The 223,172-nt window shown below is 60.7% G+C and carries 225 protein-coding genes, 5 tRNA genes, 3 pseudogenes and 2 riboswitches (1 of these 235 cut by a window edge); of the genes and pseudogenes, 100 read left to right on the top strand and 133 right to left on the bottom strand.

From position 1 onward, the window contains the following. Positions 1-193: 193 nt before the first annotated feature. Entirely contained in the window at positions 194-895 is a 702-nt protein-coding gene (gene gph / locus JZY08_RS06925) for a phosphoglycolate phosphatase (RefSeq protein ID WP_216331380.1), read from the bottom strand. 190 nt (positions 896-1,085) lie between these two features. Between gph and rpiA the strand changes: the two genes are divergently transcribed. The 4 genes from rpiA (at position 1,086) to JZY08_RS06905 (ending at position 5,525) form a co-directional block, all read left to right on the top strand. Next, entirely contained in the window at positions 1,086-1,781 is a 696-nt protein-coding gene (rpiA, locus tag JZY08_RS06920) for a ribose-5-phosphate isomerase RpiA (RefSeq protein WP_003495827.1), read from the top strand. Between the two features lie 16 nt (positions 1,782-1,797). Then, entirely contained in the window at positions 1,798-2,364 is a 567-nt protein-coding gene (locus JZY08_RS06915) for a DUF2059 domain-containing protein (protein ID WP_003495829.1), read from the top strand. Between the two features lie 146 nt (positions 2,365-2,510). After that, a complete protein-coding gene (gor, locus tag JZY08_RS06910; RefSeq protein ID WP_216331379.1) occupies positions 2,511-3,899 on the top strand; it encodes a glutathione-disulfide reductase in 1,389 nt (462 codons plus the stop codon). A gap of 249 nt (positions 3,900-4,148) precedes the next feature. Beyond that, positions 4,149-5,525, top strand: coding sequence for a class II 3-deoxy-7-phosphoheptulonate synthase (locus tag JZY08_RS06905; RefSeq protein ID WP_142173610.1), 1,377 nt, complete (start codon positions 4,149-4,151; stop codon positions 5,523-5,525). Between the two features lie 68 nt (positions 5,526-5,593). On the opposite strand, the gene JZY08_RS06900 is transcribed toward JZY08_RS06905, so the two are convergent. From JZY08_RS06900 to JZY08_RS06880, 5 genes and pseudogenes are all read right to left on the bottom strand, one after another. After that, positions 5,594-7,333 carry a pilus assembly protein TadG-related protein gene (locus JZY08_RS06900; protein ID WP_216331378.1) on the bottom strand — a complete coding sequence of 580 codons (1,740 nt, stop codon included), beginning with the start codon at positions 7,331-7,333 and terminating at the stop codon, positions 5,594-5,596. 1 nt (position 7,334) lies between these two features. Beyond that, on the bottom strand, positions 7,335-7,757 hold the full coding sequence (locus JZY08_RS06895; protein ID WP_035242473.1) for a TadE/TadG family type IV pilus assembly protein: 423 nt from the start codon (positions 7,755-7,757) through the stop codon (positions 7,335-7,337). Positions 7,758-7,904: 147 nt separating this feature from the next. Further along, positions 7,905-8,063, bottom strand: a pseudogene (locus JZY08_RS06890) (JAB domain-containing protein); the annotation flags it as partial. A 107-nt stretch (positions 8,064-8,170) separates the two neighbouring features. Beyond that, complete coding sequence (locus JZY08_RS06885) at positions 8,171-8,401, bottom strand: helix-turn-helix domain-containing protein (protein ID WP_080918567.1); 231 nt, start codon at positions 8,399-8,401, stop codon at positions 8,171-8,173. Between the two features lie 294 nt (positions 8,402-8,695). Continuing rightward, positions 8,696-8,833, bottom strand: a complete 138-nt coding sequence (locus JZY08_RS06880; protein ID WP_158083473.1) for a hypothetical protein — start codon at positions 8,831-8,833, stop codon at positions 8,696-8,698. Positions 8,834-8,991: 158 nt separating this feature from the next. On the opposite strand from JZY08_RS06880, the gene JZY08_RS06875 reads away from it, so the two are divergent. Then, positions 8,992-9,075: transfer RNA gene (locus tag JZY08_RS06875), tRNA-Leu, on the top strand. Between the two features lie 80 nt (positions 9,076-9,155). On the opposite strand, the gene kdsA is transcribed toward JZY08_RS06875, so the two are convergent. From kdsA to JZY08_RS06840, 7 genes are all read right to left on the bottom strand, one after another. Then, the gene (gene kdsA, locus JZY08_RS06870; protein ID WP_367303907.1) at positions 9,156-9,959 is read right to left on the bottom strand and encodes a 3-deoxy-8-phosphooctulonate synthase; all 804 of its coding nucleotides are present in this window, start codon (positions 9,957-9,959) and stop codon (positions 9,156-9,158) included. Positions 9,960-10,077: 118 nt separating this feature from the next. Then, complete coding sequence (locus JZY08_RS06865) at positions 10,078-11,304, bottom strand: FAD-dependent oxidoreductase (protein WP_080918568.1); 1,227 nt, start codon at positions 11,302-11,304, stop codon at positions 10,078-10,080. A gap of 92 nt (positions 11,305-11,396) precedes the next feature. Beyond that, complete coding sequence (locus JZY08_RS06860; RefSeq protein WP_080918541.1) at positions 11,397-11,846, bottom strand: MerR family transcriptional regulator; 450 nt, start codon at positions 11,844-11,846, stop codon at positions 11,397-11,399. A 136-nt stretch (positions 11,847-11,982) separates the two neighbouring features. Then, positions 11,983-15,153, bottom strand: coding sequence for an efflux RND transporter permease subunit (locus JZY08_RS06855; protein WP_080918542.1), 3,171 nt, complete (start codon positions 15,151-15,153; stop codon positions 11,983-11,985). After that, the gene (locus JZY08_RS06850; protein ID WP_216331377.1) at positions 15,150-16,274 is read right to left on the bottom strand and encodes an efflux RND transporter periplasmic adaptor subunit; all 1,125 of its coding nucleotides are present in this window, start codon (positions 16,272-16,274) and stop codon (positions 15,150-15,152) included. The genes JZY08_RS06855 and JZY08_RS06850 overlap by 4 nt, the downstream gene beginning before the upstream one ends. Positions 16,275-16,577: 303 nt before the next feature. Then, positions 16,578-19,355: a heavy metal translocating P-type ATPase gene (locus JZY08_RS06845; RefSeq protein WP_080918544.1), complete on the bottom strand. Its 2,778-nt coding sequence runs from the start codon at positions 19,353-19,355 to the stop codon at positions 16,578-16,580. Between the two features lie 132 nt (positions 19,356-19,487). Further along, entirely contained in the window at positions 19,488-19,817 is a 330-nt protein-coding gene (locus tag JZY08_RS06840; protein WP_080918569.1) for a metalloregulator ArsR/SmtB family transcription factor, read from the bottom strand. Between the two features lie 381 nt (positions 19,818-20,198). On the opposite strand from JZY08_RS06840, the gene JZY08_RS06835 reads away from it, so the two are divergent. Together JZY08_RS06835 and JZY08_RS06830 are read left to right on the top strand one after the other, a co-directional pair. Continuing rightward, positions 20,199-20,465 (top strand): glutaredoxin family protein, encoded by a 267-nt coding sequence (locus JZY08_RS06835; RefSeq protein ID WP_080918545.1) that lies wholly within the window; start codon positions 20,199-20,201, stop codon positions 20,463-20,465. A 10-nt stretch (positions 20,466-20,475) separates the two neighbouring features. Next, positions 20,476-20,841: pseudogene (locus tag JZY08_RS06830) on the top strand (2Fe-2S iron-sulfur cluster-binding protein); the annotation flags it as partial. 91 nt (positions 20,842-20,932) lie between these two features. Here the strand turns inward: JZY08_RS06830 and JZY08_RS06825 are convergent. From JZY08_RS06825 to JZY08_RS06815, 3 genes are all read right to left on the bottom strand, one after another. Beyond that, entirely contained in the window at positions 20,933-21,457 is a 525-nt protein-coding gene (locus JZY08_RS06825) for a DUF2285 domain-containing protein (RefSeq protein ID WP_080918570.1), read from the bottom strand. Between the two features lie 64 nt (positions 21,458-21,521). Further along, entirely contained in the window at positions 21,522-21,719 is a 198-nt protein-coding gene (locus JZY08_RS06820; protein WP_080918546.1) for a DUF6499 domain-containing protein, read from the bottom strand. 123 nt (positions 21,720-21,842) lie between these two features. Then, positions 21,843-23,303 carry an MFS transporter gene (locus JZY08_RS06815; protein WP_080918547.1) on the bottom strand — a complete coding sequence of 487 codons (1,461 nt, stop codon included), beginning with the start codon at positions 23,301-23,303 and terminating at the stop codon, positions 21,843-21,845. Between the two features lie 97 nt (positions 23,304-23,400). Between JZY08_RS06815 and JZY08_RS06810 the strand changes: the two genes are divergently transcribed. After that, positions 23,401-24,201 (top strand): helix-turn-helix transcriptional regulator, encoded by an 801-nt coding sequence (locus JZY08_RS06810; RefSeq protein WP_080918548.1) that lies wholly within the window; start codon positions 23,401-23,403, stop codon positions 24,199-24,201. A 268-nt stretch (positions 24,202-24,469) separates the two neighbouring features. On the opposite strand, the gene JZY08_RS06805 is transcribed toward JZY08_RS06810, so the two are convergent. From JZY08_RS06805 to JZY08_RS06790, 4 genes are all read right to left on the bottom strand, one after another. Continuing rightward, the gene (locus JZY08_RS06805; protein WP_080918549.1) at positions 24,470-25,921 is read right to left on the bottom strand and encodes a multicopper oxidase family protein; all 1,452 of its coding nucleotides are present in this window, start codon (positions 25,919-25,921) and stop codon (positions 24,470-24,472) included. Positions 25,922-25,973: 52 nt separating this feature from the next. Next, entirely contained in the window at positions 25,974-26,399 is a 426-nt protein-coding gene (locus JZY08_RS06800; protein ID WP_080918550.1) for a hypothetical protein, read from the bottom strand. Positions 26,400-26,491: 92 nt separating this feature from the next. Beyond that, positions 26,492-26,887 carry a DUF305 domain-containing protein gene (locus tag JZY08_RS06795; protein ID WP_080918551.1) on the bottom strand — a complete coding sequence of 132 codons (396 nt, stop codon included), beginning with the start codon at positions 26,885-26,887 and terminating at the stop codon, positions 26,492-26,494. 14 nt (positions 26,888-26,901) lie between these two features. After that, entirely contained in the window at positions 26,902-27,096 is a 195-nt protein-coding gene (locus JZY08_RS06790) for a heavy-metal-associated domain-containing protein (protein WP_080918552.1), read from the bottom strand. A gap of 162 nt (positions 27,097-27,258) precedes the next feature. On the opposite strand from JZY08_RS06790, the gene JZY08_RS06785 reads away from it, so the two are divergent. Then, on the top strand, positions 27,259-29,766 hold the full coding sequence (locus JZY08_RS06785; protein ID WP_080918553.1) for a heavy metal translocating P-type ATPase: 2,508 nt from the start codon (positions 27,259-27,261) through the stop codon (positions 29,764-29,766). A 61-nt stretch (positions 29,767-29,827) separates the two neighbouring features. Beyond that, on the top strand, positions 29,828-30,277 hold the full coding sequence (gene cueR / locus JZY08_RS06780) for a Cu(I)-responsive transcriptional regulator (RefSeq protein ID WP_080918554.1): 450 nt from the start codon (positions 29,828-29,830) through the stop codon (positions 30,275-30,277). A 509-nt stretch (positions 30,278-30,786) separates the two neighbouring features. On the opposite strand, the gene JZY08_RS06775 is transcribed toward cueR, so the two are convergent. After that, the gene (locus JZY08_RS06775) at positions 30,787-31,365 is read right to left on the bottom strand and encodes a TetR/AcrR family transcriptional regulator (protein ID WP_080918555.1); all 579 of its coding nucleotides are present in this window, start codon (positions 31,363-31,365) and stop codon (positions 30,787-30,789) included. Positions 31,366-31,472: 107 nt separating this feature from the next. Between JZY08_RS06775 and JZY08_RS06770 the strand changes: the two genes are divergently transcribed. Further along, positions 31,473-32,915 (top strand): FAD-dependent oxidoreductase, encoded by a 1,443-nt coding sequence (locus tag JZY08_RS06770; protein ID WP_080918556.1) that lies wholly within the window; start codon positions 31,473-31,475, stop codon positions 32,913-32,915. A 547-nt stretch (positions 32,916-33,462) separates the two neighbouring features. Here the strand turns inward: JZY08_RS06770 and JZY08_RS06765 are convergent. The 5 genes from JZY08_RS06765 to JZY08_RS06745 all read right to left on the bottom strand — a co-directional run bounded on the left by JZY08_RS06765 (position 33,463) and on the right by JZY08_RS06745 (position 37,406). Continuing rightward, complete coding sequence (locus tag JZY08_RS06765) at positions 33,463-34,785, bottom strand: MFS transporter (RefSeq protein ID WP_111383227.1); 1,323 nt, start codon at positions 34,783-34,785, stop codon at positions 33,463-33,465. 7 nt (positions 34,786-34,792) lie between these two features. Next, positions 34,793-35,074, bottom strand: a complete 282-nt coding sequence (locus JZY08_RS06760; protein ID WP_080921924.1) for a metal-sensing transcriptional repressor — start codon at positions 35,072-35,074, stop codon at positions 34,793-34,795. A 58-nt stretch (positions 35,075-35,132) separates the two neighbouring features. Further along, positions 35,133-35,942 carry a helix-turn-helix domain-containing protein gene (locus tag JZY08_RS06755; RefSeq protein WP_080921923.1) on the bottom strand — a complete coding sequence of 270 codons (810 nt, stop codon included), beginning with the start codon at positions 35,940-35,942 and terminating at the stop codon, positions 35,133-35,135. A gap of 89 nt (positions 35,943-36,031) precedes the next feature. Next, entirely contained in the window at positions 36,032-36,376 is a 345-nt protein-coding gene (locus tag JZY08_RS06750) for a helix-turn-helix transcriptional regulator (RefSeq protein ID WP_080921922.1), read from the bottom strand. Positions 36,377-36,422: 46 nt separating this feature from the next. Next, positions 36,423-37,406, bottom strand: a complete 984-nt coding sequence (locus JZY08_RS06745; RefSeq protein ID WP_080921921.1) for a cation diffusion facilitator family transporter — start codon at positions 37,404-37,406, stop codon at positions 36,423-36,425. Positions 37,407-37,971: 565 nt separating this feature from the next. Between JZY08_RS06745 and JZY08_RS06740 the strand changes: the two genes are divergently transcribed. Continuing rightward, complete coding sequence (locus JZY08_RS06740; RefSeq protein WP_080921920.1) at positions 37,972-38,889, top strand: LysR family transcriptional regulator; 918 nt, start codon at positions 37,972-37,974, stop codon at positions 38,887-38,889. Here the strand turns inward: JZY08_RS06740 and JZY08_RS06735 are convergent. From JZY08_RS06735 to sfsA, 49 genes and pseudogenes are all read right to left on the bottom strand, one after another. Continuing rightward, the gene (locus JZY08_RS06735) at positions 38,884-39,138 is read right to left on the bottom strand and encodes a DUF2274 domain-containing protein (protein ID WP_080921919.1); all 255 of its coding nucleotides are present in this window, start codon (positions 39,136-39,138) and stop codon (positions 38,884-38,886) included. The genes JZY08_RS06740 and JZY08_RS06735 overlap by 6 nt on opposite strands. A 2-nt stretch (positions 39,139-39,140) precedes the next feature. Beyond that, positions 39,141-40,283, bottom strand: coding sequence for a TrbI/VirB10 family protein (locus tag JZY08_RS06730; protein ID WP_080921918.1), 1,143 nt, complete (start codon positions 40,281-40,283; stop codon positions 39,141-39,143). Further along, on the bottom strand, positions 40,280-41,239 hold the full coding sequence (gene trbG / locus JZY08_RS06725) for a P-type conjugative transfer protein TrbG (protein ID WP_080921917.1): 960 nt from the start codon (positions 41,237-41,239) through the stop codon (positions 40,280-40,282). Before trbG ends, JZY08_RS06730 begins: the two co-directional genes overlap by 4 nt. Beyond that, positions 41,236-41,925: a conjugal transfer protein TrbF gene (gene trbF / locus JZY08_RS06720; protein ID WP_080921916.1), complete on the bottom strand. Its 690-nt coding sequence runs from the start codon at positions 41,923-41,925 to the stop codon at positions 41,236-41,238. The genes trbG and trbF overlap by 4 nt, the downstream gene beginning before the upstream one ends. Continuing rightward, positions 41,922-43,283: a P-type conjugative transfer protein TrbL gene (trbL, locus tag JZY08_RS06715; protein WP_080921915.1), complete on the bottom strand. Its 1,362-nt coding sequence runs from the start codon at positions 43,281-43,283 to the stop codon at positions 41,922-41,924. Before trbL ends, trbF begins: the two co-directional genes overlap by 4 nt. A gap of 3 nt (positions 43,284-43,286) precedes the next feature. Then, positions 43,287-43,583, bottom strand: a complete 297-nt coding sequence (gene trbK-alt, locus JZY08_RS06710; RefSeq protein WP_080921914.1) for a putative entry exclusion protein TrbK-alt — start codon at positions 43,581-43,583, stop codon at positions 43,287-43,289. A gap of 20 nt (positions 43,584-43,603) precedes the next feature. Next, the gene (gene trbJ, locus JZY08_RS06705; RefSeq protein WP_080921913.1) at positions 43,604-44,371 is read right to left on the bottom strand and encodes a P-type conjugative transfer protein TrbJ; all 768 of its coding nucleotides are present in this window, start codon (positions 44,369-44,371) and stop codon (positions 43,604-43,606) included. Positions 44,372-44,373: 2 nt separating this feature from the next. Continuing rightward, the gene (trbE, locus tag JZY08_RS06700) at positions 44,374-46,818 is read right to left on the bottom strand and encodes a conjugal transfer protein TrbE (protein WP_080921912.1); all 2,445 of its coding nucleotides are present in this window, start codon (positions 46,816-46,818) and stop codon (positions 44,374-44,376) included. 15 nt (positions 46,819-46,833) lie between these two features. After that, positions 46,834-47,112 carry a VirB3 family type IV secretion system protein gene (locus JZY08_RS06695; RefSeq protein WP_047143435.1) on the bottom strand — a complete coding sequence of 93 codons (279 nt, stop codon included), beginning with the start codon at positions 47,110-47,112 and terminating at the stop codon, positions 46,834-46,836. Further along, on the bottom strand, positions 47,112-47,444 hold the full coding sequence (locus JZY08_RS06690) for a TrbC/VirB2 family protein (protein WP_080921911.1): 333 nt from the start codon (positions 47,442-47,444) through the stop codon (positions 47,112-47,114). Before JZY08_RS06690 ends, JZY08_RS06695 begins: the two co-directional genes overlap by 1 nt. Next, positions 47,441-48,427, bottom strand: a complete 987-nt coding sequence (gene trbB, locus JZY08_RS06685) for a P-type conjugative transfer ATPase TrbB (RefSeq protein ID WP_080921910.1) — start codon at positions 48,425-48,427, stop codon at positions 47,441-47,443. Before trbB ends, JZY08_RS06690 begins: the two co-directional genes overlap by 4 nt. A 188-nt stretch (positions 48,428-48,615) precedes the next feature. Further along, positions 48,616-49,044 carry a CopG family transcriptional regulator gene (locus JZY08_RS06680; RefSeq protein WP_080921909.1) on the bottom strand — a complete coding sequence of 143 codons (429 nt, stop codon included), beginning with the start codon at positions 49,042-49,044 and terminating at the stop codon, positions 48,616-48,618. A gap of 7 nt (positions 49,045-49,051) precedes the next feature. Then, the gene (locus JZY08_RS06675) at positions 49,052-51,037 is read right to left on the bottom strand and encodes a conjugal transfer protein TraG (RefSeq protein ID WP_111383225.1); all 1,986 of its coding nucleotides are present in this window, start codon (positions 51,035-51,037) and stop codon (positions 49,052-49,054) included. Between the two features lie 24 nt (positions 51,038-51,061). Beyond that, positions 51,062-52,801: a VirD2 family relaxase/mobilization nuclease gene (locus tag JZY08_RS06670; protein WP_080921907.1), complete on the bottom strand. Its 1,740-nt coding sequence runs from the start codon at positions 52,799-52,801 to the stop codon at positions 51,062-51,064. A gap of 243 nt (positions 52,802-53,044) precedes the next feature. Then, positions 53,045-53,824, bottom strand: a complete 780-nt coding sequence (locus JZY08_RS06665; RefSeq protein WP_080921906.1) for a lytic transglycosylase domain-containing protein — start codon at positions 53,822-53,824, stop codon at positions 53,045-53,047. A gap of 3 nt (positions 53,825-53,827) precedes the next feature. Further along, entirely contained in the window at positions 53,828-54,160 is a 333-nt protein-coding gene (locus JZY08_RS06660) for a DUF736 domain-containing protein (protein WP_080921905.1), read from the bottom strand. Positions 54,161-54,219: 59 nt separating this feature from the next. Beyond that, the gene (locus tag JZY08_RS06655; protein WP_080921904.1) at positions 54,220-54,765 is read right to left on the bottom strand and encodes a S26 family signal peptidase; all 546 of its coding nucleotides are present in this window, start codon (positions 54,763-54,765) and stop codon (positions 54,220-54,222) included. Next, the gene (locus tag JZY08_RS06650; RefSeq protein WP_080921903.1) at positions 54,762-55,283 is read right to left on the bottom strand and encodes a DUF2840 domain-containing protein; all 522 of its coding nucleotides are present in this window, start codon (positions 55,281-55,283) and stop codon (positions 54,762-54,764) included. The genes JZY08_RS06655 and JZY08_RS06650 overlap by 4 nt, the downstream gene beginning before the upstream one ends. Then, the gene (locus tag JZY08_RS06645; protein WP_080921902.1) at positions 55,280-55,531 is read right to left on the bottom strand and encodes a hypothetical protein; all 252 of its coding nucleotides are present in this window, start codon (positions 55,529-55,531) and stop codon (positions 55,280-55,282) included. Before JZY08_RS06645 ends, JZY08_RS06650 begins: the two co-directional genes overlap by 4 nt. Further along, positions 55,528-56,229: a site-specific DNA-methyltransferase gene (locus tag JZY08_RS06640; protein WP_080921901.1), complete on the bottom strand. Its 702-nt coding sequence runs from the start codon at positions 56,227-56,229 to the stop codon at positions 55,528-55,530. Before JZY08_RS06640 ends, JZY08_RS06645 begins: the two co-directional genes overlap by 4 nt. Next, entirely contained in the window at positions 56,226-56,879 is a 654-nt protein-coding gene (gene parA, locus JZY08_RS06635) for a ParA family partition ATPase (protein WP_080921900.1), read from the bottom strand. Before parA ends, JZY08_RS06640 begins: the two co-directional genes overlap by 4 nt. After that, on the bottom strand, positions 56,876-58,051 hold the full coding sequence (locus JZY08_RS06630; protein WP_080921899.1) for a replication initiator protein A: 1,176 nt from the start codon (positions 58,049-58,051) through the stop codon (positions 56,876-56,878). The genes parA and JZY08_RS06630 overlap by 4 nt, the downstream gene beginning before the upstream one ends. 18 nt (positions 58,052-58,069) lie before the next feature. After that, entirely contained in the window at positions 58,070-58,351 is a 282-nt protein-coding gene (locus tag JZY08_RS06625; RefSeq protein WP_080921898.1) for a helix-turn-helix domain-containing protein, read from the bottom strand. Positions 58,352-58,486: 135 nt separating this feature from the next. Then, the gene (locus JZY08_RS06620; protein WP_245295392.1) at positions 58,487-58,978 is read right to left on the bottom strand and encodes a DUF2285 domain-containing protein; all 492 of its coding nucleotides are present in this window, start codon (positions 58,976-58,978) and stop codon (positions 58,487-58,489) included. Next, positions 58,908-59,249 (bottom strand): DUF6499 domain-containing protein, encoded by a 342-nt coding sequence (locus JZY08_RS27540; RefSeq protein ID WP_245295391.1) that lies wholly within the window; start codon positions 59,247-59,249, stop codon positions 58,908-58,910. The genes JZY08_RS06620 and JZY08_RS27540 overlap by 71 nt, the downstream gene beginning before the upstream one ends. 125 nt (positions 59,250-59,374) lie before the next feature. Beyond that, on the bottom strand, positions 59,375-59,635 hold the full coding sequence (locus JZY08_RS06615) for a DUF2285 domain-containing protein (protein WP_080921896.1): 261 nt from the start codon (positions 59,633-59,635) through the stop codon (positions 59,375-59,377). Positions 59,636-59,728: 93 nt separating this feature from the next. After that, a complete protein-coding gene (locus JZY08_RS06610) occupies positions 59,729-59,995 on the bottom strand; it encodes a helix-turn-helix transcriptional regulator (RefSeq protein WP_080921895.1) in 267 nt (88 codons plus the stop codon). Between the two features lie 243 nt (positions 59,996-60,238). Next, positions 60,239-60,403, bottom strand: coding sequence for a hypothetical protein (locus JZY08_RS06605; RefSeq protein WP_170138923.1), 165 nt, complete (start codon positions 60,401-60,403; stop codon positions 60,239-60,241). A 451-nt stretch (positions 60,404-60,854) separates the two neighbouring features. Next, positions 60,855-61,256: a single-stranded DNA-binding protein gene (locus JZY08_RS06600; RefSeq protein WP_080921894.1), complete on the bottom strand. Its 402-nt coding sequence runs from the start codon at positions 61,254-61,256 to the stop codon at positions 60,855-60,857. Positions 61,257-62,081: 825 nt separating this feature from the next. Continuing rightward, the gene (locus JZY08_RS06595) at positions 62,082-62,498 is read right to left on the bottom strand and encodes a hypothetical protein (protein ID WP_080921893.1); all 417 of its coding nucleotides are present in this window, start codon (positions 62,496-62,498) and stop codon (positions 62,082-62,084) included. Positions 62,499-62,662: 164 nt separating this feature from the next. After that, the gene (locus tag JZY08_RS06590; protein ID WP_080921946.1) at positions 62,663-63,595 is read right to left on the bottom strand and encodes a DUF2493 domain-containing protein; all 933 of its coding nucleotides are present in this window, start codon (positions 63,593-63,595) and stop codon (positions 62,663-62,665) included. Between the two features lie 365 nt (positions 63,596-63,960). Continuing rightward, positions 63,961-65,022 (bottom strand): toprim domain-containing protein, encoded by a 1,062-nt coding sequence (locus tag JZY08_RS06585; protein WP_080921892.1) that lies wholly within the window; start codon positions 65,020-65,022, stop codon positions 63,961-63,963. Next, positions 65,023-69,357, bottom strand: a complete 4,335-nt coding sequence (locus tag JZY08_RS06580; RefSeq protein ID WP_216331376.1) for a strawberry notch-like NTP hydrolase domain-containing protein — start codon at positions 69,355-69,357, stop codon at positions 65,023-65,025. A gap of 158 nt (positions 69,358-69,515) precedes the next feature. Then, positions 69,516-70,160 (bottom strand): antitoxin of toxin-antitoxin stability system, encoded by a 645-nt coding sequence (locus JZY08_RS06575; RefSeq protein ID WP_080921890.1) that lies wholly within the window; start codon positions 70,158-70,160, stop codon positions 69,516-69,518. Next, positions 70,153-70,569, bottom strand: a complete 417-nt coding sequence (locus JZY08_RS06570; protein ID WP_080921889.1) for a hypothetical protein — start codon at positions 70,567-70,569, stop codon at positions 70,153-70,155. The genes JZY08_RS06575 and JZY08_RS06570 overlap by 8 nt, the downstream gene beginning before the upstream one ends. A 68-nt stretch (positions 70,570-70,637) precedes the next feature. Next, on the bottom strand, positions 70,638-71,195 hold the full coding sequence (locus tag JZY08_RS06565) for a hypothetical protein (RefSeq protein WP_080921888.1): 558 nt from the start codon (positions 71,193-71,195) through the stop codon (positions 70,638-70,640). Positions 71,196-71,347: 152 nt separating this feature from the next. Next, positions 71,348-71,770 carry an antirestriction protein gene (locus JZY08_RS06560; protein ID WP_080921887.1) on the bottom strand — a complete coding sequence of 141 codons (423 nt, stop codon included), beginning with the start codon at positions 71,768-71,770 and terminating at the stop codon, positions 71,348-71,350. Between the two features lie 91 nt (positions 71,771-71,861). Continuing rightward, the gene (locus JZY08_RS06555; RefSeq protein ID WP_080921886.1) at positions 71,862-72,161 is read right to left on the bottom strand and encodes a hypothetical protein; all 300 of its coding nucleotides are present in this window, start codon (positions 72,159-72,161) and stop codon (positions 71,862-71,864) included. Then, on the bottom strand, positions 72,158-72,424 hold the full coding sequence (locus tag JZY08_RS06550; protein ID WP_080921885.1) for a DUF6117 family protein: 267 nt from the start codon (positions 72,422-72,424) through the stop codon (positions 72,158-72,160). Before JZY08_RS06550 ends, JZY08_RS06555 begins: the two co-directional genes overlap by 4 nt. A 102-nt stretch (positions 72,425-72,526) precedes the next feature. Next, positions 72,527-74,701, bottom strand: coding sequence for a chromosome partitioning protein ParB (locus tag JZY08_RS06545; protein WP_111383223.1), 2,175 nt, complete (start codon positions 74,699-74,701; stop codon positions 72,527-72,529). A gap of 165 nt (positions 74,702-74,866) precedes the next feature. After that, positions 74,867-75,814, bottom strand: a complete 948-nt coding sequence (locus tag JZY08_RS06540) for a hypothetical protein (RefSeq protein ID WP_080921945.1) — start codon at positions 75,812-75,814, stop codon at positions 74,867-74,869. After that, positions 75,814-76,767, bottom strand: coding sequence for an ArdC family protein (locus JZY08_RS06535; protein ID WP_080921883.1), 954 nt, complete (start codon positions 76,765-76,767; stop codon positions 75,814-75,816). Before JZY08_RS06535 ends, JZY08_RS06540 begins: the two co-directional genes overlap by 1 nt. Positions 76,768-76,935: 168 nt before the next feature. Continuing rightward, positions 76,936-77,148, bottom strand: coding sequence for a hypothetical protein (locus tag JZY08_RS06530; protein WP_245421736.1), 213 nt, complete (start codon positions 77,146-77,148; stop codon positions 76,936-76,938). Between the two features lie 206 nt (positions 77,149-77,354). Next, complete coding sequence (locus JZY08_RS06525) at positions 77,355-77,618, bottom strand: hypothetical protein (RefSeq protein ID WP_080921881.1); 264 nt, start codon at positions 77,616-77,618, stop codon at positions 77,355-77,357. Beyond that, the gene (locus JZY08_RS06520) at positions 77,619-78,977 is read right to left on the bottom strand and encodes a YhcG family protein (protein ID WP_080921880.1); all 1,359 of its coding nucleotides are present in this window, start codon (positions 78,975-78,977) and stop codon (positions 77,619-77,621) included. Beyond that, positions 78,977-80,218: a site-specific integrase gene (locus JZY08_RS06515; protein ID WP_080921879.1), complete on the bottom strand. Its 1,242-nt coding sequence runs from the start codon at positions 80,216-80,218 to the stop codon at positions 78,977-78,979. The genes JZY08_RS06520 and JZY08_RS06515 overlap by 1 nt, the downstream gene beginning before the upstream one ends. Before the next feature lie 195 nt (positions 80,219-80,413). Next, a pseudogene (locus JZY08_RS06510) lies at positions 80,414-81,106 on the bottom strand (RadC family protein); the annotation flags it as partial. Between the two features lie 13 nt (positions 81,107-81,119). Then, positions 81,120-81,953 carry a type I methionyl aminopeptidase gene (map, locus tag JZY08_RS06505; RefSeq protein ID WP_003495840.1) on the bottom strand — a complete coding sequence of 278 codons (834 nt, stop codon included), beginning with the start codon at positions 81,951-81,953 and terminating at the stop codon, positions 81,120-81,122. A gap of 31 nt (positions 81,954-81,984) precedes the next feature. Next, positions 81,985-82,704, bottom strand: coding sequence for a DNA/RNA nuclease SfsA (gene sfsA, locus JZY08_RS06500; RefSeq protein WP_216331375.1), 720 nt, complete (start codon positions 82,702-82,704; stop codon positions 81,985-81,987). Positions 82,705-83,047: 343 nt separating this feature from the next. Here sfsA and JZY08_RS06495 point away from each other — a divergent pair, with 343 nt between their 5' ends. Beyond that, positions 83,048-83,977: an IS110 family transposase gene (locus tag JZY08_RS06495; protein WP_216330675.1), complete on the top strand. Its 930-nt coding sequence runs from the start codon at positions 83,048-83,050 to the stop codon at positions 83,975-83,977. Positions 83,978-84,120: 143 nt separating this feature from the next. Here the strand turns inward: JZY08_RS06495 and JZY08_RS06490 are convergent, their stop codons facing one another. After that, on the bottom strand, positions 84,121-85,980 hold the full coding sequence (locus JZY08_RS06490) for a class I poly(R)-hydroxyalkanoic acid synthase (RefSeq protein WP_216331374.1): 1,860 nt from the start codon (positions 85,978-85,980) through the stop codon (positions 84,121-84,123). A gap of 139 nt (positions 85,981-86,119) precedes the next feature. On the opposite strand from JZY08_RS06490, the gene JZY08_RS06485 reads away from it, so the two are divergent. Both JZY08_RS06485 and JZY08_RS06480 read left to right on the top strand, forming a co-directional pair. Further along, positions 86,120-86,545: a hypothetical protein gene (locus tag JZY08_RS06485; protein ID WP_253204058.1), complete on the top strand. Its 426-nt coding sequence runs from the start codon at positions 86,120-86,122 to the stop codon at positions 86,543-86,545. Between the two features lie 81 nt (positions 86,546-86,626). Further along, positions 86,627-86,893 carry a hypothetical protein gene (locus JZY08_RS06480; protein ID WP_216331373.1) on the top strand — a complete coding sequence of 89 codons (267 nt, stop codon included), beginning with the start codon at positions 86,627-86,629 and terminating at the stop codon, positions 86,891-86,893. 299 nt (positions 86,894-87,192) lie between these two features. On the opposite strand, the gene fnrN is transcribed toward JZY08_RS06480, so the two are convergent. After that, positions 87,193-87,918, bottom strand: a complete 726-nt coding sequence (gene fnrN, locus JZY08_RS06475) for a transcriptional regulator FnrN (RefSeq protein ID WP_137037638.1) — start codon at positions 87,916-87,918, stop codon at positions 87,193-87,195. A gap of 213 nt (positions 87,919-88,131) precedes the next feature. On the opposite strand from fnrN, the gene hemN reads away from it, so the two are divergent. From hemN to JZY08_RS06435, 8 genes are all read left to right on the top strand, one after another. Continuing rightward, a complete protein-coding gene (gene hemN, locus JZY08_RS06470; protein ID WP_216331372.1) occupies positions 88,132-89,481 on the top strand; it encodes an oxygen-independent coproporphyrinogen III oxidase in 1,350 nt (449 codons plus the stop codon). A gap of 114 nt (positions 89,482-89,595) precedes the next feature. Further along, entirely contained in the window at positions 89,596-89,880 is a 285-nt protein-coding gene (locus JZY08_RS06465; protein ID WP_003495848.1) for an acyl carrier protein, read from the top strand. A gap of 89 nt (positions 89,881-89,969) precedes the next feature. Beyond that, positions 89,970-90,449, top strand: a complete 480-nt coding sequence (locus JZY08_RS06460; protein ID WP_082184297.1) for a 3-hydroxyacyl-ACP dehydratase FabZ family protein — start codon at positions 89,970-89,972, stop codon at positions 90,447-90,449. 207 nt (positions 90,450-90,656) lie between these two features. Continuing rightward, on the top strand, positions 90,657-91,853 hold the full coding sequence (locus JZY08_RS06455) for a beta-ketoacyl-ACP synthase (RefSeq protein ID WP_216331371.1): 1,197 nt from the start codon (positions 90,657-90,659) through the stop codon (positions 91,851-91,853). 12 nt (positions 91,854-91,865) lie between these two features. Then, positions 91,866-93,149: a beta-ketoacyl-ACP synthase gene (locus JZY08_RS06450; protein WP_082184295.1), complete on the top strand. Its 1,284-nt coding sequence runs from the start codon at positions 91,866-91,868 to the stop codon at positions 93,147-93,149. A gap of 149 nt (positions 93,150-93,298) precedes the next feature. Further along, on the top strand, positions 93,299-94,327 hold the full coding sequence (locus tag JZY08_RS06445) for a zinc-binding dehydrogenase (RefSeq protein WP_082184294.1): 1,029 nt from the start codon (positions 93,299-93,301) through the stop codon (positions 94,325-94,327). Then, entirely contained in the window at positions 94,324-95,262 is a 939-nt protein-coding gene (locus JZY08_RS06440) for a lipid A biosynthesis lauroyl acyltransferase (protein WP_003495859.1), read from the top strand. Before JZY08_RS06445 ends, JZY08_RS06440 begins: the two co-directional genes overlap by 4 nt. Before the next feature lie 281 nt (positions 95,263-95,543). After that, positions 95,544-96,242 (top strand): hypothetical protein, encoded by a 699-nt coding sequence (locus JZY08_RS06435; protein WP_137037636.1) that lies wholly within the window; start codon positions 95,544-95,546, stop codon positions 96,240-96,242. Between the two features lie 57 nt (positions 96,243-96,299). Here the strand turns inward: JZY08_RS06435 and JZY08_RS06430 are convergent, their stop codons facing one another. Next, positions 96,300-97,103 (bottom strand): TSUP family transporter, encoded by an 804-nt coding sequence (locus JZY08_RS06430; RefSeq protein ID WP_035242795.1) that lies wholly within the window; start codon positions 97,101-97,103, stop codon positions 96,300-96,302. A 183-nt stretch (positions 97,104-97,286) separates the two neighbouring features. Between JZY08_RS06430 and JZY08_RS06425 the strand changes: the two genes are divergently transcribed. From JZY08_RS06425 to recJ, 5 genes are all read left to right on the top strand, one after another. Then, entirely contained in the window at positions 97,287-98,246 is a 960-nt protein-coding gene (locus JZY08_RS06425; RefSeq protein WP_216331370.1) for a nucleoside hydrolase, read from the top strand. 302 nt (positions 98,247-98,548) lie between these two features. Then, positions 98,549-99,769: an LL-diaminopimelate aminotransferase gene (locus JZY08_RS06420; protein WP_003495867.1), complete on the top strand. Its 1,221-nt coding sequence runs from the start codon at positions 98,549-98,551 to the stop codon at positions 99,767-99,769. A 61-nt stretch (positions 99,770-99,830) separates the two neighbouring features. After that, entirely contained in the window at positions 99,831-101,141 is a 1,311-nt protein-coding gene (locus tag JZY08_RS06415; protein WP_003495869.1) for a homoserine dehydrogenase, read from the top strand. A gap of 275 nt (positions 101,142-101,416) precedes the next feature. Next, positions 101,417-101,641, top strand: coding sequence for a hypothetical protein (locus JZY08_RS06410; RefSeq protein WP_003495870.1), 225 nt, complete (start codon positions 101,417-101,419; stop codon positions 101,639-101,641). 102 nt (positions 101,642-101,743) lie between these two features. Then, on the top strand, positions 101,744-103,552 hold the full coding sequence (gene recJ / locus JZY08_RS06405) for a single-stranded-DNA-specific exonuclease RecJ (RefSeq protein WP_253204066.1): 1,809 nt from the start codon (positions 101,744-101,746) through the stop codon (positions 103,550-103,552). A gap of 128 nt (positions 103,553-103,680) precedes the next feature. On the opposite strand, the gene JZY08_RS06400 is transcribed toward recJ, so the two are convergent. The 6 genes from JZY08_RS06400 to JZY08_RS06375 all read right to left on the bottom strand — a co-directional run bounded on the left by JZY08_RS06400 (position 103,681) and on the right by JZY08_RS06375 (position 109,009). After that, a tRNA-Glu gene (locus JZY08_RS06400) sits at positions 103,681-103,755 on the bottom strand. Positions 103,756-104,225: 470 nt separating this feature from the next. Beyond that, positions 104,226-104,300, bottom strand: a tRNA-Glu gene (locus JZY08_RS06395). Between the two features lie 435 nt (positions 104,301-104,735). Beyond that, positions 104,736-105,509: an amino acid ABC transporter ATP-binding protein gene (locus tag JZY08_RS06390; protein WP_003495874.1), complete on the bottom strand. Its 774-nt coding sequence runs from the start codon at positions 105,507-105,509 to the stop codon at positions 104,736-104,738. 11 nt (positions 105,510-105,520) lie between these two features. Then, entirely contained in the window at positions 105,521-106,678 is a 1,158-nt protein-coding gene (locus tag JZY08_RS06385) for an amino acid ABC transporter permease (RefSeq protein WP_082184291.1), read from the bottom strand. 3 nt (positions 106,679-106,681) lie between these two features. After that, positions 106,682-107,878, bottom strand: a complete 1,197-nt coding sequence (locus tag JZY08_RS06380) for an amino acid ABC transporter permease (RefSeq protein ID WP_003495878.1) — start codon at positions 107,876-107,878, stop codon at positions 106,682-106,684. 108 nt (positions 107,879-107,986) lie between these two features. After that, positions 107,987-109,009 (bottom strand): amino acid ABC transporter substrate-binding protein, encoded by a 1,023-nt coding sequence (locus JZY08_RS06375; protein ID WP_003495880.1) that lies wholly within the window; start codon positions 109,007-109,009, stop codon positions 107,987-107,989. Positions 109,010-109,383: 374 nt separating this feature from the next. Between JZY08_RS06375 and JZY08_RS06370 the strand changes: the two genes are divergently transcribed. Further along, entirely contained in the window at positions 109,384-110,571 is a 1,188-nt protein-coding gene (locus JZY08_RS06370; protein ID WP_216331369.1) for a cystathionine beta-lyase, read from the top strand. Positions 110,572-110,573: 2 nt separating this feature from the next. Here JZY08_RS06370 and JZY08_RS06365 read toward each other — a convergent pair whose 3' ends face one another. Together JZY08_RS06365 and JZY08_RS06360 are read right to left on the bottom strand one after the other, a co-directional pair. Beyond that, positions 110,574-111,743, bottom strand: a complete 1,170-nt coding sequence (locus tag JZY08_RS06365; RefSeq protein ID WP_137037633.1) for an FAD-dependent monooxygenase — start codon at positions 111,741-111,743, stop codon at positions 110,574-110,576. A gap of 29 nt (positions 111,744-111,772) precedes the next feature. Further along, positions 111,773-112,018 carry a zinc-finger domain-containing protein gene (locus tag JZY08_RS06360; protein WP_003495891.1) on the bottom strand — a complete coding sequence of 82 codons (246 nt, stop codon included), beginning with the start codon at positions 112,016-112,018 and terminating at the stop codon, positions 111,773-111,775. A gap of 170 nt (positions 112,019-112,188) precedes the next feature. On the opposite strand from JZY08_RS06360, the gene JZY08_RS06355 reads away from it, so the two are divergent. The 3 genes from JZY08_RS06355 (at position 112,189) to JZY08_RS06345 (ending at position 114,289) form a co-directional block, all read left to right on the top strand. After that, positions 112,189-112,965 carry an alpha/beta fold hydrolase gene (locus tag JZY08_RS06355; protein WP_216331368.1) on the top strand — a complete coding sequence of 259 codons (777 nt, stop codon included), beginning with the start codon at positions 112,189-112,191 and terminating at the stop codon, positions 112,963-112,965. Positions 112,966-113,108: 143 nt separating this feature from the next. After that, positions 113,109-113,933 (top strand): serine O-acetyltransferase, encoded by an 825-nt coding sequence (gene cysE, locus JZY08_RS06350; RefSeq protein ID WP_082184288.1) that lies wholly within the window; start codon positions 113,109-113,111, stop codon positions 113,931-113,933. 152 nt (positions 113,934-114,085) lie between these two features. Further along, positions 114,086-114,289 carry a DUF3126 family protein gene (locus tag JZY08_RS06345; protein WP_003515356.1) on the top strand — a complete coding sequence of 68 codons (204 nt, stop codon included), beginning with the start codon at positions 114,086-114,088 and terminating at the stop codon, positions 114,287-114,289. A gap of 56 nt (positions 114,290-114,345) precedes the next feature. Here the strand turns inward: JZY08_RS06345 and JZY08_RS06340 are convergent, their stop codons facing one another. After that, on the bottom strand, positions 114,346-115,740 hold the full coding sequence (locus JZY08_RS06340) for a cytochrome P450 (protein ID WP_216331367.1): 1,395 nt from the start codon (positions 115,738-115,740) through the stop codon (positions 114,346-114,348). A gap of 112 nt (positions 115,741-115,852) precedes the next feature. Here JZY08_RS06340 and JZY08_RS06335 point away from each other — a divergent pair, with 112 nt between their 5' ends. Continuing rightward, positions 115,853-116,512, top strand: coding sequence for a TetR/AcrR family transcriptional regulator (locus JZY08_RS06335; protein ID WP_216331366.1), 660 nt, complete (start codon positions 115,853-115,855; stop codon positions 116,510-116,512). A gap of 93 nt (positions 116,513-116,605) precedes the next feature. On the opposite strand, the gene fdhA is transcribed toward JZY08_RS06335, so the two are convergent. Then, the gene (gene fdhA / locus JZY08_RS06330) at positions 116,606-117,796 is read right to left on the bottom strand and encodes a formaldehyde dehydrogenase, glutathione-independent (RefSeq protein WP_035242797.1); all 1,191 of its coding nucleotides are present in this window, start codon (positions 117,794-117,796) and stop codon (positions 116,606-116,608) included. A gap of 588 nt (positions 117,797-118,384) precedes the next feature. On the opposite strand from fdhA, the gene JZY08_RS06325 reads away from it, so the two are divergent. Continuing rightward, positions 118,385-118,825 carry a serine O-acetyltransferase gene (locus tag JZY08_RS06325; protein WP_253204057.1) on the top strand — a complete coding sequence of 147 codons (441 nt, stop codon included), beginning with the start codon at positions 118,385-118,387 and terminating at the stop codon, positions 118,823-118,825. Between the two features lie 48 nt (positions 118,826-118,873). Here the strand turns inward: JZY08_RS06325 and JZY08_RS06320 are convergent, their stop codons facing one another. After that, a complete protein-coding gene (locus tag JZY08_RS06320) occupies positions 118,874-119,746 on the bottom strand; it encodes an ATP-binding protein (RefSeq protein ID WP_003495909.1) in 873 nt (290 codons plus the stop codon). 207 nt (positions 119,747-119,953) lie between these two features. Between JZY08_RS06320 and yajC the strand changes: the two genes are divergently transcribed. The 5 genes from yajC (at position 119,954) to JZY08_RS06295 (ending at position 124,815) form a co-directional block, all read left to right on the top strand. Further along, a complete protein-coding gene (yajC, locus tag JZY08_RS06315) occupies positions 119,954-120,301 on the top strand; it encodes a preprotein translocase subunit YajC (RefSeq protein ID WP_003495911.1) in 348 nt (115 codons plus the stop codon). An 81-nt stretch (positions 120,302-120,382) separates the two neighbouring features. Continuing rightward, positions 120,383-122,947 carry a protein translocase subunit SecDF gene (gene secDF, locus JZY08_RS06310; protein WP_082184685.1) on the top strand — a complete coding sequence of 855 codons (2,565 nt, stop codon included), beginning with the start codon at positions 120,383-120,385 and terminating at the stop codon, positions 122,945-122,947. Next, positions 122,947-123,339, top strand: a complete 393-nt coding sequence (locus tag JZY08_RS06305) for an Mth938-like domain-containing protein (protein ID WP_216331365.1) — start codon at positions 122,947-122,949, stop codon at positions 123,337-123,339. The genes secDF and JZY08_RS06305 overlap by 1 nt, the downstream gene beginning before the upstream one ends. Positions 123,340-123,362: 23 nt before the next feature. Next, on the top strand, positions 123,363-124,208 hold the full coding sequence (locus JZY08_RS06300; RefSeq protein WP_216331364.1) for a phytoene/squalene synthase family protein: 846 nt from the start codon (positions 123,363-123,365) through the stop codon (positions 124,206-124,208). A gap of 148 nt (positions 124,209-124,356) precedes the next feature. Then, entirely contained in the window at positions 124,357-124,815 is a 459-nt protein-coding gene (locus tag JZY08_RS06295; RefSeq protein WP_216331363.1) for a hypothetical protein, read from the top strand. Positions 124,816-124,833: 18 nt separating this feature from the next. Here the strand turns inward: JZY08_RS06295 and JZY08_RS06290 are convergent, their stop codons facing one another. From JZY08_RS06290 to lipB, 3 genes are all read right to left on the bottom strand, one after another. After that, positions 124,834-125,769, bottom strand: a complete 936-nt coding sequence (locus tag JZY08_RS06290; protein ID WP_216331362.1) for a DMT family transporter — start codon at positions 125,767-125,769, stop codon at positions 124,834-124,836. A 73-nt stretch (positions 125,770-125,842) separates the two neighbouring features. Next, complete coding sequence (locus JZY08_RS06285) at positions 125,843-126,910, bottom strand: NAD(P)-dependent alcohol dehydrogenase (protein WP_216331361.1); 1,068 nt, start codon at positions 126,908-126,910, stop codon at positions 125,843-125,845. A 66-nt stretch (positions 126,911-126,976) separates the two neighbouring features. After that, the gene (gene lipB / locus JZY08_RS06280) at positions 126,977-127,708 is read right to left on the bottom strand and encodes a lipoyl(octanoyl) transferase LipB (protein ID WP_216331360.1); all 732 of its coding nucleotides are present in this window, start codon (positions 127,706-127,708) and stop codon (positions 126,977-126,979) included. Between the two features lie 189 nt (positions 127,709-127,897). On the opposite strand from lipB, the gene JZY08_RS06275 reads away from it, so the two are divergent. Together JZY08_RS06275 and JZY08_RS06265 are read left to right on the top strand one after the other, a co-directional pair. Next, a tRNA-Leu gene (locus tag JZY08_RS06275) sits at positions 127,898-127,982 on the top strand. A gap of 574 nt (positions 127,983-128,556) precedes the next feature. Further along, positions 128,557-128,982 (top strand): PAS domain-containing protein, encoded by a 426-nt coding sequence (locus tag JZY08_RS06265; protein ID WP_216331359.1) that lies wholly within the window; start codon positions 128,557-128,559, stop codon positions 128,980-128,982. Positions 128,983-129,034: 52 nt separating this feature from the next. On the opposite strand, the gene JZY08_RS06260 is transcribed toward JZY08_RS06265, so the two are convergent. Next, positions 129,035-129,202 carry a Thivi_2564 family membrane protein gene (locus JZY08_RS06260; RefSeq protein WP_003495928.1) on the bottom strand — a complete coding sequence of 56 codons (168 nt, stop codon included), beginning with the start codon at positions 129,200-129,202 and terminating at the stop codon, positions 129,035-129,037. Positions 129,203-129,323: 121 nt separating this feature from the next. Between JZY08_RS06260 and JZY08_RS06255 the strand changes: the two genes are divergently transcribed. After that, a complete protein-coding gene (locus tag JZY08_RS06255; RefSeq protein WP_216331358.1) occupies positions 129,324-129,752 on the top strand; it encodes an OsmC family protein in 429 nt (142 codons plus the stop codon). A gap of 3 nt (positions 129,753-129,755) precedes the next feature. Here the strand turns inward: JZY08_RS06255 and JZY08_RS06250 are convergent, their stop codons facing one another. The 3 genes from JZY08_RS06250 to JZY08_RS06240 are packed head-to-tail and all read right to left on the bottom strand — an operon-like array spanning position 129,756 to position 132,888. Continuing rightward, on the bottom strand, positions 129,756-130,250 hold the full coding sequence (locus tag JZY08_RS06250) for a peptide deformylase (protein WP_216331357.1): 495 nt from the start codon (positions 130,248-130,250) through the stop codon (positions 129,756-129,758). A gap of 17 nt (positions 130,251-130,267) precedes the next feature. After that, entirely contained in the window at positions 130,268-130,570 is a 303-nt protein-coding gene (locus JZY08_RS06245) for a hypothetical protein (protein ID WP_216331519.1), read from the bottom strand. After that, the gene (locus JZY08_RS06240) at positions 130,570-132,888 is read right to left on the bottom strand and encodes an FdhF/YdeP family oxidoreductase (RefSeq protein WP_216331356.1); all 2,319 of its coding nucleotides are present in this window, start codon (positions 132,886-132,888) and stop codon (positions 130,570-130,572) included. The genes JZY08_RS06245 and JZY08_RS06240 overlap by 1 nt, the downstream gene beginning before the upstream one ends. A 393-nt stretch (positions 132,889-133,281) precedes the next feature. Here JZY08_RS06240 and mgtE point away from each other — a divergent pair, with 393 nt between their 5' ends. Continuing rightward, entirely contained in the window at positions 133,282-134,709 is a 1,428-nt protein-coding gene (mgtE, locus tag JZY08_RS06235; RefSeq protein WP_035223361.1) for a magnesium transporter, read from the top strand. A gap of 70 nt (positions 134,710-134,779) precedes the next feature. Next, positions 134,780-135,166, top strand: coding sequence for a MerR family DNA-binding transcriptional regulator (locus JZY08_RS06230; RefSeq protein ID WP_003495942.1), 387 nt, complete (start codon positions 134,780-134,782; stop codon positions 135,164-135,166). A gap of 177 nt (positions 135,167-135,343) precedes the next feature. Here JZY08_RS06230 and JZY08_RS06225 read toward each other — a convergent pair whose 3' ends face one another. Both JZY08_RS06225 and JZY08_RS06220 read right to left on the bottom strand, forming a co-directional pair. Next, positions 135,344-136,309, bottom strand: coding sequence for a heparan-alpha-glucosaminide N-acetyltransferase (locus tag JZY08_RS06225; protein WP_216331355.1), 966 nt, complete (start codon positions 136,307-136,309; stop codon positions 135,344-135,346). Between the two features lie 69 nt (positions 136,310-136,378). Further along, positions 136,379-137,071 (bottom strand): DUF599 domain-containing protein, encoded by a 693-nt coding sequence (locus JZY08_RS06220; protein ID WP_080836649.1) that lies wholly within the window; start codon positions 137,069-137,071, stop codon positions 136,379-136,381. Between the two features lie 504 nt (positions 137,072-137,575). On the opposite strand from JZY08_RS06220, the gene cobU reads away from it, so the two are divergent. The 5 genes from cobU (at position 137,576) to ccoP (ending at position 141,753) form a co-directional block, all read left to right on the top strand. After that, a complete protein-coding gene (cobU, locus tag JZY08_RS06215) occupies positions 137,576-138,097 on the top strand; it encodes a bifunctional adenosylcobinamide kinase/adenosylcobinamide-phosphate guanylyltransferase (protein ID WP_216331354.1) in 522 nt (173 codons plus the stop codon). Positions 138,098-138,332: 235 nt separating this feature from the next. Continuing rightward, positions 138,333-139,979 (top strand): cytochrome-c oxidase, cbb3-type subunit I, encoded by a 1,647-nt coding sequence (gene ccoN / locus JZY08_RS06210; protein ID WP_216331353.1) that lies wholly within the window; start codon positions 138,333-138,335, stop codon positions 139,977-139,979. A gap of 10 nt (positions 139,980-139,989) precedes the next feature. Continuing rightward, positions 139,990-140,721, top strand: coding sequence for a cytochrome-c oxidase, cbb3-type subunit II (gene ccoO, locus JZY08_RS06205; protein WP_216331351.1), 732 nt, complete (start codon positions 139,990-139,992; stop codon positions 140,719-140,721). Positions 140,722-140,733: 12 nt separating this feature from the next. After that, on the top strand, positions 140,734-140,886 hold the full coding sequence (locus tag JZY08_RS06200; protein ID WP_216331350.1) for a cbb3-type cytochrome c oxidase subunit 3: 153 nt from the start codon (positions 140,734-140,736) through the stop codon (positions 140,884-140,886). A gap of 3 nt (positions 140,887-140,889) precedes the next feature. Beyond that, positions 140,890-141,753, top strand: a complete 864-nt coding sequence (ccoP, locus tag JZY08_RS06195; RefSeq protein WP_216331348.1) for a cytochrome-c oxidase, cbb3-type subunit III — start codon at positions 140,890-140,892, stop codon at positions 141,751-141,753. Positions 141,754-141,905: 152 nt separating this feature from the next. Here the strand turns inward: ccoP and JZY08_RS06190 are convergent, their stop codons facing one another. Beyond that, entirely contained in the window at positions 141,906-142,262 is a 357-nt protein-coding gene (locus JZY08_RS06190; protein ID WP_216331346.1) for a VOC family protein, read from the bottom strand. An 11-nt stretch (positions 142,263-142,273) separates the two neighbouring features. Then, positions 142,274-142,678 carry an SRPBCC family protein gene (locus JZY08_RS06185; RefSeq protein ID WP_216331345.1) on the bottom strand — a complete coding sequence of 135 codons (405 nt, stop codon included), beginning with the start codon at positions 142,676-142,678 and terminating at the stop codon, positions 142,274-142,276. A 119-nt stretch (positions 142,679-142,797) separates the two neighbouring features. Between JZY08_RS06185 and ccoG the strand changes: the two genes are divergently transcribed. From ccoG to gndA, 5 genes are all read left to right on the top strand, one after another. Next, positions 142,798-144,381 (top strand): cytochrome c oxidase accessory protein CcoG, encoded by a 1,584-nt coding sequence (gene ccoG, locus JZY08_RS06180; RefSeq protein ID WP_216331343.1) that lies wholly within the window; start codon positions 142,798-142,800, stop codon positions 144,379-144,381. Then, the gene (locus JZY08_RS06175) at positions 144,378-144,878 is read left to right on the top strand and encodes a FixH family protein (protein ID WP_137037577.1); all 501 of its coding nucleotides are present in this window, start codon (positions 144,378-144,380) and stop codon (positions 144,876-144,878) included. The genes ccoG and JZY08_RS06175 overlap by 4 nt, the downstream gene beginning before the upstream one ends. After that, positions 144,875-147,166: a cation-translocating P-type ATPase gene (locus JZY08_RS06170; protein WP_216331341.1), complete on the top strand. Its 2,292-nt coding sequence runs from the start codon at positions 144,875-144,877 to the stop codon at positions 147,164-147,166. Before JZY08_RS06175 ends, JZY08_RS06170 begins: the two co-directional genes overlap by 4 nt. After that, on the top strand, positions 147,163-147,321 hold the full coding sequence (ccoS, locus tag JZY08_RS06165; RefSeq protein ID WP_003495970.1) for a cbb3-type cytochrome oxidase assembly protein CcoS: 159 nt from the start codon (positions 147,163-147,165) through the stop codon (positions 147,319-147,321). The genes JZY08_RS06170 and ccoS overlap by 4 nt, the downstream gene beginning before the upstream one ends. Positions 147,322-147,470: 149 nt before the next feature. Next, entirely contained in the window at positions 147,471-148,901 is a 1,431-nt protein-coding gene (gene gndA, locus JZY08_RS06160) for an NADP-dependent phosphogluconate dehydrogenase (RefSeq protein ID WP_003495972.1), read from the top strand. A gap of 67 nt (positions 148,902-148,968) precedes the next feature. On the opposite strand, the gene JZY08_RS06155 is transcribed toward gndA, so the two are convergent. The 3 genes from JZY08_RS06155 to JZY08_RS06145 all read right to left on the bottom strand — a co-directional run bounded on the left by JZY08_RS06155 (position 148,969) and on the right by JZY08_RS06145 (position 153,090). Then, positions 148,969-149,295 (bottom strand): RcnB family protein, encoded by a 327-nt coding sequence (locus JZY08_RS06155; protein ID WP_216331339.1) that lies wholly within the window; start codon positions 149,293-149,295, stop codon positions 148,969-148,971. Positions 149,296-149,473: 178 nt separating this feature from the next. Then, a complete protein-coding gene (gene mgrA, locus JZY08_RS06150) occupies positions 149,474-150,505 on the bottom strand; it encodes an L-glyceraldehyde 3-phosphate reductase (RefSeq protein WP_216331337.1) in 1,032 nt (343 codons plus the stop codon). Positions 150,506-150,624: 119 nt separating this feature from the next. Next, on the bottom strand, positions 150,625-153,090 hold the full coding sequence (locus JZY08_RS06145) for a glycoside hydrolase family 2 protein (protein ID WP_216331335.1): 2,466 nt from the start codon (positions 153,088-153,090) through the stop codon (positions 150,625-150,627). Positions 153,091-153,588: 498 nt separating this feature from the next. Between JZY08_RS06145 and JZY08_RS06140 the strand changes: the two genes are divergently transcribed. Next, positions 153,589-154,641, top strand: a complete 1,053-nt coding sequence (locus JZY08_RS06140; protein ID WP_137037571.1) for a LacI family transcriptional regulator — start codon at positions 153,589-153,591, stop codon at positions 154,639-154,641. Between the two features lie 195 nt (positions 154,642-154,836). Here JZY08_RS06140 and znuA read toward each other — a convergent pair whose 3' ends face one another. Next, positions 154,837-155,823: a zinc ABC transporter substrate-binding protein ZnuA gene (gene znuA, locus JZY08_RS06135; protein WP_216331333.1), complete on the bottom strand. Its 987-nt coding sequence runs from the start codon at positions 155,821-155,823 to the stop codon at positions 154,837-154,839. 104 nt (positions 155,824-155,927) lie between these two features. Between znuA and znuC the strand changes: the two genes are divergently transcribed. From znuC to zur, 3 genes are read left to right on the top strand one after another with little or no spacing between them, the layout of a single operon-like run. Continuing rightward, positions 155,928-156,848, top strand: coding sequence for a zinc ABC transporter ATP-binding protein ZnuC (gene znuC / locus JZY08_RS06130; protein WP_216331331.1), 921 nt, complete (start codon positions 155,928-155,930; stop codon positions 156,846-156,848). After that, a complete protein-coding gene (gene znuB, locus JZY08_RS06125) occupies positions 156,841-157,659 on the top strand; it encodes a zinc ABC transporter permease subunit ZnuB (RefSeq protein WP_137037568.1) in 819 nt (272 codons plus the stop codon). Before znuC ends, znuB begins: the two co-directional genes overlap by 8 nt. Then, a complete protein-coding gene (gene zur, locus JZY08_RS06120) occupies positions 157,656-158,060 on the top strand; it encodes a zinc uptake transcriptional repressor Zur (protein ID WP_003495988.1) in 405 nt (134 codons plus the stop codon). Before znuB ends, zur begins: the two co-directional genes overlap by 4 nt. A 48-nt stretch (positions 158,061-158,108) precedes the next feature. On the opposite strand, the gene JZY08_RS06115 is transcribed toward zur, so the two are convergent. Both JZY08_RS06115 and JZY08_RS06110 read right to left on the bottom strand, forming a co-directional pair. Then, positions 158,109-158,642, bottom strand: a complete 534-nt coding sequence (locus tag JZY08_RS06115) for a gamma carbonic anhydrase family protein (RefSeq protein WP_137037567.1) — start codon at positions 158,640-158,642, stop codon at positions 158,109-158,111. A gap of 36 nt (positions 158,643-158,678) precedes the next feature. Further along, positions 158,679-159,368 carry a fumarylacetoacetate hydrolase family protein gene (locus JZY08_RS06110; RefSeq protein ID WP_216331329.1) on the bottom strand — a complete coding sequence of 230 codons (690 nt, stop codon included), beginning with the start codon at positions 159,366-159,368 and terminating at the stop codon, positions 158,679-158,681. A gap of 135 nt (positions 159,369-159,503) precedes the next feature. Between JZY08_RS06110 and dusA the strand changes: the two genes are divergently transcribed. Next, positions 159,504-160,514 carry a tRNA dihydrouridine(20/20a) synthase DusA gene (gene dusA, locus JZY08_RS06105; RefSeq protein ID WP_216331327.1) on the top strand — a complete coding sequence of 337 codons (1,011 nt, stop codon included), beginning with the start codon at positions 159,504-159,506 and terminating at the stop codon, positions 160,512-160,514. Positions 160,515-160,520: 6 nt separating this feature from the next. Here the strand turns inward: dusA and JZY08_RS06100 are convergent, their stop codons facing one another. Both JZY08_RS06100 and uvrA read right to left on the bottom strand, forming a co-directional pair. Continuing rightward, positions 160,521-161,321 carry a DUF72 domain-containing protein gene (locus JZY08_RS06100; protein WP_216331325.1) on the bottom strand — a complete coding sequence of 267 codons (801 nt, stop codon included), beginning with the start codon at positions 161,319-161,321 and terminating at the stop codon, positions 160,521-160,523. A 161-nt stretch (positions 161,322-161,482) separates the two neighbouring features. Further along, a complete protein-coding gene (gene uvrA, locus JZY08_RS06095) occupies positions 161,483-164,404 on the bottom strand; it encodes an excinuclease ABC subunit UvrA (protein ID WP_216331324.1) in 2,922 nt (973 codons plus the stop codon). Between the two features lie 264 nt (positions 164,405-164,668). On the opposite strand from uvrA, the gene JZY08_RS06090 reads away from it, so the two are divergent. Beyond that, positions 164,669-165,250, top strand: a complete 582-nt coding sequence (locus JZY08_RS06090; RefSeq protein WP_167377432.1) for a single-stranded DNA-binding protein — start codon at positions 164,669-164,671, stop codon at positions 165,248-165,250. A gap of 64 nt (positions 165,251-165,314) precedes the next feature. Here JZY08_RS06090 and JZY08_RS06085 read toward each other — a convergent pair whose 3' ends face one another. Together JZY08_RS06085 and JZY08_RS06080 are read right to left on the bottom strand one after the other, a co-directional pair. Next, the gene (locus JZY08_RS06085; RefSeq protein ID WP_216331322.1) at positions 165,315-166,463 is read right to left on the bottom strand and encodes an HPP family protein; all 1,149 of its coding nucleotides are present in this window, start codon (positions 166,461-166,463) and stop codon (positions 165,315-165,317) included. 130 nt (positions 166,464-166,593) lie between these two features. Next, on the bottom strand, positions 166,594-167,223 hold the full coding sequence (locus JZY08_RS06080) for a MarC family protein (protein ID WP_035217254.1): 630 nt from the start codon (positions 167,221-167,223) through the stop codon (positions 166,594-166,596). A gap of 217 nt (positions 167,224-167,440) precedes the next feature. Between JZY08_RS06080 and gyrA the strand changes: the two genes are divergently transcribed. Continuing rightward, complete coding sequence (gene gyrA, locus JZY08_RS06075) at positions 167,441-170,233, top strand: DNA gyrase subunit A (RefSeq protein ID WP_216331320.1); 2,793 nt, start codon at positions 167,441-167,443, stop codon at positions 170,231-170,233. Positions 170,234-170,327: 94 nt separating this feature from the next. Here gyrA and JZY08_RS06070 read toward each other — a convergent pair whose 3' ends face one another. The 3 genes from JZY08_RS06070 to JZY08_RS06060 form a co-directional block, all read right to left on the bottom strand. Next, positions 170,328-170,588, bottom strand: a complete 261-nt coding sequence (locus tag JZY08_RS06070; RefSeq protein ID WP_003496006.1) for a hypothetical protein — start codon at positions 170,586-170,588, stop codon at positions 170,328-170,330. Between the two features lie 83 nt (positions 170,589-170,671). After that, positions 170,672-172,165, bottom strand: coding sequence for a D-alanyl-D-alanine carboxypeptidase (locus JZY08_RS06065; RefSeq protein WP_216331319.1), 1,494 nt, complete (start codon positions 172,163-172,165; stop codon positions 170,672-170,674). A 139-nt stretch (positions 172,166-172,304) separates the two neighbouring features. Continuing rightward, positions 172,305-173,024 (bottom strand): hypothetical protein, encoded by a 720-nt coding sequence (locus tag JZY08_RS06060; RefSeq protein ID WP_216331318.1) that lies wholly within the window; start codon positions 173,022-173,024, stop codon positions 172,305-172,307. A gap of 138 nt (positions 173,025-173,162) precedes the next feature. On the opposite strand from JZY08_RS06060, the gene JZY08_RS06055 reads away from it, so the two are divergent. The 4 genes from JZY08_RS06055 to JZY08_RS06040 all read left to right on the top strand — a co-directional run bounded on the left by JZY08_RS06055 (position 173,163) and on the right by JZY08_RS06040 (position 174,434). Beyond that, entirely contained in the window at positions 173,163-173,426 is a 264-nt protein-coding gene (locus tag JZY08_RS06055) for a hypothetical protein (protein WP_082184251.1), read from the top strand. A gap of 15 nt (positions 173,427-173,441) precedes the next feature. Further along, positions 173,442-173,669 carry a hypothetical protein gene (locus JZY08_RS06050; RefSeq protein ID WP_035242504.1) on the top strand — a complete coding sequence of 76 codons (228 nt, stop codon included), beginning with the start codon at positions 173,442-173,444 and terminating at the stop codon, positions 173,667-173,669. Between the two features lie 433 nt (positions 173,670-174,102). After that, a complete protein-coding gene (locus tag JZY08_RS06045) occupies positions 174,103-174,255 on the top strand; it encodes a hypothetical protein (RefSeq protein ID WP_003496017.1) in 153 nt (50 codons plus the stop codon). Positions 174,256-174,344: 89 nt separating this feature from the next. Beyond that, positions 174,345-174,434: transfer RNA gene (locus JZY08_RS06040), tRNA-Ser, on the top strand. A 7-nt stretch (positions 174,435-174,441) separates the two neighbouring features. Here JZY08_RS06040 and JZY08_RS06035 read toward each other — a convergent pair. Further along, positions 174,442-174,642, bottom strand: coding sequence for a hypothetical protein (locus tag JZY08_RS06035; RefSeq protein ID WP_216331317.1), 201 nt, complete (start codon positions 174,640-174,642; stop codon positions 174,442-174,444). A gap of 113 nt (positions 174,643-174,755) precedes the next feature. Between JZY08_RS06035 and JZY08_RS06030 the strand changes: the two genes are divergently transcribed. Continuing rightward, positions 174,756-176,747, top strand: coding sequence for an SUMF1/EgtB/PvdO family nonheme iron enzyme (locus JZY08_RS06030; protein WP_216331316.1), 1,992 nt, complete (start codon positions 174,756-174,758; stop codon positions 176,745-176,747). 75 nt (positions 176,748-176,822) lie between these two features. Here JZY08_RS06030 and JZY08_RS06025 read toward each other — a convergent pair whose 3' ends face one another. Further along, positions 176,823-177,161 (bottom strand): hypothetical protein, encoded by a 339-nt coding sequence (locus JZY08_RS06025; RefSeq protein WP_003496021.1) that lies wholly within the window; start codon positions 177,159-177,161, stop codon positions 176,823-176,825. Between the two features lie 322 nt (positions 177,162-177,483). On the opposite strand from JZY08_RS06025, the gene JZY08_RS06020 reads away from it, so the two are divergent. The 8 genes from JZY08_RS06020 (at position 177,484) to JZY08_RS05985 (ending at position 186,935) form a co-directional block, all read left to right on the top strand. Further along, the gene (locus tag JZY08_RS06020) at positions 177,484-178,572 is read left to right on the top strand and encodes a septal ring lytic transglycosylase RlpA family protein (protein ID WP_082184248.1); all 1,089 of its coding nucleotides are present in this window, start codon (positions 177,484-177,486) and stop codon (positions 178,570-178,572) included. A gap of 76 nt (positions 178,573-178,648) precedes the next feature. Continuing rightward, entirely contained in the window at positions 178,649-179,815 is a 1,167-nt protein-coding gene (locus tag JZY08_RS06015) for a D-alanyl-D-alanine carboxypeptidase family protein (protein ID WP_216331518.1), read from the top strand. Positions 179,816-179,951: 136 nt separating this feature from the next. Next, positions 179,952-180,626, top strand: a complete 675-nt coding sequence (gene tmk, locus JZY08_RS06010; protein ID WP_216331315.1) for a dTMP kinase — start codon at positions 179,952-179,954, stop codon at positions 180,624-180,626. After that, positions 180,619-181,644, top strand: a complete 1,026-nt coding sequence (locus JZY08_RS06005) for a DNA polymerase III subunit delta' (RefSeq protein ID WP_216331314.1) — start codon at positions 180,619-180,621, stop codon at positions 181,642-181,644. Before tmk ends, JZY08_RS06005 begins: the two co-directional genes overlap by 8 nt. Before the next feature lie 310 nt (positions 181,645-181,954). Then, positions 181,955-183,505, top strand: a complete 1,551-nt coding sequence (gene metG / locus JZY08_RS06000; RefSeq protein WP_216331313.1) for a methionine--tRNA ligase — start codon at positions 181,955-181,957, stop codon at positions 183,503-183,505. Between the two features lie 11 nt (positions 183,506-183,516). After that, positions 183,517-184,299, top strand: a complete 783-nt coding sequence (locus JZY08_RS05995) for a TatD family hydrolase (RefSeq protein WP_216331312.1) — start codon at positions 183,517-183,519, stop codon at positions 184,297-184,299. 2 nt (positions 184,300-184,301) lie between these two features. Further along, positions 184,302-185,132 carry an MBL fold metallo-hydrolase gene (locus JZY08_RS05990; RefSeq protein WP_216331311.1) on the top strand — a complete coding sequence of 277 codons (831 nt, stop codon included), beginning with the start codon at positions 184,302-184,304 and terminating at the stop codon, positions 185,130-185,132. Between the two features lie 51 nt (positions 185,133-185,183). Further along, positions 185,184-186,935, top strand: a complete 1,752-nt coding sequence (locus JZY08_RS05985; protein WP_216331517.1) for a chloride channel protein — start codon at positions 185,184-185,186, stop codon at positions 186,933-186,935. A 20-nt stretch (positions 186,936-186,955) separates the two neighbouring features. Here the strand turns inward: JZY08_RS05985 and JZY08_RS05980 are convergent, their stop codons facing one another. After that, on the bottom strand, positions 186,956-187,207 hold the full coding sequence (locus tag JZY08_RS05980; protein WP_216331310.1) for a hypothetical protein: 252 nt from the start codon (positions 187,205-187,207) through the stop codon (positions 186,956-186,958). Further along, positions 187,190-187,382, top strand: a riboswitch (cobalamin riboswitch). (Overlaps the previous gene by 18 nt.) 91 nt (positions 187,383-187,473) lie before the next feature. Here JZY08_RS05980 and JZY08_RS05975 point away from each other — a divergent pair. The 10 genes from JZY08_RS05975 (at position 187,474) to JZY08_RS05930 (ending at position 195,798) form a co-directional block, all read left to right on the top strand. After that, on the top strand, positions 187,474-188,265 hold the full coding sequence (locus JZY08_RS05975) for a (2Fe-2S) ferredoxin domain-containing protein (RefSeq protein WP_253204055.1): 792 nt from the start codon (positions 187,474-187,476) through the stop codon (positions 188,263-188,265). 16 nt (positions 188,266-188,281) lie between these two features. Next, the gene (locus JZY08_RS05970; protein WP_253204054.1) at positions 188,282-189,778 is read left to right on the top strand and encodes an ABC transporter substrate-binding protein; all 1,497 of its coding nucleotides are present in this window, start codon (positions 188,282-188,284) and stop codon (positions 189,776-189,778) included. A gap of 5 nt (positions 189,779-189,783) precedes the next feature. After that, positions 189,784-190,698, top strand: coding sequence for an ABC transporter permease (locus JZY08_RS05965; protein ID WP_253204053.1), 915 nt, complete (start codon positions 189,784-189,786; stop codon positions 190,696-190,698). Further along, complete coding sequence (locus tag JZY08_RS05960) at positions 190,698-191,459, top strand: ABC transporter permease (RefSeq protein WP_003496050.1); 762 nt, start codon at positions 190,698-190,700, stop codon at positions 191,457-191,459. The genes JZY08_RS05965 and JZY08_RS05960 overlap by 1 nt, the downstream gene beginning before the upstream one ends. A 48-nt stretch (positions 191,460-191,507) precedes the next feature. Further along, the gene (locus JZY08_RS05955; protein ID WP_216331513.1) at positions 191,508-192,281 is read left to right on the top strand and encodes a class I SAM-dependent methyltransferase; all 774 of its coding nucleotides are present in this window, start codon (positions 191,508-191,510) and stop codon (positions 192,279-192,281) included. Positions 192,282-192,338: 57 nt separating this feature from the next. Beyond that, positions 192,339-192,692, top strand: a complete 354-nt coding sequence (locus tag JZY08_RS05950) for a helix-turn-helix transcriptional regulator (RefSeq protein WP_216331309.1) — start codon at positions 192,339-192,341, stop codon at positions 192,690-192,692. 176 nt (positions 192,693-192,868) lie between these two features. Then, positions 192,869-193,942 carry an ACR3 family arsenite efflux transporter gene (gene arsB, locus JZY08_RS05945; RefSeq protein ID WP_216331512.1) on the top strand — a complete coding sequence of 358 codons (1,074 nt, stop codon included), beginning with the start codon at positions 192,869-192,871 and terminating at the stop codon, positions 193,940-193,942. Between the two features lie 2 nt (positions 193,943-193,944). Next, a complete protein-coding gene (arsC, locus tag JZY08_RS05940; protein ID WP_216331308.1) occupies positions 193,945-194,367 on the top strand; it encodes an arsenate reductase (glutaredoxin) in 423 nt (140 codons plus the stop codon). Then, a complete protein-coding gene (gene arsH / locus JZY08_RS05935) occupies positions 194,324-195,070 on the top strand; it encodes an arsenical resistance protein ArsH (protein ID WP_216331307.1) in 747 nt (248 codons plus the stop codon). The genes arsC and arsH overlap by 44 nt, the downstream gene beginning before the upstream one ends. A gap of 170 nt (positions 195,071-195,240) precedes the next feature. Further along, complete coding sequence (locus tag JZY08_RS05930; protein ID WP_003496063.1) at positions 195,241-195,798, top strand: fasciclin domain-containing protein; 558 nt, start codon at positions 195,241-195,243, stop codon at positions 195,796-195,798. Between the two features lie 89 nt (positions 195,799-195,887). Here JZY08_RS05930 and JZY08_RS05925 read toward each other — a convergent pair whose 3' ends face one another. After that, on the bottom strand, positions 195,888-196,676 hold the full coding sequence (locus tag JZY08_RS05925) for a DUF4394 domain-containing protein (RefSeq protein ID WP_164056176.1): 789 nt from the start codon (positions 196,674-196,676) through the stop codon (positions 195,888-195,890). 204 nt (positions 196,677-196,880) lie between these two features. On the opposite strand from JZY08_RS05925, the gene JZY08_RS05920 reads away from it, so the two are divergent. The 4 genes from JZY08_RS05920 to JZY08_RS05905 all read left to right on the top strand — a co-directional run bounded on the left by JZY08_RS05920 (position 196,881) and on the right by JZY08_RS05905 (position 199,438). Beyond that, positions 196,881-197,426 carry a sigma-70 family RNA polymerase sigma factor gene (locus JZY08_RS05920; protein ID WP_082184235.1) on the top strand — a complete coding sequence of 182 codons (546 nt, stop codon included), beginning with the start codon at positions 196,881-196,883 and terminating at the stop codon, positions 197,424-197,426. After that, positions 197,423-198,127 (top strand): anti-sigma factor, encoded by a 705-nt coding sequence (locus JZY08_RS05915; protein ID WP_216331306.1) that lies wholly within the window; start codon positions 197,423-197,425, stop codon positions 198,125-198,127. Before JZY08_RS05920 ends, JZY08_RS05915 begins: the two co-directional genes overlap by 4 nt. 18 nt (positions 198,128-198,145) lie before the next feature. Next, positions 198,146-198,610, top strand: a complete 465-nt coding sequence (locus tag JZY08_RS05910; protein WP_137037543.1) for a ribonuclease H — start codon at positions 198,146-198,148, stop codon at positions 198,608-198,610. Between the two features lie 246 nt (positions 198,611-198,856). Then, a complete protein-coding gene (locus JZY08_RS05905; protein WP_082184233.1) occupies positions 198,857-199,438 on the top strand; it encodes a GNAT family protein in 582 nt (193 codons plus the stop codon). A 153-nt stretch (positions 199,439-199,591) separates the two neighbouring features. Here JZY08_RS05905 and JZY08_RS05900 read toward each other — a convergent pair whose 3' ends face one another. Further along, positions 199,592-200,242, bottom strand: a complete 651-nt coding sequence (locus JZY08_RS05900) for a glutathione S-transferase family protein (protein WP_216331305.1) — start codon at positions 200,240-200,242, stop codon at positions 199,592-199,594. Positions 200,243-200,564: 322 nt separating this feature from the next. Here JZY08_RS05900 and JZY08_RS05895 point away from each other — a divergent pair, with 322 nt between their 5' ends. After that, entirely contained in the window at positions 200,565-201,221 is a 657-nt protein-coding gene (locus JZY08_RS05895) for a peroxiredoxin (protein WP_003496073.1), read from the top strand. 57 nt (positions 201,222-201,278) lie between these two features. Here the strand turns inward: JZY08_RS05895 and JZY08_RS05890 are convergent, their stop codons facing one another. Together JZY08_RS05890 and JZY08_RS05885 are read right to left on the bottom strand one after the other, a co-directional pair. Beyond that, the gene (locus tag JZY08_RS05890) at positions 201,279-202,094 is read right to left on the bottom strand and encodes a nitrile hydratase subunit alpha (RefSeq protein ID WP_216331304.1); all 816 of its coding nucleotides are present in this window, start codon (positions 202,092-202,094) and stop codon (positions 201,279-201,281) included. 31 nt (positions 202,095-202,125) lie between these two features. Continuing rightward, positions 202,126-202,578, bottom strand: coding sequence for a DUF5680 domain-containing protein (locus JZY08_RS05885; RefSeq protein WP_216331303.1), 453 nt, complete (start codon positions 202,576-202,578; stop codon positions 202,126-202,128). Positions 202,579-202,743: 165 nt separating this feature from the next. On the opposite strand from JZY08_RS05885, the gene JZY08_RS05880 reads away from it, so the two are divergent. From JZY08_RS05880 to fghA, 3 genes are read left to right on the top strand one after another with little or no spacing between them, the layout of a single operon-like run. Continuing rightward, positions 202,744-203,199, top strand: a complete 456-nt coding sequence (locus tag JZY08_RS05880; RefSeq protein WP_003496076.1) for a YaiI/YqxD family protein — start codon at positions 202,744-202,746, stop codon at positions 203,197-203,199. 25 nt (positions 203,200-203,224) lie between these two features. Then, positions 203,225-203,884 (top strand): DUF1345 domain-containing protein, encoded by a 660-nt coding sequence (locus JZY08_RS05875; protein WP_003496077.1) that lies wholly within the window; start codon positions 203,225-203,227, stop codon positions 203,882-203,884. Positions 203,885-203,912: 28 nt separating this feature from the next. After that, positions 203,913-204,746: an S-formylglutathione hydrolase gene (gene fghA, locus JZY08_RS05870; RefSeq protein WP_216331302.1), complete on the top strand. Its 834-nt coding sequence runs from the start codon at positions 203,913-203,915 to the stop codon at positions 204,744-204,746. A gap of 69 nt (positions 204,747-204,815) precedes the next feature. On the opposite strand, the gene JZY08_RS05865 is transcribed toward fghA, so the two are convergent. After that, a complete protein-coding gene (locus JZY08_RS05865; RefSeq protein WP_082184226.1) occupies positions 204,816-205,214 on the bottom strand; it encodes a RidA family protein in 399 nt (132 codons plus the stop codon). Positions 205,215-205,379: 165 nt separating this feature from the next. On the opposite strand from JZY08_RS05865, the gene JZY08_RS05860 reads away from it, so the two are divergent. Further along, positions 205,380-205,973, top strand: a complete 594-nt coding sequence (locus JZY08_RS05860; protein WP_216331301.1) for a TetR/AcrR family transcriptional regulator — start codon at positions 205,380-205,382, stop codon at positions 205,971-205,973. Between the two features lie 72 nt (positions 205,974-206,045). Here JZY08_RS05860 and JZY08_RS05855 read toward each other — a convergent pair whose 3' ends face one another. The 5 genes from JZY08_RS05855 to crcB all read right to left on the bottom strand — a co-directional run bounded on the left by JZY08_RS05855 (position 206,046) and on the right by crcB (position 209,528). Further along, entirely contained in the window at positions 206,046-206,534 is a 489-nt protein-coding gene (locus tag JZY08_RS05855) for a hypothetical protein (RefSeq protein ID WP_035242530.1), read from the bottom strand. 60 nt (positions 206,535-206,594) lie between these two features. Next, positions 206,595-207,389, bottom strand: a complete 795-nt coding sequence (locus JZY08_RS05850; RefSeq protein WP_216331300.1) for an ATP12 family chaperone protein — start codon at positions 207,387-207,389, stop codon at positions 206,595-206,597. A gap of 30 nt (positions 207,390-207,419) precedes the next feature. Further along, the gene (locus tag JZY08_RS05845; RefSeq protein WP_216331299.1) at positions 207,420-208,088 is read right to left on the bottom strand and encodes an HAD family hydrolase; all 669 of its coding nucleotides are present in this window, start codon (positions 208,086-208,088) and stop codon (positions 207,420-207,422) included. A gap of 6 nt (positions 208,089-208,094) precedes the next feature. Further along, positions 208,095-209,084: an RluA family pseudouridine synthase gene (locus JZY08_RS05840; RefSeq protein ID WP_003496085.1), complete on the bottom strand. Its 990-nt coding sequence runs from the start codon at positions 209,082-209,084 to the stop codon at positions 208,095-208,097. A gap of 66 nt (positions 209,085-209,150) precedes the next feature. Then, entirely contained in the window at positions 209,151-209,528 is a 378-nt protein-coding gene (gene crcB, locus JZY08_RS05835; protein ID WP_003496087.1) for a fluoride efflux transporter CrcB, read from the bottom strand. Between the two features lie 203 nt (positions 209,529-209,731). Between crcB and JZY08_RS05830 the strand changes: the two genes are divergently transcribed. Continuing rightward, complete coding sequence (locus tag JZY08_RS05830; protein WP_216331298.1) at positions 209,732-210,052, top strand: hypothetical protein; 321 nt, start codon at positions 209,732-209,734, stop codon at positions 210,050-210,052. Positions 210,053-210,275: 223 nt separating this feature from the next. On the opposite strand, the gene JZY08_RS05825 is transcribed toward JZY08_RS05830, so the two are convergent. Next, a complete protein-coding gene (locus JZY08_RS05825; protein ID WP_216331297.1) occupies positions 210,276-211,259 on the bottom strand; it encodes a copper chaperone PCu(A)C in 984 nt (327 codons plus the stop codon). An 88-nt stretch (positions 211,260-211,347) separates the two neighbouring features. Continuing rightward, complete coding sequence (locus JZY08_RS05820; RefSeq protein WP_035242532.1) at positions 211,348-211,728, bottom strand: hypothetical protein; 381 nt, start codon at positions 211,726-211,728, stop codon at positions 211,348-211,350. 174 nt (positions 211,729-211,902) lie between these two features. Here JZY08_RS05820 and JZY08_RS05815 point away from each other — a divergent pair, with 174 nt between their 5' ends. The 6 genes from JZY08_RS05815 to JZY08_RS05790 all read left to right on the top strand — a co-directional run bounded on the left by JZY08_RS05815 (position 211,903) and on the right by JZY08_RS05790 (position 219,279). Then, positions 211,903-212,088, top strand: coding sequence for a DUF3008 family protein (locus tag JZY08_RS05815; RefSeq protein WP_003496099.1), 186 nt, complete (start codon positions 211,903-211,905; stop codon positions 212,086-212,088). A 124-nt stretch (positions 212,089-212,212) separates the two neighbouring features. Further along, a riboswitch (glycine riboswitch) is annotated at positions 212,213-212,300 on the top strand. A gap of 154 nt (positions 212,301-212,454) precedes the next feature. Then, positions 212,455-213,594 (top strand): glycine cleavage system aminomethyltransferase GcvT, encoded by a 1,140-nt coding sequence (gene gcvT, locus JZY08_RS05810; RefSeq protein ID WP_216331295.1) that lies wholly within the window; start codon positions 212,455-212,457, stop codon positions 213,592-213,594. Between the two features lie 28 nt (positions 213,595-213,622). Beyond that, positions 213,623-213,985: a glycine cleavage system protein GcvH gene (gcvH, locus tag JZY08_RS05805; protein ID WP_003496104.1), complete on the top strand. Its 363-nt coding sequence runs from the start codon at positions 213,623-213,625 to the stop codon at positions 213,983-213,985. Beyond that, on the top strand, positions 213,985-216,849 hold the full coding sequence (gene gcvP, locus JZY08_RS05800; RefSeq protein ID WP_216331294.1) for an aminomethyl-transferring glycine dehydrogenase: 2,865 nt from the start codon (positions 213,985-213,987) through the stop codon (positions 216,847-216,849). Before gcvH ends, gcvP begins: the two co-directional genes overlap by 1 nt. Positions 216,850-217,107: 258 nt before the next feature. Next, complete coding sequence (locus JZY08_RS05795) at positions 217,108-217,911, top strand: endonuclease/exonuclease/phosphatase family protein (protein WP_216331293.1); 804 nt, start codon at positions 217,108-217,110, stop codon at positions 217,909-217,911. Between the two features lie 267 nt (positions 217,912-218,178). Then, the gene (locus JZY08_RS05790) at positions 218,179-219,279 is read left to right on the top strand and encodes a diguanylate cyclase (RefSeq protein WP_253204052.1); all 1,101 of its coding nucleotides are present in this window, start codon (positions 218,179-218,181) and stop codon (positions 219,277-219,279) included. 36 nt (positions 219,280-219,315) lie between these two features. On the opposite strand, the gene JZY08_RS05785 is transcribed toward JZY08_RS05790, so the two are convergent. The 5 genes from JZY08_RS05785 to JZY08_RS05765 all read right to left on the bottom strand — a co-directional run. After that, positions 219,316-219,813, bottom strand: coding sequence for a hypothetical protein (locus JZY08_RS05785; RefSeq protein WP_216331511.1), 498 nt, complete (start codon positions 219,811-219,813; stop codon positions 219,316-219,318). Between the two features lie 179 nt (positions 219,814-219,992). Beyond that, on the bottom strand, positions 219,993-220,805 hold the full coding sequence (locus JZY08_RS05780) for a ferredoxin--NADP reductase (RefSeq protein ID WP_216331289.1): 813 nt from the start codon (positions 220,803-220,805) through the stop codon (positions 219,993-219,995). A gap of 149 nt (positions 220,806-220,954) precedes the next feature. After that, entirely contained in the window at positions 220,955-221,461 is a 507-nt protein-coding gene (locus tag JZY08_RS05775; protein ID WP_216331287.1) for a DUF934 domain-containing protein, read from the bottom strand. Positions 221,462-221,471: 10 nt separating this feature from the next. Next, a complete protein-coding gene (locus JZY08_RS05770; RefSeq protein ID WP_216331286.1) occupies positions 221,472-223,142 on the bottom strand; it encodes a nitrite/sulfite reductase in 1,671 nt (556 codons plus the stop codon). A gap of 8 nt (positions 223,143-223,150) precedes the next feature. Next, positions 223,151-223,172, bottom strand: partial view of a DUF2849 domain-containing protein gene (locus JZY08_RS05765; RefSeq protein WP_082184209.1) — the end only. The gene runs 293 nt beyond the window's last position; only the last 22 of its 315 coding nucleotides appear in the window; its start codon lies beyond the right edge, outside the window; it ends in the stop codon at positions 223,151-223,153.

Here is a 223,172-nt window from a genome sequence, read left to right as displayed (position 1 = left end):
GTACTCCGTCACCCCGGACCTGATCCGGGGTCCAGCGCGATCAAGTCCTTGATCGCAAAAGAGTATTTTCACGGCGCAGGCGCGCCGTGGCTGGATGCCGGATTTAGTCCGGTATGACGGAAGACAGGTTGTTCAGCTCTCATTGACGTCGGAATCGCCGTTCTCTGGCGCTTTACTTGTCTGGTCCAGCCTCTCAGGCGGCCGCTGCACCCTTCGCAACCAGTTCTTCGAACAGCGCCGGCGTCAATTCAGTGAAATCGTCGATCACCACATCCGGCTCCAGTTCAACCATCGGCACATCCGTATAACCGAAGGTCACGCCGATCGAGGGCACGGCGGCGTTCCTGGCGGCGAGAATGTCGTTGATGCTGTCACCCACCATGATCGCGCGCTGCGGGTCGCCGCCAGCCTTTTCGATGGTACCGAGAATATGGCGGGCATCCGGCTTGCGGAAGGAAAAGGTGTCGCCGCAGGTGATGGCGGCGAAATATTGTGTCAGCCCCAGTTTTTCAAGCAGCGGCAAGGCGAGGATTTCCGTCTTGTTGGTGCAGACGGCAAGCGTGATGCCGGCGGCCGAGAGCGCGTCCAGTGCAGTGACGATACCAGGATAGGGACGGCTTTCGCCGGGCATTTCGGCGCGGTAATGGGTGATGAAGCGCTCATAGAGCGGCTCGATTTCGGCTTCCGGCAGTTCTGTCTCGCGAAGCGCGAAGGCGCGCTTGATCATCACACGCGCGCCCTGGCCGACGAGGTGGGTCAGGTCTTCATAGGTGACGGGGGCAAGGCCGGCGGCGGCAATGGTGTGATTGAGGCTCGAGACGAGATCGGCGGCGGTGTCGACGAGCGTGCCGTCGAGGTCGAAGATGGCGAGTGGGGAGAGCGGGCGGGATGTCACGGAAACGGGCCTCTTGGGTATGCTTCTGGTGAAGCTATCGGAGCTTTCATTCGCGCCAAGCCTAGGCAAACGGCCTTGTCTTTGCAACCGCACCACAACGTTCTGTTCGTTGGCTTGAAAAAGGCTTTCGTTTGGCTTTCGACCCGTGTAAACAGCACGGCGACGACAAAGCTACCGGAGTTTCAGGCACATGGATGCCCGCCAGATGAAGATCAAGGCCGCCGAGGCCGCATTGTCCCATGTTCAAGACGGGATGCGGCTTGGTATCGGCACGGGTTCAACGGCTGAGGAATTCGTGCGGCTGCTGGCGGAAAAGGTTGCCGCCGGTCTGAAAGTCGAGGGCGTGCCGACCTCCGAGCGCACCGCACGCCTGTGCGTGGAACTCGGCGTGCCGCTGAAATCCCTCGACGAGTTGCCGGAACTGGATCTGACCATTGACGGCGCCGATGAGGTGGACCACGCGCTGCGGCTTGTGAAGGGCGGCGGCGGCGCGCTTCTGCGCGAAAAGATCGTGGCGGCGGCATCTGCCCGCGTGATCGTGATTGCCGACCAGAGCAAGGTGGTGGAGACGCTCGGCGCCTTTCCGCTGCCCATCGAAATCAACCCGTTCGGCCAGGTGGCGACCCGGATCGCCATCGAGAAGCTGGCGGCGCGGTCCGGCCTTTCGGGCACGCTGACGATGCGTTCGTCCGGCGACGGCGCCTTCATGACGGATGGCGGACACCTTATTCTCGACGCATCTTTTGGCCGTATTCCTGATGCAGAAGCGCTTGCACGCGAGTTGAACACTATCCCCGGTGTTGTCGAGCACGGACTTTTCATAAATTTGGCATCGCTTGCCATTATCGCGGGACCTGAAGGCGCCCGCGTGATGCAGGCAGTATAACAGGAGCGAGATTTTCATGATCAAACTAGCGGGACTGGGCAAAGCTGCCGCTGCTTCGATCCTTATTTCCGGCATCGTGTTCGGTACTGCCGCACGCGCTCAGGAAATTTCGGAAGCGCATATTGCTGCCGCACGGCAGGCGATCGCCTCTCTTGGCGTCACCGACCGTTTCGATGACATCCTGCCGGGCCTGGCGGAGCGTCTGAAGGCCGAACTCATTCAGGCATCGCCGAATGTTCAGGACGCGATCACCGAGACCGTCGATGCCAAGGCGCTCGAGCTTGCGCCGCGCCGCGCCGATCTGGAGCGTGAGGCTGCACTCACCTATGCGCGCGCCTTCACCGTTGAAGAGCTGAACGCCATTTCCACCTTCTACAGCAGCGAAGCCGGCAAGAAGCTTCTGAAGGACGGCCCGATCGCCACGCGCGAGCTGATGAAGGCCGCCGATATCTGGGCCGCCGGCATCAACCGCGACCTCAACGCCTCCAGCATGACCGAGCTGCAGAAGGTTGCCGGCGCCGATCTGAAGCCGCTTCCGGCCGATCAGAACGCCACGGGCGGCGCTCCGGCTCCCAAGCCCTGATTGAATGAACGGACAGTTCAGAAATATTCAAAGCCCGGCCGCAAGACCGGGCTTTTCATTTGTGCGTCGTAGCACCTATATGTGCCGTGAAGATACCACTGTCCGCCTCAAGGCTGATGGCGTGGTTTTGATCAGGGGTTTTGACTATGACAGCTTATGACTACGATCTTTTCGTCATCGGTGGCGGCTCTGGCGGCGTTCGCAGCGGCCGTGTGGCGGCTTCGCTCGGCAAGCGCGTGGGGATTGCCGAGGAATATCGTTACGGCGGGACCTGCGTCATTCGCGGCTGCGTGCCGAAGAAGCTGTTCGTGTATGCCTCGCAATTCCCCGAGCATTTCGAAGATGCCGAAGGTTTCGGCTGGAGCGTGGGTGAGCGCCGCTTTGACTGGAAGAAGCTGATTGCGGCGAAGGACAAGGAAATCACCCGCCTCGAAGGGCTGTACCGCAAGGGTCTGGAAAACGCCAAGGCCGATATTTTCGACAGCCGGGCGGAACTGGTCGATGCCCATACCGTGAAGCTCACAAAAACCGGCGAGACCTTCACGGCCGAGCGCATCGTGATTGCCGTCGGCGGCACGCCGAACGAGCACAAGGCGCTGCCGGGCCATGAGCTGACGATCTCGTCCAACGAGGCTTTTGACCTGGAAGAGCTGCCGAAGTCGATCCTGATCGCCGGTGGCGGTTATATCGCCGTGGAATTCGCCAATATCTTCCACGGGCTTGGTGTTGAAACGACGCTGATCTATCGCGGCAGGGAAATCCTTTCGCGCTTCGATCAGGACATGCGCAAGGGCCTCCATGAAGCGATGGAAGCAAAGGGTATTCGCATCATTCTCGAAGACGTCATTCAGGAAGTCAGCAAGGATGGTACGGGCGGCTTTGTGGCGCGCACGAAGCAGGGCAACTCGCTGCATGTCGGCCTGGTGATGCTGGCGCTCGGCCGCGATCCCAATACCCATGGTCTTGGCCTTGAAAATGCCGGGGTAAAGGTGGATGCGCGGGGCGCTATCATCGTTGATGACTATTCGCGCACGAATGTCCCGAATATCTTCGCTCTCGGTGACGTCACCGACCGGGTACAGCTGACGCCGGTGGCGATCCACGAGGCCATGTGCTTCATCGAAACCGAATACAAGAACAACCCGACCAAGCCGGATCACGAGTTGATTGCGACGGCGGTATTCTCGCAGCCGGAAATCGGAACTGTCGGTCTTTCGGAAGAGGAAGCGGGCAAGAAATATCCGGAGCTGGAAGTCTATCGCGCCCAGTTCCGGCCGATGAAGGCGACGCTGTCCGGCCGCCAGGAAAAAATGATCATGAAGCTGATCGTCAATGCCGCCGACCGCAAGGTTGTCGGCGTGCATATCCTCGGCCACGAGGCGGGCGAGATGGCGCAGCTTCTCGGCATCACGCTGAAAGCCGGCTGCACCAAGGATGATTTCGACCGCACCATGGCGGTTCATCCCACAGCCGCCGAGGAGCTGGTGACGATGTATTCGCCGAGCTACCGCGTGGTGAATGGCGAGCGCGTGTAGCCCTGGCGCAAGCATGATATAATCGCGCGTCAAAATTGCTCGTCGCCCCCGAAACAGACGATTTTCGGGTGGGGGCGGGTTTGTTAAATCGTTTGAATTGACTTTTATGCGCTTGAGACGCTCAAAACGGGCGGATTGAGCGGTATGGCGCCGGGATCGGCTATGCAAAGGCGATGCATGGAGCTATAAGCCGCTCAATTTTTCGAGGCGGTCGCGCGACAGTTGCGTGGTCGAAAAAAGGGTAAGGACATGGCACAGAATTGGACACCCGGCAGCTGGCGGCAGAAACCGATCCAGCAGGTTCCCGAATATCCTGACGCGGCAGCGCTTGCGGCAACGGAAGCCACACTTGCGACCTATCCGCCGCTGGTTTTTGCCGGTGAAGCCCGCCGCCTGAAAAAACAGCTTGCCAATGTGGCTGAAGGCAACGCCTTCCTGCTGCAGGGCGGCGATTGCGCCGAAAGCTTCCTCGAGCATGGCGCGGACAATATCCGCGACTTCTTCCGCGCTTTCCTGCAGATGGCCGTTGTGCTGACCTATGGCGCGCAGCTGCCCGTCGTGAAGGTTGGCCGCATTGCCGGTCAGTTCGCCAAGCCGCGCTCTTCCAACGTGGAAGCGCAGGATGGTGTGACGCTGCCGTCTTACCGCGGTGACATCATCAACGGTATCGAATTCAACGAGGCCTCCCGCATTCCGAACCCGGAGCGCCAGCTTGACGCCTACCGCCAGTCGGCGGCGACGCTGAACCTGTTGCGCGCCTTCGCAATGGGCGGTTATGCCAACCTGGAAAACGTTCACCAGTGGATGCTTGGCTTCATCAAGGACAGCCCGCAGGCGGACCGTTACCGCAAGCTGGCCGACCGGATTTCCGAAACCATGGATTTCATGAAGGCGATCGGCATCAGCGCGGAGAACAATCCGAGCCTGCGCGAGACCGATTTCTTCACCAGCCATGAGGCCCTGCTGCTGGGTTACGAAGAGGCGCTCACCCGCGTCGATTCCACCTCGGGCGACTGGTATGCCACCTCCGGCCACATGATCTGGATCGGTGACCGCACGCGTCAGCTTGACCATGCGCATGTGGAATATTTCCGTGGCATCAAGAACCCGATCGGCCTGAAATGCGGTCCGTCTCTGACGCCGGACAATCTGATCGAGCTGATCGATGCGCTGAACCCGGCGAACGAGGCCGGACGCCTGACGCTGATTTGCCGTTTCGGTCATGACAAGGTGGCGGACAGCCTGCCGAAGCTCATCCGTGCGGTTGAGAAGGAAGGCCGCAAGGTCGTCTGGTCCTGCGATCCGATGCATGGCAATACGATCACGCTCAACCACTACAAGACGCGTCCGTTCGAGCGCATCCTGTCGGAAGTCGAAAGCTTCTTCCAGATTCACCGCGCCGAAGGCACGCATCCGGGTGGCATCCATATCGAGATGACCGGCAAGGACGTGACGGAATGCACGGGCGGCGCGCGCGCCGTGACGGCGGATTCGCTGTCCGACCGTTACCACACCCATTGTGATCCGCGTCTCAACGCCGATCAGGCGCTGGAACTGGCCTTCCTTCTGTCGGAGCGCATGAAGAGCGGCCGGGACGAGAAGCGCCTGGCGATTGCCAACGCCTGATATTAAAGCCTTAAACGAAAAAAGCCGCCGGGAGACCATCCGGCGGCTTTTTCATGCGCGGTGCTGAATTACTGCACCAGCGCCGGCTGCTGGCACCGAACATCCGTGACCCGTACATCGGCCTCGCCGATCTTGACGCCGAGAACCAGAAGCACGTTGTAGAGCAGCTGATCGACTGGGGCCGTGACCACGGAAAGCGTATTGGCAAGTGCGGCCTGGATTCCCGCCAGCCCTCCCAGATCGAGGTTGAGGAAGAGGAGCCTGATATCCAGATCGAGGTTCTTCAGCAGGGAACTGACGAGAGTGGTAACGGTGTCCTTGGTGGAGACGCTCTTGATCTTTGCCTGGGTAATATCCGACTGCGTGAAAGTCAGCTTGGTTTTCTTCATGTTGGTGGCGTTGATGAGAGCGCTGCCATTGATGGCGAGCAATGCAGAATCCACGATCGCTGTTTTGGTGACGCGCGGGTCCTTGCCGAAATTGGCGAAGGCCGAGGTATCGACATTACCGAGGGCGATTTCCGCGACGCCGGGGACGACCTCGACATCGACGGTTCCCTGTCCGCCGCCCGTGCAGCGAATATCGGCAAGCCGTGCTTCGGCATGGGCGACTTCCACATAGAGCGGAACATTGACCTTCAGGCCGGCAATCGCCTGAAGCCCATCGACCACGACATTGACCGCCAGCCGGGTCTGCGCGGTACGGACCACGGTGCCCGGACCGCCGACGGCGAGTGACGGCGTTTCGACAGGTGGTTCACCGATGGCAAGCGTTGCCTTGACCGAGGCGAGACCCAGCAGGTTGGCGTTGAGATTAAGCGCCAGCTGGTTGCCGCCATTGCCCGCCACGGCGGCGGCATTGATGAGATCGAAGACGCCGGCGGTGACCTTGAGGTTTTCGCCGCTACCGATCAGCTTGTCGGAGAACGGCCCGAGATTGAGGATTTCCTCAAGCTTGAGCTTGATATTGCTCTTGTTGACGGTTTTTTGCAGCGCAGTCAGAATGGTGGCGACAGCCGGCTGCAGGCCGGTGGTCTTCGTCAGCGCATTCAGGAACTGGCCATAGGTGATTTCCGTTTTCAGAACATCCTTGTAGGTGCCGGCGGTGAGTTTGAGATCGACGGCCAGCGCCTCGACGACATGTAATGCGTTGACATCGGCAGCGAGCAGCGCCTGATAATCCATGAGCTTGAGCGAAACCGTGGTGCCGAGCAGGCCGCCGAGCAGGCTGTTCAGGATTCCATCGTCGAGGCTTGCGAGCCGCGATCCCACCGAAAATGCGGCGATCTTCTGGGACGAGGCGGTTCCGACCGCTGAGACCTTGGGCGCCGTTGTAAAAGCGGAGGCGAAGAATATCTGGCCTTTTTCGACGATGTTCACTTTCACCGCATTGGTGGGCAGGGCATTGTCAACGAATCGCTGGTCGACTGGAAGCGTAGCGTCGGGTTCGTAGTGACCTTTTACGATCTCGGCATAACCGTTGCTTTTGGCAAATTCGTTCAAGGGGTCGAAAGGTTCAAGACCGGTTGCGGTCAACAGGCCGTTTGGCGTTTTGACCCCGAGGTCCATGCCGTTGAGGGCGAAATATTGCTGGACCGCCTTTTCGGGATCGGCCGCATTGGCCGCCGCCGAAATGGCTGCAAGATCAGCGGTCTGTTGCAATTGCCGCTTCTGCAGGGTCAGGTAGCCATAATCAACACCGAGCGCCAATATACCGATGAAAAGCGGCGCGGTGAGCCCGGCCGATATGGCGATGTTGCCCCTGCGGTCCTTGGCGAAACGGGAGAGCAAAGAAGAGATGGTCAGCATGTCATGCTCCTCCGATCCGGATGGTGGAAAAACGCCGGATAACCGGCTCGGGCAGGGTGTAGCTGTAGAGGCTCCAGATCGGCAGATCGCGGGCGTCATACTCGACTTTGACCGTGAACTGGTTGGCATTGGCGGGATCGGTGGAGACATTCACCGTGAAACGCTTCTTGTCCATGAAAGCGTAGTTGAGGCTGCTCTTGGTGATGAAATCCCGGGCGAGCTGCTGGCGTTCGGTCGTGTTCAGCCCGGCAACCGCCGTTCGTGCCGCATCAGCGGCGATCTGCTGCACCGAATAGGCCGCCATCAGGTAGATGCCATAGGCGATCATGGTCAGCAGGACGAGAAAGAAGATCGGCGCGACGATGGCGAACTCGACAGCGTTCGAGCCGGACCGATCGCGAAGGAAACGCATTGCATTACGCATAAAGCACCCCCGTTTCTCTAGGCACCAAGGTTCGATGCCTTGATTTATTATTTTCGGAAATGCTAATTTATAGGTATTAATTTTGTATTGATGCCGCTCTTATGGGTTGCAGGCGAGAAAGAATCTTCGCGTCAGCGTCAGTCAATGTCAGATCAGCCGAAGCCCTTTGAAGCTTGCATGGCCGTCCTTGCCGATGATGATGTGGTCGTGCACGGCGATGCCGAGCGGCTTTGCCGTATCGATGATGGTTTTGGTCATCTCGATATCCGCACGCGAGGGGGTGGGGTCTCCACTTGGGTGATTGTGAAACGTCCCACGTAATTTACTAAAGTGTTGAATTTCCGGTCTTTTTTCGATGTGTCTGTTGAGTAGGTGCCGGTAATTGGGGTCTGTTTTTGTGATCGAACGTGACCTCACACCTGATCCCCGTCGCTCCCGGTGAGTCTCCTTGAAGCCCGGCAACGAATCTTATTCGTTTCGTCCCAGGCCTCAAGCTCCACGATGGGATAGAGCACGGCTTTGCCGATCTTCACGAAGGAAGGCCCGATTTTCATCGCACGCCAATTGCGAAGCGTGCCGACAGACACTCCTCCGCGATAGCGTTCCGATACTTCTTCGGCGGTGAGAAATTTTCCGTCAGTCATCCGTCCTCCTTTGATCGGCGTGAGGTCGCCGATCGTTTGCTGATGAGAAAGCGCGAGACGCTTTTCAGTGGAGATACCGATCCCTGTCGGGCCCGCCTGCGAGCATTGGCTCACGCTGCTACACGAACGACCATGTAGTTCGATCCAACGGGCGGAAAGGGTGATTCGGTCGGAGTAGGGCTCCTGGCTATCGGCGGTTAAACATAGGCGGGTCGCGCGGACGCTCGTCCGGCCGGCGACGCCGAATCGGTCTCCAACGTGAACGCCTCGGCGCCCGCGCGCCGGGCACGGCCTTCACTTCAGCAGGCGTTCAAGCACCGCGACGGAATTGCCGATGCCGTGCATGACCATTGACGGATAGAGCGAGCTGGTCTTGTAGCGGACCCGACCGTAGAAGCCGCCTTCCCGAAACAGGATCGCGATGTCGAACAACGCCGTCTCAAAAAGGGGTTTGTCTACCAATCAACAGGAAATCACGATGAAGTGAAAACATCGTATTTTCAACGGGCTGGCGGTGTGGGAGTGGAGTATGAGAATCCTGCCGAAATGGCGCTAGGGGCAGAGACCTAGAGGGCGATCGGCGGCAAAGTGCGGGCGTGGCGGAGTTGGTAGACGCAGCGCATTCAAAATCCGCCGTCCTTACGGATATGTCGGTTCGTGTACGACCGCCCGCACTATCGTCTCATTCACCGCTGAGAAGGGATTGTTTGGGCCGCCCAGGCAAACCCGTAACGCCAAGTGGCGTTGATGTGGCTTATTGGCAGTCGTGGCCAATTCCGGCAAAGGACTTCACCAGATCATCGACGGCCTTCACCTGCGCGAGGAACGCCGGGATTTGGGCGAGAGGCAGGGCGCTTGGACCGTCGCACAAGGCCCTGTCCGGATCGGGGTGAGCCTCCACGAATAGTCCGGCCAGCGACAATGCCATGGCGGATCGAGCGAGTTCGAACGCCTGATCGCGGCGACCGCCGGAGCTGCTTGCTCCGGCCTGGCGCATTTGCAGCGAATGGGTGACGTCAAAAACGATCGGTACGCCAGCCGTCACGGTTTTCATGACACCAAAGCCCAGCATGTCGACAACGAGATTGTCGTAGCCGAAGCTGCTTCCCCGCTCGCATATGACGACCTGATGATTGCCGAAGTCCTCCAGCTTTTCGACGACATGCCCTATCTGGCTTGGGCTCATGAATTGCGGTTTTTTGACATTGACGACCTTGCCCGTTCGTGCGATCGCCTCGATCAGGTCGGTTTGCCTCGCCAGAAACGCGGGCAGTTGCAGCACGTCGCAGACCTCGGCGGCGACCGTAGCCTGTTCGGGAAGATGGATATCCGTGAGGACCGGGACGCCGAAGCTCGTGCGTACCTCCTGAAGGATTTTCAGGCCCTCATCGATCCCCGGCCCGCGATAGGATCGGTTCGATGACCGATTAGCCTTGTCGAAAGAAGCTTTGAAGACATACGGCATGTTCAGGCGCGTCGTCTCCGTCGTCATCACCTCCGCCACCCGCATGGCGAGATCGCGGCTTTCCAGCACGTTCACGCCGCCCATAAACACCATCGGTCGAGTGTTGCAAAACTCTATCGTCCCAAGCCTGACGGTCTTCACATTCACTCCTCGTTCAACTGTCGCTCCGCCTGGGCCGGTGGCACAGGTCGCAGGTTTCGATGTGGTGCGATCAATGGTCTTCCAGCGCGTCATCGTGCGGCTTCTGTCTATGAGGGCCTTTCAGCGAACAGGTCCAATCGACGAGTTGGGTGCGGACATGCTCCGGACGGAAGCCGATCCCAATGAGGCGGCCAGTCAGCCGGGGCAGCAGAGATGACCTGGCTATCAGCCGCATGAAGAGTGGAGGTTTCCGACTTCGCGTATTGCGCGCCTCACCCGCTCGCTTGCGACTGCGCATCATCAATTGCAGCTTCTGGGTCGCTTTGGTTGGAAAGCTGCGTCGGCGCTGTACGGCATCAAGCAAGCATGTTTGCAGCCGGCCCTCGCGCAAGGCTTCCGCCAGCGTGTTGGCCGTGGCTATAGCGTCCTGGATCGCGAGATTTACCCCGACACCGCCGATCGGCGACATGGCGTGGGCTGCATCCCCGATGCACAGCACGCCGGGTTTCCACCACGTCTTCAGCCGGTCGATCCGAACGCTCAGGAGGTGGACGTCATCCCAGGAGCGAATTTCTTCAAAGCGATCGTTCGGCAATGGCGCGACTTCGGCAATCCTCGCGCGAAGCGCGCTAAGCCCCTCCGCTTTCAGGGTATCGACGGTTCCCTTGGCAAGGACATAGCCGCATTGCCAGTAGTCGCCACGATCGATCAAAACCAGCCCCTGCCGCGGGCCGGCATGCCCCATCGCCTGCTGGGGATCGCCGGCCTCTTTCGAGACCTTCATCCAGAGAAGATCGGTGGCAGTACCGAAACTCTGCACGTCAAGTCCTGCCGCCTTGCGGACGATCGAATTGCGTCCATCCGCCCCGATCACGAGATCGGCTTCCAGAACGAGGTCGCGGTCGCCCTGGCGCACGTTCACGCCGACAACGCGTTCGTTGTCCCAACGAAGCGAGGTTACTTCGGTCGACATTTGCAGTCGGAAACGCGGATATTCCCCAGCCTTTTCCGCCAGAAAATTCAGGAAGTCCCATTGCGGCATGAAGGCGATGAACTTGGCGCGCGTCGGTAGCCTGGAGAAATCGGCGATCGTGGCGCTGCGCCCGGCGATCTCGGCGTGGAGCTGGTAGGCTTTCTGGTGGGGAAGAGCGAGAAGCTCGTCGAGGAAGCCAAGCTCGTGGATCGCTTCGAGGGTCGACGGGTGGATGGTGTCTCCGCGAAAGTCCCGCAGGAAGTCCTGATGCTTTTCTATGACCGTGACGTCGACGCCCGACCGGGCCAGTAGGAGACCGAGCATCAGGCCCGCCGGTCCCGCACCGACCACGATACAGCTCTGGCTCCTTTTCACATGGGAATAGTATCTCAACGTCGTGGGTCCTTGGGATGAGGCTAGTGAATCGATACGCGGCCTTTGCTTGAAGCTTTCACCTCAGCATCGCCATCGCGGCTGGTGTCATTCAAGGGCAAAATATCGAGCGGGATCAGATTCCCGTCATTCTCGCTTTCGGCAACGAGCTGAATCACCTTTTCGAGTGTTTCCAGTTGAACGATTTTTTCCTCGACCGCAGCGAGTTGCTCCTTTGCGATGCGGAGCGCTTCGGCCGGACTTGAGAATGAGACGTCGGCAAGTCGAAACAGATCCTTGATCGCCTCGATGCTGAAGCCGAGATCGCGGGCGCGGCGAATGAAAAGAAGGCGATGAACCGCGCCGTGGTCGTAGCGTCTCTGGTTTCCCTTGCTCCGCGAGCGCTCGCGCAGCAGCCCGATCTGCTCATAGTAGCGGATCGTAGGAATTTTGACGCCGGTGAGCTGAGAGAGTTCGCCGATGCCGATATCCATGTTTGAAGTCCCTTCCGGATAGCCGCGTGTTGATGTTTTGCTGTGTGTTCGATCGCTGAGGTCCTCGTGGCCCGACCACGCCGAGGTGCGGCGACGGCCACGGGCAGCCCCGGCGCGGAATCGTGTGCCGACCTCCTTAGGCGTGGGCTTCAGTCGCCTGCTGGGGCGACGCGCTCCGCCTGATCGCGAGCCGGCGCACGACCACATAGAAGATCGGCGTCAGGAGCAGGCCGAACAGCGTCACGCCGAGCATGCCGGCGAAGACGGCGATGCCCATGGCGTGCCGCATTTCGGCGCCCGCCCCGGTGGCGATGACGAGCGGAATCACGCCGGCGATGAAAGCGAGCGATGTCATCAGGATCGGTCGCAGGCGCAGGCGAGCCGCTTCGAGGACGGCGGTCAAGGGATCGACGCCTTCACCTTCCTTCGCTCGGGCGAACTCGACGATCAGGATTGCGTTCTTCGCGGCAAGACCGACCAGAACAACAAAGCCGATTTGCGTGAAGATGTTGTTGTCGCCGCCGGTGAACCACACCCCGGCGATTGCCGAGAGCAATGCCATTGGCGCGATCAGCAGGACCGCGAAGGGAAGGGACCAACTGTTGTACTGCGCCGCGAGGATCAGGAACGCGAGCAGGACGGACAGCGGGAAGACATACATGGCGGTGTTGCCGGCCTGCTTCTCCTGATAGGCGAGATCGGTCCATTCGAAGGCCATTCCCACGGGCAAGGTTTCCGATGCGATGCGCTCCATGGCGGCGGTGGCCTGCCCGAACGAGTATCCGTGCGCGGGACTGCCGCTGATGTCCGCAGACGGGAAGCCGTTGTAGTGCATGACACGATCGGGGCCTGAGCTGTGCTTGATGGTCAGCAGAGCCGAAAGCGGAATCATGTTGCCAGCTGCGTTGCGGACCTTCAGGCGGCCGATGTCCTCGGGCTGCATGCGGAACGGCGCGTCCGCTTGCACCATCACGCGGTAGGTGCGGCCAAAGCGATTGAAGTCGTTCGCGTAGAGCGATCCCAAGTTGACCTGCAACGTCTCGAAGATGGTGTTGAGCGGCACGCCTTGCGACTTCGCTTTCACCCTGTCGATATCGACCTGCACCTGCGGCGCGTTCACCTGGAAGCTCGCCAGCATTCCGGCCAGCTCGGGCATCTGCATCGCTCTGCCCATGATCGCGCCCTGCGCCTGAGCGAGCGCTTCGAAGCCGAGACCCGCTCGATCTTCGATCTGGATCTTGAAGCCGCCGGTCGAACCGAGCCCCGGAACGGGCGGCGGCGGGAACATGCCGGCAAAGCCATCGGGGATCTGGCTGAACTTGCCCATGAGCTTGCCGGCGATGGCGAAGGCCGAAAGCGACGGGTCCTTTCGTTCGTCGAACGGCTTGAGCATCGTAAACATGACAGCCGCGTTGGGGATGTTGACCATGCCGTTGACCGAGAGCCCCGGAAACGCGACGACACTCTCCACGCCCGGCTCGGCAAGCGCGATCTCCGACATTTTCTTAACCACAGCCTCGGTCCGGTCGAGCGAAGCGCCGGTCGGGAGCTGGGCGATGCCGACGAGGTAGTATTTGTCCTGGGCTGGCACGAAGCCGCCCGGCACCGTCTGGAAGCCGACCCACGTCATGCCGAGCAGGCCGGCATAGACGAGCAGGACGAGGCCACTGAGCCTCGCGGCACGGCGCACCGACCAGGCATAGGCGTTCGAGGCGCCGTCGAAAAAGCGATTGAACAGCCGGAAGAACCAGCCGAACAGGAAGTCGATCACGCGGGTCAGGAGATCGCGCTTCACGTCGCCGTGGTGGGGCTTCAGGAGCACGCCAGCAAGCGCCGGAGAGAGCGTGAGTGAGTTGATCGCCGACAGGATAGTCGAGATCGCAATCGTCAGCGCGAATTGGCGGTAGAATTCGCCCTGCAAGCCCGAGAGGAACGCCGATGGAATGAACACGGCCGACAGGACGGAGGTGATGGCAACGATCGGCCCCGTCACCTCGTCCATGGCCTTGCGCGCCGCCTCTTTCGGCGTTTCCCCAAGCGCGATGTGGCGCTCGACGTTCTCGACCACGACGATCGCGTCGTCGACCACGATGCCGATCGAGAGAACGAGGCCGAAGAGGGACAACGTGTTCAGCGAGAAACCGAACATATACATCAGCGCAAATGTGCCGACCAGGGAGACGGGAACGGCGACAAGGGGAATAATCGACGCCCGCCACGTCTGGAGGAACAGAACCACGACGATAACGACCAGCACGACGGCTTCGAGCAGCGTCATGACCACAGCTTCGAGAGACGCCTTGACGAACACCGTGGGATCGTAGGCGATCCGATATTCGATGCCTTCCGGAAAGCCCTTCTGAAGTTCGGCCATGGTGGTGCGGACGGCGCTCGATACGTCGAGCGCATTCGCGCCGGGGCTTTGGATGATCTGCATCGCGAGCGCCGGCTTGCCGTTGAGGAGGCTACGAAGGGCATAGGAGTCTGCGCCAAGCTCGATGCGGGCAACGTCGCGCAAGCGGGTGACCTGACCGTCGGTGCCTGTCTTTACGACGATCTCGCCGAACTGCTGCTCGCTGGACAGCCTTCCGAGCGTGTTGACCGTCACCTGAAACGCCGCCGAGGCTTCGGGCTGCTGGCCGACCGAGCCGGCGGCCACCTGAACGTTCTGTTCCTGAATCGCCCCAACGACGTCGCTGGCGGTCAGCCCCCTCGCGGCCACCTTGGCCGGATCGAGCCACACGCGCATCGAATATTCGCCGGCTCCGCCGAGGATGACGTCACCCACGCCCGGTAACCGGGCCAACTGGTCGCGAACCTGAAGGATCGCGAAGTTCGACAGGTAGAGGGGATCGTAGCGATTGTCGGGCGAGACGAGATGGACGACCATCAGGATGTCCGGGGACGTCTTCTGCGTCACGACCCCGATGCGCTGCACTTCCTGCGGAAGCCTGGGCAAGGCGCGCGAAACGCGATTCTGCACCTGAATCTGCGCCATGTCGGGGTCGGTGCCCTGCTTGAACGCAATGGTCAGGGTCATGCGTCCGTCGGTCGCCGCCTGCGAACTCATGTAGAGCATGTTTTCGACGCCGTTGATAGCCTGCTCCAGAGGGGCGGCGACGGTTTCGGCGATCACTTCGGGATTCGCACCGGGATAGCTTGCGGTAACCTGCACTGTGGGTGGCGTCACTTGCGGATACTCGCTGAGGGGGAGCTTCAGAAGCGTCAGACCACCGGCGATCAGCATCAGGACGGATAGAACGACCGCGAAGATGGGGCGGTCGACGAAAAAGCGCGGAATATTCATTGACGCGCCTCCTGCGATCCCGCGGCAGCTTGGTCACCGTTCTCAGCATCCCCCGGCAGCATGGAGATCATCTGCGGCACCACCTGCATGCCTGGGCGGACGAGTCCTTTCACAATGATCTTGTCGGCTGGCTTGAGACCCGCCGCGACGACGCGCAGGCCATCGATCATGGGTCCGATTTCGACCGGGCGGTATTCCGCCTTGTTGTCGGCCCCGAGAGCGAGAACGTAGCGCCGCCCCTGGTCGATACCGATCGCCTGATCGTCGATGAGCACGGTCTGGGCTGGTTCGGCCGTGACGAGCTTGACCCGCGCGAACAGGCCGGGCGTCAGCCTGCCGTCCGGGTTCTTGACGATGGCTCTTGCGCGGATCGTCCCGGTGCTCCGGTCCACGCGGTTGCCGAGGAAGTCGAGTTCGCCGGTATGCGGGAAGCCCGTATCGGTCATCAAGCCCAGATGCACCGGGAGCTTGCCGGCAACCGTTCCCGTCTCGGGTGCGCGGGCATTGGCTACAAAGCCGAGATAGGTGGCTTCGTCGATGTCGAAATAGACGTAGAGCGGGTCGGTCGCGACAATCGTGGTGAGGAGCGTCGCAGCGCCTGCATTGCCGCCGGTGACGAGATTGCCTTCTGTGATGAGAACCCGGTCGACGCGCCCTGCAATCGGTGCGGTGACGCGGGTGAAGGAGAGATCGAGTTCGGCGGCCGAGACGGCAACCTTGGCGATGTCGACTTGCGCCTGGCGTTGACGCCGCATGGCCTGCGCGTCATCGAAAGCCTTGCGTGGCGCGTTGCCTTTCGAAGTCAGCGCTTCGGTGCGCCCGAAGTCGATCTCGGCCTGATCGTGCAGAACGTTTGCCTGCTGCAACTGTGCCTTGGCCGCTTCCAGATGACCGGTAAACTCAACGGACGGCGCGACCTTGCGCGTGATGACCTCGGCAACCGGCACCTGCGGAACAGGCATCTGTGCCGGCTGCGCGACAGCCTCCGAGGCAGCGGTCGAGGAAGCAAGCGCCAGAACGCTTTTGGCGTAGGGTCCGATCTCGTCGCGATAGACGGTGGCAAGCGTGCCACCGGCGATGACGGCGCCGGCCAGGAATAGGGTGGCGGCTTTATTACTCATTCTCGTTCACCTTCAAAAGACGCGCGCTCCCGGCCAGCCGGATGCGGCGACGTTCATTTTTTTTGCGAAGGTGCGGTTTCCAACGATGGAAAGGTCAAGGGCCTTGGAAAAGTTTTTCCGAACGGACCCTTGACGCTGCCGCCTAGCCATGCAGCGGCCAACCGCATGCCTTGCTTCGCCGACGTCTTGGAGGAAGTGGAGTCCGTCCCCGAATGAGCGCGATGGATCAGCGTTACCGCGACGGGCTCCAGTCATGGGAAGCCGCCAGTCCTAACCGGCTGACGGCTCCTTGAGTGCGTGGGACTAGCGGCTTTCGGCCGGGACGAGGGGGCGAGAACGCATACCTTCATCGCGACCGTCATCGGCAGACTTCGCCCCCTTGAAACGCAAGAGCCGCAACGCATTCAGCGTAACGATCGCAGTTGCGCCCGTATCGGCAAGGACCGCGATCCAGAGGCCGGTGATGCCGAGGACGCTGGTGACAAGGAACAACGCCTTCAGCGCCAGAGCGAAGACCACATTCTGGTGAATGTTCGCCATGGTCGCGCGAGACAGCGCGACCAGATGGGCGACATCCGTGACGCGGCTTTTCATGAGGGCCGCATCAGCAGTCTCGATGGCGACATCAGTTCCGCCGCCCATAGCGATACCAACATCAGCAGAGGCCAGAGCCGGAGCATCGTTGATACCGTCGCCGACCATGGCAACCTTCGACTGGCGCTTCATCTCATTCACGAGATTGAGCTTGTCCTGCGGCAGCAGCTCGGCGCTCCACTCGATACCGAGACCCTTGGCAATGGCCTGGGCGGTGCGCCGGTTGTCGCCGGTCAGCATGACGGAGCGGACCCCCATCGCTTTGAGCTGGGCGACACCCTCGCGCGCGTCACGGCGCGGTTCGTCGCGCAGGGCGATGAGGCCGAGGACTTCCTTCGCCTGCTCGTCGAAAAGGACGGCAACGGTATTGCCGCGATCTTCGAGCTTCTCGATGGCGCTGCGCTCCAGCCCCCCGAGCGTCGTCACCTGGGCGGCATGTGTCGGGGAGCTGACGGCGAGGCGACGGCCGGCAACAGTCGCATGCACGGCCTTACCCGCCGTCGCCGATGCGTCCTGTGCGAGGGGAACGGCGACGCCATCGGTTTCGGCGCGGCCGATGATCGCCTTTGCAAGCGGATGGCTCGAACCCTTTTCGACTGCCGCCGCCAACGCGATAACATCGCTCTCCTCATTCTTGCCAAAGGCGAAGACTTCGGTGACGCGCGGCTTGCCCTCAGTGAGCGTACCCGTCTTGTCGAAGGCGATGGCGCTCACCTTGCCGATGGTTTCGAGCGCATTACCGCCCTTGATCAGGAGGCCGCGGCGCGTGCCGACGGCGAGGCCCGAGGCAATCGCCGCAGGCGTCGAGAGGACAAGCGCGCAGGGGCATGCGATCAGCAGCAGCGCGAGGCCGCGGTAGATCCATGTGTCCCAATCACCGCCCATCGCGAGCGGCGGGACGACGACGATCAGCGCGGCGATCAGCATCACCGCCGGGGTATAGTAGCGGCTGAAATTCTCGATGAAGCGCGCGGTCGGGGCCTTGGCGGACTGCGCCTGCTCGACGAGCTGGATGATGCGCGAGATCGTGTTGTCGGAAGCCGTCTTTTCAACGCGGACCTGAAGAACGCCATCGACATTGATGGAGCCGGCGAAAATGCTGTCTCCCTTGGCCTTCGAGCGTGGCACGGATTCGCCGGTGATAGGCGACTCGTCGAGGCTGGAAGCGCCCTGGATGATTTGCCCGTCGGCCGGCACGCGGTCGCCCGGCCGCACCAGAACCAGATCGCTGACACGCAAGGACGTGGCCGGGACGCTGCGCTGCCCGCCATTCGGATCGAGCAGGACGGCCGTTTTCGGCACGAGCGATGCAAGGGCCTTTATACCGGCGCGCGCCCTCCCGGCCGCAACGCTTTCGAGCAATTCCCCGACCGCGAACAGGAACACGACCGCAGCCGCTTCTTCAGCCTCGCCGATCACGAGGGCGCCGATCGAGGCGACAACCATCAACGTCTCGATAGAGAACGGAGATCCAGAGGTCGCGAGCGCGAATGCCTTGCGAGCGAAGGGAATGACGCCCGCGACGACGGCGGCGGCAAAGATCCATTCCGCATAAAGGGGGAAGAATTGGGCAATGGCGTAGGCCGAGCCCATCAGCAGACCGAGCCCAATGACATGCTTGCCCTTGCGGGTCTGCCACCAGCGCTGATTGCGCATCGCTGGCGCGACGTCGATGGCCGCATCGGACGAAGCCGAAAGCCCGCCTGTGTTGGACACCCCGAAGCCGAGGCTCTTGATCGTCTTTTCGATGTCGGCGACCTTGGTGATCGCGCCGGCAGCAAGCGTCAGTTCGAGCGTTTCGGTCGTGAAGTTCACGCGCACGTCGGAGACGTCTGGCATCCGCGCCAAGGCGACCTCGATCTTGCCGACGCAGCTTGCGCAATCCATCCCCTCGACACGCATCGAGACATTGGGTGGAGAGGCCGGTGCGGCGCGGGGAGTTGGCGCGCGGCCCGCGTGATCATGTCCAGAGCAGCCACCGTGGCCGTGATCATGATCGTGATGAGCGTGCTCGTGCTCGTGGTCGTGGTGAGCGTGGTCTTGATCGCCACCGCAAGCACCGTGATGGCCGTGCGCGGCGTGATCGTGACCGTCATGACCATGGTCGTGCTTGTGATCGTGGCCGCCGCAGCCGTTGTGATCGTCGTGGCTTGCGTGATCGTGATCGCCGGCGCAGCCTTTGTGATCATGACCAGCATGGGCGTCGGAGCGCTGCACAGGCGCGGCGGGAATCGCAGAAGGCGGCAGCTCGGACACGTCGAACCCGAGCGAGCGAATCTTCTTGGCGATATCCTTCGACGTCGTTTTGCTTGTGGCATCGCGCGAGAGCAACAATGTCTCAGTCGCGAAGTTGACGGCAACGTCGGAGATACCCCCCAGACGGCCCAAGGCCGTCTCAATCTTGCCGACGCAGCTTGCGCAATCCATGCCGTCGACACGAAAACCGAGCCGTTCATTAGCGCCCGGCGTTGAAAGTCCAGTTGTCATTCCGATCTCCTTTCCGGCCGCCGCAGCGGGCGCGCGTCCTCACACGCCCTGCGCGGCTTCGGAAGGAGTCAATAACACAATTGAACAGTTATTCAAGTGTTTTCAGGAAAATTATGCTCTTTTCCAGGCAGATCAGTCGTCCGCATGGTCCTCCGAAATATGCGTCGCCATATCCTGAAGAACATGGCTGACGTGGTGGTCGGCGATCTCGTAGAAGATTTGCTTGCCCTGGCGATCGCCCTTGACGAGACGCGCGCCACGCAGCAGGCGCAGATGGTGGCTGACGAGGGTCACGGACAGGTCGAGCCGCTCGGCGATGTCGCCCACCGAAATGGGCGCCGGTACGCAGCTCAGCAGGATCTTCAACCGTGAGGGATCGCCGAGCAGGCGAAACGTTTCCGCGAGGATCGTGACCTCGTTCTGCGAGAGCGACGGGAGCAGGAGGTGAGCTTCAACCTCCATATGCGTGGGGGCCGCACGATCGTCCGGCTTCTTGGCGTTCGTCTTCTTGATAGCAGTCATCTGCAAGCTTTACCTGAGTTCGGGACGGAACCTGCCGGCATTTGATCGCCAAGAGCTGTCCGTGTTGATTGGTCTCACCCAGTTTACCGGATGGGCGCGCAATCACAATGCGAAACACGGTCGCTGTCGATCGGCGGGACAGTTGGCGCAGTCCTTCTCTGCCCCTGCGTCACATCTCGAATTTTCCTTTTCCGCGCAAGAACAGTCTTGACCTTACAATCGCTGGAAGCCGCACGCTGCGGACAACCTTGCCAAATCCGCCTACCGTTGTGCGGCCTGGCGGCGGGGCAACCGAGTCGAATTCAGAGAAGGGCAAGACCGATGACAGAGAGCAGCAAACCCCAGATTCTCATCTACACCACACCGACCTGTCCGGACTGCCACGCGCTCAAACGCTGGCTCGACCAACAGGGCCTCGCCTACGAGGAACGCGACCTCACCGACCCGAAGATCGCCGAGGAGGCAAAGGCCCGGACCGGCGTCCGCGTCGCTCCGATCACCATCATAGGATCGGACGTCTTCTACGGGACTTTCCTGAGCCAGAAGCCGGGCCTCGTCAAGGCGCTCGGTCTCGCCGGGGGCCTGTGAGGAGACGCAGATGACGATCAAGTTCGTTGATATCCGGCAGGCGCGGACCAGCCTTGAGGTCCAAAAGGACCAAACCATCCTCGACGCCGCGCTCGCCGCCGGCATTCCCTATCCTCACGGTTGCCGCTCCGGCCGCTGCGGCTCCTGCAAGTCCCGCCTGATCGAGGGCGAGGTGGAATTGCTCCAGCACTCACGCTTCGCGCTCACCGAGGAAGAGAAAGCCGATGGCCTGATCCTTTCATGTCGCGCTCTGCCGCACACGGATGCGGCCGTAGCCTGGTTGGGCAGCGATGACGACGATGCCGTGGAGACGCCGCGACGCCTGGACGCGACTGTCACCGGCCTCGACGACCTCACGCACGATATCAAGCTGGTGCCAGATCGCACTTCCAGCATAAATCCATCACAATCCCGGTTTGAGCACAGGCAGGAAAAAGGCGCTGCATATGGCTTCGCAGGTTGCCCGTTCAGCGCTGCCCATCTGCCTTGATGGGATAGTGCAGCAGCAACCGATAGCCACCGCGCATCATCTTGATGCCGTGTGCAACGAGGCGGCGAGCCTTGTTCTTGCTCGGGGCGATTTCCCAGTCCTCCTTGTTGCCCCTGAATCCAAGTAGTGCTTCGGCGATGGTGCGATAGCTCGCGCCGTGCAGCCGTGCGTCCAAGGCGCGTAGCGACAGGATGTGCCATTGGCGAAGTTGGGCGAGCATGGCCCGAAAGTCCGGCCCCGGCGGGCGGCCTTCGACGGAGCGCCAGAATCGCCGGGCCGCATGAGATCGCAGTTCGTAAAAGGCATCCGAAGGTAAGAACGTGCCGTAGAAGGTTGCAGCGTCGGGAGCAGCGCGAGGCAGCCATAATTGATGCGCGATGCCATCGACACGCCAGATGCCGTGCCAGCCATCGGCCGCGCGGCGCAGGTCGATTCCGTCGAGATGGGCAAGCTTGATGGTCGGCCCGTTCGCGTCGATTACATGCGCGACGGGCAACAGCATGAAGGCGTTCGCATACACGCGCGGCGACCAGAGCAGAGCTTGCAGATCAGCCGCCAAGTCAGGGTCACTCGGGAAACAGCAAGCCCCAGCGCTGCGCAAACGATTCCAGTTGGTGCGCGCTTTGTCTGCTGGCCAGCGCCAACGTCTGGCAGTCTTGGCGATATTCGTCGTCGCGGCGCAGATGCTCCCAAGCGAAATCGGCGGCAGAAAGCTGTGACATGTACCCGTAGGCCGGATGGTGCCACCACTCGATATGCAGCATAGCATCCTCCCTCCATGCCGCGCCTTGATTGGATGGCCGACACAAGAGGGGCGAGACTCTTAACTGAAGGTCGCTCATTGGTGGTGAACGCCGCCGGCCGCCGCATCGATTAGGTCAGCACATTTAGTTCGTCCGGCGTCCATAGACTGCCAGTCTTGCCAGCAGGATCGCGGCGATGACGGCGGCAGCGACGTTATAACTCATGCCGGAGACGAAGGCGGAGGCGTAGCGCGCGGCCTGTCCGTCCAATCCCGTCCCGAGAGCCGCACCGAACAGGATTCCCACCGCTGCCACACCAAGAGCTGCACCAACCTGCTGGAGTGTCGAGATGACGCCAGAGGCCATGCCCGCCTGCCGCTCCTCCACGAAGCCGAGCACGAGGTTGAGCAGCGGCGTCATGATCATCGCCTGCGCCCCTCCGATCACGATCAGCGCCGGGATGAGATGGGTGACCACCAGATCGGGTCCGGCGATCCACACCTGTCCGATAAGCACGCCGAACGAGACAGCATAGACGAGCGCCCCCATGGCAATGGCCGGCGTGCCGAAGCGTGCGACGAGGCGCGGCGCGCTCAAGGACAGGATGACGAAGGCGATCGAGCACGGCACGAAGACGCTGCCGGCCGCGAACGGGCTGAGGCCGAACCCCGTCTGCACCAAAAGCGCGAAGCAAAGGAAGAAGGATGAGGCCGTCGAATAGATCAGCAGCACCAGCAGTCCGCCTTGCGCGAAGCGGGGTTGGCGCATAAGCACCATGTCCACCAAGGGCTGATGGCCGGCTTTCCGGCGGCACTCCTGATGGCGGTAGAAGGTGGCGAGCAGGATTGCGGCCCCGGCGAGCGACAGGAAGCTCCAGAGCTGCCAGCCATGGGTCGGGGATTCCACCAGCGGCACGAGCAACAGGGTAAGGCCGAGGCTGACCAGCGCCACGCCTGGCCAGTCGAGCGTCGGGCGCTCGGGCGAGCGCGTCTCCGGGATGAAGCGCGCCATCAGAATTGCGAAGACCCCGACAGGCACATTGACGAGGAAGATCGTGCGCCATCCAAGATCGAAGATGTTGGCCTCGACCAGAAAGCCGCCGACGATTTGTCCTGCGATAGCGGCAAGCCCCAGCGTCATGCCGAGGAAACCGAAGGCGCGGCGGCTGTCGTCGCCGGAGAAGTTCACCCGGATCGAGGCATAGACCTGCGGGAAGAGCAACGCCGCCGCCAGCCCCTGCAATACGCGCGCGCCCATCAGGATTTCCACGGTGGGGGCAATACCGCAAAGAAACGATGCGAGGGTGAACCCCGCCATGCCGAGAATGAACAGCCTCCGCCGCCCATAGAGATCGCCGAGCCGTCCGCCCGTAACCAGCAGCACACCGAAGGCGAGTTCGTAACCCGCCACGATGAACCCGATCTGCGACAGGCTCGCCCCGAGTTCGGCCTGCATGGAAGGGATTGCGACATTGACCACGAAAAGATCGAAGATCGTCACGAACCCCGCGAGTAGCAGGATGGACAGACCGAGCCAGGGCGGGCGGCGGATGGCTTCGGGCGATATGGTGGAAGGCGGTTCGGCGGTGCAGGCTTCGGAACTCATCTGGCGTCCTCTTGTGTTGACGCGCCAGCGATTCCACGCCCATTATCCTTTTACAATTTAACTTCTTATACTGTTGCTTTTTGTAATGGGCTAACCGATGCGCACCCTTGAGCGAACCCGATCCGAACTTGCCGATTTCCTGCGCACGCGCCGAGAGCGGCTGTTGCCGGAAGATGTCGGCCTCCCGGCTGCCAAGCGTCGTCGCACGCCGGGGCTGCGGCGAGAGGAAGTCGCCGCCCTCGCAGGCGTGGGACTGACTTGGTATACATGGCTTGAGCAAGGCCGCGAGATCGGGGTCTCCGCCGATTTCCTCGACAATCTCGCCCGCGTGCTCAAGCTCGATGCCGCCGAAAGACGGCATCTGTTCCTGCTCGCCCACGAGCGTCCGCCGGCAGAACCCGGCAAGACGTTCTGCATCGTGCCTTCGCTCGCCGCGCGGTTGGTGGAAGACCTCGCGCCCCACGCCGCCTACATCATCAACCTGCGCTGGGACGTGCTGGCCTTCAACGGTCCCGCCGATTCGCTGTTCGGGTTCAACCGCCACGATTCCGGCCGGCAAAACCTGCTGCGGCTGCTCTTTACCGATCCCGCGCTGCGCGACGCCATCGTCCATTGGGAAGAACAGGCCCCGGCGATGCTCGCCAGCTTCCGCCGTGACTTTGCTGTTGCACGGGAAGACGCCGATGCCAAAGGGCTGGTCGCGGAACTGGAAGCAGTTTCGCCCGAGTTCAAAGACTGGTGGCGCAGTCAGGAAGTTCATGCACCTTGCACCGGCACGCGCATGATCCGTGTCGGCGGGCAGCCCGTAGAGTTCGAGCACACCTCGCTCACCGTCGATGGCGGGCAGCATCTGCGACTCGTCGTCTATGCGCAGAAATCGAACCCTGCGGAAACCTGACGAACAGTAGGGTTGAGCGTCCAGATGTCTTCGCGCGGCGAGCCGCGCGATGGCGGGCGTCGCTGCGATATGTTGGGTCTCCGCGCCGCTCGCCATCGGTCACGCCCGATCCTGCTGCGGTTGAGTTCTGTCATGGGCGTCTGGCCGCAACACCCGACAGGTGCAGGAATTGCACGAAGCCCGTGCCGAGTTTGATGAACTCCGGTCTCACGGCTCGCGCGATGCCGAGGCGGTTTACAAGAAGATCCCTCGCGGCGCAGGCGCCCTATTACGCTGATACACTGAACTCGGTCATCATGCCGGTTTGAAGGTGCGGCATGTGGTGGCAATGCAGCATCCAGCGCGCCGCCTCACCAGCATCGAGCGCCACCGTCACCATGCCCATCGGAGGAACATAGACGGTGTCACGCCGCGCGCCTTCGAACCGCTTGCCGTTGATCTCCACGACCTGAAAAACGTGGCCGTGCAGGTGCATCGGATGGCCCATCATCGACATATTGTGGAACATGATCTCGACGCGCTCGCCAGTCGTTGCGACAATCGGCTTGTGCTCTCCCCAGACCTTGCCGTCGATGGTCCAGAGGTAGGGCTGCATCGAGCCGCCTAGCATGACCATCTGGGTGCGTTGCGCGGCACGCGGTGGCAGATTGTCCGACGCCCGCAGCGTCTGCTCTTGCGAAAGCTCGATGTCGAACGCAGGCGCATCCGCGTCGCCGAGTGCGGGAATCTTCTGAATAGTCGCGCCCGACGTTGCGAGGATCAGCCCGGTGCGCTGCTTTGCGCCCTCGCGCAACGCCAGCACAGGCCAGGCTCCGTCTCCGGCAAGCTCCAGCTCAAGATCGAGACGCTGGCCCATGGCGACGCCGAACCGTTTGCCTTCAAGCGGTTGCACGGCATGGCCGTCGACAGCTACGAGCCGCGCCGAAAGCTCGCCGGTATCAATCCAGAAGACGGTGGCCGAAGCGCCGTTGATCACCCGAAGCTTTACCCGTCCGCCCTTTTCGACCCTGACGATCTGCGGATCGGACAAGGTGCGGTCGTTGGTGAGGTAGGCGTCCCAATCGTAGTCGTTCAGGTCCATGGCCATGCCCTGCATCGAGGGCATATCCATTTTCATGCCGGAATGGTCCATCGACGCGCCGGGATCGGATTGGCCTCCCATCGCGCTCATATCATGGCCGCCGCCATGTACGCCGGTGATCTCCTGCATGACCTCTTCGGGCGTCTTGAACGAGAAATCATGAAGGAACATCACGACCTCCTGGCGGTCGGCCTTCACGTCTTCGGCACTGCGCACGATCAGCGGCGCAGCGAGCAGATTCATTTCTTGAAGCGGGATATGCGCGTGCATCCAGTAGGTGCCGGGAAGCGGCTCATAGTCATAGGAGCGCGTTTCACCGGGTTGCAGCATCGGGCGCGGCACGTTCGGAACGCCGTCCTGCTCGTTGGGCGGGATCTGGCCGTGCCAATGGATCAGGGTCGGCACATCGAGACGATTGGCCAGGTCGACGCGAAAGCGTTGTCCGGGGTCGAGAACCAATCCTTGCCCGCTCGCCCCTTCAAGGCCGAAGACTGTGGCGGCGCGCCCGTCGACGTCCAGCACGCGCGTTGCGGCGCTGAGGGCCATCGCGCTTTGGGCGTTGGCGAAGCGCGGTAGAGCTGCTGCGGATAGCGTGGCAGCGCTTGCGGCGAGAAAGCCGCGGCGTGAGATAAGCTTCATTTTCGGTCTCCTGGGAGGACTATGCTCCCTCTGAATTCAGATCGGCGTGCGACTAGGCAGGCCACTTGCGTTCAGCAAGACCGTCTTTGGGAGGGCGATCGTTGCGTGCGGGGCCGATGCCGGCGAAGTCCGGCATCTCGGTAAAGCTCCAGATCGCTGCGGTAGGAGCGGGGGCATTTGTCGGCGACTTAGGCGCAAGCCAGTGCGTCATGCCTGAGCATAGGGCGTAACAGAAGGCATCGTTTCCGCTGCAGATTCGATGCTCCTGACACGGATCGGCAGCGGTATCTGCGGCCGGACGCTGCGATCCGTGTTCCGAAATCATTACGTGGGAGTTACTGGCCAAGCGAGCACCGAGCGCCGGAACGGTCAACGCCACGCTGGCGAAGGAAAGGAGCATGAGCAGAGCGATGAACAGCCGTTGCATCGCCGTCAAAACGCCGTGCAAGACAACATCATCCGCACCCTCGGCTTGCATTCATCCAGGTTGGTCCGCTCCCACGCGCTCGCCGCGTCCGCCGCCGAGCGTCTTTTTTGATGACACACGATGGCGGTTCCAGGCGACACTGGTTACTTGCCTCGGTCGGCGAGCCACTTCTTCATCATGGCGATCTCGCCCTCCTGGGCCTTGACCACCTCTTCGGCGAGTTTGCGGACCTCGGGATCCTTGCCGTACTGGAGCACGACCTTCGCCATGTCGATCGCGCCCTGATGGTGCGGGATCATGCCGCGCATGAAGTCGACGTCGGCGTCGCCGGTATAGGGCACCGTCATGTCCTTCATCATGGCAGCCATGGCGGTCTCGTATGCCTTCGTCGACGGCGAGTCCGATCCTGGCGTCTGCATGCCTGACATGTCGTGACCTTGCATCGTGTTGTTGTCCGTTTTCATCTGGGTCTGAGCGAATGCCAGGCCACCCGCGATAGCGATGGCCCCTGCGATGAAGATCGGAGTGAGCTTGTTCATGGTCTCGCTCCGGTTCAGTTTGCGGTCGCCGGATAGCCGGCTTCTTCAAGAACCTGCAAGATCGCGGACGGCGTGGCGGTCGTCTCGACCTTGACGGCGCGCGCGGCGGGGTTCGTCTCGATCTTGGCTGCGGAGTCCACCGACTGAATCGCCTTGGTGACGGACTTGGCGCAACCGCCGCAGGTCATGTTTTCAATTTTGAGGTCCATGAGATTTCTCCTTGGTTTTGATCTCATGTCGCCCAAGGTGGTGCTTCCAACCGTGGGAAGGTCAAGGGCTAAAAAAAAGAAAATGCGCTATTGACCTTCCCATGGTTGGAAGCCCCATTTTCCGTCCGAACGTGAATTTCGGAACGAGAAAAGGAGGCGGCTATGAATGCCCCCGTTCGAACTGCGGACACCAGAAACGCGGCAATTTCCCTGTCAATAGAAGGCATGACCTGTGCATCCTGCGTCGGTCGTGTCGAACGAGCCCTCAAGGCCGTCCCCGGCGTTGCCGATGCGGTCGTCAACCTGGCGACCGAAAAGGCAAGCATCACGACGAATGCTCCCGTCGATCGCGCCACGCTCGTCAAGGCCATCGAGGATGTCGGCTATGAGGTTTCGGAGAGCCCTGCCGCACAAGCGGCCGCCTCGCTTGAAGTCGCGATCGAGGGCATGACCTGCGCCTCCTGCGTGGGTCGCGTCGAGAAGGCCCTGAAGGCCGTGCCGGGCGTCACCAACGCCGTCGTCAACCTCGCGACCGAGAAGGCCACGATCCAGGGAACCGCAGACACGGCAGCCGTGATTGCGGCGATCGAGAATGCGGGCTACGACGCCAAGGTGATCTCAGCGGCAACCGGGTCGAGCCAGGCCGAGACGGATGACCGCGCCGAGAAGAAGGAAGCCGAACGCCGCGAGCTGACCCGCGACTTCACCATCGCGGCGGTGCTGACCGCTCCGGTCTTCCTTTTGGAAATGGGCTCGCACCTCATTCCGGGCGTGCATGGCGTGATCGAATCCACCATCGGCATGACGAACAGTTGGTATCTCCAGTTCGTGCTGACGACGCTGGTGCTGTTCGTGCCGGGCATCCGCTTCTATGACAAGGGGCTTCCCGCCCTCTGGCGTCTGGCGCCGGACATGAACTCGCTGGTGGCAGTCGGCTCGCTCGCGGCTTACGGCTATTCGCTGGTCGCGACCTTCGCGCCGGGCTTCCTGCCCGCAGGGACGATCAACGTCTATTATGAAGCCGCCGCGGTCATCGTCACGCTGATTTTGCTCGGCCGGCTGCTCGAAGCCCGCGCCAAGGGGCGTACCTCGGAAGCGATCAAGCGTCTGGTCGGCCTTCAGGCCAAGACGGCGCGCGTCCGCCGTGACGGCAAGACGGTCGATCTTCCGATCGACTCCGTGCTGTCGGGTGACATCGTGGAGGTCCGTCCCGGCGACCGTATCCCGGTCGATGGCGAGGTCATCGAGGGCGAAAGCTATGTCGATGAATCCATGATCACCGGCGAACCGATCCCGGTTTCCAAGACGAATGGTAGCGAGGTCGTCGCCGGCACCGTGAACCAGAAGGGCGCCTTCGCGATCCGCGCCACGGCGGTCGGCGGCAACACCGTGCTGTCGCAGATCATCCGCATGGTTGAGGAAGCACAAGGCTCGAAGCTGCCGATCCAAGCGCTGGTCGACAAGGTGACGATGTATTTCGTGCCGGCTGTCTTCGCCGTCGCGGCTCTGACCTTCGCGGCATGGCTCTATTTCGGACCGTCGCCGGCGCTCACCTTCGCGCTGGTCAATGCGGTCGCCGTGCTGATCATCGCCTGCCCGTGCGCCATGGGTCTGGCTACGCCGACCTCGATCATGGTCGGCACCGGCCGGGGCGCGGAGCTGGGCGTACTCTTCCGCAAGGGTGAAGCGCTGCAACTGCTGAAGGACGCCAGGGTCGTGGCCGTCGACAAGACCGGCACGCTGACCGAGGGCAAACCGGCCCTGACCGACCTCGAGCTGGCCGCCGGGTTCAACCGGACAACGGTGCTGGGTCTGGTCGCGGCCGTCGAGGCCAAGTCGGAACACCCGATCGCCCGCGCCATCGTGGATGCGGCCGAGGCGGAAGGCATCGCTCTTCCTGCCGTGTCTGGTTTCGAATCGGTGACCGGCTTCGGCGTGAAGGCCGTGGTTGACGGCAAGCGTATTGAGATCGGCGCAGATCGCTACATGGTCGAGCTTGGCCATGACGTTGCGGGCTTCGCTGCCGTGGCCGAGCGCCTTGGCAACGAGGGCAAGTCGCCGCTCTATGCCGCGATCGACGGCAGGCTCGCGACGATCATCGCGGTCGCCGACCCGATCAAGGCGACGACGCCGGCCGCGATCAAGGCTCTGCACGATCTCGGCCTGAAAGTCGCAATTATCACCGGCGACAACAAGCGCACGGCCAAGGCCATCGCTGCGCGCCTGGGCATCGACGAGGTGGTGGCGGAAGTGCTGCCGGACGGCAAGGTCGAGGCGATCCGTCGCCTCAAGGCCGAGCACGGCAAGGTCGCCTTCGTCGGCGACGGCATCAACGACGCCCCGGCGCTCGCCGAGGCGGATGTGGGCCTCGCCATCGGTACGGGCACGGATATCGCCATCGAGGCGGCGGACGTGGTGCTGATGTCGGGCAGCCTGACCGGGGTGCCGAACGCCATCGCGTTGTCCAAGGCGACGATCGGCAATATCCGGCAGAACCTGTTCTGGGCCTTCGCCTACAATACGGCCCTGATCCCGGTCGCCGCCGGCGCGCTCTATCCGGCCTACGGCATCCTACTGTCGCCGGTCTTCGCCGCCGGCGCCATGGCCCTGTCGAGCGTCTTCGTGCTCGGCAATGCGTTGCGGCTCAAGACTTTCAAGGTCACAACCTAATGAAACGAAGCAGCCGACCCTATATTCGGGGTCGGCTGTCGTACCTTACGGGAGAAAACGCATGAATATCGGACAAGCCTCCAAGGCATCCGGCGTCTCGGCCAAGATGATCCGCTACTACGAGCAGACTGGCCTCATTCCGGCCGCCGATCGGAAGTCTTCCGGCTACCGCGACTATTCGGACACGGACATTCACATGCTGCGCTTCATCCGACGCGCACGGGATCTCGGCTTCTCGGTCGCCGAGATCAGCGATCTTCTCGGCCTGTGGCGCGACGAAACGCGGCAGAGCGCCGAGGTCAAGCGTCTGGCGCAGAGCCACATCGACGCGCTGGAGAAGAAGATCGCGGACATGCAGGACATGGCGCACACGCTCACGATGCTGGTGAACGCTTGCAAGGGCGACCATCGCCCGCATTGCCCGATCCTCCAGCGTCTTGAAACCGATCAGGACGATGAGGACCTCACGGTCCAGCCGCGCAGCGGTGCGATTGCTCGTTCCGTGCAGTAGAGTAACACTCGGCCCGTTCGCCTAACCTAAGCGGCCTGATGTTTTCGTCCCTGCCAGATATGGCGGGGACTTGTCGTTTCAGGCTTGGGGTTTGCGCGCCGCCTGCCAGAGGAGCGGCACAAAGATTAAAGAGACCGGGGGAACAGCATCCAGTTAATCGCAACATCGCAGGATATGTGCAGGATTGTGTGTACCAGAAACAAAACGGCAGTGATCTTAAGCGAGACTAGGGACTCTTTCGCGCTTTGCAACTTGGGGCATGCGGCTATTGGTGAGGCAGTCCGCGGCCATTATCGTTGCGCCGAAAGGCTGAAGTGTCAGTCAATCCCCATGATGCACCATATCTACCATTGGCACTATGAGACTGAACGGGTTCGTACCAGACGATCTGCTGTTCAAACTGGAAGATTTGCGCGCAGACATGATTGAATAAATGTTATCCTCAACGCTAAATGAGGTCTTTTTCCGCGCCTTCTTGCTCAGAAAATACAAATTCTTCGGCACGTTCCTTACACTTTGACTTGTGTAGAAAATAGTCGCTTCGCAGCCGCTTTGGCTTTCAATGCGGCGTCAGCATCGGATGCAACATGGGCTCTCACTATGGCACCTTCGATCAGCATCGCGATTGTATCGGATATTTCGAGCTTGGATTCTTCATAGGGAAGCATCTGGGCGACGTGAAATCTTATCAGCTTCATCATTTCCATCTTATTGCGCGCGCATTTCTGATGGATCGGATCATTCGGGTCGCTGAACTCGGCGGCCACGTTGATGAAATAGCATCCGTAAAAAGCCTGTACTGATGGATCACGACCTTTGAACAAATCATCAAGCGCATCAAAAACTGCCCATAATGCTTCCTCTCCGTCCTCAACATTTTCCAGACGCCCATTTAGCCATGAAAAATAACGCCGATCGCAGTGATCGATTGTAGCCGCGACAAGGTCGTCCTTGCCAGGAAAATGATTGTAGAGAGTCTTCTTGGCCACGCCGGACTCTGCCAGCACACGATTGATTCCGACCGCGTGGACACCGTGCCGATAGAATAGCTGAAAAGCGGTGGTGATCAGTTGCTCTTTCTTGTCCATCCGACCCGTCTCTGTTGTGTTTTATCGTATCTTGACACAAGGAGACCGATTTGTCTATCTATCGGCAAGGAGACAAATCGGTCTCCTTGTGTTTCTAGAGGTGTCTTATGCAACAAAACTCACAAATTATTGATCAAAAAGAGGTTTTATCCTACGATCTGGTTACGATTGGGTCGGGATCAGCGGCAAGAGCCGCTGCGAACGAAGCGCGACGACTTGGCAAGACCGTTGCGATGATTGAAAATGGCGTAGCGGGTGGAACCTGCCTGAATATCGGCTGTGTTCCTTCCAAGTTTCTGATCGCCGCCGCAGCGACGCGTCTGTCGGCACAGCGACCGCGGTTTCAGGGACTCGAAACTTCGGCCGGCGCCGTTGATCTGGCGCAACTTGTTGCAGACAAGGATCTTATGATCGGCGGATTCCGCGAGACATTTCATGTAAAAGGCCCGGCTGAGGCTGGCATTGATGTCATACGCGGTACTGCCTCCTTCTCTAGCTCTGATACAACTGCCGTTGTGCGGGTAATTGTAACCAATCAGGCGAATGACGTCATCAACGTTCATGCCAGACATGTTCTGATTGCAAGCGGAGCAAGCCCGTTTGTTCCCGATATTCCCGGTCTTGCCGAGATCGATTACCTAACCTCTACGTCGGCGATGTCTCTTGCTCGTGTGCCTGAGTCATTGTTGGTAATAGGAGGGAACGCGATTGGACTGGAACAGGCGCAGATGTTCTCGCGTCTAGGTGCTAAGGTTACTGTAGTGGAAATGGCGCCACGTATTGCTCCGTTCGAGGATACTGTCATATCCGCAGTCCTCAAGCAGGCGTTATCGGAGGAAGGCATCGAGATTTATGAAGACGCCAATCTGACCGGAATTGCAAATGCTTCCAATGGTATTGCCGCATCCGTCACGGTCAGGGGCGAAGAGTTAAAACTTTTTGCAGATAAAGTTTTATTTGCTACTGGTCGGCGCCCAAACACCGCCGGCCTTGATCTGGATAGGGTCGGCATAACCATTGGCCCGCGCAACGAGGTGGTTGTGGACGAGTACCTGCGTACATCCAACCCGCGTATCTGGGCGGCCGGCGACGTGACGGGATTAGCGCAACTGGTCTATGTTGCTAGCGAGCAGGGCACAACTGCTGCGCACAACGCCCTGACGGAAGAGTTCCGCTCGCTTGATTATACTGCACTACCGCGCGTGACCTTTACCGCGCCCGAAGTTGCGACCGTAGGTATCACGCCGGTACAAGCAGAAACAGCAAAAATTCCTTATGAGGTCCGAGAGTTCCCGGTATCCTTCGTGCTGCGCGCGATTGTCAGTCGCCATGCCAGTGGTATTATCAGGCTGGTGTCTAACCGGGAAACTGATAAAATCCTTGGTGTGCATATGGTTGGCGAATCTGCCGGTGAAGTCATTGCCGCCGCAGCCTATGTCATGTCCGCTGGCTATACAGTCAAGCAATTGGCATCGCTATGGTCGCCTTACTTTACTATGGCGGAGTCGCTAAAGAACGTCGCGAAAACAGTTCCCGTATTTCAGGGGTAAACGTACTCCTCCGATCGGTTGTTGCTCGGCCCGAGACCTCCGCAATTCTTGTAGGTGGTAGGCAACGGGTCGGGCGATTGTCCATTCTCTCTTGGGTGGAAGCCAGCAATGGCCAATATCCTTGGTGCGATTGTCGGGTTCACGGCCGGACGCCTGCAAATGACGATAGGAAGGATCGCCGAAACGGCGAAGTCGATCTGGACGCAATCGGTGGTGGCAGGACCTAGATTATCAAGCAAACCAGGGCGATAAAAAACTGTCGGTCCGGTCGCGTCGATGTAAGATTTCCGGCCTAATGCCGTAAGCGGGGTATTTTAGCGCCGATGGAAACACTTGATACCAATGGTACTCACCCGGTTGGCGATTGAGAAAGCTATGTTGTTTAAGTCAGCAGCGCTGACCAAAGACAAGGCGATGTAGGTTAACATCAATCCTACCAAGATCAGACTGCATCGTCACAAGCGTGACGGAAAAGAATGCCGCGAGGGACACATTCAAGCAGGCCACCAGCGTACTCAATCACCAGAACCGCGATCATGCGGCGACATTATCTGAAACGCGGCCATTCAGTATGATGGCGGTCAATGACAAAGGCGTGGCGATGCCGATATCCGTTGTCGACTGTGATCGCATTCAACAGGTGGGGATGGCTCACTTCAAGCGTTTCATGCGTATGGTCGAGTTCTTCGGGATCTGCCGCGGGCCAGAGGCGGACTGCTACCGATACGGCCAATGCGGCCATCAGTCCGAGCGCGACAAAGGTGAACGGGAGACCCATTGCCGCGCCAAGCCAACCCGCGAGGGGGTAGGTGATCAGCCAGCAGGCATGGGAAAGCGCGAACTGAGCCGCAAAGAGCGCCGGCCTGTCTTCTGGATGCGCCGAGCGGCGGAGCAGTCGGCCGGACGGCGTCTGCGTCATTGAATAGCCAAACCCCAGAACGAACCAAAGCGACAACGCAAATCCGAAATTGGAAACGGCGGAACCTGCGAAGAGTCCGAAGACCAGAATGGCCGAGCCTGTCAGCATCGCCCTTCGATCGGGAATTTTATCCAGAAGGCGCGGCAGGAAAAGCGCTGCGACCATCGAGCCTGCACCGAAGGCCGCAAGTGCAAGCGCCGTGGCGTGCTGGCTGAGGCGGAAGTCCGCTTGCACGAGAACAACGGTATTGACGATCACCATCGCGCTTGCTGCCGCCACCGCGAGGTTCAGCGCCAACAAGCCCCGCAGGCGCGGCGTGGCGAGATAGATTCGCAGGCCGCGCGTCGTTCGATCGTAGATGCTGCGCTGCTCGCTCGCCTTGGGACTCGGCAAGGTAACCAAAACGACGAGGATCGCCGAGCAGACAAAGCCGACGACAGTACCAGCAAAAAGGTTATGGAAGCTGATGACCGTCAGCAGGGCTGCAGCAAGCATTGGGCTGACAACGCTTTCAAGGTCGTAGGCAAGGCGCGAGAGCGATAGCGCCCTCGTGTAGTCCTTCTCATCGGGCAGAACGTCCGGAATTGTCGCCTGGAAGGTCGGCGTGAAGCCGGCGGAGGCCGATTGAAGGACGAAGATAAGGGCATAGACCTGCCAAATCTCGGTCACGAACGGTAGAAACAATGCCACGGCGGCGCGCACGAGGTCGAGGCAGACCAGCATCGTGCGACGCGGCAGGCGCCCCGCAAAGGCCGCTGCGACAGGTGCCACCCCCACATAGGCGATCATCTTGATGGCGAGCGCCGTTCCCAGCACCGCACCCGCATCGGGGCCGGCGAGATCATAGGCCAATAGCCCGAGCGCGACCGTTGCAAGCCCTGTTCCGACAAGCTCGATAACCTGCGCCAGGAAGAGGTGGCGATAGGTGCGGTTTCCAAGAACCTGCAACATGGGGACCTCACAGATACTTGGTTATGTCCTTGAATTCATCGATCGAACGGCGATCGTTCTTCGAAAGCGTCCCGACCACGTCTTCGAGGCAATGGTCTAGGTGGTCCTGAATCAGCGTCCGCTTGGCCTGCGCGATTGCCTTCTCGACCGCGTAAAGCTGCTGGGCGATGTCGAGGCACGGCCGGCCGGCCTCGATCATCTCGACGATCCCGCGCAAATGGCCGTCCGCGCGCTTGAGGCGCTTCACGATCGCTGTGTGAGTTCGATGAGCATTGGCTTGTTCGTCCATAACAATTATCCTATCCCCCTGGAGGGGATAATGCAACCAGCCTATCGACAGAGTGGCGTCAGCGCCAAGTCTGCAAGTAAGCCGTTGGCGTGATTCCGAGCCAGCGTTTGAACATGGCGGCGAGAGCCACCGGGCTCGCATATCCCAGCCAGAATGCAACCTTTCTAATGGGGTCGCCCTGAGCCATACGAGCAATTGCCGCGATCAGACATGCTCGCTGCCGCCATGCCACGAAGCTCAGGCCGGTCTCGCTCCTGAACCTTCGCGTGAATGTTCGGCGGCTTATGCCCATGCTGACACTCCACTGTTCAATCGAGTCGGCTGCTCTCGGCTCTTTCAGAAAGTTGGTGCAGCGTTGTGCAAGGACCGTGTCGGACGGGAGCGGGAGGAAAAGGGGCCGACGAGGGCTATGTTGAAGGTCATACAAAAGAAGGCCGGCGATTGCTGTCTCTCGTCCACTTGACGGAGAATTCGTGCGAGGCGTAGCCACCGTCTCGATAAGGTGGCGTAGCAACGGGGACAGATCGACTACGAAGCAATTCTCGCCGAGATCGACCGCGGACGCACGCTTGATGTCGAGAATTTGGACGATCACATTGCCAAACATGTGGGCGTCGTGATCCGCACCGGGAGGTATCAGGAGGCCGTGACCAGGCGGAGCGATCCAGACGCCCTGCGGGGTCGAGACGGCAACGGCGCCTGATACGGCGTGCAGAAGGCGCGCGCAATGATGGCGATGCCGCGTCGTGGTATAGTTGTCGGGATATTCGGCTCTCTCAACCGCCAGCGCGGATAGCACAGAGCTTTCCTCATCAATCGGACATGCCGGGCGGTCAGCCATATCGATGCAAATTTCGGCATCGTTCATCGTCAAAGTCTTTCATCTGAAGAGTGGTGGTCTCCGGGCCTTTGTCTCTCACCTCGCGATGATCTGTTCAGCCCTATCGCGCGAGATGTTCAGGATTGCGCGTCGACGACATGCTGTTCGGCAACGCTCTCTCTGTCCTCACGTACATGCGAGAGCATATCGAGCAGGACGTCCCCGACATGCTGATCGGAGATTTCATAGAACATCTGCTTTGAGTGTCGGACCCGCGTCACCAGCCGCGCGCCGCGAAGTAGTCGGAGGTGGTGGCTGACGAGCGACTGCGACAGGTCAAGCGTTTCGGAGATATCCGTCACCGACTTCGGACCGTTCTCACAATGAAGGAGAATCCTAAGCCTGCTGGGGTCACCCAGCAGGCGAAAGGTTTCGGATAGGAAGTTCAACTCCTGGGTCGAAGGGGAACCTGCCTTGTTCAATGTCGTTCCTTTCCAGTTTCCGAGCGGACCCTTGGAAACGGGGCGGCTAATGCGAATGGCCTGCGTGGGAAACCGCTGCCTTGCTCGGCTCCTCCAGTGTGCAACTGGCTACGCCGTCCCAGTCGATCCCGATCGTCGGGTGTTCGATCTTGAACTCCGTCTTCAGTTCATGCTCCACCTTTTGCATCACGCTGCGAACATCGACGCCCTCCGCCGGCTGCACCTGAAGCGTTGCAAGCACGCGCCCCGAGGTCAGCGACCAGACGTGGATGTGGTTGACGCTCTGGATGCCCGGAACAGACTTGCGCAGATGCTCGGAAATCTTTTCGGCACTGGCGTTGTCCGGCGCACCTTCGAGCAGGATATGCAGCGTATTCTTCAGCAAGCTCCAGGCGCTACGCAGGATCAGCAGAGAGACGAACACCGACAGGATGGGGTCAATCGGGGTCCAGCCCGTGTACCAAATTACGACGGCCGCAACGATCGCGCCGACGGAGCCGAGCAGGTCACCCATGACGTGCAGCACGGCGCCCTTGACGTTGACGTGATCGGAATCGCCGCGCGTCAGATACCAGAGCACGAAGAGGTTCACGAGCATGCCGATTAGGGCGACGACGAACATCGAACCAGCCATGACCGGCTGCGGTTCCTGGAAACGCTCAATGGCCTCATAGACGATCCAGCCGACGATACCGAACAGGGTAAGGGCATTCACGAGGCCCGCGATTACCTCGAAGCGGGCGTAGCCGAAGGTACGCTGGCCGTCGGCGGCGCGGCGTCCGAGGCGGAAGGCGACGTAAGCGAGACCGAGCGCGATTGCGTCGGTAAGCATATGCCCGGCATCGGCGAGCAGCGCGAGCGAGCCGGAAATCACGCCGCCGACGGCTTCGACGACCATGAAGGTGAAGATGATGAAGAAGGAAATGAGGATCTTCCGCTCGTTTTCCTTCGTCACGGTCGGAACGTGCGAATGATCATGATCATGATCGTGATCATGGCCGTGGTGGTCGCTGTGAGAGTGGTCTGCCATAGGTCGGTCCAGTGATTGCGTTTAGGTTCAACAATTGAATACATGTTCAAATGTTTTATTGTCAACCGGCCCGCGTAAAAAATTTGAAAGCTGTGCGCAGACACCACAAGATCACGTACATTCCCCGACAAATGGGCTTGACCTTGTCACCGTTGGAATCTGCACGATGCCAACTCGAATGGGTGACGCATGCGGAGGTATGCCTGATCGAAACAGGATGACTGTGCGTCCTATTCGCGACCGACGCTCACGCGATCGGGGGCACTGATAGATATAATTTTTAATATTGAATATATGTTCAATTGTTGTATTGTTCAATCGTCCTTGAGTTGAACGGCCATCGGCCGCTAAGGGAGTGAGCGGCTCAGATGACTGAAGATGTGAGCTATCTCTACGTTCGGAACTCGATTGAAAACAATCGAATCGGCAACGTCTGCGACGTTCGCTCAACCGTGTTGATGACGCAATGCTGAGAAGTTGCGAGCGTCACATAGTCTGCCCTCGAGCTTCGACGCTTCGACCCCATTCTTCGGTTTGCCCCTTTGTCGGCCGAAGGTAAGTGCCGATGGCGAAGTCTTTTTTGTCGGGCATTGAACTCCGCCATCTCCGCTATTTTGTCGCCGCGGCTGAGCATGGCAGCTTCCGAAAGGCGGGCGTTGCCATCGGGGTTGGGGAACCAGCTATCAGCCGCAGAATTCGAGATCTCGAAGATCATCTGGGAGCGGCACTGTTTCATCGACATAGCGGCGGCGTAGGTCTCACGTTTGCCGGAAAGCGGTTTCTCCGGCTAGCGCGCCAGATTATCCGAAATCTTGGAGAAGGCGCACAGGACGTCGCTGCTTTGGGTCGCTCCGAGTGCGGAAGCGTCAAGATCGGCATCTTTTCCTCCATCGCTTCCGGCTTTTTGACTGAGCTGCTGCGAGACTACGGCCAACACCACGCGAGTGTCCGGGTCGAACTGATCGACGGCAATCCCGAGGAACACGTAGCCGCAATCCGACAGCTCAGTCTCGACGTGGCCTTTTTGACGGGTGTGCGCGAATGGTCCGACTGTGACCGGATACATCTTTGGACGGAGAAGGTCTTTGCGGTATTGCAGGAAGACCATCCGCTTGCTGCGAGCGAAGAGCTGACCTGGCGCGATTTGGTTCAGGAGCCGTTCATCGTCAGTGAGACGGCCCCTGGGCAGGAGGTACATGACTATCTTGTCCACCGACTCGCAGATCTCGGCCGTCACCCTGATATCCGACGGCAGGGTGTAGGCCGAGACAACCTCTTTCCCTTGGTCGGGCTCGGAAAAGGGATGACGCTAACCAGCGAATCGACGACGGCCGCAACGTTTCCGGGTATCACCTATCGGCCGATCGCAGGTGAGGTATTGCCATTCAGTGCTGTATGGTCTGCAAAGAATGACAACCCAGCACTTCGCAGACTTTTGAGTTTGGCAAAGTCGATATCAAAGAGGAATGGACTGGGCCTATAGGTGGCCGCTCCCTGACGAAGAAGGTGTTGCTTTGGTCATCTTTTTCGCCTTCGCGAATCCCCGGTCGGTTGAAATGAACCGTTCGAGCATCGGCACGATCAGCTTTGTCGGATCGCTTAAGGTGTGTCCCGACTCACGCTCCAGAATTTCAGCATAGGCAGCCAGATCGCGGTGAAGCGGCCCCGGCAGTTCCACGGTGATCTTGACGGGTTTGTCGTCAGCGATGAGGCCGAGTTTCAGCTTAGTCATGGTCAGCTCCTGTAAGGTTCGAGCACCAAATCGCGCGTGACGATGACCCTGACCGGGAAGCCGGGCCGGATGGTCAGCGTGGGCGCGACCTGCAACTGGCGCTGGACGATATGCTGACCGGCTTGATTCACGGTGTCCTGCGCGCCGTCGCGCACGGCGCGGAGCAGCCGGTCGTTGTCGTCGGTGGCGAGTTCCGCGCCGACGCCGAGGAGCGTCGAGAGTGCGGCGGCCTTGGCGAGATCCCACCAGTGGTAATCGACACCATCTTCAAGGCCGGCATAGCCCTGTGTGTCAGCGCCCGGCTGACGCTCGAGAACGATCGAGCGGCCGTTCGGCATGATGAGTCGGTTCCAGACGAGCAGCACACGGCGCTGTCCGAACTGGACGCTGTTGTCGTACTCGCCGATGAGCCGCGTCCCCTGCGGCACGAGGAGGATGCTGCCGGTCGGGCTGTCATAGATGTTCTCCGTGACCTGCGCGGTGATCTGGCCGGGAAGATCGGAACGAATGCCGGTGATGAGCGCAGCGGAAATCACCGCGCCCGCCTGAAGCACGAAGGGCGACGCCGGCGGCGTCACGCGATCCGGCGTGACCGTGCGCCGGTCGGCCGCGGCGTTGAGGAAGGCAAGCTGCCGGTCCTGCGCGGTCGGTTGGCCTGTGGCGGCGCTGGCGGGATCGAAGCCTGTAAGGCCGGGCATAGCGCCCGGTGTAGCCGCGGTCGATCCTTGCCTCGACTGGAAGAAGACCGTGCTGAGGCGTGCGGCTTCTTCCTCGGCGCGGCGGCGCTGCTCGGCCTCGTCGACTCCGGGTGACGGCACCACGGGCGACACGACCGGCTGGCCGGCATTCTGCGCGGACAGGATTGGGCCGCCGAGATCGCCGGGCAGCGCCGGCCCGAGGACGGGGCCGGTGTAGTCGCGTGGCAGGCTCGCAAGACCATCGGCGGTCTGCCGGTTGGCGGTGGAGTAGAGTTCTTCCCCGCCATCGCCGCCAGTGGGTGTCTGGAGCGCGTAGATCAGCGCCCCGCCGATCCCGACCAGGGCCACGGCCGCGACGCTGGCGAGCATCTTGCGCGACAGCCGCGTGACGCGCGGAGCTTCTGCGCGCAGGCGCATAGGGGCTGCGTTGGTTTCTGTATCGCTCATGACTGCGGCCTCCCGTCGGTGCGAACGATCCTGACGACCTGCTGACGCTCTCCGCCGCCAAGGCGCAGTTCGGCCGCCCCGAACAGGCGATCGACGATCAGGATGTGTTGATAGATGCGGGTGTTGGCGATCTGCGCTTCACCTTCCGGGCCGATGACGAAGATCGGCGGCATCTCGCCCTGCACGATGCCGCGCGGGAATTCGACATAGACACGGCGGCCGTCGTCATAGACGACGACGGGCTTCCATGGCGGATTGTCGCTGCCGGTCAGGCCATAGCGATAGTTGCGGGCGGCGACGGCGGGGATGACCGGCGTTGCGGGAACGGCCTGACGCCCGCCGCCTGCCGACTGCGGATAGGACCAAGACACGGCCGGCATATAGGGCTTCTCGCCGGATCGCAACTCGACCATGTAGGTGCGCCGGTCGGTGGTGATGACGAGATTGGTGGTGATGTCGGCGCGCGTTGGCTTCACCAGCACATGCACACGACGGGCCACGCCGGAACCGGATTCGGTGTCGCCAATGATCCAACGGGCGGTATCGCCGGCAGCGATCGGACCTGCGCCGGTCAGGCTTTCGCCGGGTTCGAGCGCGATATTGGTGATCTGGCCGGGTGCGGCATAGACCTGATAGAGCGCGCCTTCCGACCATGGATAGACCTGAATGGCGTTGAAATAGCCCTCGCGGCGCGGCTGCACGCGGGCAGCGGCATTGGCGTTCTCGACGCGACCGGTCGGGGTGCCGGCGGTCTCGCCACCGCGTGCGACCGTCCAGGCCGGCGGGATCAGCACCGGCTTCGGCCGGTCATCGATGACAGCAGCGGGAATGGCCGGTAACGGCGGCACACTGGCGTCATAGCTGATCGACGGCGGCTTGTTGGTGGCGCAGCCTGCCAATGCGGTCGCGGCCAGCAGTACAGCCGGGACTACGGATTTACGGAAAGCCGATTTCATTGGCCGATCTCCCGCGACCACGAAATCGCATTGACATAGATTCCTAGGGGATTGGCCTTGAGCCGTTCGGCATCGCGCGGCGGCTGAACGGCGATGGTGAGGATCGCGGTCCAACGCTCGGTCGCTGAAAGCTGCCCGTTCTCGTAGCGTCGTTCCGTCCAGGCGACGCGGAACGAATCCGGTGACGCGCGGATGACGCTGGAGACGTCGACAGCGATCTGCTGCTTGCCGACCTTGGTGAAGGGATCGTTGGTGCGGGCATAGTCGTTGAGCGCGGCGGCGCCGCGATCGGTCGTCCACTCATAGGCGCGAAGCCAGTTCTGGCGGACGATGATCGGATCGGCGGGGATCGAGCGGACCTGCTCGATGAAGCGGGCGAGATGCCACGCGATCTGCGGATCGGTCGGGCGATAGTCGGCGGTGGCCGGCGCAATGCTCTGCGCCTGGCCGAGTTTATCGACCTGGACAACCCACGGTACGACGGTCCCGCGTGCGGACTGGATGACGAGCGCCCCGGCGAAGCCCGCCGAGAGAATGAGCGAGCCGAAGGCCATGTAGCGCCAGTTCTTGGCCTGCACGCGGGCCGAGCCGATGCGGTTATCCCAGACCTGCGCGGCTTGCTGGTAAGGCGTCTCGGGTTCGGGCGTCTTGCCGTAATGCACGGCGGGTCGCTTGAAGATGTTCATGAGCGGTCGCTTTCGGAAAGGTTGATGGAAGAGCCGGAGCCGTGGCTGTCGCCGGACTTGACGGCATGGGCGGCGGCGCTGACGCCGTGAGAAAGGTGCTGGCTGCGCTTCATGCGCTTGGCCCATTCCGGGGCGTCGCCTGCCGCTGCTGTCGGCGTGGATGCGGCCTCGGCGGCTTCACCGCCGACGGTTCCCATGGTCGAGGAGCCGCCGGTCGCGCCAAATCCGGCCTTGGCGCCATCGGAGAAGCTGGATTTCATGCTTTCGGAAGCACGCGCTACGGCGCGCTTCAGCGGCGAGACGGCTGTGGAGCCTGCGGCGCGGGCGACGCCGCCCACGCCGGAGGCGACGCCCGCCGCACCGGACTGCCCCATGGAACCAAGCGAATAGGCGGTCGATGCTGCGCCTGCCGCTGTCGCGCCGCCGCGTGCAGCGGCAGCGCCACCGGAGAGCGCCGCCGATCCACCTTTGAGGGCGAGACCCGCCGCACCGCCTGCGGCAAGGGCAGCACCTCCCACGGCAAGGCCGGTGCCCACCGCCGCACCCGCGCCGAGCTGCGGACCACCAGAGACGAGGCCGTTGGCGATGCCGGGGCCGAAGATGCCGAGGCCGAGCAAGGAGAGGGCGGCGAGCACGATCGCCATGGCGTCGTCGACGGTCGGGGTCGTGCCGCCGAAGCCCTTGGTGAACTCGCCGAAGAGGGTCGAGCCGATCCCGATGATGACGGCCAGGACCAGAACCTTGATGCCGCTGGAAATGACGTTGCCAAGCACGCGCTCGGCCATGAAGGCGGTCTTGCCGAAGAGACCGAAGGGAATGAGGACGAAACCGGCGAGCGTCGACAGCTTGAACTCGATCAGCGTCACGAAAAGCTGGATCGCCAAAATAAAGAAAGCGAGGATCACCAGCGCCCAGGCGAAAAGCAGGCAGACGATCTGGATCAGGTTCTCGAACACGGAGATCCAGCCCATCAGTGGCGAGATCGCCTCCAACAGCGGCCGGGCGGCATCGAGGCCGGTTTGCGCGACCTTGCCGGGGCGCATCAGGTCGGCCGCGGAAAACCCGGTCCCGCTTGCCTTTAGGCCGAGCCCGGCGAAGCTGTCGAAGACGATCTTGGCGAGATTGTTCCAGTTGCCGATGAGATAGGCGAAGACGCCGACGAACAGCGTCTTCTTGACGAGGCGCGCGATGATGTCGTCATCGCCGGCCCAGCTCCAGAACAGGGCCGCCAGCGTCACGTCGATCACGATCAACGTGGTCGCGATGAACGCTACTTCACCGGAGAGAAGGCCAAAGCCAGAGTCGATGTATTTGGTGAATACGCCGAGGAAATTGTCGATGACGCCTGCGCCGCCCATGGCTCACCGCCCTTCCGGGGTGGCGGGCGTTGCCGGTGCGACCGGCGTCGGCGCGTGGCCGAGAAAGCGGTCGCGGGTTTCGGCCCAGACGCGCAGGCACTCCGTATCGCTCGCGGCCTGTTGACCAAGTTGCTGGCACCGGCGCTGGCTCTCGCGCAGCGGATCGCCTTCGGGCTGAAGCTGACGCGCCGACGGCGATGCTGGCGCGTCCTGCTTGCGGGTCATTTCGATCGCCGTCGCCGTGACGGCGACCGCGACGAATACGATAGCGCCCAGCCGGGCCAGCATCTTGCCGTCCATGAGCTTCCTCCTTTCCGGCCTTATTTGCCGCTGTTGAACATCTGGGCGTTGCCGGGCTGGTAGCCCGAGCCCGGCGTCAGGAAGCGGCGACGCTGTTCGCGGCCCTGTTCGGCGGCGGCGGTGCGTTCCGCCTCGGTGAGCGCGCTGGCGCGGCCGTTAGAGGCGAGCAGCGCCACGAGATCCGAAAGCTGCTGCGATTGCAGGGCGAGGATCTGATTGCCGGCCTGTGTCGCCTGAAGCGCGCCGGTCGCGCCCTGGCTCTGGCTGACCAGCGCCGACATCTGCGTGCGGTTGGTGTCGATGTTGGAGACGACGCCGGCCTGCACGCGCATCGCGTCCTGAAGCCCGCCGACGGTGTTCTGCCAGCGCGAGCGGGCGTCGGCGACCATCTGCTTGTCGGTCGTCGACATCGAGACGTTGCCGTATTTCTGGGTGAACATCTGGTCGATCTGCTGGACGTTGAACGCGATGCCCTGAGCCTGCTGGAGAAGCTGCTGGGTGCGCTGCACGTTCTGCTGCAAGGTCTGGAGCGCCGAGTAAGGCAGGCTCGCCAGGTTCTTCGCCTGGTTGATGAGCATCTGCGCTTCGTTCTGGAGCGAGGTGATCTGGTTGGTGATCTGCTCCAGCGTGCGCGCCGCCGTGAGGACGTTTTGCGCATAGTTGCTGGGATCGAAGACGATGATCGCGTGCGCGGGTGTCGCCATCATCGGCGAGAGCGCGAGCGGGGCTGCCGCCAGCATGGTCGCGGCGAGCGCCATGGCGCGCGAGCGGATACGAAGGGTAAGCATAGTCAGGACTCCTTTGCTGCTTGGCGGAACGAGAAAGTTGGAATGAGATCAGCCGCCCATCCGACGTCGCGGGCGCGCAGCCACGCGGCGAGAAAGCCGTCGCGGCCGTGTTCGGCGACGAGGTTGGCGATCAGGGTCTGGTCGGATTTCGAGGATGCGGCGCAGAGCGCGAGGCCGACTTCGGACAGGCCCAGCTCGAACAGGCGGTTGCCGCGCCGCGACTGGCAGTAATAGTCGCGCTTGGGCGTCGCGCGTGCGAGGATCTCGATCTGCCGGTCGTTGAGGCCGAAGCGGCGATAGATGGCCGTGATCTGCGGCTCGATCGCGCGTTCGTTCGGGAGCAACAGCCGCGTCGGGCAGCTTTCGATGATGGCCGGCGCGATGCTCGAATTGTCGATGTCGCTGAGCGACTGCGTGGCGAAGATGACCGATGCGTTCTTCTTGCGGAGCGTCTTCAGCCACTCCCTGAGCTGGCCGGCGAAACCCTCGTCGTCGAGCGCCAGCCAGCCCTCGTCGATGATGAGCAGCGTCGGCCGCCCGTCGAGCCGGTCGCCGATGCGGTGGAAGAGATAGGAAAGCACCGCAGGCGCGGCGCCGGTCCCGACCAGGCCCTCGATCTCGAACGCCTGCACGGCGGCCGAGCCGAGATGCTCGGCCTCGGCATCGAGCAGCCGGCCATAGGCGCCGCCGACGCAATAAGGCCGGAGCGCCTGTTTGATGTCGTTGGACTGGAGCAGCACCGACAGGCCGGTGATCGTGCGTTCCTCGACCGGCGCCGACGCCAGCGAGGTCAGCGCCGTCCAGATATGCTCCTTCACGTCCGGGGTGATCTGGATCGCTTCACGCATCAGGATTGCGACGATCCAGTCGGCCGCCCAGGCACGCTCATAGGTGTCGTGGATGCGGGAGAGCGGCTGGAGCGAAACGGAGAACTCGTCCCCTTCGGTTAGCCCGCCGCCCAGGTCGTGCCAGTCGCCGCCCATCGCGATGGCGGCGGCGCGGATGCTGCCGCCAAAATCGAACGCGAAGACTTGGCTGCGCTCGTAGCGTCGGAACTGCAAGGCCATGAGCGCGAGCAGCACGGACTTGCCGGCGCCGGTAGGGCCGACGACGAGCGTGTGGCCGACGTCCCCGACGTGAAGGGATAACCGGAACGGGGTCGAGCCTTCGGTCTTGCCGTAAAGCAAGGGGGGCGCACCGAAATGCTCGTCCAGCTCCGGCCCCGCCCACACCGCCGACAGCGGGATCATGTGGGCGAGATTCAAAGTGCTGATGGGAGGCTGGCGGACGTTGGCGTAAGCATGACCGGGGAGCGAACCGAGCCAGGCATCGACCGCGTTGACGCCTTCGACCATGGCCGTGAAGTCGCGGCCCTGGATGACTTTCTCGACAAGGCGCAGCTTCTCGTCGGCAAGACGCGGATCGGCGTCCCACACCACGATCGTCGCGGTGACATAGGCCATGCCGGCGACATCGGCGCCCAGCTCCTGCAAGGCCAGATCGGCGTCGGCCGCCTTGTTCGACGCATCGGTATCGACCAGCGCCGACGCCTCGTTGGTCAGAACTTCCTTGAGGATCGCGGCGATCGATTTGCGTTTCGCAAACCATTGGCGGCGGATTTTGGTCAGCAGCTTGGTCGCGTCGGTCTTGTCGAGCAGGATCGCGCGGGTCGACCACCGATATGGAAAAGCGAGCCGGTTGAGATCGTCGAGCAGGCCGGGCGTCGTCGCGGTCGGAAAGCCGATGACCGTGAGAACGCGCAGATGCTGATCGCCAAGACGCGGCTCCAGGCCGCCGGTCAGCGGCTGATCGGCGAGCAGCGCATCGAGATAGACCGGGGTTTCCGGCACGCGGACGCGGTGGCGCTTGGTCGAGACGGTCGAATGCAGATAGGTCAGCGTCTCCGCGTCATCGAGCCAGCCGCATTCGGGCATGAAGCCGTCGAGGAGCGCGAGCACGCGATCGGTGCGGTCGATGAAACCCCGCATCACTTCCTGGGGATCGACGCCGGATTGCTCGCGGCCCTCGTAGAGCCAGGTCTCGGCCCGCGCGGCGTCCTCGGCCGGCGGCAGATAGAGGATGGTCAGGAGGTAGTCCGACACGAAGTGGATGCCGGCCTCCTCGAAGTCGGCCTTGCGTTCCTCGTCCACCAGGCCGGATGCTGGATCGGGGAATGTGCTGTCGGGATAGGTCGCGGCTTCGCTGCGTTGCGCCTCGACGAAGATGCTCCAGCCGGAGCCGAGACGGCGGAAAGCGTTGTTGATGCGGCCCGCAACGGCAACCAGCTCGGCGGCGACGGCGCTATCGAGATCGGGGCCACGGAAGCGCGCCGTGCGCTGGAAAGAGCCGTCCTTGTTCACGACGACGCCGGGGCCGACCAGAGCGGCCCAGGGCAGGAAATCGGCAAGGCGGGAGGCGGTACGGCGATATTCGGCGAGGTTCATCATGGGCGTCACCTCCCTTCAGACCGCGAGAAAAGCCGGGAGGCGCAGATGGCGCCGGCCGACTTCGACGAATTGGGGATCGCGCTTGGCTGCCCACACGGCCGCGACATGGCCGATGGCCCAGATCGCGATACCGACCAGCCAGAGGCGCAGGCCGAGGCCTACGGCCCCGGCCAGCGTCCCGTTGAGGATCGCGATGGAGCGCGGCGCACCGCCGAGCAGGATGTGCTCGGTCAGTGCGCGGTGAACCGGGACGGTGAACCCCGGTACATCCAGTTGCTCGAAGGCGACGGCCATCAGACGAGCGCCCCGCCGCCGAAGCTGAAGAAGCTCAGGAAAAACGAGCTGGCCGCAAACGCGATCGACAGGCCGAACACGATCTGAATGAGTTTGCGGAAGCCGCCCGACGTGTCTCCGAAGGCGAGCGCGAGGCCCGTGGCGATGATGATTATGACCGCGACGATCTTGGCGACCGGCCCCTCGATCGATTCGAGGATTTTCTGGAGCGGCGCTTCCCACGGCATGGAAGAGCCGGAAGCGTGCGCGGCCGGGACGAGGACGAGATTGACATAGGCGACGGCGGCGACGGTCGCGACGGTGCGATGGACGCGCAGCGGGATGCGGATCATGAAGGTTCTCCTGTGAGGTCAAGGGTTGCGGGGGTGACGCGGTAGTCCCCGTCCGGGCCGAGTCCTTCGACGCGGGCGAGTTCGGCGAGCCGGCGTGCGGAGCCGCGGCCGGAGAGGACGGCTACGAGGTCGATCGTCTCGGCGATCAGCGCGCGCGGAACGGTGACGACGGCTTCCTGGATGAGCTGTTCGAGACGACGTAGCGCGCCGATGCCGGTGCCGGCGTGGATCGTGCCGACGCCGCCCGGATGGCCGGTGCCCCAGGCTTTGAGGAGGTCGAGCGCTTCGGAGCCGCGCACCTCGCCGATCGGGATGCGGTCGGGGCGCAGGCGCAGCGAGGACCGCACGAGATCGGAGAGCGTGACGACGCCCTCCTTGGTCCGCATGGAAACGAGGTTGGGCGCGGCGCATTGCAGCTCGCGCGTGTCCTCGATGATGACGACGCGATCCTGCGTCTTCGCCACCTCGGCGAGCAGCGCATTGGTCAGGGTGGTCTTGCCGGTCGAGGTGCCGCCCGCGACGAGGATGTTGGCGCGCGATGCGACGGCCGCCCGCAAGGTCGCGGCCTGGTCGGCGGTCATGATCCCGGCGGCGACGTAATCGTCGAGCGTGAAGACGGCGACGGCGGGCTTGCGGATCGCGAAGGCCGGTGCGGCGACGACGGGCGGAAGAAGCCCCTCGAACCGCTCCCCCGTCTCGGGCAGTTCGGCCGAGACGCGCGGGGACCGGGCATGGACCTCTGCACCGACATGATGGGCGACCAGGCGGACGATGCGCTCGCCGTCTGCGGGCGAGAGGGTTTCGCCGGTGTCGGACAGCCCTTGGGAAAGCCGGTCGATCCAGATGCGCCCATCGGGGTTCAGCATCACTTCGACGATGCCGTCGTCCTCAAGGAACCGGGCGATGGCGGGACCGAGCGCGGTGCGCAGCATGCGCGCGCCGCGCTGGATCGCCTCCGGTTTCTGATGAGAAGAAGAAGTCATGCCGCCCCCAAAGCCAAGGGGACGCAACAGAGAGTTCCCCGATCGGGGATGATTAAAAGAGCCCGAAATCGGGCCGGTTCAACAAGTATCGGTCGTAGTAGTAGCGTGGCGTGCAAATACAGGAGAACGGCGGCGGAGCCCTGATCTTGTTGTCATCGGGGGGCTTCACCAGATGACGCGCGAGATCGTCACGGCTCCGAGTTGGAGACATCCTCGGGGATCTCCTGTCGCAGCTTCGGTCCTTTCACGAGGCGCCGGCCGAGCGCGGTGATGAACGCCTCATACCGCTCGGCTGATTTGGCGCGTGCCGCCTGTGCGGCAGGCTCCGGCAAGGCCGGCGTGGTCGTGATCCAGAAGCGGATGAACACCGCCAGCGTTTCGACGGCGATGCCGACATCCCGCTCCAGGCGGGTCATGCGGCGGTCGATCTGGTCGAGGCGCTTGGCGACGACCGCCTCTCGTCGCTCGGCATCGTCCGGCGACAGGAACGATGCGATGGCGGCCTCGGCGATCATGGACTGCGATTGATCCCGGCGCGCGGCAAAATCCGCCAGCGCCTGCGTCACGTCGGGGTCCAGATAGACCGTGAACTTCGACTTTTTCCGATGACTGGTCATGGCGCGCTCACAGCTCCATGCCGTCATTCGGGTCGAGCGAGACTTGACGCGCCACGCCCTGCATCTGGCGAAGCATACGCCGGTTGCGCACGGCGTCCTCCTCGGCGTCGTCGGGAAGCTCGATCTCGAACTCGTTGGCAATGGGTTCTTTCTTCTCCACCGGCTTGGCGCGGCTGAGTTCGGGTTGCAGCCGGCGTTCGGAATCGGTGGTGTCTTCGTCGTCGGACAGCTCGGCAGGCTGCGCGTCCAGCGCGTCCGGCCTCGCCGGGATCGGCAGGCTGCTCCAGTCGTCGGGGCGAGGCTTGTTGGGACGTTTCAGTTCGGGCGGGGCAAGAAGGCGCTCGCGGAAACGGGCATCTTCATAGTAGCGCGCCTTCTTCGCCCGGATCGGCGGGGTGCCGGCGACCATGACGATCTCGTCGCTCGGCGGGAGCTGCATGATCTCGCCGGGGGTGAGCAACTGGCGGGCGGTCTCCGAGCGTGAGACCATCAGATGGCCTAGCCAGGGCGACAGCCGGTGCCCGGCATAGTTCTTCATCGCCTTCATCTCGGTCGCGGTGCCCAGCGCATCGGACACGCGCTTGGCGGTGCGCTCGTCGTTCGTGGCAAAGGAAACGCGCACATGGCAGTTGTCGAGGATCGAGTTGTTCGGGCCGTAAGCCTTTTCGATCTGGTTGAGCGACTGCGCGATCAGGAAGGCTTTGAGGCCATAGCCCGCCATGAAGGCCAGCGCGCTCTCGAAGAAGTCGAGCCGCCCCAGCGCCGGAAACTCGTCGAGCATCAACAGCAGGCGGTGCCGGTCGCCCTTCGCCTGCAGGTCTTCGGTCAGGCGGCGGCCGATCTGATTGAGGATGAGGCGGATCAGCGGCTTGGTGCGATTGATGTCGGATGGCGGCACGACGAGGTAGAGCGTGGTCGGGAGCTTGCCGCCCACCATGTCGGCGATCCGCCAGTCGCAGCGCCGCGTCACCTCGGCGACGACCGGATCGCGGTACAATCCGAGAAACGACATGGCGGTGGAGAGCACGCCCGAGCGTTCATTGTCGGATTTGTTGAGCAATTCGCGCGCCGCGCTGGCGATGACCGGGTGCGGCCCCGCTTCGCCGAGATGGCTGGTCGTCATCATCGCGGCAAGCGTCGACTCGATCGGACGTTTCGGATCGGAGAGGAAGGCGGCGACACCGGCGAGCGTCTTGTCGTCCCCGGCATAGAGGACATGCAGGATGGCGCCGACAAGAAGGGAGTGGCTGGTTTTCTCCCAGTGGTTTCGCTTGTCCAGGCTCCCTTCGGGATCGACCAGGATGTCGGCGATGTTCTGCACGTCGCGAACTTCCCACTCGCCGCGGCGCACCTCGAGCAAGGGATTGTAGGCCGAGGATTTCGGATTGGTCGGATCGAAGAGGAGCACGCGACCGTGGTGCGCGCGGAAGCCGGCCGTCAGCGTCCAGTTCTCGCCCTTGATGTCGTGGACGATTGCCGAGCCCGGCCAGGTCAACAATGACGGCACGACGAGGCCGACGCCCTTGCCCGATCGCGTCGGCGCGAAGCACAGCACATGCTCAGGCCCGTCATGGCGCAGATAGTCGCGGTCGTAGCGGCCGAGCACGACGCCATCGGGATCGAGCAGCCCGGCGGCCTTCACCTCTTCCTTCTCGGCCCAGCGCGCCGAGCCATAGGTGGCGACGTCCTTGGCTTCGCGCGCCCGCCAGACCGACATGCCGATCGCGACGGCGATGGCGATGAAGCCGCCAGACGCGGCGATGAACGCGCCCTGGGTGAAGATCTCCGGCGCATAGGCATCGTATGAGAACCACCACCAGAAGAAGGCCGGCGGGTGGTAGAACGGCCAGCCGAAGAGGACGAACCAGGGCGGCCCGAGCTGCGCCTGAAACCCGAGGCTCCAGGCGACATATTCGGTCGCGCCCCAGGTGGTGGAGAGCACGATGAGGAAGACGATCAGAATCTGTCCCCATAGGATTTTGGTCGCGGACATTGCGATGTTCCTTCTCTGTTGAGGCTAGAGGCCGAGCCCGCGCTTGCGCCCGAAGTCCCAATCGACGCCGCCGCCGTCGCGGGCGACGCCGGAGACGTGGCGGCCGAGCTGCTTGTCGAGGGATGGCGACCAGGGCACGAGCTGAAAGCCGAGGCCGTCGTCGATCATGGCGAAGCGGCCGGAGGCGAGCGTCAGGCGCTGGCGATAGGTGCCGGCGACATATTCGCCGCTCTCGGCCGGCTTGAAGGGCTGGCCGGTCTCCTTCGCGAGCCGGCCGGCGACGGCCTCGACTTCGCGGCGGCGAAGGGTGTCGATCAGGTTGCGGTTGAAGATGACGCGGCGGCCCTGCTGCTCGGCGAGACCTTCGCCGACCAGACGCTCCGCACGCTGCCGCATCGCGTCCCGCACCTCGGCGCCGAAACTACCGTCCGACATGGCGACGGGTTCGCGGGCGATGGATTGCCGGTCGAGCCAGGTCGCGCCGGTGGCGCTCACCTGATGCTGGAGATCGAGATCGGAGCGGACGGCGAGCGCGACGCGACGATCGCCTTTCGCGTCCTCATAGGTGCGCAGCTCGACGATCGATCCCGGCGGGCTGTCGCCGGTGGCGTCGAGATGCGGCAGGCGGATGTGATGGGTGCGGCCGTCCACGCCGTCGACCACGGCGTAGGCCGTTCCCTTCAGCTCGTCGTCGAGGCCGCGTTCGACCAGGCGGCCGATGACGGGAACGTCGAGGCTCTCGCCGGCAAGGACGTAGCTGGCCGAGCCGCGCTCGATGCCGCTTGTCGTCAGCGCCCGGTGCATCCGCTTGATGATGTCGCCGCGCTCGCCGAGTTCGCGCAGCGTCGCTTCGGCCTCGGGCTTGATGAACCATTGCTGGTGCCCGACCTGTCCGGCGAGCCCGCAGATTTCGAGCGTGCGCAGCCGGCCGACCTTCAGCGCGTGAAATTCGTCCGGCTGCTGGCCGGGCTGCGGCGCGAGGTCGATGATGCCGGACTTGCCGGCGTCGCGGACAAGCTGGCGGTCGAGCTGCGTCCAGCGTTCGGCCTCGACCTGCCGCTCCAGATTGCGGTTGATCTCCAGATCGGTGCGCTGGCCCAGCTCCTGCGTCACGAGATCCTGTGCACGGGCGCGCATTCCCTCCTTGATGTAGTCGCGGGAGATTACGAGGTCCTGGCCGTCGTCGGTGCGGCCGCGGACGATGATATGGATATGGGGATTGTCGGTGTTCCAGTGATCGACGCCGACCCAATCGAGTTTGGTGCCGAGGTCTTTTTCCATCTGCCCCATAAGCTCGCGGGCATGGTCCTTGAGGTCGGCCATATCCACGGCGTCCTCGGGCGAGACGATGAAGCGGAAATGGTGCCGGTCATCCTCGCAGCGCGCCGCGAAGTCGCGGGCATCCACATTGTCGCCTTCAGGGCCGAACAGCCGCGCCTTCTCCCCGTCTCGGGTCACGCCGTCGCGGCGGAGATATGAGAGGTGCGCAGCCAGCGGCGCGGCGCGTGCGCTATGGCGCACCACGCGGGTCTTGATGACGACGATGCGTGAGCGGCCGGTGAGCAGCCGGTTGGCCTGGATGCTGGCGCGCTGGCCGCGCCCGAAGCGCGAGCGGTTGCCCGTCGTAATCTTGCCGGAACGGGAGACGCGGCCACCGGCCTTCTGCGCGGCGGCGAGCGCCTGCGAAATGAAGGGCCGGGCCTGCTGTGCGCGGGTCGAGCGGATGCGCCCAGGCCGGACGCGAATTTCGCTGTCATCGGCCATGGCGGAACCTCGCACGGTGCAAAAGGAACAGGGAAATCAGAAAGATAGGCGTGCAGCGCACGGTGCGCGAAAGCGCGGCACGGTGCGGAACGCGCCAAAAAACCATGCAAAAACAACCGACCAACCGAAGCGCACCGTGCGCCTTTTTATCTCGCCATCGTCCGGTTGTTCTGCCTGCCTCTGCCCCTTCCATCCTCCATGACACGCCGGAATACGAAGGGATGCGAAGGACGGCCCGCACGCTCATGGGCGCTCTCCGGGGCTGGAGCGTGCGACGACAAGGGGCGAATCCGATGTCGCGGCGGGATCGGATGGCCGCGCCGTGACGGAGGATCGGCTGTCGTCCGAACGCGCATTGTCCGACCGCGAACCGGCGGGGCGAGCGTCGGCTGAACGCACGACGAAGATCGCCGCCTCGCGCCAGTCGGGTGGCGGATCGGCTCGCCAGACGGACGTTTCGGGTGCGGCCGCGCCGCCGAGCACCGGCACGAGCGCGGCGACATAGGCCCGCGTTTCGGCCGGCAAGGCGCGGCCCGTCGAGCGATGATCGTCATAGCGGCCGGGACCGGCGTTGTAGGCCGCGAGCATCGCGGCGACATCGCCGTAGCGGTCCCACATTTCGCGCAGATAGGCCGCGCCCGCCATGATGTTGTCGTGCGGGTCATAGGGGTCGCGGCCGAGACGGTAGCGGGCGCGCAAGGCGGCCCATGTATCCGGCATGACCTGCATCAGCCCCAGCGCGCCCGCCGACGAGATCGCGCGCACATCACCCGCGCTTTCGGCGCGCAGCACGGCGCGAATCCAGCGTTCGGGAATCCCGTACCGCTGCGCCGCCTCGGCGATGTGGGCGGCATAGGGATCGGTGGCGGACGGACGGGCGACCGGCGGGGTCTGCGCCGTTGCCCCGGTCGGCCCCGCGCAGAAGGCGAGCACGCCGAGGGTGGCGAGAACGGCGCGGCGACATGCCGATCCGGCCCGGCCAACGCGCCGGGCCGCGAGCATGGAGATGATCGGAGCCGGCATCGGTCAGCTCCGGTCTTCGCGCTGCCGGGGCCGCTTCCATGCGAGCCGGAAGGTGCGGCCGTCGTCGTCGGCCTGGAACAGTGCCGGGCGAAACACGGTCAGAAAGAGCGGGCTGTCGATCTCTAGGGCGATGTAGTCACCGGCGCGTTCGCCGACACGTTTCCACGCAGCGCCGATCTCGGGGCCGTCCTCGTCGTCGAGGTGGATGCGATAGGCCGGCGCGTTCTCGGCGTCGCTCGGATCGATGCCGACGAGCACGATCGCCTCGTCGATGCCGAATAGCCGGACGCGGCCGGCATAGCCGTTGGCGGTAGGTTCAAAGGGATGGTTGGGCATAGTCGTCTCCTTCAGGTTGGTGAGCTGGTTGGTCGGGGAAAGGCGGCGTCAGCGCCCCGTCAGCGGGTCGGCGCGCGCCACTCGAAGCGGCCGTTGCCGTCTTCGTCGGTCCACAGCGGGACCGCGTGGCCGATGATCTGGTCGGTGGGGGTCAGGCCGAAGTAGCGACCGTCGAGGCTGTCGCGGACCTGCCAGTTCATGAGGAAGACTTCGCCGGTCTGGATGCGGCGGCAGCCCTGCCAGACGGGCAGCTCCCGGCCGATCCGGTCGCGCTCCAGCGCCGCGCCCATGGCGATCCCGTCCACGGTGATCGCGCGGCCGGTTCGGCAAACGGTCTGCCCGGACACGCCGAGCACGCGCTTGATGAGCGGCACGCCCTTGGGCAGATAGCCGCGCTCGGCCATAAAGGCGGCGAGCGGTTCGGGCGCGTCGACCGCGACAAGATCGGTGACGTCGAACGGCCCGTCGTAGTCGATGGAATAGAGGCCGATGGGCGCGCTGGCCGAGGCGTTCCACATGAGCTTGATTGGCATCGGCGTGAGCGCCGGATAGCCGATGCCGAGCGTGGCGAGCGCCATGACGGTGATGAGGCCGGCGCGCGTCATGGCTGAACCTTCCTGCGCAGGAGGAAGGCGCGATGCTGTTCGAGCGTGTAGGCGCGCGGCTGCTGAGCGGCGGCCATCCGGTTGTGGACGTGCCGCCAGTGTTCCGGCGAAACGGCGTCCGCCTCGATGCCGATCGCCTCGATCGCATCGACGTGGCGCAGTACGTCCTCGACCTTCGGCCAGCCCTCGATCTTGAGCAGGATTTCGCCGCCCGGCCGCACGAAGGGCAGCGTCTGGTAGGCCTCGCCCGGTTCGACCGCGCGCACGATGTCGATGCGCGAGATGATCGTGCCGAAGTCGTTGGAAGCCCAACGGACGAAGGCGAAGATGGTATTGGGCCGGAAAGAGAGAATGCGCTGGCGGCGGTCGACGATCTGTTCGTTCGCCGCCTGGCCGAACCTGATCCAGTATTCGATCTTCTTCTCGATCCACGTCAGTTCGACGCGGGTCATGCGATCCTGGATGAGCGCGGACGGCATCGGGCCGCCGCGCACGCGGGGGGCCGCGGTGCCGTTCATGTGGGGTCTCCTGGGGTCGAGGGAAATTCGCGCGACAGCAGCTCGCGCAGCATGTCGGCGACGGTGACGCCGCGCCCGAAGGCCGCGATCTTGATCCGGCCGCGCAGCTCCGGCGTCACGTCGATGGTGAGCCGCGCCGTATAGGCACTCGCCTCGGCGGTGCGTGGCGGGCTCTCGGCCGTCTTGATCCACTGTTCGGGATCGGCCGGGCGCGTGGCGAAACCGCGCTTTTCGGTGCGGGCCGTCATGACGCGCCTCCGCTGCCGAAGGGCAGCAGCGCGGCGAGCCGGGAACGGGCGCGCTCGGCCATGACGGGATCGATCTCGCAGCCGATATAGCGGCGGCCGGACAGCCGGCAGGCTTCACCCGCCGCGCCGGAGCCTGCGAACCAGTCGCCGAGCAGCACCGACGGTTTTTCGGTCGGATGGATCGCGCGGCCGTGGCAATTGCGCAGGTAGATGACCGATCGCATGATGCGCGGCCCGCCGTCTTGGCTGACGTAGTGGCCGGCGTCGATCTGGCCGTTATGGGGAGGACGCTGCTTGCGGCGGACGGTGCGCGCCGTCGCATCGGGCGTGGTCTGGACGTCGTTGTATATGTCGCGCCAGGCCGTCTCGGCCGGGTAAAATTGCACGGCCAACTCATGCACCCGCTTGAAGCGATCGGCATGAAAGCTGGAGCCGTTCTGCTTCTCCCAGACGATCTCCTGCGCGATGCGCAAGCGCGCGTCGGTGAAGCGGTCGGCGGTCGCCATGAAGCTGCGCAGCGAGCCGAACACCCAGATCGAGCCGGTGGGCTTGAGGGCGGCGCGCGCCAGCACCAGCCAGCGCTCGACGCGCCGGTCCCAGGCGAGCGAGGTGTCGCCATAGGGCGGATCGGCAAGGATCATATCGAACGGGCCGCGCGGCGGCATGAGGTCGCGGCAGTCGCCGGTGAGGACGATCATGAACCGTCCCTCCCGATGTCGAGCTGGCCGATCTCGGACGCGAGCGCGGCGATCTCGCGGGCGGCGGGCGAGCGGCTGTCGATCTCCGAGGCGAGCCGCCCGGACTGCGCGGCGTCGGCGAAGACGATGCGCTGGCCGATGGTCGCGGCGAGCACCGGCGGATCGTGATCGGCCAGCGTCTCGGCCGTCTCGCGGGCGATGACGGTGCGCGTGGCGCAGCGATTGAGAACGAAACGGGCGACGAGCTGCGGCCGGTAGATGCGTGCTTCCGTGAGGAGCGACAGCATCTCGGCCGAGGCCCAGCCATCGAGCGGCGACGGCTGCACCGGGATCAGCACGAGGTCGGCGGCGAGCAAGGCCGAGCGCATGAGGCCGGCGACACGCGGCGGGCCGTCGATGACGATGTGATCGACGTCGCGCGCCAGCTCGGGCGCTTCGCGGTGGAGCGTATCGCGCGCCAGGCCGACGACGCCGAACGCGCGCGGCAGGCCCTCGCGGCTGCGCTGCTGCGACCAGTCGAGCGCCGAGCCCTGCGGGTCCGCATCGATCAGCGTGACACGCCGGCCGCGTCCCGCGAGTTCACCGGCGAGATGGAGCGCGAGCGTCGTCTTCCCGACCCCGCCTTTCTGATTGAGGAGCGCGACGATCATCGGCTTCCCCCCGGTGGATCGAGGGGAAGCCGGGGCGCTTCGGGATCGCCGGCCTCGGACGAGCGGATGTCGCCGGAGGCCCTTCGGGGGCCGGACTGTGCGGCCGGAAAGCTCTTTTTCGCGGTTACGCTGAGGCTTCTGGCGGCGCCGCGGATGAGCTTTTCCACATCGCGCGCGCGCTCTTCAAAGTTAGATTCTTGGTTAGACTCTAAGTTAAGGGCGCGAATCCGTCTGCGATTTCCAGACGTTAAGGCCGGTTTCGGTTCCTGATAGCACGAGCCTCGGGTTCCCGATGGCACGATAGTCCGGGTTCCCGATAGCACGAGCCCGTCCACAGGTTTTCCACAGGGGGCGAGCGGCTCGAAAGCGAGCAGCGTGCGCCCGCCGATCTCCATCTCCAGCGACAGGACGTAGCCGGGCAGCGGCTGGCGCCGCACGATGTCGCGCAGCTCGAACGCGAAGCGTTTGAACGGCGACAGACTGCCGGATTTGACATGGAGATGGTGCAGGTCGAACCGCCAGCCGTCGCGCTGGCGGCCGCCGTGCTTGCGCACGATGCGGTAAAGCCAGCGGTCGAGGCCGCCGGTGAGATCGAAATAGGCCGGGTCGATGGTGAGGATGAGCGCGTCGTCGAGGACGGCCTTGTAGAACCAGTCGGGGACGATCAGCTCGATGCCGTCCGGTCGTCCATGGCGGTCGGTGCGCTCCTGCCATTCGTTGATCCACGAGAAGCGGTGGCGGCGGCCCTCGGCCGGCTGGCGGATCGATGTCGAGATCGTGGTCGATTGCAGCCGGTCCAGCGCCGCCTTGAGGCGCTGGTAATCGCGCAGCGACGTGCCGCGTCCGACATAGGTGAGGATTTCATAGGGCGTCGTCGCCATCAGCCGTGACGTGCGAAGCCCGTTGTCGCGGGCTTCGACGATCTGGCTGGCGGCCCAGATCAGGATGTCGGCGTCCCAGATCGTGGCCATGCCATGATCGGGAACGGCCTCGACGCGGATCGTGATGTCGCCGGCTGCGAAGTCGATCGGGGCGACGCGATGGGATTTGGAGAGGGAGAAGAACGGATAGGCCATGAGATCCTGCGCATCTCGTGGCGCGAAGTCGCCGGGGAGTGCGCGAAACAGATCGAGCTGCCCACGCTCCGAGAGGTCACGACGCCGCACCACCATGAAAGGGTCCGGCCACGATCAGCGTGCGAACCGGCCGGCAACCCGGTCGGTCGTCGGCGGCTGGCGCTTCGCCGGCAGCACGGAGCCGCGCGGATCGGAGGTCGAGGTGACGGCGCCGCGCTCGGCCCAGGTTTCGAGGTCGTCGACGGCATAGACGACGCGCCCGCCGAGTTTGCGGTAGGCCGGGCCGGTGCCATAGGTCCGGTGCTTTTCGAGGGTGCGGGCGGACAGGCTGAGAAATTCAGCGGCTTCCTTGGTCCGCAGATAGCGTGGCGGGAGCGCGGTGGTTTCGGGTCGCATGGGGCGGGCCTCCGTGGGTTTGCTGGGGGCCGCTGGCGATCAGCGGCTGACAGCGACCACGGTGGCGAAGAACCGTCGGCGGGATGGATGGGGGACTTGAGGTGGCTAAAATCCCCACCCCCTGTCGCGGCGCGGCTATGTGCGCCGGCGCTGGCGAAGCAGTTGCAGATAGCCGCCGTTGATGAGCGCCAAGCCGCCTTCGACCAGGGCGATGACGGCATCGCGCAGCGGCGATGTCTTCCAGGGCTCGGTGTTGACGCGCGCCTCGCCGTAGATCGCGACGGCGATCTCGCGATAGCTCGCGCCGTTCATGTGACCATCGGTGGCGCGGAGTTTCAGGCGCAGGCGGCGGCGTTGTTCGGCGGTCATGCGCTTATCGCGTGGCGGCGGGCGGCCGCGCCAGACGCGCGCCATTCGCGTCAGGGCATCGATGCGGTCGAAGACGTCGTTATCGAGCGGAACCAGCGCCGCGAGCTGGTTGTCGTGAACAGTGCCGGAAAGGAACAGAACCTGGATGTCGTGCTCGGAGAAGGACGCATAGGCGCCTTCGGGGGCTTCACGCCCTGCGGCGAACGGATCGGCGGAGGAAGCGGGGGCGGGAGGCAGAAATTCGGGGCGGCGCGTCAAGAGGAGAACAGCGGTATCGCTGGACGGCGACCAACGTATTTCCTGAGCGAGTGCGGACAGGCCCGGCCTGGCAGCGAAATCGAAGCCCCCAGAGCTGTTCTGCGTCTTTTGGAAGCGGTGCGGCCTCAGTGGCAGCGTTCACAAGACCGCTGTAGAGTTCCTGATAGGGAACGTATCGGCGAAGACATTCCCAGGCGAGTCCCTCGACCTGCAGCCTGTCGAAATAGTCGTAACGGCTGTCGTTCCGCCAGTCTCTTGTATCTGGCCTCATAGCGTCAACTCCTCGCAGGTTACGCGCAAGTCGAACGCCGAGTTTTCCTGTTTCATCATAGGTGGCGGAAGGCCGGGAGAGGACATTGCGTGATGCCGAAGGAGCATCACGCGACCAGCGGCGGATCAGCCCTGGGACAGTCGCAGAAGGTGCCGATAGCCGGTGTGCGTCATCCAACGGGCGCGAGCGAGATGGCTATCGTGGATGCGTCGACAGCGTTCGGGTTCGTTGACGGGATCGAGTCCGAACAAGATCTGCACCGCCTCTGTCCAATCGGCGCCATCGGCATCCGCGTCCAGCAAGCGCGCGTAGAGTTTGACGTGCGCCTTGTCATAGGCGGTGAGTTCCTGCCCTGCCGGCGCGGTATCTGCGAATGTCTCGATCATGATGCAGGCTCGATTACTATGCGGCGGCTGCATCTTAACCATGTTTTGTCCAAAATGGAGCGACGGCAAGCTTGGGCGAGCTTTGCCCGCCGATCAGCGCGCTGCGGTGGATGGATTGGGCTTATTTCCGCGATCATCGACCAGCAACACTCCTTGCCCCTGAACGGTGGACAAGAGGACGATGCCGGCAGCTTCCAAAGCCCTGCGCACCTGATCGCGCGTTGTCTCGTACACATCGAGTCCGCTTTCGGATTCGAGGCGTTTAAGCGCGGTCAGCGATATGCGGGCCTTGTCAGCGAGCGTCTCCTGTGTCCAACCCAGCAACGCGCGTGCGGCCCGTGATTGTCGGGCGGTGATCATGCATGATCACCTCCCATTCGGACCTACGCGCATTCCAGAACTACGGCTATTTTAGTCGTCCTTGCTCTATTTTGCCAGTCTAAAGACGCTGCATGAAATCTGCGGCGACGTGGTTCCGGTGCAGTGATTCGCGCGGCTGCGCGGGATCGGGGCGCCTGAAAGGCGGTCTCGGCCCGCAGCAGGCCGACGACCGCGTTGGGCGGGCGGCGTCCAAGAAATGGAGGGGCGGATGATCCGCCCCTTTTACGCGAAGGGATCGATCTCGGAGACGATGGTGTCATCGTCGCCGTCATATTCGGTGGCGGGCATCACGCTCATGGTGCCGTCGCCGGCGCGGAAGATGACGATGGCGACCATCAGGGTGGAGGCGAGACTGGCGGCGTAGGCGTTGGCAGTTGCGAGGGTCATTGTCCGGCTCCCGATTTCGGCGGGGACCATTCCCCGCTCGACGGGCGCCCGAAGTGTTTTGGGTTCGGCCGGGGTCATCGCGCAGGCGAAGACGAAGCGACCGCACGCTTGCGTAGCGGACCCCATGAGGGTTGACCCTGGAAGGCCGGGACCGGAACCAAGGTTAAGCCACAAGAACGGGGTGGTTTCCGCTTGCCGGAGCCGGTTGGCCCTGCATTGCCCTTGCCGGCGCTGCCCTGGCTCGCTCCCTGACAGTCGCGATCGTCCGCAGTTGTCTATGGTCCGCGTGATGCCCGCCGCCGAATATGCGCCTTGCGTGCGCCGGTCTGTTTGATCCCTTTGCGTGAAGCGGCGCGCAGCATCCAAGGGGCCGCAGCTTTGGGGCGGCGTCGATCCGGCGCGAACATTAGAAATCCCGGCGGCTTTCGCCGCCGGGTCTCCGGCCGTCCGATCAGAACGGGATGTCATCGTCGTCGATGAACTTGCCGTCGTCGTTTTCGGTCTGCTTCGCCCGGTTCAGGAAATCGACGGTTTCGGCGATGATCTCGCAGCCGTAGCGGTCGTTGCCCTGCTGGTCGGTCCATTTGGTGTAGTGGATGCGTCCGCGAACCAGAACCTTCATGCCCTTTTCGCAATGCTCCTCGATCGTCTTGCCGAGGCTGTTGAAGGCGGTGATCCGGTGCCATTCGGTGTCCTGCACCCGGTAGCCCCTGTCGTCGCGGACCACCTTGCCTTCCGAGTAGCGAGGGCGCGAGGTTGCGAGGGTGAAGTGGGTGATGCGGGTGCCGCCCTGGGTGGCGCGGGTTTCCGGGTCCTGGCCGATGTTGCCAGCGAGGATGACGATGTTCTGCATTGTAGGTCTCCGTTGCTTCTCGGAGGAACCATTCCCTCCGACGAGACCCGGCCAAGGCCGTCTGGAGACTCCTGCATCGCCGCCTTCAGCGGCGGCTTGACCCCCAAGGTCCGGGTGGGGCGGGCAGCCGCGCTTGCGCGGCAACACGGCCGGAAACCGCGGGGGTTGCCGGAAGGAAACAGAACGGACTTAGGGGATCAGTCAGTCGGAGGGATTGGTGCTTCCGTAAGCCCGATGGAGACCGGGCCAGAACAGCATCCTTGCTGGCCGCAGATGAGACAGGGCCAGACGCACCACCCCGGAGGCGCCCCGGCCACGCCCTGTCGCCTGCCGATCCGCGCCCCGGCTTCGGAGGCAAACGAGGATTTCCGCGAGAACGAGACGCCTGCCGGGTTGTCCGCACCAATTGCCGGATCATCGTTTTGACGGCACGAGGCTCGATTCAGAGCCTTGCGAAAAGGGCATGAAGGTGTTCGCGGCGCAGCTCGTCGCGCAACCCACGGACCGATCAGCACCGCGTCGACCGGCGCGCTCGCAGATCTCGCCCGATGCCGACGCAGCGGGCCGGACGGTGCGACCGACACGGCGATGGCGCATTCAGCAACCCGATGAGACTCCGCCCTGATCGGATGGCGGGAGGCTTGGCGCGAACGCTGTCGGGATGGTCATGGGAGCGATGGATCGCCACCACCCCGTGTCAGCGATTGAAGCCGAATGGCGGAAACGCGCTCATCAAGCGTGGTTCCGGCGCAGCCGAATGAGCGGCCCGAAGGGCGACACCCATCCTTCCCGGCCCATGCCGCGAGGATCATCGGAACAGCACGATCAACGCGAAAGCGCAGCCGTTCCGACCGCATTGAGGTTCAGCACCGCCGCTATGCCGATGACCAAACCGCCGATCCCGCCGAGGATATTGATGGCGATGGCCGAGTCGATCATGTGCTTGGTCACGCCATGAACCAGCGCGAAACCGGCGATCACGGCCGGAATGGCGAAGATGGCGAGCGCGATCAGACGCAAGGCGGGGTTTTTCGCAAAGCCAAGCACGGCGATCACCAGCACGACGGAGCCTATGGCCGCACCGATGGCCGCAAGGGCGGAAAACCAGAAGCCCGAGCCTGTCGCATAGACATATTGGAACGCGGTGATGCCCGTCATCACAGGCAGCGCGTAGATGGCGAGATGCCAGGCGATCACGCAGAAGGTGATGGTGAGCGAGATGGCAAGAAGGATCAGCGTCATGGAAACCTCCACTTGAATGGTTGAGGATCACGACAGGCTGCCCGGAGATACGCTCCGCCTGCGACTATGCTGCTTCGCCGGTTCTGCAAGGAAACATCATAAAAGCCTTCTCATTGCCGTGTCGTCAAGTATTGGCGGCTGTTGCAGCCGCCTTTCGGCGGCGCTTACGCGCCGCCGTCGAACTTCATGACCGGGATGCCGAGCTTGCGGGCCTTGTCCGCGAGATTGTCCTGAATCCCGGTTCCGGGGAAGTGAATGACCCCGATCGGCATGGTGTCGAGCATCGCATCGTTGCGCTTGAACGGCGCTGCCTTGGCGTGCTTCGTCCAGTCGGGCTTGAAGGGGATTTGCGTAACCTTGCGGTTGCTGGCCCATTTCGAGGCGATGAGTTCGGCGCCCTTCGGGCTTCCACCGTGCAGCAGCACCATGTCGGGGTGTTTGGCGTGAACCTGATCGAGCTTGGCCCAGATCAGGCGGTGGTCGTTGTAGTCGAGCCCGCCGGTGAAGGCCACTTTCGGGCCGGGCGGAAGGAGCACCTCGTTCTCGGCCTGCTTCTTCGCGGCGAGGAAGTCGCGGCTGTCGATCATCGCGGCGGTCAGGTTGCGATGGTTGACCATGGAACCCGTGCGCGGCCGCCAGACGGAGTGGGTGTGGCGCTCGAAGTGTTCGGCGGCCTGGTCGCGCATCAGCTCGAAGGCGTCGCGCCGTTCGAGAAGGGTCTGACCCTCTGCCGTCAGGCGCTCCAGTTCGACGGACTTCACCTCGGAGCCGTCCTGTTCCCGTTGAAGGCGGCGCTGCGCGACTTCGTTGTCGTCCAGCTCGCGCGCGATCCGGTCGCCCGCGCGCTGGAAGAGGTTGACCGTGCCCCAGAGCAGTTCTTCGAGGTCGGGTTCCAGGCGGGTGTCCGAGAGCGCCACCACGAGGGCGTCGAAGATGTCGGCGATGCTGCCGGCCACGACATTGCCCTCGGGGAGCGGTCGCGGGTCGGGTTCGTCCTCGAAGGGACGGTAGCCGTAGAGCGCCAGTTCCTGAAGGACGTGATCGGTCGGGGAAGATTCGTGGTGCGGCTCGTAGTCGGTGTCGTGGTGTTCGGTCATGGTGGTCTGCCTTCGGCTCGTGGCCGCGCCCATCGCGGCCTTCGTGGCGACGAAAGGCGGCGGGCGGGACGGACCTGCACCGGACGCGCAGCGGGAGGCCGGAACGCAGAGGAGGATGACGGGGGCCGGCGATTTTGCTTCGCGATGCAAAGCGCCCCAGCCGGGGTCCCCGCGCGACTTGTCGCGTGGGGTGGGTGCGGCGCGGCGGAAAATCGTTGGCAACCGGCATTGCCTGTCCGGCCCGCCTGACGCCCCGATCGCCCTCTCAGAAGGCCGTGGGTGTGGCCTCTCCGCGCCGGAGGCAGATCGCCATGGCTGAACCGGCCCCGCGATACCGCGTTGCCGCTGCACCTGACCGTGACCGATCAGGCCGCCAGCACCATGAAGCGTGCTATGTCCTGCGAGACGATCTGGTCCCGCAGCCGTGCCGCCAATGAGTCGTGGCCGAGGAGCCTGAGATCTTCGTTGAAGTCACCGAGCCGTGGCGTGAGCACGACCGCCTCGATCCCGACTGCGCTCGCACGCTCCGTCAGGGTCGCCATCGCACCATCGCCGGCCGGATCGTTGTCGCGGGCGATATAGAGCCGCCGCAGCGTCGTCGGGAACAGGATGGCGCTGAGATGGGCCGCCGAGAGCGCCGCCAGAGACGGCATAGCGGGCAGAACCGTGCGGACGGACAGTACCGTTTCGATGCCTTCGCCGGCCGTCATCACCTCGCTGCCCATGCCGAAGCGGACGGCGTTTCCTAGGAGATCACCCATCGCGCGCCGGGGCGTCTCGATCGGCGCACGGCCAAGACGCGCCTCGGTGAAGCCGCCGGGATCGAGCCAGGTGCGGTGCGCGCCCGTAATGGTGCCGGCGGGGTCGGTGACGGCAGCGATCATCGCCGGCCAGGTCTCGGTCGGCGCGTTCTCGTCGGCCCGATAGTAGCAGCGGGGGTGGAAGCGCAGGGCTCCGGTTTCGTGCAAAGCCGTAATGGCGCGATTGCGCAAATACGTTTCCACGAGCGTCCGTCCGATGGGCTTCGCCATGGCAAGGAGCCGCCGCGAGGCTTCGGGCGATCCCGCCGGCGCCGATGCCGGTCGCCAGTCACGCTTCCCCGGTTCGGGTTCAGGATGCGGCAAGGCGAGGAAGGACCGGGCCTCGTCGGCGACGTCCTTGAAGTCGATCAGCCCGCAGCTTTCGCGGATGACGTCGAGAAGATCGCCATGCTCGCCAGTCGCGGAATCCGTCCATTTGCCCGCTGCGCCCTTGCCGGTTTCCGGCCCGGTCAGCCGGACGAACATCGACCGGCCCGGCGTGTTGCGGACGTCGCCGACCTGCCAGTATCGTCCGGCTCGGTGGCCGGACGACAGATAATGACGGCAAACCGCCTCGGCGTGTCGGCCGAGACGGATCGCCAGTTCGGAAGCTGCGAGGCGAGCCATTTACGCCGCCTCCCGCTCACCGATGCGCTCGACAGGCCAGCGTTCGAGCAGCTTTGCGAGCACGATCGGCCCATTGGCGTCGACCGGCACGAACATGCGCAGCTTCCACGAGATGATTTCGTGGAACAGGCCATAGGCGGTGAGCCGCTCGCGCATGGTGTCGGTGAAGCCGGAGAGTTCGATGCGGTTCGCGCCCATGACGCGAGCGCGCCGAAGCTGAAGGCCCTCGGCGAGATCGAGGATCGTGCGACCGTCCATCAGCGCCATGAAGGCGTCATCGGGCTTGAGCGCGGTCGTGCCGGTCGTGGTCGCGTTGGCGGCCCAGGCCGGAGAGACCTTGCGGCCGATGATGCGTTCACCGTCATCGGTCTGGAGGCGATACACGCGCGTCGATTCATTCGGCAGGCGTTTCCAGATGGGGAGCAGCAAGCCGGTGACGACATGGATCGTGCTGTCGGCAAACTCCGGCACCTCGGCGATCTCGGCGTTCCAGGCGGCGGCGAACGCATCTTGATCGGCCTCGATCCAGTGCGTTTCGGCCATGGTCTTGAGGGGAATGTTATGCCCCTCCATCGGGCGCAACAGGCGAACGCGGCGCTCGATCTCGCCATCGTCGAGCATGATGCTGGTGGTCGGCACCTGCACGGCGGCCCGGCCGGAACGCTCGTTGACGAGGAGCTTCGCGCGCCGGTCATCGAGATGGCCGAGTGCTGCGTCCAGCGTCAGCGGACGATTGCGCTCGCGCTGCGTGATGGTCAGCAGTCGGGTTTCCGCGCCGGTGCCGGGATGGACATAGATGGTCTTGCGGTCGGTGACGATGAACCGCTCGGCGGTCAGCGTCTCCAACCCGGCGTCATAGGTGCCGCTGGCGATGGCCCCCTCGATGCGCGCCGTCAGCAATTGTTCGAAGGCGGTGAAGAGGACGCCCTGAAGCTCGATGGTCAGCGCCAGTAGCCGATTGAGGAAGGTGGTGATCGGCGGCAGCTCGTCCTTGATGCCGGTCGAATCCATAAGCTTCAGGCCGGTGGCGGACTCGAAACGGTCGAGCGAGCAGCCTTCGACCTTGCCGCGCACCAGCAGCATGTAGAGCTGGCGCAGCGCATCGCGCGCATAGGGGCTTTCCAGATTGTCTTCGGGGCGGAACAGACCTTGCCCGCCCGTCTGGCGCTGGCCCCGCGTGATGGCGCCGAGCGTGTCGAGGCGGCGAGCGATGGTCGACAGGAAGCGCTTCTCGGCCTTCACGTCCGTCGCGATCGGGCGGAAGAGCGGCGGCTGCGCCTGATTGGTGCGGTGCGTGCGGCCGAGGCCCTGGATGGCGGCGTCGGCCTTCCAGCCGGGTTCGAGGAGGTAATGGACGCGCAGGCGCGTGTTCCGCGCCGACAGCTCGGCGTGGTAGCTGCGTCCCGTGCCGCCGGCGTCGGAGAAGATCAGGACGCGCTTGTTGTCGTCCATGAACGCCTGCGTCTCGGCGAGATTGGCGGACGCGGCGCGGTTCTCCACCACGAGCCGCTGGCCCTTGCGGACGATCCGGCGCGAGCGGCCCGTCACCTCGGCCACCATGTCGGTGCCGAAGTGCTGAACGATCTGGTCGAGCGCGCCGGGGACGGCCGGCAGGCTCGCCAGCTTCTCGATCAGCGCGGTGCGGCGGGCGACAGCCTCCCGGCTTTCGACGGGCTGGCCGTCACGCATGACCGGACGCGACGAGACCTTGCCGTCGCTGTCGGTGAACGGCTCGTAGAGCTGAACCGGGAAGCTGGTTTCGAGGTAGGACAGGACATATTCGCGCGGCGTGATGTCCGCCCGAATATCGTTCCATTCTTCTGTCGGGATGTCGGCCAGACGCCGCTCCGTCAGCGCCTCGCCGGTCGAGACGATCTGGATCACGGCGGAATGACCGGCTTCCAGATCGGCGGTGATCGACCGGATCAGGGTCGGCGTTTTCATGCTGGTGAGCAGATGGCCGAAGAAACGCTGCTTGGCGGACTCGAAGGCCGAGCGGGCGGCGGACTTCGCCTGCTTGTTCAGCGTGCCGGACGATCCGGTGATGTTGGCGGCCTCCATCGCCGCGTCGAGATTGTTATGGATGATGGCGAAGGCCCCGGCATAGGCGTCGTAGATGCGGGTCTGCTCAGGGCTAAGCGCGTGCTCGACCAGCTCATATTCCACGCCGTCGAAGGAAAGCGAGCGGGCGGTGTAGAGGCCAAGCGCCCGAAGGTCGCGAGCCAGAACCTCCATCGCCGCGACGCCGCCGGCTTCGATCGCCTCGACAAACTCGGCCCTGGTCGAGAACGGGAAATCCTCGCCGCCCCAGAGACCGAGCCGCTGGGCATAGGCGAGATTGTGGACGGAGGTGGCGCCGGTCGCCGAGACATAGGTGATGCGGGCGTTCGGGAGCGCGTGCTGGAGGCGAAGCCCGGCGCGGCCCTGCTGCGAGGCGGCGACGTCGCCGCGTTCACCCTTGCCTCCGGCGGCATTCTGCATCGCGTGCGCCTCGTCGAAAATGATGGCTCCATCGAAATCGGAGCCCAACCATTCGACGATCTGCTTGACCCTGGAAACCCGCTCGCCGCGGTCGTCGCCCCGTAGCGTGGCGTAGGTTGTAAATAGGACGCCTTCGGGCAGCGTGATCGGCCGCCCTTGCGGGAAGCGTGACAGTGGCGTGACAAGCAGGCGCTCCATGCCGAGCGCGCTCCAGTCGCGTTGGGCGTCCTCCAGCAGCTTGTCGGATTTGGAGATCCAGACCGCCTTGCGCCGGCCCTGAAGCCAGTTGTCGAGGATGATCGCGGCGGACTGGCGGCCCTTGCCGACGCCGGTGCCGTCGCCGATGAAGAAGCCGCGCCGGAAGCGCACGGCCTTCTCGGCATCGTCGCGCGCGGCCGAGACGAGATCGAACGTCTCGTCCACCGTCCACGAACCGGCGAGATAGTCCGAATGGGCTTCGCCCGCATAGACCAGCGTTTCGAGCTGGGCGTCGGACAGGAGATCGCGGATGTTGGCGGGGAGATGCGGGCGATAGCTCGGCTTCGGCGGCGCGACGGACGCCATCGCCGCCGACTGCACCAGCTTGGTCGGATGGGCCTGAGAACCGGAAATACGGATCGCCTGCAATCCGTACTCTTCATAGATGGCGTCGGAGATACGGCCATCGTCGGTGGTTCCGGCTTCGGGCAGCGTGTCGACGATCTCATAGGCGAGCGCGACGCCTTCCGGCTCAGTCGCGACAGCGGCGGGCGCGATCCTGGCGGCACGGTTGAGATAGCCGCGCACGCTGCGCGCGGCGGCGGGTGCCGCGGCTGGAACGATGACGGAGGGATCGACCGGCAGGCGCGGCGGTAGATGTGCGCCGATCCAGTCCATAAGGGTCGCGGCATCCGGCGCGGTGCCCGGCGAGACCGGGAAGACCGTGGGATCATCGGCGGGCAGCTTGTCGATGACGGTGAGCCGCGTGGCGAAGGTCGTGCCATGCTTGGCGTAAACGCTGCCGTCGATCCCGGCGGAGAAGACGACGCGGCCGCGCTCCTGCAGACGGGCGAAGGCGTCGGTCCAGGCCGGAGCCTCCGGGCCGAAGTTCGAGCCGGTGATCGCAACGAGGCGGCCGCCGGGCGCCAGGCGCGCGAGCGCGGAGGCGACATGGCGGAACGCGGCGTCGGCCACGCGGCCCTCGACATGGACCATGGCCGAGAACGGCGGGTTCATGAGCACGACAGACGGAACGGTGGCGGCGTCGAGATGATCGTCGATCTGGGCCGCGTCGAAGCGGGTGACGGCAATGGCCGGAAAGAGAGAGGAAAGGAGCGCGGCGCGCGTGTCGGCCAGTTCGTTCAGCACGAGCGAGCCGCCGGCGATCTCGGCGAGGATCGCCAGAAGTCCGGTCCCGGCCGATGGCTCCAGCACGCGGTCGGCGGTCGTGATCGCGGCGGCAGTCGTGGCGACCAGGCCAAGCGGGATCGGTGTCGAGAATTGTTGGAGCGCCTGGCTCTCCTGCGAGCGGCGGGTATGGGTCGGCAGAAGCCCGACGATCTTGCCGAGCAGCGGGAGTGCTGCGACCTTCGAGCCGGCTTTGCGGAAAAGCGCCTTTCCGTATTTGCGCAGGAACAGGACGGTGGCGACCTCGCACACCTCATAGGCGGTTTTCCAGTCCCAGAGGCCGGTGGCGTCGGAACCGCCGAAGGCCGCCTCCATCGCGCCGCGCAGGGCAACGGCATCGACACGCGCACCGCGTTCGAGATGCGGCAGGATGAGCAGGGCAGCCGCGCGGACGGCGGCGGCAGAATCGCCGGGCGCAGCGAGCGGCGTCGCCGGCAGCGTATCGGCGAGGGGAAGCAAAGTGTTCATTGGGAAGTCCTCGGGAGAGCGGAAACGGGCAAGCCCGCCGGCGCTCTCTCTCGGACCGGACGGGCTCAAACCCGTCCCGGCCACTCTCTGCCTCTACAGCCGTGGCGATAGCCGACATGAAACAAGCGCCCGGCCGTGTGGCGGGGCGCTTGTCGAGGTCAGCCGAAACGGCGTCCGGTTTCGGTGAAGGTGTATTGGTTGGCGGTGATCGTCTCGTCCACGGCCTCGTCCGAACTGAGGTATTCGTATTCGCGTTCGAGCTGCCGGTAGAGCCAACGGGCGAGATCACGCAGCGCCTCGATCACGGCGTCTTCTGCATCGGCCGTCATGTCCTGATACGTGGGGCTGTCCCGCTCGACCGAGATCGCCATGCAATATTCATGGGAATAGCGGCCTCGATGACTGACATCGGCGCGGAGCTGATAGAAATTGCGGCGCTGGATCGCCAGCAGGTCATCGGCGATGGCGTGAAGGCGGGTGTCTTTCGGCGCGTACTCGCGAATTTCGCGGGTGGCGTTTTTGCGAAAGGCATAAAACGCCTGATAGCTGGCGCCATTGCCCTGCGACCAGAAGCCGGTGAACGCGATCTGCGGCTCCTGCCGGGTGCCGCCGCCCATGAGGCGGACGGACCGGGTTTTCAGGCAGATACCGAGGATTTTCGCGATGCGCTGGAAATCCTCGAAGACGGAATCATACCACTCGTAGTCGAAGCCGCCTTCACGATACCAGGCGCGCGCGATGTCCTTGGCGGCGTCGGAAAGCTCGCCGAGCTGATAGACGGTGGTTTCGATGATCTCAGGCATCGGGATCGCCTCCGCGCAGCACCTTGTCGAGCCAGCCATCGGTATAGATCCAGGCGACCGTCTCGCCGGTGGCGAGGTCGATGACATGAGCGCCGCCGCCAAAGCCGTCGAGGCGGGGCCGCGAGCAGAGGTTGGCGTATTGGAAGCCCCAACGACCTGTCAGACCGAACTCGGTCGCGCAGATCGTGACGAACTGGATCATGCGCGCGGGATCGCCGGTCTCGTCATGGCGCATCCAAAGCTCGGTCCCCCCATATTGGGGTTCGATCGAGAGAAGAAAGCCCTCGGAGGGAGGCTCCTCGGACGCTCCTTCCTCGGAGAGCTTGTTGTAGAGTTCGAGCGCGCGAGCGGCGTTTTCGGGTGTGCCGACGTTAAGCAGGCACGAGAAATGCGTAAGGTAGTTGGCCATGTCAGGCTCCTGAAATGGAAAACCCGGCGCAGGGCCGGGTCGAATGGATGGAAAAGCGTGGTTGGAAGTCAGGCGGCCAGCGGCATTCGCAGAAGCTCGGCCGCCGTCTCGCGCCAGAGCGCATCGACCAACCGCGCTTCAAGCTGGCTGGCGCGGTAGCGATGTTCGCGGGCCGAGGCGTGCTCGCCGCGACCGGACGCGGTGAAGGCCGCGCCGCGCAGCTTGCTGGCCTCGGTCACGACACGGCGGGCCTCGGCGTCGGATGCGACGGGCTGCTGCCAGAGGACGATCCCGGCCCGGATCATTCCTGCAATGACAAGGCCCTGGTCGCTGTCCTGAATGACGATGATGCGCGGGCGCAAGCGCAGCATCTCGTCGGTGCCGACGCGGATGTCGCCGGCCGCGACGCGGCGGCTGGCGAGCGACATGGCGTCTTCGGGGGACGGGCATTCGCCGATGGCGACGATCTGGTCGAAACCATCGGCGTCATCCATCCCCTCATAATAGGCGGTGCCGATGCAGGAGATCCGCAACGGGAGTTTCTGTGCGCGTTGCAGGGTCGGCAGGACATGCCGGGCGAGAATGGCGCCGATCGGGGCGACGCGGGATTGGCGGGCAATGGTCATCGGATCAACTCCGCGACGGGCGGCGGAAGCCTCTCCTCCACCTCGTAACCCGTCACGGACAGGCCGACCGGCCTCTGCCTCTCTCTCTTCGGATGACGGCCGTGGCCAGCACGAAAAATGCGCCCCACCGGATGATGGGGCGCATGGACCGGTCAATCGATGGCCTGGAATATCGCCGACGCCTCGGGGTGGCCGTCGAGATAGCCGTAAAGCCGCTCATAGCCTTGCGCGAGAAAGTCGGACTCGAACCGGAACGACAGATGCGAGAAGGCGAAAAGCGTGGCGATGATGCCTGCCGCCTCGGCCGAAACCTCGCCGCGATATTCCGTGATTTCGCTTTCGATGCGGAAACGCGGCTTCGAGGTTGGTGCGAGGAACAACGGCTGCCCGTCGATCTCATAGAAGTTCCAGAAGCCGCCGCCATAGTCCTGCGGGCTGAGGCGGTCCATCAGGGAATAGACCGCATTCTCGGCCACGATCAGGAGCGGCAGGCCGAACAGGGTCGGCAGGAACATCTCGCGCCGATCCTCGGGAACGAGGGTGGCGGAGGGTTTCACGAGCGTATCATTGGACATGGGAGGCGTCTCCAGAGAGCGAAACGGGAAAAGTCCGACCGGCTCTCTCTTCACCGCCCGGACCTGTCCCGGCTCCAAGGCCCTCTGCCTCTCATGGCACCCAGAGGCCCTCCGCGAGTTCGCGGGCGATCATGGCCCGCGATCTCATCATCACGTCGTCGCCGCGCGTGTCGGGATGGCCGAAGAACCGCGCGCCGGGACCGTTCGCGCACCAGTCGGCATAGTAGCACCAGGCGCGATCGGTCAGCCGGAACGCGACCATATCGGAAGCCCAATGCGGTTTCGGCACCACGACGACGACAAGGCCGTCGCGGTTTTCCTCCCAGGGAAGCGAGCGTTCAGCGGGGGGATTGCGGCGGTCCTCGGCGAATATCTCATCGACGGTCATCATGCCGTGCCCTGGCATTGTGCGGCCGTGAGGAAGCCGGCCGGATTATCGGGATCGGGCGGCAGATAGGCGTCATAGGGGTTGCCGTCCGCCAGGTGCCCGAACGGCGTCATGATGATGTCGCCTCCGTCGCGGCCGACCGCACAGAGGACGTAGCGCAGTTCGCCGGAAGTGGCGTCCAGGCACTCCATGAGGGCAAGATTGCCGTCGCCGGCCGCGCGCAACAGGGTGTTGAAGTTCGTGCGGGCATGTTCGGGGATAGCCATGAGGATCTCCTGAAATGAAAAGCCCGGCGCGAGGCCGGGCGGATTGAAGGGGATGCGACAAAGGCGGCGGGAAGCGACCTCGGCCGCTCCCCGCCGTTTCAGTCATTCGGCTGCGACGAGAGCGACGTGCTCGTCTTCGGCCTCGGTGGCTTCGTCCTCGTCGCCATCGCCTGCCAGGAAGTCCGGCAGGGCCTCGCCGTCGCCGGCATCGCCATCGTCCGCGGCGTCACCGTCGAGTTCGACCAGGCGCAGCGGCTCGGGCAGCCAGCCGGTTTCGGCCAGCAGGCGTTCGGCTTCCTTCGCCATGTCGCCCTTCTTCAGATGCGCGATGAGTTGGGCGGCGCGTTCGCCCGCACCTTCGCGGACGGCTTCGAGGATGCGGGGCTTGGTGACGCGGCCGAGATAGTTGTCGACCGTGGGCCTCCAGCCGCCATCCGCTACCATGTCGAAGCCGGTGGCGCGGGCGATCCGGTCTGCACCGGACAGGCGGCGATCAAGGCCGAACTGCGAAACGCCGGAACCGCTGTGGGGGTTCGGCCGCTCGTAGAGGGCGTTGACGCCGTAGCTGACGCAATGGGCCAGCAGCGCCATCCGGCTCGCCTCGTCGAGCGCGGCGATCCAGTCCCAGGCCGCGCCTTCGTCGGAAGGAACATCGGCCTTCCAGGCGTCGAAGCGTTCGTCGATGGCCTTGGCCGAGGGCGTGTCGCTGAGATCGCTGCCCTGCACGCCAAGATGCGGCTGTCGCACGCTGATCTCCATGCAGCCGGTCGGCGCTGCGTAGTGATAACGCTGCATGACCAGGCGGTGCAGGAGCGCGGTCATCGCGACATGCGGGTTATTGGCGAGCGCGTCGTGGAGCGCGAGCGTGCGATGGGCGGTGAGTTCGATCACGAGCCGTTCGGGGAGCGGCTTGATCGCGTCATCCTCGTCGTCCTCCGTATCGACCGGCTCGCCGCCGATGGTGATGACGGCGCGCTGGACGCTGGCCTGGGCCGCGACCGCGCCGCTTTCGGCATCCGTCTCGCCATCGCCGGCTGCGTCCTCGCCATCGCCAGTGACGGGCGCCTCGTCCTCGGGACGGACGTAGCCGCGAGCGACGACAAGCTGGCCGGCGCGATCGATGCTGATGAAGACGCCCGCGCGGGCGATCTCGGCAGCGTCATAGATGGCCGGGCGCTTCTCGAAGACGCTCAACGCGGCCTCGATCTCGCCGAGGCGCGCGTCGATGTCATCGGGCAGCTCGTCGTAATCGGCGTGTTCCGCCTCGAGCCGCTCGTATTCCTCGCGCAGTGCCTCCCGAATGGCGCGATCCTCCTCGCTCAGATCGGGGAAGGTGGCGTTGAGGACGCGAAGACCGCGATCATGGCCGTAAGGCAGATCGGTATCGATCTCGATCCACTTCCAGCCCTCCGCCGCGACTTCATCGGCGATGACCTTCAGCTTGTCCGAGACCAGCCGGTCCAGCAGCGCGGGGTTTTCCAGCCAGCCCTCGTCCTCGTCGGAGAACAGGTCGCGCAGCATCACGCCGCCGGCCTGCTCATAGGCTTCGACGCCGACGAACTGCGCGCGCTTGTCGTCAGTCGGCACGGTCGTTTCGGTGAGGAGGTCGCGAATGTACCAGGGCTGGCGATTGTGCGAACGCTGGATCGCCTCCCAGACCTGTTCCTGACGGGCATGATCCGGGTTGACGGTGAACGCCTCCAGCATCGCCAGCGTCATCTCGCTGCGCGCATAAGCGTCCAGCAGGGACTGCGCGACGCGGGCGAGGCGGAGCCGCTGGCCAATGTAGCGCGGCGTGGTGCGATAGGCGTCGGCGACTTCCTCCTTCGACATGCCGCCGTCGACCATGCGCTTGAACGCCTTGAACTGGTCGAGCGGATGCAGGGCGAGACGGACGACGTTCTCCGCGTAGGAATCGTCGACGGCCGAGGTCTTGGCGTTGGCTTTCTTGACCAAGCAGGGGACCAGCCCATCGGCCGGGAAGCGGCCCGCCGCGACAAGGCGGGCGATGGCGCGGTAACGCCGGCCGCCCGCCGGGGTCTCGAAATCGCCGGTCTCGACGCCGGCATCGTCGAGGATGGCACGGACATTGAGACCCATCACGAGGTCTTCGCGCCGGTCGATGTCATGGGTCAGCTCGTCGAGACCGTTTTCGACGTCGATCTCGCGGACATTGCTGTCCGACAGCCGGATGCGGTTGAACGGAATGTCGCGCGAGCGGGAAAACTCGATCATCGCGACGACGGGGTTCTTCTTGCGGGAAGCGGCCTTGGCCATGGTCTTTGCTCCATGACGGACTCCGTGAGGCTCTCTCTCGGATCTCAATCCGTCACGAAGCGAAGCGCCGCCCTCTCACTCTAGGAGGGCAGCGCCACGCACCATGCTCGCCGGATTGGCGCAGACGCACACATCCGGCTTTCCGTATTTCCGGCTTTCAGCCGATCAGATTCCGCACATTCCCTCACATTCGTTCTGCCAGAGATCGAGCTGGCCGTGATCGGCCGCCGTCGTCAGGTCCGCTTCCCCCAGCGGCACGGCGGAGCGGTGAAGATAGACTTCGCCACGAATGCCGCGCAGGCCGGTGCGGATCGTGGCGTCGAGCGACACGGCGTCGTCCCACGCCTCGGGATCTTGGTCGCGCAGGGTGCGCCACGCTGCATCCGAATGATACGGGCAGCCGATGCAGGCGCTCTTGGGAGGCAGCGGATAGTCGTGCCGCGCGAGCCAGCGCAGGCAATCGTTGCGGGTCATACCCCGCTCGATCAGCGGCCAGCGGTTGACCTGCCAGTCCTCGAAGGACGGCTTCATGCGAAGCGCCTCGTCGAGAGAAATACCGATCCACTGCTCGGCGACTGGCGATCCTGGCGAGCGCCGACCGGCTATGCCGAGTAGCTCGCGCACCTTCCGGCGGATCGGCACGATCTTGTAGGAAGAGGTGCATTGGCGGCGGATCATGCCGACGCCGATGCGCTCGGTCCTGAGAATGCGGGAGCCGACGGGAACAAGGTCGCCGTTCTCGTCCTCGTCATAGACGGGCAGTTCGGAGCCGGCGGGCGTGACCGTGCGGGTGAATGCCGGGATCGATGCCCATCGCTCACCGCGCGAGGCGGAGATGAGGTCTGCGCGCAAATCCCCGGCCGAGACGATATGGACAGGGAACGGCAGGACGTTGGGCGATCGGAGCCAGGCCAGATGCTCATAAACCGCCTTCGGCTCCCAGCCGGTGTCGGCGAAGATCGCACAATCCGGCATGGGGCCGATTTCACCATGCGCGGCCATCAGGGCGAGCGTGGTGGACTGGACGCCCGCGCCGAGACTGAGGACGCGCAACTGGATGTCGGCCGCGAGACCGGGATCGGGCGTGAAGCCGGGGAAAGCGAGCGCGTGCATCATGCGGCCCTCCGCATGTCGTCGGCGTCGGGCAGGTTCTCGGCGTCCGGCTGGAAGGACAGGAGCCAGTCCGCCGCCTTGCTGGCCTGCGAGGCGGCGCGGACGATGGCGCGATTGTCCTCGCGCAGCACCTCCAGCCAGGAGCCGATATAGTCCGCATGGCGCACGGTCGGGACGATGCCGAGCGAGGCGCAGCAGAATGCGGAGATCAGTTCGGCCGTGATTTCCTCGACCGAATAGAGCTTCGTGCCGAAGGAGCCGGAGAGGTTCCGGTTCAGCCGGTGCGCTGCGCCGCTGGCGTGACCGAGTTCATGGAGCGCCGTCCGGTGCCAGTTGATCGGCTCGAAATAGGCGGCCGGCGGAGGCACTTGCACATAGTCGAGCGACGGCACGTAGAACGCCCTGTTGCCGCTGATACGGAAGTCGATGTCCGTCGCTTTGATGAGCGCCTCGACCTTCGGCTCGATGAGGCCGGGCGGCGGAGGGGGCACGGCCGCCTCGATGTCATCGGGCAGGCCCTCGCATTGCGCCGTGTTGAACACCGAGAAGCGTTTCAGGAACGGGATCGCGTGGGCTTCCTCGCCGGCCTCATGGGCGCGGCGCTTCTCGTCCTCCGGCGTGAAGCGGTCGGCATAGACGACGGTGGTGCCGCGCTCGCCCTTGCGGACATTGCCGCCGAGCGAGAGGGCCTGACGAAAGGTGAGCCAGCCCTGGCCGGAGAAGCCATGTTGAACGACGGCGCCCCAGAGGATCAGAATGTTGATGCCACTGTAGCTACGGCCGGTGCTGGCGTTCTTCGGCAGGCCGAGCGGGGCCTTCGCCGCCGCGGTGCCCCATGGCTGGACCCAGGGGAGACGTCCGGCTTCAAGCTCGGCGATGATTTTGCCGGTGATTTCGTCATAGAGGTTCGCCCGGTCGGCGCCGGTGCGAGGGGTGCGGTCATGTCTGGACATCGCGGTTCTCCGCGACGGGCGCCGGAAGCCTCTCTCCCAGCCCTCGACCCGTCACGGCAAACCCGTCCGCACTCTCACTCTAGGATTTCAGGCGCCGCGCTTTGCCCGAGCACCGCGTCCGCGTTGATGAGCCACACGTCGCGCATACGGTTGGGACAGGCTTTCTAATCAGGCCACGCGCTCCGAGCGCCAGTTGCCGTCCTTGCCCTTGGCGAGCCGCCAGGTCTGTGCCGTGACCAGCGTCCCGCGCGCGGTGCGATAGTCGGGAACGGCGAGACGGATGGCATCGCCCTCGGCGTGCCACTCCGCGATGACGGTGACGCCATCGCCGAACTCGACCAGGCAGTCGGGCGCGGCTTGCCCGTCATCGTCGACGGTCACGCGGCCCTTCCGAAAGGCGTGACTATGAGGAAACAGGAATCGCATTCGGTCGCCTTCTTCTTCTCGGGCATCTCATGCTTTGACGATCGCGCGGGACGATCGCCTGCCATGGGGGCGTTGCGGGGTCTCCCCGCAGAAGGGGGTGTGCCGGTGACCTTGGCGCCGGCCAGGGGGAAGGCTTTCCCCCACCATCATGGATGCCGGAGCTATCGCATTTCCTCATCGGCGATGGCCTGCACCACGTTCATGTCCATTTCCACGACAGGGGACAGGCGGGCGACCTCTGACGCGACCTTGGCCCAATGCCAGAACTCGGACCTGTTTCCCTGCGCGCGGCTGCGTGCGGCGAGGCGCTGCGCTTCATAATAGGCGTGATGGCCGTGCGTCGCGATCATCGCCCGCGCGTCCTGCTGCCAGCGTTGGCGAATCTGTCTTCGCTTATCGATCCAGGCGGCCAGACGGCGGAACATTCAGCCGTCCTTTCCGCCACGCGCCCGCAGCTCCCTCAGTTCCGCCAGGAACGTCGTGCCGACATCGATCGCGCGCTGTGCGCTTGTCCCGTCCACATCGACACCATGCGAGGCTTCCAGCATGACGCGGAGCGAAGCGAGGAACGGTGTCGTACTGGCGGGTGCGATCTCGCGCTTCTGCAAGGCGCTCACCATTTCGCCGATACCGGCCGGTCGTTCCGGCGTGCCGCCATTGTCGATCAGGAAATCCCGCAAGGTCCGCTCGATCTCGATGCGCAGCTTGACGACGGACATGAGCGGAAATTCGCGCGCCAACTCCTCGACGGTCGGCAGGTCGCGTTGAAGCTGTGGCGGCAGGCCCGGCGACAGCCGGTATTGCGCGACGCCCATCGGCTTGCTGGTGTCGCGCAAGGTGTATTCGACGATCACCTCGTTGCGGCCCTTGCAGAGAATGATGCCGATGGTCGGCTGGTCGTCCGGGTGACGGAGCTGGTCGTCAACGGCCGAGAGGTAGAAGTTCATCTTGCCCGCGAACTCGGGCTTGAAGTCCTCGATCTTCAGCTCGATCACCACGAAGCAGCGCAGACGGAGGTGATAGAAAAGCAGGTCGAGATAATAATCCTGACCGCCGACTTCGAGATGATACTGGCTCCCGACGAAGGCGAAGCCCTTGCCGAGTTCGAGGATCATCGCGCGCAGATGTTCGATCAGCCCGCGCTCCAGATCGCGTTCCAGCATGTCCGGGCCGAGCGAGAGGAAGTCGAAGGTGTATGGGTCTTTGAGAATCTGTTGGGCAAGCTCGGATTGCGCGGCCGGCAAGGTTCGTGAGAAATTGGTGAGCGCGCTGCCTTGGCGGACGAACAGATTGCTCTCGATCTGATGGACGAGGACGGGGCGCGTCCAGCCATGTTCGATGGCCTGTCGGGCATACCAGGCGCGTTCTTCGGGCGCCTTCACGGTATCGAGCAGGCTGACGTTATGGCCCCAGGGCAATTGTGCAACGACCCGTTGCACAATTTCGGGATCGGGCCAGGCATCGGCCAAGGCCCGCATATATTTGAGGTTTCGGGAAGAAAGCCCGGTCATTTCGGGGAACGCCTGACGGAGATCCCCGGCCAGCCGGTCGACGACCTTGGCGCCCCAACCCTCGCGCTCCTGCCGGGTGAGAATATCCCGCCCGATGGTCCAGTAGAGCAGGATCATCTCGCGGTTGACCGACAGGCTGGCGCGATGCCGGGCTTCGATGATCCTTTGCTTCAGGTCGCCGACGAAGGCTGCATAGCTTTGCGGGTCGATGTCGGCGGCCGGCGCGGCTGTCCCGGCGCGACGCGGGGCGGGGGATTTGGGCGGTCGCGTCATCACGCGGCCGCCTTCAGGCGCTTCTTCGCCAGCATGGCGCGGACGAACTTGTCCCACTTCGCCATGCCCGCGCGCTTCTCGACCATATAGTGCCAGCGGTCGTAATGCTTGGAGCTGACGTCCTGCAGCGCGTGGTTCTGGAGGCGATCGCGGATTTCCTTCGATATGCCCGCCTTGCCGGCGAGCGTCTTGAAGGTGCGGCGGAGATCGCGGTTCGTCGCATAGGGGATCACGCCGCGGTCCCGCTGACGCCAGACGAAGCTATAGAGCGTACCGTGGCTGACCGGCTTTGACGGGTCTTTGGCCGACGGGAAATACCATCCCCATTCGTTCGGCGTGATCGACTCGATCAATTCGGCGGCGAGCAACGGCACTGGAACGGCGTGTGGCTGGTCGTTCTTGGTCTTCGACCAGTCGATGATCCGCTCCTTGGCGTCCCATTGATCGACATGCAGGCGCGCGATCTCCTCGACGCGCTGGCCGGTCAGCATGATGATCTGCACGGCGCGCGGGTAGGACGGATGGACCGGCGTATCGGGGCATTCGAGCCAACGATAGAGCTGGACGAACTCATCCTCGTCGAGCCAGCGCGTGCCTTGGACCTTGGGCTCGGTCGGAATGCCTGTCGCTGGATTGAAGGGGATGCGGAAGCGGCGGGAGGACTGCTGCCGATAATCGTTGTCGGACTTCATGCCCCAGGCGAAGGCGGCATGGAGATAGGAGCGCACATGGTCGGCCATCGACTTCGCGCCGCGATCGTAGATCGGGCGGATCAGCTCGATGATCTCCTCGGCCTCGATCTCGCGGGCGAGGCGATTGCGCCCAAGCGTGTCGGCGATCTTGTTGAGACCCTTTTCGGTCTCCTTCCAAGAAGGCTTCCCGGCGTCCTTGAGCGCGGCGACATAGCCCTCGAACAGATCGGCGACCGTGCCGGGGCGCGTGTCGGTGGCGATCTTGATGCTCCGGCCTTTCTGGATGACGTCGGCAAAGTCGCGCTTGAAGATTTCGCGGGCCTGGGCGAGCGACATTGAGGGATAGGCGCCGAGCTTCTTCTTCGTGCGCTTACCGTCGCGCCATTGTTGCGCCATCCAGTCGGCGGTGACGCGCTTCGGCATGGGCTTGAGAACGAGGACGAGACGGCCGGTGCCGCGTCCTTCGCCATCGGCGAGGTTTTCCTGCTTCTGGCTTATCTCGACGCGCTTGAGCGCATGTCGGATCGTGGTGTCGGTGAGTGCGGCCATGGCGTTTCCTCCTTTCCGGGACTGGGATCGGTCGGGGAGAAACAGGGATCGCTTGCTGGGAGCGGAAGGCCGTTTGTTACCCCTCTTACAGCCCCCAATTTGCCAAAACCACCCCCACTACGCAAGGGCTAAAAATCACTAACTCCCTAGTGTTTCAACGTGCTTGAGCGTGATCGAGCGGGATCAAAATCAGTGAGTGGGGTGATTGTGGATTAAAATCAAGGCGGTAGATGAAAGTTCAAGCGCGCGGCGAACGACTTCCCGGGGGTAGACCGGGGTGTGGTCGACGGTTCCCAGGCCCTGTACCTCATCGGCGATCAGCACATTGCGCTTGTCGAGGAACAGGATGCGGAACTGTTCGCGTGTCTCATGGGCCATGGCCGCGTGGCAATAATCGATGACAGAAGACCAGGAGCCGAGAACCTGCTTGTTGCGGATCTCACCTTTCAGCATGCGCTGCGAAACCGAGGCGACGAGCTTCAGATCGAGTGCCACGGCCTCGCCCACGCCCTTCACCTCCTGCAACAGCGGCAGCGACGCGCCGAGCACGCCGCCCAGGGTTCCAAAGCGGGCTATCAGCGCCTTGGCGATGGGTTTGGTATCGCGTCTGGGGATGAGCCGGAACAGCAAAAGTTCCAGCAATTCATAGTCGGCAAGCGCCGTGTCGCCGCCATCGCGATAGCGCGCCCGCAACCGGTCCCGGTGGCCGTGAAAATGGGCGGCATCCGCTTCCTGTTCCCCAACGGCCGCGGCCGGTTTTTTCGGGGCGCTTCTTGGTTCGGCGAAAAAGCCGCGCTCATCCGCTCCGTCGAAAAGATCGCCTTCGCCTGCCTGAAAGCCGGACGTTTGGGAAGGATCGGCGGAAGGCGGGGCGGGGCGTTTTGCCATAGGCGGTCTGGCCTTATGTGAGCGGCGGCAGGCCCGGACGGTCGAAGCCACCCGGCGACAGCGTGAAGATTTCGCAGCCGGTGGCCGTGACGCCGACGGCATGTTCGTATTGCGCGGAGAGCGAGCGGTCGCGTGTCACCGCCGTCCAGCCGTCGGAGAGCACCTTCACATGCGGCTTGCCGAGATTGATCATCGGCTCGATGGTGAAGATCATGCCCTCGCGGATTTCCGGGCCTTCGTCCGGGCGGCCGTAATGCAGGATATTGGGCGTGTCATGGAACAGGCGTCCGACGCCGTGGCCGCAGAAGTCACGCACCACCGAGCAGCGCTCGGCCTCGGCATAGGCCTGTATGGCCGCGCCGATCGCACCGGTGCGCGCACCGGGCTTTACCGCTGCGATGCCGCGCATCAGGCACTCGTAGGTCACTTCCATGAGGCGCTCGGCGGCGCGCTTGATCTGGCCGACCGGATACATGCGGCTCGAATCGCCGTGCCAGCCATCCAGCACATAGGTCACGTCGATATTTACGATGTCGCCTTCGCGCAGTGGCTTCTCGTCCGGAATGCCATGGCAGACCACGTGGTTGATCGAGGTGCAGACGGACTTCGTATAACCGCGATAGTTCAGTGTTGCCGGCAACGCGCCATGGTCGGCACCGAATTCGAACACGAAACGGTCGATGGCATCCGTCGTAACACCCGGCTTGACGATTGCGGCCAGCTCGTCGAGGCAACGCGCCGTCAACTGGCACGCCTTGCGCATTCCCGTGAAATCCTCCGCCGTGTAGAGGCGGATGACGCCGGTATTCTTCAAGGGAGCGGATGCCGCGTCGATATAGGTGACCATGATCGTGCTTTCTGTCTTTTTACATCTTCGTTCATAAAGCAGCGGGACGCCATTCGTCCATCGCAACCGTCCCGCTGACCGAAATTTGTGCCGGAGAGACCTCGCATTTCACCGCATAGGCCTCGACACCACGCGCCATGGCCCGGTTGAATGCCATGGCATAGACCGGGTCCAGATCGTCGCAGATGCGCATGCGGTCGCAATCATTCCGCTGGATGAGGTAGAGCATCACCGCGCGGTGACCGGCTTCAACCGCGTCTCCCAGTTCCTCAAGGTGCTTGGCGCCGCGTTTGGTGGTGGTATCAGGGAATTCGGCCAGACCTTTTTCCCTCATGAAATGCACGTTCTTGACTTCCACATAGGCGTCCGGCCGGCCGATTTGCGAAAGCAGGAAATCGATACGGGAGTTGCGACCGTATTTCTGTTCGCGCCGGATCGTCGAATATCCCATCAGCTGCGGGATGCGTCCGTTGATGATGGCTTCTTCCGCCAGCCGGTTCGGCATGCCGGTATTGATGCCGACCACGGTGTCGTCGGCCTCAACCATTTCCAGCATGTGCCGGTACTTGCGGGTGGGACTGTCATGTTCGGACAGCCAGATGCGTGAACCCGGTGCGGTGAGCCCGCGCATCGAGCCGGTATTGGGGCACGAACCGGTAATCTCCGTACCGTCTTCCAGAACGGCATCGAAGAGGAAACGTTTATAGCGGGCGATCAGCGTGGCGGGAACGAGCGGGGGCGTGAAGAGCATGGGGCCTGAAAGGTGAGAGGTGGGTGGGCTTGCGCGTTTTGGAGCACAGAATTTTTATAAAAACACTTTTGATTCATTGGCATAATACAAAGGTTCGCGCTTGGGTGCGTCGATAAAGAATTCTTCTTTTTCGCGATTCGCTTCCGTTCCCCATCCCTGTGCTTGTCACAGGGATCCTGTGTATTGCGTCTGTGCTAGAATGGTAGCGGACGGAAGGCCGTCGGGATCCTGGTCGTTTGAGACCGCTTGCTGGCTCTGGTCCTCCGTCCGCCTTTGATATCCCAACCTGAACAGTTGATTGAGGCCGTGAGCGCGGACCTCGAAGCACAGGATGAGGCTTGCCATGATACACCCTGTTTTCATTGGATGCGACGTCGCCAAGGCGCATCTTGATCTTTTCGACGGCCGGACATCCCGGCATATCCGCATCGACAACACCGCTGCCGCCATTCATGCATGGCTGCAAGGCCTGGAGGGGCAGGAGGCGACGGTCATTCTGGAGGCGACCGGGCGTTATGACAGGCAGCTGTGCGCGGCTCTCGATCGGCAACAGCGTCCGTATTGCCGGGTCAACCCCGCCCGGGCGCGCGACTTCGCAAGAGCCACCGGCCGCCTGGCCAAGACCGACGCCATCGATGCCCGCCTGCTGGCACACATGGGCGAAACGCTTGGCCCCGCAACCAGCACACCACCCGATCCGGCCCGGCAGGCGCTTGCCAGCTTCCATACAAGGCGCGATCAGCTCGTTGCCATGCGCCAGCAGGAGCGGCTTCGCCTTTCCAGCGCAGAGCCCATGGAGCACGATAGTCTGGAGCGCCATCTCATCTGGCTGGACGGCGAGATCGAGGCGATCGAAAAAGCCTGTCACGCCCATGTCCGGGAAAACGCGGAACTGAACGAACAAAGCACCAGGCTCCGTTCCATTCCGGGCGTCGGGCCAGTCACCGCATTCACGCTGATGGCGCATATGCCGGAACTGGGCGGCAGCTCTTCCAAAGCCATGGCCGCATTGGCGGGACTTGCTCCCTTCAATGCCGACAGCGGCATCAAACGCGGCCAGCGCCATATTCGCGGCGGACGAAAGCGCGTGCGCGATGCCCTCTACATGGCGGCGTTGGTGGCTTACAGGCTGAAGACCGCCTTCGCCCGCACGGCGCAAACCATGCAGACCAAGGGCAAACCGTTCAAGGTCATGATCATTGCCATCGCCCGCAAAATCCTCGTCGCCGCAAACGCAATCCTCAGGGATAAAACCGTCTTTGCTAAAACCTGACAATACAGTTGCCAGCCAGCCCAAGTCCTTGGGCTGAAAGAACTCCTCTCCTCCGCGCCGACGCGCGTCGACTGGATTCCTGTGACAAGCACAGGAATGAGGGAGGGGGGCTGTCGCGTATGGGTCACTTTTGCGCCGATATTCTAAGAAAGGACATAGGTTCCCGGCGCATCGCCGATCACCGGCTGCTTGCCGTCTTCCGGCTTCCGCGCCTTCACTTTCTCACCATTCTGGCTTTCGATCCAGTTCTGCCAGTGCACCCACCAGGAGCCCTTATGGGCGGTGGCGGCGGCCTGCCAGGCATCGAAGTCTCCGGATGGTGATGTGCCTGTCCAATACTGGTATTTTTCAAGTTCCGGCGGGTTGATGACGCCGGCGATGTGGCCGGACGCGCCGAGTACGAATTCCACCGGACCACCGAACAGGGCTGCACCCGTGAAGACCGATTTCGCCGGCGCGATATGATCGTCGCGGGTTGCGAGATCATAGACCGGGATTGTGATGTCGCCGAGATTGATCCGCTTGTCCGCCACGCGCATCAGCCCGCGGGCGAGATTGTTGTCGAGATAACAATTGCGCAGATAGAAGGAATGGCAGGCGGCGGTCACGCGCGTCGAATCGGAATTCCAGTAGAGGAGATCGAAGGGCAGGGGTTCCGTGCCGCGCAGGTAATTATCGACCACATAGGGCCATATGAGATCAGACGCACGCAGCATGTTGAACACGGTCGCCATGACCGATCCGTCGAGATAACCGACTGCCTGCATGTGCCTGTCGAGCGCCGCAAGCTGGCCTTCGTCGATGAAGACCTTGAGGTCGCCCGCATGCACGAAATCCGTCTGGGCGGCGAGAAGCGTGGCACTCCGAATACGCTCATTGCCTTCCTGCGCATGTAGCGCCAGTGCCGAGGACAAAAGCGTGCCGCCCACGCAATAGCCGATGGCGTTGATCTCCTTTTCGCCGGTTCTTTCCTCGATGGTGTCGAGGGCGAAATCGATGCCTTCGCGGATATAGTCCTCCCAGCCTTTTTCGGCCAGTTGCGCATCGGGGTTGATCCACGAGACCATGAAGACGCTGTGGCCTTGGTCCAGGCACCAGCCGACGAAGGATTTCTGCGGGTTGAGATCGAGGATGTAGAATTTGTTGATCCATGGCGGCACGATGAGCAGCGGCCGTTTGAAGGCCTTTTTCGTCGTCGGCGCGTAGTGGATGATTTCGCAGAGCGGGCTTCTGGCAACAACCTTGCCGGGGGTAACGGCGATATTCTGGCCGATGACAAATTTGCTGTAATCCGTCTGGCGCAGTTTCAGGTGACCATGGCCGGCCGCGACATCTTCCGCCAGCTGCGCCATGCCCTTGACGAGGTTGGCGCCGCTGGAGGCGACCGTCTCGCGGAAGACCTGCGGATTGGTGAAGACGAAATTGGCCGGCGAGAGCGCCTCCGTCACCTGGCGCATATAAAACAGCGCTTTGGTGCGGGTGTGTTCGTCCAGCCCCTCGGCTTCCGTCACCATCCGGTCGGCGAAACCGGCGGTGGTCTGATAAGCTTTCAGGAGAAAATCGAAAAACGGATTGGCCTGCCAGTCCGCATCGGCAAAGCGTCTGTTCCTGCGCTCCGCAGAGCCGGTTTCAGCACTTTTTGCCGAGGCAGAATCGGTATCCTCGGAAAATTGCGCCACCGACTTCGCCCAGAGATCGTAGTAACTCGACAGAAGATGGGTTTGCGCTTCAAGGGAGCGCTTGGGCTCCGCCATCCAATATTCGGCGACATCGGACAGCGTCTTGACGAGATCGGTCACCGGATCGGCGCTCGTCTGGGGAATTTCGCCACGCTCTCGGGGAGCAAGCCATTCGGACGCAGCCTTGCCGAGATTCTCCAGCGCGCGGGCGATGTTGACCGCGAAGGTTTCGGGATCGCGGATCAGGTAGGCTTCGGCGGCCCTGGCATCGAAACCGGGCGTTTTGCCGCCCTTTTTCTTAGGCCCGCCGTCAACACCTGCCATGCGTCATCCTCCACCAAATTTGTGTTTGCACATTCTGCATGAAAACGAATACAAGTTCCACCAGCAAGGGGAGGCCGCAAAGGGCCGAACCGCAGTCGAATTCGATATCGGCAGATATCCTTACAGGCGGAACATGACGATGGGCAAGCAGATGGGCACATGGGGAACATATGCGGAAAACGCCGCAAGAATCGCCGTTCTTTCGCTGTCCGGCGCAATGTTCGTCACAACGCTTGCCGCCTGCAAGGCGCCGGAGCCGATCGTCGCCCCCGCGCATATGCGCCGCCCGACCGCCGAAATCGTCGGTCCGCGCCCGGTCAGCGACAATGCGGTGAGCCAGAAGCGCGACACCGGCACCTATCCGACCTTCTCAGCGCCGATGACGGCCGCCGGCACCCAGATGGGCGACGACGAGGCCTCCACCATGGAATCAAACCTCTCCCGCCTCGGTGCGGCACGGCGTAACGGCCAGATTTCGGAAGCCGAATACAAGCGCCGGGTCGCGGAACTGCGGGCGCTTGGCGAAAACCAGAAGCCGGTTGCGACTCCTGCTGCTTCGCAGTAAATTTCAAATAAATTCACGCTGTGGTCATAGGCGTGCAATAGATTTTGAACAATAATTCTGCGAAAATCGGTTATGATTTGAATGCGCAATCCAAAAATGCTTTTGGTCTTTGCAGTTTTATTGGGCATTCTGCCTGCGATGCTGCGCTCACTTGATGTCAGTCCGTCGCTATTTCTCGGTATTTCGATCTTTGTTTTGAATATCGGTCTTTGCCTGCTCGGCGCCACCACGCGATATCGTTTTTGGTGGCTGGGTTATGGCGTCGCTTGTGTTTTAGCTTTTATGCTGTCTGGTACGTCCAGTCCTCTTTCGCTTGTCGCAATTTTGTTCACGACGTGGAAAGCCTGACTGTTTCAGCGACTTTTTCTTCGTGAGGCTTAGCGATATCATAACCCCTTCTTTACCCTGCATTTGAACCATCCGCTTACCCAAGTTGTTAAGCGGATGGATGAAGTTTGCCGACTATTATGCAGACATAACAAACAGGCCGCTGAAAAGGCGGCATACAGGGTGAAATATCATGAGATGCATCGCTGCTTTGCTGGTTCTCGCCGGTTTTGCGCTCGCACCCGCTCAGGCACGGGCGCCTTACATCACCATCGGAACACCAGCCCTTCAGGGCCGATGAAAACTTTGCGGGATGCCGGTCAGTCGTTGCCGGCGGCGTCGCTCAGTGCATCGAGATCTGGCACCGTTATATGGCGGTTGTTCTCGATGCGGATGATGTCTTCCTTGCGCAGCTTGGTCATTTGCCGGCTCACCGTTTCGATGGTGAGGCCGAGAAAATCGGCGATATCGGCGCGGGAAAGCGGCAGGTCGAATGACGATTTATCGTCGTTTTCCGGGTCGATATGGGTGGCGATCATATAAAGGAAGCTGGCAACCTTTTCCTGCGCGGATTTGCGCCCGAGCGTCAGCATCCAGTCGCGCGCTTCATCCAGTTCCTTCAGAGACTGGCTGTGAAGCTTGCGCTCCATGTCCGGAACTTCTGAAATCATCCGATCGACGATGCGGCGCGGGAAGAGACAGATTTCCACATCGGTTGCGGCTTCCGCCGTCATCTTGCTTTCCGCCATGAACGGGCGACCGAGAAAATCCGGTGCGAACTGCAGGCCGACGATCTGCTGGCGGCCATCCGACATCATTTTCGAGAGCTTGACCACGCCATTGAGGATATTGCCGTAGGAGGTGACGAGTTCGCCCTGGCCCAGCAGCTCATTGCCCGCTTCCAGCTTTTTGCGGCTGGAGTGGCGGTTGAGGTCGCAGAGTTGCTGTGGCGTCAGCGTGCTGCAAAGACCGCCGTGACGTGCCTCGCAGGAGCGGCACACGACGGGATCTTCCGAATTGTGGATGGTCTTCTGCAGCGTATCCATAAGCCTTTTCCAATGCTGGCTTTTTCGGAACGATTGCGACCGCGGGTTTAAAATCCGGTCTCTTCGAAGGCTTGCGCCGCGTAGCCGTCGCCCCAGCGTCTACTTTAGCAAGAACTTAAGGCGCAATTTGATTGAAGTCAAAGTTGCAAACTGTCGCAGCCGTTACTGAAAGAGAGGAAATCGACATTTTCTTGATAAAAGGCAAATCGGGTGATGAATACCGAACTTCTTCGCAAATATTCAGGTGCCGTTCCGCGTTACACGAGCTATCCGACTGCGCCGCATTTTCACGAAGCGGTCGATAACGTCACCTACCGGCAATGGTTGGGCGAGCTCGGCCACAGGAATCGGATATCCCTTTACCTGCACATTCCCTATTGCGACCGGCTGTGCTGGTTCTGTGCATGTCACACCAAGCACACGCTGAAATACGAACCGATTGCCGTTTATCTTGAGGCACTTAAGCGGGAGATAGCAGCTGTTGGAGCACTGGTTTCCCCCGATGCTGTGGTAAGCGCGGTGCATTTCGGCGGCGGTTCGCCCACCATGTTGAGACCTGAGGACATGGTGAGCCTGATGGATTGTCTGAGACGTCATTTCACCTTTGGACTGGCACCGGAAATCAGCGTGGAGATGGATCCGAACGACCTGGACGACGGCAGATACGATGCGCTTGCCGCCATCGGCATGACGCGTGCAAGCCTCGGCGTTCAGGACTTCGATGACAAAGTGCAAAAAACCATCAACCGGATACAGAGCTTCGAGCAGACGCAATCGGTGGTAGATGCCGTGCGGGCGAGGGGTGTTCATTCCGTCAATTGCGACATTCTCTATGGGCTTCCATTCCAGACCTGCGAGACATTGCAAAAGACGGTGGAGCAAATCGTCTCGCTCGATCCGGACCGGGTCGCGCTTTTCGGTTATGCCCATGTTCCCTGGATGAAAAAGCACCAGTCGCTTATCCCCGAACAGGCGCTTCCCGATATTGCCGAGCGTTACCGCCAGATGACGATGGCGGCGGCGATGCTTGGCGAGGCGGGTTACAGGGCAATCGGGATCGACCATTTCGCCAAGCAGGCCGATACGCTCTGCCAGGCGGCGGAGGCGGGAGAGCTGCGGCGGAATTTTCAGGGCTACACCACCGATACGGCCGATGCGCTGATCGGGCTTGGCGCGTCCTCGATCGGCCGGCTGCCGCAGGGCTATGTGCAGAACATGGTGGCGACCGGGGAATATCAGCGTGTCGCGGGCGAGGGCGGTCTTGCCGTCGTCAAAGGGATAGAGCTCTCAGAGGATGATCATCTGCGTTCGCATGTCATCGAACGGCTGATGTGCGATTTCTCGATTGATCTTGCGGATTTGCGGCATCGCTTCGGCAAGGTCAGCCAGTCGGTGAGAACGCAGGCGCAGCATTTTGCCGCAATCGACAGGGATGGCGTCGTGCAGCTGGACGCCGATATTTTTGCGGTGACGGAGGCGGGAAAGCCCTTCGTCCGTAATATCGCGGCAATCTTCGACACCTATCTCGGCAATGGACGCGGTCGCCATTCGGTTGCTGTTTAGGCAACAGTTTCAAGGCAAATTTCAAAGTTACGTCACGAAACCATTGGCTTTTTTGTGCGACTTGCCTATGTGGTGCGTCAGACAGGATAATTCATACGAACGACAATAAGGATTATGGGCGTGACAGCTACATTCGACAAGGTTGCCGACATTATCGCCGAAACCAGCGAAATCGACCGCGAAACCATTACGCCGGAGAGCCACACGATCGACGATCTGGGCATCGACAGCCTCGACTTTCTGGATATCGTTTTCGCCATCGACAAGGAATTCGGCATCAAGATTCCGCTCGAGCAGTGGACTCAGGAAGTCAACGAAGGCAAGGTTTCCACCGAAGAATATTTCGTGCTGAAGAACCTCTGCGCCAAGATCGACGAATTGCGCGCAGCCAAGGGCTGAGGCGACGATGCCCGCGTCACGCGGGCATTTCTCTTTCTGGACCCTGCCTTTAGAGGCGGGTCGCAACCGACCAGAAACGGGCCGGACGGATGCTGCTTGAATATTTTCAGATGATCGACAAGGTCGAGGCCGTGGACATGGCGACGCGCACGTTGAAGGCGCAGTCCGTCGTTCCCGACAAGAGCCCGGTTTTCGAGGGACATTTCCCCGGCATGCCGCTGGTTCCGGGTGTGCTTCTGATCGAGACCATGGCGCAGGCTTCCGGCATGATGGTTCTGGCATTCAGCGATTTTGCGTCCATGCCGTTCCTGATGTCGGTCGATGGCGCCAAGATGCGGACCTTCGTGGAGCCGGGTGCCGTTCTCGATATCGAGGCGGTGCTTGAGCATGACGGTTCCGGTTTCGCCGTCACCAAGGCGAAGATCACTTCCGGCGGCAAGAAGGTCTGCGATGCGCAGCTGAAACTCAGGACCATGCCCTTCAGCGACATTCCGCTCGGTCCCATCGTGAAGAAGCGGGCCGAGGAAGTCGGCCTGATGGCGGCAATCGCCGCGGACGCGCAGAAATAAGCGTTTCCGGCCCTTCGATGCAGGACGTTTTCCCACCGGCCTGGTTTCGAAGCATGAAAATCGTGGGCTCGCGACAGCGGATCGGGCCTTCACCATTGCCAATCCGCACCGCGCGCTTTATTCCGCAACGCATGAAGTGGTTGTTCGCAACCGCTGTTGGATAGCCGCGACCGTTTCGATGGGGCCGGCTGCAAAGGATGACAGACGATGAAATCTGACAATGATGTGGTGATAACAGGGGTCGGCATCGTGACCTGTCACGGCGTCGGAAGCCAGGCGCATGTCGCGCTTCTTTCGGGAACGGCGGCGCCTGAGACAGTGGTCGAGACCGAAAAGTTCAAACCCTATCCGGTTCACCCCATGCCGGAAATCGACTGGTCCGCGCAGATCGCCAAGCGCGGCGACCAGCGCCAGATGGAAAACTGGCAGCGTCTCGGCGTGTTCGCCGCTGGTCTGGCGCTCGACGATGCCGGGCTGAAGGAAAATGCCGAAGCCTGCGCCACCATGGACATGATCGTTGCTGCCGGCGGCGGCGAGCGCGACATCAATGTCGATACGCTGATCGTCGACGAGGCGCTGAAGCGCAATGACCGCGAAAAGCTGCTGAACGAGAAGCTGACGACCGAACTGCGTCCGACGCTGTTTCTCGCCCAGCTTTCCAACCTGATGGCCGGCAATATTTCCATCGTGCACAAGGTTACCGGCTCTTCGCGCACTTTCATGGGCGAGGAAGCGGCCGGCATTTCCGCCGTTGAAACCGCGTTTCACCGCATCCGCTCCGGCGAATCCAGCCACGCGCTGGTGGGTGGCGCCTTCTCGGCCGAGCGTCCCGACATGATCCTGCTGTTCGAAGCCATCGGCGCGCATGCGCAGGGGGGCTGGCAGCCGCTGTGGTCGCGTGGTGACCAGGACGGTGGCGGTATGATTTCCGGCTCGCTCGGCGCCTTCCTCGTGCTGGAATCGCGCAAGCACGCCCAGGAACGTGGCGCCCGGATCTATGCCCGCATCGACGCCATCGAGGGCGATCGCGGCAGCCGTGACGAAGGCAAGATGGAGAAGCGTATGGAGCGTCTCCTCGCTCCGGCAAAGGATAGTGCGGCGACCGTCGTGTTTTCCGGCGCAAGCGGTTATGACGAGGTTACCCGTCGCGAGAAGGATATTCTCGAAAAGGCTCTGCCGCAGGCCGTCATTCGCGGTTTTGGCGGTGTCACCGGCCATGGGCTTGAGGCGCAGTTTCCGCTTGGGCTCGCATTGGCTGCCCTGACGCTTGAAAGCGGCGCGAAGGTTCCGGCTTTCGATGCCGGCGCGGAAAAGCCGATGGGCGAGGCGGCCAGCGAAGCGGTCGTCACCACCGTCGGCCATGTGCGCGGCGAAGGTGTCGCCGTTCTGTCCCGTGACGTTTGAGGAGAAAAGACCATGACTTCCAATTTCAAGGATCATCTCGGTCGCCCGATCGTCGCCGTCACCGGCATGGGCATCATCACCTCGCTGGGGCAGGGGCTTGCCGATAACTGGGCGGCGCTGACATCAGGCAAATCGGGTATCCACAAGATCACCCGTTTCCCCACGGAGGGGCTTTCCACCCGTATCAGCGGCACGGTCGATTTCATCGACGTTCCCGCACCGAATTCCGTCGAACGCTCCTATGCCTTTGCGCGCGAGACGACCATCGAGGCGCTTGCGCAGGCCGGTATCTCCGGCGATTTCGACGGACCGCTGTTTCTGGCCGCGCCGCCGATCGAGCCGGAATGGAGTGCCCGTTTCGAGCTTGCAGACCGGTCTCCGCCGGCCGCCCAGCCGGGTGACGCCTATGAACGTTTCCTGACGGCCTTCCGTCAGCGTCCCGATCCGGCGTTTCAGGAAGCTGCACTTTTCGGCGCGATTTCCGAACGTCTTTCCGACCGTTTCGGCACCCGCGGCCTGCCGGTAACACTCTCGACCGCCTGTGCATCCGGCGCGACTGCGATCCAGCTCGGCGTCGAGGCTATTCGGCAGGGCCGCACCGAGCGGGCACTGACGGTTGCGACCGACGGTTCGGTTAGCGCCGAGGCGCTGATCCGCTTTTCGTTGCTGTCGGCGCTGTCGACCCAGAACGACCCGCCGGAAAAGGCTTCCAAGCCGTTCAGTAAGGATCGCGATGGTTTCGTCATCGCTGAAGGTGCAGCCACGCTGGTGCTGGAATCGCTGGAAGCCGCCGTCGCACGCGGCGCCAAGGTTCTCGGCATCATCAAGGGTGCCGGTGAAAAGGCCGACAGTTTCCACCGCACACGTTCCTCACCCGATGGCGGCCCGGCGATTGCGACGATCCGCGCGGCGCTGGCGGATGCAGGCGTGGCTGAAAGCGATATTGGCTACATCAACGCCCACGGCACCTCGACGCCGGAAAACGACAAGATGGAATATGGCTCGATGCTTGCCGTCTTCGGTGAGGGCCTGAAGAATATTCCGCTGTCGTCCAACAAGTCGATGATCGGGCACACATTGACGGCTGCAGGCGCGGTTGAGGCGGTATTCTCGCTGCAGACCATGCTGACCGGCACCCTGCCGCCGACGATCAACTACAACAATCCCGATCCCACCATTTCGCTCGACGTGGTGCCGAATGTGAAGCGGGACGCGACTGTGAATGCCGTGCTTTCCAACTCCTTCGGCTTTGGCGGGCAGAATGCAAGCCTTGTCATGACACGGGAACCGGCATAATCGGTTCCGCCAGACAGAAGCGTTTCCGGCCCGAACGGACGTCCGGAAACGCTCTCGCTTCTTTGATTACGCATTCCGACCGCAAAACCGTTACAGAGTTTTGCTGGAATTACTCTTGAGATAAACGCCCTCGGGCGAAGGACTGAAACATGCGCGCTCTTCAACTCGTCGACGACCGGAAGCTCGAAAAAGTGGACCTGCCCGAACCGGACGCACCGGGACCGGGCGAGGTGACGCTGCGCGTCAAGGCCGTGGCGCTCAACCACATCGACGTGTGGGGCTGGCGCGGCATGGCTTTTGCCAAGCGCAAGATGCCGCTGACCATCGGTGCCGAGGCCTCCGGCGTGGTGGAGGCCATCGGTCCCGGCGTGTCGAACGTGCTGCCGGGCCAGCTCGTCGCGGTCTACGGCGCGCGCACCTGCGGGCTCTGTAAGCCCTGTCGCGAAGGCCGTGACAATCTGTGCGAACATGTTCAGGGCGTGCACGGTTTCCATCTCGACGGTTTTGCGCAGGAAAAGATCAACATTCCCGCCCGCCAGCTCGTTCCGGCTCCGCATGGCGTGGATGCCATTGGCGCGGCGCTTGCCCCGGTGACTTTCGGCACGGTTGAGCACATGCTGTTCGACAATGCCAAGCTTGAGCCCGGCGAAACCATCCTCGTGCATGCGGGCGGCTCGGGCATCGGTACGGCGGCGATCCAGCTTGCCAAGAAGATGGGCTGCACCGTGATCACGACAGTCGGTTCCGACGACAAGATCGAACGGGCGAAGGCGCTCGGCGCCGATCACGTCATCAACTACCGGACAGACCGTTTCGAAGGCGTCGTGCGCAAGCTGACGAAAAAGAAGGGTGTCGACGTGGTGTTCGAACATGTCGGCAAGGACACTTTCGTCGCCTCGATGTTCTCGCTGAAACGCGGCGGCCGCCTCGTCACCTGCGGTTCCACCTCCGGCGTCTCCACCGATATCAATCTGATGATGCTGTTCCAGCAGCAGCTGAAGCTGCTCGGCTCCTTCGGCTGCCGCATGGAAAACATGGCCAATGCCATGCAGAAGATGGCGCGTGGCATCGTTCATCCTGTTATCGACACCGAAGTCACCTTCGATGATATCGACCGGGCGCTGGAACGCATGGAAACGCGCCAGGTGTTCGGCAAGATCGTTCTGCGGATGGATTGACCATCGTGAAATTATTCCTCACGCGGATCGTCCTGAAACTGGACCATTTCCGGCAATGGCTGATTGCGACATTTGCCTTCGGCCTTCTCAACCTGCTGAAGCTTTTTCCGGCGGATGCGGGCATTCGCGCTGCCGACCGGCTGGCGCGCTTCGTGGGGCCTAAAACCGGCCGCCACCGGTTGATGCTATATAATCTCGCTCGCGCCTTTCCGGAAAAATCCGAGGAGGAGCGCCTCGCGATCGCCATGGACAGCTGGGCCAATATGGGTCGGCTTGCGGCGGAATATGTCTTTCTCGACCGGCTGTTCGATTTCGATCCGGAAAAGAACGAGCCCGGCCGTATTCAGGTCGAGGGCATTCCGACTTTTCTTGAACTGCGCGACAATCCGCGGCCCTTCATCGTCTTTACCGCCCATAGCGGCAATTTCGAACTGTTGCCGGTGGCCAGTTCCGCCTTCGGTCTCGATGTGACCGTGCTATTCCGGCCGCCGAACAATCCTTTTGTGGCCGACAAGGTGTTCAAGTTCCGCAAGGAACGCATGGGCAATCTCGTGCCGTCGCATGCCGGCTCGTCCTTCGCGCTTGCGCGTCAGCTGGAAAGGGGCGGCGGTGTCGGCGTGCTCGTCGACCAGAAGTTCAGCAAGGGGCTGACGACGAAGTTCTTCGGCCTTGAGGTTCGCACCAATCCGCTGCTTGCCAAGCTGGTGCGGCAGTTCAACTGCGATGTCTATCCCGCCCGCTGCATCCGTCTGCCGGATAATCGGTACCGGCTGGAAATCGAGCCGAAGGTCGAGATCCCGCGCGATGAAAAGGGCAATGTCGACATCCAGGCGACAGCGCAGCTTCTGAACGACAAGGTGGAAAGCTGGGTCCGCGAATATCCCGGCCAATGGCTCTGGTATCACGACCGCTGGGACGTCAAACACCAGATCTGAGGCGTTTGCCGCGTCCCTGTTTGCGCTTGATTTTCACAAAGTTCGGCCGCGAATTTGTATATTTCGATATTTTTCCATATTAGTGGAACCTCATTTTTCGCTCATGGATTATCGAAATTGAAAAAATAGCGGCGGCTGTGATATTTTGGACAACAATCCCTGCGGCGTTTGCGCGCTCCGTTACCTCATTTTTAAAGGCGCGGACGCTACAATAAGGGGATAAAGGGTCCATCCGTTCGGATCGGGAACGGTGTGTGTTTGCCCGTTCAGGGAGAGTTGGGTTGAAAGATTTGATTGAGCTGTTCTGGCTGCGTTACACGGAACTGCAATCTGCCGTTGGTAAAAACGAGGCCGACAAGATCGCGGTGCTGGAGCGTGAACTGGAGCAGCTTCTCGAGCGGGTTGTCGGGCGTCAGACTGGAAGTTCCGAGGACATTCGCGAGCAGTTTCGATTCGCCATTGATCTCCTCAACCATGAGGCGGAAGATCTCGGCTGCGTGCAGCGCAACTCCGAGCTTCTGAGAACTCTGGTTGACCGGTATGTCGGCATGCCGCTCAAGTCAAAGGTCATCGGCGACGAGGACGAGGACACTCTGGAGTGGCACCACAGGCATCTGGTCCTCGATGAGGACATGCTCAACGATCTCGACGAGCCCGTTGTCATCGTTTCCCCCGGCTACCGGGTATCCTTCGCCAACGCTCTCGACGCCTTCCAGCGCAACGCGCCGGAGGGTCTTGTCGGCTGCCATATTGCCGAGCTTGTCGGCGTCCACCGTTTCCAGAACGACCTGCGTGAGAAACTCGACAATTGCTTCAAGGGCGACACGTCGAAATATACCTATGCGGAAGACCACGACGGCAACACGATCGTGAAGTCGCTGGAAATGTCGCCCTGCTATTCCTCCACCTACAAGCTCGTCGGTGCGATGGTGGTGATCAGGGAAATCGCCGACCGCAGACGTGGCCGCGCCAGCGCTTGAGCCAGCGCTTGAGAATAAATGCGTTTCCGGTTTGGACGGAAACGCTCCCGCTTCCTGTCATTTCGGAAAAATCGTATCCCAGATCGTGGCGATCGACCATGCGGATGAGGCATCCACAAGAAGCTTCGTCGCCATGGCCAGGCAGGAGAGAACCAGCAACGGGCGAATGATCTTTGCGCCGTTCTTCATCGCAAAGCGTGATCCGATCTGCGCGCCGACGAACTGGCCGACACCCATGGCAAGGCCGAGCTTCCACAGAACCGCGCCGCCAATTGCAAAAACAACGAAACCGCCGAAGTTCGAACCGAGGTTCAGAAGCTTGGTATGGGCGGTTGCCTTCAGCATGCCAAACCCGGCAAGCGCCACGAAGGCCAACATGTAGAACGAACCCGCGCCGGGGCCGAAAACGCCGTCATAAAAGCCCACCAGCGGTGCGACCGTCAGGCCGAAAACGAAGGGCGTGATACGGCGGTGGCTATCGATATCGCTGAGCTGCGGCTTGAAGGCGAAATAAAGGGCGATGGCGATCAGCAGAAACGGCATGATGGTGCGCAGGAGATCCGACGGCACGAAGGCGGCGGTGACAGCGCCGAGCCCTCCGCCGAACATGGCCATGATGGCCATCGGCAATTGCTCCCTGAGATTGACATGGCCGCGCCTTGCATAGGCAAGCGTGGCGGAGGCCGAGCCGAACTGCGATTGCAGCTTGTTGGTGCCGAGCGTGTCGAGCGGCGGAATTCCCATGATCAGCATGGCCGGAATGGTGATGAGACCGCCGCCGCCGGCGATGGAATCAATAAATCCGGCAAAGATGGCGACGCAGAAAAGGACGAGGAAAACGTTGAGGGCGATGTCTTGCACTTGGCATGTCCGGGCAGGCGGAAGGGAGAGGACCTCTTCTTTCACCGAAAAGACCGCCACGCAATATTTTTCTCTCTGATCTGCTGCAGTCGGGGGGATTGCGGTGCTGCCGCTTATGGGTATGTTTCCGTGGCGCATCGCCAGGAGCGGCGGTGAGGCTCAGGACATACGGATGAGGGCATTATGCATAAAGTGATATTCGATACGGACCCCGGTGTGGATGACGCGATGGCGCTTCTGTTTCTGCATCGCCACCCCGATATCGATCTGATCGGCGTTACCACGGTCTTCGGCAATGCGCCCATCGATATCACCACCCGCAATGCGCTTTTCCTGAAACGGGAATGGCAGATGACGGCACCGGTCGCCAGGGGCGCGGGCGTGACCTTCGATCCTGCCCGCAAGGAAGGACATTGGCCGACATTCATCCACGGCGAAAATGGTCTTGGCGATATCGACATCCCCGAGACCGTCGATCTGCCGCTCGATCTGCGTCCGGCGCACCGCTTCATCATCGAGACGGTCAAGGCCAATCCCGGCGAGGTAACCCTGATTGCCGTCGGCCGCATGACCAATCTGGCGCTGGCGCTGCGCGAAGAGCCGGATTTTGCGGCCTTGGTGAAGCAGGTGATCGTCATGGGCGGTGCCTTCGACATTAACGGCAATGTTTCGCCGGCGGCCGAGGCCAATATTCACGGCGATCCGGAAGCGGCCGATCTGGTCTTCACCGCACCCTGGCGCGTGGTCGTCGTCGGCCTCGACGTGACAACGAAAACGGTGATGACCAGCGCCTTCATGGCGGAAATGGCGGAGGCTGGCGGCAAGCCGGTGCAGCTGCTTTCCGATCTGTCGCAATTCTATATTGATTTCTACAAGACCCGGACCGGCGATGGCATGGTGGTGCATGACAGCTGCGCCTGCGTCTATCTCGTGGCGCCTGATTTGTTCGAGACCCGCAGCGGGCCTATCCGCGTCGTCTGCGGCGGGCTTGCCGACGGCCAGACCATTCAGAAACCGGATGGCCGCGCCTTTCCGCCGGGCGACTGGGACGGGCATCCAAGCCAGCTGGTCTGCACGGATATCAAGCCTGAACGGGTGCTTTCGGTCATCCGCACGGCAATTGTGAAGGGCGAGCGCGGCTGAACGACAGGAATGGCCGTTCTTGAGCATGGCTTGCCTTGCATTTTCCAAGAATCTGGCGTTATGCAAGTTCCTTGATCCTGTTGCGTGATCCGCCTTGCTTTCGGGGCCGAAAAGGCCGTGCCGAAGGCACGGGCGGATGATCGCGATGCCGCGCAGACCGAGAAAAGCCCTGTAGGTTTTCCCGTGCTTTGCGCTACAATGAATAACGCCTGCCGGATCGGTTCGTGTCGGCGGCGTTTAAAAACAAAAAACGAACCTTCGTTATGGACCGGAAGAACCGGTCCATTCCCATGAGGAAAGAGATGGAAGAGTTTCATAAGGTCCGGCGTCTGCCGCAATACGTCTTCGAACAGGTCAACCGTTTGAAAGCGAGCGCGCGAGCGGCCGGGGCCGATATCATCGATCTCGGCATGGGCAATCCCGACCTTCCGACCCCCAAGGCGATCGTCGACAAGCTTTGCGAGGTCGTTCAGGATCCGCGCACCCATCGTTATTCCTCGTCCAAGGGCATTCCCGGCCTTCGCCGCGCGCAGGCAGCCTATTATGCCCGCCGTTTCGGCGTGAAGTTGAACCCGGATACGCAGGTTGTCGCCACGCTCGGTTCCAAGGAAGGTTTCGCCAATATGGCGCAGGCCATCACGGCGCCGGGTGACGTGATCCTGTGTCCGAACCCGACCTATCCGATCCACGCCTTCGGCTTCCTGATGGCGGGCGGCGTTATCCGTTCGATGAATGTCGAGCCGGATGAAAGCTTCTTCGGGCCTCTGGAGCGGGCTGTGCGCCACTCCATTCCGAAGCCGCTTGCGCTGATCGTCAACTACCCGTCTAACCCGACGGCGCATGTTGCCTCGCTCGATTTCTACAAGGACGTGATCGCGTTTGCGAAGAAGCACGAGATCATCGTGCTGTCCGACCTTGCCTATTCGGAAATCTATTTCGACGACAACAACCCGCCGCCTTCCGTGCTGCAGGTCCCGGGCGCGATCGACGTTGCGGTCGAATTCACCTCCATGTCGAAAACCTTCTCCATGCCCGGCTGGCGCATGGGCTTTGCCGTTGGCAACGAGCGGCTGATCGCGGCGCTGACCCGCGTGAAGTCCTATCTCGACTACGGCGCCTTCACGCCGATCCAGGTTGCGGCGACGCATGCGCTGAACGGTGACGGCTCCGACATTGCGGAAGTGCGCAGCGTTTATCGCCGCCGCCGCGACGTCATGGTCGATACTTTCGGCAAGGCCGGTTTCGAGGTTCCGCCGCCGGCGGCGACGATGTTCGCCTGGGCGAAAATCCCGGAAAAGTTCCGTCATCTCGGCAGCCTGGAATTTTCCAAGATACTCGTCGAGAAGGCAGATATCGCCGTTGCTCCCGGCATCGGCTTTGGCGAGATGGGCGATGATTACGTCCGCCTCGCGCTCGTGGAGAACGAGCATCGAATTCGTCAGGCAGCGCGCAATCTGAAGCGTTTCCTGTCGAGCGCAGACGAAACGATGCACAATGTCGTTTCGCTCAACGCCCACAGATAAGGGCAACCGAAGGCGGCCGGGTCCCGGCCGCCACCATCATCAGCAAATCAGGAACATACCCATGGCAGATTCATTGAGAATCGGCATAGCGGGGCTCGGCACTGTCGGCGCTTCGCTCGTGCGCATCCTCCAGCAGAGAAGCAACGAACTTGCAAACACCTGCGGACGCGCGATTGAGATTATTGCCGTCAGCGCGCGTGACCGTTCGCGCGACCGCGGCATCGATCTCAAGGGTATTACCTGGTTCGACACGCCCGAGCAGATGGCGAGCGAAGCCGATATCGACGTATTCGTCGAACTCGTCGGTGGCGCTTCCGGGCAGGCGGAAAATGCCGTCCGCTCCGCACTTGCGCGCGGTCTCCATGTGGTGACTGCCAACAAGGCTCTGCTTGCCAAGCACGGCGTGGAACTCGCGACGATTGCCGAAGAGAAGGGCGCGCTCCTCAATTTCGAAGCGGCTGTGGCCGGCGGTATTCCCGTCATCAAGGCGCTGCGCGAGTCTCTCACCGGCAACCATGTGTCGCGCATCTACGGCATCATGAACGGCACCTGCAACTACATCCTGACCAAGATGGAGAAGGAAGGACTTTCGTTCGAGGCCTGTCTGAAGGAAGCGCAGCGGCTGGGTTATGCGGAAGCCGATCCGGCCTTCGATATCGAGGGCAACGACACCGCCCACAAGCTTGCCATTCTGACCACGCTTGCCTTCGGCAGCAAGATTTCGGCCGATGACATCTATCTGGAAGGCATCACCAACATCTCCAGCGAGGACATCCAGGCGGCAGCCGACCTCGGCTATCGCATCAAGCTTCTCGGCGTGGCGCAGGTGACCGAATCCGGCATCGAGCAGCGGGTGCATCCGACCATGGTTCCCCTCGATTCCGTCATTGCCCAGGTTGATGGCGTGACCAATGCGGTCGCAATCGAATCCGATATTCTCGGCGAGCTGCTGATGGTCGGTCCGGGTGCGGGCGGCAACGCCACGGCCTCGGCCGTGCTCGGCGACATCGCCGATATCGCCAAGAGCCGTCCCGGTGCCCAGCAGGTCCCGGTGCTCGGCCGCCCGGCGAAGTCGTTGACGGAATATCGTCGCGCCAAGATGAAGAGCCATGAGGGCGGGTATTTCATTCGCCTGACGGTGAAGGATCAGGCCGGCGTCTTCGCCTCCATCGCCAGCCGCATGGCGGACAACAACATCTCGCTGGAATCCATCGTGCAGCGCCAGCGCGTGCATGTGGAAGGCGCGCCGCAGACGATCATCCTCGTTACCCATGCAACGATGGAAGATGCGATCCGCAAGGCCGTGAAGGCGATCAAGAACGAGAAATATCTCGTCAGCGAACCGCAGGTCATCCGCATCGAGCGGACCTGATAAATCAGAAAAGATGGCGTCGTGTCTGATGCCGGACACGACAGCCTCTCGTCAAACGCGACGTCATCCTCGGGCTCGACCCGAGGATCCAGTTTCTTGTGGCGGTGGGTCCTCGGGTCAAGCCCGAGGATGACCGAACAGAAGTTTCAGCGAAACCTGTTTGGCTTTTATTTGAACCGGTAACGCCTATAAAATTTGTGCGAGCCTCTCCAAACTCACTGGAATGCAACGCGATTCGCCTCTATGGTTAATCATGTTCACCAAGCGAGGGAGGCGTGGCCGTGACATCGATTATCCTTTTCAAGGACAACAAGCGCGAAGGCGTTCTGGCCGCCCATCATCGGGCACGGCCTCACAATGCCAATGACAATATTCGAAGCATGGAATTCGATATTGCCGACTATGAGCGCAACTGGTGTTCCCTTGCGGTGTTCTCGCTGCTGCTGCTGGTCGGCGCGGTATCGATCGTCAGCCCGTTCTTCTCGATTTTTTCGGTGTGAAACCCTACGCAGGCGTTTTTGCTTGAAAAACCCGCCATCGCCATTTAGCCCGGTGTAAGAAAAGGCGCGGATGCGCACGCACACGACAGGACGATGGACAGGATGGCAATGATGGAGCCGGCCGATACCGTGGCCCGCGCATTTCTGAGCGTGGAGCGGTCGGCGACAGAACAGCGCTGGGTTTCACGGCTGGATCAGGCCGGACAGAACCGCGCGCTGGCCATGTCGCAGGTCCATGCCATTCCCGAACTGATTGCACGGGTGCTGGCCGGGCGCGGGGTGGGCGTCGATGACGCCCTTGCTTTCCTCGATCCCACAATCCGTTCCCTGATGCCCGATCCGCATATGCTGACCGATTGCGAGAAGGCGGCCGAAAGGCTCGTGCGCGCCATCGAGACCGGCGAAGAAGTGGCGATCTTTGGCGATTACGATGTCGACGGCGCTGCCTCTTCCGCCTTGATGTACCGTTTTCTTGCGCATTTCGGGCTCACACCGGAAATCTACATTCCTGACCGGATTTTCGAAGGCTACGGGCCGAACCCGGCGGCGATGCAGCAGCTTGCCGCCAATGGCGCCACCCTGATCGTGACGGTCGATTGCGGCTCCACCAGCCATGAATCGCTGCAGGCCGCGAAGGATGCGGGCACCGATGTGGTGGTGATCGATCACCACCAGGTTGGCTCGGAACTGCCGCCGGCAGTCGCGCTGGTCAATCCCAACCGGGAGGACGATCTTTCGGGGCAGGGGCATCTCTGCGCTGCCGGCGTGGTGTTTCTGGTGCTGGTTGCTACCCTCAGGCTGCTGAAAGACAGGCGCAACCGGCAGGCCTTCACGCTCGATCTACTGTCGCTCCTCGATATAGTCGCGCTCGCCACCGTTTGCGATGTGGTGCCGCTGAAGGGGCTGAACCGCGCCTATGTGGTGAAGGGGCTGATTGCTGCGCGCCACATGAACAACCCCGGCCTCGCTGCGCTGTTCAAGAAGGCCGGGCTTGGCGGACCTGTCACACCCTATCATTTCGGCTTTCTGATCGGGCCGCGCATCAATGCCGGCGGCCGTATCGGCGACGCTGCACTTGGCAGCCGCCTCCTGACTATCGACGATTCTTCGCAGGCCGAGGTGATCGCGGAACGGCTGGACGATCTGAACCGCGAGCGGCAGTCCATGGAAGCCGCGATGCTGGCGGAAGCAGAAGCGGAAGCCCTGTTCGAATATGGCGACGGGTCAGGCGCCGGTGTCATCGTCACGGCCCGGGAAAACTGGCATCCGGGTATCGTCGGCCTGCTCGCTTCGCGGCTGAAGGACCGTTTCCGCCGTCCGGCTTTTGCAATTGCTTTTGATCCCTCCGGCAAGGGCACCGGCTCGGGCCGTTCGATCAACGGTTTCGATATGGGGCGTATGGTGCGCGCCGCCGTTGAGGCCGGCTTGCTGGTCAAGGGTGGCGGTCACGCCATGGCGGCCGGCCTGACGGTGGAGCGCGCCAATCTCGGCAAGCTCCGGGCTTTCTTCGAGGAGGCCGCCCTCAAGACGGTGAGCGAACTGGTGGAAAGCAGCGTGCTGAAGATCGACGGCGCGATCGGCGCGTCCGGCGCGACATTGCAACTGGTCGATCAGCTGGAGCAGGCAGGTCCTTATGGCTCCGGTCATTCCCAGCCGATCTTTGCCGTGCCGGCCCACAGGCTGCGCGATGTGCGCCTCGTCGGCACCGCCCACGTCAAGATCACGCTTGAGGCCATGGACGGCTCGCGGCTGGACGGCATCGCATTTCGCGCCGCAGAGGCCCCTTTGGGGCAGATGCTGCTGAATGCGCGCGGCAGGTCCATCCATGTGGCAGGCACGGTGGGCGCCGATCTCTGGCAGGGCCAGAGGCGTGTGCAATTGCGGGTTCTGGACGCGGCTTTCGCGCCCTGAAGGGGCTGCGGATCGAGCTTCAATTTCAGGGAAACAGCGGACGGACGAACGGCAACGATGCGCGTCTTCATTCTCACGTATCGCGTGAGGAACTTTATGTAGAATGATGATTTTATGGGAGAAGCAAGTGGCACGCCCTAGGGGAGTCGAACCCCTCTTTTCAGAATGAAAATCTGACGTCCTAACCGATAGACGAAGGGCGCGTGCGCTTGTGGTGTGGCGCCCTTATAGTCAGGCTCCCGAAGGTCCGCAAGCGGAAAAATCGATTTTTTTCGCTTCATGACGAGTTTTTTTTAGCGGAGCGGAAGGGCTGTGGAAAACCGTGATGGGAGAGGCCAAAGCTTTGAAATAACGGCTCTATCGCTGAGTGATTTGGAGCGATTTTTGGCTTGGTCAAATGAAGTGCACGATTACTGAAGCCTTAGCTGGCTTCAATTGATCGCTGGTTTGGCAGCACGGAAATCGGGGAGGAGGGAAAGGCAAGCCGTATAATTTGCCCACCGGCATTTCGCCCGGCTCGCCTTCCATCGGGGGGACCGCATTTTAACGTACCTGCGGGGAATCGGTTCCAGCGTCGTCATCGTCGCGATGGAAAATTTGCGGATACCCGACCGAAGAACGATCCTGGTAAATTACGCTATTGCATATCTTGAAGGGAGAACACGAAAGCAAGTGGCACGCCCTAGGGGAGTCGAACCCCTCTTTTCAGAATGAAAATCTGACGTCCTAACCGATAGACGAAGGGCGCGTGCGCTTGTGGTGTGGCGCCCTTATAGTCAGGCTCCCGAAGGTCTGCAAGCGGAAAAATGCATGATTTGACAAAAAAATGACATGGGCCGCTACAAGCCCTACAAAACAAGGATTCTTGTTTCGTAACAGATGGTTAAATGGTTGGCGGAGTTGATGGTTTCACCGTTTTGATGGAGGGGAAGTAATGTGGAACGACGACTCGGTGTGGCTGTTGCTTCGCTGGGAAGGTGAGAAACCGGGGCAAATTAAACCAGCTGCGCAGAACCCCTCGGCCCGTCATCCTCGCCCCTGAGGCGAGGATCCATGGGCGGGGAAGAGGTGGATCCTCGCCTCAGGGGCGAGGATGACGTCGAGTGTGGAGAACTGTTTGCCACCATAAAAAAAACGGGGCCGAAAAGGCCCCGCTGGATGATGCTTTGGTGATCGCGCAGTCTTAGTGCAGGATCTGGCTGAGGAACAGCCTGGTGCGTTCGTGCTGGGGATTGTCGAAGAATTCGGCAGGCGAATTCTGTTCGACGATCTGGCCCTGGTCCATGAAAATGACGCGGTTGGCGACCTGGCGGGCGAAGCCCATTTCGTGGGTCACGCACAGCATCGTCATGCCGTCTTCGGCAAGACCAACCATGGTGTCGAGCACTTCCTTGACCATTTCCGGGTCGAGCGCCGATGTCGGCTCATCGAACAGCATGATCTTCGGCTTCATGCAGAGCGAGCGGGCGATCGCCACGCGCTGCTGCTGGCCGCCGGAGAGCTGGCCGGGGTATTTGTGGGCCTGCTCGGGAATCTTGACGCGCTTCAGATAGTGCATCGCGATTTCCTCGGCTTCCTTCTTGGGTGTCTTGCGAACCCAGATCGGCGCCAGAGTGCAGTTCTCGAGGATCGTCAGATGCGGGAACAGGTTGAAGTGCTGGAACACCATGCCAACCTCGCGCCGCACCTCGTCGATCTTTTTCAGGTCGTTGGTGAGTTCGATACCATCGACGTTGATCAGGCCCGACTGATGTTCCTCCAGCCGGTTGATGCAGCGGATCATGGTCGACTTGCCGGAACCCGAAGGGCCGGCGATGACGATGCGCTCGCCCTTCATGACCTTCAGGTTGATATCGCGCAGCACGTGGAAGTCGCCGTACCACTTGTTCATGCCGACGATTTCGATTGCCACGTCCGTAGCCGAAACGGTCAGTTTTTTTGCTTGGGTTTCTGCCATTTGAGCGTCCCTTATCGTTTATGCCCGGTGTCGAGGTGCCGTTCCATGAACAGCGAATAACGCGACATGCCGAAGCAGAATATCCAGAATACGAAGCCTGCGAAAATATAGCCAGTCATCGCCGTGACGGGTGTCGCCCAGTTCGCATCCGATTGGTTGAGTGTGACAATGCCGAGCAGGTCGAACATGCCGATGATCGAGACCAGCGACGTGTCCTTGAAAAGCCCGATGAAGGTGTTGACGATGCCCGGAATGACGAGCTTCAGCGCCTGCGGCAGCACGATCAGCCGCGTCTTCTGCCAGTAGTTCAGGCCGAGCGAATCCGCCCCTTCATATTGTCCCTTCGGAATGGCCTGCAGGCCGCCGCGGATCACCTCCGCCATATAGGCCGAGGAGAACAGCGACACACCGACCAGCGCGCGCAGGAACTTGTCGAAGGTCCAGCCGTCGGGCAGGAACAGCGGCAGCATGATGCTGGCGAAGAACAGCACGGTGATCAGCGGAATGCCTCTGATGACTTCGATGAAAAGCACGCAGAGCATCTTGATGACCGGCAGGTTTGACCGTCTGCCGAGTGCCAGAAGAATGCCGAAGGGCAGGGAGACCGTGATCCCGAAGAACGACAGGATGAGGGTCACCATCAGGCCGCCCCAGAGCTGCGTTTCCACCTTAGGCAAGCCGAAGACGCCGCCGATGAGCAGGAAAAACGCAATGAAGGGCAGGATGATGAAAAGCGCCAGCGCATTCAGACGCTTGAACGGCGCCTTCGGGATGAGCATGGGCACGAGCAGGATGGCGAATGTCACCATCACGAGGATCGGACGCCAGCGCTCGTCGAGCGGGTAGCGACCGAAGACGAATTGCCCGAGCTTGGCCGAAACGAAAGCCCAGCACGCGCCGGACTGGCCGTCCGGAAGCGCACCGCCCTGGGAGGCGGTCAGGCAGGCGATGCGATCGCTGCCGGTCCACACCGCATCTATGAACAGCCAGTCGATGACTGGCGGCAGAAGATAGGCAAGGAAGGCGATGGCAATAACCGTGAGGACGGTGTCCTTTGGCGTGGCGAAGAGTTTGGTGCGAAGCCAATGGCCGATGCCGACCGCGCTCGATGGCGCGGGTTTGGCATCCTCAATGGTGTGTCGCACGAAAGCGTGATTGCTGATCGTCATCGATTATCTCTCCACCAGGGCCATTTTCGCATTGAACCAGTTCATGACCACGGCCGTGAGCAGGGACAGCGAGAGATAGATGACCAGCCAGATCGCAACGACTTCAACCGCCTGTCCCGTCTGGTTCAGGATCGTGCCACCGATGGAGACGATGTCGGCGAAACCGACAGCGACCGCCAGCGAGGAGTTCTTGGTGAGGTTGAGATATTGGCTCGTCAGCGGCGGAATGATGATGCGCATTGCCTGCGGAACGACGATCAGACGTGTCGTCGTGCTTTGGCGAAGGCCCAGTGCTTCCGCTGCCTCGGTCTGCCCCTTTGCCACGGCCTTGATGCCGCCGCGAACGATCTCGGCGATGAAGGAGGCGGTGTAGAAGGAGAGCGCCAGAAACAGCGACATGAATTCAGGTGCGACGACCGCGCCGCCCGAGAGGTTGAACCGCCCGGCAATCGGGTAGTCGAATGTCAGCGGTGAGCCAAGCGCGAGGAATGTCGCGAGCGGCAGGCCGATGATGAGAAGCGTGACCGTGATTCCGGTGCGGAACTGCTGGCCGGTTTTTTCCTGCCTCGCCTTTGCCCAGCGGTAAACGAAGAAACTGATGACGATGGCTACCAGGAAGGCGAGCGGAATGAGCCACGTGCCTTCGCCCCAGAGGGGCTTGGGAAAGAAGAAACCGCGATTGTTGAGGTAGCTTCCGAGCGGAAATTCCAGAGAATCGCGCGCCTGCGGCAGGACAGAAATGACGCCCTTGTACCAGAAGAAGATGACAAGCAGGGGCGGGATGTTGCGGAAGATTTCCACATAGGCCTGCGCGAGCTTCGAGATCAGCCAGTTGCTCGAAAGTCTCGCGATACCGACGATGAAACCGATGATCGAGGCGGCGATGATGCCGAAAAATGCGACCTGGATCGTGTTGAGAATGCCAACGAGCAGCGCCCGGCCATAGGTCGCATCGCTGGTATAGGCGATGAGCGACTGGCCGATATCGAAACCGGCTCTTCCGTTGAGGAAGCCGAAGCCGGATGAGATATTTGCCCGTTGAAGATTGGTGATCGTGTTCGTCACGATGACCCAGACGAAGGCGGTCAGGATGACGACTGTCAGAACCTGATAGAATATGCCGCGTATGCGTGGATCATAGATAAGTGACGACGCGCTTTGCGCGCGCGATCGTTGCGAACTGACCGCGTTGCCTGCCATAGGCACCTTTCCCTTTTATATGCTCTTTGCGAGCTTATTTATATAATTTCAAATGGAGGCTGGGCGTTGCCCAGCCTCCCTGCATGATCTAGCCGAGGATGGGGTCGATCAACGGACCGGCGGTGCGTATTGCAGGCCGCCCTTGGTCCAGAGCGCGTTCTGGCCACGCTCGATCTTCAGCGGCGAGCCGGCACCGACGTTGCGGTCGAAGACTTCGCCGTAGTTACCCACCAGCTTGACGATGTTGTAAGCCCAGTCGTTGGTCACGCCGAGGTCGGTACCGATCTTGGTGCCTTCTTCGGTGCCGAGCAGACGCTTGATATCCGGGTTGGCGCTGGTCTTCTGTTCATCAACGTTTTTGGAGGTGATGCCCAGTTCTTCGGCATTGACCATGGCGTAGTGAACCCAGGTCACGATGTCGAACCACTGGTCGTCACCCTGGCGAACGGCCGGTCCAAGGGGCTCCTTGGAGATGACTTCAGGCAGAACGATGTTGTCGTCCGGGTTCTTCAGCTTGAGGCGGATGGCGTAAAGACCCGACTGGTCGGTGGTGTAGACGTCGCAACGGCCGGAATCATAGGCGGAGGTTGCGTCGGCTTCCTTTTCGAAAACGACCGGGTTGTACTGAAGATTGTTGGTCTTGAAGTAGTCGGCGAGATTGAGTTCGGTGGTCGTGCCGGTCTGAACGCAGACGGCGGCGCCGGAAAGCTCAAGCGCGGACTTCACGTTGAGGCCCTTCTTGGCGATGAAGCCCTGGCCGTCATAATAGTTGACGGTGCGGAAGTTGAAGCCGAGCGATGTATCGCGGCTGATCGTCCAGGTGGTGTTACGGGTCAGAACGTCGACTTCGCCAGACTGCAGGGCCGGGAAGCGGTCCTTGCTCGAAAGGGCGACAAACTTTGCCTTGGAAGGATCACCGAAAACCGCTGTGGCAATACCACGGCAATAGTCCACGTCGATACCGGACCATTCGCCCTTGTCGTCGGGATTTGAAAATCCCGGAATGCCCGCGCTCACGCCGCAGGTGACGAAACCTTTCGACTTCACATCCTGAAGCGTCGCAGCCGAAGCGACCGAGGCTCCTCCCAAAACTGCTGCGCCGATAGCGGCTGACAGAATTGCCTTTTTCATTTTTCCCAACCTTTGTTTGTTATCGTCAATGGAAGGGGACCGGCATCTTTGTTTTACCCCAGCTCCCCCTTCAGCAAGACCTTTTCGATCCGCTTTTTCTATCACAATCGCAATTGGCAGCGGGGTCAAGACGTGCCGGCAATAATTGTGCCTATAAAACGGAATTTTCCAAATTTTGGTCGGGAAGTGTGCAAAGGGTGAAAATATAAGCATATTTTTGCGAAAATTTGCACTTGCACGAATTTTGTATACTTCTTGTATGCTGCTTTACCGTGCAGCAATCGATGCGCCGGCGATGCTTTGCGGGACTTGACCTCGCCGTTCGCTCTTAGCATTGTCGCTTGCGTCAATATCCCTTCGAAAGCTGATCTGAAATGACCAAGAAAAATGACCTGCTTTCCGCCGCAGGTGTGAATACGCGCCTGACCCATGGCGGCAACGATCCCGCGGACTGTTTCGGTTTCGTCAATCCCCCGATCGTGCGCGGCTCCACCGTACTTTTCCCCGACGCCGAGACGCTTTCGACTGAAAACCAGAAATATACCTACGGGACCCACGGAACGCCGACGACGGATGCGCTGTGCAATCTCGTCAACGAGCTGGAGGGTTCGTTCGGAACGATTCTCGTACCATCCGGTCTTGCTGCGATCACTGTGCCTTTCCTTGCCTATCTCGGCGCGGGCGATCATGCGCTGGTCGTTGATTCCGTCTATTTTCCCACGCGCCGCTTCTGCAACACGATGCTGAAGAAGCTCGGTGTGGACGTGGAGTATTATGACCCGGCGATCGGGGCAGGCATCGAGGCGCTCATTCGGCCGAATACGAAGCTCGTGCATCTGGAAGCGCCGGGTTCGAACACTTTCGAGATGCAGGATGTCCGGCTGGTCACCGAGATTGCTCACAGGCACGATTGCGTCGTGACGATGGACAATACCTGGGCGACGCCGCTCTATTTCAAGCCGCTCGATTTCGGCGTCGATGTTTCCATCCACGCCGCCACCAAATATCCCTCCGGGCATTCCGATGTCCTGATGGGGTTCGTCTCGGCCAATGAGAAGCACTGGAAGGCGCTTTATCAGGCCAATACCAATCTCGGCATCTGCGTGACGCCGGATGACGCCTATCAGATCCTGCGCGGCATGCGCTCCATGGGCATTCGATTGGCCCACCATCAGGAGAGCGCCCTCGATATCGCCACCTGGCTGGAAAGCCGCGACGATGTTGTCAGCGTTCTGCACCCGGCCTTGCCGAGCTTTGCCGGGCACGAACTCTGGAAGCGCGATTTCAAGGGCGCGAGCGGCGTGTTTTCCTTCGTGCTGAAGGCGCAGGAGGGCAAATACAAGCAGACGGCTGCGGCATTCCTCGATGCACTGACGTTCTTCGGGCTCGGTTATTCCTGGGGCGGATACGAATCGCTTGCCGTTTCCGTATCGCTTGTCGACAGGACGATTGCCAAAGGCCCGTCGGAAGGTCCGGTCATCCGTCTGCAGATCGGGCTTGAAGATATCGCCGACCTCAAGAAGGATCTCGAGGCCGGGTTTGCGGCGGCGGCTGGGGTCTAACCTCAGCCCTTGGCGCGGTAGCCATAAAGCCAGTCGAAGTCTTTTAGAAAGGCTTCCGTCGGACGTGTCGAAAAGACGAAGTCCCGGGCAAGACGGACAGGACCCGTGGCGTGATAGGCAAAACGATTGAGGGAGGCCCGCTTGCGGGCCTTTTCTATGCGCGGAAGGCGCAGGGCCTCGAAGGCGGCAAGGGCTTGCGGCACGGGCAGGGTCGTTCCGGCAAGCGTGCCCGCCAGTTCAAATGCGTCCTCGATGGCCATAGCCGCTCCCTGTGCCGCAAAGGGCATCATCGCATGGGCGGCATCGCCGATCAGCACCGTGTCGCGGCCATTGTGCCAGCGTCCGGGACCGGCCTGATAAAGCGGCCAGAAGGTCGGATTTTCCGAAGACGACAGGAGCCGGACGATATCCGGGCTCCAGTCGCGAAATTGTGCGAGCAGCATGGCTTTCTGCTGCCCGCTCGATTCGGCCCGCCATGTCGCGCCGGGATCGGCACCGAGCGCGATGGCAACGATGTTAAAGCCGCCGACTTCCTTTAGCGGATAGGCAACGATATGGCCGCCCGAACCGAGATAGGCGGTGACGGCGCTTTTGTTGATGGCTGAAGGCACATCTTTTGCAGCGACCGTGAAGCGCCAGGCGACATTGCCGGAGAAGGTGGCGACGGGGGCAGAGGGGACGGCAAAACGGGCCGCCGACCACACGCCGTCCGCGCCGACTATCAGGTCATGGTCGCGGAAGGTGATCGAGGCGATGACATCCGCCGTGGCGTTTTCCAGACGTTTGCCGAGATGCAGGCGGCAGAGTGGATTGCGGGTCACCGCATCGAGAAGTGCGCGTTGCAGCGTCGAGCGGTGGAGGACGCCGTAGGGTGCCCCCCAGCGTGTGCGGGCCACTGCGCCCATGGGCAGCGATAATAGCGGGGCAAGCGTTCTTCCCGATGCAAGATCGACGCTGACCGGCTCCGTCCAGCGTGCCTCGATCTGCGGCATCACGCCGAGTTCGGCGAGGAGGCGGGCGGCATTGGGCGACAGCTGCAGGCCGGCGCCGACTTCCGCCAGTTCACCGGCCTGTTCGATGATGTCGGAGCTGACGCCGTGCAGGGCAAAAGAAAGAGCGGCGGTGAGACCGGCGATACCGGCACCGACAATGGCTGCGGAGGTGATGGGCATGATGCGCCCCGATCAGAAGAGGTGGAAGCTCAGGCGGCCTTCACATGGAAGACGCAGCCCGGAGGATTGGTCTGCTCGGCCTTCAGCGAAGGATTGTAGCGGTAAAGCGTGGAGCAGTAGGAACAGACCTTCTCGTTGTCGTCGCCCATATCGATGAAGATGTGGGGATGATCGAAAGGCACCGAAGCGCCGGTGCACATGAATTCCTTGACGCCGATCTCGATTACGCTGTGTCCGCCATCGTTCTGGAAGTGGGGAATGGAATGCCCGGCCATGTTCGTCTCCAAATGCAATATCGTGGTTAAGCCGCAGATCGTCCTCGATCATGGGCTCATTGCTGCGGATATGTAGCCTCAAACGCATTGCATCTCCATAAAAATCGTCAGGAAAACATGTTCAAAATTGCGATTTCCTGCCATATGGTCCGGCAAAAAGGATGTCCTTGATGAATCTCAACACGCCGCAATTTTCCGATTTTTCCCATGACGGTCTTCGCCTTGCCTATTTTGACGAAGGCGATCCGGCGGGCGATCCGGTCCTGTTGATTCACGGCTTTGCCTCTAGCGCCAATGTCAACTGGGTGCATCCCGGCTGGCTGAAAACGCTCGGAGATGCGGGTTACCGGGTGATCGCCATCGACAATCGCGGCCATGGTGCAAGCGACAAGCCACATGATCCGGAAGCCTATTATCCGTCCGTCATGGCCGGTGATGCGGTGGCGCTGCTCAATCATCTCGGTATCGCGGAAGCCCATGTGATGGGTTATTCCATGGGTGCGCGCATTTCCGCCTTTCTGGCCATGGCCCATCCGGAGCGTGTCCGCTCGCTCGTTTTCGGCGGGCTCGGCATCGGCATGGTCGAGGGCGTGGGCGACTGGGATCCGATCGCTGAGGCGCTGCTGGCGCCCTCGCTCGATGTCGTCACGCATGAGCGCGGCCGCATGTTCCGCGCCTTTGCCGACCAGACGAAAAGCGACCGGCTGGCGCTGGCCGCCTGTATCGAGACATCGCGGGTTCTCGTGACCCGCGAACAGGCTGCAAAGATCGATGCCCCGACGCTGATTGCGGTCGGAACGAGTGACGATATCGCTGGATCGGGGGCCGAACTTGCGGCGATCATGCCGCATGCGCGGGCGATCGACATTCCCGGCCGTGACCACATGCTCGCCGTTGGCGACCGGGTGTTCAAGGCGGCTGTTCTGGAATTTTACCGCAGCCTTTGACCGGGGGCGGCAAGAAACGCTTTTTCACGCTGCATGAAGAAAAACTGAAGCCTTGCCGCCTTTAAAGTCGTCATTCGAATCCCATTTCTTATGCACGTCTTTTTCTGTATAAAGAACGACCACTGCAAACGAGGAGACCATTCATGGTCGCACGTACCGAGGCCCGTCAGCCCGAACAGCTGGCGATCGTCGATCCGATCTGGGGCAGCCTGCTGCATGAAGCGCGTAGCGCCGCAGCGCAGGACCCGCTGCTGTCCGCCTTCCTTTATTCGACGATCCTCAATCACCGGTCTCTCGAAGAATGCGTGATCTATCGTATCTGCGAACTCCTAGATCATCCCGATATGCAGGCCGTTCTTCTGCGCCAGACGTTCCAGGACATGCTGGATGACTGGCCGGAATGGGGAAGCGTGCTGCGTGTCGATATTCAGGCCGTTTACGATCGCGACCCGGCCTGCACGCGCTTCATGGAGCCGCTGCTCTATTTCAAGGGTTTTCAGGCCATCCAGACCCATCGTCTTGCCCATTGGCTGCTGCAGAAGGGCCGCCGGGATCTGGCGCTTTATCTGCAAAGCCGCTCGTCGAGCATTTTCCAGACGGACATCAATCCGGCTGCACGCATCGGCAAGGGCATCTTCCTCGACCATGCCACCGGGCTCGTGGTTGGCGAGACAGCTGTGATCGGCGACAACGTTTCCATCCTGCACGGCGTGACGCTTGGCGGCACCGGCAAGGAGGGGGCGGACCGTCATCCGAAGATCGGCAATGGCGTGATGATCGGCGCGGGCGCGAAAATCCTCGGCAATATCGAGATCGGCAGCTGCTCGCGCATTGCCGCCGGTTCGGTGGTGCTGAAACCGGTCCCGCCGAAGACCACCGTTGCCGGTGTGCCGGCGCGGGTGGTGGGAGAAGCAGGGTGTTCGGAACCCTCGCGCCTGATGGACCAGGTCATCGGAGCCGATATCTGACGGGTCCGGTATGGTCTTAATCGTCCATGTGGAACGCGACGCGTGAAAGCCATGGCCTGTGAAAGACATGGGGCAATGTGCCGCTTTCACTTTACTTTGGCCTTTGTCCCATGCCAAAAGCGGCGCAACGCGAACCGCACAGGAGAATAGTGGTGAAAGCCGACGAAATCAAAAAACTCGACGCCTATTTCAAGCGCACCTTCAATGAAAAGATGGTTGTGAAGGCGCGTCCCCGCAAGGACGATTCTGCCGAAGTTTATCTTGGCGAAGAGTTTCTCGGCGTCGTCTACATCGATGACGAAGACGGCGACCGTTCGTACAACTTCTCCATGGCGATCCTCGACGTTGATCTCTGATCGTCACCATTTGGTGACAGGTGGGTTTCTTCAGGATTAAAATTGCCCGCGGTGGTTCACGTCGCGGGCAATTTGTTTTTTCGGTGCTTGATCTGCATCATCAGGCGGTTTTCCGGTCGCAATGTCACTCTCATCAGCGGCTCCGCCGCAGCCGCGGACCTGTTTTCAAGGTGAACCGTCTGCAGGAGAACGGCAAGGATCGCCACGGCCTCCATCATGGCAAAGGCATTGCCGATGCAGATGCGTGGGCCGGCTCCGAAGGGCATGTAGGCATAGCGGTGGCGCGCCTTGACCTTTTCGGGCTCAAAACGTGACGGGTCAAAGCGTTCGGGTTCCTCCCATAGCGCCGTGTGCCGGTGGACGGCATAGATCGGTACATAGAGAACGGTTCCGGCCGGAATATCGTGCTCGCCGAGCCTGAAATCCTGCAACGTCGTGCGGGTGATGACCGGGGCAGGCGGGTAAAGCCGCATTGCCTCCGAAAACACCTGCCGGGTGTAGGTCAACCCGGCGATATGGTCTGCCGTGACCGGCTCTCCGGCGGTGACGGCTTCGATTTCTTCGATGACCCTCGTTTCCACATCGCTGTTTTGCGACAGCAGGTGGAACATCCAGGCGAGGCCGAGCGCCGTCGTTTCATGGCCGGCGGTGATGAAGGTCAGAAGATTGTCGATGATTCCCGTGTCGCTCATCATGCGTCCGGTTTCCGGATCCCGGGCTTCCAGCAGCATGGAGACGAGGTCGGTTCTCCCGGTCGGGTTCTTTCGCCGCCCGGCGATGACCTTTGCAAGGCTGGCGCGCAGATAATCGACGGCGGCGCGGGATTTGCGCCGGCCGGGATGGGGCAGCCATTCCGGCGCACCCAGCATGGCGAGAGCGAAAGTCCAGCCTGTCGGTCTCAGATAGTCGGTGATGCTCTGTTCGACGCGCGCGATATCGATGCCGTATCCACCGGACATCATGGTTTCGACGATGATGTCGAATGTGGTTCGCATCATTTCATGGCCGATATCGATGTCACCGATGGAGGGGGAGCGCCAGCGTGTTTCCGTGCGCCGCGCCGTCTCGATCATGACCGGCAGCAGCTCCAGCAGTTTTTCATGCCGGAAGGCGGCGGATACGGATTGCCTTTGCCATTTCCAGTGGTCGCCATCGGCCGTCAGGAGACCCTGCCCAAGCGCGGGGCCGAGCACCCGGCGTACATCCTCGCCCTTTCCGAGCAGATGGGCGTTCTTGACCAGGGCTTCGTGGATCAGCACGGGGTCGGCGAGGTGCACACGCATTGTGCCGCCAAGACGGGTGAAGACCGCCGGTTCGCTGAAAATATCCGGTGGCAGCGCCTTTAGCGGGTTACGCACAAGGGAGATTGCCAGACGCGCGGCGGCGAGTTTCGATATGGGTTCTGCTGCGGCAGATGATGTGGACGGTGTGTGGAGGCTGGTTCCGGTCATTGACAGCTCCTTCAATTCACGTTTGAACAACGGGATTTTGCTGTTAAGGTGCATACCTTATTTTAGATATTTAAGGTGCATGCCTTAGGTTTCAATGGCGAGGCAGGATTTTATGAAGAGCAACGAGGCAAAGCGACCACGGAAACGGCGCACGCGCGACAGGATTCTGGATGCCGCCCTCGACCTGTTCAACGATCGCGGGCCTGATCGCGTAACGACTGCCGAAATCGCGCTTGCGGTCGATATCAACGAGGGCAATCTTTATTATCATTTCCGTACGAAGGAATTGCTGGTCCTCGCGCTGTTTGCGCGGTTCGAAGCCGATGCGATGGTGCTTGTCGTAACCGTTGATGGGGCAGACGAGGGGGCGGCGGCCACCTATGTCGGCTTTCTGCGACAATGGTTCTCGCTGGTGTGGAGTTACCGCTTTCTGTTTCGCGACCTCGTCGGCCTGGTTGCGCTTGCACCGGCGCTGGTGGAGCCGGTCAGGACCATAAGTGCTGCCATGCGGCTGGCGGTCGGTGACATTGTCAGCCGTATGCAGAAAGCAGGTCTGGTGGATATTCCCGAAAGCGAACACGATGCGGTCCTGACCAACCTATGGATCGTTTCGACGTACTGGGCGGCCTATCTCAACCTGCAGGAAGGCGTCAGCGAATTCGGTCAGCGGCAAATGGACTGGGGGCTGCAGCAGGTTTCCAGCCTGTTCAGGCCCTATCTTTCTGCCGAGGCGAAAGCCGAGCTTGAAGCGCTTGTTGAATTCGAAGCTTGATATCTCCGGCTGGAGACATGGTCTCATCGCAAAAAAAAGCCCGCGACGGGCAGTGTCGCGGGCAATTCGTCGTAGGACTTGATTAAGGGAGGCTCAGGCGGCCTTCAGCAGATCGCCATGCGGGTCGAGAACGAACTTGGTTGCCGCGCCCTGATCGAAGCTTTCATATCCCTGCACGGCGTCGTCGAGCGCGATGATCTTGGCGTTGACGATATCGGCAATAGGCAGGCGATCATGCAGGATGGCCTGCATGAGTTGACGGTTATACTTCAGAACCGGCGTCTGGCCGGTATGGAAAGACTGCGCCTTTGCCCATCCGAGGCCGAAGCGCAAAGACAGGCTGCCCTGTTTCGCCGCAGCGTCGACCGCACCCGGATCCTCGGTGACATAAAGGCCGGGAATGCCGATCGAGCCGGCAGCGCGGGTGATCTCCATCATCTGGTTGAGAACGATGGCCGGCTGTTCGCCGCCGGAATGGCCGCGTGCCTCGAAACCGACGGCGTCGATGGCGCTGTCCACCTCATTGGTGCCGACGATCTGCGCGATCATGTCGCCCAGCCGGTCGCCCCTGGAAAGATCGACGGGTTCGAAACCGACCCTTGCGGCATGCGCTAGGCGATCCTTGTTGAAATCGCCGATCATGACGACGGCCGCACCGAGGATACGGGCGGAGGCGGCAGCCGCAAGACCGACCGGGCCGGCGCCCGCGACATAGACCGTCGAGCCAACACCGACGCCCGCCTTGACTGCACCATGGAAGCCGGTGGGTAGAATGTCGGACAGCATGGTAAGGTCGCGGATCTTGGCCATCGCCCTGTCGCGGTCGGGAAACTTCAGGAGGTTGAAGTCGGCATAGGGGATGGTGACATAACGGGCCTGTCCGCCGATCCAGCCGCCCATATCGACATAACCGTAAGCGCCACCGGCGCGCGATGGGTTCACGGTCAGGCAGACGCCGGTATCCTGCGACTTGCAGCAGCGGCAGCGGCCGCAGGCAACGTTGAAGGGCACGGAGACGATATCGCCGATATCAAGCATTTCGACGTCGACACCTTTTTCGATGACTTCACCGGTGATTTCATGGCCAAGGACGAGGCCCGGCATTGCCGTGGTGCGGCCGCGCACCATATGCTGGTCGGAACCGCAGATATTCGTGGAAATAACCTTGAGAATGACACCGTGCTCGATGCGGCGGCCATCCGGCGCCTCCAGCTTCGGGTCGTCGATGTCTCGGACTTCGACCTGGCCCGGCTTCAGATAAACGACGCCTCTGTTCCTGCTCATATCCATCTCCTCCTTGGGTTTGAACATCAATGCCGGCCCGCTCCTCCGCAGGCAGGATATTGTCGAACTGCACGGACGAACCGGTGAAGGTTCGCATGCGATCTCTCGGCGCAGGGATGGAAAGGGGAGCACATGGAGCGTTTCGAAAAGACGCCGCACCTCCTGATCGTCCGCCGCCGCAATCACCGGCATTTCGCCGGTTTTCCGGTTCCACCTCGCTGAATTGACGGGATGGTGCCGGATGCCTGCAGCAAACCATGTGGCGGGCGAGGTGACGTTCGGGAATACGACACCCTCTGTAGCCTTAACGACACGCGTGTTCACGTCAGCAGCAACAATTGCCGTCTCGCAGACACGGCATCGATACTCTGTTGCAAGTTGCGCTCGAGACGATAAATTACCTTTTTATTATTTAAGGATTTTATTGTGATCATTTTTAAAAAAATCTGTTTTGCAGTATCGGCCCTGTCCGTTACGCCGCACCTGGTTCTGCTTTTCATGGCAAAACCCGGAAACCCGATCTTCCGGGACATCGAGGCGTGGAGCGAAAAACTTCTTCGGAGGTCATCGACGCAGCGGGGTGATCTCATGCTTGATGCAGTGAGATTGCTGACCGGCACAGCCGAGTTTCGCAACCTTTTTTATTATCGGCTGCCGAGGGCTCGTTTTTTCAAGGTTCTGGCGCGGCCTGAAAATACGCTGCACATTCTCACACCCGATATCGGCCCCGGGCTGTTCATCCAGCATGGGTTTGCAACGATCATATCGGCCGAGTCGATCGGCGCCAATTGCTGGATAAACCAGCAGGTCAGCATCGGTTATACCAGCTCGACGGGCGCACCCAGAATTGGTGACAACGTTACGATAAATGCCGGCGCCAAGGTGCTGGGAGACATTACCGTGGGTGACAATGCCAAAGTGGGTGCGAATGCGGTTGTCATAAAAAACGTTCCCTCCGACTGCACCGTCGTCGGCGTTCCCGCGCGGATTGTCAGACGTGCGGGACTGAGGGTGGATGAGGCGCTTTAAGGCCTGACCCGTGCGGGACAAATCCGCTCCGGGCCCTTTGATCGCAGCCTATCGGTCGATCGATTTTCTCAGGCGGCCTGCGGCATCCTGAATATATTGCCAGGCGACGCGGCCGGAGCGGCCGCCGCGTGTGGTCGCCCATTCCAGCGCCTCGTGATGAAGGGTTTCTCTATCGAGCCCCAGATCGAAATGCGCGGCATAGCTGTCGATCATCGTCAGGTAGTCTTCCTGTCCGCATTTGTGGAAGCCGAGCCAGAGGCCGAAGCGATCCGAGAGCGAGACTTTCTCTTCCACCGCTTCCGAGGGGTTGATGGCGGTCGATTGTTCGTTTTCCATCATGTGACGCGGCAGAAGGTGGCGGCGGTTGGAGGTGGCGTAAAACAGGACGTTGTCCGGCCGTCCCTCGATGCCGCCGTCAAGCGCCGCCTTCAGGGATTTGTAGGCCGTGTCGTCGTGATCGAAGGAGAGGTCGTCGCAGAAGACGATGACGCGTTCACCGGAGGCCTTCAATATGTCGAGCAAAGCTGGCAGGGTGTGGATATCCTCGCGGTGCACCTCGACCAGCTTCAGGGGAACACCGCTTGCGGCGCGCACATCTTCGTGAACGGCCTTGACCAGCGAGGATTTGCCCATGCCGCGCGCGCCCCAGAGCAACACGTTGTTGGCCGGAAAACCATCGGCGAAACGCAGGGTGTTTTCATGCAGGATGTCGCGCACATGATCGACGCCGCGAATGAGCTTCAGCGCTATGCGGTTTGGCCGCGAGACCGGCTGGAGGAAGGAGTTGACCGGCGACCAGACGAAACAATCCGCCGCATTCCAATCGTTTATGGCCGGCGCCGGGCCAGCCAGCCGTTCCACGGCAACGTTCAGCCTACGCAGTTCGGCAAGAAGCAGGGTGGCCGTCTCTTCTCGAATCATGGTGTTTCTTCCGCTTATCTGGTGTTCAAAACGATGTTTTCGGCCCGGCCTAGCATGGCGTTTCCGGCCCATAAAGGTTAAGAGGTCCGGAATCGGTACGGCGGGGTCCCTGCATCTGTTGCAATCCCGGCGTTCCCCACTATATTCCGGCGGCTTGAAAGCTGGGGCGGCATACGAGGTCGTGCCGTAATCGTTGAGGAGTTTTATATGTTCATTAGTCAAGCTTTTGCCCAGGACGCAACGGGCGGCGCATCGGCCTTCGGGTCTGGCCTTGAAATGCTTTTCCTGTTTGCGCCGCTTATGGTGGTCTGGTACTTTTTCCTCATCCGTCCGCAGCGCGCGCAGATGAAGAAGCGTCAGGAGACGCTGACCAGCATTCGCCGTGGCGATCAGGTCGTTCTCGGCGGCGGCATCGTCGGCAAGGTGACCAAGGTCATCGACGACAATGAACTCGAAGTCGAAATCGCCGAAGGCGTGAAAATCCGTGCCGCTCGTGCCTACATTGCCGAAGTGCGCGTGAAGGGCGAAGTGGTCAAGACGGAAGCCGCTTCCTGATCCTGCCGGATAATTGAACGTCCGCTTCCGAATTTGACGGGTTGCGTCATCAGCGCAACCCCAACCCTGACCGAGATCGAAATGCTTCATTTTTCCCGTTGGAAAACAGTCTTCATCTGGCTGCTTGTGCTGGCAAGCGTCTTTATCGCGTCTCCCAACCTGTTTTCGGACAAACAGCTGGAGGGCATGCCTGCCTGGTACAAGGACAACAAGGTAACGCTCGGTCTCGACCTTCAGGGCGGCTCGCACATCATGCTCAAGATCGAGCGTTCCGACATTGTCAAGGAACGGCTTGAAACGATCGTCGGCGATGTGCGCACCCAGCTTCGCGACGCCAATATCCGCTATTCGGGGCTGACCGGCAACGGCCAGCTGATCCAGGTTCGCATCAGCGACCCGGCACAATACGAAGCCGCCAAGAACGCGCTTCGCGACCTGACGCAGCCGGTGTCCGCCGGAACGCTGGTCGGCGGTTCCATCACCGAAGTGACGATGAACGACGGCGGCGACAATCTGCTGCGGCTCAACCTCACGGATGAAGGCATCGATTACCGCCTGTCTTCGGCCGTGTCGCAGTCCATCGAAGTCGTGCGCCGCCGCGTTGACGAAGTGGGCACCACCGAGCCGCTCATCCAGCGTCAGGGTTCCGACCGCATCATCGTGCAGGTGCCTGGCCTTCAGGACCCACAGCGCCTGAAATCGCTCCTCAACCAGACGGCAAAGCTGTCCTTCCGCATGGTCGACACCACCATGCCGGTGCAGGAAGCCATGAACGGCCGTCCGCCCGCGACCTCTGAAGTTCTCTATTCGCAGGATGATCCGCCGGTTCCCTATCTGGTGGAACGCCGTGCGCTGGTTTCCGGCGACAATCTCGTCGACGCGCAGGCAAGCTTCAACCAGCAGACCAACGAACCGGTCGTTACCTTCCGCTTCGACAGCCGCGGCGCGCAGCGCTTTGCGCAGGCGACGCAGCAGAATGTCGGCAAGCCTTTTGCCATCGTGCTCGACAACCAGGTCATTTCCGCACCTGTTATCCGCGAGCCGATCATCGGCGGCTCGGGACAGATTTCCGGGAACTTCTCGGTTCAGGGCGCCAATGACCTTGCGGTGCTGCTGCGCGCGGGTGCGCTGCCGGCCACGCTGACCGTGGTCGAAGAACGCACCGTCGGTCCGAGCCTTGGTAACGACTCCATCACCGCCGGCCTGACGGCAAGCGCCATCGGCGCCGTCGGCGTCCTCATCTTCATGTTCGTCTTCTACGGCTTCTTCGGCCTGCTCGCGAATATCGCGCTCATCGTCAACGTCGTCATGCTGCTTGCGGTCCTCAGTGTGATCGGATCGACGCTGACCTTGCCCGGTATTGCCGGTATCGTCTTGACGATCGGCATGGCGGTGGATTCCAACGTTCTGATCTATGAGCGAATACGCGAAGAGGTGAAGAGCGGCAAACCGCTGATCCAGTCACTGGATAACGGCTTCACCCGCGCCTTTGCGACCATTGTCGACGCCAACCTGACGACACTGATCGTGGCGAGCGTGCTGTTCTACATGGGCACCGGTCCGGTCAAGGGCTTTGCCGTTACGCTCGCCGTCGGCATCATCACCACCGTCTTCACGGCTTATACGCTGACGGCGTGGATGTTCGGCTACTGGGTTCGCCGCAGCCGTCCGAAGCATCTGCCCAAGGGTGTGCGTACCGCCATGTTCGATGGCCGCGACATTCCCTTCATGCGCTATCGCCGCGTGGTGTTCATGATCACTGGCGTGATCATGCTCGCCTGTGTCGGCGGTTTCGTTGCCAAGGGCCTGAACCTCGGCATCGACTTCCAGGGCGGTTCGGTTATCGAAGTGCGCGCCAAGCAGGGTGAGGCCGATCTCGCCGATATTCGCGATCGTCTGAACCAGCTGAACCTCGGTGAAATCCAGGCGCAGAATTTCGGCACGCCGCAGGATGTTCTCATCCGCATTCAGGCGCAGGACGGCGGTGAAAATGCCGAGCAGTCCGCCATCACCATGGTGCGTGGCGAGCTTGAGGACAAATATGACTTCCGCCGCGTGGAAGTCGTCGGTCCTGCCGTTTCCGGTGACCTGACCTTCACCTCCACGATCGGCGTTGTGCTCGCCATGGCGGCGATTATGGTCTACATCTGGGTTCGCTTCGAGTGGCAGTTTGCACTCGGCGCGGTCATCTCGATGGTTCATGACGTGGTCTTCACCATCGGCCTCTTCGTCTTCCTGGATATAGAGTTCAACCTCACCAGTATCGCGGCGATCCTGACGATCATTGGTTATTCGCTGAACGACACCGTCGTCATCTATGACCGTGTCCGTGAAAATTTGAGGCGGTACAAAAAGATGCCGCTGTCGATGATCATCGATGCGTCGCTGAACCAGACCCTGTCGCGCACGATCCTGACTGGTCTGACTGTCCTTCTGGCGCTTCTGGCACTCTACCTCTTCGGTGGCGAGGTCATCCGTTCCTTCACCTTCGCTATGCTGTTCGGCGTCGGTATCGGCGTGTTCTCCTCGGTCTATATCGCGGCTCCGGTGCTGATCGCCTTCAAGCTGCGTCCTGATAGCAAGGATGCGGAAGACGAGAAGGATGAGAAGTCCGGTAACGCCATCGGCGGCAAGCCTGCCGTCTGATGGCCGGCGGGATTGAAATACGCCCGGCCCATTTTCCCGGCCGGGCGCCCATCGATGCCTATGGCAATGGCGGTTTCCGTTTTGCCGACATGTCGCATCGCGGTTCGCTTCTGCTTCTGCCTTCCGGCATTTACGGCTGGAGCCCGGTCGATGCGAAGGAATTCACGCTCGAGCATTTCGACAAGGTTCTGGCTGAAGCGCAGGATATCGAAGTGCTTCTGATCGGCACGGGCGATGGCATGCGGGTTTTGCCGAAAGAATTGCGCGCGGCCTTTAGGGATGCGGGCATTTCGGTTGATCCCATGAGCACAGGGGCTGCCGTGCGCACCTATAATATCATGCTTTCGGAATCGCGCGCCGTGGCTGCGGCGCTGATTGCCGTCGAAGGCTGACAGGACGTTTCGCGCGGGGAACCATGGCACCCACAGAAGATCTTGACGTCTGCCTCGCGACGCTGCGCGACACCGATCGCGACCGCTATCTCGCATGCCTTCTGTCGCCGGCCGACAAGCGTGCGTCTCTGGCTGCGCTCTATGCCTTCAACGCCGAAATCGCCCGCATCCGCGATTCCGTTCGCGATGCGCTGCCCGGCGAAGTGCGCATGCAATGGTGGCGCGATCTTCTTGACGGCAATCCGCATGGTGACAGCCAGTCTCATCCCGTTGCCGCCGCTCTTTTGGCCGCAATCGAGCAATATCGCCTGCCGCGGCCGGTGCTCTCCAATATGATCGAAGCGCGCATCTTCGATCTCTATGACGATCTGTTTGAGGATCGCAACGCGCTTGAAGGTTATGCCGGGGAAACCGCCTCCGCCCTCATTCAACTCGCGAGCCTTGTGCTTTCACCCGAAGATGCGTCTTCGAGCGCGGAGGCGGCGGGACATGCGGGGGTGGCGCAGGCCATGGCCGGCATCCTGCTCCTGATGCCGCTGCACCGGCGGCGCGGGCAGGTCTATATTCCCGCCGACATGCTGGCGGCTGCCGGGCTTGATCGGGAGACGTTTCTTGAAGGCCAGGACAGGCAACGCATCGGTATCGCCATCGAGATTTTCGCGGCGCATGCTTTGGACCATATTGAAAAGGCAAGACGCGTGAAGATTTCCAGAACTGTCTTTGCTGCCTATCTGCCCGTCGCTTTGTCAGGCCCGGTCATCCTCGCCGCCCGAAAGGCGGGAGCGGGCGTGTTCGAAGGCGAGTTGCAACTGTCGCAGCTACGCCGGCAATGGCTGCTGGCAAAGGCGTCTTTCCTCAAGCGTTTCTGATTCCCCAAGCCGCCCGCGATGCGAATGAATCGACGCCGATTTCAGGAAGCCACACTTCACGCAAGCCACGATCTTTATGAACCGAAACCGGGTTCGCATCGTTTCGATTCGCGAATCGTGATGTTTCGGTGCTGAGGGAGCGTCCCGGGTGAGTATTGCGATCTGGATTATCGTTTTCGTGCTGCTTTCGGTCTTTGCTGTTTATGCCTGGCGCATGACGCGGGCGACGGAAGAGGATAACAGCCATGATGTGGGACAGGCGATCATGGATTTCGCCCGCGCCTTTCCGAACGAGGCGATCAGAAGCCTGCATATGACGGTGGGTGGCGGTGCGGCCTTCGTGCGCCTTCACGACAACAAGGCAGGCTTCATGCGCAATATGGGGTCTCATTATGTGTGCATGATGATCGATCCCGAGCGGATAAGGGTCGAAAGTCTGGAAAGCGGCGACGGTTTCGTCGTGACCTTTTTCGACACGCCGAAATATAGCGGCTCATATCGCTTCAAATCGACCGGAGAGGCAGCGGAGGTCTCCCTCTGGCTGCTCGGCAGCCTCGTGGAGGCGCAGGACCATCACGACGAGGGACCGCTGCCCTCCGGCACCTGAAGGCGATCGGCGCAGCCGTCATTGCCCGTCGATTGGCAGTGCAGTCTGCGCCTGCTTGCGTTCCCGCCAGATGATGAACAGGCCGGATGCGACGATGATGAGAATGCCGAGCCATTTCGATGGCGTCGGGAAATCCGAAAACAGCGTGTAACCGAGAATCGTCGCCGAGATGATCTCGAAATACTGGAACGGCGCCAGCAGAGAGAGCGGCGCCATTCTGAAGGCCCGGACGATCAGGAGATGCATGTAGCCGGATATCGAACCCAGCAGGATGAGCAGGGTAAGGGCGAAACCGGATTGTGGAAGCGAGACGGCGAAATCCTTGTCGCCGAATGCATCACCGGCCAGAAGGGCCGCCCCCATGAACACCGTGCCGGCAATGCCGGACATTGTCTGCATGACGAGCGGGCTGTCGGCATCGCCGATGGCGCGGTTCAGGAACAGGTAGAGCGTGTAGAGAAAAGCGCAGGCGACCGGCAGGAGCGACGTCCAGCCGAAGATCTCAAAACTCGGCTGAATGACGATCAGCGCGCCGCCAAACCCCACCACAATCGCCGTCCAGCGTTTCCAGCCGACTTTTTCACCGAGGAAGAGGGCCGACATCATCGTCAGCATGAAGGGCTCGACGAAATAGATCGCAAAGACATCGGCGAGCGGCATGTATTTGACGGCGGCAAAGAACATCAGGCTGGCCGAGGCATGCAGCACGCCACGCAGGCAGTTCATCCACGGCCGCCTGGCGCTGAACAGCGCTTTCGGTGAGACCAGCACCAGCAGGGGCAGGGTGCACAGAAGCTGGAAAAAGAAGCGGTAGAAGGTCACCTGCGCCGGCGACATGCCGCCACTCACCGCCATATATTTGGCGATCGCATCCATGACCGGCAGCACGAACATGCAGCCCGCCATGATGGTCATGCCCTTGGCGACATCGTTGAAACCGGTCTGGCTGGTCATGGGTCGGGCTGCGCTTTCGACCAAAAGGTCCAACGAGGAAATGGGAGCGCCAGAAGACGCCCCCCTCGAAGGGTCAGGCGGCCTTCTGGCGCGGCAGGCTCTTCATATCAATGACGAAGCGATAACGCACATCGCTTTTTATCATGCGTTCATAAGCGTCGTTGATCTGATCGATGTCGATCATCTCGATTTCGGCGGCGATGCCTTTTTCGGCGCAGAAATCCAGCATTTCCTGGGTTTCGGGAATGCCGCCGATCATCGAACCGGCAAAGGTCTTGCGGCCGGGGATGAGGCTGAAGGCGTGGACGGAGAGCGGCTTTTCCGGAGCGCCCACCTGCACCAGCGCGCCATCGCGTTTCAGCAGCGCAAGATAGGCGTTGATGTCATGGTCGGCGGCAACCGCATCAATGATCAGATCGAGGCTCGCAGCCGCGCTCTTCATCTGCTCGGCATCACGGGAGATGATCACCTCGTGAGCGCCGAGCTTTTTCGCGTCTTCCGCCTTGCCGGGCGATGTCGTGATCATCACCACGGTCGCGCCCATGGCATTGGCTATCTTGACGGCCATATGGCCAAGGCCACCGAGGCCGACCACGCCGACACGCTTGCCGGGTCCTGCGTTCCAGTGGCGCAGCGGTGAATAGGTGGTGATACCCGCGCAGAGCAGGGGTGCTGCGGCGGCCGGATCGAGCCCTTCGGGAATGTTGAGGACATAGCGGTCATCGACGACGACATGGGCAGAATAACCGCCAAGCGTATGAGCGCCGCCGCCCATAGCCTTGTCGGGCGAATTATAGGTGCCGGTCATGCCGTTTTCGCAATATTGCTCCAGCCCCTCGGTGCAGCTTGCGCATTGCCGGCAGCTATCGACGATACAGCCGACACCGACCCGGTCACCCGCCTTGAATTTGGTGACGTGCGCGCCCACCCGGCCGACGCGGCCGATGATTTCGTGGCCGGGAACACAGGGGTAGAGGGAGCCCGGCCATTCGCTGCGGGCCGTGTGGATATCGGAGTGGCAGACGCCACAGAATTCGATCTCGATTTCGACATCGCGCGGGCCGGGATCGCGACGCTTGATGGTCGCGAGCTTCATCGGCGAAGAACCGTCATCGCAGGCATAGGCGGACGTTGTGAACATGGTCGTTCCTCCTCTTGTGGTGATCGATGCTGGAAACACCGGCCTGCGGCAAAGGTTGCAGTGGGATCAGCCGCCGGAGCCGGATTCGGGCACTGCCTCGCCAAACACCTCCTCGAAGGCTTCGCGCAGCAGAACGTCGACATCGCCGATCATAACCGGCAATCCGAGATCGACAAGGCTGGTGACGCCATAGGCGCTGATGCCGCAGGGAACAATGCCTGAAAAATGCGAGAGGTCGGGATCGACATTGATCGACAGCCCGTGGAAGCTCACCCATTTGCGCAGCCTGATGCCAAGCGCGGCGATCTTGTCCTCAGCCATGCTACCATCTGGCAGAAGAGGTTTCTCCGGCCGCCGGACCCAGACGCCAACACGATCTTCGCGCCGTTCGCCGCGCACATTCATCTTGTCGAGCGTGCGGATGATCACGTCTTCCAGCGCCGCCACATAGGCGCGGACATCCTGACGCCGGCGTTTCAGGTCCAGCATCACGTATACGACCCGCTGTCCCGGCCCGTGATAGGTATATTCGCCGCCACGGCCCGTGGCGAAGACGGGAAAACGATCCGGCTCTATGAGGTCGGCCACGTCGGCGCTGGTGCCGGCGGTGTAAAGTGGTGGATGTTCCAGAAGCCAGACGAGTTCATTCGCTTCGCCGCTGGCGATGGCGGCGACTTCCCGCTCCATTTCCTCAATTGCCTGCTCATAGGGGACGAAACCTTCCGAGATTCGCCAGCGAACGGGCGGGGAACCGGCGGCGGGCAACATATTTGTCTCGATATCGGTGCGTGTGAGCATGAAAAAGTCCTTTCCACAGCCTTCTCGCAAAATGATGACAAGGCGGCAACCCCAGCATTTCCGGGCTTCCTGCATATAGGATGGTGCGGTGCGATTTTTAATTTCAAAAAACTGTCACGACGCTCTTGTGCACCGAAAATCCTTTTGCTACATGCACCCCCGTCGGCGCAAGTCGACGCCTACCACGATGCGGTCGTGGCGGAATTGGTAGACGCGCAGCGTTGAGGTCGCTGTGGGGCAACCCGTGGAAGTTCGAGTCTTCTCGACCGCACCAAAGAAACCCGCTTCGGCGGGTTTTTTCTTTTTTAGCCAATCGGTTGGCAGTAAACTTCCCAGAACAAGAATTCCGTTGACGCCGACTATGCGTGCCGCATTTGTCTCTTTTATCCACAGGCGACTATGAGAGTTTGGGGCGGCAAATAATCGATTTGCCGCCGACCGGACGCGATGTTCTGACGGTCTAGCGTCGAATGATATTCGAGGCGGTGCCGTTGTCCTGATGGTTGCCGTCACCGACGCGATAAGGATCGCCATCCATGACCTGATCCATCCGCCATCCGCTTCCTCGATATGGACTTTCCCATGTCTGGCACCCAGCAAGAAAAACGGTCGCTGACAGCAGTCCAAGGGTAAGGGCGGTTCGCAGCATATTAGCCTCCTTCGAAATTTTAGCGCAAAGCTATGTAGGTGCAGGCAAACGGCTTTACGATATCTCTTCAGAATTTATCGCCGCCTGGAGGCCGTCATTCGGTCTCGGTTATCATCAAATTTCGGTGGATATCGATGCACGCTGTAGTAGGTGGGTGGTTACCCCCTACAAAAGCAAGGGGTGGAATATTAGAGGTCTGATGTTAGCTTTTGTCAGGAAAAAATGTCTGGGGGTTTTCGTGCAAGGGGACAAAACGGATTCAGACAATGCACTCGGCTATTACATGTGGAGCATTTCCGACAACAGGCTGATCATGGACGCGGTTACGGCGGAATGCCATGGATTTTCCGAAGCCGTGGCGTCACGCGGTGTGACGATCGAGGATGTTCTGGAAAGAATCGATGTCGAAATGCGTGATCAGGTGGCGCAGGCGATTTTCGACAGCATTACGACGGGTGTGTTCTTCGACCAGCGCTATAAGGTCAATCTGCCTGATGGTTCCGCCCGCTGGATCGTTGCGAAGGGCCGGGCAATCTTCGATGCGGAAAACACGCCGTTCCTCGGCATCGGCAGCGTTCGCGACATCACGCTTAAAAAAACCTATCAGTTCGAACCGCGCCAATAACGCAAAAAAAGGCGGCTTTCGCCGCCTTTTTTGTTCGCGCTTTGCCGGGACATCAGAAGACGGCGAGATATTTCAGAAGCGAAATAATACCGATGATGATGACGATGATCTGCGCGATCTGTTTCGCGCCACCGCCCACGGGCAGTCGTGCGATGAGCCACAAGACAAGCACGATCACCAGGAAGGTGATCAGAATGCTGACGAGCGTAGATGTAACCATATGTCCCAGCTCCCTGTAAAATAAAGGTTCAACGATCGTTCACCGTTGTGTGAGTAAAAAGCGCCAGATAGATTTTTGTTCCATGCGATCGGTTGCGTGCGATTAAATCAGGATTATTTGAATGGTCGAAGGCGCGAAGGTGAAGGTGAGACCCGTTGGTGCGACAGCGAGGGTCGGGCGGCTTGGTCGACCGGTGATTTCGACAAGGACCGGCGGCGCACTTGAGATCGCGACCGGCGTCTCGGAACCGGGCTTCAATCCGATCGATCTTCTTTATTCGTCGCTTGCCGCATGCCTGACGCTCAGTGCCCGGATCGCGGCGAGCCGTATGGGTCTGCTGGACCATTTCGAGGGCGTCACCGTTGATGTTTCCGGTGAAAAATCTGCAGAAGAACCCTATCGGATCATCCGTTTCGATATAAGGATCGAGATAACCGGGGATTTCGACGAGGCTACCCGCGCTGCGATCGCGCATTCGGCCGAGGATATCTGTACCGTCAGCAACACGCTGAAGGGCGAGGCGGAATTTGTGCTGTCGATTGCCGGCTGATCGTCACGGCTTTCGGGATTTTTCCCATTTCTTTACCAGCCGGTCGCGTTTGAGCTTCGACAGTCGCTTCAGCCAGAAGATGCCATCGAGCTGATCGATTTCGTGCTGGATGCAGATAGCGTGAAACCCCTCTGCGGCCTGGCGATGTTCCATGCCCGCAGCGTCCTGAAATCTCACTTCGATCTGCGATGGTCGCTCCACCTCCTCGGTGAAACCCGGCATCGAGACGCTGCCCTCCACATGCCGCATGGTCTTCGCGGACCGGCTGAGGATTTCAGGATTGATGTAGGTGAGGACGTTTCCCGGTGTCAGTTCGAGCACGAAGACGCGCTGCCTTACGCCAATATGGGCCGCGGTAATGCCGACGCCGGGGGCGGCGCGCATCGTGTCGATCAGGTCTGTGACCAGGTCCTGCAGATGATCGTCAAAAACAGTGACTGGCCCGCAAGTCTCGGAAAGGCCTGAATGAGGGTAGGGCAGGATCGGCCTGATTGCCAAGGAATGCTCCGTTCGTTTCAGTTTCGGGAGGGAGACGCGGCAAGCGCCTGTCCTTCCGCCGTCGCCTCCAGAAAGCTGCGCTGGGTGCGGGCGTCTCGTTTCGTCACCCGCACGAAGCGGGGCGTGAGCGCTGCGATTTCGCGCAGAACGAGAGCGTGCGCAAGCCCAAGCCGGTTCGCGATGCTGCGGCTGTCGGTGGCTATGTCTTGATGGATAGCCAGAAGGACCGCCGCACCCGTTGCGGTAATTGCCGAGGAGGCTTCTTGCTGGATCTGTTCCACAGCCGCCATGAAAGCGGTTGCGGATTGCTCTTCTTCCATCAAGAGGCGTTCGCCTTCACGGGGGCATCGGCAAGCAGGCGGACGGAGACGAGCACGGATTTCGATGTCGGCGTGAAGCTGCCATCACCATAGCTCGACAGCGGCACCAGCACGTTCAGTTCCGGATAATAGCCGCCGACGCTGCCACGTGGGATATTGTACGGCACGAGCCGGAAGTTTTCCGCGACGCGTTCCACGCCATCACCATATTCGCCGATGACATCGACACGCTGGCGGGAATGGGCGCCGAGCGCCTCCATATCCGCTGGGTTCATGAAGATGACGTGGCGCTCGCCATAGACGCCGCGATACCGGTCGTCCATGCCGTAAATCGTGGTGTTGTACTGATCGTGGCTGCGGAAGGTCTGCAGCACGAAAAGATTGTCGCGGCTGAGCGCCTGCTGGTGCTCTGTCTGTTCGGGAAGCGGGCCTGTGTAGAAGGTCGCCTTTTTCGCCGGCGTGTTCCACTGCCGTTCGGCCGCCGTGTTGCGCAGATGAAAACCGCGCGGCACGCGGACGCGCTCGTTGAAATTGTCGAAGCCGGGAATGACCCGCTCGATCATGTCGCGAATGAGATCGTAATCATCGGCGAGCGCTTTCCAGTCGACATGGGCATTGCCAAGGGTGGCTTCCGCTATACCGGCAACGATGGCGACTTCCGAGCGCAGTTCGTCCGAGGCCGGCGGGTTGATGCCGCCGGAACCATGCACCATGCTCATGGAATCCTCGACCGTAACGATCTGCGACCGGCCTGCTGAATTGCGATCGATTTCCGTTCGCCCGAGGCAGGGCAGCACGAACGAGGTTTCGCCCGGCACCAGATGCGAATGGTTGAGCTTGGTGGCGATATTGACCGTGAGTTTCTGCTTTTCGAAAGCCTTGATGATCAGCGGGCTGTCGGGCGTCGCCCGCAGGAAGTTGCCACCGAGCGCGATGAAGGTCTGAGCCTTGCCATCGAGCATGGCAGCGACAGCCTCCACGGTGTTGTGGCCGGGGTTGCGCGGCATGGAAACGCCGAGTTCCTTCTCCAGCGCGTCGAGAAGGGCCGGCGGCGCTTTCTCGTCGATGCCAACGGTGCGGTCGCCCTGCACGTTTGAATGGCCGCGAACGGGGCAAAGGCCGGCCCCCGGCCGGCCGATATTGCCGCGTAACAGCATGAAATTGGTGATTTCGCGAACGATGATGACGGAGTGCCGATGCTGTGTGACACCCATGGCCCATGTGGCGATGACCGAACCGGCGTTCATGTAGATGCCGGCGGCTTCTTCGATCTGGGCGCGCGTCAGGCCGGACTGGTCGAGAATGGTTTCCCAGTCGGTTGCCTCGACGGCGGCGCGATAGGCCTCGAATTCCACCGCGTGTTCGGCGAGGAAATCGTAATCGATGATGGCGGGTTCTCCCGCCGCCCTTGCGGCATCATCGGCGGCGAAGACCGCCTTGCTCATGCCGCGCACGGCGGCCATATCTCCGCCCTGCCGGGGCTGGTAATAATTGGTGGCGATCTTCGTATTGCCGCCGGTGATCATCTCGATCTTGTCCTGCGGATCGGCAAAGCGCTCCAGACCCTTTTCACGGATAGGATTAAGGACGGCGATCTTGGCGCCGCGAAGGGCGGCGCGGCGCAGGTCGCCCAGCATGCGGGGATGGTTGGTGCCGGGGTTCTGGCCGATCACGAAAATCGCATCCGCCTGTTCGAAATCCTCCAGCAGAACCGTGCCCTTGCCGACGCCGATCGACGCTTTCAGGCCGACGCCGCTTGCCTCGTGGCACATGTTGGAACAGTCGGGGAAATTATTGGTGCCGTAGAGCCGTACCATCAACTGATAGATGAACGCTGCCTCGTTGGAGGCGCGGCCGGAGGTGTAGAATTCCGCCCGGTCCGGGCTGTCGAGGCTGTTCAGGATCCTGCCGATTTCGGCAAAGGCATCGTCCCAGGATACGGGAAGATATTTGTCGGTCGCCCGGTCGTAGCGCATGGGGTGGGTGAGACGGCCCTGTTTTTCCAGATCGTAGTCGGACCAGCCGCGCAGTTCGGATAGGCTATGGGCGGCAAAGAAATCCGGCGGCACGCGGGCCTCCGTCGCCTCCCACGCGACTGCCTTGACGCCATTTTCGCAGAATTCGAAGGAGGAGCCGTGTTCGGGATCGCCCCAGGCGCAGCCGGGACAGTCGAAACCATCCGGCTGGTTCGTCTTCAGCAGCGTGCGTGCGCCGGAAATCGGCGCGCCTGTTTCCAGAAGCCGTTTGCCGACGCTTTTAAGCGCACCCCAGCCACCTGCGGCAGACGATGCCTTGCCGATGAAATCCGTCTTGCTCATTGCTTTGGCTTTCCCGAAATCGCGTTCGCGGCCGCGTGGTCGCTGCGGCCGATCCTATGTAAAAAAGCTGTTTCAGAATCGCCTATGGACGACATATGTCAATCTCTATCTTGCTGCTGCCGGGAACGGTAAGAGGTCTCTTCCGGCTATCTCCGTGGAACGGCAGGGGTGTGCAGCGCGTTGAGAGAATTGCGGCGTCATGCACGTCTGGCGCGCCATCGAGTAGTGTTGCGTCCTTAAATCGCGGTCTTGCAAAGCGGCGGTTCATGACATTTGCGTCGCAGTCGGGAGGCTTGTTGTTTTCCGCCTATCCGGTTGTTGACAATATACTTTTTAACGCCATTCTGCCTGCGCATTCGTGCACTGCGGCATTTGAATACAAGAGGACGCCAGATGACAGACCGTGACGACGATCTTGTCGCGCCCGAAGAGTTGAGGCCGGCAGAGGCACTTTCCGATATCTACGCCGAAGACGGGTCTGTCCGTTCGGATTTTCTGGCGATGGTAGGGGCGGCAATTGCCGACCGTGACCTGCTGTTCCTGCGCAAGAATGTGGCGCGGCTGCACGAGTCGGAACTTGGCGACGTGCTCGAATCCATCCTGCCGGAACAACGCCATGCGCTGGTGCGGCTGCTTGGCTCCGATTTCGACATGACGGCGCTGACCGAGGTGGATGAGGGTATCCGTCTCGATATCGTCGACCAGATGTCGAATGAGCAGATCGCCGCCGGTATCGGCGAGCTGGATTCGGACGACGCGGTCTATATTCTCGAAGACCTAGACGACGAGGACCGCGAAGACATTCTCTCGCAGCTACCGTTCACCGAACGGGTGCGGTTGATGCGGGCGCTGGATTATCCGGAAAGCTCGGCCGGACGCCGCATGCAGACGGAATTCGTCGCCGTTCCGCCGTTCTGGACCGTGGGGCAGACCATCGACTATCTGCGCGAAGAGGAGGAACTGCCCGACTCCTTCACGCAAATATTCGTCATCGACCCCACCTTCAAGCTGGTGGGCGCACTCGATCTCGACAAGGTGCTGCGCGCCAAGCGTCAGGTGAAGATCGAAACGATCATGCATGAGACGAACCACTCCATTCCTGCCGAAATGGACCAGGAAGAGGCGGCGCAGCTTTTCGAGCAATACGACCTTCTTTCCGCAGCCGTGGTTGACAATAACGGCCGGCTGGTCGGTGTGCTCACCATCGATGACGTGGTCGACGTTATCCAGGAAGAGGCCGAGGAGGACTTGCTTCGCCTTGGGGGTGTGGGGGACGAAGAACTGTCGGACAGTATCGCCAGCACGTCGCGCTCGCGCGTGCCATGGCTTGCCGTCAACCTCATCACCGCATTTCTGTCCGCCTCGGTCATCAGCCTGTTTGATGCGACCATCCAGCAGATTGTCGCGCTGGCGATTTTGATGCCGGCGGTCGCGGGCATGGGTGGCAATGCCGGATCGCAGACCATGACCGTATCCGTGCGGGCACTGGCGACCAAGAGCCTCGATATCCACAACGCAGCCCGTATCATCCGGCGTGAGGCGGGTGTCGGCATCCTGAATGGCATGCTGTTCGGCTGCGCCATCGGCGTTGTTGCCGGCATCTGGTTTCAGGATGTCCACATCGGCGGCATTATCGCCACCGCCATGTGTCTCAACATGCTGGCGGCGGCGCTGGCAGGCATTCTCATCCCGCTCGTTCTCGACAAGTTCGGGGCGGACCCGGCCGTTTCTTCGGCGGTCTTCGTCACGGCCGTAACGGATATTGTCGGCTTTTTCGCTTTTCTGGGTATTGCGACCTGGTGGTATGGTATTTCCGGTTAGGCGCGGCGGGAAAAATTGACTTTTACGTGAAGGTCAAATAATATTATCCGGTTATGAATCGGATAGGCCCTTGGACAAGTATTATAGCATAACCGAACTGACACGCGAATTCGGTGTTTCCACTCGCACCTTGCGATTTTACGAGGACGAGGGGCTGATTCACCCTGAGCGTCGCGGGCGCACGAGGCTTTTCAGGGCCGCGGACCGGCGTCTCATTCAGGAAATCCTGCGCGGTCGCCGTATCGGTTTCACGATTTCTGAAATCCGCGAGATTATTCACGTTTACAAGGAACCCCCAGGCGAATCGGGCCAGCTGGTGCTTCTGATGAAGAAGGTCGATGAAAAGCGTGCCGATCTCCGGCAGAAACGCAAGGATATCGAGGAGACGCTGGCCGAACTCGACAATGTCGAGGAGGCCTGTCTGACCCGGCTTGCCGAAATCGGCGTCGGGACTTGAACGAGGGCCTTGGCTGTCGCGCTTAAGGCGCGCTTTTAGAGGTCGATACCTCTCCTTCGTCACCCTCGGGCTTGACCCGAGGGTGCACAGCGACGTCGATAGATCCTCGGGTCAGGCCCGAGGATGACGTCGAGTGTAGGACAACACGCTGTTCCTCTATGAACCGGCAACTTTTCCCTACTGCGCCTCAACCGTGCACTGCTGCGCCACTTCGCCAACTTTGGTCTGCTGATCGGCGCTGAGCTTGCCTTCCATCATCGTATCGAACAGATTTTCCGCCTGCAGCTTTTCCAGCGTGCAGCCGCAGAAACGCTGGCACAATTCCAGCCCGTTCGGCTGTTCGACGCAGCTTTTTTCGCAGCTCGATTTGTAAAGCTCGACCTGATCGACCGGTGGGGGCGGGGCCACCTGCGACAGGACGTAGACAAGGCCGATCAGCACCGGCTGATGAATGAGGTAGAAGGCGAGGCTGTGACGGCCGGCGCTCGCTATCAGGTTGCGCGGCGAGCTCGGACTGCGAAAACGGTCCAGCCAGTCGCGTGGTGTGACGAATTGCGAAACCGCGAGCCCGGCAAGAAAGGGTGCAAGCCACGGCAGGAGCGGCACATAGTCGTTCGAACGCGGCGGCATGGTGGAAAAGCCGATCCAGGCCAGCCACTTGCTATTGAACAGGTCGGATTGAACATAGTGCGGCAGCGCAAAGGCAATCACTGCGAAAAGCAGCGTTACGGGCGCGGGCGCGCGCAGGAACAGCAGGCCCACGAGGCTTGCGGTGGCGATATTGTGCAGGATGCCGAAAAAGATGAAGCTGTCCGGAAAGGCGAAATACGTGGCTATGGTGATGAGCAGCGCCGAGCCGGCCACCATCGCAAAACGCTTGCCGAAGGACGGCCAGTTCAAGCCTTTGCCATGGGCGAGAAACAGGCTGAAACCGGCCAGAAACAGGAACGAGCTTGCAATGCCGCGCGCATAGAGCTTCCAGAGGCCCGTGGTTGCCGTGCCGGGTTCGAGATAGCGGAAATATTCAAGGTTCCACGTGAAGTGGTAGGATGCCATGGCGATGAGCGCCAACCCGCGCAATGTATCGAGACCGCCGATGCGGCCTTTGCGGCGGTTTTCGTTTGCGGCTGTGTCTGTGTCCATGGTTTCCGCTTTTTCAGCTTTTAGGAGGGCCAATATTCACTCGGGCTTGGCCCTTGAAGTGCGGCTATTTCAAGGCCTGTTCTCTTCCATGATGGCGCGCCGCGCCTCGGAAAAGAACTGGCGGCGCAACAGCGCCACGATGATGGTGACGGTGCTGGCGATGAAGACATAGGGGCTGATGAACCAGCCGAGATAACCGATGGACAGAAAGATGGTGCGCAGGCCGTCATTGAAATTCTTAGCAGCGATGATGTTCATCTTTATGACGTTTTCGGCCGCTCTCTCCGCCGCCTCGCGGTCCGAGTTAACGTCGTGGACCATGGGAATGGCGCCGAACAGGATCGTGCAATAGTTGAACAGGCGGTAGGACCAGCCGAATTTGAAGAAGGAATAACCGAAAAGGCAGGTGAGCCCGATGACCTTCAGCTCGAAGGCCGTGCGTCCGGCATAGTGTACGAAAGGCATGTCGCGAAACACCGATTCGACCTGCTCGGTCGCGCCCAGAAGCGCAAAACAGCCGCCGATGGCGAAGATGGAGGTGGAGGCGAAAAAGGCGGTGCCGTTCTGAAGGCCGGCCATGATCTGCGTGTCGATCATCTTCAGGTCGCGCTTGAGCGAATTCATGATCCACTCGCGCCGGCGCTCGGCCATGGCCTGATTGAGGCTGGTTCGCGAAAACAGCGTCCTGCCTGTCGTGACATGCGTGTAGGCAGCCCATAACACGATGAAAACGACGATCGATATATAGTCCATGATGGTCATCACGGGCAGGCCACCTTGCTGTTTGCGAATCTTCGAAAGCATATTGATTTGAAGGCCATGCCAAGGCAATGGCAGCGGCCTCCGTCAGCCGATATTCTGCCGCGGCGTTGCAGCCTGATCATTTTATTTTCTGCTAACGTTCCGGTAACCAAGTGGCTTTATCAATCCTCTCGCGGACAGCAGGTCTGCCGGTTCCGGGTAAGGTTTTGCGTACCGGTTCCGCTTTGATTTTCCGGCCATATCGCGTGCCGATTGACAGGGCCGCCTTTCGCACCTAGCCTTTTATCAGGACCGGTGTTTCCGGCGCCCGGAGTTGCCAGGACTTTGATATGATCCGCATCCTGCGGACAGGTTTTGATCTCTCCGGCCCGGTATCAGCGGCAGTCCGGCATGAGCAACCGGGGGACGCCTTTTTCTACGAATCGTTCCCTTCATGTCCGCCTGTCCCTGGCTTGCGACATCGCAAAGATACCGGTCCGCTCCATTCTCTCTTTCAGGTTTCCCATGACAGATAAAAACTGCTCCGTTTTCATTCTTGGCGGTGCGCGCTCGGGCAAGTCCCGTTTCGCCGAAGAGCTTGCGGGGAATGCCGGCGGCCATCTGCATTATCTGGCCACCGGCCGGGCATGGGACGATGAAATGCGCGATCGCATCGATCACCATCAGGCGCGGCGCGGCGGGGAATGGACAACCCATGAGGCGCCCGTGGATATCGCCGCCGTGCTTGCCCGACTTGACGGGCCGGACAATGTCATCCTCATCGACTGCCTGACATTGTGGCTCACCAATCTGATGATGGAAAATGCCGATATTGAGGTCGGTTTTGCCGCGCTTGAGGCGGCGATCACATCCACCAGGGCGAAACTCATTCTCGTCTCCAACGAGGTCGGTCTCGGCATCGTGCCGGAGAACCGCATGGCGCGGGAATTTCGCGATCATGCGGGGCGGCTGCACCAGCGCGTCGCCGCCATTGCCGGCGAGGTCTATTTCGTCGCTGCGGGTCTGCCATTGAAAATGAAGGGCTGATGCCGCCCGCCTCTTAAGCCGGAACCGTTTCGAAACCCGGCCATTTTGTTCTGACATCGTTTGTGCATGAACGCAGCGTTTTTCTCCGCTGCGACAGCTTTGCTTTCTTGATCTGAATCAAGGTGGCTTCCCCACGCCGGTGGCAATGCTCCAACCGACGCAAAGGCCCGTTTCCGCTTAGTCAAGCGCGCGCCGTGCCTTTCGTCGGTCGCTTGCACGTTGGGGGAAACCAACAATGAATTACACGTTAGAAACCGCGATCGTGGCGCTCGGCGCCTTTCTCGCGTTGCTCGGGGCAGCCTTTGCCCATGACAGTCTTTTCGCCGCCCATATGTGGGTGCTGTTCTTTACGCTTCTGGTCAGCACGGTGCTTCTGCTGCGCCGCGTGTCCTTCGCGCCTGTCGATCAGGCTGCGCGCGCGCGCCTCAAATCGCAATATTTCGACGAGGTGGTGAAATACGGCGTCATCGCCACCGTGTTCTGGGGTGTCGTCGGTTTTCTGGTTGGTGTCGTCGTGGCGCTTCAGCTCGCCTTTCCCGATCTCAACATCGCACCCTATTTCAATTTCGGCCGCGTAAGGCCGCTGCACACCTCTGCGGTGATCTTCGCTTTCGGGGGAAATGCGCTGATCGCCACATCCTTCTATGTGGTGCAGAGAACCTGTCGCGCCCGCCTGTTCGGCGGCAATCTCGGCTGGTTCGTGTTCTGGGGCTACAATCTTTTCATCATCATGGCCGCCACCGGCTATCTCCTGGGCATTACGCAGGGCCGTGAATATGCCGAGCCGGAATGGTATGTGGATATCTGGTTGACCATCGTCTGGGTCGCCTATCTCGTCACCTTCCTCGGCACGATCCTGACGCGCAAGGAGCCGCATATCTATGTGGCGAACTGGTTCTATCTGAGCTTCATCGTCACCATCGCCATGCTGCACATCGTCAACAATCTGGCGATTCCGGTTTCCTTCCTCGGCGTCAAGAGCTACTCGGCCTTCTCGGGCGTGCAGGATGCGCTGACGCAATGGTGGTATGGCCATAACGCCGTCGGTTTCTTCCTCACCGCTGGCTTCCTCGGCATGATGTATTATTTCATCCCGAAGCAGGTGAACCGTCCGGTCTATTCCTACCGTCTGTCGATCATCCACTTCTGGGCGCTGATCTTCATGTATATCTGGGCCGGTCCGCACCACCTGCACTATACGGCGCTGCCGGACTGGGCGCAGACGCTCGGCATGGTGTTTTCGATCATGCTGTGGATGCCGTCCTGGGGCGGGATGATCAACGGCCTGATGACGCTTTCTGGCGCCTGGGACAAGATCCGCACCGATCCCATCGTGCGCATGATGGTGATGGCGGTTGCCTTTTACGGCATGGCGACCTTCGAGGGGCCGATGATGTCGATCAAGGCCGTCAACTCGCTCAGCCACTATACCGACTGGACCATCGGCCATGTGCATTCGGGCGCTCTCGGCTGGAACGGCATGATCACCTTCGGCGCGATCTATTACCTGACGCCGAAACTCTGGGGCAGGGAGCGTCTTTACAGTCTGCAACTCGTCAACTGGCACTTCTGGCTCGCCACGCTCGGCATCGTCATTTACGCCGCCGTCATGTGGGTGGCCGGCATCCAGCAGGCGCTGATGTGGCGCGAATATGATAGCCAGGGCTTCCTCGTTTATTCCTTCGCGGAATCGGTCGCGGCGCTGTTCCCCTATTACGTGATGCGCGCATTGGGCGGTCTGATGTTCCTCAGCGGCGCGCTCATCATGGCCTACAACGTCACGATGACCATTCTCGGTCATCAACGCGACGAAGGTATCCACACGGATGCCGAGGCTTCGGCGCAGCCCGCCGAAACCCGTTCGCTACAGCCCGCTGAATAAGGAGGGGCCGATGTCCATACTCGACAAACACGGCGTCATCGAACGCAACGCTACACTCCTCTTGGTCGGCTCCCTGCTGGTCGTCTCCATCGGCGGCATCGTGGAAATCGCCCCGCTCTTCTATCTCGAAAACACCATCGAGAAGGTGGAGGGCATGCGACCCTATACGCCGCTGGAGCTCGCCGGGCGCAACATCTACATCCGCGAGGGATGTTACGTCTGCCACAGCCAGATGATCCGGCCGTTCCGCGACGAGGTGGAGCGTTACGGACATTATAGCCTGGCGGCGGAATCCATGTACGACCATCCGTTCCAGTGGGGCTCCAAGCGCACGGGCCCGGACCTCGCGCGTGTCGGCGATCGTTATTCGAACGAATGGCATGTGCAGCATCTGGCCGATCCGCGCTCGGTGGTGCCGGAATCGATCATGCCCTCCTATGCGTTCCTCAAGACCACGCCGCTGAAGATCACCGATATCTCGATGGAGCTGAAGGCTAACCGCGCCGTCGGTGTGCCCTATAGCGACGAGATGATCGAGAAATCCGCCACCGATCTTGCCGCCCAGGCTGACCCGAATGCGGATTCGTCGGAACTCCTGGCGCGTTATCCGAAGGCGAAGGTGGGCGATTTCGACGGCGATCCGACAAAGCTTACCGAAATGGATGCGCTGGTTGCCTATCTGCAGATGCTCGGCACACTGGTCGATTTCTCGACCTATGACGATGCCGCCGGATATCGGTGAGGAGGCGAAACGATGGAAACCTATACGGCCATGCGCCACTTTGCCGATAGCTGGGGTCTGCTTGCCATGACCATGTTCTTCGCCGGCGTCGTCATTTTTACCCTTCGTCCCGGATCGAAAAAAGCCGCGGATGATGCCGCCAGCATTCCGCTCAGGGAGGACTAGGATATGTCCGAGAAACACATTGATGACATTAGCGGCGTCGAAACCACCGGCCACGAATGGGACGGTATCCGCGAGTTGAACAACCCCATGCCACGCTGGTGGGTCTGGACCTTCTACGCCACCATCATCTGGGCAATCGGCTATACCATCGCCTTTCCGGCATGGCCGCTGATCAACGGCGCGACACAAGGCTTGCTCGGCTGGAGCAGCCGCGGCGAGATTGCCGCCGATATGGCTGACGCGAAGCAGACGCAGAGCGTTTACGTCGACAGGATCGCCAGCTCCTCACTCGCCGAAATACAGGCCGATCCGACCCTGAGACAATTTGCCCTTTCCGGCGGTGCCGCCGCTTTCAAGGTCAATTGTATCCAGTGTCACGGTTCCGGTGCCGAGGGCGGGCAGGGTTATCCCAACCTCAACGATGACGACTGGATGTGGGGTGGGAGCGTCGAGGATATCTATACGACGGTGAAGCACGGCATTCGTTTTGCCGACGATGCGGATACACGCGCTTCGGAAATGCCGGCCTTCGGCGACATCCTCAAGTCGGACGAAATCCGCGAAGTCGCCGCCTATGTCGTCAGCCTCACCGGTACCCCCTCCAATCCGGCGCTGGTGGAACCGGGCAAGCAGCTTTTCGCTGATAATTGCGCCTCGTGCCACGGTGAGGATGCCAGGGGTAATCGGGAATTCGGCGCACCCAACCTTGCCGACGCCATCTGGCTGAAGTCCCATGGCGAAGAGGGCATTGTCTCGCAGATACGTTCGCCGAAGCACGGCGTCATGCCCGCCTGGGGTGCGCGTCTCGGCGATACCACCGTCAAGCAGCTTGCGATCTTCGTGCATTCGCTGGGCGGTGGTGAGTGATTGCTAAACAGGAAAAGGAAAGGGCCGCGTGATGCGGCCCCGGCCCAAGACGAATAACTAACCTTCCCACATACTCTACGTCATCCTCGGGCTTGACCCGAGGATTGACGGAAGAGAGGTTTCGATAGACGGGCCGCGATGCGGCCCTTTTCTTATCGATCCGACCAGACGGCCAGCTCGTATCCATCAGGATCGGTGAAGTGAAAGCGGCGTCCGCCGGGAAAGGCGAAGATCGCGACGCTGATCTGTCCACCGGCTGCCTCGACGCGCCGTTGCATATCCTCGATATCGGCGGCGTAGAGAATGACAAGCGGCCCGCCCCTGGCGGAGACCGGTGCTGTGGTGGTGAAACCGCCGGTCAGCCGGCCGTCGGAAAATTCGCAATATTGTGGGCCGTAATCCTTGAAGGACCAGCCGAAAGCGCCGCCGTAAAATTCCTTACTACGCTCGATATCGGTCACATTGAATTCGACGTAATCGATCCGCCGGTCGTTCGTATTCGTGGTCATCATTTTCTCCATCATTCCGTTTCGAGCAGCGACTTTAATGTTTCGAGGTCTGCCCGGACCATCTGCGCATCCCGTTCGAAATCTTCGTCCGTCATGCCCGGAAGGCGAAGCAGCGTGAAGCTGACTTCAGCGCCGCTGCCATTCGGCGTCACCCGCAGCGCGTTATAGACCTTCAGGCCATCGGGCAATGTGACGACATGGTCTACCACGCCGAATTCGTTTGTCGGCGCGAAATTGACGCGCACTTCACCGAGCGGCCCGCCATCGGCTATCCAGTCTTCGCCTTGCGGTCTGAGGCCGCCTGCAAGACCGGCGGCCCAACGCGGCATGGTCTGCGGATCGGACGTGAAATCATAGACATGGCTCCACGGTTTTTCGATCGACAGATGAACGATTCTCGACTGCATGACAGGCATCGCATCCTCCTTTGCGGTGCAGTCCTCTCACTGCGCCACTTTGTCGTCGCTTGATGTAAGTCAAGGATGTTTTGCCGGTGAGATGGGAGAAAGCAAGGAGATAAAAATGGACTCCTGACATGAACATCTATCGCGCCGGACAAGATCGCCCGCAACAGCCCGTTGAAAGGCTGGAGGCGGAAGCCGTCAATTCGGCAAAGACGCGCAAACCCCTCTATGAAGCGCGCAAGAAGATTTTTCCCAAGCGGGCCGAGGGCCGGTTTCGCCGGTTCAAATGGCTGGTGATGCTCGTTACCCTCGGCATCTATTACCTGACGCCGTTTTTGCGCTGGGACAGGGGACCTTACGCGCCCGATCAGGCGGTGCTGATCGATATCGCCAACAGGCGCTTTTATTTCTTCTTCATCGAGATATGGCCGCAGGAGTTCTTTTTCGTTGCCGGATTGCTGGTGATGGCGGGGCTGGGGCTGTTTCTCGTCACCTCCGCGGTGGGTCGCGCATGGTGTGGGTATACCTGTCCGCAGACCGTCTGGGTGGACCTGTTTCTGGTCGTGGAGCGGGCGATCGAGGGTGACAGGAACGCCCGCATGAAGCTGGATGCCGCGCCCTTCACATTCGAAAAGCTGCGCAAACGCGTCCTGAAACATGCGACCTGGCTGGTGATCGGCGTTCTGACCGGCGGCGCCTGGATCTTTTATTTTGCCGACGCGCCGACGCTGGCGATGGAGTTCATGACCGGGCAGGCGCCGATGATCGCCTATTCGACCGTCGCCATCCTCACCGCCACGACCTACGTTTTCGGCGGGCTGATGCGGGAGCAGGTCTGCACCTATATGTGTCCCTGGCCGCGTATCCAGGCGGCGATGCTGGATGAGAATTCACTGGTCGTGACCTATAATGACTGGCGCGGGGAGCCACGCTCGAGACACGCAAAAAAGGCCGCCGCAGCAGGGGAGAGCATCGGCGACTGCGTCGATTGCAACGCCTGCGTGGCGGTCTGTCCCATGGGCATCGACATCAGGGACGGCCAGCAGCTGGAATGCATTACCTGCGCGCTCTGCATCGATGCCTGCGACGGGGTGATGGACAAGATCGGCAAGCCACGCGGGCTGATCGCCTATGCGACGCTGTCCGAATACCAGTCCAACATGGCGCTCGCGACCGACAACGGCCGGCACGCGATCCGTCCCGCCAATGTGCGCGATGAGGACGGCAGTTTCAAAAACAGCATTCGCCATTTCGACTGGCGCATCGTCTTCCGTCCGCGCACGCTTCTTTACACGGCGATATGGGCTGCCGTCGGCATCGGCCTGCTGGTGGCGCTGGTGACGCGCGAGCGGCTGGCGCTCAATGTCCTGCATGATCGCAATCCGCAATATGTGCTGGAATCGAGCGGCTCCATCCGCAACGGCTACACGGTCCGCATCCTCAACATGGTGCCGCAACCGCGCACGATAAGCCTGACCATCGAGGGCATTCCGAATGCGGTGATGAAGATCAACGGCGTGCCGGATGCAGCCTCACGCAGCTTCGAGGTGATGGTGGAGCCGGACGAGGCGACGACGCTGAAGGTCTTCGTCACCCTGCCGGGCGGCGATGTGGCGCGGGCTGCGGAAAATTTCGAATTCATCGTCAGCGATACGGGCGGCCATGAGACGGCCCGTTACGATGCCGTCTTCAACGCTCCGGGAGTGAAGAAATGACAACCAATAAAAGCCAGGCATCCGGCTTCGTTTTCACCGGTTGGCATATGCTCGGCGTGATGGTGCTGTTCTTCGGCACCATCATCACCGTCAACATGGTGATGGCGTGGAATGCCGTTACCAGCTGGAGCGGGCTGGTGGTTCCCAATACCTATGTCGCCAGCCAGCAGTTCAACGCCAAGGCCGAAGCCGCCAAGGCAAGGGCTGCGACCGGCATCAAGGGCAAGCTGGTGGTGGATGAAAACACCGTGCGCTACGAGGTGTTTCATCCCGATACCGGCCGTGTCGATACGGATACGGTGACAGCGCATTTCCGCCGTCCGGTCGGCGAACATCAGAATTTCGACATGGAGCTGACGCCGGTTTCCACCGGTGTCTTCACCGGCGCACACGATATGCTGCCCGGCCAATGGATCGTTGAAGTCACTGCCGTCAAGGACGGCAGGATCATCGTGCACGAGGGCACGCGGATCGCCGTCATCCGGGGGCGCAAATGAGTTGCTGCGCACCCGGAACGGAAGGAGCGATACAACTTGGCGAGCCGGTCAACCCACCCTCATCAGAGGAGCTGATGCTGGCAAGCCGCGATCTGGGGCAGGGGCTGCGCCAGACCGACCTCAGCGTGCCGGGCGTTTATTGCGGGGCCTGCATCACCACCGTCGAGACCGCGCTCCGCCGTCTGCCGCAAGTGGAACAGGCGCGTGTGAACCTGTCGTCCAAACGGGTGGCGATTGTCTGGAAGGAGGAGATCGACGGCATCAGGACTGACCCCGCCGATCTCGCCCGTGCGATCCTTGAAACGGGTTACCGCACGCATCTTTTCGCGAGTGGACAGGATGCCTCCGACGCATTGCGCTCGCAACTGATCAGGGCGGTGGCGCTCTGTGGCTTTGCTTCGGCCAATATCATGCTTTTGTCCGTGTCCGTCTGGTCCGGGGCCGATGCGGCGACGCGCGATATGTTCCACTGGATATCGGCGATGATCGCCGCGCCGGCGCTGATCTATGGCGGGCGTTTCTTTTATCAGTCGGCGTGGAATGCGCTGAAGCATGGCCGCACCAATATGGATGTGCCGATTGCGCTCGCCATCACGCTTTCCTATGCCGTGTCGCTTTGGGAAACCATTCATCATGGCGAACACGCATGGTTCGACGCAACCGTATCGCTGCTGTTCTTCCTGCTGATCGGCCGCACGCTGGATCACATCATGCGCGACAGGGCGCGTTCGGCCATTGCCGGCCTGGCCCGGCTTTCGCCGCGCGGCGTGACCGTGGTCGGTGAGGACGGAACGCGGGAATATCGTCCGCTTGCCGATGTGCTGCCCGGCATGGCGATTGCAATTGCCGCGGGTGACCGCGTGGCCGTGGATGCGATGGTCATCAGCGGCAGCAGCGATCTCGACATGTCCATCGTCAACGGCGAAAGCGCGCCGCGCCGGGTCGAGGCGGGCGATCTGCTTCAGGCCGGTACGCTCAATCTCACCGGTTCGCTGACGGCGCTGGTGACCGCATCGGCAAAGGATTCGTTTCTCTCCGAAGTGATCGGGCTGATGGAGGCGGCGGAAGGCGGACGGGCGCGTTACCGGCGCATCGCAGACCGCGCCGCGAGCTATTATTCGCCCGTTGTGCATCTTCTTGCTCTCGTGACCTTTCTTGGATGGGGCATTTTCGGCGGCGACTGGAAGCAGGCGATGCTGATTGCGATTGCGGTCCTCATCATCACCTGCCCCTGCGCGCTTGGTCTCGCCGTTCCGGTGGTGCAGGTGGTCGCGGCAGGGCGGCTCTTCCGGCATGGCATCATGGTCAAGGAAGGCTCGGCGATGGAGCGGCTGGCCGAAATCGACACCGTGCTGTTCGACAAGACAGGCACACTGACGGTTGGAAAACCGAAGCTGGTGGAAACCGGCGATGTGAAGCCAGCAACGATGGCGATTGCCGCCGGCCTCGCTGCCCATTCGCGCCACCCGCTGTCTAAAGCCCTGCATGCCGCCTATGCCGGAACTTTACCGGTCTACGATGCGGTGCGTGAAATTCCCGGTTCCGGCGTCGAGGCAAAGACGGCGGCGGGAACCTATCGGCTTGGCAATCACCGGTTTGCCTGCCCGCAAGACACACAGCCGGAAAATGACGATGCGCGCTCGGAAGTGGTGCTCTCGCTCGACGGCCGGCATCTGGCGACGTTCGGTTTCGAGGACAATCCGCGACCCGGTGCAATGCAGGCATTGCGCGGCCTATCTGCGCGGGGACTGGTGCAGGAAATCGTGTCCGGCGACCGGGCAGCCGCGGTCAAAGCCATGGCGCATCGTCTGGGGATAACCAAATGGAACGCGGACCTGTCGCCGAAAGACAAGGCGGGGCGTTGTGCGGCGCTGGCAGGCGAGGGTCGAAAGGTACTGATGGTGGGTGATGGCATCAATGATGCACCTGCGCTTGCCGCTGCCCACGTTTCCATGGCGCCTGCCACCGCCGCCGATATTGGTCGGCAGGCCGCCGACTTCGTCTTCATGCATGAGGATCTCAGTGCCGTTCCCGTCGCAATCGAGACATCGCGTCTGGCCGGACGGCTCATCCGGCAGAATTTCACTCTTGCCATTGGTTATAATGTCATCGCCGTGCCGATTGCGATTGCCGGTTACGCAACGCCGATGATCGCGGCCATCGCCATGTCGACATCGTCGCTGATCGTCGTTGCCAATGCCCTGCGTCTTGCAGGAACGGCCGAGCCAGTTTCGAGGAATGAGGCGGTGATGACGGAATTTACGGGCGAGGGGGCGCAAGCGGCATGAACATGCTGATCTATCTCATCCCCGTCGCACTGTTTCTTGGTGCGCTCGGGCTCTTTGCCTTTCTCTGGTCGGTGCGATCAGGGCAATATGAGGATATGGATGGGGCGGCCTGGCGGGCGCTCGATGACGGAGACGACCGGCCGCGTTCTTCCTAGCGGTGTTCTGAGCTTGCCCCGACCTGTCGCAAATATGCAAAGCTGATTTGCGTCATCAAAATTTAATCGTTTCAGTCGCCCCTAGCCTTGCCGTTTGTTCATTACAGTGCCACAACACGACCACCTAAAAGCAAGATGGAGGCACATCCGTGGAACAGGCAGAAATCGGTTTGATCGGTCTCGGCGTCATGGGCTCGAACCTGGCGTTGAACATTGCGGAAAAGGGCAACAAGATTGCCGTATTCAACCGAACCCCGGAAGTTACACGAAAATTCTACGCTGACGCTGGCGATCTGCAAGGCCAGATCATTCCATGCGAAACCATCGAGGAATTCGTCGCCGCCATTCGTCCTCCTCGCCCGATCATCATCATGATCAAGGCCGGCGATCCGGTTGACCAGCAGATGGAAATCCTGAAGCCGCACCTCTCGAACGGCGACATCATGATCGACGCGGGCAATGCGAATTTCCGCGATACGATCCGCCGTTTTGATAACCTCAAGGACAGCGGCCTGACCTTTATCGGCATGGGCGTATCCGGCGGTGAAGAAGGCGCGCGCCATGGGCCGTCGATCATGGTCGGCGGCACCGAGGATAGCTGGAAGCGCGTCGAGAAGGTGCTGACCTCCATTTCCGCCAAGTATAATGACGATCCGTGCGTGGCATGGCTCGGCAATGACGGCGCCGGCCATTTCGTCAAGACCATCCACAACGGCATCGAATATGCCGATATGCAGATGATCGCCGAAATCTACGGCATCCTGCGTGACGGCCTGAAGATGAGCGCAGTCGAAATCGCCGACGTGTTCGCTGAATGGAACAAGGGCCGCCTCAACTCCTACCTGATCGAAATCACCGAGAAGGTTCTGCGCGCCGCCGATCCGATCACCGGCAAGCCGATGGTCGATCTGATCCTCGACAAGGCCGGCCAGAAGGGCACCGGCAAGTGGTCGGTCATCGAAGCGCAGAATATGGGCGTCGCCGCAACCGCCATTGAGGCGGCCGTGGCTGCCCGCATCCTCTCCTCGCAGAAGGACGAGCGCGAAGCTGCCGAGAAGATCTTCGGCCTGCCGACCGTCGCAGCAACGCCTGCTGACAGAAAGGCCTTCATCGCCGATCTGGAAAGCGCGCTTCTGGCCGCCAAGGTTGGTGCCTATGCACAGGGCTTCGCAATCATGTCTGCCGCATCGAAGGAGTTTAACTGGAACCTGCCGATGCCGACGATTGCCCGCATCTGGCGCGCTGGCTGCATCATCCGCTCGGAATTCCTCGATGAGATCACCTCGGCCTTCACCAAGGACCCGCATGTGGCCAACCTCATCGTGACGCCTGCCTTCTCCGGCATCGTCAAGGACACCGACGCTGCTCTGCGCCGTGTCGTTTCCTACGCGGTTCTCTCGGGTCTGCCTGTTTCGGCTCTCGCTTCGGCTCTTGGCTATTTCGACGCCTATCGTCGCGCCCGTGGCAGCGCCAACCTCATCCAGGCGCAGCGCGACTTCTTCGGTGCACATGGTTTCGAACGCACCGACGGCGTCGACAAGCCGCATGGCCCGTGGGGTAGCGGCGCCGACATTTTCTGATCGGCTAAAACGATAGACGACAAAAGGCCCGCGCAAGCGGGCCTTTTTCATTTCATCGAGGCCTGGATTAGCGTGCGGCAGCGAGGCCAACGATCAGGCCGCTGACGGCGTTGATGAGCAGGAACTGGTTGTCGACGCGCACCCAGCGCTGGTCGCGGCGCGGCTCGGCAAGACGGTAGCGACGATAATCGCGGCGGTCGACCGTGTGGCGGCGTTCGCCCACAGACAGGCGCTGGCCGCGATCCCAGCGGTGCTTCTTGACGATGACCTTTTTGGTGGTGACCTGACGCTCGACGGTAACGCCGCGATGGCGATCGTCGTGACGGCTCTGGGCCTGGGCCATCGGAGCAGCAAGAACAGTGGCGGCCAGAAGAATGGTTACGAACTTTTTCATGAATGTTTCCTCTCGTGTTTCGATGAGGAGAACTTACGAATAAACGAATGAACGGAAACTGAATTTAAAATTACATTTATGTAATGGTTGTTAATGCTTAGGGGCGGAAGTTAATCTTTCGTTTTGAGTTTATCGAGTGGGTCGGACCGCCCGGAATAACCGGGCGGTCGCTTCTTCATCAAACGCGTTCGGCGGATTTTGCCCAGAGGTTGATGTCCGCATCCCTGGCGTAACGGTCGATTTCCGCAAGCTCCTCTGCGGAGAAATCGGGATTATCGAGCGCCTTCACGCAATCCTCGACCTGCTCGACACGGCTGGCGCCGATCAGTGCCGAGGTGATGCGGCCGCCGCGAAGCACCCAGGCGATGGCCATCTGCGCCAGCGTCTGGCCACGCCGTTCGGCAATGCTGTTGAGCGCGCGTATGTTTTCGACATTGCGCTCATTGAGGAAGGCCGGGTTGAGCGACTTGCTCTGCGATGCACGGCTGCCGTCCGGCACGCCGCCGAGATATTTCGTCGTCAGCATGCCCTGCGCCAGCGGAGAGAAGACGATGGAGCCGATGCCCAGATCTTCCAGCGTATCAACGAGACCGTCTTCCTCGATCCAGCGGTTGATCATGGAATAGCTCGGCTGGTGGATGATGCAGGGCGTGCCGAGGTCCTTCAGGATGACGGCGGCCTCGCGGGTGCGCTTCGAATTGTAGGACGAGATGCCGACGTAAAGCGCCTTGCCGGATCGCACGATCTGGTCCAGCGCGCCGCAGGTTTCTTCAAGCGGCGTATTGGGGTCAAAACGGTGGGAATAGAAGATATCGACGTAATCCAGACCCATGCGCTTCAGGCTCTGGTCACAGGAGGCGATCAGATATTTGCGGCTGCCCCATTCGCCGTAAGGGCCGGGCCACATATTGTAACCGGCCTTGGACGAGATGATCATCTCGTCGCGATAACCGGCAAAATCCGTCTTTAGAATTTCGCCGAAGGCGGTTTCGGCGCTGCCGGGCGGCGGGCCGTAATTGTTGGCGAGATCGAAATGGGTAATGCCGAGATCAAAGGCGCGGCGGCAAATGGCCTGCTTCGTCTGGTGCGGCGTGTCGTTGCCGAAATTGTGCCAGAGCCCGAGCGAGATTGCCGGTAGTTTCAGGCCGGTCTTTCCGCAATGATTGTATTTCATGGATTTGTATCGGTTTTCGGCCGGTTGCCAAACCATGGGTCTTCCTCCACTTGCTGATGACTGGTTGCGGAGAACCCGCAACCCTTTGAACCGATGAAGACAGGCGCGGACGCCTGCTTTCTCGAGGGGATGGTTAAGCCTTTCGACGCATGGTTTCAATGCGAGGATTGGCAGGTATGAAGATCGAAGATGCGGAAATGCGGCTGAGCGCCGCCCGCCTTCGGCGTGAAGATGATGCGGCGCGTTTCGCCGGCCGAGAGATCGAACAGATTGTCCGAATAACGCCCGGGCTGATCGGCTTCCAGCATGACGAAGAGGGCGAGCCCCGTGGCCGTGACATCAATCTCGAACTGGCCGTTTTTCAGCGTGCTGACCGAAAAGGTCAGGCCGGCGGGCTGAAGCTCCAGAGCCTTGTAGGTGTCGCGCACATGGTGTCCTTCGCCGGTCATGCCGTTGGAGGCGATGAAGTTCCAGGCAAGGATCGCGCCATCAGGCAGGCTGTCCATGTCTATTTCAGTCAGCGCGACAGCCTTTTCCGTGCCGCAGGTGCCGTTGGCGGATTTCAGCGGCACGCGGGTACCGTCCAGATTGAGGGCAACGATATTCATGTCGATCTCGACATCTTCCGTCGTGTCGTTGACCATGGAAAAGCTCACCCGGCGTCCATCTTGCGAGGGAATGGCCGAGACCGCGACCGGCTGGAAGAAACGGCGGGCGGCATAATGCAGCGCTTTCCAGCCGCCGCCATAATCGAGGCTCGACCATGAGGCGACCGGCCATGTGTCGTTGAGCTGCCAGTAGAGCGTTCCCATGCAATGGGGTTTCAGCGAGCGCCAGTAATCGACCGCCGTGCGGATGGCCAGTGCCTGCTGAACCTGGCTCAGATAGACGAAATTTTCGAAATCCTTGGGGAAGCGGAAATAGCGGAACATGGTGCCGGCTATCCGCTCGTTGCCGCCGACATTCTTCTGGTGCAGTTCGATCACCGGGGAGGCGATGTTCATGTCCTTCTCTTCCGCATAGGTGCGGATGACGGGCATGGATGTATAGGACTGGAAACCGAATTCGGAGCAGAAGCGCGGCTTCACCGAACGATAATTATCGAACGATTTGTTTTCGTGCCAGACGGACCAGTAGTGCATGTCGCCGGAACCATCCGCATGCCAGGCGTCGCCATAATCGAGGTAGCCTGAAGCCGGGCTGGAGAGCCACCAGAGCGCTTCCGGGGCGGCTTTTTTCAGTGCCCGTTCGATGGTGCGGTTCAGGCGGTCGTAGGCCACGAGATATCGGTCGCGATTGTTGCGGGGCTCTTCGAACCAGGTCAGCGCGCCCACCAGCTCGTTGTCGCCGCACCAGAGCGCGATGGACGGGTGCGAGGACAGGCGTTTCACCTGATAGTCGACCTCGTGTTCGACATTGTCGAGAAAGTCCTCGCTGCAGGGATACAGGTTGCAGGCGAACATGAAATCCTGCCAGACCAGAAGGCCGAGACGGTCGCAAAGATCGTAGAACCAGTCTTCCTCATAGAACCCGCCGCCCCAGACGCGGATCATGTTCATGTTGGCCTCGACTGCCGAACATAAGAGGTCCTCGGTCTTTTCCCGGCTGGTCAGCGAATAAAGCGCATCGGCGGGGATCCAGTTGGCGCCACGGCAGAAGATTTCCCGGCCGTTGATGCGGAAGGCGAAGCGGCTGCCGGCCTCATCCTTGTCCGTCAGAAGCTCGATCGTTCTGAAGCCGATCTGACGAGTGACTGTTTCATCCGGCAGTTCCACCGTCAGCGTGTAGAGCGTCTGCTCGCCGCTGCCCGCCGGCCACCAGAGTGCCGGATTTTCCACGAAGAAGACGTGGCGCACTACCGTCTCGCCCGCACCGACTCCGCAATCGAGCCGCAGCCTGTCATCGTTGAGGGAAAGATAGAGCGGCAGGCTCGCGGGGCCTTCGGCAAACAGCGTGACGGCCACATGCAGCTCGACGCCGCCTTCGACGTGGTGCTGGGAGGTGACGACATGTTCGACACGGGCCGTATCGAGGCGCTTCAGCAGGATTTTCCCGTAAAGGCCGAACGGCGCAATCGCGATGTTCCAGTCCCAGCCGAAATGGCACTGCGGCTTGCGCAGCATGTTGCCGTTGGCAATCGGCGAGTTGCCTGGGTGATAGGGAACATAAAATGGCTGCCGCGCCTGCCGTTCCACGCCGGCGGCGATGTTGGAATGGAAGTGGATGCGAACGGTGTTTTCACCGGGCCGCAATGCGCGCGATACATCGGGACGGTAACGGCGGAAGCAATTGTCTGAACTCAAAACCGGGACATCGTTGACGAAGACGATGGCGACCGTATCGAGATAGTCGATATCGAGATACCAGCTGGCATCGGCATCATCGAGGATGAATGTCCGCTCGATGATCCAGTCGCGCTCTGCGACCCATTGCACCGCATGTTCATTGGCGCCGTGATAGGGGTCGGGGATGATGCCGGCATTTTTGAGTGCGCTATGAATATCGCCGGGGACGGAAAGTTCGGTCGCATGGTCTCCTTCCACGGATGCCAGGCGCCACGGCCCGGCCAGATCGATAACGGTTTCGGGCGTGGAGGAAGAAATCATGATCGGACCCTGCATTATACGAATTCGAAGCGGATGGGCCTGCATTGTGATGCAGGCTTGTGTCAGAATCTGGGGAAGATGGATGCCCGCACGCCGGCTGCTGCCAGCTCGCATGGCCTGACGATCTCCTCCCTCCGGCAACGTTACCGTAAAACAATCGTTCCGTCATGCCTTCGGAATGAAACTTCCCGAGGTCGGGGCGTCTGCGGATGAGATTTGGTACCCAGCAAGGAAGGGAGCTTTATTAGAGTCCGTCTTTATTATTATAAATCAGATGTTTTTGTAGGTTTTATAATCTGGATTATAAGAATTTTTCCCTGCGCAATGGTCGTCATTCTGCGGCTCCCATTCGGAAATGCATTACCCGCGTCAGGAGAATTTTTTCGAACCTATATCGTTGTAGCCACAATCTGCGGTGCAGGGATTGGGCACGTAGGCGGCCTCTGACGTTTGCCTTTGCAACAGCGCAAAAGCTATCTATGATTACCGTTCGGTAAAGCGTGGCGAAATGACATGAACGATACAGGCAAATCCGGCAGGGGCGATACGCCCGCCACGACGGGCGAACGTCCGACCTTGAAGACCATCGCCTTCATGACGGGTCTGGGTATCACCACCGTGTCGCGCGCGCTGAAGGATGCTCCGGATATCGGGGCTGAAACCAAGGAACGTGTGCGGCTGATCGCCCGTCAGATCGGCTACCAGCCGAACCGCGCCGGCGTGCGCCTGCGCACCGGCAAGACCAATGTCATCGCTCTGGTGCTGAGCGTGGACGAGGAATTGATGGGTTTCACCAGCCAGATGGTGTTCGGCATCACCGAGATACTGTCCGCGACGCAATATCACCTGGTCGTCACCCCCCATACCCACGCCAAGGATTCCATGGTGCCGATCCGCTACATTCTTGAGACGGGCTCGGCGGATGGGGTCATTATCTCCAAAATTGAGCCGAACGATCCGCGCGTCCGACTGATGACGGAGCGCAACATGCCCTTCGTTACCCATGGGCGGTCCGATATGGACATCGAACATGCCTATCACGATTTCGACAACGAGGCCTATGCCTATGAGGCCGTCGAGCGGCTGGCGCAATGCGGGCGAAAGAGGATCGCCATCATCGTGCCGCCATCGCGCTTTTCCTTCCATGATCACGCCCGCAAGGGTTTCAACCGGGGAATCAGGGATTTCGGCCTCTCCGAATTTCCAATCGATGCCGTTACCATTGAAACGCCGCTGGAGAAAATCCGTGATTTTGGCGAGCGGCTGATGCGGTCGGACGATCGTCCTGATGGTATCGTTTCCATCAGCGGCAGCAGCACCATTGCGCTCGTGGCGGGTTTTGAGGCGGCCGGTGTCAGGATCGGCGAAGATATCGACATCGTGTCGAAACAATCCGCCGAATTCCTGAACTGGATCAAGCCGCAGATCCACACCGTCAACGAAGACATCAAGCTGGCGGGCAGGGAGCTTGCCAAGGCCCTTCTGGCGCGCATCAGCGGCGCGCCGCCGGAAACGCTGCAAAGCGTCAGCGGGCCAGTCTGGTCGGAGATGGCGCCGAAGCCCTAACTAGCCGCTCCGCATTTCGACCTCGTTGCGCTTTTTCACGATTACCTTCCGTCATGGCGGACTTGATCCGGCATCCAGCCAGCCCAGGTTCTTGGGCTGAAAAGAGTCTTTTCTCCGCGCAGACGCGCGTCGGCTGGATTGCGGCTCAAGGCCCGAATGACGGAGGCGGAGGACTACCGCTCGCCGTTAAACGCATCAGGACAGGCAATCCTTCAATGAGCCGGCAATGCCGCGCATCAGCTTGAAATAGAGATCGGGACCGGGTTCCAGCGTGGCCGCTTCGGGATCAAGCGTCGCAGACTTTGCCGCCGTGCCTTCGGTGATGACCGAGATCAGTTTCGGCTCGAATTGCGGTTCGGCGAAAACGCAGGTCGCGCCAAGTTGGCGGACCTTTTCCTGCATTTGGCTGACGCGATCCGCGCCGGGCACGGTTTCTGGGCTGACGGTGATCGATCCCGCCGTCTTCACGCCGTAACGGTGCTCGAAATACTGGTAGGCGTCGTGGAAAACGATGAAGGGCTTGTCCTTCACCGGTTTGATCGTGTCCGCGATCTCGGTGTCCAGCGCGTCGATGTCATCGATCAGCTTTTTCGTATTCGCCTGGTAGATCGCGGCATTGCCGGCATCGGCCGTGATCAGCGCGGTTTCGATCTCCTGGGCCATGGCCTTGGCATTGGCGGGATCCAGCCAGAGATGCGTGTCATATGCGCCGTGTTCATGGTCGTCATGACCATGGTCGTTTCCATGATCATGGGCGCCTGCCTCTTCGGCATGGCCCTCATGTTCCCCGTGGCCTTCCTCGCCGTGGTCATGCGCCTCGAAAGGGCCGCCTTCACGGAATGGCAGTTTTTCCAGCCCCTTGGCGTCTTCCAGTTCAACAACCGTTGCCTTGCTGGCAAGCGCCTCCAGCGGCTTTTGCAGGAAGGCTTCCAGTCCCGGTCCGACCCAGAAAACCAGATCGGCCTTTTCCAGCGTGCGGGCATTGGATGGCCTCAGATTATAGGTATGCGGTGAGGCCGCGCCATCGACGATCAGCTGCGGTTCGCCCACACCTTGCATGATCGCCGCGACGAGGGAATGGACGGGCTTGATCGAGACCACGACATTGGGCGCGGCTGTGGCGCCGGAAGCGGCTGCCGCTATTGCCACCGATGCCATGAGCGGGATCAGGATCGATTTCATGAAATGCACTCCACTTGAAGAAGTATAGTTATGTTATTACATTTATTGCGTAACTCTATAACGTATGCAATAGCGGTAAGCAACATCGCCGATCGGACAATCCCATGCTTCATTCCGCCCCCAAGGGTAACGAGATACTGGTTTCCCTTTCCAATGCCGGCGTGCAGCGCAACGGCCGCTGGCTTGTGCGCGGCGTGGAGTTTTCCGTCAGCAAGGGCGAGATCGTCACGCTGATCGGTCCCAATGGTTCGGGAAAATCCACCAGCGCTAAAATGGCCATCGGCGTGTTGAAGCCGAGCGAAGGCGAGGTGTCGCGCATTGCTGGTCTGAGGGTCGGTTATGTGCCGCAGAAGCTTTCCGTGGACTGGACCATGCCGCTTTCGGTGCGCCGGCTGATGACGCTGACCGGGCCGTTGCCCGCGTGCGAAATCGATGCGGCGCTGAATGCCACGGGCATCTCGCATCTGGCCAATGCGGAAGTGCAGCATCTCTCCGGCGGCGAGTTCCAGCGCGCGCTTCTGGCCCGTGCCATTGCGCGGAAGCCGGATCTGCTGGTTCTGGACGAACCCGTTCAGGGTGTCGATTTCTCGGGCGAGATCGCGCTCTATGAATTGATAAAAAATATCAGAAATTCAAGTCATTGCGGAATTCTGTTAATCTCGCATGACCTGCATGTGGTGATGGCTGAAACCGACACCGTCATATGCCTGAACGGCCATGTCTGCTGCCGCGGAACCCCGCAGGCCGTGAGCCAAAGCCCGGAATATATGCGTCTGTTCGGTGGCGCTGCGGCCAAGGGCCTTGCCGTTTACAGCCACCATCACGATCACACCCATCTGCCCGATGGCCGGGTGCAGCATGCGGATGGCTCGGTGACCGATCATTGCCACCCCGATGACGGCCACCATCATGATCACGCGCATTCTCATGCCCGCGATCATGACGACCACGGCGAATGCGGTTGCGGCCATGAGCATGACGGCCATACCGCTTCAAACCATCAGCAGGGAGAGCGGCATGTTTGACGATTTCTTCGTTCGCGCCATGGTCGCGGGCATCGGCGTTGCTCTCACCGCCGGTCCCCTCGGTTGCTTCGTCGTCTGGCGGCGCATGGCCTATTTCGGCGATACGATGGCCCATTCGGCGCTGCTTGGTGTGGCGCTCTCGCTGCTTTTACAGCTCAACCTCATTGTCAGCGTCTTTCTGGTGGCATCCGCCGTTTCGATCCTGCTGATCTTTCTGCAGCGGCGGCAGGCCCTGTCCGCCGACGCGCTTCTCGGCATATTGTCCCACTCGGCGCTTGCGATCGGTCTGGTCATCGTCGCCTTCATGAGCTGGGTGCGCATCGATCTCGTCTCGTTCCTGTTTGGCGATATTCTGGCCGTTACCCGCAGCGACATCGCGTTGATCTGGGGCGGCGGGCTGGTGGTTGTCGTCTCCATGGTCTTCCTGTGGCGGTCGCTTCTGGCCTCTACCGTCAATAACGAGTTGGCCGAGGCGGAGGGGCTGAACCCCGAACGCGCCAAGCTCATATTTACCCTTTTGATGGCGCTGGTGATCGCCATCGCCATGAAGGTGGTCGGCATCATGCTGATCACATCGCTGCTCATCATACCGGCGGCGACCGCCAGACGCTTTTCGGCCACGCCCGAGGTGATGGCAGTTGTCGCTTCGCTGATCGGCGCGGTTGCCGTCATTGGCGGCCTGTTCGGCTCGTTGACCTATGATACGCCATCCGGGCCGTCCATCGTAGTTGCCGCCGTGATCCTGTTCGTTATAAGCCTGTTGCCGGCGCCGGGTTTTTCCCGCTCCGCGGATGAAGGAGGCAAGTCATGAATGCGCAGAACCTTACCAAGAACCAGTCGCTGGTCATGAATGCCCTGTCGAATGCCCATGCACCGCTCAGCGCCTATATGATCCTCGACAAGCTGCGCGACGATGGTTTTCGCGCGCCGCTGCAGGTTTACCGGGCGCTGGAGAAGCTTGTCGAATACGGTCTCGTGCATCGGCTCGAAAGCCTCAACGCGTTTGTCGCCTGCACCCACACCGAGGCCGAGTGCTGCTCGCACCACCATGGAACGGTGGCCTTTGCCATTTGCGAATCCTGCGGGCAGGTGACGGAGTTCCACGATCACGAGATCGATCATCGTCTTGAGCGCTGGGTGAAGGACAGCAAGTTCAAGGCGGAAAAGACCACGATCGAAATTCGCGGTCTCTGCGCCGCCTGCGCGGCCTAGGTCGGACGCGCCTTTAACGAGGGGTGAGCATTGCTGCTCGCCGCCCTCTTATTCTTCGATGATCGCCAGATCCTTCGAAAAACGCTTCCAGTTCTCGATGTATTTTTCCGCCGAGCGGCGAAGGCCGGAAACGGCCTCTTCATCAAGCGTCCTGACGGCTCTGGCCGGTGATCCGACGATCAGGGAATTGTCGGGAAATTCCTTGCCTTCCGTCACTAACGCATTGGCGCCGACCAGGCAGTTGCGGCCGATTTTGGCGCCATTCAGGATCGTAGCGCCCATGCCAATAAGCGAATTGTCGCCGATGGTGCAGCCATGCACGATGGCGTGGTGGCCGATGGTGCACATTTCGCCGATCGTTGCGGCAAAACCGGGATCGCTATGCACCATCGCGCCTTCCTGAATGTTCGTTCCGCGCCCGACACGGATCGGTTCGTTATCGCCGCGTAGCGTTGCACCGAACCAGATGCCGACATCCTCACCGAGTACCACCGAGCCGATGACATTCGCATCGGGCGCTACCCAATAGCGGTCCGGGGCTGGGGTTTGCGGCACCCGGTCGCCGAGGCGATAAAGCGGCATGGCAGTTTCCTCCTCTGGATTATTCGCCGAAGATGATCAGGCGACGGTGACGGACAGGGTGCCGACACCCTCCACGCCACATTCGATGCGGTCACCGCGCACGATGGGGCCGACGCCCGCCGGCGTGCCGGTCATGATGACGTCGCCGGCGGCAAGCGTGAACAGTTTGGAAAGCTCGGCAATCACCTCCGGCACCTTCCAGATCATCTGGGCAAGATCGCCCGTCTGCTTGCGCTCACCATTCACATCGAGCCAGATCGCGCCCGTGGCAGGGTGGCCGATCTTTTCCGCCGGAACGATGGCGGAGACCGGCGCGGAATATTCGAACGCCTTGGCGCCTTCCCAGGAGCGTCCCATCTTCTTCAGGCCGTCCTGCAGATCGCGGCGCGTCATGTCGATGCCAACGGCGTAACCCCATACGTGGTTCAGCGCTTCGCTTGCCGGAATATCTGCGCCGCCGCTTTTCAATACCACGACACATTCGACCTCGTAATGCACGTTCGAAGACAGCGAAGGGTAGGGGAAATCCTGGCCTACGGGCAGGAGATTGTCCGGGTTCTTCTGGAAATAAAAGGGTGGCTCACGCGAGGGATCATGGCCCATCTCGATGGCGTGATCGGCATAATTGCGGCCGACGCAATAGACCCGCCGCACGGGGAAGGTGTCACCTGTGCCTTCGACAGGCAGAAGAACGGGTTTCGGGGCGGGGATGACTGTCGTGGCCATGGGATTTCCTGTCGTCTTTTAAGGTGCAATTCTTGTCCCAAGATTCCGGGGCGATTTCCAGTTCAAAATGGCGTCGATCGCAAAACTGGCTTTTTGCCGCCCTTTGCTATAGAAGCCGGCGCAAAGAGGTTACCCATGTATAGACAAGCGCTTGCAAACGGCGAAAAAATCTTCGCCGTGGCCCCGATGATCGATTGGACCGACACGAGGTGCAGATTTCTGCACCGGCAATTGTCGAAGCGCGCGCTGCTTTATACGGAAATGATCGTCGCTGACGCCATCATCCATGGTCAGCGCGACAGGCTGCTCAGCTATCACCGCCAGGAACATCCGGTGGCGCTGCAACTGGGGGGATCAGATCCGGGCAAGCTCTCGGAGGCGGTGCGGATCGCCGGTGACTACGGCTATGACGAGATCAACCTCAATGTGGGCTGCCCTTCGGACCGGGTGCAATCCGGCACTTTCGGCGCCTGCCTGATGCGCGAGCCGGAGATCGTGGCGCAATGCGTGGCGGCGATGAAGGCTATTGCGAAGGTGCCGGTCACGGTGAAATGCCGCATCGGCGTGGACGATCAGGAGCCGGAAGCGGTGCTGCCGGATTTTTTGGCGCGCGTTGTCGCTGCCGGTGCGGATGCCATCTGGATCCATGCGCGAAAAGCCTGGCTGCAGGGGCTTTCGCCGAAGGAAAACCGTGAGGTGCCGCCGCTCGATTATGATCTCGTCTATCGCATGAAGCGGGAAAATCCCGACATCTTCATCGGCATCAATGGCGGCATCGCCGATCTCGATCAGGTTTGCGGCCATCTACAGCATATGGATGGCGTGATGCTTGGCCGCGCGGCCTATCACAACACGTCCATCCTTGCCGATGTCGACCATCGCATCTATGGCGAAGAAGCCCGGCAACCTGACTGGATGGGGTTGCGCGACGCCATGATGGCCTATGCGGCTGACTATATCGCGGCGGGCGGGCGTCTCAACCACGTCACCCGCCACATGGTCGGCCTGTTTCAGGGCATGCCGGGTGCGCGCCGCTTCCGGCAAATCCTTTCCAGCGACGCTACCCGGCCAGGGGCCGGAACCGAGGTGATCGAGGCGGCTTTCGCAGCCATCGATTTCAACCCGACGAAAGAGCTGGCCGGCTGAAGGGGCTCAGACCGCTTTTTGCAGCGCCTGCGCACCGTTCGGTGCATTGACCTTGCCACCGGTGATGAAGAAGGCGAAGACGTCGCGCGGGGTCTTTTCGACTTGTCTGTCGGGCGCGATCAGCGGCAGGTCATCGGGCACGCCGCCCGCGGCGTAGGTCTTGACCCGTTTTGCCCAATGATCGATCCCGGCCTTCGGGTAGCAGGTCTCGATATCGTCTTCGCCCTTTTGCAGGCGGCAATAGACGAAATCGGCCGTCACATCCGGCAGCATCGGATAGTCGTGATGATCGGCGCAGACGACGGCGACCTTATGTTTTTCCAGCAGTTCGATGAATTCCGGCACCTGAAATGTCGGGTTTCTCACTTCGACCACATGACGAAGGCGGATGCCGTCCTGTTTTTCGGGCAGCAGCGCCAGAAACGCACCGAAATCATCCGCGTCGAATTTTTTTGTCGGTGCGAATTGCCAAAGGATCGGGCCGAGATGGTGGCCAAGTTCCGTCAGACCCTGGGTCAGGAACTTCGTCATCGATTCGCCAGCCTCGGCCAGAACCATGCGGTTGGTGACGAAGCGGCTTGCCTTCAGGGAGAAGATGAAATCCTCCGGCACGTCTGCCGCCCATTTGGCGAAGGTCTCGGGTTTTTGGCTGCTATAATAGGTGCCGTTCACCTCGATTGCCGTCAATTGCCGGCTGGCATGTTCGAGCTGGCGTTTTTTCGGTAGTTTTTCCGGATAAAACGTGCCTTCCCACGGCTCGAAGGTCCAGCCGCCGATACCGGTGCGGATCGTGCCTGATGTCGACATATGCTGTTCCTCCCAATTCTAGACGTTTTCTTTTCAACGTCGCTCTTGACGTCATCCTCGCCCTTGAGGCGCGGATCCATGTTTTCGGCGGCTGTGGATCCTCGCCTCAAGGGCGAGGAGTACGGAGGGAAAGAGGCCGTCCCGGCGGCAATATCCGGGAATTACTCCGCGGCCTCACGTTTTCCCGCCGGCCGGCGTTCCAGAAGTTCTTTCAGGAAGTGACCGGTATAGGATCGCTCGTTCTTGACGATGTCTTCCGGCGTGCCGGTTGCCACCACTTCGCCGCCGCCCGTGCCGCCCTCGGGGCCAATATCGATGATCCAGTCGGCGGTTTTGATAACTTCGAGATTATGCTCGATCACCACGACGGAATTGCCCTGATCCACCAGCGCCTGCAACATTTCCAGGAGCTTGTTGACGTCATGGAAATGGAGACCCGTCGTCGGTTCGTCGAGAATGTAAAGCGTGCGGCCTGTCGAGCGTTTCGACAGTTCCTTGGCGAGCTTGACGCGCTGCGCCTCGCCGCCGGAGAGCGTATTGGCCTGCTGGCCGACCTTGATGTAACCGAGGCCGACATCGAAAAGCGATTGCAGCTTGTCGCGCACTGCCGGAACGGCGGCGAAGAATTCAACGCCTTCCTCCACCGTCATATCCAGCACATCGGCGATGGACTTGCCCTTGAAGGTCACATCGAGCGTCTCGCGATTATAGCGTTTGCCGTGGCAGACATCGCAGGTGACGTAGACATCCGGCAGGAAGTGCATCTCGATCTTGATGACGCCATCGCCCTGACAGGCCTCGCAGCGGCCGCCCTTGACGTTGAAGGAGAAACGGCCCGGCGCGTAACCGCGCGCCTTCGCCTCCGGCAGACCGGCGAACCAGTCGCGGATCGGCGTAAATGCACCGGTATAGGTGGCGGGGTTGGAACGCGGGGTACGGCCAATCGGCGACTGGTCGATGTCGATCACCTTGTCGATGAATTCGAAACCGTCGATGCGATCATGTTCTGCCGGAATCTCACGCGCGCCCATCACCCGGCGCGCCGCCGATTTATAGAGCGTTTCGATCAGGAAGGTGGATTTGCCACCGCCGGAAACCCCGGTAACGGCAGTGAAGACACCAAGCGGCACCGCCGCAGTCACATTCTTCAGATTGTTGCCGCGTGCGCCAAAAACCTTGATCTCGCGGCCCTTCTTGGGCTTGCGGCGCTCGGCCGGCACGGCAACGCCGAGTTCGCCGGAAAGATATTTGCCGGTCAGCGACTTCGGATTGGCCATAACCTCCTGCGGCGTGCCTTCGGCGATCACCTGGCCGCCATGAATGCCGGCGGCGGGGCCGATATCGACGACATAATCCGCCGTCAGAATGGCGTCCTCGTCGTGTTCGACCACGATGACGGTATTGCCGATGTCGCGCAGATGTTTCAGCGTATCGAGCAGGCGGGCATTGTCACGCTGGTGCAGGCCGATGGACGGCTCGTCGAGAACATAGAGGACACCTGTCAGGCCGGAGCCGATCTGCGAAGCCAGACGGATGCGCTGGCTTTCACCGCCGGAAAGCGTGCCGGAATTACGCGACAGGCTGAGATAATCCAGCCCGACATCATTGAGGAAGCGCAGGCGCTCGCGGATTTCCTTGAGGATGCGGACTGCAATCTCGTTCTGCTTGGCGTTCAGGGTTTCCGGCAGGGTCTCGAACCAGTCGCGCGCCATGCGGATCGACATCTGGGTGACTTCGCCGATCTGCAACCTGTTGATCTTGACGGCGAGCGCTTCGGGTTTCAGGCGAAAACCCGCACAGGCCGGGCAGGGGGCGGCCGACATATAGCGTTCGATTTCCTCGCGCGCCCAAGCGCTGTCAGTCTCTTTCCAGCGGCGCTCCAGATTGGGCACGATGCCTTCGAAATTCTTCACCGTCTTGTAGGAGCGAGCGCCGTCCTGATAGTTGAATTCGATCTTGTCATCGGTGCCCTGAAGGATGGCGTGCTGTGCCTCCTTGGACAGATCGGACCATTTGCTCGAAAGCTTGAAACCGAAGGCCTTGCCGAGCGCTTCCAGCGTCTGGTTATAATAGGGCGAGGACGATTTGGCCCAAGGGGCGATTGCGCCGTCGCGCAGGGTGCGGGCCGGTTCGGGCACGATCAGATTTTCATCCACCTTCTGCTGCGAGCCAAGGCCGTCACAGCTGGGGCAGGCGCCGAAGGGATTGTTGAAGGAGAAAAGCCGCGGCTCTATCTCCGGAATGGTGAAGCCGGAGACGGGGCAGGCGAATTTTTCCGAAAACAGCACACGCTCATGGGTCTCGTTGAGCGACTTGTTGGCGGAGCCGCCAGCCGCTGTCTCTTCCGGCGGCAAGGGCTTGTCGGCGAATTCGGCAACCGCCAGACCGTCGGCGAGCTTCAGGCAGGTCTCGAGACTGTCAGCGAGACGCGCCGCCATATCCGGGCGCACGACCGCGCGGTCGACCACCACGTCGATATCGTGTTTGTATTTCTTGTCGAGGGCCGGAACGTCGGCGATTTCGTAGAACTGGCCATCCACCTTGACGCGCTGGAAGCCCTTCTTCATGAGATCGGCGAGTTCCTTCTTATATTCGCCTTTGCGGCCGCGCACCATCGGCGCGAGAATATAAAGGCGCGTGCCTTCCTCGAAAGCGAGGATGCGATCCACCATCTGGCTGACGGTCTGGCTCTCGATCGGCAGGCCGGTGGCCGGCGAATAGGGAACGCCGACACGCGCAAACAAGAGGCGCATATAGTCGTAGATTTCCGTGACCGTTCCGACCGTGGAGCGCGGATTGCGCGAGGTGGTCTTCTGCTCGATGGAAATCGCCGGCGACAGGCCGTCGATCTGGTCGACATCCGGCTTCTGCATCATTTCGAGGAACTGGCGCGCATAGGCCGAGAGGCTCTCGACATAACGGCGCTGGCCCTCGGCATAGATCGTGTCGAAGGCAAGCGATGACTTGCCCGAGCCGGAGAGCCCGGTCATGACGATCAGCTTGTTGCGCGGCAGATCCAGATCAATGCCCTTGAGATTATGCTCACGGGCACCACGGATGGAAATCGTCTTCAGTTCACTCATGACAAAGCTCGGACAAAAATAACAGGCTTGATGGCGGCGCGCCCTTATGTAGTGACGCAGCCGGACGTGTCGAGGTCTATTCCCTATAGTCGGCGGCTTTTCGGCTCACTTGACTCGAATTTCACGATTCAATAGAACAAAAAAGGAACAAATAGCAAGTGCGAATATCCCTTTGGGGTGCTCAAGATTATTCGCTGTGGATAGTTCCCCTGTTGCGGTGCCTTTTAATGCCCGTGGCGGTTATTGTGTGCCGAATTTTTTGAAATGCAATTGCCGGTCATGATGGCCGGCGGACAGGATGACGAGATGGCTGGTAGCGTAAACAAGGTAATTCTGATCGGAAATGTTGGCGCCGATCCCGAAATCCGCCGGACCCAGGACGGCCGTCCGATCGCCAACCTGCGCATCGCCACCTCCGAAAGCTGGCGGGACCGCAATAGCGGCGAGCGCAAGGAAAAAACCGAATGGCACACGGTCGTTGTGTTCAACGAAGGCCTGTGCAAGGTCGTCGAGCAATATGTGAAGAAGGGCGCCAAGCTCTACATCGAGGGCCAGTTGCAGACACGCAAGTGGCAGGACCAGACCGGTAACGACCGTTACTCCACCGAAATCGTGCTGCAGGGTTTCAACTCCACGCTGACCATGCTTGATGGTCGCGGCGAGGGCGGCGGCGGTGGCCGTAGCGGCGGCGGAGACTTCGGCGGCGGCGATTATGGCAGCGGCGGCGGTGGCAATTACGGTGGTGGCTACGACCAGCAGTCGTCGTCGCGCGGCGGCTCTTCGCGTGGCGGCGGCCAGCCCTCCGGCGGCTTCTCCAACGACATGGACGACGATATTCCGTTCTGAGCGGACGGCGAATGAGAGAAGGCGGGCGTAGCGAAGCTGCCGCCCGCATTGAGGTTGCGGCTGTTTATGCCGCAGCCTTATCCGCCAGCATCGCGACCATGACATCGGATTGCGATATAATGCCGACCATCTTGCCGTTGGCGTCGATCACCGGCAGGTAATGCAGCCCTTCTTCCGCAAAGCGGATGATGGCCTCCTCGATTGCGGTTTCAGGCCGCACGGTTCTGACCGGCGATGTCATGATGTCTTTCACGGTATCGTTGGGGGCGCTTGCCCCTGTAAGGATAAGACGCAGCCGCTGCAGGAAACCGATGTAGGGGCGGCCGTTTCTCCAGCTCGCCTTTTCCAGAAAATCCGTCTGGGTGACGATGCCGACGATTTCGGCGCGGTCATTGGTGACAGGCAGCGCCTTGAAATGACGGTTGCGCATCAGCGCATGGGCGTGGCGCAGGCTATCATCAGGGGCGACGCCGACGACATCGCGTGACATGATGCTTTCGCAATCGAGATGAAGGGCGCGACGACGCCAGGAGCGCAGTTCGGTCCTGCGCAGGATGGTCTCGAGATCGTCGCGGTCTATATCCAGAATCTCGTCATATTCCTTCAGCACCTCATCGAGATCGGTCGAGGAAAAGCCGATTTTCTGAATTGGCGTCGGGTCTGCCGTCCCATGGCTCGCCTTTCCCAGCTTCAGACCGTGAGGATAGGCGCGGCCGGTGGCATTGTTGTAGGCGAGTGCGAGGGCAAGAAGGATCAGCGAGTTTCCGGCGACGGGCCAGAGGAGAAAGCCATAACCGAGGCTGTGCACGGCGGGGCCGCCAAGAACAGCCGTCAACGCCACCGCGCCGCTTGGCGGGTGCAGGCAGCGCAGCGCCATCATGGCGGCAATGGCAAGGCCGATGGCGAGCGCGCTGGCAAGGAAGACATCCGGGACGAGAAGCGCCACCGTCACGCCCACGAAAGCCGAAACGAGATTGCCGCAGAGGATGGACCAGGGTTGCGCCAGCGGGCTGGAGGGCACCGCGAAGAGAAGCACCGCGGAGGCACCCATCGGCGCGATCATGGCGGGCAGGGTGGGGTCGAAGCGAAAAGCGAGGCTGCCCAGAAGCCCGGTCAGCAGGATGCCGACAAAGGCGCCGGTTGCGGCACGCAACCTTTCCCTGTGACTGACGGGAGCGGCATCCGGGATGAGGCGGCGCAGCGTGGAACGCATGGAGAAAACTTTCGAATCCGAAGAACACACGTCTTTTAGCCGAGGCTGACCCCGAATTTAAAGGACGGATTTTCCGCAGTTCCAACCGGTCGAAGGATTTTCTTGCGCGTGGATCAAGGCAGGCGTCGCTTTAGAAGCCGAAGGCTGATTTTATTCCGTCGACCACGAATTGCACGGAAAGGGCTGCGAGCAGGACGCCAAGCAACCTTGTGAGGATCGCGCGGCCGGTATTGCCGAGAAAGCGGTCCATGCGCTCGGACACGATCAGAACGGCATAGACGAGGGCCATGGCGAAAGCGAGGATGAGAATGAGCACGACCATTTCGAGTGTCGTCTTCATCGTTCCCGCCAAAAGCACCGTGGCGGAAATGGCGCCCGGCCCGGCAATCAGCGGCAAAGCGAGCGGAAAGACCGCCAGATTGTGCAGGTGGTCCTTGGTGATGGCAATCTCGGAGGTCTTTTCCTTGCGCTCCTGGCGTTTCTCGAAAATCATCTCGAAGGAAATCCAGAACAGCAACAGGCCACCGGCGATGCGGAAGGCACCGAGCGAAATGCCGAGCAGGTTGAGAATGGTAAGACCGAACAGGGCGAAGACGGCGAGAATGCCAAAGGCGATCAGCGAGCCGCGCAGCGCCACCTGACTGCGCTGGCCACGCGTCATGCCGGTGGTGAGTGCAAGGAATACGGGCGCGAGACCGGGCGGATCGAGTGTGACCAGAAGTGTGGTAAGCGCGTTGATAAGGATTTCGCTGCTGGCCATTTTTTCCCCGCTTTTTGCCTTTTTGTGCGTGAGCCTACGCAAGTCGCGCCTGCATTGAAAGGGAGCGGCGGCGCTTTTGCCAAGCTAAATGGCGAAAAGCGGTGTATGTCTTGCAAATGACGCAAAAGACTGTTCAAAACTCGCCGGGAAATTGGCTTAACGTGGCTGTTTCCGCTATAAAAATCCATCCGATTCTTAACAGAGAATGTGATCCGTTTTGACTGACCAGAGCCCCCCCGGCGGCGGAAAACTTCCGCCAGGTATTGAACCGATTTCCATCATGGAGGAAATGCAGCGGTCGTATCTCGATTACGCCATGAGCGTCATCGTCTCCCGCGCGCTTCCCGATGTCCGTGATGGTCTGAAGCCGGTTCATCGCCGTATTCTTTACGGCATGTCCGAACTTGGCATCGACTGGAACAAGAAATACGTCAAATGCGCCCGCGTCACCGGTGACGTGATGGGTAAATTCCATCCGCACGGTAATTCGGCGATCTATGATGCGCTGGCGCGTATGGCGCAGGACTGGTCGCTGCGTCTGCCGCTGATCGACGGGCAGGGCAATTTCGGCTCCATCGATGGCGATCCGCCGGCGGCCGAACGTTATACCGAATGCCGCCTCGAAAAGGCCGCGCATTCGCTGCTCGACGATCTCGACAAGGAAACGGTCGATTTCCGCGACAACTATGACGGCACCCTGCAGGAGCCGGTCGTCATTCCGGCCAAGTTCCCGAACCTGCTGGTCAACGGCGCAGGCGGCATCGCCGTCGGCATGGCCACCAATATTCCGCCGCACAATCTCTCCGAGGTCATCGACGGCTGTATCGCGCTGATCGAAAATCCGGCGATCGAGCTGCCCGAACTGATGCAGATTATTCCCGGCCCGGATTTCCCGACCGGTGCGCTGATCATGGGCCGTTCCGGCATCCGCTCGGCTTATGAGACTGGCCGCGGTTCGGTCATCATGCGCGGCCGTGCGACCATCGAGCCGATGCGCGGCGACCGCGAGCAGATCATCATCACCGAAGTTCCCTATCAGGTGAACAAGTCGTCGATGATCGAGAAGATGGCCGAGCTGGTCAAGGAAAAGCGCATCGAGGGTATTTCCGACCTGCGCGACGAATCCGACCGTCAGGGTTACCGCGTTGTCATCGAGCTGAAGCGCGACGCCAATGCCGATGTCATCCTGAACCAGCTTTATCGCTACACGCCGCTGCAGACCTCCTTCGGCTGCAACATGGTGGCGTTGAATGGCGGCAAACCGGAGCAGATGACGCTGCTCGACATGCTGCGCGCTTTCGTGTCCTTCCGCGAGGAAGTCGTCAGCCGCCGCACGAAGTACCTGCTGCGCAAGGCGCGCGACCGCGCGCATGTGTTGGTGGGTCTGGCGATTTCGGTTGCCAATATCGACGAGGTCATCCGCGTCATCCGTCATGCTCCCGATCCGGCTTCTGCCCGTGAAGAGCTGATGACCCGGCGCTGGCCGGCGCAGGAAGTGGAAAGCCTGATCCGTCTGATCGACGATCCGCGTCACCGCATCAACGAAGACGGCACCTATAATCTCTCCGAAGAGCAGGCGCGCGCCATTCTCGAATTGCGCCTTGCCCGTCTCACCGCGCTTGGCCGCGATGAAATCGGCGATGAGTTGAACAAGATCGGCGCGGAAATCAGCGAATATCTTGAAATCCTGTCTTCGCGCCTGCGCATCATGCAGATCGTCACGGAGGAGCTCATCTCCATCCGCAACGAGTTCGGCACGCCGCGCCGGTCCGAGATCGTCGAAGGCGGTCCCGATATGGACGATGAGGACCTCATCGCCCGCGAGGATATGGTCGTTACCGTTTCGCATCTCGGTTACATCAAGCGCGTGCCGCTGACCACTTACCGGGCGCAGCGTCGCGGCGGCAAGGGTCGTTCCGGCATGGCGACGCGCGACGAGGATTTCGTCAACCGTCTCTTTGTTGCCAATACCCATACGCCGGTGCTGTTCTTCTCCTCGCGCGGCATCGTGTATAAGGAAAAGGTCTGGCGCCTGCCGATCGGTACGCCGCAATCCAAGGGCAAGGCGCTCATCAACATGCTGCCGCTGGAGCCAGGCGAGCGCATCACCACCATCATGCCGTTGCCCGAGGACGAGACGACCTGGGAAACGCTTGATGTGATGTTCTCGACGACACGCGGCACGGTTCGCCGCAACAAGCTCGGCGATTTCGTGCAGGTCAACCGCAACGGCAAGATCGCCATGAAGCTTGACGAGGAGGGCGATGAAATCCTCTCCGTCGAAACCTGTACGGATCAGGACGATGTGTTGCTGACAACGGCTCTTGGCCAGTGCATCCGCTTCCCCGTGGACGATGTGCGCGTCTTTGCCGGCCGCAACTCCGTCGGCGTGCGCGGCATCAACATGGCTGACGGCGACCGCATTATCTCCATGACCATTGTCGGCCATGTGGAAGCTGAACCGTGGGAGCGCGCCGCCTATCTCAAGCGCTCGGCAGCCGAGCGTCGTGCCGCAGGCGTTGACGAGGAAGATATTGCACTCGTCGGCGAGGAAGTGACCGAAGAGGGCGAGCTCAGCGAAGAGCGTTATCAGGAGCTGAAGGCACGCGAAGAGTTCGTGCTGACGGTCTCCGTCAAGGGCTTCGGCAAGCGTTCGTCTTCCTACGATTTCCGCACATCGGGTCGTGGCGGCAAGGGCATTCGTGCCACCGACACCTCGAAGACAGCCGAGATCGGCGAACTCGTCGCCGCTTTCCCGGTCGACGAAGGCGACCAGATCATGCTGGTTTCCGATGGCGGCCAGCTCATCCGCGTGCCGGTCAACGGCATCCGTATTGCCAGCCGTGCGACCAAGGGTGTCACGATCTTCTCCACCGCGAAGGATGAGAAGGTGGTTTCCGTGGAGCGCATCAACGAGCCGGAAGGCGACGACGAAGCCGAAAACGGCAATGGCGAAGAGGCGGACGACAATCTGCCGAATACGCCGGAGGCACCGGAGAGCGAGGCGTAAGCCGCCTCGTTTCCTTACGCCCTTCAACAAAAAACCCCGCGAAGCCTGTGCTCCGCGGGGTTTTTCTTTGCGTGTTACCGACTATGTCCGGTTCTTACCGAATTCGCATATGGACAGGCGCCCGTCCCGAACGGCGCGCGACATGAAGGTGGATGCTGGCTTCCGGCTGGTTGGCCCGCCAGGCGCGGGCGCCGTGCGACAGGAGCAGGCTGACGAGATCGCGCGTCTTTGCCTTGGAACGATTGAGACCGAGATCGGCGATACGCATTGCCGCCTCGTGAATGGGATGCAGAACCGACAGACTGCCGTGCCCGTTGCCAGACGCAATGTCCGAATAATTCTCGTTGACTGCCATCTTGGAAAGCCTCGCTACACATTACACAATTCGAGGAGTCAGGCGGTGTTTTGAACAAAAGCCACCGCCTGCGGAAACGTTCGTTACTGGAGCGACGCCCAGCAGCTGACGCCTTTCTTTTTCAATGCATTGCATGCATTTACCGCGGCGTTCTGGCCATCGAAGCCGCCGAAACGGGCGCGGTAGATCTGGGAGCCGTCCTTGCTGAAGGCAACCGTGAAGGGTTTTGCAGAGCGGAGAGCGGCCCCACCTTTTTCCTGTGCGCTCTGCAACAGGCCGCGAGCGGAATTCTCGTCCGGCGATGCACCGATCTGGATCACCCAGCCGCCCTGCGCAACCTCTGCCCTTGCGGAGACCGAAGGAGCAGACGATACGGAAGGTGCTGTCGATGCGGTGACGATATTGTCCACCTTGGTGGAATTGGTAATCAACTTGCGATCGGGTGCGACGGGCGCCTGATTGATGGGATCCTTGCCCTTCTGCCAGGTGGCAGCTTCCATGGCCTTTACGGCCGCATTGGAAGACGAGCCGGCGAAGGCCGTGACAGGTGCTTCCTCGTAACGGGTCTGCGGCACCGGGCCGGAGTTTGGCAGGCCAGCTGCGGTTGCGGCAACTGCCACTGAAGGAACGGCTGCTGCCACTGCGACGGGTTCTTCAACCGGCGCGGACCGTGTCTGTGCGATGAGATTGCTGTTCCCGCCACGCGATGCCTGCGGCAGATAGGTGGCAACAAGCTTGCGCATGGTGGCGTCGCGGGCGGCGCTGGAGCGTCCACCGAGGACGACAGCAACGATGGAGCGGCCGTCAAGCTGCGCCGATGTCGCGAGATTGCTGCCGGCGGCACGGGTGTAACCGGTCTTGATGCCGTCCACGCCTCTTACCGTTCCGACGAGGCGATTGTGGTTGCCGATGACCTGCTTGCCGAAATTGAAGGTGCGGGTGGAGAAATAACCGTAATATTGCGGATAGTGCTGGCGGAGGGCGATGCCGAGACGTGCCTGGTCGCGTGCCGTCGTCATCTGCGCCGTGTTAGGCAGGCCGTTGGCATTACGATACGTCGTCCGGGTCATGCCAAGCGCACGGGCCTTGGCCGTCATCATACGGGCGAAACGGTCTTCCGAACCGCCGAGATATTCGCCAAGCGCTGTCGCCATATCGTTGGCGGAGCGGGTGACGAGCGCCAGAATGGCCTGCTCGACCGTGATCGAGCCGCCGGCGCGAACGCCGAGCTTGGAAGGAGGCTCCTTGGCGGCGTTGGCCGAGACCGGAACCTTGGAATCGAGCGAGATACGTCCGGTATTCAGCGCTTCGAAGGTCAGATAAAGCGTCATCATCTTTGTGAGCGATGCGGGATAACGCAGACCGTCCGGATCCTCGCCATACAGAACCTTGCCGGTCTTGGCGTCGATGACGATGCCCGCATATTTCGGATCCGCCTGCGCGGTTCCCACGGATGTTGCGGTTATGAACGCCGCAGCAAGGGTCAACGCAACAAACCTTACAAAAGACGCCGCGCCTACATTGCGCGAAAGTGCCCCGGATAGACTTTTCAACACTGCTGAACTCTTCAATCGCATATTTCTGTTCCGCTCGGACACGCCCCGCCCGAATGCTCCGGGAAGAAACTTTATCGGGATGGCGTTACCAAGTGGTTTATGAAAGGTATCCGGTTTCCATAAAATGCGACTTTTCGCCCGCAATCTGTTCCGTGCCGTGTCACGGATTTCTGTCTTTTACGAGGCGCTGCTCGACATAAGCTTTTATATCCGCATCCAGCTTTGCCCATTGCGGCAGCAGGCTGGTTGAAAAACGATAGAACAGGCTGAGGTCCTGACCGGCGTGGATATCCCTCTGGCAATCGCTGCCCGTCGCTTCCTGCTGTGTCTGCGGCAGGAGGCAGCGGACCACATAGTCGTTTTCGCCTTCACGCCTCCCGGTCAATATGACTTCCTTGCCGTAACCGGAATCGGCGCGCAGACGGTGCAACATCAAGCCATGTTTCAACGGGACCGGCTCTCCTTCCGTCAGCCGGGAATAAATCGGCCCGAAACGACCCGACATGTCCTCGGACATGGTGCTTTGCGACAGCTGGATGAAAATCAGCCCCGCCGTCTTTGACGGGTCATCAAAGGCAGCCCGATTGGCGTCTTCATATCCCTCAAGCTCCGGCCAGGTCAGATAAAGATCAACCCGCTCGCGCTCTCCGTCCTGACGTTCGGAGGGCACCCGCAGCGTGTTTTTCGCAAGCTTCAGCCGATCGTTGCCGATTGTGATCTGCACCTCATCGGTTGCCGTCGTGTGGCCCGCCTGGAGAATTCGGTTGCCATACCATTTGATGCCGAAATTGAGGGCAGCGACGAAAACGAGAATGATGACGGCGATCACCACGACACGCCGCACCAGGGATGATGAAAGCAGGGGGCTTCCGTTATGCATGAGCTTCAAGATTCGTTCTTGCCATCGGCCGCATTTTCCCGAGTGGAAATAGATGGGCAAAGCTCTAACCTGCGGCGATCGCCATTGAAATGATGTTTTGCCGCTGCTACCTGATGGGATGCAAGCAAAGGACGGCATATGGCAGCGCGTGACAGATATTCCCGGAAGCTCGAATGTTCCAAATGTGGCCATCAGGGTTTTGCCGAGGTGTCGGAATCCGATGAAAAGGGCCGCCCCAACGTCGATTTTCGCGTCGATGAAATGCCGCGCGGCTTCCGCACCGAGCGCGCCTCGGGCGACCCCACGGATTTCATGATCCGCTGCGGCCAATGCGGCAACATATTCCGTTTCCTGCAGAAAACCGCCTATGCGCCGGGAGGCGAACCGCGCGTGAAGGCCTGAACGGAAGGTGCTGGCATGACCATACCGCAACAACCGAACGGGGCGCCGCAGAGGCGCAAGCCGATCTGGCCGTGGATTGTGCTTTTGGTGCTGACGCTTTGCGCCATCTATTCCTATAACCGCGCCAACGAAATCATCGCTGAACTCTCCGACACATTACCGCCGGCGGTGCTCAATCTTTTCGAGGATATTTTAAAGGGTGGCGGACGGCACGGCGACGGCGGACCGAGTATCGGCGTCTGACTCATCGGGCCGGCGAAGAGGTGCGGTTTGTACCACCCAGCCTTTCACCGATGGTCCTATTTTTCAGATGTAACAAAGAAAAAAGCCCCGCAAACGGGCGGGGCAGGTTGATCGCTCGGGGAAAGTTGGGCAATGCCCGGGAGCGATGTGCTTATATAAGCGACAATATTGCTGACGCGATAGGCCACTTCCGTCCCAAACAGTACGCCGACGCATAAATTTTGCTCAATGGGTGAGATTTTGAGAGATCGTTCATCGACAACGACTGAGCGGCGGGCTTCAGATCTGTGCGCTCCTGCCTGACTGCTTCAGTGGTTTGGCCATTGCAAAACGGGAAAAGCGATCCGACAATCCCGCGGCAGGTTGCCCGATTCTTGATGTTGCCTCGAATTGCACATATTCGACCCTAACATAACCGGACATGAGCAGACGCATGGATAAATCCGGAATTCTCTTCGTGGCACTGTTGCTGGTGCTTGTTGCAATCGTTCTCAGCCTGACGCTGTTCGATTCGGGCCAGCAAATCCCCGCGATTCCTTCAGGCGAGGGCTCTTTATTGCCGCCGGCAACGACGCCTGGGCAATGATTTACAGCCTGGCAACAGGAGGAGGACGCGGGCTTGCGCCAGCGGGATTGACGGCCATTTTCAAACCGCTATAAAGCCTCACCACCGATGGATGGGTGTCCGAGTGGTTTAAGGAACCGGTCTTGAAAACCGGCGTGCGTGAGAGCGTACCGTGGGTTCGAATCCCACCCCATCTGCCATTTTACATCATATTTTTCCTATTAAGCCTTTGTACTCAAACGGTTCCGGATTATCTGTCCCAACGGTTTCCGTGACGTTTTGTACTATCGATGCGGCGAATGTAAGCGCATTGACGCATTTCACCGCATCAGAAGGCGCCAGCCACTCGTTCGGGTGGTCGATGTTGATGACAGTGGAAAAATCAATAACGATCCGATCCTGCTCCACGATTTTCCAACGAAATGGAAGGCAATTCTTGGGCGTTGACTAGCGTAACCCTTTTGGGTTACTCGTTCACCCAGATTTTTATTATTTTATTTTGATATATATTCGAGAGATTAATGCATATATTTGCATATTCGGCTTTTATTGCTTTGTTTTATCTGACCTTCAACGGTAGTGAATCGAGCGCAAAAGCATCTCAGATGGTGGTGATACGCGATGGTGGCGACGGGTCATCGTGTGGCCGCGTTAGCGGCGACTTCGCGATGGCGAAATCAGAAACCACAAATACTGAATATGCCGAATTTCTGAATGCGGTGGCCGCCCTGGATGACCCCTATCGGCTGTTTTCACCGATGATGGAGACACATTTTTGGGGTGGGGTATTAAGAGAAGGCGAGCGCGGAGGCTTTAGGTATGCACCAAAACCCGGATATGCTGACCTTCCAGTGACATTCGTGAGCTGGTACTCCACTGTCAGATATGCGAATTGGATGCACTACGGAGAGCCGCTGAAACCTGCTGGTTTAGGCGTGACGGAAGGTGACGATTCCAACGGCGCATATGATACCGCGAAATGGGTAAGAAATAAGGGCGCACAATACTGGTTGCCAAATTGTGCAGAGTGGCGTCAGGCCGCGTTCTTCGATCCTGCCGAAAACAAGCTGCGCCGCTATGTCACCGGAAATGAATTGCCGCCCGCCGGTGTTGGGCCATCATCCGCAAATTACTTCAATGGCCATTGGGCTGCGCCGTTCCCGCACCTGATATCGGCACGGGAGGCCGATACGGCACGTTCTGCCAGCGGAACGGTGGGACAAGCAGGCAATGCCCTGGAATGGGTAGAGGATCCGATCGGAGGCCAACGCATAGCGCTGGGAGGATCGTTGCTGCTACCTGCCGCGGCTGTCAGGTCGGAATACGTGGATACAGAATATCCGGATGTGACCATCTCCAGCATCGGCTTTCGGGTGGCCTCGCGAATTAGCCCGCTGGTGCCAGAATTCGTAAAATCCCCTGACGCCCCGTTTAAACAATACGAGTTTGTCCGTGTCGGCGACACAGGAAATCCGGATGATCCGAGAACGGGCCGCGGGCGCGTCGAGTATGATTTTGACATAGGAAAGTACGAGCTATCCAATCAGGAATATGCGGAATTCCTGAACGCGGTTGCGAGCGAAGGCGACACTTTTGGCCTCTTCAAGGCCGATATGCAGACCGGAGTTGTTGGTGGCTTGGAGAAAATATCCGAAGATGGCAAAGCCAGATATCGATCAAAGCCAGGTTGGGAGACAAGGCCTGTAACCTATGTCTCGTGGTTTGATCTTGCCCGTATGGCAAACTGGCTGCATTACGGTCGCCCTGCGACCGGCAGACAGGAGCTGGGTACCACTGAAGGAGACGAAAAGACCGGTGCATATGACACCCGCGTCTTTCCCGCCCCAATGGCATCATTTGATAGCTCGCGCTTGCCGACCCGAAACCTCGGCGCCAAATTTTTTATTCCAAGCGACGATGAGTGGTACAAGGCGGCTTACTACAACGCTGAGCTTCGCCGATATTTCAAGTATCCAACAAAATCAGACATCCCCCCGAATCCGGCGTCGGAGCGAATGCTGACGGGGGCGAACTATACTTTACGTGAACAGTTAGGCGAGGGTACGCCTTACTTCGTAAGCAGGGTTGATGCATTTGCAGCATCGGAAAGTTACTACGGCACTCGCCAACAGGGCGGTAATGTTTGGGAGTGGGTTGAAGACTGGCGCAGCAAAGGTGAGGGCGGATGCTGGCGGTGCGATGAGTGGACCAAGGGTATGAGAGGTGGCTCATTCAACTATACGGAAATCGGACTTTCTGCCGAAAACCTTGACCCAGGAGCACCGGAACTCGGCCTTTTCGTTTATGGAGCAAGGTTAGCCCGCATTGAAGAAGGGTGGGAACCCGTATCATCGTCATCTGTTTCGACGATCATCAATACCTTGAGCGAGAAAACGGCACAGCTAAAATCGCGTCCGGTTTATCTTGCTTTGACGAGCTTCTTCGCAGGCGTTGTTTCACTCGGTACAGCATGGCTCGTGATCGCTCATTACAGGCGCAGAAGCATCAATTGATCTCGGAAATGGCCTCGCATCATCATCAGGGAAGAAGAAACCCGCCTTTCGGCGGGCTCCAAACTTCATATGTCGTCAGATTTCCGGACAACCACGTTCATTCGCGAAGGTGATCCGGTCCGGCCCTCGACGGGTGAAGCCCTGGACCACGACCCGGCCGGGAGTGACGCGTACAACTTCCGGGTCGCGCAGGCCGGCCTCACGGGCGGCGGCGCGGGCTTCGCGTTCGCTGCAGCCGCGCATGCGGGGCGGGCCGCGGCGGTCCACGTCCCTGTCACGATCTCGGATGACCGGGCGGACGCCATCGGGGCCGATTCTCAACTCCATGTCCTGCGCGCCTGCCGGGATAGGGGCGGTAATGGACACCAGGGCAATACCGAGCGCCAGACCCGTAGCTTTTAATGACTTGATCATGTTTCCTCCCTCAGCCGAAAACCGGCGGAAGCTTGGTTGTTTGCGGGGAGGAAACGCGGTGACAATCCGTTTGTTCCGTAGGGGGACTGAAGCAGCAGAGGGCTTCTATGAGGGGTAAAGCGCGTATTCAACGCCCTCCAAAAGACATAAATCATTAACCACGTTCGTTACAATTTTATCGATTTTGCAGAAGTCGTTCGCATTTTCGCCACGTTATGCACAAGATTAAGCGACTGTTAGGTGCTTCGATGGCAGGGGCAAAGCAATCGAAGCGGAAGAGGGTACGGTTCTCCGAGCCTGTAAGCAGCGTGGGGCAGACGATTTGAATTCTACGGTCAAGAAACTCGGCATCAGCACCAGATCGGGTGCGAAGTGGCTTGCAATTTCCGTGCTTTGCGCCGCGACAGCGTCGTGTTCAACCACCTCCGATACCAAGCCGAAGCCAAAGCGCAGCAAGGAATATTTTTCCGAATCCGAATATGGCGTCAAAGCCAGCCCGCGTGTGGCAGACGGAAAAAGCATCCCCAAAGGCGGCGGGCGCGAGCTTGTCGGCAATGCCTATACGGTCAAGGGCCGCCGTTATTTTCCGAAAGAAGAGCCGGGTTACAACAAGACCGGACTTGCGTCCTGGTACGGTTCCGCCTTCCACGGTCGCCTGACGGCGAATGGCGAGGTCTACGACAAGGAACATCTTTCCGCCGCACATCCGACATTTCCCCTGCCGAGCTATGCGCGCATCACCAATATGGAGAACGGCGCTTCGGTTCTGGTGCGCGTCAACGATCGCGGCCCCTTCCATGAGGGCCGCCTGATCGACGTTTCCAGCAAGACGGCTGACCTTCTTGATATGAAGGCGACCGGAACGGCGAATGTGCGGGTGCAATATGCCGGCCGCGCGCCGCTTGATGGGCACGACATGCCTTATCTGATGGCGTCCTATATTCCGAAGGGCTCACGTTCGCCGGGTGTTGCGCCGGAAGGGCAGATTGCGACCGGCGTCATGGTGGCTTCGGCTTCCCCGAATTTCGTGCCGGCTCCGACGTCCAACCCCAATTACGGCGGTTCCACGCAGACGGCGCTGGTGGGTTCCAAGAGGAATGCGGCGCTCCAGGCCATGCCGCTGGTCAATGGTCCCGCGCCGGCCTTCGAACAATTTGCAATCCTGCCGGAAATCGGTCCGTTCCTGGCCGAGCGCCCGGAAGGCAATTTCATGCGTGAGCCGGCAGCACCCGGCGGCAATTATCTGCGCGTGCCGACGCCATCCTCCAAATATGCAGCCGCTTATTCCGAGGAATCTGCTACAGTTTCCAGGACCTCACGTGCGTTCGAGAGCGTACTCGTCGATCGTGGAGCGCTGAATGAGGATTCCATACTCGCCCATGTGAAGCGTCAGCAGGCGAAAACACGCTGACGGTATGAAGAGTTTATGGCTGACTTGCGTTTTCGTCGCGAGCGGCGGGTTGCGGCAGGGAAAGCTGGGCGGTTTCATGCGCAAGGCCATTCATCGTTCTTTTCTCCCGGTCGCGGCAGCGGCGGCGTTTGCGTTTTTCGGTGGTAATTCGGCGCAATCGCAAACTGCACCTTTCATCGCCAAGGCCGAACAGGCCTATATGATCGATGCCGAGACCGGCACGGTGCTTCTTTCCCAGAACGAAAATCAGTCCTTTCCGCCCGCTTCACTTGCCAAGCTGATGACGGTGGAGGTGGTTCTGGATGCGCTGTCGAAAGGGCAGGTGACGCCCGAGACGCCTTATCCGGTATCGGAATATGCCTGGCGCACGGGTGGCGCGCCCTCGCGAACCTCGACCATGTTCGCAGCGCTGAAATCCTCCGTCAGCATCAATGATCTCCTGACCGGGATTATCGTGCAGAACGCCAATGACGGCTGCATCATCATCGCCGAGGGCATGGCGGGTTCCGACCCGGCATTTGCCAAGCGCATGACGGTGCGGGCGGGCGAGCTTGGCATGAACCGCAGCACCTTTGCCAATTCAACGGGCCTTCCCGATCCGGGCAACCAGACGAGCGCCAGGGATATGGTCCGTCTCGCCCAGCATCTGCACGATACCTATCCGGATCGCTACGGGCTTTTCATAAAGCCGGATTTCGAATGGAACCGCATTTTCCAGCGCAACAAGAACTCGCTATTGGGCAACGGCATAGACGGTCTTGGCCTCGGCTTTGCGGAAGGCAGCGGCTTTGCGGCCGTCGTTTCGGCGGAACGTGAGGGGCGCCGGGTCTATCTGGCGCTGGCGGGAATCGTCGATGACAAGACGCGACAGGAAGAGGCTCGCCGGGTGGTGGACTGGGGGCTGACGGCCTTCGAAAAACGCCATCTTTTTGCGAGGGATGAAGCCGTTGGCTCCGTCAGCGTCTATGGCGGCGATGTCTCCCATATCGATCTTTCGCCGAAGGAGGATGTCAGCGTGCTGGTGCCGGTCAATAATCCGGAGCGTATTTCGGGGCGGATCGTCTATCGCTGGCCGCTCAATGCACCACTCGACGTTGGCGCGAATGTCGCAACGCTCAAGGTTTTTTCCGGCGAACGGCTGTTGCGGGAAGTGCCGCTTTATACCAAGGCAGCCGTCGGCAAGGGCACGCTGACCCAGAATGCGGCAGGTGCGCTCAAGGAATTGCTGCTGTTCTGGCTTTGAGGCCTGTTCCGTAATCGACAGCTTTCCTATGCTTTTGTTCAGCCACCGGATTTTCTGAAAAGCGCTTCACACTTTTCGCTTCGATGCTGTAAACAGGCATTTCAATATTTCTGAGAATTCCTCACAGGACGTGACATTGGCCGAAAAGACCGGATTGTTCATCAGCTTCGAAGGCGGCGAGGGCGCCGGCAAGTCGACGCAGATTCGCACGCTTGCCGAGGCGCTTCGCGGCCTTGGTTTCGAGGTGGTCGTGACGCGCGAACCGGGCGGTTCGCCGGGGGCGGAGGCCGTTCGCCACGTTCTGCTTTCCGGTGCGGCGGAATCCTTCGGCGTGCGCATGGAGGCGATCCTGTTTGCGGCGGCGCGCAATGATCATGTCGAGGAGGTCATTCGCCCCGCACTGGAGAAGGGCGCGATCGTGCTCTGCGACCGGTTTCTTGATTCCTCCCGTGTCTATCAGGGCACCACCGGCAATCTGGAACCGGACTTCATCGAGACGCTGCAACGGGTCGCGATCGACGGCGTCGTGCCGGAACTGACGCTGATCTTCGACATCGCCGCCGAAAAGGGCCTTGCCCGCGCCAGAAAGCGTGCGGATGAGGGCGCTGCGCCAGACCGGTTCGAAAAAGAGGAAATTGAGACCCACGAGAAGCGGCGGGAAGCCTATCTGGATATCGCGCTTGCAGAGCCGCGTCGCTGTCGGATCGTCAATGCCGACCAGCCGGAAGAAAAGGTCGCCGGAGACGTCATGTCGTTCGTGGAGCCTATGCTTGAGCGGCTTGGGACTGCGGCGAGTGCCAGGCATGAGTGAGGTTCAGGGCGTTCTCGACGGCGCAATCGCGCCACAGCAGAACACGAAGCTCTTCGGCCATGGCGAGGCGGAGGCGTTTCTGGCGCAGTCCTATCGCTCCGGCAAGGGCCACCATGCCATTCTGATCGAGGGGCCGGAAGGCATCGGCAAGGCGACGCTCGCCTTCCGTTTTGCCAATCACGTGCTCACCCATCCCGATCCGGCCTCCGCACCGGATTTCCTGGCCGATCCCGATCCGGAATCGCTCGTCAGCCGACAGATCACCGCCGGCGCATCGCATAATCTCCTGCATCTGACCCGCCCGGTGGATGAAAAGACCGGCCGGGTGAAATCCGCCATCACGGTGGATGAGGTGCGGCGGGCAGGGCATTTCTTCGCGCAGACATCGGGCACCGGCAACTGGCGGATCGTCATCATCGATCCGGCTGACGATCTCAATCGCAATGCCGCAAACGCCATCCTGAAGATATTGGAGGAACCGCCCAAACGGGCGATGTTCCTCGTCCTGTCGCATGCGCCGGGCAAATTGCTGCCGACCATACGCTCGCGCTGCATGCCGCTCCGGCTGCTGCCGCTTTCGGATGGAGATATGGTGCAGTCCCTCGAGCATCTGGGCATCAATGCCACCGGCGAAAAACGCGATGCCCTGCTTGCCGGCTCCAAGGGCAGCGTCGCGCAGGCGCTCAAGCTGATGAATTACGGCGGCTCCGATATCGTCGAGGCCTTCGCCGCGGTCATGACGGCGGATGGGCCGGGGGTGCGCAAGCAGATGCACAAGCTCGCCGAAGTTCTGGCGCAGAAGGATGGCGATATCGTTCTCGGCTTCTTCATGGAGCACGTGACGGAAGAGTTGATGGATCGGGCGCGGTCGGCGGCGATGGCGGGCGATATCGCTGCGGCGGAAAGACATGCGCGGCTTTCCTCGACGCTTTCGGAACGTATTACCGTGGCTCAGGCCTATAATCTCGACAAGAAGCAGATGGTGCTTTCCATTCTGGAAGATATTCGCGGCGTTTGAAGACAGGAAATCGTCCGAAACGTACGATTTTACCGATATGGAAACGTCTCCTCCGTCATGCCGGACTTGATCCGGCATCCAGCCGGGGCGCGTCTGCGCGGTGGAGAATGAGTCTTTCGCGATCAAGGACTTGATCGCTGCTGGACCCCGGATCAAGTCCGGGGTGACGGTAGTGCGAATGCCAAGCGCTCGCCAACTCCACTTTGTCTGCGAGCCATCGTACAAAACGTACGCTTTGCCTTTCGCTGCTGCGAACAATGGTTTAAGAGCGGTTTATCCAAAAAACAGCCTGTAAAGTCGATAGACCGTCATGACAGACAAGACACCCTTCTACATCACCACCGCGATCTCCTATCCTAACGGCAAGCCGCATATCGGCCATGCCTATGAGCTGATCGCGACGGACGCCATGGCACGCTTTCAGCGCCTGGACGGAATGGATGTGTTCTTCCTGACCGGCACCGACGAACACGGCCAGAAGATGCAGCAGACGGCGCGGGCAGAAGGCATTTCGCCCGAAGAACTGGCGCAGCGCAACTCCGACCAGTTTCGCGAAATGGGCAAACTGCTCAACGCCTCGAACGACGATTTCATCCGTACCACCGAAGAGCGTCATCACGAGACCTCGCGCAATATCTGGAACCTGATGGCCGATAGCGGCGACATCTACAAGGACAGCTATGCCGGCTGGTATTCCGTGCGCGACGAAGCCTATTACGGCGAGGACGAGACGGAAGTGCGCGCCGACGGCGTTCGGTACGGGCCGCAGGGCACACCGGTCGAATGGGTCGAGGAGGAAAGCTATTTTTTCAAGCTCTCCGAATATCAGGACAAGCTGCTGAAGCTCTACGAGGAAAACCCTGAATTCATCGGTCCGGCCGAGCGTCGCAATGAGATCATCTCGTTCGTGAAGTCTGGCCTCAAGGACCTCTCGATTTCCCGCACCACCTTCGATTGGGGCATCAAGGTTCCGAACGATCCGAAGCATGTCATGTATGTCTGGGTCGATGCGCTGACCAACTACATTACCGCCACCGGTTACATCGAAGACAAGAACGGTCCGCGCGCGAAATATTGGCCCGCCGACGTGCATATCATCGGCAAGGACATCATCCGCTTCCACGCGGTCTACTGGCCTGCCTTCCTGATGAGCGCAAAGCTGCCGCTGCCCAAGCGGGTGTATGCGCACGGCTTCCTGCTCAACAAGGGCGAGAAGATGTCGAAGTCGCTCGGCAATGTCGTCGATCCAGTCAATCTGGTCAGCCATTTCGGTCTCGATCAGGTCCGCTACTTCTTCCTGCGCGAAGTCTCCTTCGGCCAGGATGGCAGCTACAGCGAAGAGGGCATCGCCACCCGCATCAATGCCGATCTTGCCAATGGCATCGGCAATCTGGCGAGCCGTTCGCTGTCGATGATCGTCAAGAATTGCGACGGCCAGATCCCGACGCCCGGCGCGTTGACGGATGAAGACAAGGCGATGCTCGCCTCCGCCGACGGGCTGCTTGAGATTTGCCGCGAGGAGATGGGCAAGCAGCTCATCCATCGCGCGCTTGCGGCCATCATTGCCGTCGTCTCGGAAACCGACCGCTATTTCGCGTCGCAGGAGCCGTGGGCGCTGAAGAAGACCGATCCGGAGCGTATGGGCACCGTGCTTTACGTTACGGCGGAAGTGGTGCGCCAGATCGGCATTCTCCTGCAGCCCTTCATGCCGGAGTCCTGCGAGAAGCTGCTTGATCTCGTTGCGGCCCCTGCCGATAAACGTGATTTTGCAGCACTCGGCGAAGCGGGCCGTCTGGTTCCGGGCACGCCGCTTGAGGCACCCAAGCCCGTCTTCCCGCGTTACGTCGCACCGGAAGCGTGAAGGCGACACCCATGCTGATCGATACGCATTGCCATCTGGATTTTCCCGATTTCGAGGCTGAGCGCGACGATATCATCGCCCGCGCCCACGCGTCGGGCGTCAGCCAGATGGTGACGATCTCGACACGGGTGCGCCGCCTGCCGGAGCTTTTGAAGATCGCGGAAAAATATCCATCGGTCTTCTGCTCGGTCGGCACACATCCCAACAGCGCGGCCGAGGAGCTGGATATTTCGGCCGACGACCTCGTGCGGCTTGCCGAGAGCCACGACAAGATCGTGGCGATCGGCGAGGCGGGGCTGGATTATTTCTACGATACGCAGAAGCCGGAAGACCAGAAGACCGGCCTCCTTCGCCACATCGAGGCGGCAAGAAGGACGAAGCTTCCGCTTGTCATCCACAGCCGTAGTGCCGATGAGGACATGGCTGCGATTTTGCGCGCGGAGAGTGAGAAGGGGGCGTTTCCCTTCATCCTGCACTGCTTTTCCGCCGGTCCTGATCTCGCGAAAACGGGCGTTGAACTTGGCGGTTACGTGTCCTTTTCCGGCATTCTGACCTTCCCGAAATCGCAGGATATCCGCGACATCGCCGCTACAGTGCCGCTGGACAGGCTGCTCGTTGAAACGGATGCGCCCTATCTTGCGCCGAAGCGCTGGCGCGGCAAACGCAATGAGCCCTCCTATGTGGTCAACACGGCTGAGGTTCTGGCTGAGGTGCATGGCATTTCCTTCGAGCGCATGGCTGAAATCACCACAGAGAATGCCTTCCGCTGCTTTTCGAAAATGACAAGGGTGTAGGCGTGGCAATCTACCGTCGCCGCTTCACGGTTCTCGGATGCGCGTCGTCACCCGGCGTACCGCGCATCAACGGCGACTGGGGCGCCTGCGACCCCGAGAACCCCAAAAACCGGCGCACGCGCACGGCCTTCATGGTGGAGCAGATCGGACCCGATGGCGGCAAGACCACCGTCGTCATTGATACCGGCCCTGATTTTCGCGAGCAGATGATCGCTGCCAAGGTGGAGGCGGTCGATGCGGTGCTTTACACGCACGCCCATGCGGACCACCTGCACGGCATTGATGATCTGCGCATCTATTTCGCCATCCAGAAAAGCCGCATTCCGATCTATGCCGACCCCGTCACCATGGCGCGCATCTGGGATGGTTTTGCCTATTGCCTTGAGACACCGCCGGGCAGCAGCTATCCGCCCATCGTGGAGCCGCGGATCATCGCCGATATCGACGCGACGTTGATCGTCGACGGGGCAGGCGGGTCGATACCTTTCAACGTGCATATGCAGCAGCATGGCGACGTGCATTCGCTCGGCTTTCGGATCGGCGATGTCGCCTATTGCACCGATGTCAGCGATTTTCCGACTGAGACCCTGCCGAAGCTTGCCGGTCTCGACGTTCTCGTCATCGACGCGCTGCAGCACCGCTATCACCCCAGTCATCTTTCGCTGGAACAGGCGCTCGGTTGGATTGAAAGATTTGCACCCAAAAGGGCGATCTTGACCCATATGCATATTCCGCTCGATTATGACACGGTGATGCGTGAAACGCCTGATCATGTTGAACCGGCTTACGATCAGATGCGTTTCGAAGTCGAGATCGAGATTGAAGCGCCCTAATACCGCCTGAAAAGGAACAGCATGTCGACCCGGCCTTTCCGTGCACCCAGTATGGCGAGCTTTTTCGACAATCTGCGCGCCAGCCGCCTGCGGGCGATGTTCCGGCGCGGAGAACTGGGGCTGGTGGCTCTCGCCGTTCTCATCGGCATCGCTGCGGGCCTCCTGGTGGCGCTGATCGGCGCCTTGAGCACGGCGCTGCATGTTCTGGTCTATGGCGTCGAGCGCTTGAGCAGCAGCGATCTCTCCGGCCCGATCGTGCTGGCCGGGCCGATCATCGGCGGCATCGTGCTTGGCATCATCATCTTCATTCTTTCCAAAACTCGCAAAAAACCGATGGTCGACCCGATCGAGGCGAATGCGCTGCATGGCGGCCGTCTGTCGCTGACGGATAGCATCATCGTCTGCGTGCAGAACATCGTCTCCAACGGCTTTGGTGCGTCAGTGGGGCTGGAAGCCGGCTATACGCAAATCGCCAGTGGCGTCGCCTCCAAGATCGGCATCAAGCTGAAACTGAGGCGCGGGGACATGCGTATCCTCGTTGGTTGTGGTGCTGCGGGCGCGATAGCGGCGGCCTTCAACGCGCCTCTGACAGGAGCTTTTTACGCCATCGAACTCATCATCGGCACCTATACCGTCGTGACGCTTGCGCCGCTCATCGTATCGGCGCTCGTCGCAGCCACCGTCATCGGGCTTATTGGCGGCCACGGCCTCTCCATCGATATCGTCGATGCCAGCCGTGTAACGCCGGCGGACTACGTGCCCGCCATCTTTCTGGGCGTCGTGTGCGCGGCGATCGGCATCGCGCTGATGCAGACGGTGTCCTTCATCGAAGAGACGGCGCGCAAAAGCGCCATTCCGGGCTGGCTGCGTCCGGCAATGGGGGGCGTGGCTGTCGGTGCCCTTGCGCTTATTTCACCGCAGGTCCTGTCCAGTGGCCATGGTGCGCTGCATCTCAATATCGATGCCGAATTGACGATCTACGGGCTGGCCGGGCTATTCGTGCTTAAGGCGGCGGCCAGCGCCATTTCCATCGGTTCTAATTTCCGCGGCGGCCTGTTTTTCGCGTCGCTGTTCATGGGCTCGCTGCTCGGAAAGATTTTCGCGCTTTGCGCCCCCTATATCGGTTATGGGGCGACAGCACCCATCGTCTATGCCGTGATCGGCATGAGCGCCTTTGCCGCCGCCATTATCGGCGGTCCGCTGACGATGACGTTTCTGGCGCTGGAACTGACCGGAGACTTCCAGATCACGGCTCTGGTGCTTGCTGCCGTCATCACCACCTCGCTCGTGGTGCGCACGACCTTCGGTTACTCCTTCGCCACCTGGCGCTTCCACCTTAGAGGCGAAAGCATTCGCAGCGCCCATGACATTGGCTGGATCCGCGACCTGACCGTGGGCAAGATGATGCGTGCCGATATTCGCAAGGCCAATGTCAGCATGGGTCTTCCAGCCTTCAAGGAGAAGTTTCCACTGGGATCAACGCAGCGGGTGATCATGACGCATGATGACGGTCGCTACGCCGGCATCGTCCTCGTACCGGAAATCTACGCCGATCCGATGGATCGCGACCCGAGCAAGATCAGCCTCGAAACCTATCTGCACTACAAGAATGACGTGCTACTGCCGACGATGAATGCGCGGCAGGCGGCAGCCGCTTTCGATGCGACGGAAAGCGAAGCGCTGGTCGTCGTCAACGACAAGATAGAAAACCGCCCGGTTGGCCTTCTGACGGAGAGCCACACGCTCAGGCGCTACAGTGAAGAGCTTGAATTGCGACGCCGGGAGGCCTCCGGTGAATTATAAATTACTTTATGTTGTTTGCTTTAATCATTGATATAATTGTATTTTATATAGATGATATCTTCCTTTTTATTTTTGGTTTCCGCGCGATGACGGCGGTGTGTGCGCCAATTCGGTACCGCATCGCAAAACATGGGCTTGACCAGCAAATAAAACCAAGTGTATGTAACTTTATAACGTAACAATAGATTGGACGAAGGAGACTTGCGTAGCGTGTTCACTTGCGGCGCAGGCGGTTGACAGCGGCCTGCGGCAGTGTAGGTTCGCTCCGTCATGGTTCTTCCGCCACCCGGTGGAAACTAAGAGGGAATCCGGTGAAGACCCGGAGCTGTCCCGCAACTGTAAGCGGTGAGCCAATCGCCCACGATGTCACTGGCAGCAATGCCGGGAAGACGGGTGAGGTGGCTTTGACCCGCAAGCCAGGAGACCTGCCTGACATATTGTAATTCCGTGGTCGGGGGGTGCCATGGGAATGATGGCTGTTTCCGGCATTTCGGCCGGAGGCCCGTCATTTTCGTTGCCGCCTCGTGAATGAGGCATTGTGACAACCGAAACTCAACCAATCCATCGAGAGCCCTCTCAGCCCGACGCCGTGCTGCTTGTCGCCAAATCGGCTTTCGCAGCGGCGCCGCACCAGGACATGCAGCGTCTCGCGACGCTGGCCGGCCAGTTGCGCGGAGCGAGAACCGTTCGTTTCGCCTTCACCGAACAGGGCACGCCGTCCCTGCGCGAAGCGCTCGGTGCGCTCATCGATGAGGGTTTCGGCAATCTCCTCCTCGTGCCGCTCATGCTGCCACTCGAGCCCAGCTTTCAAAACTGGCTGACCAAGACCCTGAAACGATGGCGGGCAGCGGACCCGCGCCCGTGGCCGTCGCTCTCGATAACCGCGAGCCCTACCGCAAGCACCCTCATGGCGCGCCTTCTCGAAGACCTCGCCGGAACGGCGCAGGCGCTCGATCTTTCATCCTCGGTGCGTCCGGCGGGCGAGGGGTCGCTGGTGCCTGCGCAGAAGCGCCGCGTGCTCGTCTGTCAGGGCGCCCCGTGTAATTCGGCCGGTGCTGACGCGATCTGGGGACATCTGCGCAACCAGCAGGAACGGCAGAAGCTTCGGGTTACCGGCGATGGCACCATGACGGCCAAATCGACCTGTCTTGGCCCCTGCAACCTTGCACCGGTCATGCAGGTCTTTCCCGAAGGCACCTATTACGGCGGCGTTACCGAGGAGGCTGTCGATCGCATCGTTGCCGAACACCTGCTTGGCGGGTGTGTCGTCGACGATTTCGCCTATCACCCGACCGGCCGCAAGCAGCGGCTTCGCAATCTATCCGAATAGCATGAGAGGAAACATAATGTCGGCAAAGAGCATTTCGCGTCTGGCGGCAGCCGGGCTCGCGGCTTTCATTACGGGAGTGGCGGGCAATGCGCTGGCCACCGAACCCTTGCGCGTCGGCGCCACCTACATCACAAGTGGCCTTGATCCCGCAAAGGGTTCCAATGGCTGGGCGCTCGTCAGTCACGGTGTGGGAGAGAACCTCTTTACCGTCGACAAAGATGGACGGCTTGTGCCTGACCTTGCCGAGAAAGCAGAACGCACCGGCGACTTGACCTGGACCGTGACGCTGAAACCGGACCGTACCTTCTCCGATGGTTCTGCCGTAACGGCAGCAGCCCTTGCGGCCGGATTCGAGCATACTTTCGCAACCAACAAGGCGGCGCTTGCGACAGGTGGAAAGCTTGGCTTCAAGGCAGTCGATGCACTGACGCTCGATATCACGACGGAGAAACCGGTGTCCTTCCTGCAGGCGCTGTTTGCGGAGTGGCCGCTGGTTGCCTATACGACTGCCGCCGATGGCCGTGCTCTGTTCACCGGACCGTATCAGATCGCGGATTTCAAGGCGGATACATCGCTGAGACTGGCGCCGAACACCCATTTTGCTGACGCCGGTTCCCGTTCTCCGGTCGAATTTCGCAGGTTCGGTGATGCGCAAAGCATGACCCTTGCGCTGGAGGCGGGTGAGCTGGACCTCGCCTTCGGGCTGCCCTCGGAAGTCGTGAAGCGGCTGCAAACCAATCCGGATCTGACGATCAAGTCGTTTCCGGTCGGTTATCAATATCTCGCCTTCCTCAATACCAAAAGGCCGATTACCACCGACATCAAGGTGCGTGAGGCGCTGGACCTGACTTTCGATCGCAGGGAACTGGCGGCCGCCATTAACGGCGGTGAACCGGCTACCGGCGCCTATGCCGCCTACTTCCCCTTCGCCGGAAAACAGCCGCGTCCGACCGACATAAAAAAAGCCGAAGCGCTTCTCGATGAAGCCGGATGGGTCAGGGACGGGGCAGGGAACCGTACAAAGGACGGCGCGCCGCTGCGCCTGCTCGCCATCACCTATCCGCAGCGTCCGGACCTCGTCACCATGCTGCCTGTCGTAAAGGCGCAGCTTGCCAGGGTCGGCATCCAGCTTGACACGAAGGTTGTGGAAAACATTCAGGATGTGGCGGCCGCCGGCGAGTTCGATATCGCGCTCTGGGCGCAACACACCGCGCCGAATGGCGATCCGGCCTTCTTCCTCAATTCGATGCTGCGCAGCGGCGCTTCGCTCAACTATGCGAAATATGCCTCTGCGGATTTCGACGCCATCCTTGATCGCTTTGCTGTGGCGGGCGAGGCCAAAGAGCGGGCTGCAATTGCTCTCGATGCTCAGGCAAAACTGTTCAAGGACGTTCCGGCCTCCTTCCTGGTTTCTCCGGTCTGGTATGTGGGTCTCTCGAAGCGGCTGCAGAATTATGAGCCCTGGGGTTCGGACTATTATGTCCTGCGCGCCGATATCGGCGAGGCCAGGTAATTCTGATGCAATTGCTCCGGTTCGGCATACGCTCGGCGTTGGCAATGCTTGCGCTGTCGCTCGCATCCTTCACGCTTATTGCTCTGATGCCCGCCGATCCGGTGCAAATTGCCATCCGTGTATGGAATCTTTCGGCAACGGGTGAAACCGTTGCTGCGCTGAGGGAAGAATGGGGCCTCGATCGCCCCCTTCTTCTGCGCTATCTGCATTGGCTAGCGGATTTCGTCACCGGTGACTGGGGGCGGTCCTTCCGCACCGGCGAGCCCGTTTTTGCGGAGTTTCTCGAGCGTCTTCCCGTTTCGCTCCTGCTCGGCCTTTCCGGGATGCTGATCGCCATCGTCGTTGCAGTGCCGATCGGTTTCTTCGCGGCGGCGCGGCCGGGTGGCATTGCCGATCGCGCAAGCCGCGTATTTTCAGTCTTCGTCCAGGCCGTTCCGGGCTTCTGGCTGGGGCTCGTTCTGCTCTGGGTTCTCGGCGTCCAGCTGCGATGGATCCGTCCCTTCGCGACCGACACTACAGCGATCTTGCTGCCGGTCATGTTGATAGCCTCGCATTCGGCTGCCGTCTTTGCGCGTGTCTATCGGCGAGACATGATGGAAACCATGCGGCAGCCCTATTTCCGCACCGCTCTCGCCAAGGGGCTTTCGCGCCGGCAGGCTCTCTGGCGTCACGCGCATCGCGGCGCGTTCTACGCCTTGCTTTCGGCGGTGCGTTCCGAGGCGGGCTGGGTGATCGGCTCGACGGCGACCATGGAAATTCTCTTCAACCTTCCGGGTCTCAGCCAATTTCTCGTGCAGAGCATCGCGGTTCGCGACCAGATGGTCCTGCAGGCCTATGTCATGGTCATTGCGCTATGGCTGCTCCTCATGAACCTGATCGTTCAGATACTTCAACGCTTTCTTGACCCGCGGCTTGCCTGATGATCCGATATCTTGCGCTTGCCGCATTGCTCTTGTTTCTGCTCCTGAGCACCTTCTGGCAGCCCTATGATCCGGATGCGGTGGATATTCTCGCCCGGCATTCGGGTGTGACGGCGAGTCATCTGCTTGGAACCGATCACCTCGGCCGCGACCTTTTTTCCCGCATCATGGCGGGGGGATGGCGCACGGCGCTGGTGGTTTTTTCGGTCGGCTTCATCGCCTTTACCGGTGGCACATTGCTCGGCACCAGCGCTGCGGTGCTGGGGGGCTGGAAGGAGCGCGCATTGCTGCGCTGCTGCGAATTCTTCATCACCGTTCCGACGCTGATCATCGCGCTGACAACGGCGGCGGTTTTCGGTCTCACGCCGATGACGGCGGGACTGGCGCTTGGCCTTGCCGGCATAGGGCCGACGGCCCTCTTTGCCCATTCCCTCAGCCAGCGCGTGCTTGGGCAAACCTTTGTCCATGCGGCGGAAGCCCTGGGCGTGCCGCCATTCCGGATGATCATCCGCCATCTTCTGCCGAACATTCTGCCGCTGATGGTGACCCATACCGGCAATCAGGCGGGTTTTGCGGTCACAGCTTACGCCTCGCTCGCCTTTATCGGCCTTGGAGCAGATCCATCAAAGCCCGACTGGGGCTCCATGCTCTTCGAATATCGCGTTTTTATCTTCGACCATCCGAGCCTGATGATCTGGCCGGGCGTCGCAATCGCCATGACGGTCGCCACGCTAAACGCTCTGTTCGACACGTCAGACTGACCATTTCATCAATACAGAAACAAGATGCAGCACATGGAGGATCACGCGATGGATGGCGGCAATTTCGATCTGAAGGAGGAAATCCGGGATTACTGGTCGAAAAGATCCGAGACTTTCGATCTGGCCTTTGGACACAGGATTGCGGCCGGCCCGGAGGCCAATGCATGGCAAAAGCCGATCAGGGATCTGCTGGGCACAGAACCGAAGCGCATCCTTGAACTGGCCTGCGGCACGGGCGAGGTGACACGGCTCATTCACGATCTCGACCACGACGTCACGGCGCTGGATTTTTCAGAGGCGATGCTGTCCGTGGCGCGAGCGAAACATGCCGGAAAAACGAGGCTGCGTTTCATCATGGCGGATGCTGAAAACACCATGGAACCGGACCAGTCCTATGATGCGATCATCTGCCGGCACCTGGTCTGGACGTTGACCGAGCCCGAGACGGCCTTCCGCGAGTGGTTCAGGCTGCTTCGTCCGGGCGGTCGCCTGCTGTTCTTCGATGGTGACTGGGCAAGGCCAAAGCCCGCGGGGCGCTTTGCTAGCCAGTTGATCTGGCTTATCGACCGCCTGGCGGGAGCCGACAGGAACTATGACGGCGCCCAGAGCGATCACCACGCTGCAATCATGAAGGCGCTTCCGTTCGGGCAGGGGCTGCGGCCCGCAATGCTGACGCCGCTTCTGACTGATGCCGGTTTTACCAACATCGAACTCCACTCCCATGACCCGATCGCAAAAGCGCAGCGTAAGAACGCCAACCTGCGCAACAGGCTGCGCACCTATGTTTATCAGCGCTTCATTCTGACCTGCCGCCGCCCATAAGGCAGATATCGAAAGCCGCGCTGTTGACAGATGTAATATATCCGTTATTCTGGATATATGGATAAAAGCATTGCGATAACGGCGCTCGGCGCCTTGGCCCAGTCCACTCGACTGGAAACATTCCGGCTTCTCGTGCGCCACGAGCCGGAAGGTGTTCCGGCGGGTGAACTGGCGCGTCTCATCGACATTCCCCAGAACACGATGTCGGCACATCTTGCCACACTGTCGCGGGCAGGGCTGGTCAAGAGCGAGCGGCAAAGTCGGTCGATCATCTACCGGGCGGATCTTGATGGCCTGCGTGCACTGACCCTGTTTCTGCTGAAGGATTGTTGCGGCGGCTCGACGGAACTCTGTGCTCCGCTCATCGCCGAACTCACACCCTGCTGCAGCCCGGAGGCCAGCCGCTCGTGAAATCTACCAGGCCGCCGACCTAACCACGGACCAAGACCATGATCGACGATGTCCTTAACGTGCGCACCCTGCGCACGCGCAATTCCGCTCGCTCTATTTTCCCATAGGCAAAGGTGAGGGAACGGCAACTGGGCGCGCTTTCCTTCCTCAGCAACGACGCAACGAAAGTCCGCATGATGTCAATGTTCGAACGTTATCTCACCGTCTGGGTGTTTCTGTGCATCGTCGTCGGTGTTGCCCTCGGTCATCTGATGCCCGGCGCCTTCCAGGCTATCGGTGCGGCAGAGATCGCCAGGGTCAATATCCCCGTCGCGATACTGATCTGGCTGATGATCATTCCAATGCTGCTCAAGATCGATTTCCGGTCTCTTGCGCAGGTCGGCAGCTACTGGCGGGGCATCGGCGTCACATTGTTCATCAACTGGGCCGTCAAACCGTTCTCGATGGCGCTTCTGGGCTGGCTTTTCATCGGCTGGCTTTTCCGCCCCTATCTTCCCGCCGGCCAGATCGATTCCTACATTGCCGGGCTGATCATTCTTGCCGCAGCACCCTGCACGGCCATGGTCTTCGTCTGGAGCAATCTGACAAAGGGCGAGCCGCTGTTCACGCTCTCGCAGGTCGCGCTCAATGATGCGATCATGGTCATCGCATTTGCTCCAATTGTGGGCCTGCTGCTTGGTCTGTCGGCAATCACGGTTCCATGGGACACGCTCGTTCTGTCCGTTGCGCTCTATATCGTCGTGCCCGTCATTCTCGCGCAGGTCATCAGGCAGCGGCTCATGGCGGATGGCACTTTAGAGGTGCTGGATCGCGTTCTTGCCAGGCTGCACCCTGTTTCGCTGGTGGCGTTGCTTGCAACGCTGGTTCTTCTCTTCGCTTTTCAGGGCGAGCAGATCATCGCGCAGCCGGCCGTCATCGGTCTGCTCGCCATCCCGATCCTGATCCAGGTTTATCTGAACTCCGGGCTTGCCTATCTTTTGAACCGCCTGACAGGCGAACGGCATTGCGTTGCCGGTCCATCTGCGCTGATCGGCGCCAGCAACTTCTTCGAACTCGCGGTGGCGGCCGCCATCAGCCTGTTCGGCTTTCAATCGGGTGCGGCGCTGGCAACCGTTGTCGGCGTTCTCATCGAGGTTCCGGTCATGCTCTCGGTCGTCTGGATCGTGAACCGCTCGAAGGACTGGTATGAGGCTGCCCCCGCTGTTTCCCGCCCCGATGCTTCCCGAAAGACAATCACCGAAAGGCAATGAGCATGGACATCACGATCTATCACAACCCGTCCTGCGGGACGTCTCGCAACACACTGGCGCTGATCCGCGCCGCCGGGATCGAACCGAAGGTGATCGAATATCTGCGGGAGCCGCCAACGCGCGAAGAACTCGCGACGATGATCGCGGATGCTGGCCTGAGCGTTCGAGCAGCCATCCGCGAGAAGGGGACACCCTATGCCGAACTGGGTCTCGACAATCCGGACCTCACCGATGACCAGTTGCTCAATGCCATGATCGGCACGCCGATCCTCATCAATCGTCCCTTCGTGGTGACACCGCTCGGCACCAGGCTCGCACGCCCTTCCGAGGTCGTGCTTGATATCCTGCCAGACAGCTTCAAGGGGCCATTCTTCAAGGAGGATGGCGAACAGGTTCTCGATCAGGAAGGAAAGCGAATTGCCTGACACATTCCCCGCACTGAAAGGCGAGCATCTGCACGAGATCAATCTCGATGCACTGCGTCCGGCGTCCTCGACCCACAAGCCCCGCATCCTCATCCTCTACGGCTCGCTTCGCGAGGTATCCTACAGCCGTTTACTCGCCTTTGAAGCAGGACTGTTGCTTGAAAGGTTCGGGTGCGAGGTCCGGATATTCGATCCGAAAGGCCTGCCACTACCCGATGAAGCGCCCGTGAGCCACCCGAAGGTACAGGAACTGCGCGAGCTGTCATTGTGGTCCGAAGGTCAGCTGTGGGTGAGCCCGGAGCACCATGGCGCGATGACCGGCATCATGAAGTCGCAGATCGACTGGATTCCGCTTTCTGTCGGATCGGTCCGCCCGACACAGGGCAAGACGCTCGCCGTGATGGAGGTTTCCGGGGGCAGCCAGTCATTCAATGCCGTGAACCAGATGCGCATTCTCGGACGATGGATGCGGATGATCACCATTCCCAACCAGTCATCGGTGGCCAGAGCCTATCAGGAATTCGATGCTGAAGGCCGGATGAAGCCGTCATCCTATTACGACCGCGTTGTCGACGTCTGCGAAGAGCTGGTGAAATTCACCCTGCTGACGCGTGACGCCTCAGCCTATCTCACTGACCGCTACAGCGAACGCAAGGAAGAGGCGGCCGAGCTTGAGAAGCGCGTTTCATTGGGATCGATCTGATGGGCGAGGGGGAGGCTCCCCCTGTAGGGCGAGAATAAGTTTTCAAAGAATCCGGATCGGCTGAAACTCTTTCCGTGACCGTCTCGTATCTTGTCTTGCTCCGATTATGGAGTGCCAGCCCGAGGAGGCGCGTATCGAGCGTCGGGGCAACCGAACAAGAGGAAATTACGATGATCAGGTCCACGATACGCACGCTTGCACTCGCAACAATCGTGTCCGCCATCTCCGCCAGCGCATTTGCCGCCAATCCAATGGTGGGCGGCGCTGCCATGTATGACAACAAGAACATCGTTGAAAATGCGATGAATTCCAAGGACCACACAACATTGGTCGCAGCGGTCAAGGCCGCGGGCCTTGTTGAAACGCTTCAGGGGAAGGGGCCTTTCACGGTCTTTGCTCCCACCAACGAAGCCTTTGCGGCGCTGCCAAAGGGCACTGTCGAAACCTTGCTGAAGCCGGAAAACAAGGCCCAGCTTACGAAGATTCTCACCTGCCATGTCGTGGCAGCCGATGCCATGTCCAAGACCATCGAAAAGATGATCAAGGACGACAAGGGTACGCATGACGTCAAGACCGTTGGCGGCTGCATTCTGAAAGCCAAGGAAAGCATGGGCAAGATCACGCTGACCGACGAGATGGGCGGCGTGGCGCATGTCACCATCGCGGATGTCAAGCAGTCGAACGGCGTCATTCACGTCATCGACAAGGTTCTGCTTCCGAAGATGTGACCCGCAAGATAAATGGCGTAGTGAAAAAGGCTGGCCCGAAAACGGGGCCAGCCTTCTTTTTTGAGCTGTTCAGAGCCCGCGATGGCAAATCACATTGCAGGAAGGACCGTCATGTCGCGCAGGCCCTTGTCCGCACCCGTGATTATACCGACTTCGGTTGCCGCGCCGGTTTCCAGATTGACGGTGTAGAGACTATTGCCTGCGGCCAGATAGGCAGTGTTCTTGCCGCCTTCCTCGCCGTGGATATCGAATGCGTAAGTCGCCGGCTTCTCCTTGAGGCCAAGCTTGCCGATGGCTTTCAATGTGCCGTCGTTTGGCTTTGTCTGCTGGACCAGTGCGCCGATGGTGGCATCAATATTGTACATGGCCGTTTTTTCCGGCTTGCCGATGGAATTGGTATAGGCGGCGGCGACAATATTGGGTGTCTCTCCCTTGTGCATGTCGCCGTCTTCGAAGGCGAGTGCGCCATCGACCGTGACCGCGCCCGTATCGGGATGAACGCGGTGATTGGTCGTGCCGGTCATGAAGCGCAGACGATCCGCCATGGGGTTGAAATCGACGACGACCGGGGCTTCGGTTACGGTCAGCATCTTGTCCATCTTGGCCACTTCGGTTGCCGCGCCAGTCTCAAGATTGATGGAGACGATGCGATGATCCGGCGTTACGCCGATGACGGTCTTGCTGCCCGGGCGAAAATCAATGCCGACGAGCTTGTCGACGCCGGTGACATCCATCGTCTTGGTGACGGCCGGCTTTTCGGTATCGAACATCACCAGCGTCTTGTCGCCGGTCAGTCCAAGGACCGGTGCTGAAATTGCGACGCTCGCCGTTGCTGCGAAAGCGGCCGAGGCGATCAGAGTGAAGCGGATAGGTTTCATGTCGTTCTCCCGTGCGTTGATCCGTTTGGAAGCCGTCCAGCCTTTGGTTTTCGACGCTTCCAACAATAAAGACACGCGGGATGATGCGTTTGGATGCAGCAGGCAAAAAAATATCTGCCGCATGCATCCATATCGTCGCGCTATGGGTATTATGCCAAAGCCAACTGTGGCTTGCGGTCTGAACTCGAAAGGTTTTGCATGCGTATGGGCTCCGTGCCGGACGATCTCGACAGGGCGCTCGCCGCCTGCGCCAGGGGCGACCGAAACGCATTGCGCGCTATTTTCGACCGTGAGGCAGGGCGGTTGATCGCGGTGGCAGAGCGTATCGTCAAGCGCAGGGAACTGGCGGAGGAGGTGGTGCAGGAGAGCTTCGTGCGCATCTGGACGCATGCGCACCAGTATAAAGCGGACCATGGTTCGGCTCGCGGCTGGATTTACGCCATCGTCAGAAACCGGGCGCTCAATCTTCTGCGCGACGGCAGGCGTGAACTCGCCGTGCAGGATGTTGAAACGCTTCGCGACAGTGAACAGGCGGACGAGGTAATTGCCGCATGGCAGAAACTCGACAGGAATTCGCGCCTCTATGAATGTCTCGGTGCACTTGATGAGACAAAAAGACAAGGCATCTTAATGGCTTACGTCGCTGGATATTCCCACGGCGAAATTGCCGGCCGGTTGCGTGCTCCGCTCGGGACGACGAAATCCTGGATAAGGCGAGGGCTTTCGGCACTCCGGGAGTGCATGGCATGACATTCGATCGCAAAGACATTCCGGCCATCGCCGATGACTATGTATTGGGTCTGCTTGAGGCGTCGGACGCTGAAGCTATCGAAGCAGCCATGGAACGCGACGGCGAATTGCGGGCGGCAATCGCTAAAAGCCGCGAGCGCTTTCTGCCGCTCGATACCGGCGTTGAGCCTGCCGCCGTCAACGGTGAATTATGGAACAATATCGAAAGCCGTTTGCCGCCGCAGGAGAAATCCACGACCAATAGGCCTATCCGCACCGCAAACGACAATAAACGAAACGGATGGCGATCGATTGCGATTTCCGCCATTGCCGCAACCGTCGTTCTTGCGGCCGGGTTGACCTTCAGTCTGACGCGCACAGCGGAGCCGCTGGTGATCGCAGTCCTTCTCAACGAGGCGGGAGAGGTTCAGGCCGTGGTCGAGGATTTCGGAAACGAAAAGGCGACCTTGCGGATGCTGGCTGATTTTGCCGTGCCGCAGGACAAGACGATCCAGCTATGGACGTTGCCATCCAGAGAGGTTGGGCCTGTTTCTCTCGGCCTGATCGACGGGGTTCGATCCGCACGTCTTGAAGGGCCGGTATTGCCGACACCGAGAAGCGACCAGCTCTACGAAATTACACTTGAGCAGGCAGGCGGATCGCCGACAGGCAGACCAACCGGACCAATTCTGGCAAAAGGTTTTGCACGAATGCCGCGTTGATGCGGGAAAACGAGTTCGATGACCGCAGCACTTGAAATTTACACGGATGGTTCATACGACCCGGTTGCACAATCGGGAAGCTGGGCATTCGTCGTGTTTGAAGCCGAGCAGCAGTTTCATGCCGCGCGAGGAATGGAAACCGGACTGACAAATAATGCGTTTGAAGTCATGGCGGTGATGAATGCGCTTCTGTGGCTGGATGCCCATGCGCCAGGCCGGACGGCCAGGCTTTGGACGGACTCCGCCCATGTCGTCGAGGGGTGTCATCGCTGGCGCGAAATCTGGCGGACAAACGGGTGGAAACGCATCAACCCCAATTCGCGAGCGCGGAAACGGCAGATACCAGATGGAGCTCTGTGGCGGAATGTGGATCGCTTGCTGCTTCGTAATCCCAATGTGGATATATCGTGGTGCAAGGGACACTCAGGTATCGCAGGGAACGATCTGGCGGATATTTTGGCCCGCAACAGAACGATCGCCTGAGGTTTCCGAAAGGTCTTAAGGCCTGAAACGCAAGGCTTCCAAACGATATTTAGTTCCATAATCTATCTTATGCGACTATTAGATATAAGGCGCTCATAAGAATGGAACACCCTAACGACACGCGGATTGCCAGCTTGTCCGGCGTCAGCCGATAGCGCACCCGCAAGAGCGAATGAATTGCGGACTTGTTTCTCCTGTTCCGGACCCCAAATAGCCTTGGTCTTCCGCCTTTGAATGCGAGTACCAATGAACACTGCAATCCTCTTGCCCATACATACCGATCGTCTCACCCTGCGTCCGTTCCAGCCCGACGATTTGCCATCCTACGCCGATTACCATGGGCGCGACGACGTCTATCGGTTTCTCTACACATCTCCGCCTCTGCCAGATGCGCTTGCAGTGCAGTTTGCCGAATTGCTTTCAGCTCCTTTCTCGAAAGATGGCGACACTTTGCGACTGGCGGTCGTGCGTCAAGAGGATGCGATGCTGCTTGGCGAAGTACTCCTGAAAATCGCCAGTAAAGATGCTCTGCAACTCGAAGTCGGTTATATCTTCAACCCTTCTTTCTCCGGCAAGGGTTATGCGACAGAAGCTGTGCGCGCCATCATGGATCTCGGTTTCAATCAGTTGGGGTGCCACAGGATTTTTGCACGGCTCGACACGCTCAATCATGGCTCCATTGGGATTGTCGAACGGCTGAAAATGCGCAGGGAAGCACATCTTGTCCAAAACGATCGTTTCAATGGGCAGTGGGGAGACGAATTCATCTATGCGATTTTGAAATCCGAATGGCATGCTACCCACGCAGCAAAGGTTCCAGACGCATAATCCAGAAATGAAGAAGGCCCCCTCTCCTCGCTTTCCACTCGGCCGGATTGGGTAGCCGGCAGCCTGGAAGCATTCCGGTAATGCGACGATCATCGACGCCACGGCACCACTCGCCAGCGTCGCTGATGATATTCTGGCGAGATGCGGAAAGGTTCAGCGTGACGAGGCGGCCTTGAAAACCGCCAGCTGATCGGCGAAGGCGCGTTGATAGGCGGGGCGCGCCTCGCCACGGGCCACATAGGCTGAAAGGTTCGGATATTCGTCGAGGATGCCTGAACTTCTTATCCTCTGTAGAACCGACACCATCATAAGGTCACCCGCGCTGAATGCGCCGTCGAGCCAGTCCGCCTCGCCGAGGCGCCTGGATAATTCGCCAAGCCGTTTGCGAATGCGTTCATCGACCAAGGGCAGGCGTTCATCGTGCCAGCTCCTGTCCCTTTCCACGTATCCGGCAACAAAGCGCTCGACGATTGGCGGCTCTATTGTACTGAGGGCTGCGAACATCCACGTTATTGCCCGCGCCCGTGCATCCGCATCCTGCGGCAACAGGCCGGTATGTCGTTCGGCTATGTGGAACACGATCGCGCCGGATTCGAACAGCGCAAGATCGCCCTCTTGATAGGTCGGTATCTGTCCGAATGGCTGAAGCGCCAAGTGCGCAGGCTCCCGCATTGCCTTGAAGGAAACGAGACGCACGTCGTAAGGCGCCCCCACCTCCTCCAATGCCCAGCGCACGCGCATATCACGGGCCAGACCCTTGCCGCCATCGGGCGAATTTTCGAAAGCGGTGATCGTGATCGTCATTGCTGTTCTCCATCGCGTCTTTTGGGAAACGGCTGGGAATTGCCGGGCGAAGTTTCTCCCTGCAATCCGGCATATGTTGGGCCGTTCCGGCGTCAGGTATGCGGCATCAGAATTGGCGGATGCCTGCGCGAAGACAATTCGCACACATTGCCGGGATATGTCATTGGCGTGCGGCTTTACCCACCTATATCAATCAAGGAGACGACGCGCATCCGATGAAAAGGCTGGCCAATTCACGCAAAAACTCTAAGCTCCTGCGCCTGACACGGATTGCCGAAAAACTTCAGTATTTCAGTTCAAATCATTAGGGAGAAACCCAAAGATGAGCCTTCGTATCAACGACATAGCACCCGATTTCACCGCCGAGACCACGCATGGCCCGGTGAGCTTCCACGACTGGATCGGCGACGGCTGGGCGGTCCTGTTTTCACATCCCAAGAATTTCACGCCGGTCTGCACGACGGAGCTCGGCGCGATGGGCGGCCTGCAGCCGGAATTCGAAAAGCGCGGCGTCAAGATCATCGGCATTTCGGTCGATCCGGTCGAGAGCCATGAGAAGTGGAAGAACGACATCCGCACGGCGACCGGCTTCAACGTCGACTATCCGCTGATCGGCGACAAGGACCTGAAGGTGGCCAAGCTCTATGACATGCTGCCGGCGGGCGCTGGCGAAAGCTCCGAAGGCCGCACGCCGGCCGACAATGCCACCGTGCGCTCCGTCTTTGTCATCGGCCCCGACAAGAAGATCAAGCTGGTCCTCACCTACCCGATGACCACTGGCCGCAACTTCGAGGAAATCCTCCGCGCCATCGATTCCATCCAGCTGACCTCGAAACACCAGGTGGCGACGCCGGCCAACTGGAAGCAGGGCGAGGATGTCATCATTACCGCCGCCGTTTCAAACGAGGATGCGATTGCCCGTTTCGGCTCCTACGACACGGTTCTTCCCTATCTGCGCAAGACAAAGCAGCCTGGCTGATTTGAAAGATGCAATGGGACGATGATCCCTCATCGTCCCGTCCGCTCGCTCTGCACGTTATGACGGGGTATTCTCGCCGGCCTCATGCCTGACGATGCGCAGCATGGGCCGTCCGTCCAGCTCCGCAGCTTCGAACCGAGCGAGAAGATCATAGGACGTGATGGCTTCACCGGCTGCAAAGCGCCTCCCGTTGACGACGAGATGGCCGAGGCCGAATATGGTGAGAAGCACCTCGGTCGCCTCTACCTTCGAAGTGTCAAGAATCAGGTTCGTCTGGCCGAAATGTTCCAGACCCGTTGTCCATGATCTGATTGCTCCTGCCTCCTCCGTCACAAAGGCTCCGAAGGCCAGCATCTCCGCCATTTGCTGCGGTTGATCCAGATGACTGTTTGCATAGTTGAGATAGTCGTCAAGATTGGTGCGGCCAACGATCATATCGAGATAATGCAACGCAACGGCCCGCATCGGAGCGACCTGATGGATGCCGAGCAGGGTTGAGACTATTTCGTTATGCGCGATTTCGGGATCATTCTCATCCGCCATGATGAGGAACCTGAACTCGCATTGGTGCGTCGCATGGCGGAAATCGTCACATGCCGCTTTCGCATCGACGCAAAAGGTCTTTGACCAGTCGATATTGGTCTGCGCGACCGCCGGATATTGGGCCGGTGGAACCGGTGCCATTACCGGCTCGGGCGCGCCAACAAAAACCCTGGTCGACCCGCGCAGGCCGTCAAAGACGCCCTTTTCGCTCAACGGTTCGCATTCATATCCTTCCTCGCCCCATGCCTCAGTCAGAGTCAAACCCGAGATCGCGGGTTCGTTGTCAAAATAGAGTGTCGCCTTGAAATATTGAGCGTCGCCATTTGCCATTGCAGTCCCTGTCCACGGCAATTCGTCTGCTCTACGGCTTTATGATCCCGCCATGATAGTCAAGCCGGTAGGCCTCTATACCTTCCCGATAAATCCGTTCGACGCCAGTGAAAGACCGGAACTCACCCTCATTGGTGTCGACATAGATCATGTCTTCGACCTGATGGGTGAAGCCGCCGAGGAAGCGCCCTTCCCCGTAAAGCGCAGAAAGCGAGCGCTGGATCACCCTGCCCGCCACACCGGCGTCCATCGTCTCGGGGCGGATGATGCGGCCGTAATAGCTCATGGCCCACAGCGGAACACCCCGATGCCAGACGACCTCCTGGCCGATGAAGTCGGTTCCGCCAAAATAGCTGTCGAGATAACGCCAGTCCCCGTCCTGATAGGCCAGATCATGCACGCCGGGGCGAGTGGGTGTCGGGAATTTGTCGCCACCGCTCACATAGGTGTTGGTTTTTGCCTGCACGATGAATTCTTCCAGCATGTGACACCCCTCAAGAAAGAACATAAAGTGAACATATGCGAATTGCGTAATGGCCGCAAGCGTCTGCCCTGTTGCGCCTCGCGCCATATTTTCGAAGATAGCGGGCTTGGTAATCGGGACATTTGCCCTTAAAAGCGACGCAGAAATTATCCGCAAAGAGTATCCATGTCGCAAAATCCGCAGATCTATGTCGATGCTGATGCCTGCCCCGTGAAACCGGAGATACTCAAGGTGGCGGAACGGCATGGGCTGGAAGTGACCTTCGTCGCCAATTCCGGTTTGCGCCCCTCGCGGGATCCGATGGTGAAAAACGTCATCGTATCTGCGGGTTTCGATGCCGCCGACGACTGGATTGCCGACCATGCGGGTGAAAACGATATCGTCATCACTGCCGATGTGCCGCTGGCCGGGCGTTGCGTTGCCAAGGGCGCGTTGGTGACGGGCCCGACGGGCCGCGTTTTCGATCCGTCCAATATCGGCATGGCGACGGCGATGCGCGATCTTGGCGCTCATTTGCGCGAAACCGGCGAGAGCAAGGGATATAATGCGGCTTTTTCGCCGCGCGACCGTTCCGCCTTTCTGGAGACGCTTGACCGTTTCTGCCGCCGTGTCAAAAAATGAGCGCGCAAACAGAAAGGCGCAGCCCATGACCCCGGCCCCCCCGAGAAGCAACGTCTATCGCCGCCATAAACCCTTCGTCATCGCTTTTCTGGCTGGAGCCCTGGGCCTTGCCCTTGCCTTGACGCTGGCACCGTCGCTCGCCATCGAGGTCGCTGCGGTTCTGTTTTTCCTGACCTATCTGACGCTTGCCGCCTTTCACCTGCCGGGACTGACGGCGCAGCATCTGAAGGCCCACGCCGACAGCGACGACCTGCCCGCAATCGCCATCATTGCGATCACGCTGCTTGCGGTCGGCGTTGCCGTCGTGTCGCTGTTTCAGGCGCTCAACCATAGCGGCGAAACGGTCTGGACGCTGCTCATCGCCTTCGCCTCCGTGATCTTCGGATGGCTGACGATCCACACCATGACGGCCATGCATTACGCTCATCTTTACTGGAGGCCGACCACGGTAGACGGCAAGCGCCAGCATCGCGGCGGCATGGATTTTCCGGCAACGAAAGAGCCTTGCGGTTACGACTTCCTCTATTTTTCGGTGGTGATCGGGATGACGGCACAGACATCGGATGTGGGGGTGACCACGACCGCCATGCGCAAGGTCACGCTGCTGCACTCCATCGTCTCCTTTTTCTTCAACACGGTTCTGGTTGCGGCGGCGGTCAATGCCGCAGTCTCGCTTGCAGGCTGAACGGAAATCTTCTCAAGGGAATGGCTTCATGAACATCATTTCGCAAAATACGGCCTTTGGCGGCATGCAGGGCGTATTTTCGCACGCATCCGAAACCCTGAACTGCGAGATGACCTTTGCGGTTTACGTGCCGCCAAAGGCGATCCAGGAGCCCTGCCCGGTTGTCTGGTATCTCTCCGGCCTCACCTGCACCCACGCCAATGTCATGGAAAAGGGTGAATATCGCCGCATGGCTTCCGAACTCGGGCTGATCGTCGTCTGCCCGGACACCAGCCCGCGTGGCAATGACGTGCCCGACGAGCTGACCAACTGGCAGATGGGCAAGGGTGCCGGTTTTTATCTCGACGCCACGCAGGAGCCATGGTCCGAGCATTACCGCATGTACAGCTACGTGACGGAAGAGCTGCCGGCCTTTATCAGCCAGCATTTCCGCGCGGATATGAGCCGCCAGGCCATTTTCGGCCATTCGATGGGAGGGCATGGCGCCATGACCATTGCCCTGAAGAACCCCGACCGCTTCAGAAGCTGCTCCGCCTTTGCTCCCATCGTCGCGCCCTCCTCCGCCGACTGGTCCGAACCGGCGCTGGAAAAATATCTCGGCACGGACCGGGCCGCATGGCGGCAATATGACGCCTGCTCGCTGGTTGAGGACGGCGCCCGTTTTCCTGAATTCCTGATCGACCAGGGCAAGGCCGACAGTTTCCTTGAAAACGGGCTGCGGCCCTGGCTGTTCGAAGAGGCGATCAAGGGCACGGAGATCGGCCTGACACTGCGCATGCACGAGCGTTATGACCACTCCTATTATTTCATCTCCACCTTCATGGACGACCATTTGAGATGGCATGCCGAGCGGCTTGGTTGAAGGGTAGAAGAACGGCGGCGTGACGGCGTTTTCAGAACGCCGTCTCGCAGAGGTTTCCCGAAATAGGAATTATGCGTCTGACGGTATGCGGGCGATAACCTTGATCTCGAAATCGAAACCGGCAAGCCAGTTGACGCCGATTGCCGTCCAGTTCGGGTAAGGCTTTTTGCTGAAAATCTGCTGCTTGACGGCCATGATGGTCCCGAACTGGTTTTCGGGGTCCGTGTGGAACGTCGTTATATCGACAATATCGTCGAACGTGCAGCCGCCCGCTTCCAGCGTCGCCTTGAGATTTGCGAAAGCCAGCTGGACCTGACGTTCAAAATCGGGCTCTGGCGTCCCATCGGAAAGGCTGCCAACCTGCCCTGAAACGAATAGAAGGTCGCCAGACCGGATAGCGGCCGAGTAACCATGCTCCTCGTAAAGAGCGTGTCTGTTTGCGGGAAAAATTGCTTCGCGCTCAGTCATTTTGGATCTCTCTTTTTCATAATTGAATTGGCACCGATGAGCGCAGCAGAGCTTTTCAAAGCTTCACAAGTCGCCTCATTACATATACGGTGCGTATGTGAAATAGCTGACATACACGCCGTATGTCAAGTTCATATACGTGATGCATGTGAATTTGAGGAACCGATGGCGAGACGACGTGCCGAGACAATGGAGGAGAACCGCGCAAGGCTGATCGCAGCTGCGCGCAAGATCTTTGCCGAAAAGGGATATGCGGCTGCATCCATGGACGAGTTGACCGCAGAAGTCGGTCTGACGCGGGGCGCTCTCTATCATAATTTCGGGGATAAACGGGGGCTTCTGGCCGCAGCCGTCAATCAGATTGATTCTGAAATGGCGTCACGCGCCCAGGAAATCGGGGCACGCGCAGGAGACGATTGGCAGGGTTTGCTGGCTGAAGGTGTCGCCTATATCGAGATGGCGCTTGATCCGGAAGTGCAACGTATCGTTCTGCTCGACGGGCCGGCGGTGCTGGGCGATCCGTCGCAATGGCCCAGCCAGAACAATTGCCTGCAGGTAACAAAGCGGACGGTACAACGGCTGATCGAGCAGGGAACCCTCAAACCAGTCGACCCGGAAGCTGCGGCCCGACTTCTAAGTGGCGCCGCGCTCAATGCCGCGCTCTGGATTGCCGCCAGCGACAAGCCCGAGAAAGTCCTGCCGAAGGCTGTCGAGGCCTTCCAAGCCCTGGCCACCGGTCTTCTTAAAAAGCCGGTGTAGGCTCTCGGTGTCTGTAGTCAGTCTTGGAGCAGGATTCCCTGCTCTCTTTTATCTTCAGGTTTCCGCTGCGGTTCACGGAAACAATGCCGTCGCGAGCGTTGTCGGACCGGGCCGGCTCAGCCGGAACTCGCGGATGACACGTTCCGCAACGCCATAGGCAAGTTCCTGCTCGATCGACCGGTTGTCGAAGCTGACGACGGTAGCGGTGAATTTGGCTTCGGCGATTACCTCACCCGTCGCCACGGCGGCGGCGCGCACGATGACCTTGGCGGACGCCCGTTCTCCGAAGAGAAATGGGCCGCGCGTGACGGAAGCGAGGCGGATGGTCAGCACCACGCGCGGTCTGATTTCGCCGCGCGCCGTCGTCTTGATGGCGTTTTGCACCTGCGCATGGATGGATTGCATCAACGCCGGCGCGACATCGGGCCTTGCCGCGACAAATGCGCCGCGCACATCGTAAAGCAGCCGGTCGGCATTGGTCGCTTCCGGTTCAAGCCTGAAAGACATGAGCGTGAAACACGCCAGCACAACGATGCCAAGGCGTTTCAGCATTATGATCATGATCTGCGGCTCCCCTAACGTGAGGTAACCGCATGTTCTGATATCAGGGTTAGAAAAGCGTTAAGACGCCCTCTTCAGCGCCTCGAGAACATTGAGGGCCGCGCGCATGTCGATGAGCCTGACGGCGCGGCGCTCCAGCGCCTCCTCGTCCTCGCCCCATTGCTCGGCGGTCCAGTCCTCATCAAGATGCGCCAGCGCCCAGGTTTCCTCGAGCGTCAGCTCTCCTTCCGCCAGCGCCAGCGCCAGAATGGCGGAGCCGGTCAGCGACGTCATGGTGTGCAGGGCGGCAAGCGCGATCGGCTTATCGTATTTTCTGAGCGTGACGGAAAAGGCAGCGATAGCTTCCTTCGGCTGCTCGCGATGCATGACGCCTTCAACAAGGATAAAGCGCGCGCCAAGCACATTGGCTGCCCAGTCAAGCACAGGATCCCAATGGTCCGTCTGGCGTTGAACCAGTGCGGCCGGATCGCCGGCGCGGTAGCACAGAAGATCGGATGAGGAGAACCGGAGTATATCCTCAAAAACGGCCTGGGTGTCGTTGGCGACACCGTCAATGGCCGTATTCACATGCCGGGATACGGGCATGACCACCGGATTGACGACGTCCGTCTGCGCATCCCATTCATCGCGAAGCAGGCCGGCAAGCGCCTTTGACGGCACGATGAGCGGCTTCTTGGCGGGTGTGCGCAACGGCTTGCCATCGAGGAGGATGGTGAAGCCGCCATCTTCGGCTTCCGCGACGGTGACATCCTTATAGAAGCGCTTCGGCAAAGGCTTCTGCATCTGGATTTGCGCGCGCAGGATCGGATCGGGATGGCTCAGGCCCTCCGTAAGGTCGTTCAGGAGATCACGCATGGCACGTCCTCATCAGTCGAATAGAAAGGGTTATTCAGGAATATCGGCGGGAACATAGGCCGAAATTTCGCGCGGGTGGCTGACAACCGCATCGGCGCCGGCCTTCCAGAGGTCATCGACCGAGGCGTATCCCCAGGCGACGCCGATCGCCTTTGCGCCTGCAGCCTTTGCCATCTGCATATCATAGATCGCATCGCCGATGACGACAGTGTCGGCCGGAACCATGCCGGTTTCATGGCAGCATTCCATCACCATGGCCGGATGTGGTTTGGAAGGACAATCATCCGCCGTGCGCGAAACAATGAAATGATCGGTAAAACCATGCGTTTCGAGAATATGGGTCAGGCCGCGACGGCCTTTGCCGGTGACCGCTCCGACCAGCACATCGTCCCGCTTCGAAAGCGTATCGATCAGCGCGGCGATGCCGTCGAAAAGCGGCTCGATCATGCCCGGACGGGCGCGGACCGGATGATAGATTTCCTTGTAGCGCTGCGTCATCGCCAGCGCCTCGTCATCCACATGCGTCTTGCCGAGCATGCGGGCTATGGCGATATCGAGCGTCAGGCCGATGATCGCCTTGGTCTGCGAGATATCCGGACGCGGCTTTCCGAAATCGGCAAAGGTATCGGACATGACGGCATGGATGAGGCCGGCGCTGTCAACCAGCGTGCCGTCGCAATCGAAAAGAACGAGTTTCATCGACTTTTAGTCTTCCCTGTCGCCATCGGCCACGTCTAGACCGAGCAAGTTCCAAGTCTGTACCATATGCGGCGGCAAAGGCGCGCTGACGCGAAGCCGGCCGCCATTCGGATGCGGAATGTCGATATGGCGCGCATGCAGATGCAGGCGCTTCTGGATGCCGCCCGGAAAGTCCCAGTTCGGATCGTCGATATAATATTTCGGATCGCCGATGATCGGGTGTCCCATATGCAGGGCGTGGACGCGCAGCTGGTGGGTACGGCCGGTATAGGGCTCCATCTCGAGCCAGGCGAGGTTTTGCGCGGCGGTATCGATGACACGGTAATAGGAAATGGCGTGATCCGCCCCCTCCTCGCCGTGCTTGGCGATGCGCATGCGGTCGCCGTCCGCCGTCTGTTCCTTGACCAGCCAGGTGGAAATCTTGTCCTGATGCTTGCGAGGAACGCCCTTGACCAGTGCCCAATAGGTCTTCTTGGTATCCCGCTCGCGGAAGGCGGCCGTCAGCTTCTGCGCAGCGCCCCGGGTGCGGGCGACCACCAGCACGCCGGAGGTGTCGCGGTCGAGGCGGTGCACCAGACGCGGCTTTTCACCCTTCGGGCTGGTCCAGGCCTCCAGAAGTCCGTCGATGTGGCGGTTGACGCCGGAGCCGCCCTGAACGGCAATGCCGGCCGGCTTGTTGAAAACGAATACCTTGTCGTCCTCATGCAGGAGCATGCGCGCCAGAAGCTCCGCGTCTTCGGAATGCTTGAGGTCCCTCGAGCCGATCGGTCCGCTTTTGACCCTGAGGTCGGAATCGACCGGCGGCACGCGCACCATCTGTCCCGGCTGCACTCTCGCATCCGTCTTTACCCGGCCGCCATCCACGCGCACCTGTCCGGAGCGCAACAGCTTCTGCAATTGCCCGAAACCCAACCCCGGATAGTGAATCTTGAACCAGCGATCGAGGCGCATACCGGCCTCGTCGGCCTCGACCTTGATATGCTCGATACCTGCCATGAAATTTCCAGTCTCTCTGTCCTGATCGCACGCCCATATCTGTGGCGCGCCGTTTGGATCAAGCCTTTAGAACAAACTGCGGCCCAAGGCCAGCCCGGCGAAAACCGCGGCTATGGAAACCACAAGACTTGTAATGACGTAAACGGCCGAAAGACCGAGCGCGCCGCGTTCAAAAAGCGCAACCGCATCGAGCGAGAAGGACGAAAAGGTTGTGAACCCGCCGAGCACGCCGGTGACGAGGAACAGCCGCATTTCCATCGACGCATTGAGACGCCTTGCCACAAGCTCGACCAAAAGACCGATCAGGAACGACCCGGCCACATTGACCGCCAGCGTTCCCCAGGGAAAGTTCGGCCCCGCCAGCCGCACACTCCAGACACCGACCAGATAACGGAATACGGAACCGATTGCGCCGCCTGCGGCGACGAGAACGATATTCACCATGAGGGATTGTCTCCGGAGGAAATTGCCGGACCGGGCTGTCCGATGCATTTCTAGACCATAGAAACGGCACGCGAAACCCCTTTGTCTGGCACTTTCGTCCATTAAAATACGATTAAATTACAGCTGCGCGATTTAGCCTTCCAACAAGGCGCAGATGCTAATCTCCGTTCTTTAAGAGGTCGGCGAAGATGGCCGGAGGTTGGATGACACAGGTTCTTTCCGTTTCAGCAAATACGGCTGCCTATGCGCTTGAGGCCGTGAAGCCTTCGCAGCGCGTGCCGCGCAGAACTGAGGTTGAAGAGGCCATTCACGAACTGGCGCGCAAGGCGGAACATGGAGACGACTTCCAGCTCAGATCCCTGATGACGGCGATCAAGCCGCCCGCCCTGACGCTTTATTTCCTGACAGTCGCCAGCCAGCGTCACGAACGACAGGCGACACTCGATCAGGCCGTGGAAGCCTATGAGGAAAATAACGCGAAAACCTATTCTGAAAATATCAATACAAATCAAATCGATATATGAATATTCTAATCTTATCTCTTATATCCGGAACATCTAATGTTCCGCTTTTGCATTCAGGCTGATGTCAGGCTGTTTTTCTAAATATTTCTCACCGAATGCCGGAAAAATCACGGAGGCGATGGCCATCACGCCTTTTCCGTCACGGCGCTGAAAGCAAGGACATAATCTAAAAAACTTGCGGCTACCGGACTTGTCACGCGTTCCGGTAGCCGTTTTTTAGTTCTCAATTATGCTGGTGAGCATCGCCCTTGGCCGAGCCGGCGGAAAGCACGATCTCGACCTTACCGGCCTTTTCAAAGATCAGTGTTACCGGCACCTTGTCGCCTTCGGCAAAAGGCTTCTTCACGTTGAAGAACATCATGTGCAGGCCGCCCGGCTTCAACTCCACGGTCTGGCCGGCGGGAATGACGACGCCGTCATCCAGCTTGCGCATCTTCATGACGTCGTTGACCATGGCCATTTCGTGAATTTCGGCACGGCCGGCGGCTGAGGATTCGACGCCAATCAGCTTGTCGTCACTGTCACCGGTATTCTTGATCGTCACGTAACCGCCGCCAACGGGCTGACCCGGCAGCATCGCCTTTGTCGTGCCGGCGGAGAGTTCGAGGCTGCCGGCCTTTGCGACATCCATATTCATGTCCATGTCCATAGCCATGGCAGAGTGATCATGTCCGCCCGCATGGGCCTTTTCGGTAACACGGATGGTCGGAGCCGGGCTTTTCAGTGAATGAGGATCGACACCAGCGGCCGCCACCTCATCCCACGAAACCTTGCCCTTGTCGCCGCAAAGCTGCGTCACCTTGAAGGGCAGGTCCTGCCCCGCCTCTATGCCGGAAATTTTTCCCTGCACGGCAAAGGTGTCGTAGAACTCGTCCGGCAGGTTGCCGCCTTTCCAGCGGATTTCGACCGGCCCGCTTTTGATCTCCTTGCCGTGGTTCTTGTAGGCCTTCTGATAGTCGCCCTTGATGATCTCCAGCTCCCAGCCGGCCTTTGGCTGTGGCTTGGCGGAAATGAAGCCTTCCGGCAGCTTGATCTGCACTTCGGTGGTGGCAAGTCCGCCATCGCAACCATGCGGTACCTGAAGTGCGGCAACGATGGTGCTGTCCTGTTCGGCCGAACCGTCAACGAAGGTCGCGTGAGCGAAAGCTTGTGCCGTCGAGACGGAGGCCATGAACAGGGTGCAGGTGATGATCTTGGTGGTTTTCATGTGTCTTGTCCTTGCGACTGATGCCAATAAAGCAGTGCAGCCATTGCTTGCCGCCAGCCGGCGGCGATGATCCTGTGAAGCGAAGAGATCAGGCGGACAGGGATGGCGGGCCGCGTGCAGCCGGTTTGCGGATCGTCAGGACCGAGCGGAAAGTCCACTCTGCGGATAAGCGATTTTCGAGCCAGGCGAATTCTGTTCTGAGCCAGCCCGCCGCATCGGGGACCGGCACAAGAATGGATGAGGCCAGCAGGCACGCCTCACAAAACAGGATTGCGTCGCTGGAATGGGCGGGGCCATCCTTGGCATGCGAGGCATTCACCCCACCGCTGTGGCCCAGACAAATCTCGGCAAAGGTTCCGTCCGGCAGCCGGTAGCTCTCATCGAGCACGACTTCCGGGGCGGCGGCAAGTGCAGGCTTATGCGCGAAACCGAGCGACAACATCAGGGCTGCACAGAAAATGCGAAGCATTTTCTCCACCCCTGCCAGCCGTCGTTTTCGATTTACGTCCATATTCTCGCGATACCCCTCTTTCTCGCCGATTTCAAAGGGGAATTTTGCCGCAGCCCCAACCTCTCGAAGGGAACCATCGTTGGAGCGCAACATTTCCCTCGCGACAAGACCGTTCCGGAAGGAGGATCCGACATGCCAGCCAAGTCGAAAGCGCAACAGAAAGCAGCAGGTGCGGCACTGGCCGCAAAACGCGGCGAAGTCAAAAAATCCAGTTTACAAGGTGCTTCAAAAAGCATGGAGAAGTCCATGACAGAAAAGGAACTTGATGAACTGGCATCGACAAAACGAAAGGGCCTGCCGGAGAAAAAATCAGACTGATGGCACACCGCTTCCAAACTATCGACTGCGTCTTTCGGTGGCGATGGCGCAGATGGAGCAAGAATCTGTTCAGATGCGTCATTTGGTCCTTGCCAACAGCGGGGCTTCGCAGATAATGAGCGTCGCATCACCATTGGGAGAAGCCGCTTCAATGCGGTGCCGAAGGAGCAACCGCCCCGGAAACTCTCAGGCAAAAGGACCAGCGGTGATGACGGAACTCTGGAGAGAAGCCACCTTTCATAAGGACGGCTCGCCGAAGGGATAACAATCTCAGGCGACAAGGACAGAGGGGGCTCTTGAACCCGGCGTGTTTTTCACGCCATGACCTGAGCCCGCGCGATTTTTCGCGCAACCCTGGAGGCGTCCTTGGACGATACCGCCGAGCTTGACATCACGCCGTTGCATTCCCTGCATCTTTCGCTTGGCGCCCGCATGGTGCCATTCGCCGGTTACGACATGCCGGTGCAATATCCGGCGGGCGTTCTGAAGGAGCATCTTCAGACCCGCACCTCCGCCGGCCTGTTCGACGTATCCCACATGGGCCAGGTGATCGTGAAGGCGAAGTCCGGCAACAATGCCGACGCAGCGCTTGCACTGGAAAAGCTGGTGCCAGTCGATATTCTCGGTCTCAAGGAAGGCCGCCAGCGCTACGGTTTCTTCACCGATGAGAACGGCTGCATCCTGGACGACCTGATGATCACCAATCGCGGCGATCATCTTTTTGTCGTCGTCAACGCGGCCTGCAAGGACGCCGATGTCGCCCATATGAAGGCGCATCTTTCCGACGACTGTGAAATTACCCTGCTCGATGATCGGGCGCTGATCGCGCTTCAGGGACCGCGCGCTGAAGCGGTTCTGGCCGAACTGTGGGCAGGCATCTCCGAAATGAAGTTCATGGATGTGCTGGAAATTCCGCTGCATGACGTGCCCTGCATCGTCTCCCGTTCCGGTTATTCCGGCGAGGACGGTTTTGAGATTTCCGTGCCCGCCGCAAAGGCGGAAGAGATTGCCAAGGCCCTGCTCGAACATCCCGATTGCGAGCCGATAGGTCTTGGCGCGCGTGACAGCCTGCGTCTGGAAGCCGGCCTTTGTCTTTATGGCAATGATATCGACACCACGACCTCCCCCATCGAAGCTTCGCTCGAATGGGCGATCCAGAAGGCTCGCCGCGCTGGCGGCGACCGCGAGGGCGGTTTTCCCGGCGCAGAGCGCATTCTCGGCGAACTGAAAGACGGCACGTCGCGCCGTCGCGTCGGCCTGAAGCCCGAGGGCAAGGCGCCGGTGCGCGGCCATTCGAAGCTGTTTGCGGATGCCGAAGGCAAGACGGAGATCGGTGAAGTGACCTCGGGCGGCTTCGGCCCGTCGGTCGAAGGCCCCGTCGCCATGGGTTACGTGCCAACGGCCTACACGGCTCCCGGCACGGCGATCTTTGCGGAAGTGCGCGGCAAATATCTGCCCGTCACCGTCGCTGCCCTGCCGTTCATCAAGCCCACCTACAAACGATAATCTTCATCCCATCTCCGGAGAAAATACGATGCTGAAATTTACCGCAGAACACGAATGGCTGAAGTTCGAAGGCGATATCGCCACCGTTGGCATCACCAGCCACGCCGCTGAACAGCTTGGCGATCTCGTTTTTGTCGAATTGCCGGAAGTGGGCGCCACCTTCTCCAAGGATGGCGACGCGGCGACCGTTGAATCCGTCAAGGCGGCTTCCGATGTCTATTGTCCGCTGGATGGCGAAGTGGTGGAAATCAATCAGGCCATCGTCGACGATCCCTCGCTGGTCAATTCCGATCCGCAGGGTGCCGGCTGGTTCTTCAAGCTGAAGCTCTCCAACGCCGCAGATGCCGAGACGCTGCTCGACGAGGCAGCCTACAAGGAGCTGATCGCGTAATGACGACGCCCACAGAATTCCATTTCACCGACTATCAGCCCTATGATTTTGCCAACCGGCGTCACATCGGGCCGTCGCTGTCGGAAATGACGGAGATGCTGAAGGTCATCGGCTACAAGAGCCTCGATGCCCTGATCGACGCCACCGTTCCCTCCTCCATCCGCCAGAAGGTACCGCTGACCTGGGGTGCTGCGCTGACCGAACGCGAGGCGCTCGACCGCCTGCGCGAAACGGCCAACAAGAACCAGGTGCTGACCTCGCTGATCGGCCAGGGCTATTACGGCACGATCACGCCGCCGGTCATCCAGCGCAACATTCTGGAAAATCCGGCCTGGTACACGGCCTATACGCCCTACCAGCCGGAAATCAGCCAGGGCCGTCTTGAGGCGCTGCTGAACTACCAGACCATGGTCTGCGATCTGACCGGCCTCGATGTCGCCAACGCATCGCTGCTCGATGAGGCGACGGCGGCTGCCGAAGCCATGGCCATGTGCCAGCGCGTCGCCAAGTCCAAGGCGACTGCCTTCTTCGTGGATGCCAATTGCCATCCGCAGACCATCGCGCTGATCGAGACCCGCGCGGCCCCGCTTGGTTGGAAGGTGATCGTCGGCAACCCGTTCACCGATCTCGACCCGGTCGACGTGTTCGGCGCGATCTTCCAGTATCCGGGCACCCACGGCCATGTCAGCGATTTCTCCGGTCTGATTTCCCGCCTGCACCAGACCGGCGCGATTGCCGCCGTCGCCGCCGATCTTCTGGCGCTGACGCTGTTGAAGTCACCCGGCGAGATGGGCGCGGATATCGCCATCGGCACCTCGCAGCGTTTCGGCGTTCCGGTCGGTTACGGTGGCCCACATGCTGCCTATATGTCAGTGAAGGATGCGCATAAGCGCTCCATGCCCGGCCGTCTGGTCGGCGTTTCGGTCGATGCGCGTGGCAACCGCGCCTATCGCCTGTCGCTGCAGACACGCGAGCAGCATATCCGCCGCGAAAAGGCCACCTCCAACATCTGCACGGCGCAGGTGCTGCTGGCCGTTATGGCCTCGATGTATGGCGTCTTCCACGGCCCGCAGGGCATCAAGGCGATCGCCCAGCAGACCCACCAGAAGGCCGTGCTGATGGCCAAGGGGCTGGAAAAGCTCGGCTACACCATCGAGCCGGAGACCTTCTTCGATACGATCACCGTCGAAGTCGGTCACATGCAGGGCGTCATCCTGCGCTCGGCTGTTGCCGAAGGCGTGAACCTGCGCAAGGTGGGCGCGACCAAGATCGGCATGAGCCTTGACGAGCGCACGCGCCCGGCAACGCTGGAAGCCGTGTGGCGCGCATTTGGCGGCAATTTCTCGATCTCGGATTTCGAGCCGGAATATCGCCTTCCGAAAGAGCTGCTGCGCACCAGCCAGTACATGACGCATCCGATCTTCCACATGAACCGTGCCGAAAGCGAGATGACCCGTTACATCCGCCGCCTTTCGGACCGTGATCTCGCGCTCGACCGCTCGATGATCCCGCTCGGTTCCTGCACCATGAAGCTGAACGCAACTGCGGAGATGCTGCCGATCACCTGGCCGGAATTCTCCGACATCCATCCCTTCGTGCCGGCCGATCAGGCGCTCGGCTACAAGGAGATGATCGACGATCTCTCCGAAAAGCTGTGCTCGGTCACCGGTTACGACGCCTTCTCCATGCAGCCAAATTCCGGCGCGCAGGGGGAATATGCCGGGCTTCTGACCATCCGCAACTACCACCTCGCCAATGGCGGCACCCATCGCGACGTCTGCCTCATTCCGACGTCGGCGCATGGCACCAACCCTGCCTCCGCACAGATGGTCGGCATGAAAGTCGTGCCGGTGAAGGTGCGTGACAATGGCGACATCGATATCGATGATTTCCGTGCAAAAGCAGAGCAGTATGCGGAAAACCTCTCGTGCTGCATGATCACCTATCCGTCCACCCACGGCGTGTTCGAGGAGACGGTTCGCGAGATCTGCGAGATCACCCACAAGCATGGTGGACAGGTCTATCTCGACGGCGCCAACATGAACGCCATGGTCGGTCTCGCCCGTCCCGGCGATATCGGTTCTGATGTTTCGCATCTCAACCTGCACAAGACTTTCTGCATTCCGCATGGCGGCGGTGGTCCGGGCATGGGGCCGATCGGCGTCAAGGCGCATCTTGCTCCCTATCTTCCCGGCCATCCTTCGACGGACGGTCGCGAGGGTGCGGTTTCGGCTGCCCCCTTCGGCTCGCCCTCGATCCTGCCGATCTCCTGGAGCTATTGCCTGATGATGGGCGGCGAAGGGCTGACGCAGGCGACCAAGGTTGCGATCCTCAACGCCAACTACATTGCTGAGCGGCTGAAGGGCGCTTACGACGTGCTCTACAAGTCCGAAACGGGACGTGTGGCGCATGAGTGCATCATCGACACCCGGCCCTTGGCGGATAGCTGCGGTGTGACGGTGGACGATGTTGCAAAGCGCCTCATCGACTGCGGTTTCCACGCGCCGACCATGAGCTGGCCGGTTGCCGGCACGCTGATGATCGAGCCGACGGAATCCGAGACCAAGGCGGAAATCGACCGTTTCTGCGATGCCATGCTGGCGATCCGTGAGGAAGCCCGCGACATCGAGGAAGGCCGTGCGGACAAGACCAACAATCCGCTGAAAAACGCCCCGCATACGGTGGAAGACCTCGTCGGCGAGTGGGATCGCCCCTATAGCCGCGAAAAGGGCTGCTTCCCGCCCGGCGCCTTCCGCATCGACAAATACTGGTCGCCGGTCAACCGCATCGACAATGTCTATGGCGACCGCAACCTCATCTGCACCTGCCCGCCGATGGAGGCTTACGCCGAAGCGGCTGAATAAGGCATTCGGTGAAAACGAACACGAAGGCCCGGAGCGATCCGGGCCTGGAGTAATGGGCGAATATCTCCAGACGCTCACCGTCATCCTCGGGTCAAGCCCGAGGATGACGGTCGAGAGGCTCAGCAGCCTGCGTAAAGAACGATCCATTCTTTCATATTTCACCTGCAAGATTTCCGGCTTCCAGGAAAGGGTGAGACGATTGATCGCTCCTCGTTCCATGCTAAACCGGTTCGTGAAATCCTTGGCCATGGAGAGGAAATGCGTCTGATCTGCCTGAACGGCTGGGGTGGCAAACTCCACGACGAGCTTGTTTCTTATCTCACTGCATCCGCCCCCGATATTCTGTGCCTGCAGGAAGTCATTCATACTCCGGCGGCCACGCAGGAGTGGCTGACCTATCGCGATCACGGCATTGACCTGCCGCAGCGGGCGAATTTTCTGCGTGACGTCGCCGAAGCCTTGCCTGATCATCTGGCAATCTTCTGCCCAGCGGCGCAGGGCGATCTCTTTCATGGTGAGATCAATTATCCCTCCCAATGGGGGCTGGCGACCTTCGTGCGCAAATCCATTGCCATTGTCGCGCAGGCCCAGGGTTTCGTGCATGGCGCTTTCTCCGCCGACGGATACGGCGATCACCCAAGGTCGCGCACCGGCCATGCCATCCGTGTCTTTGATTTCGCGGCCGGCCAGCCAGCCGTCATCGCCCATATGCACGGGCTGCGTGACCTCGATGGCAAACATGACAGCCCTGCCCGTCTGGCGCAGGCAAAGCGCCTCGTTCAGCTTGTCAAAAACATTATGGAAGAAGGCGACAGGATCATCGTCTGCGGCGATTTTAATGTTCTGCCTGACAGCGAGACATTCGCGGTGCTGAAAGAGCTGGATCTTGTCGAACTCGTCACGACACGCGGCTTCACCGACACGCGGACATCGCATTACGCCAAACAGAACCGTTATGCGGATTACATGCTGGTCAACCCGGCCGTGAAGGTCGATCACTTCAATGTCGTGAGACAGCCGGAAGTCTCGGATCATTGCCCTCTGCTGCTCGAATTCAGCTAAGCATTTGCATTGCCGACAGCCTAGTTTGAGCGTTTTCGCTTTTCTTCGGATCACGAAAAACACTCTAACTTTTTATTTTGTCGCATTTCCGGACGGAAAACCGGTGGCCACTTTTCCTGGAAATGCTCCATGCACGGGTAAAGAAGCGGGATTGAAATTCATGCGAAGGCAAAGATATAAGGGCTTTCGCCGTAAAGCTTTGTTCATCCGCGGCCCTTAAATCCGGCTATGCTTTCTACCGTCGTCACATCGCTGAGCATCGTTGTCGTGAGCCTGCTTTTTGGCGTGGCGCTGCTGGTCGCTTGGCGGCATTTCGGGCTGAAGCAACACGCCATGATCTGGGCCCTGTCCTTCATGTCGTCAGCCATCGGCCACGGGCTGCGCATTGTTGGCGGATTGTTTCCCGATCATCAATCGCTGACGGCCATGCTCGCCTGCCATGCCTCGATCGGCAGTTTCGCACTGCTGGCTTGGGGTTTCCGTCTGCGGGCAAAACGCAACAGCAACAGTGTTGCGATCGTATGGATCATTTCCACCCTGTTCATTCTTGTGGTCTGGGCTTTCCAGCTCGTGGAATGGCGCATGGCCTCGCGAATGATGACGGCCATTGCCGATGCGGCATTGGTCGGCATCATCGTGCATACGTTGAGGCGGGCGACCGGCGTCGGACGAACCGTCCGCTGGGCCATGACCGTCTTTGGCATTTATATCACGAGCGTTGCAGTCGCCGCCTGGCTTGCGCGATCCGGCGGTGAGATTTCCGACGCGGCCTTCATCATCGTCCTGTCGATCGGTACGCCGACCGGCATGATCGCAAGCGGCATCCTGACGCTTCTGATCGTCTCCGCCGATCTTGCCGGCGAACTGCAGCGGCAGGCGCGATATGATTTCCTGACCGGCCTCTTCAACCGTCGCGGTTTCGAGGAGGGCGTCATGGCAAGGACGGCCCGGCCCCGCGGCGAAAGAGGAATCGTGGTCGTGACCGACCTCGACCGCTTCAAGGCGATCAACGACCGCTTCGGCCATGCGACGGGTGACGAGGTGATCCGTCGTTTTGCCGATCATATTCGCGGTTTCGTCGGTGCCGACGACATGGCGGGACGAATGGGCGGAGAGGAATTTGCGCTGTTCATGGCCCGCCCGGATATTGCGGAGGCAACGGCGCTGGTTGAAAACATCCGCCAGGGCGTGCCTGCGCTGTTTTTGGATTTTCCAGCGGATGTTCCCGTGACCGCCAGTTTCGGGCTGACCTCGATACGTCCGGGCGAAGACTTTTCATCAGCCTATGCCCGTGCCGATGCGGCACTTTACCGTTCCAAGAATAGCGGGCGCAATAAAACCGTGGCGGATATTGCCAACGTCTCCTGAGACAGTACCATTCCGGGACCGGTTAAGGGACGCCGATTAGCGCACAAGCCGGATATCGCTTGTCACCACCGTCTTGCCGGTCCTGCCGTCCTTGTCGGTGGTGCGCAGCCGCAGGCCATTGTCACCGACCTTTTCGATGGTCATGGCCGCGACGCGGTCGCCATTGATTTCGCGGTTCCAGCGGACGGTGAGATTGATCGCATTTCCCTCGCGGTTGCCGGCCAGCGCCGAAGGACGGCCGGAGGGGCCGGTATAGGTGCCGCTGTAACGCCCGCCGGTTGCGGCAAGATCAGCAGCGATAGCGCGTCTTACAACCACGAGACCACGACAGGTGCCCGACATGCGCAGCGCCGTCGCCTTTGCGTCGGAACTCAATGTGCAATTGACATTGATCGGCGGCATGCCGATGCGGGTGATCACCGTTCCCTTGCCAGTCCATTTGCCTTCCAGCGACGACAGGAAGGAGCTTTCGTCGGCGGCTGCAGGCATCGCGGCGAAAAATCCCGCCGTTACGGCGATGATTGAGGTGCGGATTGTTCCAGTTTTTTTCATTGGGCGACTTCGTCGGTTCGGTTTCGTTTGAAAGCTAACGCGCGATCGCCGCAGGATGTTCCAGCCCGTTGAATTGCCGCCCCAACACCGCAACCGACCCCTGAAACAAAAAGGAGGCCTTGCGGCCTCCTGTCTTATTCGTCTGCAAAAGAAATTCGACGTCATCCGACGAAAGCGCGCTCGATCACGAACTCGGCGGGTTTGTTGTTGGCGCCTTCGGTAAGGCCGGCCTTTTCAAGCAGTTCCTTGGTGTCCTTCAACATGGCCGAAGAACCGCAGATCATGCCGCGATCGATCTCGGGATCGAGCGTCGGAACACCCAGATCCGCAAACAGCTTGCCGTTCTCGATCAGCGTGGTGATACGGCCCTTGAAGGGGTAATCTTCGCGGGTGACCGTTGCATAATGCTTGAGCTTGTCGCCGACGATCTCGTTCAGGAATTCGTGGTTCCTGATTTCCTCGACCAGATCGAAACCATATTTCAGCTCGGCCACATCGCGGCAGGTATGGGTGAGGATGACCTCCTCGAACTTCTCATAGGTCTCAGGGTCGCGGATCAGGCTTGCGAAGGGCGCGATGCCGGTGCCGGTGGAGAACATGTAAAGCCGTCTGCCGGGTGTCAGCGCATCGAGAACCAGCGTGCCTGTCGGCTTCTTGCGCATCAAAACGGTATCGCCGGGCTTGATCGCCTGAAGATGCAAGGTGAGCGGGCCGTCCGGAACCTTGATCGAGAAGAATTCCAGTTCCTCATCCCAGGCGGGGCTGGCGATGGAGTAGGCGCGATAGATCGGCTTTTCACCAACCATCAGGCCGATCATGGCGAATTCGCCGGAACGGAAACGGAAGCCGGCCGGACGTGTCATGCGGAAACGGAACAGGTGATCGGTATAGTGCTCCACCGATAAAACCGTCTCGGCGTAAACACCATCAGGTATCTTGATCGCGAAATCTTCCGTCTTGGCTGGCGCGTTCATTTCAGGTTCCGTCCATTCCTATTCGATAAGCGACATTCTCCGACCGGGCAATTATACCATTTTTGTCGCCGTTTGAAGGCATGAGAATGTCAATACTGCCATGTGCGCAGGAAATATGTATTTAAAACTCATATTTCTCGCATCATGCGTCAACCGGCCGCACGACGACGCCAGCTATAAGCCTCTCCGCCAGCAGCCGGGCGGGCCGTCGGCTGGTAATAGACCGAAATTTCCGGCAGGCGATTTTCGGAGAGACGGCGGATCGCCGTCGCATTCGTCACCGCAAAGCTGGTAAAGCCCGTGCGCAGCATCAGCGGCACCTGGTCGATCAGCACATCGCCAACCGCCCTCACCTCGCCCGCAAAATCAAGACGGCTGCGCAGCAGCGAGGCGTGGCTGAAACCACGGCCGTCATTGAAGGCCGGAAAGCTGACGGCAATGAGGTCGACGCGGTCCAGATAGGGCTCAAGCTGGGTGACATCGTCAGCCGGAGCGATCAGAACGCCGAGGCCGATATCGTTGCTTTCAGCGGCACGCACGAGGAAATCGGCGAGGGACAGGACCGGCTTTTGCTCGGCCCCAGCCTTCACTTCCTCGGTTTCAATCACCCAGGGATCGTTTTCCACGAAGCCGTCGCGGTTCCATATTTTCGTCATGGCAATCTCCTCAGGCGGCTTCTGCAGCGGAACCGTAGAGCGCATCCTTGAATGGCTGCGGTCCGACGCGGCGATAGGCTTCGAGGAAGTTTTCCTCCTTCGAAAGGCGCAAGCCCAGATAGGTGTCAACGATGGTTTCCACCGCGTCTGTCACCTTTTCCGGCTCAAAACCACGGCCGATGATCTCGCCGATGGAGGTGTTTTCATCACCCGACCCGCCAAGCGTGATCTGGTAGAGTTCGGCACCCTTCTTTTCCACACCCAGAAGGCCGATATGGCCGACATGGTGGTGACCACAGGCATTGATGCAGCCGGAAATCTTGATCTTCAGCTCGCCGATTTCCGCCTGACGCTCCGGTGCGCCGAAACGGGTGGAAATCTCCTGCGCCACCGGAATGGAGCGCGCATTGGCAAGCGCGCAATAGTCCAGCCCGGGACAGGCAATGATATCGGTGATGAGCCCGGCATTGGCGGTGGCGAGCCCCGCGCCCACCAGGGCGCGATAGACGGGCTCGAGATCGGCCAGCGCCACATGCGGCAGGATGATGTTCTGCTCGTGGCTGATGCGGATTTCGTCGAAGGCATATTCGGCGGCAATATCGGCGACGAGTTCCATCTGTTCGTCGGTCGCATCGCCCGGAATGCCACCGATCGGCTTCAGCGAGATCGTCACCATGCCGTAATCGGGATGCTTGTGCGGCGCAACGTTCTGCTCGACGAAGCGGGCAAAACCCTCATCCGCCCGTTTCCAGCGCGCGAGGCTTTCCCAGCCTTCGGGACGGTCCTGCAATGCCGGCGGCGCGAAATAGGCGGTGATGGCCGCGATATCCGCATCCGGCAGCTTCAATTCGGTGTTTTTCAGTTCCGCGAACTCGACCTCGACCTGGCGGGCCAGTTCGTCAGCACCGGTTTCGTGCACGAGGATCTTGATGCGCGCCTTGTATTTGTTATCACGGCGGCCGTGCAGATTATAAACGCGCATGATCGCCGTGGTATAGGAGAGCAAATCCTCTTCCGGCAGGAAGTCGCGGATCTTCTTGGCGATCATCGGCGTACGGCCCTGCCCGCCGCCGACATAAACGGCAAAACCGATCTCGCCCTTGTCGTTCTTTTTCAGGTGCAGGCCGATATCGTGAACCTGAATGGCGGCGCGGTCGCGCTCGGCGCCCGTAACCGCGATCTTGAACTTACGCGGCAGGAACGAGAATTCCGGATGCACGGAAGACCATTGGCGCAGGATTTCCGCATAAGGACGCGGATCGGCGACCTCATCGGCGGCCGCACCGGCGAAATGGTCGGCGGTGACGTTGCGAATGCAGTTGCCAGACGTCTGCAGCGCATGCATTTCGACACTTGCCAGTTCGGACAGGATATCCGGCGTGTCGGACAGGCGCGGCCAGTTGTACTGGATGTTCTGGCGGGTGGTGAAGTGGCCGTAACCCCGGTCGTATTTACGAGCGATATGGGCCAGCATCCGCATCTGCTTCGAATTCAGCGTACCGTAGGGAATGGCGACGCGCAGCATATAGGCATGCAGCTGGAGATAGACGCCATTCATCAGGCGCAGCGGCTTGAATGCGTCCTCGGCCAGCTCGCCGGACAGCCGGCGCTCGACCTGATCGCGAAACTGCGCCACGCGGCCTTCAACAAATGCGTGATCGAACTCGTCGTAACGGTACATCTTCTTCCTCAGACTGCGATGAATGCTGCA

Source organism: Rhizobium sp. X9 (genome assembly GCF_018873185.1).
GTDB lineage: Bacteria > Pseudomonadota > Alphaproteobacteria > Rhizobiales > Rhizobiaceae > Agrobacterium > Agrobacterium oryzihabitans.
This window is presented reverse-complemented; position numbering and strand designations above follow the sequence as displayed.

Excerpts from the sequence above, each read along its gene's own strand:
- rpiA (WP_003495827.1), top strand. The coding sequence starts at position 1,086 with ATGGATGCCCGCCAGATGAAGATCAAGGCCGCCGAGGCCGCATTGTCC.
- JZY08_RS06915 (WP_003495829.1), top strand. The coding sequence starts at position 1,798 with ATGATCAAACTAGCGGGACTGGGCAAAGCTGCCGCTGCTTCGATCCTT.
- gor (WP_216331379.1), top strand. The coding sequence starts at position 2,511 with ATGACAGCTTATGACTACGATCTTTTCGTCATCGGTGGCGGCTCTGGC.
- JZY08_RS06905 (WP_142173610.1), top strand. The coding sequence starts at position 4,149 with ATGGCACAGAATTGGACACCCGGCAGCTGGCGGCAGAAACCGATCCAG.
- JZY08_RS06900 (WP_216331378.1), bottom strand. The coding sequence starts at position 7,333 with ATGCTGACCATCTCTTCTTTGCTCTCCCGTTTCGCCAAGGACCGCAGG.
- JZY08_RS06895 (WP_035242473.1), bottom strand. The coding sequence starts at position 7,757 with ATGCGTAATGCAATGCGTTTCCTTCGCGATCGGTCCGGCTCGAACGCT.
- JZY08_RS06885 (WP_080918567.1), bottom strand. The coding sequence starts at position 8,401 with ATGACTGACGGAAAATTTCTCACCGCCGAAGAAGTATCGGAACGCTAT.
- kdsA (WP_367303907.1), bottom strand. The coding sequence starts at position 9,959 with ATGGTGTTTATGGGCGGCGTGAACGTGCTGGAAAGCCGCGATCTCGCC.
- JZY08_RS06865 (WP_080918568.1), bottom strand. The coding sequence starts at position 11,304 with ATGCTCGGTCTCCTACTGGCCCGGTCGGGCGTCGACGTCACGGTCATA.
- JZY08_RS06860 (WP_080918541.1), bottom strand. The coding sequence starts at position 11,846 with ATGGATATCGGCATCGGCGAACTCTCTCAGCTCACCGGCGTCAAAATT.
- JZY08_RS06855 (WP_080918542.1), bottom strand. The coding sequence starts at position 15,153 with ATGAATATTCCGCGCTTTTTCGTCGACCGCCCCATCTTCGCGGTCGTT.
- JZY08_RS06850 (WP_216331377.1), bottom strand. The coding sequence starts at position 16,274 with ATGAGTAATAAAGCCGCCACCCTATTCCTGGCCGGCGCCGTCATCGCC.
- JZY08_RS06845 (WP_080918544.1), bottom strand. The coding sequence starts at position 19,355 with ATGACAACTGGACTTTCAACGCCGGGCGCTAATGAACGGCTCGGTTTT.
- JZY08_RS06840 (WP_080918569.1), bottom strand. The coding sequence starts at position 19,817 with ATGGAGGTTGAAGCTCACCTCCTGCTCCCGTCGCTCTCGCAGAACGAG.
- JZY08_RS06835 (WP_080918545.1), top strand. The coding sequence starts at position 20,199 with ATGACAGAGAGCAGCAAACCCCAGATTCTCATCTACACCACACCGACC.
- JZY08_RS06825 (WP_080918570.1), bottom strand. The coding sequence starts at position 21,457 with ATGCTGTTGCCCGTCGCGCATGTAATCGACGCGAACGGGCCGACCATC.
- JZY08_RS06820 (WP_080918546.1), bottom strand. The coding sequence starts at position 21,719 with ATGCTGCATATCGAGTGGTGGCACCATCCGGCCTACGGGTACATGTCA.
- JZY08_RS06815 (WP_080918547.1), bottom strand. The coding sequence starts at position 23,303 with ATGAGTTCCGAAGCCTGCACCGCCGAACCGCCTTCCACCATATCGCCC.
- JZY08_RS06810 (WP_080918548.1), top strand. The coding sequence starts at position 23,401 with ATGCGCACCCTTGAGCGAACCCGATCCGAACTTGCCGATTTCCTGCGC.
- JZY08_RS06805 (WP_080918549.1), bottom strand. The coding sequence starts at position 25,921 with ATGAAGCTTATCTCACGCCGCGGCTTTCTCGCCGCAAGCGCTGCCACG.
- JZY08_RS06800 (WP_080918550.1), bottom strand. The coding sequence starts at position 26,399 with ATGCAAGCCGAGGGTGCGGATGATGTTGTCTTGCACGGCGTTTTGACG.
- JZY08_RS06795 (WP_080918551.1), bottom strand. The coding sequence starts at position 26,887 with ATGAACAAGCTCACTCCGATCTTCATCGCAGGGGCCATCGCTATCGCG.
- JZY08_RS06790 (WP_080918552.1), bottom strand. The coding sequence starts at position 27,096 with ATGGACCTCAAAATTGAAAACATGACCTGCGGCGGTTGCGCCAAGTCC.
- JZY08_RS06785 (WP_080918553.1), top strand. The coding sequence starts at position 27,259 with ATGAATGCCCCCGTTCGAACTGCGGACACCAGAAACGCGGCAATTTCC.
- cueR (WP_080918554.1), top strand. The coding sequence starts at position 29,828 with ATGAATATCGGACAAGCCTCCAAGGCATCCGGCGTCTCGGCCAAGATG.
- JZY08_RS06775 (WP_080918555.1), bottom strand. The coding sequence starts at position 31,365 with ATGGACAAGAAAGAGCAACTGATCACCACCGCTTTTCAGCTATTCTAT.
- JZY08_RS06770 (WP_080918556.1), top strand. The coding sequence starts at position 31,473 with ATGCAACAAAACTCACAAATTATTGATCAAAAAGAGGTTTTATCCTAC.
- JZY08_RS06765 (WP_111383227.1), bottom strand. The coding sequence starts at position 34,785 with ATGTTGCAGGTTCTTGGAAACCGCACCTATCGCCACCTCTTCCTGGCG.
- JZY08_RS06760 (WP_080921924.1), bottom strand. The coding sequence starts at position 35,074 with ATGGACGAACAAGCCAATGCTCATCGAACTCACACAGCGATCGTGAAG.
- JZY08_RS06755 (WP_080921923.1), bottom strand. The coding sequence starts at position 35,942 with ATGAACGATGCCGAAATTTGCATCGATATGGCTGACCGCCCGGCATGT.
- JZY08_RS06745 (WP_080921921.1), bottom strand. The coding sequence starts at position 37,406 with ATGGCAGACCACTCTCACAGCGACCACCACGGCCATGATCACGATCAT.
- JZY08_RS06740 (WP_080921920.1), top strand. The coding sequence starts at position 37,972 with ATGGCGAAGTCTTTTTTGTCGGGCATTGAACTCCGCCATCTCCGCTAT.
- JZY08_RS06735 (WP_080921919.1), bottom strand. The coding sequence starts at position 39,138 with ATGACTAAGCTGAAACTCGGCCTCATCGCTGACGACAAACCCGTCAAG.
- JZY08_RS06730 (WP_080921918.1), bottom strand. The coding sequence starts at position 40,283 with ATGAGCGATACAGAAACCAACGCAGCCCCTATGCGCCTGCGCGCAGAA.
- trbG (WP_080921917.1), bottom strand. The coding sequence starts at position 41,239 with ATGAAATCGGCTTTCCGTAAATCCGTAGTCCCGGCTGTACTGCTGGCC.
- trbF (WP_080921916.1), bottom strand. The coding sequence starts at position 41,925 with ATGAACATCTTCAAGCGACCCGCCGTGCATTACGGCAAGACGCCCGAA.
- trbL (WP_080921915.1), bottom strand. The coding sequence starts at position 43,283 with ATGGGCGGCGCAGGCGTCATCGACAATTTCCTCGGCGTATTCACCAAA.
- trbK-alt (WP_080921914.1), bottom strand. The coding sequence starts at position 43,583 with ATGGACGGCAAGATGCTGGCCCGGCTGGGCGCTATCGTATTCGTCGCG.
- trbJ (WP_080921913.1), bottom strand. The coding sequence starts at position 44,371 with ATGCTTACCCTTCGTATCCGCTCGCGCGCCATGGCGCTCGCCGCGACC.
- trbE (WP_080921912.1), bottom strand. The coding sequence starts at position 46,818 with ATGATGAACCTCGCCGAATATCGCCGTACCGCCTCCCGCCTTGCCGAT.
- JZY08_RS06695 (WP_047143435.1), bottom strand. The coding sequence starts at position 47,112 with ATGGCCGTCGCCTTCGAGCAACTGGATGTACCGGGGTTCACCGTCCCG.
- JZY08_RS06690 (WP_080921911.1), bottom strand. The coding sequence starts at position 47,444 with ATGATCCGCATCCCGCTGCGCGTCCATCGCACCGTCGCGACCGTCGCC.
- trbB (WP_080921910.1), bottom strand. The coding sequence starts at position 48,427 with ATGACTTCTTCTTCTCATCAGAAACCGGAGGCGATCCAGCGCGGCGCG.
- JZY08_RS06680 (WP_080921909.1), bottom strand. The coding sequence starts at position 49,044 with ATGACCAGTCATCGGAAAAAGTCGAAGTTCACGGTCTATCTGGACCCC.
- JZY08_RS06675 (WP_111383225.1), bottom strand. The coding sequence starts at position 51,037 with ATGTCCGCGACCAAAATCCTATGGGGACAGATTCTGATCGTCTTCCTC.
- JZY08_RS06670 (WP_080921907.1), bottom strand. The coding sequence starts at position 52,801 with ATGGCCGATGACAGCGAAATTCGCGTCCGGCCTGGGCGCATCCGCTCG.
- JZY08_RS06665 (WP_080921906.1), bottom strand. The coding sequence starts at position 53,824 with ATGCCGGCTCCGATCATCTCCATGCTCGCGGCCCGGCGCGTTGGCCGG.
- JZY08_RS06660 (WP_080921905.1), bottom strand. The coding sequence starts at position 54,160 with ATGCCCAACCATCCCTTTGAACCTACCGCCAACGGCTATGCCGGCCGC.
- JZY08_RS06655 (WP_080921904.1), bottom strand. The coding sequence starts at position 54,765 with ATGACGCGCGCCGGCCTCATCACCGTCATGGCGCTCGCCACGCTCGGC.
- JZY08_RS06650 (WP_080921903.1), bottom strand. The coding sequence starts at position 55,283 with ATGAACGGCACCGCGGCCCCCCGCGTGCGCGGCGGCCCGATGCCGTCC.
- JZY08_RS06645 (WP_080921902.1), bottom strand. The coding sequence starts at position 55,531 with ATGACGGCCCGCACCGAAAAGCGCGGTTTCGCCACGCGCCCGGCCGAT.
- JZY08_RS06640 (WP_080921901.1), bottom strand. The coding sequence starts at position 56,229 with ATGATCGTCCTCACCGGCGACTGCCGCGACCTCATGCCGCCGCGCGGC.
- parA (WP_080921900.1), bottom strand. The coding sequence starts at position 56,879 with ATGATCGTCGCGCTCCTCAATCAGAAAGGCGGGGTCGGGAAGACGACG.
- JZY08_RS06630 (WP_080921899.1), bottom strand. The coding sequence starts at position 58,051 with ATGGTGGTGCGGCGTCGTGACCTCTCGGAGCGTGGGCAGCTCGATCTG.
- JZY08_RS06625 (WP_080921898.1), bottom strand. The coding sequence starts at position 58,351 with ATGCGACCCGAAACCACCGCGCTCCCGCCACGCTATCTGCGGACCAAG.
- JZY08_RS27540 (WP_245295391.1), bottom strand. The coding sequence starts at position 59,249 with ATGAGGCCAGATACAAGAGACTGGCGGAACGACAGCCGTTACGACTAT.
- JZY08_RS06615 (WP_080921896.1), bottom strand. The coding sequence starts at position 59,635 with ATGATCGAGACATTCGCAGATACCGCGCCGGCAGGGCAGGAACTCACC.
- JZY08_RS06610 (WP_080921895.1), bottom strand. The coding sequence starts at position 59,995 with ATGATCACCGCCCGACAATCACGGGCCGCACGCGCGTTGCTGGGTTGG.
- JZY08_RS06605 (WP_170138923.1), bottom strand. The coding sequence starts at position 60,403 with ATGACCCTCGCAACTGCCAACGCCTACGCCGCCAGTCTCGCCTCCACC.
- JZY08_RS06600 (WP_080921894.1), bottom strand. The coding sequence starts at position 61,256 with ATGCAGAACATCGTCATCCTCGCTGGCAACATCGGCCAGGACCCGGAA.
- JZY08_RS06595 (WP_080921893.1), bottom strand. The coding sequence starts at position 62,498 with ATGACGCTGATCCTTCTTGCCATCTCGCTCACCATCACCTTCTGCGTG.
- JZY08_RS06590 (WP_080921946.1), bottom strand. The coding sequence starts at position 63,595 with ATGACCGAACACCACGACACCGACTACGAGCCGCACCACGAATCTTCC.
- JZY08_RS06585 (WP_080921892.1), bottom strand. The coding sequence starts at position 65,022 with ATGGCTCGCCTCGCAGCTTCCGAACTGGCGATCCGTCTCGGCCGACAC.
- JZY08_RS06580 (WP_216331376.1), bottom strand. The coding sequence starts at position 69,357 with ATGAACACTTTGCTTCCCCTCGCCGATACGCTGCCGGCGACGCCGCTC.
- JZY08_RS06575 (WP_080921890.1), bottom strand. The coding sequence starts at position 70,160 with ATGCCTGAGATCATCGAAACCACCGTCTATCAGCTCGGCGAGCTTTCC.
- JZY08_RS06570 (WP_080921889.1), bottom strand. The coding sequence starts at position 70,569 with ATGGCCAACTACCTTACGCATTTCTCGTGCCTGCTTAACGTCGGCACA.
- JZY08_RS06565 (WP_080921888.1), bottom strand. The coding sequence starts at position 71,195 with ATGACCATTGCCCGCCAATCCCGCGTCGCCCCGATCGGCGCCATTCTC.
- JZY08_RS06560 (WP_080921887.1), bottom strand. The coding sequence starts at position 71,770 with ATGTCCAATGATACGCTCGTGAAACCCTCCGCCACCCTCGTTCCCGAG.
- JZY08_RS06555 (WP_080921886.1), bottom strand. The coding sequence starts at position 72,161 with ATGATGACCGTCGATGAGATATTCGCCGAGGACCGCCGCAATCCCCCC.
- JZY08_RS06550 (WP_080921885.1), bottom strand. The coding sequence starts at position 72,424 with ATGGCTATCCCCGAACATGCCCGCACGAACTTCAACACCCTGTTGCGC.
- JZY08_RS06545 (WP_111383223.1), bottom strand. The coding sequence starts at position 74,701 with ATGGCCAAGGCCGCTTCCCGCAAGAAGAACCCCGTCGTCGCGATGATC.
- JZY08_RS06540 (WP_080921945.1), bottom strand. The coding sequence starts at position 75,814 with ATGCACGCGCTCGCTTTCCCCGGCTTCACGCCCGATCCCGGTCTCGCG.
- JZY08_RS06535 (WP_080921883.1), bottom strand. The coding sequence starts at position 76,767 with ATGTCCAGACATGACCGCACCCCTCGCACCGGCGCCGACCGGGCGAAC.
- JZY08_RS06525 (WP_080921881.1), bottom strand. The coding sequence starts at position 77,618 with ATGTTCCGCCGTCTGGCCGCCTGGATCGATAAGCGAAGACAGATTCGC.
- JZY08_RS06520 (WP_080921880.1), bottom strand. The coding sequence starts at position 78,977 with ATGACGCGACCGCCCAAATCCCCCGCCCCGCGTCGCGCCGGGACAGCC.
- JZY08_RS06515 (WP_080921879.1), bottom strand. The coding sequence starts at position 80,218 with ATGGCCGCACTCACCGACACCACGATCCGACATGCGCTCAAGCGCGTC.
- map (WP_003495840.1), bottom strand. The coding sequence starts at position 81,953 with ATGGTCACCTATATCGACGCGGCATCCGCTCCCTTGAAGAATACCGGC.
- sfsA (WP_216331375.1), bottom strand. The coding sequence starts at position 82,704 with ATGCTCTTCACGCCCCCGCTCGTTCCCGCCACGCTGATCGCCCGCTAT.
- JZY08_RS06495 (WP_216330675.1), top strand. The coding sequence starts at position 83,048 with ATGATACACCCTGTTTTCATTGGATGCGACGTCGCCAAGGCGCATCTT.
- JZY08_RS06490 (WP_216331374.1), bottom strand. The coding sequence starts at position 85,980 with ATGGCAGGTGTTGACGGCGGGCCTAAGAAAAAGGGCGGCAAAACGCCC.
- JZY08_RS06485 (WP_253204058.1), top strand. The coding sequence starts at position 86,120 with ATGGGCAAGCAGATGGGCACATGGGGAACATATGCGGAAAACGCCGCA.
- JZY08_RS06480 (WP_216331373.1), top strand. The coding sequence starts at position 86,627 with ATGCGCAATCCAAAAATGCTTTTGGTCTTTGCAGTTTTATTGGGCATT.
- fnrN (WP_137037638.1), bottom strand. The coding sequence starts at position 87,918 with ATGGATACGCTGCAGAAGACCATCCACAATTCGGAAGATCCCGTCGTG.
- hemN (WP_216331372.1), top strand. The coding sequence starts at position 88,132 with ATGAATACCGAACTTCTTCGCAAATATTCAGGTGCCGTTCCGCGTTAC.
- JZY08_RS06465 (WP_003495848.1), top strand. The coding sequence starts at position 89,596 with ATGGGCGTGACAGCTACATTCGACAAGGTTGCCGACATTATCGCCGAA.
- JZY08_RS06460 (WP_082184297.1), top strand. The coding sequence starts at position 89,970 with ATGCTGCTTGAATATTTTCAGATGATCGACAAGGTCGAGGCCGTGGAC.
- JZY08_RS06455 (WP_216331371.1), top strand. The coding sequence starts at position 90,657 with ATGAAATCTGACAATGATGTGGTGATAACAGGGGTCGGCATCGTGACC.
- JZY08_RS06450 (WP_082184295.1), top strand. The coding sequence starts at position 91,866 with ATGACTTCCAATTTCAAGGATCATCTCGGTCGCCCGATCGTCGCCGTC.
- JZY08_RS06445 (WP_082184294.1), top strand. The coding sequence starts at position 93,299 with ATGCGCGCTCTTCAACTCGTCGACGACCGGAAGCTCGAAAAAGTGGAC.
- JZY08_RS06425 (WP_216331370.1), top strand. The coding sequence starts at position 97,287 with ATGCATAAAGTGATATTCGATACGGACCCCGGTGTGGATGACGCGATG.
- JZY08_RS06420 (WP_003495867.1), top strand. The coding sequence starts at position 98,549 with ATGGAAGAGTTTCATAAGGTCCGGCGTCTGCCGCAATACGTCTTCGAA.
- JZY08_RS06415 (WP_003495869.1), top strand. The coding sequence starts at position 99,831 with ATGGCAGATTCATTGAGAATCGGCATAGCGGGGCTCGGCACTGTCGGC.
- recJ (WP_253204066.1), top strand. The coding sequence starts at position 101,744 with ATGGCAATGATGGAGCCGGCCGATACCGTGGCCCGCGCATTTCTGAGC.
- JZY08_RS06390 (WP_003495874.1), bottom strand. The coding sequence starts at position 105,509 with ATGGCAGAAACCCAAGCAAAAAAACTGACCGTTTCGGCTACGGACGTG.
- JZY08_RS06385 (WP_082184291.1), bottom strand. The coding sequence starts at position 106,678 with ATGACGATCAGCAATCACGCTTTCGTGCGACACACCATTGAGGATGCC.
- JZY08_RS06380 (WP_003495878.1), bottom strand. The coding sequence starts at position 107,878 with ATGGCAGGCAACGCGGTCAGTTCGCAACGATCGCGCGCGCAAAGCGCG.
- JZY08_RS06375 (WP_003495880.1), bottom strand. The coding sequence starts at position 109,009 with ATGAAAAAGGCAATTCTGTCAGCCGCTATCGGCGCAGCAGTTTTGGGA.
- JZY08_RS06370 (WP_216331369.1), top strand. The coding sequence starts at position 109,384 with ATGACCAAGAAAAATGACCTGCTTTCCGCCGCAGGTGTGAATACGCGC.
- JZY08_RS06365 (WP_137037633.1), bottom strand. The coding sequence starts at position 111,743 with ATGCCCATCACCTCCGCAGCCATTGTCGGTGCCGGTATCGCCGGTCTC.
- JZY08_RS06360 (WP_003495891.1), bottom strand. The coding sequence starts at position 112,018 with ATGGCCGGGCATTCCATTCCCCACTTCCAGAACGATGGCGGACACAGC.
- JZY08_RS06355 (WP_216331368.1), top strand. The coding sequence starts at position 112,189 with ATGAATCTCAACACGCCGCAATTTTCCGATTTTTCCCATGACGGTCTT.
- cysE (WP_082184288.1), top strand. The coding sequence starts at position 113,109 with ATGGTCGCACGTACCGAGGCCCGTCAGCCCGAACAGCTGGCGATCGTC.
- JZY08_RS06340 (WP_216331367.1), bottom strand. The coding sequence starts at position 115,740 with ATGACCGGAACCAGCCTCCACACACCGTCCACATCATCTGCCGCAGCA.
- JZY08_RS06335 (WP_216331366.1), top strand. The coding sequence starts at position 115,853 with ATGAAGAGCAACGAGGCAAAGCGACCACGGAAACGGCGCACGCGCGAC.
- fdhA (WP_035242797.1), bottom strand. The coding sequence starts at position 117,796 with ATGAGCAGGAACAGAGGCGTCGTTTATCTGAAGCCGGGCCAGGTCGAA.
- JZY08_RS06325 (WP_253204057.1), top strand. The coding sequence starts at position 118,385 with ATGCTTGATGCAGTGAGATTGCTGACCGGCACAGCCGAGTTTCGCAAC.
- JZY08_RS06320 (WP_003495909.1), bottom strand. The coding sequence starts at position 119,746 with ATGATTCGAGAAGAGACGGCCACCCTGCTTCTTGCCGAACTGCGTAGG.
- yajC (WP_003495911.1), top strand. The coding sequence starts at position 119,954 with ATGTTCATTAGTCAAGCTTTTGCCCAGGACGCAACGGGCGGCGCATCG.
- secDF (WP_082184685.1), top strand. The coding sequence starts at position 120,383 with ATGCTTCATTTTTCCCGTTGGAAAACAGTCTTCATCTGGCTGCTTGTG.
- JZY08_RS06305 (WP_216331365.1), top strand. The coding sequence starts at position 122,947 with ATGGCCGGCGGGATTGAAATACGCCCGGCCCATTTTCCCGGCCGGGCG.
- JZY08_RS06300 (WP_216331364.1), top strand. The coding sequence starts at position 123,363 with ATGGCACCCACAGAAGATCTTGACGTCTGCCTCGCGACGCTGCGCGAC.
- JZY08_RS06290 (WP_216331362.1), bottom strand. The coding sequence starts at position 125,769 with ATGACCAGCCAGACCGGTTTCAACGATGTCGCCAAGGGCATGACCATC.
- JZY08_RS06285 (WP_216331361.1), bottom strand. The coding sequence starts at position 126,910 with ATGTTCACAACGTCCGCCTATGCCTGCGATGACGGTTCTTCGCCGATG.
- lipB (WP_216331360.1), bottom strand. The coding sequence starts at position 127,708 with ATGCTCACACGCACCGATATCGAGACAAATATGTTGCCCGCCGCCGGT.
- JZY08_RS06265 (WP_216331359.1), top strand. The coding sequence starts at position 128,557 with ATGTTAGCTTTTGTCAGGAAAAAATGTCTGGGGGTTTTCGTGCAAGGG.
- JZY08_RS06260 (WP_003495928.1), bottom strand. The coding sequence starts at position 129,202 with ATGGTTACATCTACGCTCGTCAGCATTCTGATCACCTTCCTGGTGATC.
- JZY08_RS06255 (WP_216331358.1), top strand. The coding sequence starts at position 129,324 with ATGGTCGAAGGCGCGAAGGTGAAGGTGAGACCCGTTGGTGCGACAGCG.
- JZY08_RS06245 (WP_216331519.1), bottom strand. The coding sequence starts at position 130,570 with ATGGAAGAAGAGCAATCCGCAACCGCTTTCATGGCGGCTGTGGAACAG.
- JZY08_RS06240 (WP_216331356.1), bottom strand. The coding sequence starts at position 132,888 with ATGAGCAAGACGGATTTCATCGGCAAGGCATCGTCTGCCGCAGGTGGC.
- mgtE (WP_035223361.1), top strand. The coding sequence starts at position 133,282 with ATGACAGACCGTGACGACGATCTTGTCGCGCCCGAAGAGTTGAGGCCG.
- JZY08_RS06225 (WP_216331355.1), bottom strand. The coding sequence starts at position 136,309 with ATGGACACAGACACAGCCGCAAACGAAAACCGCCGCAAAGGCCGCATC.
- JZY08_RS06220 (WP_080836649.1), bottom strand. The coding sequence starts at position 137,071 with ATGACCATCATGGACTATATATCGATCGTCGTTTTCATCGTGTTATGG.
- cobU (WP_216331354.1), top strand. The coding sequence starts at position 137,576 with ATGACAGATAAAAACTGCTCCGTTTTCATTCTTGGCGGTGCGCGCTCG.
- ccoN (WP_216331353.1), top strand. The coding sequence starts at position 138,333 with ATGAATTACACGTTAGAAACCGCGATCGTGGCGCTCGGCGCCTTTCTC.
- ccoO (WP_216331351.1), top strand. The coding sequence starts at position 139,990 with ATGTCCATACTCGACAAACACGGCGTCATCGAACGCAACGCTACACTC.
- JZY08_RS06200 (WP_216331350.1), top strand. The coding sequence starts at position 140,734 with ATGGAAACCTATACGGCCATGCGCCACTTTGCCGATAGCTGGGGTCTG.
- ccoP (WP_216331348.1), top strand. The coding sequence starts at position 140,890 with ATGTCCGAGAAACACATTGATGACATTAGCGGCGTCGAAACCACCGGC.
- JZY08_RS06190 (WP_216331346.1), bottom strand. The coding sequence starts at position 142,262 with ATGACCACGAATACGAACGACCGGCGGATCGATTACGTCGAATTCAAT.
- JZY08_RS06185 (WP_216331345.1), bottom strand. The coding sequence starts at position 142,678 with ATGCCTGTCATGCAGTCGAGAATCGTTCATCTGTCGATCGAAAAACCG.
- ccoG (WP_216331343.1), top strand. The coding sequence starts at position 142,798 with ATGAACATCTATCGCGCCGGACAAGATCGCCCGCAACAGCCCGTTGAA.
- JZY08_RS06175 (WP_137037577.1), top strand. The coding sequence starts at position 144,378 with ATGACAACCAATAAAAGCCAGGCATCCGGCTTCGTTTTCACCGGTTGG.
- JZY08_RS06170 (WP_216331341.1), top strand. The coding sequence starts at position 144,875 with ATGAGTTGCTGCGCACCCGGAACGGAAGGAGCGATACAACTTGGCGAG.
- ccoS (WP_003495970.1), top strand. The coding sequence starts at position 147,163 with ATGAACATGCTGATCTATCTCATCCCCGTCGCACTGTTTCTTGGTGCG.
- JZY08_RS06155 (WP_216331339.1), bottom strand. The coding sequence starts at position 149,295 with ATGAAAAAGTTCGTAACCATTCTTCTGGCCGCCACTGTTCTTGCTGCT.
- mgrA (WP_216331337.1), bottom strand. The coding sequence starts at position 150,505 with ATGGTTTGGCAACCGGCCGAAAACCGATACAAATCCATGAAATACAAT.
- JZY08_RS06145 (WP_216331335.1), bottom strand. The coding sequence starts at position 153,090 with ATGCAGGGTCCGATCATGATTTCTTCCTCCACGCCCGAAACCGTTATC.
- JZY08_RS06140 (WP_137037571.1), top strand. The coding sequence starts at position 153,589 with ATGAACGATACAGGCAAATCCGGCAGGGGCGATACGCCCGCCACGACG.
- znuA (WP_216331333.1), bottom strand. The coding sequence starts at position 155,823 with ATGAAATCGATCCTGATCCCGCTCATGGCATCGGTGGCAATAGCGGCA.
- znuC (WP_216331331.1), top strand. The coding sequence starts at position 155,928 with ATGCTTCATTCCGCCCCCAAGGGTAACGAGATACTGGTTTCCCTTTCC.
- znuB (WP_137037568.1), top strand. The coding sequence starts at position 156,841 with ATGTTTGACGATTTCTTCGTTCGCGCCATGGTCGCGGGCATCGGCGTT.
- zur (WP_003495988.1), top strand. The coding sequence starts at position 157,656 with ATGAATGCGCAGAACCTTACCAAGAACCAGTCGCTGGTCATGAATGCC.
- JZY08_RS06115 (WP_137037567.1), bottom strand. The coding sequence starts at position 158,642 with ATGCCGCTTTATCGCCTCGGCGACCGGGTGCCGCAAACCCCAGCCCCG.
- JZY08_RS06110 (WP_216331329.1), bottom strand. The coding sequence starts at position 159,368 with ATGGCCACGACAGTCATCCCCGCCCCGAAACCCGTTCTTCTGCCTGTC.
- dusA (WP_216331327.1), top strand. The coding sequence starts at position 159,504 with ATGTATAGACAAGCGCTTGCAAACGGCGAAAAAATCTTCGCCGTGGCC.
- JZY08_RS06100 (WP_216331325.1), bottom strand. The coding sequence starts at position 161,321 with ATGTCGACATCAGGCACGATCCGCACCGGTATCGGCGGCTGGACCTTC.
- uvrA (WP_216331324.1), bottom strand. The coding sequence starts at position 164,404 with ATGAGTGAACTGAAGACGATTTCCATCCGTGGTGCCCGTGAGCATAAT.
- JZY08_RS06090 (WP_167377432.1), top strand. The coding sequence starts at position 164,669 with ATGCAATTGCCGGTCATGATGGCCGGCGGACAGGATGACGAGATGGCT.
- JZY08_RS06085 (WP_216331322.1), bottom strand. The coding sequence starts at position 166,463 with ATGCGTTCCACGCTGCGCCGCCTCATCCCGGATGCCGCTCCCGTCAGT.
- JZY08_RS06080 (WP_035217254.1), bottom strand. The coding sequence starts at position 167,223 with ATGGCCAGCAGCGAAATCCTTATCAACGCGCTTACCACACTTCTGGTC.
- JZY08_RS06070 (WP_003496006.1), bottom strand. The coding sequence starts at position 170,588 with ATGGCAGTCAACGAGAATTATTCGGACATTGCGTCTGGCAACGGGCAC.
- JZY08_RS06065 (WP_216331319.1), bottom strand. The coding sequence starts at position 172,165 with ATGCGATTGAAGAGTTCAGCAGTGTTGAAAAGTCTATCCGGGGCACTT.
- JZY08_RS06060 (WP_216331318.1), bottom strand. The coding sequence starts at position 173,024 with ATGCATAACGGAAGCCCCCTGCTTTCATCATCCCTGGTGCGGCGTGTC.
- JZY08_RS06055 (WP_082184251.1), top strand. The coding sequence starts at position 173,163 with ATGGCAGCGCGTGACAGATATTCCCGGAAGCTCGAATGTTCCAAATGT.
- JZY08_RS06050 (WP_035242504.1), top strand. The coding sequence starts at position 173,442 with ATGACCATACCGCAACAACCGAACGGGGCGCCGCAGAGGCGCAAGCCG.
- JZY08_RS06045 (WP_003496017.1), top strand. The coding sequence starts at position 174,103 with ATGGATAAATCCGGAATTCTCTTCGTGGCACTGTTGCTGGTGCTTGTT.
- JZY08_RS06030 (WP_216331316.1), top strand. The coding sequence starts at position 174,756 with ATGCATATATTTGCATATTCGGCTTTTATTGCTTTGTTTTATCTGACC.
- JZY08_RS06025 (WP_003496021.1), bottom strand. The coding sequence starts at position 177,161 with ATGATCAAGTCATTAAAAGCTACGGGTCTGGCGCTCGGTATTGCCCTG.
- JZY08_RS06015 (WP_216331518.1), top strand. The coding sequence starts at position 178,649 with ATGCGCAAGGCCATTCATCGTTCTTTTCTCCCGGTCGCGGCAGCGGCG.
- JZY08_RS06005 (WP_216331314.1), top strand. The coding sequence starts at position 180,619 with ATGAGTGAGGTTCAGGGCGTTCTCGACGGCGCAATCGCGCCACAGCAG.
- metG (WP_216331313.1), top strand. The coding sequence starts at position 181,955 with ATGACAGACAAGACACCCTTCTACATCACCACCGCGATCTCCTATCCT.
- JZY08_RS05995 (WP_216331312.1), top strand. The coding sequence starts at position 183,517 with ATGCTGATCGATACGCATTGCCATCTGGATTTTCCCGATTTCGAGGCT.
- JZY08_RS05985 (WP_216331517.1), top strand. The coding sequence starts at position 185,184 with ATGGCGAGCTTTTTCGACAATCTGCGCGCCAGCCGCCTGCGGGCGATG.
- JZY08_RS05980 (WP_216331310.1), bottom strand. The coding sequence starts at position 187,207 with ATGACGGAGCGAACCTACACTGCCGCAGGCCGCTGTCAACCGCCTGCG.
- JZY08_RS05970 (WP_253204054.1), top strand. The coding sequence starts at position 188,282 with ATGTCGGCAAAGAGCATTTCGCGTCTGGCGGCAGCCGGGCTCGCGGCT.
- JZY08_RS05965 (WP_253204053.1), top strand. The coding sequence starts at position 189,784 with ATGCAATTGCTCCGGTTCGGCATACGCTCGGCGTTGGCAATGCTTGCG.
- JZY08_RS05960 (WP_003496050.1), top strand. The coding sequence starts at position 190,698 with ATGATCCGATATCTTGCGCTTGCCGCATTGCTCTTGTTTCTGCTCCTG.
- JZY08_RS05955 (WP_216331513.1), top strand. The coding sequence starts at position 191,508 with ATGGATGGCGGCAATTTCGATCTGAAGGAGGAAATCCGGGATTACTGG.
- JZY08_RS05950 (WP_216331309.1), top strand. The coding sequence starts at position 192,339 with ATGGATAAAAGCATTGCGATAACGGCGCTCGGCGCCTTGGCCCAGTCC.
- arsB (WP_216331512.1), top strand. The coding sequence starts at position 192,869 with ATGTCAATGTTCGAACGTTATCTCACCGTCTGGGTGTTTCTGTGCATC.
- arsC (WP_216331308.1), top strand. The coding sequence starts at position 193,945 with ATGGACATCACGATCTATCACAACCCGTCCTGCGGGACGTCTCGCAAC.
- arsH (WP_216331307.1), top strand. The coding sequence starts at position 194,324 with ATGGCGAACAGGTTCTCGATCAGGAAGGAAAGCGAATTGCCTGACACA.
- JZY08_RS05930 (WP_003496063.1), top strand. The coding sequence starts at position 195,241 with ATGATCAGGTCCACGATACGCACGCTTGCACTCGCAACAATCGTGTCC.
- JZY08_RS05925 (WP_164056176.1), bottom strand. The coding sequence starts at position 196,676 with ATGAAACCTATCCGCTTCACTCTGATCGCCTCGGCCGCTTTCGCAGCA.
- JZY08_RS05920 (WP_082184235.1), top strand. The coding sequence starts at position 196,881 with ATGGGCTCCGTGCCGGACGATCTCGACAGGGCGCTCGCCGCCTGCGCC.
- JZY08_RS05915 (WP_216331306.1), top strand. The coding sequence starts at position 197,423 with ATGACATTCGATCGCAAAGACATTCCGGCCATCGCCGATGACTATGTA.
- JZY08_RS05910 (WP_137037543.1), top strand. The coding sequence starts at position 198,146 with ATGACCGCAGCACTTGAAATTTACACGGATGGTTCATACGACCCGGTT.
- JZY08_RS05905 (WP_082184233.1), top strand. The coding sequence starts at position 198,857 with ATGAACACTGCAATCCTCTTGCCCATACATACCGATCGTCTCACCCTG.
- JZY08_RS05900 (WP_216331305.1), bottom strand. The coding sequence starts at position 200,242 with ATGACGATCACGATCACCGCTTTCGAAAATTCGCCCGATGGCGGCAAG.
- JZY08_RS05895 (WP_003496073.1), top strand. The coding sequence starts at position 200,565 with ATGAGCCTTCGTATCAACGACATAGCACCCGATTTCACCGCCGAGACC.
- JZY08_RS05890 (WP_216331304.1), bottom strand. The coding sequence starts at position 202,094 with ATGGCAAATGGCGACGCTCAATATTTCAAGGCGACACTCTATTTTGAC.
- JZY08_RS05885 (WP_216331303.1), bottom strand. The coding sequence starts at position 202,578 with ATGCTGGAAGAATTCATCGTGCAGGCAAAAACCAACACCTATGTGAGC.
- JZY08_RS05880 (WP_003496076.1), top strand. The coding sequence starts at position 202,744 with ATGTCGCAAAATCCGCAGATCTATGTCGATGCTGATGCCTGCCCCGTG.
- JZY08_RS05875 (WP_003496077.1), top strand. The coding sequence starts at position 203,225 with ATGACCCCGGCCCCCCCGAGAAGCAACGTCTATCGCCGCCATAAACCC.
- fghA (WP_216331302.1), top strand. The coding sequence starts at position 203,913 with ATGAACATCATTTCGCAAAATACGGCCTTTGGCGGCATGCAGGGCGTA.
- JZY08_RS05865 (WP_082184226.1), bottom strand. The coding sequence starts at position 205,214 with ATGACTGAGCGCGAAGCAATTTTTCCCGCAAACAGACACGCTCTTTAC.
- JZY08_RS05860 (WP_216331301.1), top strand. The coding sequence starts at position 205,380 with ATGGCGAGACGACGTGCCGAGACAATGGAGGAGAACCGCGCAAGGCTG.
- JZY08_RS05855 (WP_035242530.1), bottom strand. The coding sequence starts at position 206,534 with ATGATCATAATGCTGAAACGCCTTGGCATCGTTGTGCTGGCGTGTTTC.
- JZY08_RS05850 (WP_216331300.1), bottom strand. The coding sequence starts at position 207,389 with ATGCGTGATCTCCTGAACGACCTTACGGAGGGCCTGAGCCATCCCGAT.
- JZY08_RS05845 (WP_216331299.1), bottom strand. The coding sequence starts at position 208,088 with ATGAAACTCGTTCTTTTCGATTGCGACGGCACGCTGGTTGACAGCGCC.
- JZY08_RS05840 (WP_003496085.1), bottom strand. The coding sequence starts at position 209,084 with ATGGCAGGTATCGAGCATATCAAGGTCGAGGCCGACGAGGCCGGTATG.
- crcB (WP_003496087.1), bottom strand. The coding sequence starts at position 209,528 with ATGGTGAATATCGTTCTCGTCGCCGCAGGCGGCGCAATCGGTTCCGTA.
- JZY08_RS05830 (WP_216331298.1), top strand. The coding sequence starts at position 209,732 with ATGACACAGGTTCTTTCCGTTTCAGCAAATACGGCTGCCTATGCGCTT.
- JZY08_RS05825 (WP_216331297.1), bottom strand. The coding sequence starts at position 211,259 with ATGAAAACCACCAAGATCATCACCTGCACCCTGTTCATGGCCTCCGTC.
- JZY08_RS05820 (WP_035242532.1), bottom strand. The coding sequence starts at position 211,728 with ATGCTTCGCATTTTCTGTGCAGCCCTGATGTTGTCGCTCGGTTTCGCG.
- JZY08_RS05815 (WP_003496099.1), top strand. The coding sequence starts at position 211,903 with ATGCCAGCCAAGTCGAAAGCGCAACAGAAAGCAGCAGGTGCGGCACTG.
- gcvH (WP_003496104.1), top strand. The coding sequence starts at position 213,623 with ATGCTGAAATTTACCGCAGAACACGAATGGCTGAAGTTCGAAGGCGAT.
- gcvP (WP_216331294.1), top strand. The coding sequence starts at position 213,985 with ATGACGACGCCCACAGAATTCCATTTCACCGACTATCAGCCCTATGAT.
- JZY08_RS05795 (WP_216331293.1), top strand. The coding sequence starts at position 217,108 with ATGCGTCTGATCTGCCTGAACGGCTGGGGTGGCAAACTCCACGACGAG.
- JZY08_RS05780 (WP_216331289.1), bottom strand. The coding sequence starts at position 220,805 with ATGAACGCGCCAGCCAAGACGGAAGATTTCGCGATCAAGATACCTGAT.
- JZY08_RS05775 (WP_216331287.1), bottom strand. The coding sequence starts at position 221,461 with ATGACGAAAATATGGAACCGCGACGGCTTCGTGGAAAACGATCCCTGG.
- JZY08_RS05770 (WP_216331286.1), bottom strand. The coding sequence starts at position 223,142 with ATGTACCGTTACGACGAGTTCGATCACGCATTTGTTGAAGGCCGCGTG.